General features: G+C 73.2%; 219 protein-coding genes, 1 tRNA gene and 2 pseudogenes (1 of these 222 cut by a window edge). 114 read left to right on the top strand and 108 right to left on the bottom strand.

The features are described 5' to 3' along the window. Nucleotides 1–61: 61 nt before the first annotated feature. Complete coding sequence (locus WCD58_RS13615; protein WP_337703573.1) at nt 62–1282, bottom strand: MFS transporter; 1221 nt, start codon at nt 1280–1282, stop codon at nt 62–64. Nucleotides 1283–1449: 167 nt separating this feature from the next. On the opposite strand from WCD58_RS13615, the gene WCD58_RS13610 reads away from it, so the two are divergent. Then, the gene (locus WCD58_RS13610) at nt 1450–1941 is read left to right on the top strand and encodes a DUF3145 domain-containing protein (protein ID WP_337703572.1); all 492 of its coding nucleotides are present in this window, start codon (nt 1450–1452) and stop codon (nt 1939–1941) included. 59 nt (nt 1942–2000) lie between these two features. Then, entirely contained in the window at nt 2001–2606 is a 606-nt protein-coding gene (locus tag WCD58_RS13605; RefSeq protein WP_337703571.1) for a hypothetical protein, read from the top strand. Between the two features lie 62 nt (nt 2607–2668). Here the strand turns inward: WCD58_RS13605 and WCD58_RS13600 are convergent, their stop codons facing one another. The 5 genes from WCD58_RS13600 to WCD58_RS13580 all read right to left on the bottom strand — a co-directional run bounded on the left by WCD58_RS13600 (nt 2669) and on the right by WCD58_RS13580 (nt 7493). Then, nucleotides 2669–3931: a beta-ketoacyl-[acyl-carrier-protein] synthase family protein gene (locus WCD58_RS13600; protein ID WP_337703570.1), complete on the bottom strand. Its 1263-nt coding sequence runs from the start codon at nt 3929–3931 to the stop codon at nt 2669–2671. Nucleotides 3932–3942: 11 nt separating this feature from the next. Beyond that, nucleotides 3943–4185, bottom strand: coding sequence for an acyl carrier protein (locus tag WCD58_RS13595; protein WP_116710334.1), 243 nt, complete (start codon nt 4183–4185; stop codon nt 3943–3945). A gap of 77 nt (nt 4186–4262) precedes the next feature. Continuing rightward, nucleotides 4263–5243 carry a beta-ketoacyl-ACP synthase III gene (locus WCD58_RS13590; protein WP_337703569.1) on the bottom strand — a complete coding sequence of 327 codons (981 nt, stop codon included), beginning with the start codon at nt 5241–5243 and terminating at the stop codon, nt 4263–4265. Then, nucleotides 5240–6172: an ACP S-malonyltransferase gene (locus WCD58_RS13585; protein ID WP_337703568.1), complete on the bottom strand. Its 933-nt coding sequence runs from the start codon at nt 6170–6172 to the stop codon at nt 5240–5242. Before WCD58_RS13585 ends, WCD58_RS13590 begins: the two co-directional genes overlap by 4 nt. 148 nt (nt 6173–6320) lie before the next feature. After that, nucleotides 6321–7493 carry a PucR family transcriptional regulator gene (locus WCD58_RS13580; RefSeq protein ID WP_373696225.1) on the bottom strand — a complete coding sequence of 391 codons (1173 nt, stop codon included), beginning with the start codon at nt 7491–7493 and terminating at the stop codon, nt 6321–6323. Nucleotides 7494–7522: 29 nt separating this feature from the next. On the opposite strand from WCD58_RS13580, the gene WCD58_RS13575 reads away from it, so the two are divergent. Beyond that, nucleotides 7523–8173 carry a pirin family protein gene (locus WCD58_RS13575; RefSeq protein WP_337703566.1) on the top strand — a complete coding sequence of 217 codons (651 nt, stop codon included), beginning with the start codon at nt 7523–7525 and terminating at the stop codon, nt 8171–8173. 76 nt (nt 8174–8249) lie between these two features. Here the strand turns inward: WCD58_RS13575 and WCD58_RS13570 are convergent, their stop codons facing one another. Together WCD58_RS13570 and aceE are read right to left on the bottom strand one after the other, a co-directional pair. Continuing rightward, nucleotides 8250–8453, bottom strand: a complete 204-nt coding sequence (locus WCD58_RS13570) for a cold-shock protein (protein WP_116710338.1) — start codon at nt 8451–8453, stop codon at nt 8250–8252. A 232-nt stretch (nt 8454–8685) separates the two neighbouring features. Beyond that, the gene (gene aceE, locus WCD58_RS13565) at nt 8686–11469 is read right to left on the bottom strand and encodes a pyruvate dehydrogenase (acetyl-transferring), homodimeric type (RefSeq protein ID WP_337703565.1); all 2784 of its coding nucleotides are present in this window, start codon (nt 11467–11469) and stop codon (nt 8686–8688) included. Nucleotides 11470–11849: 380 nt separating this feature from the next. On the opposite strand from aceE, the gene WCD58_RS13560 reads away from it, so the two are divergent. The 4 genes from WCD58_RS13560 (at nt 11850) to WCD58_RS13545 (ending at nt 14575) form a co-directional block, all read left to right on the top strand. Beyond that, complete coding sequence (locus tag WCD58_RS13560; protein ID WP_337703564.1) at nt 11850–12287, top strand: DUF3052 domain-containing protein; 438 nt, start codon at nt 11850–11852, stop codon at nt 12285–12287. A gap of 62 nt (nt 12288–12349) precedes the next feature. Beyond that, nucleotides 12350–12811 (top strand): peroxiredoxin, encoded by a 462-nt coding sequence (locus WCD58_RS13555; protein WP_337703563.1) that lies wholly within the window; start codon nt 12350–12352, stop codon nt 12809–12811. A gap of 74 nt (nt 12812–12885) precedes the next feature. Beyond that, nucleotides 12886–12957 (top strand) — tRNA-Val (locus tag WCD58_RS13550). A gap of 82 nt (nt 12958–13039) precedes the next feature. Next, nucleotides 13040–14575, top strand: a complete 1536-nt coding sequence (locus WCD58_RS13545) for a site-specific integrase (protein ID WP_337703562.1) — start codon at nt 13040–13042, stop codon at nt 14573–14575. 461 nt (nt 14576–15036) lie between these two features. On the opposite strand, the gene WCD58_RS13540 is transcribed toward WCD58_RS13545, so the two are convergent. Further along, nucleotides 15037–16068, bottom strand: coding sequence for an amidohydrolase family protein (locus WCD58_RS13540; RefSeq protein ID WP_337703561.1), 1032 nt, complete (start codon nt 16066–16068; stop codon nt 15037–15039). 100 nt (nt 16069–16168) lie between these two features. Further along, entirely contained in the window at nt 16169–16861 is a 693-nt protein-coding gene (locus WCD58_RS13535; protein WP_337703560.1) for a GntR family transcriptional regulator, read from the bottom strand. A gap of 114 nt (nt 16862–16975) precedes the next feature. Here WCD58_RS13535 and WCD58_RS13530 point away from each other — a divergent pair, with 114 nt between their 5' ends. From WCD58_RS13530 to WCD58_RS13495, 8 genes are all read left to right on the top strand, one after another. Then, nucleotides 16976–17503, top strand: a complete 528-nt coding sequence (locus WCD58_RS13530; protein WP_337703559.1) for a flavin reductase family protein — start codon at nt 16976–16978, stop codon at nt 17501–17503. Nucleotides 17504–17564: 61 nt separating this feature from the next. Then, entirely contained in the window at nt 17565–18782 is a 1218-nt protein-coding gene (locus WCD58_RS13525; RefSeq protein WP_337703558.1) for an acyl-CoA dehydrogenase family protein, read from the top strand. A gap of 155 nt (nt 18783–18937) precedes the next feature. Beyond that, the gene (locus WCD58_RS13520; RefSeq protein ID WP_337703557.1) at nt 18938–19774 is read left to right on the top strand and encodes a fumarylacetoacetate hydrolase family protein; all 837 of its coding nucleotides are present in this window, start codon (nt 18938–18940) and stop codon (nt 19772–19774) included. Between the two features lie 36 nt (nt 19775–19810). Continuing rightward, the gene (locus WCD58_RS13515) at nt 19811–20008 is read left to right on the top strand and encodes a hypothetical protein (RefSeq protein ID WP_337703556.1); all 198 of its coding nucleotides are present in this window, start codon (nt 19811–19813) and stop codon (nt 20006–20008) included. Between the two features lie 46 nt (nt 20009–20054). Then, nucleotides 20055–20984 (top strand): VOC family protein, encoded by a 930-nt coding sequence (locus tag WCD58_RS13510; protein ID WP_337703555.1) that lies wholly within the window; start codon nt 20055–20057, stop codon nt 20982–20984. A gap of 214 nt (nt 20985–21198) precedes the next feature. After that, the gene (locus WCD58_RS13505) at nt 21199–22701 is read left to right on the top strand and encodes an aldehyde dehydrogenase family protein (protein WP_337703554.1); all 1503 of its coding nucleotides are present in this window, start codon (nt 21199–21201) and stop codon (nt 22699–22701) included. A gap of 41 nt (nt 22702–22742) precedes the next feature. Then, nucleotides 22743–23486 (top strand): SDR family NAD(P)-dependent oxidoreductase, encoded by a 744-nt coding sequence (locus WCD58_RS13500; protein ID WP_337703553.1) that lies wholly within the window; start codon nt 22743–22745, stop codon nt 23484–23486. Between the two features lie 226 nt (nt 23487–23712). Then, nucleotides 23713–24726 carry an amidohydrolase family protein gene (locus tag WCD58_RS13495; protein ID WP_337703552.1) on the top strand — a complete coding sequence of 338 codons (1014 nt, stop codon included), beginning with the start codon at nt 23713–23715 and terminating at the stop codon, nt 24724–24726. 147 nt (nt 24727–24873) lie between these two features. Here WCD58_RS13495 and WCD58_RS13490 read toward each other — a convergent pair whose 3' ends face one another. From WCD58_RS13490 to WCD58_RS13475, 4 genes are all read right to left on the bottom strand, one after another. Beyond that, entirely contained in the window at nt 24874–25068 is a 195-nt protein-coding gene (locus WCD58_RS13490; RefSeq protein WP_337703551.1) for a ferredoxin, read from the bottom strand. Then, nucleotides 25065–26024 carry a cytochrome P450 gene (locus tag WCD58_RS13485; RefSeq protein ID WP_337703550.1) on the bottom strand — a complete coding sequence of 320 codons (960 nt, stop codon included), beginning with the start codon at nt 26022–26024 and terminating at the stop codon, nt 25065–25067. Before WCD58_RS13485 ends, WCD58_RS13490 begins: the two co-directional genes overlap by 4 nt. Before the next feature lie 233 nt (nt 26025–26257). Beyond that, nucleotides 26258–26791 carry a VOC family protein gene (locus tag WCD58_RS13480; protein ID WP_337703549.1) on the bottom strand — a complete coding sequence of 178 codons (534 nt, stop codon included), beginning with the start codon at nt 26789–26791 and terminating at the stop codon, nt 26258–26260. Between the two features lie 37 nt (nt 26792–26828). After that, entirely contained in the window at nt 26829–27713 is an 885-nt protein-coding gene (locus WCD58_RS13475; protein WP_337703548.1) for a fumarylacetoacetate hydrolase family protein, read from the bottom strand. Between the two features lie 82 nt (nt 27714–27795). Between WCD58_RS13475 and WCD58_RS13470 the strand changes: the two genes are divergently transcribed. Next, nucleotides 27796–29586: an alpha/beta hydrolase domain-containing protein gene (locus WCD58_RS13470; protein ID WP_337703547.1), complete on the top strand. Its 1791-nt coding sequence runs from the start codon at nt 27796–27798 to the stop codon at nt 29584–29586. Here WCD58_RS13470 and WCD58_RS13465 read toward each other — a convergent pair. Continuing rightward, nucleotides 29576–31315, bottom strand: a complete 1740-nt coding sequence (locus tag WCD58_RS13465) for a helix-turn-helix domain-containing protein (RefSeq protein WP_337703546.1) — start codon at nt 31313–31315, stop codon at nt 29576–29578. The genes WCD58_RS13470 and WCD58_RS13465 overlap by 11 nt on opposite strands. Nucleotides 31316–31449: 134 nt before the next feature. Between WCD58_RS13465 and WCD58_RS13460 the strand changes: the two genes are divergently transcribed. The 5 genes from WCD58_RS13460 (at nt 31450) to WCD58_RS13440 (ending at nt 37324) form a co-directional block, all read left to right on the top strand. Then, nucleotides 31450–33093 carry a bifunctional 3-(3-hydroxy-phenyl)propionate/3-hydroxycinnamic acid hydroxylase gene (locus WCD58_RS13460; protein WP_337703545.1) on the top strand — a complete coding sequence of 548 codons (1644 nt, stop codon included), beginning with the start codon at nt 31450–31452 and terminating at the stop codon, nt 33091–33093. After that, nucleotides 33090–34643, top strand: a complete 1554-nt coding sequence (locus WCD58_RS13455) for a carboxylesterase/lipase family protein (RefSeq protein ID WP_337703544.1) — start codon at nt 33090–33092, stop codon at nt 34641–34643. Before WCD58_RS13460 ends, WCD58_RS13455 begins: the two co-directional genes overlap by 4 nt. Nucleotides 34644–35001: 358 nt before the next feature. Continuing rightward, complete coding sequence (locus WCD58_RS13450) at nt 35002–35277, top strand: hypothetical protein (protein WP_337703543.1); 276 nt, start codon at nt 35002–35004, stop codon at nt 35275–35277. Between the two features lie 417 nt (nt 35278–35694). Continuing rightward, on the top strand, nt 35695–36294 hold the full coding sequence (locus WCD58_RS13445) for an RNA polymerase sigma factor (protein ID WP_337703542.1): 600 nt from the start codon (nt 35695–35697) through the stop codon (nt 36292–36294). 103 nt (nt 36295–36397) lie between these two features. After that, complete coding sequence (locus WCD58_RS13440) at nt 36398–37324, top strand: hypothetical protein (protein WP_337703541.1); 927 nt, start codon at nt 36398–36400, stop codon at nt 37322–37324. Here WCD58_RS13440 and WCD58_RS13435 read toward each other — a convergent pair. The 3 genes from WCD58_RS13435 to WCD58_RS13425 form a co-directional block, all read right to left on the bottom strand. Next, nucleotides 37321–37515 (bottom strand): hypothetical protein, encoded by a 195-nt coding sequence (locus tag WCD58_RS13435; protein WP_337703540.1) that lies wholly within the window; start codon nt 37513–37515, stop codon nt 37321–37323. The genes WCD58_RS13440 and WCD58_RS13435 overlap by 4 nt on opposite strands. An 87-nt stretch (nt 37516–37602) precedes the next feature. Continuing rightward, complete coding sequence (locus tag WCD58_RS13430) at nt 37603–38166, bottom strand: GNAT family N-acetyltransferase (protein WP_337703539.1); 564 nt, start codon at nt 38164–38166, stop codon at nt 37603–37605. Beyond that, nucleotides 38163–39470 (bottom strand): helix-turn-helix domain-containing protein, encoded by a 1308-nt coding sequence (locus tag WCD58_RS13425; protein ID WP_337703538.1) that lies wholly within the window; start codon nt 39468–39470, stop codon nt 38163–38165. The genes WCD58_RS13430 and WCD58_RS13425 overlap by 4 nt, the downstream gene beginning before the upstream one ends. A 171-nt stretch (nt 39471–39641) precedes the next feature. Between WCD58_RS13425 and WCD58_RS13420 the strand changes: the two genes are divergently transcribed. The 11 genes from WCD58_RS13420 to mobF all read left to right on the top strand — a co-directional run bounded on the left by WCD58_RS13420 (nt 39642) and on the right by mobF (nt 50748). Then, a complete protein-coding gene (locus WCD58_RS13420; RefSeq protein ID WP_337703537.1) occupies nt 39642–39890 on the top strand; it encodes a helix-turn-helix domain-containing protein in 249 nt (82 codons plus the stop codon). Further along, nucleotides 39890–40129 (top strand): hypothetical protein, encoded by a 240-nt coding sequence (locus WCD58_RS13415; protein ID WP_337703584.1) that lies wholly within the window; start codon nt 39890–39892, stop codon nt 40127–40129. The genes WCD58_RS13420 and WCD58_RS13415 overlap by 1 nt, the downstream gene beginning before the upstream one ends. Continuing rightward, a complete protein-coding gene (locus WCD58_RS33650) occupies nt 40126–40548 on the top strand; it encodes a WhiB family transcriptional regulator (RefSeq protein WP_373696219.1) in 423 nt (140 codons plus the stop codon). Before WCD58_RS13415 ends, WCD58_RS33650 begins: the two co-directional genes overlap by 4 nt. Further along, on the top strand, nt 40545–41084 hold the full coding sequence (locus WCD58_RS13400; protein WP_337703536.1) for a hypothetical protein: 540 nt from the start codon (nt 40545–40547) through the stop codon (nt 41082–41084). The genes WCD58_RS33650 and WCD58_RS13400 overlap by 4 nt, the downstream gene beginning before the upstream one ends. Then, nucleotides 41077–41448 (top strand): hypothetical protein, encoded by a 372-nt coding sequence (locus WCD58_RS13395; protein WP_337703535.1) that lies wholly within the window; start codon nt 41077–41079, stop codon nt 41446–41448. The genes WCD58_RS13400 and WCD58_RS13395 overlap by 8 nt, the downstream gene beginning before the upstream one ends. Next, a complete protein-coding gene (locus WCD58_RS13390) occupies nt 41445–43358 on the top strand; it encodes a type IV secretory system conjugative DNA transfer family protein (RefSeq protein WP_337703534.1) in 1914 nt (637 codons plus the stop codon). The genes WCD58_RS13395 and WCD58_RS13390 overlap by 4 nt, the downstream gene beginning before the upstream one ends. Further along, the gene (locus WCD58_RS13385; RefSeq protein WP_337703533.1) at nt 43355–44080 is read left to right on the top strand and encodes a hypothetical protein; all 726 of its coding nucleotides are present in this window, start codon (nt 43355–43357) and stop codon (nt 44078–44080) included. Before WCD58_RS13390 ends, WCD58_RS13385 begins: the two co-directional genes overlap by 4 nt. Next, entirely contained in the window at nt 44077–44796 is a 720-nt protein-coding gene (locus WCD58_RS13380) for a hypothetical protein (protein WP_337703532.1), read from the top strand. Before WCD58_RS13385 ends, WCD58_RS13380 begins: the two co-directional genes overlap by 4 nt. Beyond that, nucleotides 44784–45179, top strand: coding sequence for a hypothetical protein (locus WCD58_RS13375; protein ID WP_337703531.1), 396 nt, complete (start codon nt 44784–44786; stop codon nt 45177–45179). Before WCD58_RS13380 ends, WCD58_RS13375 begins: the two co-directional genes overlap by 13 nt. Nucleotides 45180–45185: 6 nt before the next feature. Then, nucleotides 45186–46001 (top strand): hypothetical protein, encoded by an 816-nt coding sequence (locus tag WCD58_RS13370; protein WP_337703530.1) that lies wholly within the window; start codon nt 45186–45188, stop codon nt 45999–46001. 289 nt (nt 46002–46290) lie between these two features. Further along, nucleotides 46291–50748: a MobF family relaxase gene (mobF, locus tag WCD58_RS13365; RefSeq protein ID WP_337703529.1), complete on the top strand. Its 4458-nt coding sequence runs from the start codon at nt 46291–46293 to the stop codon at nt 50746–50748. Here the strand turns inward: mobF and WCD58_RS13360 are convergent. Further along, complete coding sequence (locus tag WCD58_RS13360) at nt 50733–51173, bottom strand: hypothetical protein (protein ID WP_337703528.1); 441 nt, start codon at nt 51171–51173, stop codon at nt 50733–50735. The two genes, mobF and WCD58_RS13360, sit on opposite strands and share 16 nt — an antisense overlap. Before the next feature lie 241 nt (nt 51174–51414). On the opposite strand from WCD58_RS13360, the gene WCD58_RS13355 reads away from it, so the two are divergent. Continuing rightward, nucleotides 51415–53427 (top strand): ATP-binding protein, encoded by a 2013-nt coding sequence (locus tag WCD58_RS13355; protein ID WP_337703527.1) that lies wholly within the window; start codon nt 51415–51417, stop codon nt 53425–53427. Nucleotides 53428–53628: 201 nt separating this feature from the next. Here WCD58_RS13355 and WCD58_RS13350 read toward each other — a convergent pair whose 3' ends face one another. The 4 genes from WCD58_RS13350 to WCD58_RS13340 all read right to left on the bottom strand — a co-directional run bounded on the left by WCD58_RS13350 (nt 53629) and on the right by WCD58_RS13340 (nt 62228). Further along, entirely contained in the window at nt 53629–55260 is a 1632-nt protein-coding gene (locus WCD58_RS13350) for a UvrD-helicase domain-containing protein (RefSeq protein ID WP_337703526.1), read from the bottom strand. Beyond that, a complete protein-coding gene (locus tag WCD58_RS13345; RefSeq protein ID WP_337703525.1) occupies nt 55257–57056 on the bottom strand; it encodes a TOPRIM nucleotidyl transferase/hydrolase domain-containing protein in 1800 nt (599 codons plus the stop codon). Before WCD58_RS13345 ends, WCD58_RS13350 begins: the two co-directional genes overlap by 4 nt. A 651-nt stretch (nt 57057–57707) precedes the next feature. Next, entirely contained in the window at nt 57708–59873 is a 2166-nt protein-coding gene (locus WCD58_RS33645; protein WP_373696224.1) for an NACHT domain-containing protein, read from the bottom strand. Nucleotides 59874–61451: 1578 nt separating this feature from the next. Beyond that, nucleotides 61452–62228: an alpha/beta fold hydrolase gene (locus WCD58_RS13340; RefSeq protein ID WP_337703524.1), complete on the bottom strand. Its 777-nt coding sequence runs from the start codon at nt 62226–62228 to the stop codon at nt 61452–61454. A gap of 208 nt (nt 62229–62436) precedes the next feature. On the opposite strand from WCD58_RS13340, the gene WCD58_RS13335 reads away from it, so the two are divergent. Further along, nucleotides 62437–62904, top strand: a complete 468-nt coding sequence (locus tag WCD58_RS13335; protein WP_337703523.1) for a nuclear transport factor 2 family protein — start codon at nt 62437–62439, stop codon at nt 62902–62904. Between the two features lie 24 nt (nt 62905–62928). On the opposite strand, the gene WCD58_RS13330 is transcribed toward WCD58_RS13335, so the two are convergent. From WCD58_RS13330 to WCD58_RS13265, 14 genes are all read right to left on the bottom strand, one after another. Next, nucleotides 62929–64056 (bottom strand): tryptophan 2,3-dioxygenase, encoded by a 1128-nt coding sequence (locus WCD58_RS13330; RefSeq protein ID WP_337703522.1) that lies wholly within the window; start codon nt 64054–64056, stop codon nt 62929–62931. Nucleotides 64057–64227: 171 nt separating this feature from the next. Next, nucleotides 64228–64455, bottom strand: a complete 228-nt coding sequence (locus tag WCD58_RS13325; RefSeq protein ID WP_337703521.1) for a hypothetical protein — start codon at nt 64453–64455, stop codon at nt 64228–64230. 28 nt (nt 64456–64483) lie between these two features. Next, nucleotides 64484–65389 (bottom strand): alpha/beta fold hydrolase, encoded by a 906-nt coding sequence (locus WCD58_RS13320; RefSeq protein ID WP_337703520.1) that lies wholly within the window; start codon nt 65387–65389, stop codon nt 64484–64486. A 132-nt stretch (nt 65390–65521) separates the two neighbouring features. After that, on the bottom strand, nt 65522–66070 hold the full coding sequence (locus tag WCD58_RS13315) for a glutathione peroxidase (RefSeq protein ID WP_337703519.1): 549 nt from the start codon (nt 66068–66070) through the stop codon (nt 65522–65524). A 34-nt stretch (nt 66071–66104) separates the two neighbouring features. Further along, a complete protein-coding gene (locus tag WCD58_RS13310) occupies nt 66105–66251 on the bottom strand; it encodes a hypothetical protein (RefSeq protein ID WP_337703518.1) in 147 nt (48 codons plus the stop codon). Between the two features lie 160 nt (nt 66252–66411). Further along, nucleotides 66412–67602 carry a hypothetical protein gene (locus WCD58_RS13305; protein ID WP_337703517.1) on the bottom strand — a complete coding sequence of 397 codons (1191 nt, stop codon included), beginning with the start codon at nt 67600–67602 and terminating at the stop codon, nt 66412–66414. Beyond that, nucleotides 67599–69074 (bottom strand): glycan biosynthesis hexose transferase WsfD, encoded by a 1476-nt coding sequence (gene wsfD / locus WCD58_RS13300; protein WP_337703516.1) that lies wholly within the window; start codon nt 69072–69074, stop codon nt 67599–67601. The genes WCD58_RS13305 and wsfD overlap by 4 nt, the downstream gene beginning before the upstream one ends. Before the next feature lie 328 nt (nt 69075–69402). Continuing rightward, nucleotides 69403–69837: a DoxX family protein gene (locus WCD58_RS13295; RefSeq protein ID WP_337703515.1), complete on the bottom strand. Its 435-nt coding sequence runs from the start codon at nt 69835–69837 to the stop codon at nt 69403–69405. Nucleotides 69838–69852: 15 nt separating this feature from the next. After that, nucleotides 69853–71331 carry an AMP-binding protein gene (locus WCD58_RS13290; RefSeq protein WP_337703514.1) on the bottom strand — a complete coding sequence of 493 codons (1479 nt, stop codon included), beginning with the start codon at nt 71329–71331 and terminating at the stop codon, nt 69853–69855. A 16-nt stretch (nt 71332–71347) separates the two neighbouring features. Then, nucleotides 71348–72106, bottom strand: a complete 759-nt coding sequence (locus tag WCD58_RS13285) for an SDR family NAD(P)-dependent oxidoreductase (RefSeq protein ID WP_337703513.1) — start codon at nt 72104–72106, stop codon at nt 71348–71350. Beyond that, nucleotides 72103–72744, bottom strand: a complete 642-nt coding sequence (locus WCD58_RS13280) for a TetR/AcrR family transcriptional regulator (RefSeq protein ID WP_337703512.1) — start codon at nt 72742–72744, stop codon at nt 72103–72105. Before WCD58_RS13280 ends, WCD58_RS13285 begins: the two co-directional genes overlap by 4 nt. Nucleotides 72745–72760: 16 nt before the next feature. Beyond that, nucleotides 72761–74032, bottom strand: coding sequence for a cytochrome P450 (locus tag WCD58_RS13275; protein WP_337703511.1), 1272 nt, complete (start codon nt 74030–74032; stop codon nt 72761–72763). Then, nucleotides 74029–75168 (bottom strand): thiolase family protein, encoded by a 1140-nt coding sequence (locus tag WCD58_RS13270; protein WP_337703510.1) that lies wholly within the window; start codon nt 75166–75168, stop codon nt 74029–74031. The genes WCD58_RS13275 and WCD58_RS13270 overlap by 4 nt, the downstream gene beginning before the upstream one ends. After that, nucleotides 75165–75536, bottom strand: a complete 372-nt coding sequence (locus WCD58_RS13265) for a Zn-ribbon domain-containing OB-fold protein (protein ID WP_337703509.1) — start codon at nt 75534–75536, stop codon at nt 75165–75167. Before WCD58_RS13265 ends, WCD58_RS13270 begins: the two co-directional genes overlap by 4 nt. 237 nt (nt 75537–75773) lie before the next feature. On the opposite strand from WCD58_RS13265, the gene WCD58_RS13260 reads away from it, so the two are divergent. From WCD58_RS13260 to WCD58_RS13235, 6 genes are all read left to right on the top strand, one after another. Then, nucleotides 75774–76883 carry an LLM class flavin-dependent oxidoreductase gene (locus WCD58_RS13260; RefSeq protein ID WP_337703508.1) on the top strand — a complete coding sequence of 370 codons (1110 nt, stop codon included), beginning with the start codon at nt 75774–75776 and terminating at the stop codon, nt 76881–76883. Then, nucleotides 76883–77656, top strand: coding sequence for an SDR family NAD(P)-dependent oxidoreductase (locus WCD58_RS13255; protein ID WP_337703507.1), 774 nt, complete (start codon nt 76883–76885; stop codon nt 77654–77656). Before WCD58_RS13260 ends, WCD58_RS13255 begins: the two co-directional genes overlap by 1 nt. Nucleotides 77657–77757: 101 nt before the next feature. After that, the gene (locus WCD58_RS13250; protein ID WP_337703506.1) at nt 77758–78570 is read left to right on the top strand and encodes an SDR family NAD(P)-dependent oxidoreductase; all 813 of its coding nucleotides are present in this window, start codon (nt 77758–77760) and stop codon (nt 78568–78570) included. An 11-nt stretch (nt 78571–78581) separates the two neighbouring features. After that, nucleotides 78582–79964 carry a phenylacetate--CoA ligase family protein gene (locus WCD58_RS13245; RefSeq protein ID WP_337703505.1) on the top strand — a complete coding sequence of 461 codons (1383 nt, stop codon included), beginning with the start codon at nt 78582–78584 and terminating at the stop codon, nt 79962–79964. 27 nt (nt 79965–79991) lie between these two features. Then, entirely contained in the window at nt 79992–80303 is a 312-nt protein-coding gene (locus WCD58_RS13240) for a hypothetical protein (RefSeq protein ID WP_337703504.1), read from the top strand. Beyond that, entirely contained in the window at nt 80300–80803 is a 504-nt protein-coding gene (locus WCD58_RS13235) for a flavin reductase family protein (protein ID WP_337703503.1), read from the top strand. The genes WCD58_RS13240 and WCD58_RS13235 overlap by 4 nt, the downstream gene beginning before the upstream one ends. Here the strand turns inward: WCD58_RS13235 and WCD58_RS13230 are convergent. Continuing rightward, entirely contained in the window at nt 80800–81639 is an 840-nt protein-coding gene (locus tag WCD58_RS13230; protein WP_337703502.1) for a class I SAM-dependent methyltransferase, read from the bottom strand. The two genes, WCD58_RS13235 and WCD58_RS13230, sit on opposite strands and share 4 nt — an antisense overlap. A 162-nt stretch (nt 81640–81801) precedes the next feature. On the opposite strand from WCD58_RS13230, the gene WCD58_RS13225 reads away from it, so the two are divergent. Then, on the top strand, nt 81802–82464 hold the full coding sequence (locus WCD58_RS13225; protein ID WP_337703501.1) for an NADPH-dependent F420 reductase: 663 nt from the start codon (nt 81802–81804) through the stop codon (nt 82462–82464). A 120-nt stretch (nt 82465–82584) separates the two neighbouring features. Continuing rightward, nucleotides 82585–83610 (top strand): 6-phosphofructokinase, encoded by a 1026-nt coding sequence (locus tag WCD58_RS13220; protein WP_337703500.1) that lies wholly within the window; start codon nt 82585–82587, stop codon nt 83608–83610. A gap of 94 nt (nt 83611–83704) precedes the next feature. On the opposite strand, the gene WCD58_RS13215 is transcribed toward WCD58_RS13220, so the two are convergent. Continuing rightward, nucleotides 83705–85831, bottom strand: coding sequence for a DEAD/DEAH box helicase (locus tag WCD58_RS13215; RefSeq protein ID WP_337703499.1), 2127 nt, complete (start codon nt 85829–85831; stop codon nt 83705–83707). Between the two features lie 289 nt (nt 85832–86120). Between WCD58_RS13215 and WCD58_RS13210 the strand changes: the two genes are divergently transcribed. The 7 genes from WCD58_RS13210 (at nt 86121) to WCD58_RS13185 (ending at nt 93188) form a co-directional block, all read left to right on the top strand. Next, nucleotides 86121–86876 (top strand): ABC transporter transmembrane domain-containing protein, encoded by a 756-nt coding sequence (locus WCD58_RS13210; protein WP_337703498.1) that lies wholly within the window; start codon nt 86121–86123, stop codon nt 86874–86876. Further along, a complete protein-coding gene (locus tag WCD58_RS13205; RefSeq protein WP_337703497.1) occupies nt 86777–88021 on the top strand; it encodes an ABC transporter ATP-binding protein in 1245 nt (414 codons plus the stop codon). Before WCD58_RS13210 ends, WCD58_RS13205 begins: the two co-directional genes overlap by 100 nt. A 25-nt stretch (nt 88022–88046) precedes the next feature. Beyond that, nucleotides 88047–88112, top strand: coding sequence for a putative leader peptide (locus WCD58_RS33640; RefSeq protein ID WP_373696223.1), 66 nt, complete (start codon nt 88047–88049; stop codon nt 88110–88112). Nucleotides 88113–88186: 74 nt separating this feature from the next. Next, on the top strand, nt 88187–89377 hold the full coding sequence (locus WCD58_RS13200) for an acyl-CoA dehydrogenase family protein (RefSeq protein ID WP_337703496.1): 1191 nt from the start codon (nt 88187–88189) through the stop codon (nt 89375–89377). 77 nt (nt 89378–89454) lie between these two features. Then, the gene (locus tag WCD58_RS13195) at nt 89455–90243 is read left to right on the top strand and encodes a methyltransferase domain-containing protein (RefSeq protein WP_337703495.1); all 789 of its coding nucleotides are present in this window, start codon (nt 89455–89457) and stop codon (nt 90241–90243) included. A 98-nt stretch (nt 90244–90341) separates the two neighbouring features. Beyond that, nucleotides 90342–91700: an APC family permease gene (locus WCD58_RS13190; protein WP_337703494.1), complete on the top strand. Its 1359-nt coding sequence runs from the start codon at nt 90342–90344 to the stop codon at nt 91698–91700. Nucleotides 91701–92405: 705 nt separating this feature from the next. Next, entirely contained in the window at nt 92406–93188 is a 783-nt protein-coding gene (locus tag WCD58_RS13185; protein WP_337703493.1) for a hypothetical protein, read from the top strand. An 82-nt stretch (nt 93189–93270) separates the two neighbouring features. Here the strand turns inward: WCD58_RS13185 and WCD58_RS13180 are convergent, their stop codons facing one another. Beyond that, entirely contained in the window at nt 93271–97356 is a 4086-nt protein-coding gene (locus WCD58_RS13180; protein WP_337703492.1) for an nSTAND1 domain-containing NTPase, read from the bottom strand. 238 nt (nt 97357–97594) lie between these two features. Next, the gene (locus WCD58_RS13175; RefSeq protein ID WP_337703491.1) at nt 97595–98050 is read right to left on the bottom strand and encodes a pyridoxamine 5'-phosphate oxidase family protein; all 456 of its coding nucleotides are present in this window, start codon (nt 98048–98050) and stop codon (nt 97595–97597) included. Between the two features lie 332 nt (nt 98051–98382). On the opposite strand from WCD58_RS13175, the gene WCD58_RS13170 reads away from it, so the two are divergent. Genes WCD58_RS13170 through WCD58_RS13160 form a run of 3 tightly spaced genes read left to right on the top strand, consistent with a single transcriptional unit; the run spans nt 98383 to nt 102087 of the window. Then, nucleotides 98383–100584: a phosphatase domain-containing protein gene (locus tag WCD58_RS13170; RefSeq protein WP_337703490.1), complete on the top strand. Its 2202-nt coding sequence runs from the start codon at nt 98383–98385 to the stop codon at nt 100582–100584. A 35-nt stretch (nt 100585–100619) separates the two neighbouring features. Further along, complete coding sequence (locus WCD58_RS13165; protein ID WP_337703489.1) at nt 100620–101375, top strand: endonuclease/exonuclease/phosphatase family protein; 756 nt, start codon at nt 100620–100622, stop codon at nt 101373–101375. Between the two features lie 28 nt (nt 101376–101403). Further along, nucleotides 101404–102087: a CDP-alcohol phosphatidyltransferase family protein gene (locus WCD58_RS13160; protein ID WP_337703488.1), complete on the top strand. Its 684-nt coding sequence runs from the start codon at nt 101404–101406 to the stop codon at nt 102085–102087. Here WCD58_RS13160 and WCD58_RS13155 read toward each other — a convergent pair. The 5 genes from WCD58_RS13155 to WCD58_RS13135 are packed head-to-tail and all read right to left on the bottom strand — an operon-like array spanning nt 102038 to nt 106365. After that, nucleotides 102038–102409 (bottom strand): hypothetical protein, encoded by a 372-nt coding sequence (locus WCD58_RS13155; protein ID WP_337703487.1) that lies wholly within the window; start codon nt 102407–102409, stop codon nt 102038–102040. The genes WCD58_RS13160 and WCD58_RS13155 overlap by 50 nt on opposite strands. Further along, a complete protein-coding gene (locus tag WCD58_RS13150) occupies nt 102399–103613 on the bottom strand; it encodes a T6SS phospholipase effector Tle1-like catalytic domain-containing protein (RefSeq protein ID WP_337703486.1) in 1215 nt (404 codons plus the stop codon). The genes WCD58_RS13155 and WCD58_RS13150 overlap by 11 nt, the downstream gene beginning before the upstream one ends. A gap of 52 nt (nt 103614–103665) precedes the next feature. Continuing rightward, nucleotides 103666–104496: an alpha/beta fold hydrolase gene (locus WCD58_RS13145; protein WP_337703485.1), complete on the bottom strand. Its 831-nt coding sequence runs from the start codon at nt 104494–104496 to the stop codon at nt 103666–103668. After that, nucleotides 104489–105109, bottom strand: a complete 621-nt coding sequence (locus tag WCD58_RS13140) for an isochorismatase family protein (RefSeq protein WP_337703484.1) — start codon at nt 105107–105109, stop codon at nt 104489–104491. The genes WCD58_RS13145 and WCD58_RS13140 overlap by 8 nt, the downstream gene beginning before the upstream one ends. A gap of 14 nt (nt 105110–105123) precedes the next feature. Beyond that, complete coding sequence (locus WCD58_RS13135; RefSeq protein WP_337703483.1) at nt 105124–106365, bottom strand: CaiB/BaiF CoA transferase family protein; 1242 nt, start codon at nt 106363–106365, stop codon at nt 105124–105126. 44 nt (nt 106366–106409) lie between these two features. Here WCD58_RS13135 and WCD58_RS13130 point away from each other — a divergent pair, with 44 nt between their 5' ends. Continuing rightward, nucleotides 106410–107096 carry a GntR family transcriptional regulator gene (locus WCD58_RS13130; protein ID WP_337703482.1) on the top strand — a complete coding sequence of 229 codons (687 nt, stop codon included), beginning with the start codon at nt 106410–106412 and terminating at the stop codon, nt 107094–107096. On the opposite strand, the gene WCD58_RS13125 is transcribed toward WCD58_RS13130, so the two are convergent. Both WCD58_RS13125 and WCD58_RS13120 read right to left on the bottom strand, forming a co-directional pair. Further along, nucleotides 107036–108391 carry an MFS transporter gene (locus WCD58_RS13125; RefSeq protein ID WP_337703481.1) on the bottom strand — a complete coding sequence of 452 codons (1356 nt, stop codon included), beginning with the start codon at nt 108389–108391 and terminating at the stop codon, nt 107036–107038. The genes WCD58_RS13130 and WCD58_RS13125 overlap by 61 nt on opposite strands. Nucleotides 108392–108555: 164 nt before the next feature. Further along, nucleotides 108556–109920 carry a GntP family permease gene (locus WCD58_RS13120; RefSeq protein ID WP_337703479.1) on the bottom strand — a complete coding sequence of 455 codons (1365 nt, stop codon included), beginning with the start codon at nt 109918–109920 and terminating at the stop codon, nt 108556–108558. Nucleotides 109921–110062: 142 nt separating this feature from the next. Here WCD58_RS13120 and WCD58_RS13115 point away from each other — a divergent pair, with 142 nt between their 5' ends. From WCD58_RS13115 to WCD58_RS13105, 3 genes are all read left to right on the top strand, one after another. Further along, complete coding sequence (locus WCD58_RS13115) at nt 110063–111721, top strand: serine/threonine-protein kinase (RefSeq protein ID WP_337703476.1); 1659 nt, start codon at nt 110063–110065, stop codon at nt 111719–111721. 202 nt (nt 111722–111923) lie between these two features. Then, a complete protein-coding gene (locus WCD58_RS13110; protein WP_337703474.1) occupies nt 111924–112580 on the top strand; it encodes a helix-turn-helix domain-containing protein in 657 nt (218 codons plus the stop codon). A gap of 319 nt (nt 112581–112899) precedes the next feature. Further along, on the top strand, nt 112900–114138 hold the full coding sequence (locus tag WCD58_RS13105; RefSeq protein ID WP_337703472.1) for an aminotransferase class V-fold PLP-dependent enzyme: 1239 nt from the start codon (nt 112900–112902) through the stop codon (nt 114136–114138). Nucleotides 114139–114142: 4 nt separating this feature from the next. On the opposite strand, the gene WCD58_RS13100 is transcribed toward WCD58_RS13105, so the two are convergent. Then, nucleotides 114143–114892: an IclR family transcriptional regulator gene (locus WCD58_RS13100; RefSeq protein ID WP_337703470.1), complete on the bottom strand. Its 750-nt coding sequence runs from the start codon at nt 114890–114892 to the stop codon at nt 114143–114145. A gap of 70 nt (nt 114893–114962) precedes the next feature. Here WCD58_RS13100 and WCD58_RS13095 point away from each other — a divergent pair, with 70 nt between their 5' ends. The 6 genes from WCD58_RS13095 (at nt 114963) to WCD58_RS13070 (ending at nt 122779) form a co-directional block, all read left to right on the top strand. Then, complete coding sequence (locus WCD58_RS13095) at nt 114963–116297, top strand: NAD(P)/FAD-dependent oxidoreductase (protein ID WP_337703582.1); 1335 nt, start codon at nt 114963–114965, stop codon at nt 116295–116297. 2 nt (nt 116298–116299) lie between these two features. Then, nucleotides 116300–117175, top strand: coding sequence for a formyltetrahydrofolate deformylase (gene purU / locus WCD58_RS13090; protein ID WP_337703467.1), 876 nt, complete (start codon nt 116300–116302; stop codon nt 117173–117175). A gap of 76 nt (nt 117176–117251) precedes the next feature. Next, nucleotides 117252–119576, top strand: a complete 2325-nt coding sequence (locus WCD58_RS13085) for a penicillin acylase family protein (RefSeq protein ID WP_337703465.1) — start codon at nt 117252–117254, stop codon at nt 119574–119576. Between the two features lie 14 nt (nt 119577–119590). Next, the gene (locus tag WCD58_RS13080; RefSeq protein WP_337703463.1) at nt 119591–120517 is read left to right on the top strand and encodes a polysaccharide deacetylase family protein; all 927 of its coding nucleotides are present in this window, start codon (nt 119591–119593) and stop codon (nt 120515–120517) included. Nucleotides 120518–120572: 55 nt separating this feature from the next. Further along, nucleotides 120573–122144, top strand: a complete 1572-nt coding sequence (locus WCD58_RS13075; RefSeq protein ID WP_337703460.1) for a GAF domain-containing sensor histidine kinase — start codon at nt 120573–120575, stop codon at nt 122142–122144. After that, nucleotides 122141–122779, top strand: a complete 639-nt coding sequence (locus WCD58_RS13070) for a response regulator transcription factor (protein WP_337703458.1) — start codon at nt 122141–122143, stop codon at nt 122777–122779. Before WCD58_RS13075 ends, WCD58_RS13070 begins: the two co-directional genes overlap by 4 nt. 2 nt (nt 122780–122781) lie before the next feature. On the opposite strand, the gene WCD58_RS13065 is transcribed toward WCD58_RS13070, so the two are convergent. The 9 genes from WCD58_RS13065 to WCD58_RS13025 form a co-directional block, all read right to left on the bottom strand. After that, on the bottom strand, nt 122782–123453 hold the full coding sequence (locus WCD58_RS13065; protein ID WP_337703456.1) for a helix-turn-helix domain-containing protein: 672 nt from the start codon (nt 123451–123453) through the stop codon (nt 122782–122784). A 16-nt stretch (nt 123454–123469) separates the two neighbouring features. Further along, nucleotides 123470–124663 carry an NAD(P)/FAD-dependent oxidoreductase gene (locus WCD58_RS13060; RefSeq protein ID WP_337703454.1) on the bottom strand — a complete coding sequence of 398 codons (1194 nt, stop codon included), beginning with the start codon at nt 124661–124663 and terminating at the stop codon, nt 123470–123472. After that, nucleotides 124660–126000: an FMN-binding glutamate synthase family protein gene (locus WCD58_RS13055; RefSeq protein WP_337703453.1), complete on the bottom strand. Its 1341-nt coding sequence runs from the start codon at nt 125998–126000 to the stop codon at nt 124660–124662. The genes WCD58_RS13060 and WCD58_RS13055 overlap by 4 nt, the downstream gene beginning before the upstream one ends. Continuing rightward, a complete protein-coding gene (locus WCD58_RS13050) occupies nt 126000–126671 on the bottom strand; it encodes a GltB/FmdC/FwdC-like GXGXG domain-containing protein (RefSeq protein WP_337703451.1) in 672 nt (223 codons plus the stop codon). Before WCD58_RS13050 ends, WCD58_RS13055 begins: the two co-directional genes overlap by 1 nt. Nucleotides 126672–126718: 47 nt before the next feature. Next, entirely contained in the window at nt 126719–127609 is an 891-nt protein-coding gene (locus tag WCD58_RS13045) for a class II glutamine amidotransferase domain-containing protein (protein ID WP_337703449.1), read from the bottom strand. A 24-nt stretch (nt 127610–127633) separates the two neighbouring features. Next, nucleotides 127634–129016: a type III glutamate--ammonia ligase gene (gene glnT / locus WCD58_RS13040; protein ID WP_337703447.1), complete on the bottom strand. Its 1383-nt coding sequence runs from the start codon at nt 129014–129016 to the stop codon at nt 127634–127636. 225 nt (nt 129017–129241) lie between these two features. Next, nucleotides 129242–129649: a DUF6069 family protein gene (locus WCD58_RS13035; protein WP_337703444.1), complete on the bottom strand. Its 408-nt coding sequence runs from the start codon at nt 129647–129649 to the stop codon at nt 129242–129244. 71 nt (nt 129650–129720) lie between these two features. Beyond that, nucleotides 129721–130686 carry a D-erythronate dehydrogenase gene (gene denD, locus WCD58_RS13030; protein ID WP_337703442.1) on the bottom strand — a complete coding sequence of 322 codons (966 nt, stop codon included), beginning with the start codon at nt 130684–130686 and terminating at the stop codon, nt 129721–129723. Next, nucleotides 130677–132032 carry a four-carbon acid sugar kinase family protein gene (locus WCD58_RS13025; protein WP_337703440.1) on the bottom strand — a complete coding sequence of 452 codons (1356 nt, stop codon included), beginning with the start codon at nt 132030–132032 and terminating at the stop codon, nt 130677–130679. Before WCD58_RS13025 ends, denD begins: the two co-directional genes overlap by 10 nt. A 34-nt stretch (nt 132033–132066) precedes the next feature. Between WCD58_RS13025 and WCD58_RS13020 the strand changes: the two genes are divergently transcribed. From WCD58_RS13020 to WCD58_RS13010, 3 genes are read left to right on the top strand one after another with little or no spacing between them, the layout of a single operon-like run. Further along, nucleotides 132067–132807: a class I SAM-dependent methyltransferase gene (locus WCD58_RS13020; RefSeq protein WP_337703437.1), complete on the top strand. Its 741-nt coding sequence runs from the start codon at nt 132067–132069 to the stop codon at nt 132805–132807. 13 nt (nt 132808–132820) lie between these two features. After that, on the top strand, nt 132821–133327 hold the full coding sequence (locus WCD58_RS13015; RefSeq protein WP_337703435.1) for a PEP/pyruvate-binding domain-containing protein: 507 nt from the start codon (nt 132821–132823) through the stop codon (nt 133325–133327). A 13-nt stretch (nt 133328–133340) separates the two neighbouring features. Further along, complete coding sequence (locus tag WCD58_RS13010; protein ID WP_337703433.1) at nt 133341–133838, top strand: DUF488 family protein, N3 subclade; 498 nt, start codon at nt 133341–133343, stop codon at nt 133836–133838. Between the two features lie 166 nt (nt 133839–134004). Here WCD58_RS13010 and WCD58_RS13005 read toward each other — a convergent pair whose 3' ends face one another. Further along, nucleotides 134005–135282 carry a cation:proton antiporter domain-containing protein gene (locus WCD58_RS13005; RefSeq protein WP_337703431.1) on the bottom strand — a complete coding sequence of 426 codons (1278 nt, stop codon included), beginning with the start codon at nt 135280–135282 and terminating at the stop codon, nt 134005–134007. An 83-nt stretch (nt 135283–135365) separates the two neighbouring features. Between WCD58_RS13005 and WCD58_RS13000 the strand changes: the two genes are divergently transcribed. Beyond that, nucleotides 135366–136301 carry a PLP-dependent cysteine synthase family protein gene (locus tag WCD58_RS13000; protein WP_337703429.1) on the top strand — a complete coding sequence of 312 codons (936 nt, stop codon included), beginning with the start codon at nt 135366–135368 and terminating at the stop codon, nt 136299–136301. 9 nt (nt 136302–136310) lie between these two features. Here the strand turns inward: WCD58_RS13000 and WCD58_RS12995 are convergent, their stop codons facing one another. The 4 genes from WCD58_RS12995 to WCD58_RS12980 all read right to left on the bottom strand — a co-directional run bounded on the left by WCD58_RS12995 (nt 136311) and on the right by WCD58_RS12980 (nt 138328). Continuing rightward, nucleotides 136311–136967 carry a hypothetical protein gene (locus WCD58_RS12995; protein WP_337703427.1) on the bottom strand — a complete coding sequence of 219 codons (657 nt, stop codon included), beginning with the start codon at nt 136965–136967 and terminating at the stop codon, nt 136311–136313. Then, the gene (locus tag WCD58_RS12990; RefSeq protein ID WP_337703425.1) at nt 136964–137125 is read right to left on the bottom strand and encodes a hypothetical protein; all 162 of its coding nucleotides are present in this window, start codon (nt 137123–137125) and stop codon (nt 136964–136966) included. Before WCD58_RS12990 ends, WCD58_RS12995 begins: the two co-directional genes overlap by 4 nt. Nucleotides 137126–137259: 134 nt before the next feature. Then, entirely contained in the window at nt 137260–137616 is a 357-nt protein-coding gene (locus WCD58_RS12985; RefSeq protein WP_337703423.1) for a VOC family protein, read from the bottom strand. Between the two features lie 55 nt (nt 137617–137671). Next, nucleotides 137672–138328, bottom strand: a complete 657-nt coding sequence (locus WCD58_RS12980; RefSeq protein WP_337703421.1) for a hypothetical protein — start codon at nt 138326–138328, stop codon at nt 137672–137674. Nucleotides 138329–138555: 227 nt separating this feature from the next. Between WCD58_RS12980 and WCD58_RS12975 the strand changes: the two genes are divergently transcribed. Together WCD58_RS12975 and WCD58_RS12970 are read left to right on the top strand one after the other, a co-directional pair. Further along, complete coding sequence (locus WCD58_RS12975) at nt 138556–139323, top strand: class I SAM-dependent methyltransferase (protein WP_337703420.1); 768 nt, start codon at nt 138556–138558, stop codon at nt 139321–139323. Between the two features lie 32 nt (nt 139324–139355). Further along, nucleotides 139356–139805 carry a group I truncated hemoglobin gene (locus WCD58_RS12970; protein ID WP_337703417.1) on the top strand — a complete coding sequence of 150 codons (450 nt, stop codon included), beginning with the start codon at nt 139356–139358 and terminating at the stop codon, nt 139803–139805. Here the strand turns inward: WCD58_RS12970 and WCD58_RS12965 are convergent. Next, complete coding sequence (locus tag WCD58_RS12965) at nt 139765–140562, bottom strand: IclR family transcriptional regulator (protein ID WP_337703415.1); 798 nt, start codon at nt 140560–140562, stop codon at nt 139765–139767. The genes WCD58_RS12970 and WCD58_RS12965 overlap by 41 nt on opposite strands. A gap of 49 nt (nt 140563–140611) precedes the next feature. Between WCD58_RS12965 and hutU the strand changes: the two genes are divergently transcribed. The 12 genes from hutU to WCD58_RS12905 all read left to right on the top strand — a co-directional run bounded on the left by hutU (nt 140612) and on the right by WCD58_RS12905 (nt 153925). After that, nucleotides 140612–142279: a urocanate hydratase gene (hutU, locus tag WCD58_RS12960; protein ID WP_337703413.1), complete on the top strand. Its 1668-nt coding sequence runs from the start codon at nt 140612–140614 to the stop codon at nt 142277–142279. After that, on the top strand, nt 142276–143448 hold the full coding sequence (locus WCD58_RS12955) for an allantoate amidohydrolase (RefSeq protein WP_337703411.1): 1173 nt from the start codon (nt 142276–142278) through the stop codon (nt 143446–143448). The genes hutU and WCD58_RS12955 overlap by 4 nt, the downstream gene beginning before the upstream one ends. Then, the gene (locus WCD58_RS12950; RefSeq protein ID WP_337703409.1) at nt 143445–144728 is read left to right on the top strand and encodes a formimidoylglutamate deiminase; all 1284 of its coding nucleotides are present in this window, start codon (nt 143445–143447) and stop codon (nt 144726–144728) included. Before WCD58_RS12955 ends, WCD58_RS12950 begins: the two co-directional genes overlap by 4 nt. Then, a complete protein-coding gene (gene hutI / locus WCD58_RS12945; RefSeq protein WP_337703407.1) occupies nt 144725–145900 on the top strand; it encodes an imidazolonepropionase in 1176 nt (391 codons plus the stop codon). Before WCD58_RS12950 ends, hutI begins: the two co-directional genes overlap by 4 nt. Before the next feature lie 89 nt (nt 145901–145989). Next, the gene (locus tag WCD58_RS12940) at nt 145990–147435 is read left to right on the top strand and encodes an aromatic amino acid ammonia-lyase (RefSeq protein WP_373696222.1); all 1446 of its coding nucleotides are present in this window, start codon (nt 145990–145992) and stop codon (nt 147433–147435) included. 183 nt (nt 147436–147618) lie between these two features. Continuing rightward, the gene (locus WCD58_RS12935) at nt 147619–149100 is read left to right on the top strand and encodes an AAA-type ATPase lid domain-containing protein (RefSeq protein WP_337703403.1); all 1482 of its coding nucleotides are present in this window, start codon (nt 147619–147621) and stop codon (nt 149098–149100) included. 148 nt (nt 149101–149248) lie between these two features. Then, on the top strand, nt 149249–149647 hold the full coding sequence (locus tag WCD58_RS12930) for a hypothetical protein (RefSeq protein ID WP_337703401.1): 399 nt from the start codon (nt 149249–149251) through the stop codon (nt 149645–149647). Further along, nucleotides 149644–151212, top strand: coding sequence for a GMC family oxidoreductase (locus tag WCD58_RS12925; protein WP_337703399.1), 1569 nt, complete (start codon nt 149644–149646; stop codon nt 151210–151212). Before WCD58_RS12930 ends, WCD58_RS12925 begins: the two co-directional genes overlap by 4 nt. An 11-nt stretch (nt 151213–151223) precedes the next feature. Further along, complete coding sequence (locus WCD58_RS12920; RefSeq protein ID WP_337703397.1) at nt 151224–151769, top strand: YbhB/YbcL family Raf kinase inhibitor-like protein; 546 nt, start codon at nt 151224–151226, stop codon at nt 151767–151769. A 76-nt stretch (nt 151770–151845) separates the two neighbouring features. Then, nucleotides 151846–152076, top strand: a complete 231-nt coding sequence (locus tag WCD58_RS12915) for a hypothetical protein (RefSeq protein WP_337703395.1) — start codon at nt 151846–151848, stop codon at nt 152074–152076. 124 nt (nt 152077–152200) lie between these two features. Beyond that, nucleotides 152201–153178: an anti-sigma factor RsbA family regulatory protein gene (locus WCD58_RS12910; RefSeq protein ID WP_337703393.1), complete on the top strand. Its 978-nt coding sequence runs from the start codon at nt 152201–152203 to the stop codon at nt 153176–153178. 48 nt (nt 153179–153226) lie between these two features. After that, on the top strand, nt 153227–153925 hold the full coding sequence (locus tag WCD58_RS12905) for a GAF and ANTAR domain-containing protein (protein WP_337703391.1): 699 nt from the start codon (nt 153227–153229) through the stop codon (nt 153923–153925). A 7-nt stretch (nt 153926–153932) separates the two neighbouring features. On the opposite strand, the gene WCD58_RS12900 is transcribed toward WCD58_RS12905, so the two are convergent. Next, nucleotides 153933–155474 (bottom strand): long-chain-fatty-acid--CoA ligase, encoded by a 1542-nt coding sequence (locus WCD58_RS12900; protein WP_337703388.1) that lies wholly within the window; start codon nt 155472–155474, stop codon nt 153933–153935. Between the two features lie 473 nt (nt 155475–155947). Here WCD58_RS12900 and WCD58_RS12895 point away from each other — a divergent pair, with 473 nt between their 5' ends. The 3 genes from WCD58_RS12895 to WCD58_RS12885 are packed head-to-tail and all read left to right on the top strand — an operon-like array spanning nt 155948 to nt 157093. After that, entirely contained in the window at nt 155948–156232 is a 285-nt protein-coding gene (locus WCD58_RS12895) for a hypothetical protein (RefSeq protein ID WP_337703386.1), read from the top strand. Next, the gene (locus WCD58_RS12890) at nt 156225–156506 is read left to right on the top strand and encodes an SH3-like domain-containing protein (RefSeq protein ID WP_337703384.1); all 282 of its coding nucleotides are present in this window, start codon (nt 156225–156227) and stop codon (nt 156504–156506) included. Before WCD58_RS12895 ends, WCD58_RS12890 begins: the two co-directional genes overlap by 8 nt. Then, the gene (locus WCD58_RS12885; protein WP_337703382.1) at nt 156503–157093 is read left to right on the top strand and encodes a nitrile hydratase subunit alpha; all 591 of its coding nucleotides are present in this window, start codon (nt 156503–156505) and stop codon (nt 157091–157093) included. Before WCD58_RS12890 ends, WCD58_RS12885 begins: the two co-directional genes overlap by 4 nt. A gap of 7 nt (nt 157094–157100) precedes the next feature. Here the strand turns inward: WCD58_RS12885 and WCD58_RS12880 are convergent, their stop codons facing one another. Further along, on the bottom strand, nt 157101–157532 hold the full coding sequence (locus WCD58_RS12880) for a hypothetical protein (RefSeq protein WP_337703380.1): 432 nt from the start codon (nt 157530–157532) through the stop codon (nt 157101–157103). 211 nt (nt 157533–157743) lie between these two features. On the opposite strand from WCD58_RS12880, the gene WCD58_RS12875 reads away from it, so the two are divergent. Further along, a complete protein-coding gene (locus tag WCD58_RS12875) occupies nt 157744–157947 on the top strand; it encodes a cold-shock protein (protein ID WP_337703378.1) in 204 nt (67 codons plus the stop codon). 170 nt (nt 157948–158117) lie between these two features. Further along, nucleotides 158118–159311, top strand: coding sequence for an MFS transporter (locus WCD58_RS12870; protein ID WP_337703376.1), 1194 nt, complete (start codon nt 158118–158120; stop codon nt 159309–159311). A gap of 1 nt (nt 159312) precedes the next feature. Here the strand turns inward: WCD58_RS12870 and WCD58_RS12865 are convergent, their stop codons facing one another. The 5 genes from WCD58_RS12865 to WCD58_RS12845 all read right to left on the bottom strand — a co-directional run bounded on the left by WCD58_RS12865 (nt 159313) and on the right by WCD58_RS12845 (nt 164248). Then, the gene (locus tag WCD58_RS12865) at nt 159313–160221 is read right to left on the bottom strand and encodes a DUF262 domain-containing protein (protein ID WP_337703374.1); all 909 of its coding nucleotides are present in this window, start codon (nt 160219–160221) and stop codon (nt 159313–159315) included. Nucleotides 160222–160451: 230 nt separating this feature from the next. Next, complete coding sequence (locus WCD58_RS12860) at nt 160452–161039, bottom strand: GTP-binding protein (RefSeq protein WP_337703372.1); 588 nt, start codon at nt 161037–161039, stop codon at nt 160452–160454. Beyond that, on the bottom strand, nt 161020–161394 hold the full coding sequence (locus tag WCD58_RS12855) for a DUF742 domain-containing protein (RefSeq protein WP_337703370.1): 375 nt from the start codon (nt 161392–161394) through the stop codon (nt 161020–161022). The genes WCD58_RS12860 and WCD58_RS12855 overlap by 20 nt, the downstream gene beginning before the upstream one ends. After that, nucleotides 161391–161807 carry a roadblock/LC7 domain-containing protein gene (locus WCD58_RS12850; RefSeq protein WP_337703368.1) on the bottom strand — a complete coding sequence of 139 codons (417 nt, stop codon included), beginning with the start codon at nt 161805–161807 and terminating at the stop codon, nt 161391–161393. The genes WCD58_RS12855 and WCD58_RS12850 overlap by 4 nt, the downstream gene beginning before the upstream one ends. Further along, nucleotides 161804–164248, bottom strand: a complete 2445-nt coding sequence (locus WCD58_RS12845) for a sensor histidine kinase (protein WP_337703366.1) — start codon at nt 164246–164248, stop codon at nt 161804–161806. Before WCD58_RS12845 ends, WCD58_RS12850 begins: the two co-directional genes overlap by 4 nt. 208 nt (nt 164249–164456) lie before the next feature. Here WCD58_RS12845 and WCD58_RS12840 point away from each other — a divergent pair, with 208 nt between their 5' ends. From WCD58_RS12840 to WCD58_RS12820, 5 genes are all read left to right on the top strand, one after another. After that, nucleotides 164457–165488 (top strand): ABC transporter substrate-binding protein, encoded by a 1032-nt coding sequence (locus WCD58_RS12840; RefSeq protein ID WP_373696218.1) that lies wholly within the window; start codon nt 164457–164459, stop codon nt 165486–165488. Further along, nucleotides 165485–166255 (top strand): ABC transporter permease, encoded by a 771-nt coding sequence (locus WCD58_RS12835; protein ID WP_337703363.1) that lies wholly within the window; start codon nt 165485–165487, stop codon nt 166253–166255. The genes WCD58_RS12840 and WCD58_RS12835 overlap by 4 nt, the downstream gene beginning before the upstream one ends. Continuing rightward, the gene (locus tag WCD58_RS12830) at nt 166225–167025 is read left to right on the top strand and encodes an ABC transporter permease (protein ID WP_373696221.1); all 801 of its coding nucleotides are present in this window, start codon (nt 166225–166227) and stop codon (nt 167023–167025) included. Before WCD58_RS12835 ends, WCD58_RS12830 begins: the two co-directional genes overlap by 31 nt. Next, complete coding sequence (locus tag WCD58_RS12825) at nt 167022–167834, top strand: ABC transporter ATP-binding protein (RefSeq protein ID WP_337703359.1); 813 nt, start codon at nt 167022–167024, stop codon at nt 167832–167834. Before WCD58_RS12830 ends, WCD58_RS12825 begins: the two co-directional genes overlap by 4 nt. 77 nt (nt 167835–167911) lie before the next feature. After that, on the top strand, nt 167912–168115 hold the full coding sequence (locus WCD58_RS12820; RefSeq protein WP_133828043.1) for a DUF4236 domain-containing protein: 204 nt from the start codon (nt 167912–167914) through the stop codon (nt 168113–168115). Nucleotides 168116–168125: 10 nt separating this feature from the next. Here WCD58_RS12820 and WCD58_RS12815 read toward each other — a convergent pair whose 3' ends face one another. Beyond that, a complete protein-coding gene (locus WCD58_RS12815; RefSeq protein ID WP_337703355.1) occupies nt 168126–168443 on the bottom strand; it encodes a cupin domain-containing protein in 318 nt (105 codons plus the stop codon). Then, the gene (locus tag WCD58_RS12810; protein WP_337703353.1) at nt 168440–169168 is read right to left on the bottom strand and encodes an ABC transporter substrate-binding protein; all 729 of its coding nucleotides are present in this window, start codon (nt 169166–169168) and stop codon (nt 168440–168442) included. The genes WCD58_RS12815 and WCD58_RS12810 overlap by 4 nt, the downstream gene beginning before the upstream one ends. A gap of 141 nt (nt 169169–169309) precedes the next feature. Between WCD58_RS12810 and WCD58_RS12805 the strand changes: the two genes are divergently transcribed. From WCD58_RS12805 to WCD58_RS12795, 3 genes are read left to right on the top strand one after another with little or no spacing between them, the layout of a single operon-like run. Beyond that, nucleotides 169310–170317, top strand: a complete 1008-nt coding sequence (locus tag WCD58_RS12805; protein ID WP_337703351.1) for a methyltransferase — start codon at nt 169310–169312, stop codon at nt 170315–170317. 55 nt (nt 170318–170372) lie between these two features. Continuing rightward, nucleotides 170373–171038: a TIGR03086 family metal-binding protein gene (locus WCD58_RS12800; RefSeq protein ID WP_337703349.1), complete on the top strand. Its 666-nt coding sequence runs from the start codon at nt 170373–170375 to the stop codon at nt 171036–171038. Beyond that, nucleotides 171035–171832 (top strand): enoyl-CoA hydratase/isomerase family protein, encoded by a 798-nt coding sequence (locus WCD58_RS12795; RefSeq protein ID WP_337703347.1) that lies wholly within the window; start codon nt 171035–171037, stop codon nt 171830–171832. The genes WCD58_RS12800 and WCD58_RS12795 overlap by 4 nt, the downstream gene beginning before the upstream one ends. A gap of 18 nt (nt 171833–171850) precedes the next feature. Here WCD58_RS12795 and WCD58_RS12790 read toward each other — a convergent pair whose 3' ends face one another. Both WCD58_RS12790 and WCD58_RS12785 read right to left on the bottom strand, forming a co-directional pair. Continuing rightward, the gene (locus WCD58_RS12790; protein ID WP_337703344.1) at nt 171851–172192 is read right to left on the bottom strand and encodes an MmcQ/YjbR family DNA-binding protein; all 342 of its coding nucleotides are present in this window, start codon (nt 172190–172192) and stop codon (nt 171851–171853) included. Nucleotides 172193–172217: 25 nt separating this feature from the next. After that, nucleotides 172218–172658 carry an SRPBCC family protein gene (locus WCD58_RS12785; protein WP_337703342.1) on the bottom strand — a complete coding sequence of 147 codons (441 nt, stop codon included), beginning with the start codon at nt 172656–172658 and terminating at the stop codon, nt 172218–172220. Nucleotides 172659–172747: 89 nt separating this feature from the next. On the opposite strand from WCD58_RS12785, the gene WCD58_RS12780 reads away from it, so the two are divergent. After that, nucleotides 172748–173377 (top strand): polysaccharide deacetylase family protein, encoded by a 630-nt coding sequence (locus WCD58_RS12780; RefSeq protein WP_337703340.1) that lies wholly within the window; start codon nt 172748–172750, stop codon nt 173375–173377. Here the strand turns inward: WCD58_RS12780 and WCD58_RS12775 are convergent. Further along, nucleotides 173355–173537 (bottom strand): annotated as a pseudogene (locus WCD58_RS12775) (FCD domain-containing protein); the annotation flags it as partial. The gene WCD58_RS12780 and the pseudogene WCD58_RS12775 overlap by 23 nt on opposite strands. A 24-nt stretch (nt 173538–173561) precedes the next feature. Beyond that, nucleotides 173562–174731, bottom strand: coding sequence for an AI-2E family transporter (locus WCD58_RS12770; RefSeq protein WP_337703338.1), 1170 nt, complete (start codon nt 174729–174731; stop codon nt 173562–173564). A 151-nt stretch (nt 174732–174882) separates the two neighbouring features. On the opposite strand from WCD58_RS12770, the gene WCD58_RS12765 reads away from it, so the two are divergent. From WCD58_RS12765 to WCD58_RS12755, 3 genes are read left to right on the top strand one after another with little or no spacing between them, the layout of a single operon-like run. Then, the gene (locus tag WCD58_RS12765; RefSeq protein WP_337703336.1) at nt 174883–175404 is read left to right on the top strand and encodes a hypothetical protein; all 522 of its coding nucleotides are present in this window, start codon (nt 174883–174885) and stop codon (nt 175402–175404) included. A 12-nt stretch (nt 175405–175416) separates the two neighbouring features. Further along, the gene (locus WCD58_RS12760) at nt 175417–176451 is read left to right on the top strand and encodes a YhjD/YihY/BrkB family envelope integrity protein (RefSeq protein WP_337703334.1); all 1035 of its coding nucleotides are present in this window, start codon (nt 175417–175419) and stop codon (nt 176449–176451) included. Then, entirely contained in the window at nt 176405–176917 is a 513-nt protein-coding gene (locus tag WCD58_RS12755) for a DUF1269 domain-containing protein (RefSeq protein ID WP_337703332.1), read from the top strand. The genes WCD58_RS12760 and WCD58_RS12755 overlap by 47 nt, the downstream gene beginning before the upstream one ends. Nucleotides 176918–176956: 39 nt before the next feature. Here WCD58_RS12755 and WCD58_RS12750 read toward each other — a convergent pair whose 3' ends face one another. From WCD58_RS12750 to WCD58_RS12715, 8 genes are all read right to left on the bottom strand, one after another. Beyond that, on the bottom strand, nt 176957–177172 hold the full coding sequence (locus WCD58_RS12750; RefSeq protein WP_337703329.1) for a DUF8691 family protein: 216 nt from the start codon (nt 177170–177172) through the stop codon (nt 176957–176959). 114 nt (nt 177173–177286) lie between these two features. Next, complete coding sequence (locus tag WCD58_RS12745) at nt 177287–179845, bottom strand: winged helix-turn-helix domain-containing protein (protein WP_337703327.1); 2559 nt, start codon at nt 179843–179845, stop codon at nt 177287–177289. A gap of 111 nt (nt 179846–179956) precedes the next feature. Further along, a complete protein-coding gene (locus WCD58_RS12740) occupies nt 179957–182689 on the bottom strand; it encodes a winged helix-turn-helix domain-containing protein (RefSeq protein WP_337703325.1) in 2733 nt (910 codons plus the stop codon). Between the two features lie 23 nt (nt 182690–182712). Next, on the bottom strand, nt 182713–185250 hold the full coding sequence (locus WCD58_RS12735; RefSeq protein ID WP_337703323.1) for a helix-turn-helix transcriptional regulator: 2538 nt from the start codon (nt 185248–185250) through the stop codon (nt 182713–182715). Between the two features lie 204 nt (nt 185251–185454). Next, nucleotides 185455–187830 (bottom strand): arylsulfatase, encoded by a 2376-nt coding sequence (locus WCD58_RS12730; RefSeq protein WP_337703321.1) that lies wholly within the window; start codon nt 187828–187830, stop codon nt 185455–185457. 58 nt (nt 187831–187888) lie between these two features. After that, nucleotides 187889–188131, bottom strand: coding sequence for a hypothetical protein (locus WCD58_RS12725; protein ID WP_337703319.1), 243 nt, complete (start codon nt 188129–188131; stop codon nt 187889–187891). Then, a complete protein-coding gene (locus tag WCD58_RS12720; protein ID WP_337703318.1) occupies nt 188128–188649 on the bottom strand; it encodes a potassium channel family protein in 522 nt (173 codons plus the stop codon). Before WCD58_RS12720 ends, WCD58_RS12725 begins: the two co-directional genes overlap by 4 nt. Before the next feature lie 32 nt (nt 188650–188681). Beyond that, nucleotides 188682–189140, bottom strand: a complete 459-nt coding sequence (locus tag WCD58_RS12715) for a DUF7144 family membrane protein (protein ID WP_337703315.1) — start codon at nt 189138–189140, stop codon at nt 188682–188684. Between the two features lie 189 nt (nt 189141–189329). Between WCD58_RS12715 and WCD58_RS12710 the strand changes: the two genes are divergently transcribed. Next, entirely contained in the window at nt 189330–190823 is a 1494-nt protein-coding gene (locus tag WCD58_RS12710; protein ID WP_337703314.1) for an MFS transporter, read from the top strand. Between the two features lie 9 nt (nt 190824–190832). Here the strand turns inward: WCD58_RS12710 and WCD58_RS12705 are convergent, their stop codons facing one another. Beyond that, complete coding sequence (locus WCD58_RS12705) at nt 190833–191279, bottom strand: DUF5709 domain-containing protein (RefSeq protein WP_337703312.1); 447 nt, start codon at nt 191277–191279, stop codon at nt 190833–190835. Nucleotides 191280–191308: 29 nt separating this feature from the next. Then, entirely contained in the window at nt 191309–191704 is a 396-nt protein-coding gene (locus tag WCD58_RS12700; protein ID WP_337703310.1) for a DUF5313 family protein, read from the bottom strand. 77 nt (nt 191705–191781) lie between these two features. Here WCD58_RS12700 and WCD58_RS12695 point away from each other — a divergent pair, with 77 nt between their 5' ends. Next, the gene (locus tag WCD58_RS12695) at nt 191782–192276 is read left to right on the top strand and encodes a MarR family winged helix-turn-helix transcriptional regulator (RefSeq protein ID WP_337703308.1); all 495 of its coding nucleotides are present in this window, start codon (nt 191782–191784) and stop codon (nt 192274–192276) included. Nucleotides 192277–192340: 64 nt separating this feature from the next. After that, nucleotides 192341–193210, top strand: coding sequence for an alpha/beta fold hydrolase (locus WCD58_RS12690; RefSeq protein ID WP_337703306.1), 870 nt, complete (start codon nt 192341–192343; stop codon nt 193208–193210). A gap of 17 nt (nt 193211–193227) precedes the next feature. Here the strand turns inward: WCD58_RS12690 and WCD58_RS12685 are convergent, their stop codons facing one another. The 5 genes from WCD58_RS12685 to WCD58_RS12665 form a co-directional block, all read right to left on the bottom strand. Continuing rightward, on the bottom strand, nt 193228–193875 hold the full coding sequence (locus WCD58_RS12685) for an anti-sigma factor (protein ID WP_337703304.1): 648 nt from the start codon (nt 193873–193875) through the stop codon (nt 193228–193230). A 46-nt stretch (nt 193876–193921) separates the two neighbouring features. Continuing rightward, complete coding sequence (locus WCD58_RS12680; RefSeq protein ID WP_337703301.1) at nt 193922–194551, bottom strand: RNA polymerase sigma factor; 630 nt, start codon at nt 194549–194551, stop codon at nt 193922–193924. Nucleotides 194552–194621: 70 nt separating this feature from the next. Further along, nucleotides 194622–195260, bottom strand: a complete 639-nt coding sequence (locus tag WCD58_RS12675) for a class F sortase (RefSeq protein ID WP_337703299.1) — start codon at nt 195258–195260, stop codon at nt 194622–194624. Nucleotides 195261–195271: 11 nt separating this feature from the next. Next, nucleotides 195272–196090 (bottom strand): DUF4397 domain-containing protein, encoded by an 819-nt coding sequence (locus WCD58_RS12670; protein WP_337703297.1) that lies wholly within the window; start codon nt 196088–196090, stop codon nt 195272–195274. Nucleotides 196091–196190: 100 nt separating this feature from the next. Further along, nucleotides 196191–196604 (bottom strand): MarR family winged helix-turn-helix transcriptional regulator, encoded by a 414-nt coding sequence (locus tag WCD58_RS12665; protein ID WP_337703295.1) that lies wholly within the window; start codon nt 196602–196604, stop codon nt 196191–196193. An 84-nt stretch (nt 196605–196688) separates the two neighbouring features. Between WCD58_RS12665 and WCD58_RS12660 the strand changes: the two genes are divergently transcribed. Beyond that, nucleotides 196689–198464 (top strand): ABC transporter ATP-binding protein, encoded by a 1776-nt coding sequence (locus WCD58_RS12660; RefSeq protein WP_337703294.1) that lies wholly within the window; start codon nt 196689–196691, stop codon nt 198462–198464. A 153-nt stretch (nt 198465–198617) separates the two neighbouring features. On the opposite strand, the gene WCD58_RS12655 is transcribed toward WCD58_RS12660, so the two are convergent. The 4 genes from WCD58_RS12655 to WCD58_RS12640 all read right to left on the bottom strand — a co-directional run bounded on the left by WCD58_RS12655 (nt 198618) and on the right by WCD58_RS12640 (nt 201195). Further along, nucleotides 198618–198800, bottom strand: coding sequence for a hypothetical protein (locus WCD58_RS12655; RefSeq protein WP_337703292.1), 183 nt, complete (start codon nt 198798–198800; stop codon nt 198618–198620). A gap of 147 nt (nt 198801–198947) precedes the next feature. After that, nucleotides 198948–199547: a TetR-like C-terminal domain-containing protein gene (locus tag WCD58_RS12650; RefSeq protein ID WP_337703290.1), complete on the bottom strand. Its 600-nt coding sequence runs from the start codon at nt 199545–199547 to the stop codon at nt 198948–198950. 5 nt (nt 199548–199552) lie between these two features. After that, nucleotides 199553–200443, bottom strand: a complete 891-nt coding sequence (locus WCD58_RS12645) for an SDR family NAD(P)-dependent oxidoreductase (protein WP_337703288.1) — start codon at nt 200441–200443, stop codon at nt 199553–199555. 11 nt (nt 200444–200454) lie between these two features. Then, a complete protein-coding gene (locus tag WCD58_RS12640) occupies nt 200455–201195 on the bottom strand; it encodes an SDR family oxidoreductase (RefSeq protein ID WP_337703286.1) in 741 nt (246 codons plus the stop codon). A gap of 222 nt (nt 201196–201417) precedes the next feature. Here WCD58_RS12640 and WCD58_RS12635 point away from each other — a divergent pair. Next, nucleotides 201418–202671: pseudogene (locus WCD58_RS12635) on the top strand (DHA2 family efflux MFS transporter permease subunit); the annotation flags it as partial. Between the two features lie 362 nt (nt 202672–203033). Here WCD58_RS12635 and WCD58_RS12630 read toward each other — a convergent pair. After that, a complete protein-coding gene (locus WCD58_RS12630; RefSeq protein ID WP_337703281.1) occupies nt 203034–203510 on the bottom strand; it encodes a YbaK/EbsC family protein in 477 nt (158 codons plus the stop codon). Between the two features lie 49 nt (nt 203511–203559). Then, nucleotides 203560–203868: an NIPSNAP family protein gene (locus tag WCD58_RS12625; RefSeq protein ID WP_337703279.1), complete on the bottom strand. Its 309-nt coding sequence runs from the start codon at nt 203866–203868 to the stop codon at nt 203560–203562. A gap of 86 nt (nt 203869–203954) precedes the next feature. On the opposite strand from WCD58_RS12625, the gene WCD58_RS12620 reads away from it, so the two are divergent. From WCD58_RS12620 to WCD58_RS12610, 3 genes are all read left to right on the top strand, one after another. After that, nucleotides 203955–204311: a helix-turn-helix transcriptional regulator gene (locus WCD58_RS12620; protein ID WP_337703277.1), complete on the top strand. Its 357-nt coding sequence runs from the start codon at nt 203955–203957 to the stop codon at nt 204309–204311. Between the two features lie 297 nt (nt 204312–204608). Further along, a complete protein-coding gene (locus WCD58_RS12615) occupies nt 204609–206087 on the top strand; it encodes an HNH endonuclease signature motif containing protein (RefSeq protein WP_337703276.1) in 1479 nt (492 codons plus the stop codon). Between the two features lie 17 nt (nt 206088–206104). Next, nucleotides 206105–206467 carry a VOC family protein gene (locus WCD58_RS12610; protein WP_337703273.1) on the top strand — a complete coding sequence of 121 codons (363 nt, stop codon included), beginning with the start codon at nt 206105–206107 and terminating at the stop codon, nt 206465–206467. Here WCD58_RS12610 and WCD58_RS12605 read toward each other — a convergent pair. From WCD58_RS12605 to WCD58_RS12595, 3 genes are all read right to left on the bottom strand, one after another. Then, a complete protein-coding gene (locus WCD58_RS12605; RefSeq protein ID WP_337703271.1) occupies nt 206410–207318 on the bottom strand; it encodes a bile acid:sodium symporter family protein in 909 nt (302 codons plus the stop codon). The two genes, WCD58_RS12610 and WCD58_RS12605, sit on opposite strands and share 58 nt — an antisense overlap. Nucleotides 207319–207407: 89 nt before the next feature. Beyond that, entirely contained in the window at nt 207408–207692 is a 285-nt protein-coding gene (locus WCD58_RS12600) for a hypothetical protein (RefSeq protein ID WP_337703269.1), read from the bottom strand. 10 nt (nt 207693–207702) lie between these two features. Next, entirely contained in the window at nt 207703–209364 is a 1662-nt protein-coding gene (locus WCD58_RS12595) for a sodium:solute symporter family protein (RefSeq protein ID WP_337703267.1), read from the bottom strand. A 93-nt stretch (nt 209365–209457) separates the two neighbouring features. Here WCD58_RS12595 and WCD58_RS12590 point away from each other — a divergent pair, with 93 nt between their 5' ends. Genes WCD58_RS12590 through WCD58_RS12565 form a run of 6 tightly spaced genes read left to right on the top strand, consistent with a single transcriptional unit; the run spans nt 209458 to nt 213708 of the window. After that, nucleotides 209458–209583 (top strand): hypothetical protein, encoded by a 126-nt coding sequence (locus WCD58_RS12590; protein WP_337703264.1) that lies wholly within the window; start codon nt 209458–209460, stop codon nt 209581–209583. Beyond that, the gene (gene galT, locus WCD58_RS12585; RefSeq protein WP_337703262.1) at nt 209580–210566 is read left to right on the top strand and encodes a galactose-1-phosphate uridylyltransferase; all 987 of its coding nucleotides are present in this window, start codon (nt 209580–209582) and stop codon (nt 210564–210566) included. Before WCD58_RS12590 ends, galT begins: the two co-directional genes overlap by 4 nt. Further along, nucleotides 210563–211735, top strand: a complete 1173-nt coding sequence (gene galK, locus WCD58_RS12580) for a galactokinase (protein WP_337703259.1) — start codon at nt 210563–210565, stop codon at nt 211733–211735. Before galT ends, galK begins: the two co-directional genes overlap by 4 nt. A 10-nt stretch (nt 211736–211745) precedes the next feature. Continuing rightward, complete coding sequence (locus WCD58_RS12575) at nt 211746–212738, top strand: LacI family DNA-binding transcriptional regulator (protein WP_337703257.1); 993 nt, start codon at nt 211746–211748, stop codon at nt 212736–212738. Beyond that, a complete protein-coding gene (locus WCD58_RS12570; RefSeq protein WP_337703255.1) occupies nt 212735–213430 on the top strand; it encodes an alpha/beta fold hydrolase in 696 nt (231 codons plus the stop codon). Before WCD58_RS12575 ends, WCD58_RS12570 begins: the two co-directional genes overlap by 4 nt. 8 nt (nt 213431–213438) lie before the next feature. Then, nucleotides 213439–213708, top strand: coding sequence for a CDGSH iron-sulfur domain-containing protein (locus tag WCD58_RS12565; protein ID WP_337703253.1), 270 nt, complete (start codon nt 213439–213441; stop codon nt 213706–213708). Here the strand turns inward: WCD58_RS12565 and WCD58_RS12560 are convergent. Continuing rightward, complete coding sequence (locus tag WCD58_RS12560; RefSeq protein WP_337703251.1) at nt 213639–214661, bottom strand: iron-containing redox enzyme family protein; 1023 nt, start codon at nt 214659–214661, stop codon at nt 213639–213641. The genes WCD58_RS12565 and WCD58_RS12560 overlap by 70 nt on opposite strands. A gap of 220 nt (nt 214662–214881) precedes the next feature. On the opposite strand from WCD58_RS12560, the gene WCD58_RS12555 reads away from it, so the two are divergent. Together WCD58_RS12555 and WCD58_RS12550 are read left to right on the top strand one after the other, a co-directional pair. Further along, nucleotides 214882–215622 carry a HemK2/MTQ2 family protein methyltransferase gene (locus tag WCD58_RS12555; RefSeq protein WP_337703249.1) on the top strand — a complete coding sequence of 247 codons (741 nt, stop codon included), beginning with the start codon at nt 214882–214884 and terminating at the stop codon, nt 215620–215622. A 7-nt stretch (nt 215623–215629) separates the two neighbouring features. Then, nucleotides 215630–216559, top strand: a complete 930-nt coding sequence (locus WCD58_RS12550; protein ID WP_337703247.1) for a DUF389 domain-containing protein — start codon at nt 215630–215632, stop codon at nt 216557–216559. A 3-nt stretch (nt 216560–216562) separates the two neighbouring features. Here the strand turns inward: WCD58_RS12550 and WCD58_RS12545 are convergent, their stop codons facing one another. Beyond that, entirely contained in the window at nt 216563–217219 is a 657-nt protein-coding gene (locus WCD58_RS12545; RefSeq protein ID WP_337703245.1) for a DUF4383 domain-containing protein, read from the bottom strand. A 218-nt stretch (nt 217220–217437) separates the two neighbouring features. Here WCD58_RS12545 and WCD58_RS12540 point away from each other — a divergent pair, with 218 nt between their 5' ends. Then, nucleotides 217438–218406, top strand: a complete 969-nt coding sequence (locus WCD58_RS12540; RefSeq protein WP_337703243.1) for a ferritin-like domain-containing protein — start codon at nt 217438–217440, stop codon at nt 218404–218406. Nucleotides 218407–218464: 58 nt separating this feature from the next. On the opposite strand, the gene WCD58_RS12535 is transcribed toward WCD58_RS12540, so the two are convergent. From WCD58_RS12535 to WCD58_RS12515, 5 genes are all read right to left on the bottom strand, one after another. Beyond that, a complete protein-coding gene (locus WCD58_RS12535; RefSeq protein WP_337703241.1) occupies nt 218465–218917 on the bottom strand; it encodes a hypothetical protein in 453 nt (150 codons plus the stop codon). 55 nt (nt 218918–218972) lie between these two features. After that, nucleotides 218973–219191, bottom strand: coding sequence for a hypothetical protein (locus WCD58_RS12530; RefSeq protein ID WP_337703237.1), 219 nt, complete (start codon nt 219189–219191; stop codon nt 218973–218975). Nucleotides 219192–219363: 172 nt separating this feature from the next. Next, nucleotides 219364–220536, bottom strand: a complete 1173-nt coding sequence (locus WCD58_RS12525) for a 2Fe-2S iron-sulfur cluster-binding protein (protein WP_337703235.1) — start codon at nt 220534–220536, stop codon at nt 219364–219366. After that, a complete protein-coding gene (locus WCD58_RS12520) occupies nt 220533–222449 on the bottom strand; it encodes an NAD(P)H-dependent oxidoreductase subunit E (RefSeq protein ID WP_337703233.1) in 1917 nt (638 codons plus the stop codon). Before WCD58_RS12520 ends, WCD58_RS12525 begins: the two co-directional genes overlap by 4 nt. Nucleotides 222450–222452: 3 nt before the next feature. Beyond that, nucleotides 222453–223281, bottom strand: partial view of a molybdopterin oxidoreductase family protein gene (locus WCD58_RS12515; RefSeq protein WP_337703231.1) — the 3' end only. The gene runs 1109 nt beyond the window's last position; only the last 829 of its 1938 coding nucleotides appear in the window; the start codon falls outside the window, past its right edge — the gene reads right to left on this strand; the stop codon is at nt 222453–222455.

The raw sequence follows: 223281 nt of genomic DNA, 5'->3' as shown, positions 1-223281 counted from the left end.
CCCGCCGCGGTGGTGCGAGGGACGCCCTCGCTGCGCCCCACGCAGCGAGGGCGTCCCTCGCTCACCCACGCCGCTCACCCCCGCGCGCCCGCGACCACGCGAGCGCGCACCCCGCCGCGACGAGCACACCGACGACGCCCGCCGCGGCCACCGCGCGCGCCGGACCCGTCGCCTCCGCGAGCAGACCCGCGAGCAGGACGCCCAGGCCCTGGGTGACGCGCAGGGCGGTCACGGCGAGCCCGAAGGCCTGCCCGCGGTGGGCGTCGGGCACCGCGGCGACGAAGGCCGCGTTCGCTGGCACCTGGTAGGCGCACGCCAGCCCCGACACCACCCACAGGGCCACGACGACGCCCAGCGACGGATCGAGCGCCGAGGCGATCAGCGGCACGCACGAGGCGATCGCCAGCGGGCCGAGGAGCCGGTCGCGCCGCCCGGGCGGGACCAGCCGTGCGATCACCACGATGCCCAGGGCCGCGCCGAGCGGGTTCGCCGCCAGCAGCAGGCCCACCGCGACCGGGCCGCCGCCGAGTGCCGCCGCGTAGGGCGCCGCGAGCCCCTCGATCGTCACCACGAACGCGGACACGCACGCGAGCGCCACCAGCGCGCGCAGGCGACGGTCGCCCAGGACGATCCGCGCGCCGTCCCGGAGCCCGGCGATGCTCTCCGACCCCCCGGTCGCCCGCTGCTCGGCCACTCCGAGCTGCAGGATCGCCGCCGAGACCACGAAGGTGGCCGCGTCGGCGAGCAGCGCGGTCGGCACCCCGACCAGGGCGACGAGCGGGCCGCCGAGCGCGAACCCGAGGACCTGCCCGCTCTGGTACGTCGTCCCCGACACCGCCGAGGCGACGACGTAGCGCTCCCCGGTGAGCACGTGCGGCAGGATCGCGGCGCGGGCGGCGGCGAAGGGCGCGGCGATGAGCTGGCCGGCGACCACGAGCACGCACAGCGCCCAGAACGGCATCCCCGGCACTGCCATGAGCGCGAGGACGCCGGCGCGCAGGAGGTCGCTGACCACCATCGTCAGCCGCCGCGGCGCCCGGTCCGCGATGCCGGAGAGCAGGGGGCCGGCGACGAGGTCGGGCAGGAACGTCAGCGCGTAGGTCAGCGCGGTGAGCCCGGCCGACGCGGTCTCGGTGAAGACGAGCACCGCCAGCGCGACCCGGGCCACCTGGTCGCCGAGCACCGAGAGCAGCTGGGCCAGCCACAGTGCGAAGAACTGCGGGTCGGCGAGGACGTCGCGGAACCGGGCACCGTCCGTGTGCGGGCGGTCATCCTCGGTCACGGTCACCTGACTCTACGGATCGCGGCCGCCGACACGCCCGGGATCCGGTGACACTGGCGCCACAAGAGCATCACGGTGCACACTGCACGGCGGTTGTGATCGGTTCGATCTCTGTCATCGCACGAGGACGTTGGGGAAGACGCTTCTCGTCGAGTCGGAGGTCAGCAGTGAGCACCCGTGGCGTGATCTACGTCCACTCGTCGCCGTCTGCGGTCTGCCCGCACGTCGAGTGGGCGATCTCGAGCGTCCTCGACGCTCGAGTCGTGCTGGACTGGACCGCCCAGGAGGCGGCGCCGGGGTCGGCGCGTGCCGAGGTGTCGTGGGCCGGGCCCGCGGGCACCGCGGCGCGTGTGGCGACGGCGCTGCGCGCCTGGGGCATGGTCCGTTTCGAGGTGACCGAGGATCCCTCGCCGGGCACCGACGGCGAGCGCTTCAGTCACGTCCCCGGGCTGGGTCTCTGGCACGGGCGCACCAGCGCGAACGGCGACATCGTCCTCGGCGAGGACCAGGTGCGCGCCGCGCTCGCCGGGGCGACCACGCGGGAGTCGCTGACCCGCCGCATGGACGACCTGCTCGGCACGCGCTGGGACGACGCGCTCGAGGAGTTCCGCTTCGCCGGCGAGGGTGTGGCGCCCGCGCGGCTGCACCAGGTCGGCTGACTCCCGCCGACGGAGGACGCCCCCCGAGGGCGTCGGGGGAGGCTGGCAGGCTGGACGGCATGCTCGGGCGGTTCCGTGACGGCGCGCTGGCGGACCGCCTGCGCCCGGGCATCGTCCTGCCCGTGGTCCTCGTCCTGGCGCTGGTGATGGTCATGGTGGCCGGGGCGCTGCTCGGCGCCCGCGCGGCGGCCGTCGGGCGGGCCGCGGTGGGCGACACCGGGCCGGTGCTCGTCGGCGCCGAGCTGCCCGAGGACGGGTCGGCGGGTCCGCCGGCCGTCGTGCTCTCGCCCGCCGCCGCGGTCCACCCCGAGTCGGGCGCCGTGCGCGACGTCCTGCAGCGCTGGACCGACGCGCGCAACGCGGGCGACCTCGCCGCCTACCGGGGCACGCTCGTGCCCGAGGCGCGGATCGACCCGACGGCTTTCGCCGACGCCGCCCGCACCCAGAAGGTCGGCTCGGTGGTGGTGCGCCGGATCGACCCCGTGGCCGGCGGTGAGCTCGTCGTGCCGCTGGGCTACGTCACCACGCAGGACCCCGCGGTCGCGCCCCCGGACGTGCGCGTGCCGCGGCTGTGCTGGCAGATCAGCGCCGTCGTCGAGACCTCGGGCGGCCAGCCTCGCCTGCTCGACCCGCGACCGGGGAGCCAGCTGCGCTCGCCCTGCTAGAGACACGAGAATGCGGCGTCGCCGGCGTCAGACGCCAGCAACGCCGCATCGCTCGAACAGGGTCAGGCCGGCGTGATCGCCAGGCACACGTTGTGCCCGCCGAAGCCGAAGGAGTCGCTGATCGCGGCGTCCAGCGACTGCTTGCGGGCCTCGCCGGCGACGACGTCGAGGGTGACGTCGGGGTCGAGCTCCTCGAGGTTCGCGGTGGGCGGGATGAGCCCCTCGCGCACCGAGAGGATCGTCGAGATCGCCTCGACGGCACCGGCGGCGCCGAGGAGGTGACCCAGCGAGCCCTTGGGCGCGGTGAGCACCGGGTGGTCGCCGATCGACTTCTTCACGGCCACGGTCTCCGCCACGTCGCCGACGCTGGTGGCGGTGGCGTGGCAGTTGACGTGACCGATGTCCGAGGGCTCGAGACCCGCCGTGCGCAGGGCCGCGGCGATGGCGCGGGACTGGCCCGTGCCCTCGGGGTCCGGCGCGGTGATGTGGTAAGCGTCGGCGCTGGTGCCGATGCCGGCGAGGCGCCCGTGCACGGTGGCCCCGCGGGCGGCCGCGAACTCCTCGCGCTCGAGCACCACCATGCCCGCGCCCTCGCCGAGCACGAAGCCGTTGCGGCCGGTGTCGAACGGGCGGGAGGCGCGCTCGGGCTCGTCGTTGCGCAGCGCCATGGTGCGGGCCTGGCTGAAGCCGGCGAGCGTGATCGGGTGGATGCACGCCTCGGTGCCCCCGGCCACGACCACGTCGACCTCGTCGGCCATCAGCATCCGCCAGCCCCAGGCGATGGCCTCGGCGCCCGACGCGCAGGCCGACACGGGCGCGTGCACGCCCGCCGCCGCGCCGAACTCCAGGCCGACGTGCGCGGCCGGGCCGTTGGGCATGAGCATCGGGATGGTCAGGACCGCGACCTTGCGCAGGCCCTGCTGCTCGAGGATGTCGTCCTGGCCCAGCAGGGTCAGCGCCCCGCCGATGCCGGTGCCGACGATGACCGCGAGCCGCAGCGCGTCGACCTTGGGCGACCCGCCCTCGGCGTTCGGGTAGTCGCCGAGGTCGGCGTGCTGCCAGGCCTCCCGCGCCGCGATGATCGCGGTCTGCTCGCTGCGGTCGAGGCGGCGGGCCTCGACGCGCTTGAGGATCTCGGTGGGCTCGACGGCGAGCTGCGACGCGATCTTGACGGGCAGCTCGTAGGTGTCGACCCAGTCCTCGTCGATCTTCGAGGCGGCGCTGCGACCGGCCAGGAGGCCGTCCCAGGTGGTCGCGACGTCGCCGCCGAGCGGGGTCGTCGCGCCCATGCCGGTGACGACGACCCCCTGGCCGGTGCTGCTCACGAAGTCGCCCCTCAGGAGTGGTTGGAGATGTAGTCGACGGCGTCCTGGACGGTGGTGAGCTTCGCGAGCTCGTCGTCCGGGATCTTCACGCCGAACTTGTCCTCGGCCTGCACGGCGATCTCGACCATCGACAGCGAGTCGATGTCCAGGTCGTCGACGAACGACTTCTCGGAGGTCACCTCCGCGGCGTCGACGCCGGCCACCTCCTCGACGATGCTCGCGAGGTCGGGCAGGATCTCTTCGTTGGTCGCCACGGGCTCCCTTTCTTCGTGCGGTTCTTCTGGACGGCAGTGCCCGGGTCGGCACCGTAGGGCAGATCAGGTCGGGACACTCACGGCAGGACCACGACCTGCGCCGCGTAGGACAGGCCGGCACCGAAGCCGACCAGCAGCGCGACGTCGCCGGACTTCACGCGGCCGGCGCCGCGCATGTGGTCGATGGCCATCGGGATCGAGGCCGAGGACGTGTTGCCGGAGTACTGGATGTCGTCGGCGACCCGCAGGTCGTCGCGGCCCCCGACCTGGCGCAGGCGCTTCGCGATGGCCTCGACGATGCGCAGGTTGGCCTGGTGGGGGACGAGCACGTCGATGTCGGAGGGCGTGAGGCCGGCCGCCTCGACCGCGCGCAGGGCCACCGGTGCGATCTTGGTGGTGGCCCAGCGGAACACCGCCTGGCCCTCCTGGCGCAGCGCGTCGCCCTCGTCGATGTGGATCGTCGACACGAGGTCGCCCGCGGCGCCCCAGACGACCGGGCCGACGCCGACCTCGTCCTCGGTCGCGGCCGGTCCGATCACCGCCGCGCCCGCGCCGTCGGCGAAGATGATGCAGGTCGAGCGGTCCTGCATGTCGAGCCAGTCGGAGAGCTTCTCCGACCCGATCACCAGGACGTGCTTGGCGGTGCCCGAGCGGATCATGTCGCCCGCCAGCCCGGCGCCGTAGCAGAAGCCGGCGCAGGCGGTGTTGACGTCGAACGCGCCGATGCCGTTGACGCCGATGCGGTCGGCGGTCTGCGCGGCGGCGTTCGGGATCGGCTTGGACATCGTGCAGGTCGCGACGATGACCGCGTCGAGGTCGGTGGGGGCCAGGCCGGCGTCGGCCAGGGCCTTCGACCCCGCCTCGACGCCCATCGACACCACGGAGTCGTTCTCGTCGCCGAAGCGGCGCTCCACGATGCCGACGCGGCTCTGGATCCACGCGTCGTTCGTCTCGACGATCTTCTCGAGGTCGTGGTTGGTGACGACCCTGTCGGGCTGCATGCTGCCGAGCCCGAGGATGCGGGCGCCCGCGGCCTGGGGGGTCAGCTGGAGCTTCATGCGTGCTCCTCGATCAGTTGTACGGCCTTCTCCAGGTCGTCGGGCGTGTTGACGTTGTGGGTGGGCGTCCCCTTGATCTGGCGCTTCACCATCCCGGTGAGCGTGCCCGCGGGGGTCAGCTCGATGGCGGCGCCGACGCCGCGCTCGCGCATGGTGTCCATGCAGGAGTCCCAGCGCACCGAGCGCGTCACCTGCGCGACGAGGCGCTCGAGGAACTCCGACCCGCTGGTGACCACGGCGCCGTCGGCGTTCTGCAGCAGCGGGTGGGACGGGTCGGCGGGGGAGAGCTCGCCGCGGTGCTCGGCGACCCACTCGCCGAGGGCCTTCTCGGCGGGCTCCATGAAGCGGGTGTGGAAGGCGCCGGCGACCGACAGGGACCGCACGCGCGCCCCCTCCGGCGGCTCGGCGACCAGCTGCTCGATCGCCTCCTTGCGGCCGGCGGCGACGACCTGGCCGGTGCCGTTGCGGTTGGCGGGCTCGAGGTCCAGCTCGGCGAGGCGGGCGAGCACGGCGTCGGCGTCGCCGCCGAGCACCGCGGCCATCGTCGTCGGCTCCTGGGCGCACGCGGCGGCCATCTCCCTGCCGCGCACGGCGGCCAGGGCCACGGCCTGCTCGGCGTCGATGACCTCGGCGATCGCGGCGGCCGCCAGCTCGCCGACGGAGTGCCCGGCGACGAGCGCGGTGTCGGGCACGGAGACCTCGAGGCGCAGCTGGTCCCAGGCGAGCAGCGCCGAGGCGACGAGCAGCGGCTGGGTCACGGCGGTGTCCTCGATGGCCTGCGCGTCGGCCTCCACGCCGAGGTGGACGAGGTCGAGCCCGGCGGCGTCGGAGAACGCCTCGAGCCGCCCGCGGGCCTCGGGACGGTCGAGCCACGGGGCGAGCATGCCGGGCTTCTGGGCGCCCTGGCCGGGAGCGAGGATCGCGATCACGCCTGCCACCTCATCACGGGTCGGGGTCGGTCCGAAGGTGCCGCGGCGACGAAGTCGGCTCCATCGCCGTTGTCGAGTTCCCACAATGCCCTGGCTCACACACCTGGCGCGAGCCCTCCGGTCGTGGCGTGTCCGCCCTGGTCAGGGCTCATCCGACGGAACCGTCCGGGTGCAGCCGATCGAGGCCGATCGCCAGTCGCAGCACCAGCGCACCGCGCGCCTCGGCGGGATGCACGCCCGTGAGTTCGGCCACGCGGCGCAGGCGGTAGCGCACGGTGTTGGGATGCACGAAGAGCTGCCGGGCCGCCGCCTCGAGCACTCCGGCGGCGTCCAGGTAGCACTCGACGGTCGCGGCGAGCTCCCCGCCGGCGTCGCGCAGGGGCCGGGCGACCTCGCGGCGGAGCTGGTCGACGGCGTGGGTGTCGCCGTCGAGGACGCGCTCGGGCAGCAGGTCGTCGGCGGCGACCGGGCGGGGCGCGCCGGGCCAGGCCCGCACCGCGCGGTGCCCGGCGAGCGCGGCGGTGGCGCTGCGGTGCGCGGCGGTCAGCCCGGCCACGGTCGGGCCGGTGACGACCGCGCCCGGCCCGAACGACGCCGACAGCTCCGCCAGCGGCGCCCCGGGCCCGGCGATCATCACCAGGCGCGCGCCGTGGGTGCCGAGCAGGACGGTCGCGCCCGCCCGGTGCGCCGCGCGCCGCACGGCGTGCAGGGGCTCGGGCGGTTCCTCCGACGGCGGTTCCCCGACGACGACCGTCGCCTCGACCGCCGGGTCCCACCCGAGCGCCGACGCGCGCGAGAGCAGCGTCGCCTCCGCCTCGCCGAGCACCACCGCGTCGACGACGAGCGCCTCCAGCCGGGCGTCCCACGCGCCGCGGGCCTCGGCGGCGCTGGCGTAGACCGTCGCCGCCGAGAACGCCACCTCGCGCCCGAAGCGCAGCACGGCGTGCACGAGCGCGGCGCGCTCGTCGTCGTCGGCACCCAGGAGCGGGATGCGCTCCTCGAACACCTCGGTGGCGATGCGGACCAGCTCGACGGTCTGGCGCAGCGTCACCCGGCGCGCGAGGTCGAGGGGGGCGGAGCGGAAGGCCTCGGCGGTCAGGCGCGGGGTGGCGTCGGGGTCGCGCAGCCAGGCGACGAAGTTGCCGGTGCCGGTCTGGGTCACGAGCAGGACCCCGGAGCGCTGCTCGGCGGTGAGGCGCCCGAACCAGCCGAGGCGCTCGGCCATCGCGGCGACCCCGGCGGCGGCGATGTCGCCGGACGCCTTCTCGATGCGGCGCAGGGTGGTCTTGCGTACCGGGGCGGACCGCCCCGACACCGCCACACTGCTCACGACCGGGGAGCATGGCACGGATGCCTGCCGTCCGACGCCTGCTCGCGAGCGACCGCTCCGTCACCGAGGGCGGGGGCGTGTGCTCGCGGCACGGGCTGTCGTTCGGGCCCCACTACGACCCGGAGCGCACCTCGTTCGGCGCGCTGGTCGCGCACAACGACGACACCCTCGACGCCGGCGTCGCCTACGGCGCCCACGAGCACCGCGACGTCGAGATCCTGGCCTGGGTCGTCGAGGGCACGATGATCCACACGGGCCCGGACGGCGCGGAGACGCTCGTGCCCGCCGGCACCCTGCAGCACCTCGTCGCGGGCACGGGCTGGCACCACGACGAGCGGGCGTCGCCCGACGGCCCCGCGCACCTCGTCCAGCTCTGGGTGGCCCCGGGCCTGGACGACCCGCCGCCCGGGGAGCCGTCGCTGACCCACCACCGCGTCTCGGGCGGGCTCGTCCTACCGCTGCGTCGCCCGGGGGTGACCGTGACGGTCGCGCACGTCGCTGCCGGGGCGAGCTGGACGCCCGGCGACGGCGCCTTCCGCCACGTGCACGTCGCCCGGGGCTCGCTGGGCGAGGCGGTCGCCGGCGACAGCCTCGAGATCACGGGCACCGGGGCGATCGGGTTCGACGCGGTCCCCGCCGGCGCCGACCTGGTCGTCGTCACCACGGCCTGACCCGGACACACGACGGGGGCGGCGCGTCTCCCGACGCACCGCCCCCGTTTTCGAGAGGTAACTCCGCTGAGTTGCCTTACAGCGGCGTGACCTGAACGGCCTGCAGGCCCTTCTGGCCCTGCTCGACGTCGAACGAGACGCGCTGACCCTCGTCCAGGGTGCGGAAGCCGCGGGCCTGGATGGCCGAGTAGTGGACGAACACGTCAGCGCCACCACCGTCGGGAGCGAGGAAGCCGAAGCCCTTCTCGCTGTTGAACCACTTGACGGTGCCTTCTGCCATTCCTGCTCCTCATACCGATGTCACGAGGCGATGATCTTCCGCCCCGACCTTCAGATCCGCCGCCGGAGCCGGGGCTCCCTACGTCGGAGTCGCGTCACTCGAACAGTCCGGGGGCGTCCGAGCGGCGTGACGTCGACAGCCTATCCGGAAGGACGGGGCCGACCACCAGCCCCGATCGCCGATCTCGCGACGAACGGTCACTGCACGATCACCCCACGCCCCACCGGTCGCCTCAGGCCACCCCGGAATCGGAGGTCTGCGGGCCCGCGGCCTGCGGGTCGTCGATGCGGTACTGCTCGGCCGCCCGGACGACGGTGTCGCGCCCGACCTCGCCGCGCCGGGCCAGCGCCGCGAGCACGCCGACCGTGATGTTCTCCGCGTCGACACCGAAGTGTCGCCGGACCGCCGGCCGCGTGTCGGAGAGCCCGAACCCGTCGGTCCCCAGCACCGTGAAGTCGCCGGGGACCCACTTGCGGATCAGGTCCGGCACGGCCTTCATCCAGTCCGACACGGCGAGCACGGGGCCGGCGGCGTCGCCGAGGGCCTCGGTGACGTACGGCGTGCGCGGGTCGGCGTCCGGGTGGGCGTGGTTGTGCTCGTCGCACGCGACGCCGTCGCGGCGCAGCTCGCCCCACGACGTCGCCGACCACACGTCGGCCTGCACGCCCCACTCCTCGGCCAGCATCCGCTGCGCCTCGAGCGCCCACGGCATCGCGACGCCCGACGCGAGGATCTGCGCGCGGGGGCCGGGGCCGCCGGGGGCCTGGGCGTAGCGGTAGAGCCCGCGCAGCAGGCCGTCGACGTCGAGACCCTCGGGCTCGGCGGGCTGCTGGTAGGGCTCGTTGTAGACGGTGAGGTAGTAGATGACGTTCGGGTCGCGGTGCGGGTCGGCCTCGCCATACATGCGGGTCAGGCCGTCGCGCACGATGTGCCCGATCTCGAAGGCGTAGGCCGGGTCGTAGGCGACGACGCCGGTGTTGGTGGCCGCGAGCAGCAGCGAGTGTCCGTCGTTGTGCTGCAGGCCCTCGCCGACCAGCGTCGTGCGCCCGGCCGTCGCGCCGAGCAGGAAGCCGCGCGCCATCTGGTCGGCGGCCGCCCAGATGCCGTCGCCGGTGCGCTGGAACCCGAACATCGAGTAGAAGATGTAGATCGGGATCATCGGCTCGGCGTGGGTGGCGTACGACGTGCCCACCGCGGTGAACGAGGCGACCGAGCCGGCCTCGTTGATGCCCTCGTGCAGCAGCTGGCCGGCCTCGGACTCGCGGTAGGCGAGCAGCTGGTCGTGGTCGACCGAGGTGTAGAGCTGGCCCTGGGGGTTGTAGATCTTCAGGTTGGAGAAGAACGAGTCCATCCCGAAGGTCCGCGCCTCGTCCGGGATGATGGGCACCACGCGCTTGCCGACCTCCGCGTCGCGCGTGAGCTCCTTGACCAGGCGGACGAACGCCATCGTCGTGGCGATCTCCTGCTTGCCCGAGCCGCGCTTGACGACGTCGTAGACCTTGTCGCCGGGCAGCACCAGCGGCTTGTTGCGCAGGCGGCGTTCGGGCAGCGGGCCGCCGAGCTGGCGGCGGCGCTCGAGCATGTACTCGATCTCCGGGGCGTCGGCGCCCGGGTGGTAGTACGGCGGCAGGTAGGGGTCGCGCTCGAGCTCGGCGTCGCTGATCGGCACGCGGACCTCGTCGCGGAACGTCTTGAGGTCCTGCAGCGTCAGCTTCTTCATCTGGTGGGTCGCGTTGCGGCCCTCGAACGTCGGTCCGAGCGTGTAACCCTTGATCGACTTGGCGAGGATGACCGTCGGGCGGCCCTGGTGCTCCATCGCCGCCTGGTAGGCCGCGTAGACCTTGCGGTAGTCGTGCGCGCCGCGCTTGAGGTTCCATACGTCGGCGTCGGAGAGGTCCTTGACGAGGTCCTTGGTGCGCGGGTCGCGCCCGAAGAAGTGCTCGCGGACGTAGGCGCCGTTGTTGGCCTTATAGGTCTGGAAGTCGCCGTCCGGCGTGGTGTTCATCAGGTTGATCAGGGCGCCGTCGCGGTCGGCGTGCAGGAGCCGGTCCCACTCGCGGCCCCAGATGACCTTGACGACGTTCCAGCCGGCGCCGCGGAAGAACGACTCGAGCTCCTGGATGACCTTGCCGTTGCCGTGCACCGGGCCGTCGAGGCGCTGCAGGTTGCAGTTGATGACGAAGGTCAGGTTGTCGAGACCCTCGGCCGCGGCGACGTGGATGGCGCCGCGCGACTCGGGCTCGTCCATCTCGCCGTCGCCGAGGAACGCCCAGGTGTGCTGCTGGCTGGTGTCCTTGATGCCGCGGTTGCCCAGGTAGCGGTCGAAGCGCGCCTGGAAGATCGCGTTGATCGGGCCGAGGCCCATCGACACCGTGGGGTGCTCCCAGAACGCCGGCATGAGGCGCGGGTGCGGGTACGACGGCAGGCCGCCGCCGGGGCCGGCGTGGGAGAGCTCCTGGCGGAAGCCGTCGAGGTGCTGGGCGCCGAGGCGTCCCTCGAGGAACGCGCGGGCGTACATGCCGGGGGAGGCGTGGCCCTGGAAGAAGACGTGGTCGCCGCCGCCGGGGTGGTCCTTGCCGCGGAAGAACCAGTTGAAGCCGACCTCGTACAGGGAGGCCGCCGAGGCGTAGGTCGAGATGTGGCCGCCGACGCCGACGCCGGGGCGCTGCGCGCGGTGCACCATCGCCGCCGCGTTCCACCGGATCCACGCGCGGTAGCGGCGCTCGGTGTCCTCGTCGCCCGGGAACCAGGGCTCCTGGTCGGTCGGGATGGTGTTGACGTAGTCCGTCGAGTACAGCGACGGCACTGAGACCCGGCGCTCACGGGCGCGCTGGAGCAGCTGCAGCATGATGTAGCGGGCGCGCTGCTCGCCCTGCCCCTCGAGCATCGCGTCGAACGACTCGATCCACTCGGACGTCTCGTCCGGATCGATGTCCGGCAGGTGCGACGAGAGCCCGTCGCGGATGATGTGGACCCGGCCGGTGTCCGCGCCTGCGGTGCCCTTGTGGGTGGTCACGGATCGCTCTCCCTGTCGCTGGTTCGTCGACGGCGCGCGGCCGAGTCCGGATCGCGGGCTCGTGGCCGGTTCGGAACCGATTCTGCCCGGTGGTCCGTGGCGTCGCTGTCCCGCTTGTGCCTTCGCTGATGTTCTCTGGTCACCCCATCGTCACCCGCCCTGACCTCGCCGTCACGTCTACTCGTCGGTAGCCCGGGTGGGCCCCGGTTCGCCGTGTTCGTCGTGCGGACACACGCCCTGACTCCATCGATGGTCGAGCTCCGCGGGCTCCGTCTCCCGCGTGGCTGGTTGCGCCATCTCCGGTCGCCGTGTTCGCTTAGCGCTTCACACGGGGTGATGTGCGCCGCACGTGACCCACGGACGAGGAGGAGGCAGAGCGCGTGGTCGCGGCCACGGGGGATTCGGACAAGTCCGATCTCGCCGGCAAGCTCGGCATCGAACCGGGCATGATCGTTCAGGAACTGGGCTGGGATTCCGACGTCGACGACGAGATCCGCTCTGCGGTCGAGGACCGCTGCGGCGAGGATCTGCTCGACGAGGACGCCCAGGAGGTCGTCGACGTCGTCCTCCTCTGGTGGCGCGACGGGGACGGCGACCTCGTCGACACCCTGATGGACGCGCGCTCGCCGCTGACCGAGGAGGGGGTGATCTGGGTGCTCACCCCCAAGACCGGCAACGAGGGGCACGTCGAGCCCTCCGACATCGCCGAGGCCGCCCCGACGGCGGGGCTGTCGCAGACCTCGAACATCAGCCTGTCCGAGGGCTGGGTCGGCACGCGCCTCGTCGCCCCCAAGACGTCCGCCCAGCGACGTCGCTGACCTGCGCTCCTCGATACGCTGACCGGGTTTCGGTGACCCGGACGGACAGGAGACAGGTCCACATGACCGTCGAGGTGGGCTCGCAGGCCCCCGACTTCACGCTCAAGAACCAGGACGGCCAGGAGGTCTCCCTCAAGGACTTCCGCGGCGAGCGGGCCGTCCTGCTGGTGTTCTACCCCTTCGCGTTCTCGGGCATCTGCACCGGCGAGCTGTGCTCGGTGCGCGACGACCTCTCGTCCTTCCAGAACGACGACGTGCAGGTGCTCGGCGTCTCGTGCGACACGACCTGGTCGCTCAAGGTCTGGGCGCAGCAGGAGGGCTACGAGTTCCCGCTACTCTCCGACTTCTGGCCCCACGGCGCCGTCTCCGAGTCGTACGGCGTCTTCAGCTCGGACCTCGGCTTCGCCTTCCGTGGCACCTTCCTGATCGACAAGGACGGCGTCGTGCGCTTCGCGGAGCAGAACGGCCCCGGCGACGCCCGCGACCAGCAGGGCTGGCGCGACGCGCTGAAGCAGCTGGCGTAGAACTCCCTCGCCTCCGGAGCGAACGTGCTGTTCGCTGCCTCTCGGCGGGCGAAGTCCCCGTTCGCTCCGGACCGGGGCGCGTAGCTCAGCGGAAGAGCACCGGCCTTACAAGCCGTCGGTCGCAGGTTCGAATCCTGCCGCGCCCACGCAGGTCAGAAGCTTGTCGGCCGTCCTTCATGCGGCCACGTGGAGCTATACGTGGAGCCGGATGCGCTCTAACTTGGCTCCATGGCCACGAAGCAGGGGGCCCGCCGGCGCCAGCGGGGCGAGGTCGAGGAGCTGCCTAGCGGGGCGCTGAGGGTCCGCGTGTACGCCGGGGCGGACCCCGTCACCGGCAAGCGACACCACCTCACCGAGACGGTGCCCGCCGGCCCGCGGGCCGCCGCCCAGGCCGAGAAGGTGAGGACCCGCCTGCTCGCGGAGGTCGATGCAGGACGCCAGCCGAAGACGACTGCGACAGTCGGTCAGCTGATGAAGCGCTACCTGGAGATCGTGCGGGTCGAGCCCTCGACGCGTCAGGGCTACGAGGGTCTCGTGCGGAACCACATCGCTCCGCTACTCGGCGATCAGCAGGTCGGCCGTGTGCGCGGCGAGGCCCTGGACTCGTTCTACGCCGAGCTCCGGCGGTGCCGCGTGCACTGCCGAGGCGGTCGAGCAATCGTCGATCACCGCACGCATGTCGAGCACCAGTGCGATCAGCGTTGCTTACCGCACCGTTGTCGACCGTTGGGCGAGGGGACGATCCGCCATGCCCACAATCTCCTCAACGGAGCGTTCGCCCTGGCAGTGCGGTGGGAGTGGGTCGGCACGAACCCCGTAGCCCAGGCCGTCGCGCCGACGGTGCCGGCGCCGAACCCCGAGCCGCCGACGGCGCCGCAGGCGGCCCGCATCGCCTCGGAGGCGTGGAAGGACCCGACCTGGGGTCTGTTCGTGTGGCTGGCGATGACCACCGGAGCTCGGCGTGGCGAGCTCTGCGCGCTCCGCTGGAACCGAATCGACTTCGGCACGGGCGTGCTCATCATTCGGTCGAGCATCGCCGAGGTCGGAGGCCGGACGTGGGAGAAGGACACGAAGACCCACCAGCAGCGCCGCATCGTCCTCGACGCGCAGACGCTCGCGCTTCTTCGCGCCTTCCTCGTCCACAGCGCTGAGCAGGCAGCCGCTCTCGAGATCGCGCTGCCCGAGGACGGGCTCGTGTTCTCGACCGACCCCGACGGGTCGAGTTGGCCGAAGCCCGGTACCGCAACCCAGCGCTACTCCCGCATGTGCGCCCGACTCGGGTACGCCATGCACCTACACCAGCTCCGTCACTACTCGGCGACTGAGCTCATCAGCGGCGGTGTCGATATCCGGACGGTTGCCGGACGATTGGGTCACGGTGGCGGAGGAGCGACGACGCTGCGCGTGTATAGCGCATGGGTGGCCGAGGCTGATCAACGTGCGTCGAGCTCGCTGGCAGCGCGCATGCCCGACCTCCCGAACCTGGTGCGCGGGGGCGGCGTCACAGCGATCAGCGCTCCAGCGCTGCCGGCGCCGCCCGAGGAGGCGCCGATCGATCCCTTCAAGAAGATCGCGGCTGACCTGGACGCGGCGATCCGGTGCGGGGTCCTGAAGCCGGGCGATGCACTTCCGACGATCAAGGACCTTGCCGCTCAGTATCGGGTGGCCTTCAGTACGGCCCACCGAGCTGTTGCTCTCCTCGCCGAGCGAGGGCAGGTCGTGGTTTCCCGTGGCCGGCGCGCTGAGGTGGCTTCGCCCAACTGAGCACCGCCTCCTGAGGCCGGGCGACCACGTACGCAGCGTAGCCGACCTCGTCGATGATCAGCAGCGGGACCCGGCGACGCGCAGTCCAGCGCCGTCGATGTCGGCTGAACGAGCCTGTCTCGTTAACGGATGATCCCGCCTTCGCTGACTCCCGCATGTGCCCGCCGCTCAACCGGTCCAGGGCGTTGCGCAGGGGTCCCGGCACCCCGTGGTCATCCTGGTCCGGTCGACGCTGGTTGGAGGCAGGCGGCCGTTCGCCATGGGCAGGTAGCGCTCGTCGGCTCCGAGCACGAGCATCTTCCATGGGTTTGCCCGTGTAGCGTCCGGGCGAGCCGGAGAGTCGCGCACCATGTCTTGTCCGATCCCCGCCAGCGCTTCGGGTCCGCCGTCCGGATCCGTTGGACGGTTGAAGGTCACGTTGAGCTCTCCGGACAAACCGGGAGGTCAACTCTCATCAGGGATCACACGAGTCGCGAACCAGCCAACCAGACTCCGGCCGGGTCGGCGAGGGTGTCGAGGTCCGTGTTGATGGCCCCGCGGACCAGGAGGAGGTCGGCGCGTTGCCCGACCGCGACCTCGCCTCGATCAGTGAGCCGGAATGTTTGAGCAGCTCGTCCGGTCGCCGCATTCAGTGCCTCGCGTGCGGTCATTCCGGCTTGGCGTAGCCAGCCGAGCTCTTCGTGCAGGGAGCTGCCATGGGCGACCGGGGCGAACGGGGTGTTGTTGGCGTCGGTGCCGGCCACGATGGGCACACCGGCCCGATACATCTCGCGCACGGCTTGCAGGCACGTCGCGAAGGCCTCTTCGGCGCGCGCGCCGAGGCGCGCCCGAGTCACCGTGCGCATCATGACCAGGGTCGGCGAGACGACCACACCGGCGGCGAGCATGTCCTCGAGCACGCCCGGGGGGAGGACGCGATCCAGTGGAGCGTGGGTAAGGACGTCAACGCCGGCGTGCAGGGCGCGGGCGAAGGACTGCGCGGTGACGACGTGGGCGACGGTGAGTAGACCGCGGCGGTGAGCACCGTCCACGAGCGCGGCCAGGGTCTCGGGACTGAGGGCGGGTACGTCGGTCGCGTCGGGATCCTCGACGATGATCTTGATCAGGTCGGAGCCGTGGTCGACGCGCCAGCTCAGGTACCGTTCGGCGTCTCCCGGGTCGGTCACTGCGCTCTCGATGGGGAAGCCCATGGCGGTGGTCTGTGTGCTGCCCGGGGCGGAGGCCGCCGAGCCGGCCGAGACGACATCGCTGCCTCTGCCGCGCGGGGCTTCCCGTCGTAGTTCATCGATCAGCTCGTCGGGGTGGGTGCCCAGCTCGACGACGGTCGTGACTCCCGCCCGTGCGGTCGCCTCGAGTTCGCCTTGGTCAGTGAGGTGGACATGGGTGTCGATCAAGCCCGGGATGAGGCTGTGTTCGTGGCCTTCGACGACGTCGCCGACGGGCGTGACGGACTCGGCCGGCGCGATGTCGTCGATGACCCCGTCTCTCAGCACTACGTCTGAGGGGGAGGATGCGTCCCCGTCTGGCCCGAACACGTGTACGCCACGGATGGTGGTTGCAGTGGTGATGAGCTTCTCCTCGCGCTGTCGGGTGTCACCCTGCGACGCGCTTGTCGTCCTCGGTGGTGGTGTGGTCCAGGAGGACCGCGCTGGTGTGTTGGATGTGCGCGGTGAGCACGGCGAGAGCGGTGTCGGTATCGCGGGCCAGGACGGCGTCGAGCAGGGCGCGGTGCTCGCCGGCGATGTCGCGGTGGTGGTCCTGACCCAGGGGGCGTGACCACTGTCGATAGAGCTCGGCGGAGGCGCGCAGGCCATCGGCAAGACCCCGCAGGCGGGCATTTCCGCAACCGGATAGGACCGCCGCGTGGTAGTCGGCGTGGGCTCTGGTCCAGGCTTCGCTGAAGCGTGCCGGGTCGGCCTGGTCGACCTGAGGCGTCTTCGACAGCGTGTGGTGCAGCGCGGTCAGCCGTGACTCCCAGGCCAGGTCGCCCTCCGCGATGGCGGCAGAGAGCACCAGGGTCTCGATCTGCACCCGCGCTTCGGTGAGGTCGACCAGATCCTGCTCGGAAAGGGGAGTCACGCGGTAGCCCTGTTGCGGCTCCAGTCGGACCAGCCCCTGCTCCACGAGCCGGGACAGACCCTCGCGCAGCACCCCCGTGCTCGCACCGTAGCGGGCGCACAGATCTGCGAATGGGAGCCGCGCCCCCGGCGTGAGCCGTCCGGCCAGGATGTCGCTCCGCAGCGCGCCGAAGACAGCCTCGCCCCGAGTGCTCGATCCTGCAGCCATGTCAAACATGATAGCTACTCAAGGTCGACAGCGCCTAATTTCGAAATTTCTCTTGTGAGTCAGACCCGCTGCGTGTCACGGTGATGAGCAGCGTCACAGCGCCGGGAGGTACGGATGACCGCGAGTGGGGGCCCTGACCGAGGAAGGGTCGAACCGCAGGAGTTCCGCGAGCTGATGGGCGGTGTCTGCGCTCCGGTAACGGTGATCAGCACTCGGACCGCCGAAGGCGCCGCGCACGGCACCACGGTCAGCGCCTTCGCCTCGCTCTCGCTGGAGCCTCCGATGGTGTCGGTGGCGCTTGACCGTGACTCGGCGCTGCTGGCCCACGCCCGTAGGTCAGGCCGGCTCGGCATCAACGTCCTCGCGCACGATCAGGCGCAGACGGCGACGACGTTCGCGCGCAGCGGGCCGGACAAGTTCGCCGACGCGTCGTGGGAATGGGACACCGGGATGCCGCGCCTGGCAGGCGTCGCGGGCTGGCTGGTCGCCGACATCGAGCAAGAGGTTGCCGGTGGCGACCACGTGATCCTGCTCGGCGGGGTCGTGCGGGCCGAGAGCACGCCCGCGCTCCCGCTGGTCTACGCCCGGCGAACGTTCGGCTCCCACTCGGCGCTCGTTGGCGCGCCGGCGGTTGAGCCCTGATCGGCCGGCCCTGGTGAGGGCCGGCGGTTCCTTGCTCGTCAATCCAGTTAAGGAGTGTCCGATGTCCGAGATCATTCTGGACCGCCCCGGCACCACCGAGGAGGCCCGCAAGCTGCGCGCCGAGCTGGTGGGCCGCGCCCGAGAGATCGTGCCGGTCCTTGCACGCAACGCGCCCGAGACCGAGGCCGCCCGACGGGTGGTGCAGGAGAACATCGACCTGATCGACCAAGCCGGACTGTTCCGGATCATGAAGCCCAAGCGACTCGGGGGCTACGAGACCGACTTCCGCACGAAGTTGGAGGTCTCCCGCGAGCTCGCTCGTGGGTGCGGGTCGACCTCGTGGGTCACCTCGCTGATGAACGTGTGCTCCTGGTTCATGGGCCTGTTCCCCGACCAGGCCCAGCGCGACGTGTGGGGCGAGGACATCGACGTGCGGGTGGCTGGGGTGTTCGCCCCGACCGCCGACGCCACCAGGGTCGACGGCGGGTACCGGGTGACCGGCAAGTGGGGATGGGCCTCAGGGTGCCTGCACTCCCAGTGGGGCCAGGTCGGGATCCCGATGCCAAATGAGATGGGCGAGATCGTCGATCAGGGCTTCGCCGCCATCCCGATGTCCGACCTGATGATCGAGGACACCTGGTACGTCGCGGGAATGCGCGGCACCGGGTCGAACACCCTGGTTGCCAAGGACGTGTTCGTCCCCGATCACCGCATCATCTCCGTTCCCGCGGCCGTGCAGGGGCGCTACGGGACCGAGCACACCGACGAAGCGCTCTACCGTTCGGCCTACATCCCGGTCGCCTCGCTCATCCTGGCCGGCCCGCAGCTCGGGCTGGCGCAGGCAGCGCTGGAGCTGGTGCTGGAGAAGGCCCCGAAGCGCTCGATCTCCTACACCTTCTACGAAACGCAGGTCGAGGCGCCTACTGTGCAGCTGGCGGTGTCGAAGGCGGCCATGCTCATCGATTCCGCGCACCTGCACGCCTACAGGGCCGCCGCCGACATCGACGAGGCCGCCCGCACCGGCACCTACCCCGACTATCACGCCCGCGCGCGCGTCCGCGCCGACACCGGTTGGGCAGTCGAGCAGGCCCGCGAAGCCATCCGGGTCCTGGTCTCGGCCCACGGCGCCTCCAGCTTCGCCGAGTCCAGCCCGCTGCAGCGCATCTGGCGGGACTCCGAGACCGCCAGCCGCCATGCCGTGGTCAATCCCGCCATCTCCGGTGAGGTCTACGGGCGCAGCCTGCTCGGCATCCAGGAAGGCGTCACCGCGCTGGTCTGAAGTACTCGTTCACACCCACCACCCGCGTCCCCCCGACCATCCGAGTTCCGCTACCGCCTGGCCGATGTCGCCGCGCGAGCGCTGGACGTCTCGCTGTCGGTCACGCGTTTATCGAGGAGAGACCAATGCGTATCGCGAACAGCGGGGGCCGCCTGGTGCTGCTCGACCCCGCCGGCTCATCGGAGGCCCCGCGCGGGGTGGACGTGGAGGCCGCCAGCGAGGGCCGATTCTCGGCCGACCCCCAGGCGGTCTACCAGCGGTGGGCCGAATTCCGCGGCTGGGCCGCCGAGGCGCCCCTCGAGGCGGCCCAGCCGATCAGCCAGGACAGCTTGCGGGCCGTGGTCCCACGTCCGGCTCAGGTGTTCGCGATCGGGCTGAACTACCGCGACCACGCCGCCGAATCGGGCTTCGAGCTGCCCACCGAACCGGTGGTGTTCACCAAGTACGTCTCCAGCTTCACCGGCCCGACCGGCGACATCACCCTCTCCCCAGGCAACGTCGACTGGGAGGTCGAGCTCGTCGCCGTCATCGCAGACCGCGCCCACCACGCCGCGGAATCCCAGGGGTGGAGCCACATCGCCGGCGTCACCGTGGGCCAGGACATCTCCGATCGCAGCACCCAGTTCGCGGCGGCGCCCCCGCAGTTCGGGATGGGCAAGTCCTACCCCGGCTACAGCCCCCTCGGCCCCACCCTGGTCACCCCCGATGAGTTCGTCGACCGCGACAGCATCGCGCTGGGCTGCGAGGTCAACGACATCAGCGTGCAGAAGGGCAGCACCGCCGACCTCGTCTTCACCGTCCCTCAACTCGTCGCGAAGCTCTCGGCGATCACCCCGCTGCTGCCCGGAGACGTGATCTTCACCGGCACCCCTGCCGGAGTCGGGCAAGGCCGCGACCCGCAGCAGTTCCTCGCTGACGGCGACGTGCTGACCTCTTGGATCGAGCGCGTGGGAACGATGCGCCACCGCTTCGTCGCTCACGCCGGGACCTGACCTCGACCACCTCGAGCCCGCATCCAGGAGGCCGTCGTGCATCTGACTATCGAATTGTCCGAGGGCGAAGCCGGCACCCTCGCGCTGGCCGCCGAGCGTCTCGGCATCCCAGTTGCGGAGTTCCTCCGTTTTGCCGGCACCGCCCAGGCCCGCCAGGCCCTCCGCGCGACCGGGCACCACACCACCTCGGTCATCGGTCACCGCCGCCACGCCGGCGCGATCACTGCCGTGTGACCCGGCACCGACCGTCAGTACGACCCCACCAGGGAGGAAGAATCCCATGAGCCTGCACCGCGTCGCCAAGCTCACCGTCGGGGTCCCGAACGTCGCCGAGACCGCGGCCTACTACGACGAGTTCGGGCTCACCCGCAGCGACGAGTCCCGCACCGCGTTCGCGACCACCCACGGCGGCGAGCAGCTCGAACTCGTCGCGGCTCCGCGTCGGCAGCTCGTGGAGTTCCGGATCGCCGCCGACGACCAGGACGACCTCGGCCGTATCGCGGCCTCGCTGGCCCGCCACAACTACAAGGTCGGACGGGGTGAGAACACCGTCACCACCTACGAACCGGTCTCCGGTGCCCGCGGTGTGGTCGAGGTCCTTCCTCGTCTCGAACAACCCCGCCAGGAACCCACCCCCTACAACGGCGTCGGGCGCCTCGAACGGGAGAACACCCGCGCCCCCGGCATCCTGCGCGTCGGCGCCGTGACCCCCCGCAAGCTCGGCCACTTCGTGCTCGGCTCCACCGACTACGACACCACCCGTGCCTTCTTCCTCGACGGACTCGGGTTCAAGCTCTCCGACCAGGTCCCGGGCCTGTCGACGTTCATGCGCTGCTCCACCGACCACCACAACGTGCTCGTCCTGCCCGCGCCGGTGGACTTCATGCACCACACCTCCTGGCAGGTCGACGACGTCGACGACGTCGGCCGCGGCGCCACCGCCATGCTCGAAGGACACCCCGAACGCCACATCTGGGGCCTCGGGCGCCACCACGTCGGGTCCAACTTCTTCTGGTACCTCAAGGACCCCGCCGGCAACTTCTCCGAGTACTACTCGGACATGGACGCCATCGTCGACGACCAGACCTGGACCCCAGAGGACTTCGAAGGCGCCTCCGGGCTCTATCGCTGGGGACCGCCGCCACCCCCGTCGTTCCTCCACCCCGAGGACCTCGCATCGCTCATGACCGGCTCCCACAGCGAGCGCTGAGGCGGCCAGCCCTCAAGGGTTACCGCGCCGCTCTCGCCGCGGGACGTCCGACCGCCACCTCGTCCGGCAATCCGCAGTTGTCCTCGGAGGCGGACCCGAAGGCGCACTCGGCCGCGAGATCGAGTACGGCTGCGTCGGCCTGCCCGACCACCAGCCTCCCCGCCACATGCCTGAACGTCGACGACCAATGCCACGATCAATCCCAGGAGCGCCCATGAGCATCACGGCATCGACCTCCCGCCCACCGGCGCAGCCGCAATCGACCACGCGCACCCGCGCCCAGTTGATTGGCGGGGAATGGCTCGAGGCCGCCGACGGCGCCACCTTCGACGTGACCAACCCTCTCGACAATTCGATCGTCACCCGCGTGCCGGCCAGCTCGCGCGTGGACATGGCCCGCGCGGTGGCAGCGGCGCACCAGGCGCAACCAGGTTGGGCCGCCATGGCCCCGGCCCACAAGCAGGCCCTGTTCGCCAAAGCCGCGGACATCCTGGAGAGCCGCACCCCCGAGATCGTGGCGATGCTGGCCGACGAGACCGGCTCTGGCGCCGGTTTCGGCTACTTCCAGCTCAGCTGGTCGGTGAGCCTGCTGCGCGCCGCAGCGGGCTGGGTGTATCACCCGCACGGGCAACTGCTCCGCAGTGACTACCCCGGCACGATCGCGACCGCCGAACGTAAGCCATTAGGCGTGGTCGCGAGCTTCACACCCTGGAACGGCGCGCACTGCCTGGCCTGGCGCGCGGTCGTGGCGCCCCTCGTCGCCGGGAACACCGTCGTCGTCAAACCGTCGGAAGAGGCACCGGTGACCGCCGGCCTGTTGGTCGGCGAGATCCTTCATGACGCCGGGTTCCCGGCGGGCACCGTCAACGTCGTCACCCACGCTGGCGCCGCTGCGGCGGAAGTCGCCGAGGAGTTCTACGACAATCCCGCGGTCCGATGCTTGTACTTCACCGGGTCAGCAAAGACCGCGCGAGTGGTTGCTGCCCGAGCCGCACAGGCACTCAAGCGCAGCGTGCTGGAACTCGGCGGCTACAACCAGATCGTCGTCACCGAAGACGCCGACCTCGACCACGCCGCCAAGACCGTCGCCTTCAGCGCCTTCTTCCACCAGGGCCAGATCTGCATGAACGCCCGCCGCGTCCTGGTGGCGCAGTCCGTGTACCAATCGTTCCTGGACAAACTCACCGCCATCGCGCAGGCGATGCCCATCGGAGACCCCAGCGACCCGAGCACGGTGATCGGCCCACTGATCAACGACGCCGCCCTCTCCGGTACCCGCGCGGCCATCGAGGGCGCCGTCCGCGACGGCGCTCGAGTACATGTCGGCGGCTCCCATGACGGTCGTCTGTTCGCCCCCACTGTGCTGGTCGACGTCCCCGACCACGCCGAGCTGTCGTGTGAGGAGACCTTCGGTCCCGTCCTGGTGGTCCGGCCGATCAACAACGACGAGGAAGGCATCGCATTGGTCAACGCCAACCCCTACGGTCTGTCGTTCTCGGTCCTCACCGGAGATCCCGCCCGCGGCATGAGCATCTGCAGCCGTATCGACTCCGGCGCCGTGCACGTCAACTCCCCGACCATCAACGACGAACCGCACGCTCCCAACGGCGGAACCAAGAACAGCGGCTGGGGACGGTCAGGACTCGACGCCCTCGACGACTTCACCGAAATCCGCTGGATGACCGTCGAAGCCGCACAGCGGGCCCTTCCCTTCTAAGTCCCTCACCGACTCCGAGCGCCAAGAAAGAGGTTGATGAGATGGGTACACATTCCGGGCGGGTCGCGGTCGTCACCGGGGCCGCCTCCGGGTTCGGCCGCGCCATCGCAGTCGAGCTGGCGCGACGGGGCGCCGACATCGTCGCCGTGGACCTCCACGATGCGCAGGAGACCGCCTCCGACGTCGAGGCCCAGCAACGCAAGGTGATCTGCGTGACCGCGGACGTGTCCAATCCGGATGCGGTCGCGGCCACCGCCGACTCCATGACCGCCCTGTCCGCCAACGCCGACATCCTGGTGAACTGTGCCGGGGTCTTCCCCTTCCAGGACTTCTTCGAGCTGACCTTCGAGCAGTGGAAGCGCACCCAAGCCATCAACCTGGACTCGCAGTTCCTTATGGCCAAGCTGGTGGCTCAGGGCATGCGCGAGGCCGGCTGGGGAAGAATCGTCAACTTCGCGTCCAACTCCCTAGGGCTGGCGGTGCCGGGACTGACGCACTACATGGCCAGCAAGGGCGGCGTCATCGGCTTCACCCGCGCGCTGGCCACCGACCTGGCGCCCTTTGGAATTACCGTCAACGCGATCTGCCCGACCGCCTCCCGAACCCCGGGCGGCCAGTCGAACATCGGCGACGACATGCTGGAGATGGTGGCCAACATGCAAGCCATTAAACACGTCGGAACCGCGGCCGATATCTTGGGCACGGTCGCCTTCCTCACCAGCGACGACTGCGGCTTCCTGACCGGCCAAACCATCGTTGCCGACGGCGGGCTGATGAGAGTGTGAGAGCCGCGCGGGTTGCCAGGCCTTCCCTTGACCGGTGGAGAGGCCTGCTGCCGGGAACCTCCGGCTGAAGCAGCAGATCTCAGCATATACGCCGCCCTGCCTCACTGTCGCTCGAACGCGCCAACCCGACGACAAGCGATGGCCGGGCTGCCGGGACCGCCCACGGCGCCGGGCGACGCACCAGCTCGGGTGCGCAATGAGCCACCACGATACGAAAGGAACAGTCATGCGGCTGATCACGATTGAAGAGCATTTCGGCGACCCGGCCGTCGCCGCCGCCGGCGCGGCAGAGATGAATCGATTGAGCCCCGGGTTTCGGGCAGCGTACGGGCCGGGCAGCGGGCTGCCTCACAGTCCTAGCCTCGAGGACCTGGCCGACCTCGACTCTGGGCGCCTCGCGGCGATGGATGCCTGTGGCATCGATGTCCAGGTCCTGTCGTGCCTGTCGACCCAGCTTCTCCCCGCCGCCGACGCACGCGAGCTGGTGCCGGCGGTCAACGACCGTCTCGCGGCCGCGATCGCGCGCCATCCCGACCGGTTCGCGGGTTTCGCGGCGCTCCCCACAGCAGCCCCCGAGGCCGCGGGCGACGAGCTCCGCCGCGCCGTGGGCGAGCTGGGCCTTGTCGGCACCCTCATCCACGGCCGCACCGGCGAGCGGTTCCTCTCCGAGCCACAATTCGACCCGGTCCTGCGCGCCGCCGCCGAGCTGCAGGTTCCGATCTACCTCCATCCCGCGCCGCCGCCCCGAGGCACCACCGACACCAGTTACGTCGGGCTCGACCCGATCGTGGCGACCCGGCTCCAGACCGCAGCCTGGGGTTGGCACGTCGAGACCGGCCTGCACTTCCTGCACCTCGTGCTGCACGGAGTGTTTGACCGGTACCCCGACCTACAGGTCATCCTGGGTCACTGGGGAGAAATGATTCCCTGGTTCCTCGACCGCCTCGACGACACCCTGCCCCAACGCGCGACCAGCCTCGAACGTCCGATCAGCGACTACGTCCGCGCTAACGCCTACCTCACCCCGAGTGGCATGTTCAGCCAGGCTCAATTGCGTTATTGCGCCGACGTATTGGGCACCGACCGCATCATCTACTCCGTGGACTACCCGTTCCTGCCCCAGGACGACGCCGTCGCGTTTCTTGAGCATTCCGACCTGCCCGAGCCCGCACGCCACGACATCGCCCACGGTAACGCCGAACAACTCTTCAAACTCTCGCCCAGTATCACTAACTCATAGGGGGCGACCGGGTCGCCGCATTCTGCGGCCCACCAAGCCCTTGGGCGTGGTCTCTGTGATGAGCGTGGTGCGCCTGCCGCACACGATGCTCAAGCGTGCTCGCCAGCGGTCGAGCCTCAGGTGGACCGTCGGCAACCATTATCAGCTTCAGCTCCGCAGCAGGAAGAGCGCGGCGACCGGACAGGCGCGTGCGCCCGACTCAGCGGCGGCGCGCAGGTCTGGGGTGATCTCTCCTACCAGCACCCTGGAGTAGCCTTCTTCGTCGACTTCGAAGATCTCTGGTGAGGTCTGCTCACAGAGCCCGTGGCCTTCGCAGACAGCGCGGTCGACTTCGATGATCATGCTGGCTTCTCCGGGGTGACGCGCAGCGGGACGGATTCGTAGCCGCGGACGACGGGGTTGCGGCCGCGGACGGGGTCTCCGGTCAGTTCGATGGTGCTGGCCTGCGTGGCGAGTGCCTCGAGGAGGGCCGCTGCTTCCATGCGCGCCAATCCCTGTCCCGTGCAGGCGTGCGGTCCGTAGCCGAAAGCGACGTGGTCGAGGGGCTTGCGGTCGATGTGGAAGGTGTCGGGGTCCGGGTACTTCGCCGGATCGCGGTTGGCCGCCGCCCAGTGCAGAAGGACCTTCGCGCCCGCCGGGACGACGGACCCGCCGAAGGTGATCTCCCGCGTCGCGACGCGGAAGAAGCCGACGACCGGGGTCTCGAGCCGCAAGACCTCCTCGAAGAACTGAGGTGCGAGGCGCTGGTCGGCCTTGACCGCCGCCCAAACGTCCTGCCGCTCGGCGAAGAGCCGCATCAGGGCGCTGATCGCGTTGACGGTGGTGTCCATGCCGGCCACCAGGTACGCGCTCAAGGTCTTGATCGCACCGAGCTGAGTGAGCCGGCCTTCGTCGACGGCGTCCATGACCGCCTCGCCCCAGCCGCCGGGGGTGAGCTTGGACCGGTCGGCCATCGTGCCCATCCACTCGGTGTACGCCTGCAGGTGCGGCAGGTGCGCCATGACGTAGTCGTTGAAGGGCCCGAATCCCGCGAACGTCGCGTCGGCGCCGGGCTGCAGTTTCTCCCGGCCCTCCACGGGCAGGCCAACGAGATCCGCGACGACGTTCACGGGGAAGACTCGTGCGACGTCGGCCACCCCGTCGAACGTCCTGCGAGCCACCAAGTCCGCGACCAGCCGGTGGGCGTCGGCGCTGATCTGGTCACGGACCTTCGCCAGGCCCCGGGGAGCGAGCTTCTCGGAGAGGATCCCCCGCAGCGCGTTGTGCTCGGGCGGGTCGGACGCCAGGACCGACCCCACGAGCTGCTCGTTGAACTCGTCCGTGAGGGCCACACCCTTCGCCGAGGTCAGCGACCGCCAGTCGCCAGTGGCGGCCCGGACGTCGTCGTACCGGGTGAGGACGTAGATGTCGTGCCTCGTGGAGTAGACCACCGGGCCGAGTGCGCGCACCTCGGCGAGGACGGGGAACGGGTCCGCGACGACATCGGGGGCAAACAGGTCGACATCGGTCGCCGGCGGGCGGAGAGCGCTCGTCATGTCGTTTCCTCAGATCGGTGCTCGTGGATCGCGAGAGATGCGGGGATGCCGTCGGCGTGGTGCTGGCGGTCGAGGTCGTCGAGCAGGCTCTCCATCGGCTGGTCGAGGTCCACGGGCTTCTTGTACGGCTGGGGGACATCGTCGAGCCCGGTCGGTGCGAAGACCTCGCTCCGGTTGCCTTCGGGGTCGTAGAAGTAGATGCCGACGGCGATCCCGTGGGTGACGATCTCGTGGAAGCGGGCGTCCGACGCCTCCAGGCGTCTCTTGAACCCCTGGAGGTCCTCGAGCGACTCGCACATCCAGCTGATCTGGTTGATCAGCAGGCCGCCATCGTGGTCGGTACGCCCGGCCATCAGCGCCAGCTCGTGGTGCGCCTTGTCCGGCCGCGAGCTCAGGAACACGGCCCCGGTCGCACGCGCCTCGTCCGTAGCGTCGGTGACCTCGAGGCCCAAAACGTCGGTGTAGAACCTGGTCATCTTCTGGAGGTCGTCAACCCAAAGTCCGACGTGGGCCAGTCGCTGGATGGCCATGACGTGTCCTTTCGAGCGTGCCGAGGAGAGGGCCGCGTCAGCGGCACACATTCTGGAGCTCGCCGATCCCCGGGATGGCCGTGGTGAGGACGTCGCCGGGTTCGAGGAATCGCGGTGGCGTCATGCGGCCGCCGATGCCGCTGGGGGTGCCGGTGGCGATGACGTCGCCCGGCAGGAGCGTGAGGACCCGGCTCATGTACGAGATCAAGACGGGGACGCCGAACAGCAAATCCGACGTCCGTGATTTCTGCATGCGCTCGCCGTTGACCGAGCAGGTCAGCTCCAGGTCGATCTCGCCCGGGGGGAACTCGTCGGGGGTCACGAGGTACGGGCCGAGCGGGGTGGTGGCCTCGAAGGTCTTTCCGGCGAGCCACGTCGGCCCGTGGTGCTGCCAGTCGCGCACGGTGACATCGTTCATGATCGTGTAGCCGGCGATTGCGGCGCGCGCTCCGGACTCGTCGACGTCGCGCACCGGCTCGCCGATCACGACGGTGAGCTCGACCTCCCAGTCGGTCTGCTCGCTGACGGTCGGCAATCGGAGCTCGTCGTGCGCTCCGATGAGCGCGGCCGGGAACTTCGAGAAGAAGAACGGGTGCTCCGGTGTCGGGCGCCCCGTCTCGGCGATGTGGGCCTTGTAGTTCAGGCCAGCACAGATAATCTTGTCCGGCGTGGTGACCAGCGGGGCGAACGACGCGCCCGCTACCGGCACGCGCGCGCCGTTGGACGTCAGTGCGAGATCTTGCCAGCCGGGCCGGCGAAGAAGATCGGTGAGCTCGTCCTCGAGGACCACGAGGGTGTCGCCGTCTGCTCGGGCGGCGCGCGTCCGACCGTCCACGCGAATGTTCGCCAACCGCATCGTCGGCCCTTTCCCCGCTGCTCGGCAGTGGCGGTCAGGCTCGCACGGGGAGATGTCATCGACCATGTTCCGGCGGTACGGGGAATTCCCGGCGACATGTCCTCGGCGTACATGGGGTCGTGTCGTCGGCGCATCTAACGTCGCGGTCGTGGCGGTGCGTCGCTTCCAACGGTTCCCGATTCCTGCGGGCGTCGACCTCTCGGCGCCGGAAGGCTGCGTCCTCGAGCGGTACGAGGCCGAGGTCGTGCTCGACCCCGCCCACCCGAGCAACGGCGGCGTCGCGGGCCTCGGCGACGCCTCCACGGGCGCGGACGGGGGCGTCGCGGTCATCCTGCAGGCCCAGCTCCTGGCGCCGGCCGACCGCGACGTGTCAACGTTGCTCGTCGAGGTCGTCAACCGGGGCCAGGCGGCGCATGTCCCGTTCGACGGCGACGCGGTCACGGCCCATCGTTCCGCGGTGTTCGGCGCGGCTCCGCGTGCGCTCGAGCGGAACGCCCTCGTGCTCCGCGACCGCGGTGCCGTCCTCTGGTGCGGATGGCAGTGGGACCTCGCCGGTGGGGACCCGCGCCTGCTCGCGGCGGCGGTGCCCGCGGTCCGGCCCGACGTCCACCGCCGGCATCCGCCGGTCACCGCGAACCTAACGACCCCCGTGCCGGCCGCGGTGCTCCCGCTGTTCGGGCTCCCGGGTGCGGCGTCGCCGTACCCGGTCGAGGATCTCGGTGACGGGCGGGCGGAGCTTCGTGCGATCACCGCCGGCGATGGCGCCGGTGCCCTCGTGCCGCGGGATCGATGGGGCTTCACGAGGGAGCCCGGGGATCCGGACGGCGTCAACGTGTGGTGCGTCGACGCCTTCGTGCCGGGCACGACCTATCGCGTCACGTACCGCGGCGGGCGCTGCCCGGTCGCGGGCGCCGCGATGCTCGCGGTTCGGGATGTCGTCGCCTTCCTGCGATCGCGGCCGCATCCGGTCCCGTCGCCGCTTCCCGCTCCACCCGCCGTGGTGCTCGGCTACGGGATGTCGCAGGCCGGTCGGTTCCTACGGCAGTTCCTCCACGACGACCGGAATGCGGGCGAGAACGGTGAGCGCGTCTTCGACGGCCTCCTGGTCCACGCGGCCGGCGCGTGGCGAGACGCTCTCAACGGTCTGCACCCCCAGCCGTCGAGCGCACCGGCTCCCGGCAGCGTGCCGCACGGCTCGTCCGCGAGCGGCGACCTCCTTGCTCGCACGGCGCCTGCCGTTCGGCCGCGCGTTCTCTTCACCCACACCGCCACCGAGTACTGGCGGGGAGACGCCGCGCTCACGCACCTGGACGCGGTGACCGAGCGGGACCTGCCCGACCCGGCCCACGCGCGGCACTACCTGTTCGCCGGCCTCGATCACTACGGGAGCCGCCGACCGCCGGGCCGGAGCGCGAAGTTCCCCGTCAACGATGTCGACTCCGGCCTCCTGCTGCGTGCGGCGTACTGGGCGCTCCGCCGATGGGTGAGCGAGGGCGTCGAGCCGCCGCCCTCGGCAGTCCCCCGATTCGCCGACGGGACGGTCGAGCTCCGGAGCGTCGTCCTCGATGAATTCCGCTCCGTGACCGGCTTCGGCGAGGCCATCGCCCTGGACGACGGGTGGCCTCCGGCGTGGGTCTCGGCCGTCGACGCGTGGCACAACGAGCGGGCCGGCATCCGACTACCGGAGGTGGCCGTGCCGCTCGCGACGCTGACGGGGTGGAATCCGCGGACGACCGACGAGCCCGGCGCCACGACCCTCACGCCGCTGACCGGCGCGCGTCTTCCCCTGGACGCCGCGCATCCGGACTGCTCGGCGACCGCCGTCGACGCGCGGCGGACGGAACAGCGCTGTCGGGAGATCGCCGAGGACCTGGCCGCGCGGGGTGTGCTCCTCGCCGAGGACGTCGACGCGTGCGTACGGCGTGCCCTCAGGTACTGAGCAGGCGCCGCAGTCGAAGGGCCAGGTGGATTTCCAGCAACCGCTGCGGCGCCCGCCAGTCCGGTCCGAGGAGGTCACCGACACGCTCGAGGCGCTGTTTGACGGTGTTCACGTGGACGTGGAGCGGCTCGGCGGCGGCCACGCTGCTCGACCCGCAGTCCAGGAAGGTCAGCAGCGTGTGCTCGAGCGCGCTCGACCGGCGGGCGTCGTACGCGAGCAGGGCACCGATCGTCGCATCGATGAACCGCTGCGGGTCGTTGCCCGGACCCAGCACCAGGCCCATGAAACCGAGGCTGCCCATCGTGGCCGCGCCGTCCTGCCGGTCGAGGCTCGTCATCGCCTGGAGGCACCTCAGTGCCTCCCGCTGCGCGCTCCCCCACTCGCCGACGGTGCCGACCGGACCGGCCGCCGCGACCAACGCCGGGTGATCGACGCCTCCGGCGACGGCACCGTGGAGCTCCCTGGCGCCCTGCTCCGGGTCCTCTCCCGGGAAGATCGCCACCACCGTGCCCCGGTATGCCGCCGCCATGCCGCCGAGGGACCGCGCGGCGGTGTGGACGGTCTCGGCGAGCTGCTTGCGCGAGCGGGGGGACGACACGCACGCCACGCACATCGGCCCGCGCACGTCCAGGCCCAGCGACGCGGCCCGGCGCGGCAGGTGCTGATCGTCCACGCCGATGTCGAAGACGTCATTGAAGAACTCCATGCGGGCCAGTTCGCCGGCGCTGTTGACGTAGACGTCGTGCGTGATGAGCACGGTCGCCACGGCCGACACGCGAGAGAGGATCCGGATCTCGGTCGGGTCGAGAGACCGCGAGGCGATCACGATCAGCACCGCCTGGAGCTCGTCGGCCGCGCGTACCGGCACCAGCGCGACGGCCCCGTCCACGTGCGGCAGCGTGTGCTCGCGCGCGTAGGCCACGGCCTCGTCGAGCAGGGGCGCGTCGGGCATGGACGCGTGCCGACCGGCCGCCGCGAGCTGGCGCGTGTCGAGGTCGACGACGGCCACGCAGCCGCCGAAGAACGCCACCACGGCCTGGGCCAGTCCGTCCAGGGTGACGTCGTCCATCGCGACTTCCAGCAGTTGCTCGTCCGCCTCGTGGAACCGCTGCAACTCCGCGTACTGGCGGGAGACGCGGTCGAACGCGGCACGCAGCGTGGCGGCGTCCTCGGCCGCCGTCTCGGCGCGCTCGTGTGCCCTGATCAGCGGGACCGCGTGGGCCGCCAGCCGGTGGAGGACGTCGATCTCGTCAGGATCGATGCGATGCGGTCGCCGCCAGGCGATGCTCAGCGCCGCCAGGACCTCGGTGCCCGCCCGGAGCGGCACGCCGGTCGAGGCCACGATGCGCTCGGCAGAGATGATCGGATCGGCCGCCCACGTCTCCTCGAGGGTGCCGTGGGCGCGGTCGCTCGACGCGCTCGCGGGCATGCCGGTGAGGAAGATCGCGCCGGGCGGTGACTCGCCCACCGGGACGCCGACGCTCGTGCTCAGGGCGGTGATGGCCCCGGCGACCGCGGCGACACGGGTCTCCGCACGCTCGGGATCGAGCAGGTGCAGCGCGGCGGAGTCGGCTCCCGTGAGGCTGCGGGCCCGGTCGACCAGGGCCTGGTGGAGACCGGCTCGATCCTCCTGCGTGGCCATGTGGAGAACGGCGTCCAGCAGCTCGACCGCCCCGTGGCCGCGTGCCGGACCGACGGTGGCGTCGCCGTCGTCGACGGGCAGGGACATGGGTGGGGTCCTGACGTTCGGCGGGTCCCGGATATCCCGAGCGGCCACCGTCCTGCGGGAAAGGTGGCCCTCGCGCACATCGTGGCACAGGTCACCAGCTGGCAGATTCTCCTCCGACTCGAGGAGGTGGCGCCATGGCACAGGTCGGGGGCGAACGTCAGGGTGACCTGGACGTGGACGTCCTGGTCGTCGGCTACGGGCCCGCCGGTGAGGTCCTCGCCGGCGCGATCGCCCGGGCCGGGCACCGTGTCGCGGCGGTCGAGCGCTGGCCCGCACCGTACGGGCTCCCGCGCCTCGTCGGTTTCGACGGCGAGGCGGTGCGGATCGTCCAGTCGGTGGCGGACGTCGACGACGCCCTCCGGGACTCGGTCGTGTTCGAGCGCGCGCAGTGGTTCGGCGCCGACGGTGAGCTCAACATGACGACGGACATGAGCGGCACCAGTTCCGGCTTCGCGGCGCTTTACAGCGTCTACCAGCCCGACATCGAGGCGGCGATCGAGAGCCGCACCGCGACCTTCCCCAACGCCACGGTGCTGCGGGGCACCGGCTTGGTGGACCTCGATCAGGACGACGACGGCGTCACCGCGACGGTCGGCGCGTGGCGGAGCTCCACCGAGGGCGTCGATCCGGCGACCCACCGCAGGATCACGGCGAAGTACCTCGTGGCCTGCGACGGGGCCCGCAGCACGGTACGGACACGGCTCGAGGCCGAGCTGGAGGACTTCGGCATCGACGAGCGGTGGCTCAACTTCGACACGATCGTCAAGCGTCCGCTCCCGGAGAAGGTCGCCGGCATCGAGTTCCACATGTCGCCCGAGCGCCCCTACGTGTTCATGCCGATCGGGACCAAGCGGCACCGTTTCGAGATCCGCCTCCTGCCGCACGAGAGCGAGGAGGAGATGGTGCGGCCCGAGGTCGCCTGGAACTGGTTGGCGGACAAGTTCGACCTCGGTCCCGACGACGTCGAGATCATCCGGGACGTCGTCTACCCGTTCCCGACCCGGATCGCGAAGGATTGGCGCCTCGGTCGCATCTTCCTCGCCGGCGACGCCGCCCACACCATGCCGCCGTACACGGGTATGGGCGCCTGCGCAGCCATGCGCGATGCGACGAACCTGGCCTGGAAGCTCGACCTCGTGCTGCGCGGGCTCGCCGGCGACGCGCTGCTCGACACTTACCAGCAGGAGCGCGAACAGCAGTACCGATTGCTCGTGGACGTCTCGGTCATGCTGTGCGAGGCCGTGAACCTGAGCGACCCGGAGGCGGCCAAGGCACGCGACGCCGCGATGCGGTCCCGGCCCGCGCCACCGCAGTTCTTCCCCGGCCCCAAAGTCGGGTTCCTCCACCACGAGAGCGGCCGTGCGGTCATCGCCCCCGTCGGCGACGCGAGCCCCCAGGGCGTGATCCGGCGCAACGGCGTGGCCGGTCGCTTCGATGACCTGCTCGGACACGGCTGCTTCTCGCTGGTCGCGCAGTTCGACCCCGCGGTGGCGCTGAGGCGGGACCAGCTGGGCCGTCTACAGGCTCTCGGCATCGCGATCGGCAGCCTCGCACCGTCGTCGCCCTTCCACGTCGAGGACGTCGACGGCACCTACCGGACGTACTTCGACGCCCAAGACGTCGCGGCGTTCGTCGCCCGGCCCGACTTCCTCGTGTTCGGACAGGCCGCCGACGAGGGCGAACTGCGTGACCTCGTCGACGAAATGCTCACCGGCTTGCTCGATCCGGCCGGTGGACGTGACCTCGCACCGGCCCTGGAGAGGTCACGAAAGGCATGAACAACGTGATCGCCCCGATCGTCACCACGACCGCCGGGGACGTCCGGGGCGTCCGGAGGGACGGCGACGCCGCTTTCCTCGGCATCCCGTACGCGGCCGCCCCGGTCGGTGCCCTGCGGTTCGCCGCGCCGCGAGCGCCGAATCCGTGGGCCGGGGTCCGCGACGCCACACGACCGGGCGCCACGCCCCAGCGACGGCTCCTGGGGCTCGAACCGAGCTTCCCCGAGCCGACCGTGCCGGGCCACGAGACGCTGAACCTCAACGTCTTCACTCCGGCGGCGGGCGAGCCCGACCGCCGGCTCCCCGTCATGGTCTGGATCCACGGCGGTGGCTTCGCAGCCGGCTCGCAGGCCAGCCCCTGGTACGACGGCCGCTCGTTCAGCCGGGACGGCGTCGTCGTGGTCACGATCTCCTACCGGCTCGGTTTCCACGGGTACGGGTGGATCGCGGACGCGCCCATGAACCGCGGCGTGCTCGACCAGATCGCCGCGCTGGAGTGGGTACGCGACAACATCGCCGCATTCGGCGGCGATCCCGCGGCGGTCACCATCGCGGGGCAGTCGGCCGGGGCCATCTCCGTCATGACCCTGTTCACCATCCCGCTCGCGCAGTCCCTGTTCCGCTCCGCGATCTGCATGTCAGGCGCGGATCGCATCCAGAGCCTGGCGGAGGCGGAGCACGTCGGGCGCGCGCTGGCCGTGGCCGCCGGGGCCGAGCCCACGGTGGCGGGCTGGTCCGCCCTGACCGAGGACCAGGTGCTCGACGCCCAGGACGCCTTCGGCATTGCGACGCCTCCCGACGAGATAGACCCGGCCGCCTTCGTCCGGAGCGCCCTGATGCCGCCTGGGGACCAGGGCATGCCGTTCGGTCCGGTCATCGACGGTGACCTGCTGACCCGCTCGGTCGGTGACGCGCTCGCCGGCGGTGTCGCCGCGGACAAGGACCTCCTCATGGGGGTGACCGCACACGAGTTCACTTTGTGGATGCTGCACGCCGAGGAGCACTTGCGCGGCGTCGACGTCGTCGAGGCGATGGTCGAGGAAGGGCTTCCGCGGGAGCTCGCCCGGGACTACGTCGCGAGCCACCCCGAGCTTCCCAGCGCCGCGGCGCTCCTCGGTCAGTTGATCGGCATCCGGGGCTTCCGTCAATCGATGATGCGCTGGGCCGATCTGCGCGCGAAGACCAGCCCCGACCTCACGTGGCTGTACGACTTCCGGTGGCCGTCGCCGTTCTACAGCGACCTCGGCGTGCACTGTGTCGAGCTCCCGTTCGCCTGGGACCTGCTCGACGCCGATGGTGTCGCGCGCACGCACGGGCCGCATCCACCACGGGAGCTCGCGAAGGTCACGCACGCGGCGTGGGTCGCGTTCGTCACCGAGGGCGACCCCGGCTGGCGGCCGTGGACAGGTGGCGTGGGGATGGTCTTCAACGAGACGAGTCGCGAACAACCCATCCTGGGGATCGAGCGCCGCTTGGCCGACGCCGCCGCTGTCGTCTGGCCGGAGACCAAGATCGGGCGCGACGGAGCCAGGGAGAGCGGGTCCTCGTGACCACCAGTGCGCTTGATCACGCGCTTGCTGGCTCCCGCGTGTGTAGGCCGGTCAGCCGGCCCAGGGCCGCCCAGAGGCTGGTGTCCTCGGTGTCGCGGGCGCTCAGATAGCCGTCGGGTCGGACGAGGATCCAGTCCCTGTCGGACGCGGTTGGCGCGAGAAGCCGAGCGCGCCACAGATTTGGGAGGCCGCGACCCGCGTTCTCGACCCCGACCACGACCCGACGTTGCCAGGACCCGCACCCAAGGGCCACGAGAACCCCAACCTCAAGAAGGTGTTCTCGGTCGACTGACCCGGCGAGCTGCTGACGACGCGATCTCCGGGGAACCGGTCGCGCCTCTAGTGCGTCGAGCTGCGCATGACCGACATGCTGCAGTCCGCCCTTCCACATCGAGACCCCGTCGCCACGCTCTTCGCCGCTGCGCTCGATGGAGATGCCCGGGCCGAGCATGCGCTGAGAGAGCTGGCTCGGACAGACGACCTTGCCGCCGACGCTCTCTGCGCCTTGGCCTCCTGCGAAGTCGATGACGCCGACCCGACACACCCAGCCGATGTCGCGGCAATTGACCAGCTGATCGCGGCGGTGCTCGAGGCGGTCGGGCCGCCGCGCTCGGGCATGAGCCGGAGTTGTTGAGGGCCCTCGCTCGCCTTCGCTCGGCGCCTCACGGCCGGGCGGCCAGGGGGCCTTCGGCCCTGATCGGAGCCGCTGCGCGGCGCTGTCTCTCTTCCTTCCTTCTACCCGTGGGGCGTCCGAGTCTGAGGGGCACGGGCCAGGCAAGCCGTCGATGAACCGGCCCCGCACCGACCCGGTGACCCCGCCGCAGCCCTCCCGCGCTTGGCAGCGCCGCTCGGCCTGACGGCCGTCTTTCGGGGCGGGCCCACCGGGTCGGAGGAGGCCGAACCCCCGACGGTCCCCTCCGGGGACCTGCCCCGTGCCCCTCAACGCGACTCGCGCCCCACGGGGCGAAGGAAATGGCAGCGGCGGCCCGGCAAGGGCGGCGGCGGTCGGCTTCTCGCCCCGGCTCACGTCGCGTCCGGGAGGACAGCAGAGATGACCGATTCCGTCACCCACGAGGACCGCTACCAGGAGTCGAGCGACAACGAGCTGGTCGAGCTCTACCGCCAGCACGACGACCTCGACGCCATCACCACCCTGATCCGGCGCCACGAGCGGGCGCTGCGCGCGATGGTCCGCCGCATCCTGCACCACGAGGAGGACACCGCCGAGGTCGTCCAGACCACCTGGGTCCGCGCCCTCACCGCGCTCGCCCGCCCCGAGCACGAGGTCAGCGGGGTCGTCATGGGCTGGCTGTGGAGCATCGCGCGCAACGAGGCCATCGACCGCCTGCGGAGGGCCCGCATCCGGCGCGCGTCGACCGTCTCGGCCGGGCTCGACATCGCGGCTACGACCAACGACTACGCCGCTGCTGACGCCCGCATCGTACTCGCCCAGCTTCTCGACACCTTGCCGGAGCACCACCGGGACGCGATCACGCTGATATGGCTGCGCGGACTGTCTGTCCAGGAGGCGGCCGATGTGCTCGGCGTGGCCACCGGAACCGTCAAGAGTCGATGCAACCGCGCCCGCCAGCTCATGGCCTCTGCGGTGACGCGAGGCGGGGCGATCGCCACGGCTCTCGATCCCTACTGATCAAGCCCGCCGACCAGTCGCGCGCACGCGGCTGGTCCGCCGTCCGTCAGGTCTGAACCCCCCTCGAAGGGGAACCCCGTCCGTGAAGCCCGAGGAGAGCACGATGGCCGACGCCGAGGCCCACACCAGGACGAGTCTCGATGAGCAGATCCCGCGCCAGCGCCCAGCACTCGAACAGCCGCCCGCTTTGGCCGATCAGTGGCTCATGCAGGTGCTCACCGCCATGGGCTGCCGACGATCCGGCCGAAAGTGGCAGTGCCCCGCGCACGCGCACTCCGAAGCGCACTCCGCATCGTTGGTGATCGGGCGACGCGACGACGGTCATGGCGCATGGGTGCACTGTCACGCTGGCTGCTCGGTGACCGCGGTTCTCCGAGCGCTCGGACTGCGCCCCAGCCACCTGCAGCGCCCACCCCGAGTCTCTCCACCCCGGTACGTCCACCTGAAGGCTTTGCGGCGCGAATGGCCTGAGCTCAAACACCCCGGTGGTCGCGCTGGAGCCGGCGGCTATCGACACGAGGCGTGGCACGCCTACGGCCCCGATCATGCGAAGCAGCGGCTTCGCCGGCCGGACGGCTCGAAGGCCATCCGGTGGGAGTCCCGGAACGGGCGAGGGGAGTGGGTACCGGGACTGCTCGGTGCTCGCGAGGCTGACCTGCCGCTCTACCGGCAAGACGAGGTCCGGATGGCCGCGGCAGCGGGGGAGACCGTTGTCCTCTGCGAGAGCGAGTCGTCCTGCGATGCCCTGCACGGTGTCTACGCGACGACGTGGGCGGGCGGGGCCGGGAGTCCCCCGCTGGAGACGCTGGCGCGAGCGTTGGAAGGCGTCGAGATTGTCATCGTTCCTGACCACGACGACGCCGGGCTCGCCTGCCTCGACCGTCTCATCGGAGCCCTGCCGAACGCCAGGGTGCTGCTCGGACGTCCTGGCGAGGACGCCCGCGACCTCCACAACCGAGTAGGCCCCGACGAGTTCACCGACCTGCTGGCCTCGGCGGCCGACGCCGAGGGCTCGCAGGAGACGGACTAGGAGGGATAGAGGACGACGCGACTGGGCGGTGCCGCGGGCGCATCCGGGTCCGTCACCGGCTCGCCGTCGACGCGCGCCCCGCCGTTCGTGATCCAGGTCCGCGCCCGCTCCTCCGAGAGACCGGCTTGGACGAGACGCGCGAGCACGGTGATGGGTCGGTTGTCGTGATCCTCGGGCTCGTCGTCGGTCACGGGATCACGCTAGGCACGACCTCCGACATCGATCGGCTGACGAGCCACTTGGTCACGCAGCTGAGTGAGCGAGCGCGCTCTCTCGTGTCAGTGACGCGGGAGGTTCAGAGGACGGAGCATCGCGTCATAGATCGGGGCATCGGCGAACGGCTTGATCTGCCCGACCTGCTCGTAGCCCCACGAGGTGTAGGCCTTGTGAGCCGGCTCAGCGTCGGGTCGCACGAGGAGCGTCAGCCGCTCCTCGGTCAGGCCTGCGATGAGGTGAGCATGGAGCTGTGCGGCGTAGCCCTGCTTCCGCCATGGTCCTCGGACCGCGAGTTCGATCACTGCGAAGGTTCGGCCTGACCACTCGGTCGTGACGTCGCTCGGCGGCGGCTCGAGGGCGCCGTCCCACCACTTCGTGTTCGGCGTGAGTTGGTGTCCGAGTGCGAAGCCGACGACGTCACCGTCGGAGCTCGCCACGACGACGCGAAAGCTCGGAACCTCAGCGCGGCGAGGCAACGATTCGGCAAAGTCACTGAAATCGGCAGCACCCTCGTGGTAAGGCGCTTCCGCATAGACCTCGCTGTAGATCGATCCGACAGCCTCGAACGTTTGCGGGCTCTCTTTCGCGCCGTAGGTGGTGAAGACTCCGTCAGCGGACGCCGTCATGCGGCCGAGATCAATCGGCGGGCGGCACGCGCGAATTGGCGAGCCGGCGGGTACGACTGTGCGGCGAGGTGATCCACGGTCGCGGCGAGATCGACGAGAATGCGTTTCGATCCGTTGAGGTCGTTGATGCGCTTCACCGCTGCGCTGGTGACGGCAATCGCCTCGTCCAGCTGACGCGTGCGAGCGAGGACGGCGCCGAGGCGCGCCGAGTAGATGGCGTGGTTGCGCGGGAAGCGAGCCTCGTCCGCGGTGGCCAGGGCGGCCCGCGCGGAACGCTCCGCGAGCCTGCCGTCGCCGAAGGCGAGGGCAACACGTGTCTCGTGACAGGCGAAGTCCGCTGGGCTCCAGAACTGGAGCCAGAGCGGATCGTCCGCGCGCGGGCCACGCTCGAGCTGCTTCCGTGCCTGGATGAGCGCTTCCCGTGCTGCGGTCCGGTCTCCGGTCTGTGCGTGCCCGACCGCCTCACGCGCAGCCAGAACGGAGAGCAGGGTCGGGCTGGACGGGGTCTCCTGCGCGGCTCGACGGGCGGCCTCGGCGAGGGGCGCCGCCTCACGAACATGGCTGGGGCTGCCGCTCGCGTGTAGGGACATCGACGCCAGAGCTGCAACGTGCGCCGTCGGGACGTGACCCACGTCGCGGGCGAGGTGGATCGTTTCCAGCCACCAGGACCGAGCCACTGCCCCCTGACCAGCGTCGTAGGCGAGCCAGCCGGCGTGCTCCATCGTGGTCGCGGTGACGGCGCGCAGCCCGCTGCCGACGTCTTCGCCGTAGCGACCCGAGCGCAGCGCGTCGCCCATTCTCCGAGCCATCGCGTCGGCGACCTCGTACAGCTGGACTCCACCTTGGAGATCGTCGAGCTCGAAGAGACGCTCGAGGGCTCGCCACGCCTGGTCGACGTCCGGCTGGCCGACAGCGGAGAGCGAGGCGATACTCCCCGGGAGAAGCGCGGCGGCTGTCAGGGCCGCCGCGCCGCCGAGGAAGTCTCGCCGCCTCACGTCGTCGAGCGTACTGCTCGCGGTGGGGGATCGCGGTGGGCTGACACCGAGAGTTCCTGGCGGTACGTGGAGGACGCGCGCGAGGTCGCAGAGGACGCTGGCGTCCTTCGCTGCCCGCGTCGAGGCTCGTTCGATCCTCGAGATCGTCGCCTGCGAGACGTATCCGATGCGCGCCGCCAGACCGGCTTGGCTCAGGCCGAGTGCGAGGCGTGCAGCACGAATGATCGCGCCCACGTGTCCTGCTGCCGTCGCGGCGCGATTGCTCTGATCAAGTAACGCTTGCGCAACAACGGCCTTCTCGTCGTCCATGGCGCCCCCTGCCGCTCTCGCGCGAGCCGTGATGAGAGTAGCGCGGCTATGCAGACCGTCGTGGCGTTATTCAGCACTGCATAGGACTCGGTCCCTGAGGGCGCCCTCTAGCTCTACTCGATCCCACGACTTCCCGCGAGGCCGAACCGCGCGGGGCGAGGAGGGATCAGCATGGCGACAACCGATGAAGCCTCGGCCCCGCGGTTCTACAGCGTGGCCGAAGCAGCTCGAATCCTGGGCGCTGCGCCGGTAACGCTCTACCGCGCCATTCGCGCAGGCGAGTTTCCCGCTGTCCGGATTCGCGGGCGACTCATCGTCCCCGCCAGCGCACTCGAGGCGATGTCGGCGACGACCGTCTCCAACGGCTCGCTCGTCGACGCGGCCGAGTGGACCTCGCAGACGCGAGGGGTGGGTCGGTGATGGGCAGCGTCGGGCTCCTGATCCTGGGAGCCATCCTCGGTGCCTTCATCTGCGCCAAGACGAGGTCGGCGGCCGGCGCCGTCGCGTTCTCGTTGGTCGCGCTGGTGCTGTTCATCGGTACACCGGTGGGGCAGGGGCTACCGAGCGCGATCTCGGCGTTCGTGTCCGCGGTGGACCAGGCGACGACGCCGGCGTTGGCTGGGACGCAGGGCGCCGATGTCGAAGGTGGCCCCCGGTGAGCGCGCGCGACCTCGACGAGGGTGCGGTGCGGGACTGGCGTGCCGGGGCGGCGTGTCGCGGGGTGGACCCGGAGCTGTTCTTCCCCGAGCCGTCGGACGAGCCGCTGATCATGGCCCAGGTAGCGGCGGCGAAGGCGGTGTGCCGGCCGTGCCCGGTGCGCGAGCGATGCCTGGTCGACGCGATGGAGCGGTTGCCGCACGGGATCGCCGGCGGCCTGACCGAGCAGGAGCGGCGTCGGGCGCGAACAGCACGGGGGTTGGGCACGGGTCGGAGGCCACGTTGGCTCGTGCTGCTCGAGGCCGGCTGCTCGCATCGCGAGGTAGCTCGTGAGTGCGGCGTCAGCGTCCGGACCGTCGAGCGCTGGGTTGCTCAGCAGGAGGACCGCGGAACTGCAGGCGTAGGCGGTGGTTCCCGATGACGGCGCTCGAGGTGAGTCGCCGGACGCAGGCGGCGTCGTCGACGCGGGAGCACGTGCGTCGGGTGGCGGTCGCCGCATACGGGGCGACCGAGGCCCAGGAGCCGATCGAGGGGTTCCACGGCTTGTCGCGCCCGGTACTCGACGACCCGCTGGCTGGTGTCCGGGCCGGGCGACTGGTGGCGGACGTCGCCGCCGGCGCGGTCCGCGAGTGGGCGTTGCGGGCCCGAGGCTGCGGCTGGAGTTGGGACGCCGTTGGTGCGGCTCTCGAGCTGCCCGCGACGTCGGACGGCTCGACCCGCGCGGAGGCGGCGTGGGAGTGGCTGGTCGAGCACCGGCCGCCGGCTCCGGCCCGCGAGGTCGATCGACCAGGGTCGGCGGTCTGGATGTGCACGACCTGCCGAGCGCGGGTTCGCGACACCGGCCCGTTCGCGTCACATCCGGACGACCGCGAGACCGGCCACCTCGACGACTGCGCCCGCCACATCGGCGCTCTCGAGGCCTGGCTGCGCGAGATGGAGGGGGACATCGATGGTTAGGAACCAGATCACCACGATGGTGTCGGCGGTCCGGCTGGGGCAGACGGCGCCGCTGCTGCTCGGCACCGAGCTGGTGCGCTCGGATGTCGCCGCCTCCGTGCTGGGGCTGGCGTTGGGGGACGTGCCCTGTGGCGGGCCCGTCACATGGGCGCTGTTCGTCGACGCCGTGCTCGTCGGCCGTACCGACGAGCCGCTGACGGACGAGGCGGCGCAGGTGTGGGCCCGGCGGATGCTCGGCGACGGCGTGCGGTTCCAGCTCGCCCATCGGGGTGGTGGCTACTGGCTCGCCGAGGTCGGCGACTTCCCCGCCGACTCAACCGAGCTGACCGGACCGCGACCGCTCCGGGGCGGGTGGTCCGGGTGATCGCGACGGTGCTGATCCTGGTGCTGCTAGCCGGTGCGGTCGTGGTGTCGATGTGGCGCGGCGCGATCCGCCAGGCGTTCCTGTTCGGGGTCTTGGGGAGCCTGCCGGCGACCATCCTGGTTCAAGCCATGTCGTGGCCGGCGCTGCTCGTCGCTGGCGCGCTGCTCGCGGTCGTGGCGTGGCATCGCTGGTCGCGCAGCCGCGCGATCGTGTCTCGCTGGTCGGCGCGGTCTCGTCGCCGCGCCGGTGTCGCCTCCAGCCTGGATGTGGCCCGCCATGCGGGCACGGTGGCGACCCGTCGGCGGGCGGGCACGGTGCGGCCGTCGCTGGGGTCGCTGACCCACCGGGAGGGGTGGGCGACCCCGACCTCGGCGGTGGGGGTGGAGCTGTGCCGCGTGGGGTTGCAGCGGGTGTGGTCCTCGGTCGAGGACGTGACCCTCGTGTTCGGTGGCCCGCGCACCGGCAAGACCGGCTGGCTGGCCGGCCGCGTGCTCGACGCCCCCGGCGCGGCGGTGGTCACCTCGACCCGGACCGACCTACTGGAGCTGTGCGCGCCGGTCCGTCAGCGGGCGCGGGGTCCGGTGTTCGTGTTCAACCCGGTCGGGCTCGGTGGGCTGCGGTCGACGATCAGCTTCGACCCGCTCACCGGCTGCACGAACCCCGTCACGGCCGTTGAGCGGGCCACCGACATGGTGGCCGCGACCTCCCGGGCCAGCCATGGGGACGCGGAGCGGTGGGACGCGCAGGCCCGCCGCGTGCTGGCCGCGTTGCTGCACGCCGCCGCATTGGGGCGGGGGTCGATGCGCGACGTGCTCGGCTGGGTCGCGGACAACGACCGCGCCTCCCGTGAAGTGCCGGCGCTGCTGCGCCGGAGCCAGGTGGAGTCGTTCGAGAAGGCGGCCGAGCAGTTTGTCACCACCAACGACCGCACCCGCACCAGCATCACCAATTCGATCATGCCGGCGCTCGGGTGGCTGAACCATCCAGACGCCGCGGCCGCTGCCGCGGCCACCGACCAGCCCTTCGACGTGGAGGCGCTGCTCGACCGTCGGGCGACGGTGTTCCTGCTGGGGGCGGAGGAGGCCGACACCGGCCCCCTGGTCTGCGCGCTGACCGGGCACATCGCCCGGGAGGCCCGCCGGCTCGCCACCCGCAAGCCCGCGGGCAGGTTGGACCCACCGTTGCTGTTGGCGCTCGATGAGGCGGCGCTGATCAGCCCGGTGCCGTTGGAGGACTGGACCGCGGACATGGGCGGTCGCGGGGTGAACATCTGCGCCAACTTCCAGTCCCGCGCCCAGGTCCTGGCCCGCTACGGGGAGCACAAGACCGCCACCATCTTGAACAACACCGGGACGGTGATGCTGTTCGGCGGCACCCGCGACCGCGAGGACCTGCAGTTCTGGTCCACGCTGGCCGGCGAGCGCGACGAGCGGATCACCACCACCGACCTCCACGGTCGCGTCGCCAGCCGGACTGTGCGCAAGGTGGCGGTGCTCGCGCCAGCCCAGATCGCGAACCTGCCCGCCGGGAAGGTCGTGGTCTACCGGCGCGGGATCGCCCCGGTCATCGGGCGAGCCCGGATGGCCTGGACCCGCAGCGACGTCCGTGCCCTGCGCGCCCAGCCCGCCCTCGGCTGGCGCGGCCGTCAGCAGCGAGCCCGGGCGTGGCTCGAGATCGGGCTGGCCGCCCTGCTGCGACGAGTCGCCGCCCCGCGCCAGCGCAGCTGGCGCTCCCGTGTCGCCGGTCTGTGGCGGCGAATGACCACCGGCGATGGCGGCACAAGTGTGCCGGCGCCGCGCCCGCCCTCCGACGCTCGGCCGCCGCTGGTGATCGATGTCGACCCGGTCGCCCCGCCCGTCCTCGGCGAACCCGGCCACCCCTACAGCGGTGACGAGAGGTGGCGGCGATGAGCCAACCCGAGCAAGGACCCCACACCGCGCGGACGGCGCTGTCGTGGCCCGCCGGGCGGCAGGAGGCCTACCTCGACAGCCGCCCGGACGACACCTCGGTCTACAACCCGGTGGCGGAGTACGGCGACCCCGAGTGGCGCGAGCCGGCGTCCGAGGTTGAGGCGGCCGCCCGCATCGCCTACCTGCGCGAGCACTTCCCGGCGGCGCCGGGCTGGCCGATGCGTCCGCTGACCCCGGTCGAGGACGCGCTCCAGGACGCCCAGGAGCGCGCCGTGCTCTCCGACCGCGCCCACGACCCCGACCCCGACGCCTGGGCCGAGTACCATCAGCTCCAGGCGTTGGACCGGCTCGCGCCGCTCCCGGGCCACGACGCGCTCGACGACCTCCCGGTCGACGGGCACGGTCGGCCCGACCGTCTCGCTGCGGGGGAGTGGCGTGACGAGGACCAGGTTGCCCTCGATCACCGAGTCGATGAGGCCGCCTTCGATGGACGAGCCGCCAGCGACACCGCCGACGCCCCCGCCGACCCTGAGCGTCTGCGCCAACGGATCGAGAGCCTGCGTGCCGCACGTGCCGCGGAGGCGGTCGAGAGCGTGCCGGACGAGGACGAGCAACGGCGCGAGCAGCTGGTGCGCTGGCACGACGACGACCGCCGCACCACCGGTGCCGATCTCGACTCCTTCCTGGAGGCCGGCCACGGCGAGTTGGGGTGGGATCGGTGACCCGCCGCCCGCCCGGCCAGGCCGGGCCCGGCGACGGCGAGTTCGCGCGGGTGGAGGCCCTCGCTGGGTTGGCCCGCGAGGTCGACGGGCTGCGTCGCGGCCTGGACGCGCTGCTCGGCACCCCGACCCGGGTGGACGACCTCGCGCGCATTGTCGCCCAGCTCGCCGACGCGTTCGCGGCCACCCCGGCGCGTCCCGGCCCGACGGTCGCGCCGTCCTGGCTCGCCGCCCCCACTGACAGCGAAGCCCTGATGGGTCTGCTCGAGGAGCTGTGCCGGTGGCTGCACGCGGTGTTCCTGCGCTACCCCGACGGGGCCGCGGTGCTGCCGGAGTGCTGGCTCTGGCACCCCGACGTCATCGAGGAACTGCTCTGGCTGATGTCTGCGTGGCGCGCCGCGTACGAAGGTCGCGGCGCGTCGGTGCAGCTCGCGGGGGACTGGCACGACCGGCAACGCCCCGGCGTGGTTCGCCGCCTCAAGACCGCCGCCGGGTCCTGTTCGCGAGAGCGCCACCAGACGCGGCCCGGCTGGGCCGGCGCGCCCTCGGGGGCCACGCCCGTGCCCGGTGTCGAGGCCACAACGTCGATCGCCTGGTGGTGGGCAGGCGCCCGCGACGACGCACCACCCGAGCCCGCCGCGGACAAGAGCGCAGGGCGGGACGGCTCGCGGATCGGCGCCGCGGTCAACGGCGCCGAGCACGGGCGGTGGCCACAGTGACCGCCGCCGAGCAGACCGAGACCCGCGCGCAGCAACGAGCCCGCGAAGCCGCCGAGCGCGCCGAGTGGGACCGGCTGTCGAAGATCTACTTCGCGCACATGAACGCGATCGCGCCCGACCAGTTCCACTGCTTCTGCGGCTCCCTAGACGACCTCCGCCACGCCGTCGCCCGACTCGACCGCGAAGCCACCCGGAATCAGCACGGGAAGCCGGGCGCGGCGTCGTCCCGGGGAGTCCCCGCGGATAGGGCAGCCCGCGGCGCGCTTCGGGCCGTCGAGCAGGTCGACCAGGACCAGCAGCGTCGCGAGCAGCTGTCCCAATGGCACACCGCCGACCGGGTCGCTGGGCGCGGCAGCGGCGACGCGGACGCGGACGCGGACTGATCACCCATGACCGACCCCGAGGCCGGCAGCGACCCTGCGCGGAGCGATCATGCGTCGGGCACGCGGGGGACCGGCGCGCTGCTCTGGCTCCCCGGGCTGGCGGTCGCCCTCGGCGCCGCCATCGCCACCGCGCACGGGCTGTTCGAGGTCGCCGTCGCCGCTCGCGTCCCGACCGGCATTGCGTGGCTGTACCCGCTGATCACCGACGGGCTCGCGCTCGTCGCCTACGGCGCCACCGCCCGCCTCTGCGACGGAGCGGCCCGCTACGCCTGGGCCGTGGTCGTCACCGCTGCAGGTCTCTCAGGGCTCGCCCAAGCGACCTACCTCGCCAGCGGGCCGGCGGTCGAGGTCGCCCCCGCGCTGCGGTTCGGGATCGGCGCCTGGCCCGCCGTCGCGGCCGCCGTGGTCGCTCACCTGCTCTACCTGCTCGCCGCCGCGAGCCCCGGTGCCGTTCAGCCCGAACCCGTTCACCGACCCACGTTCAACGTCGGCGCTGTACAGGGACGGGTCTTGCCCGGCGTCGTTCAGTCAGAGCCCGAGCAAGACACGGTCCCGGGTGAGCCGGAGCGCGCTCAGCACAGCCGGTCGGCCGTCGGGCCCCCGCGGGCCGCGGCTTCGCCGGCCCGCGACCGGGCCGAGGCGGCCGCGTCGCGGCACGCCCAGCGGCACGGCGCCTGGCCCACCGTCTCCGAGCTCGAGGCGGCGGCCGAGGTCTCTCGCGGCACGGCCGCCGCGGCACTCAAGGCGCTTCGCGACTGCCCGCTGCCGCTCCATCTGATCAACACCAGCGACAACGACCCCACCGACGAGGCCAAACCATGATCACCCAGCAGTCGACCACGACGACCACGAGCAACAACCAGAACCGAGACAAGGACCAAGAACCAAGACCAGCAACCGACACCGATCACTACACCGAACAGACGACACGACACGAGCAACAAGACCCAAGAACAAAAAGATCACGGGAAAGATCAAGAGCCGCACACCTATGCATCACGATCCCCGGGCACGGGCCGGCCTCCGGCCGGCACGAAACACACCAGTGGCGACTGGCCCGCCTTCTTGATCTTCGGCCCAGGCCAGAGACACCGCGGAGAAGGTCGTCCGAATGCTGAGCGTCGCCTCCGGCTACTCACCGGACTACCTCCTTCATGAGGTCGCCGCCGGCCGTGAGAACTACTACACCGGTGCTGTCACCGACGGCGAACCACCGGGCCGCTGGTGGGGGAGAGGCGCCGAGAAGCTCGGCCTTACCGGCCTGGTCGACCCCCAGGACATGCGCGCGGTCTACGAGCACTTCCTCGATCCGCGGCACGAGGCGTTCCGGGACCCGGACCGGTGGGAGGAAGTACCGACCCTCGGTCACCGCGGCCGCCGGTATGCCACCGAGGACGAGCTGTACGCCGCGGCGCTTGAACACGAGCCGGACGCGTCGGCTGAACGCCGCGCTGAACTCCAGGTCGAGGCGGGCAAGCAGGCCCGCCACAACGTCGCCTTCCTGGACGCCACGTTCAGCGTTCAGAAGTCGGTGACGGTGCTGCACACCGCGTTCGAAGCTCAAGAGGTCGCGGCACGGGCCGCGGGTGACGACGAGGCCGCGTCAGCGTGGGGCGAGTACCGCCAGGCCGTCGAGGACGCCATCTGGGCCGGCAACAACGCCGCCCTGTCCTACCTCTCGCAGAAGGCCGGCTATGCCCGCGTCGGTCACCACGGTGGCGCGGCCGGGCGCTACGTCGATGGCCACGACTGGGTCGGCACGTCGTTCTTCCAGCACGACTCCCGCGACCACGACCCGCAGCTGCACATCCACAACCCGATCCTCAACCGTGTTGAGGGCCCGGACGGGCAGTGGCGCACCCTGGATGGGCGCAGCATCTACCGCTTCCGCCCGGCCGCCGCCGCGGTCGGGGAGCGCACGACCGAGGAGCGTCTCACCGAGACCCTCGGGGTTCGGCTCGCGATGCGCCCCGACGGCAAGGCCCGGGAGGTCATGGGCGTCGACGAGACCGCCAGCGATCTGCTCTCCTCGCGGCGCCGCGCGGTGACGGCGAAGGCCGCTGAGCTGATCGCCGAGTTCGAGGCCCGCCACGACCGCGAGGCCAACGGACTGGAACGTGACCGGCTCTCGCGCCAGGCCACCCTGGTCACGCGTCGCGCGAAGTCCCACGAGGGCGAGACCCGCGAGCAGCTGCTCGATCGCATCGACCGCCAGCTGCGCGACGAGGTCGCCGGCGGCCTGCGCGGCGTCGCGGACGACGTCCTCGCCGCACGACGCGACGCGCAGCCGACGGTCGAGTCGTGGTCGCCGACCGCGGTGCTCGAGACCGCGCTGGCCGAGGTCCAGGGCAAGAAGGCCGGATGGACCCGCGCCGACCTCACCCGCGCGATCAACGACGCCCTGCCCGACACGCTCGGCGTCGCCGACGGCGACGACGTCACCGCGCTGCTCGACCGACTCACCGACCAGGGCATCGCGTTGGCCACGCCGCTCGACGCCGCCCGCCCCGGCGACGATTCGCTACCCGACGAGCTGCGCCTCGCCGACGGATCGTCGGCCTACCAAGCGCCGGGAGCGCGGCTCTACGCCACGCCCGATCACGTGCACACCGAACGGGCCATGGTCGCCGCTGCCCGGCGGGGTGAGGCCGCCGCAGCACCGCACTTCGTCGCCGACCGATTCCTGACCCAGCTGCGGGAAGCCGGGCTCGAGCTCGGCGTCGACCAGGCCGCCGCCGTGCGCGGCGTCCTCACCTCCGGGGCGAAGGTCGAGACCTTGGTCGGGCCGGCCGGCACTGGCAAGAGCTTCGTCGTCGGCACCATCGCCCGCGCGTGGTCCGACCCCGAGCTGCGCGGTGCCGCAGCCGGCCGGGTGTTCGGGCTGGCGACCAGCCAGGTCGCCACCGACGTCCTCACCGACGAAGGGCTCACCGCCCGCAACGTCGAGCGCTGGCTCAAGACCCAGGAACGCCTCGCCCACGCCGACCGCCCGCACCCCGCCGATGCCCCGTGGACCCTGTCGCCCGGAGACCTGGTGGTCGTCGACGAATCGGCGATGTCCGACACCTCGGCGCTCACCGCCGTCCGAACCCACACCGAAGCCGCCGGCGCCAAGCTCTTGCTCGTGGGAGATCACCGTCAGCTCGCCGCGGTCGGCGCCGGTGGTGCGATGGACCTCGTCGCGCAGACCGGCACCCGCTACGAGCTCGCCGAGGCCCGCCGCTTCCACCACGACTGGGAAGGTCCCGCGTCCCTGCGCCTGCGCGACGGCGACGAGACCGTGCTGCGCGACTACCACCGCCACGGCCGCCTGGTCGACGGCGGCCGCCTCGAAGACGCCGAGGCTTCCGCCTCGCGCGCCTGGTTGGCTGACACCCTCGCAGGCCGTCGCTCACTGCTGATCGTCGACACCAACGACCAAGCCGCACGACTCAACGCCTCCCTCCGGGCCGACCTCGTCCGCCTCGGACGCGTCGCCGAACACGGCGCGTTCCTCGGCCGCGACGGCACCTACGCCGGCGTCGGCGACCTCGTCGCCGCCCGCCGCAACGGCTGGGAACTCACCGGGCACGCCGGCAACCACCGCGGACCCATCAACCGCGAGACCTACCGCGTCACCGCCGTCGGCGACGACGGCTCCCTCACCGTCATCCGCACCGACGACGAGAAACCAGGGCTCGAACCGTCGTCGGCGCGACCGATCGTGCTCCCCGCCGAGTACGTCGACGCGGACGTCTCCCTCGCCTACGCCGGCACCGTCCACTCCGCACAGGGCGCCAACGTCGACACCGGCCACCAGGTCATCACCCCCGCCACCGGTCGCGCCGCCGCCTACGTCGGGCTCAGCCGAGGCCAGCAAGCCAACACCGCCCACGTCACCACGACCACGGGCCCGACCGACCCCGCGCGCGGACTCGCCGCCGACCACTCCGTGCACCGCGACCCCATCGCGGTGCTCGCAGCGGTCATGGGCAAGGAGGACGGGCTCGAGTCGAAGTCCGCGTTGGCCATCGCCACCGAATCCGCCGCCGACGCGGCGACCACGCGCACCGCGGGAGAGCTGTTCGCGGACGCCGCCGCCTTGGCCGCGACCGAGCGCACCGGCCGGTGGCTCGACCGCTTCGCCGCCGACGGCGCGATCACCGGCGACGACCGCGCCCGGCTCGCCGCCGAGGACGGCGCCGCCAGCCTCACCCGAGTCCTGCGCCGGGCAGAGATCGCGGGGAAGGACGCCGAACAGGTTCTGCGCGACTCGCTCGCCGACCGGCCCCTCGACGGCGCCCGCAACCTCACCAACGTCATCCACGCCCGCATCCGCGACGCCCACACCTTCGACCCGCACGGCACCACCTGGCGCGAATGGAGCCCTGCCACCGGACGCGCCGACTGGGACCGCTACCTCGAGACCCTCGCCGACGCCGCCGACCAGCGGGCCAGTGAGCTCGCCGAGCAACTGGCGGAGGCACCCCCGCCCTGGCTGACACAGGCGCTCGGTCCCGTGCCCGACCAGGCCCAGGAACGAGAGGAATGGCTTGGCGCGGCCGGCACCGTCGCCAACTGGCGCGAGCTGCAGGGCTACGACGCCCCCGACGACGCCCTCGGTCCCGCGCCCGCACCCGGCAAGGTCGAGGCCTACGCCTCCTACCGCGCCGCCTGGCAAGCGCTCGGCCGCCCCGACACCGACCGCGAGGAGCTCGAGCTCTCCGATGGGCAGCTCCGGGTTCGGGTTCGGGCACACGAACGCGAGGCGGCCTGGGCGCCGCGCTACGTCGCCAACGAGCTCGCCGGCACGAACCAAGCAGCCGAACGAGCCCGACAAGACGCCGAACTCCGCCGCGCCGAGGCACAAGCCGCCGCCGATGAAGTCGATCGCAATCGCTTGCAGGAGGCCGCCGACGCGACGGAGGCGCTCGCGGGCACGCTTACGGCTCGCGCCAGCGAGCTCGACAAGCTCGACGACGCGCGATCACGGTGGCTCGCGCACACCGCCGGTACCCGAGCCGCTTCGGAGCGCGCGAAAGCCGAGCTGGCCGTCCGCCACGCCGACGACATTGCGCCCGAGCCTGAAGTCACCGCGCAGGAATGGCTCGCGGCGCACCGCCAGGACGTGGCGGACGACGAAGCTCTCCGCGAAGTGACCGACGCCGACGTCACGGACCGACCCGAAGACATCAACGCCGAGGAAAGGGACCAGGCGGAGCGGCATCAGCCCGAGGTGAGCGACGTCCTCGACGACGAGCCAGTTGCGGACGAGCAGGAGGTCGCGCACGCGCCGCCCGAGCCCGACATCCGCGAGATCGCTGACGCGGAGCCGGCTCAGGTGGCCGAGGACAACATCCGGGTTCCGACCGCCGACGAGACCTCAGCAGCCATCGAGCGCGCTAGTCGAGCCCTCGCCGAGATGCGGTCTCGTGAGGAGGTGGACATGCGCGAGGAAGAGCAGCACCGTGCCGACCAGCTCGCTGAGTGGCAGGTGCGGGACGAGACCGACGACCACTCCGACGAGACGGGCACTGACGAGGGCGCCGACCGAGATGACGTCGACGCGTTCGATCAGGCCGAGGTGTGATCGATCGTGTCGCCGTGGGCGGTCGCCGGCAGCCCCAATGGAGGCGGACCCTCCGCACGCCAAGCCCACCGCAACGTCGCTCGCACACCGTCACACCACCCTGGGCGAGCGGCAAGGTCCGGACGCCGCTGCTCGAGGTCCTGCGCCGCGAGGAACTCCTCCTCGATAAGCTCCTCGTAGGCCACCGTCCTCCTCCGCGTGGCAGGCGAGCGGGTCAGACCACCGCCACGCTGTGTTCGAGTCGGGGCGGCCGCCATCCAGCGGCAGGTCATTGCAACCGCGCCGGCGTACCAGTCGGTCACGCCCCGGTCTCCTTGCTCGAGGTCAAGGGCGCTCGCGGCCTGCCAGAGTGCAACGAAGGCGCGTCGATGTACACGGACATTGCCAGCAGGAATGCTCGCGACGTCGGCGTGCGTGACCTCCATCCGCACATAGTGACACCGCGGACTTGAGCAATCCATCGCTTGAGCACCCTGCTAGCAGCGCGCCCTGCCCCCGGACCACGCTCGCAGCGTGCGCGATCGTCACCTCGTCATCCCGACGAGCCGGCCCGTGCAGGTGGAGGCATGCCTCGTGCGGCTTTGGTCAGCGGGATCAAGCACCTTGCCGGTCTGGCTCCTACAATGCGGGCGCTGAGCAGAGTTGGCATGGGGGGATGGTTGCGTCGTGTCCACAGTTGAGTTTCGCCTTGGTGTGGGCGAGGCAAGAGTTCGTCAATTCGAGCAGCGGCGACCCGCGTCTGCTGTGATCGAGCTGGTTTGGAACGCACTCGACGCGAACGCAACAAACGTGATTGTTGAGGTGCATCGCACCGCCGCCGACGCTCCAGAACGAATCACGGTGACGGATGATGGACAAGGCATGTCTCCTCAGCAAGCTCGCCAATCGTTCGAAGACTTTGGCGAAACATGGAAAGCGACGCGCAGCTACACTGAGGGGAACTTGCGCGTCCTCCATGGCGAGAACGGAGAAGGCCGACTCTTCGCATTCGCGCTTGGGTACGAAGTTGTCTGGGAGACGGTGGTCGAGGAAGACGATGGTCGGCGACTTACTCAAGTTCGAGGCAACGTCACGCGCCCGACGCGCTGGACGATCGAAGACGTTGGAGAGACCGACCGCGCAGTCGGCACAACAGTAACCGCATACGTGCCGCAGGGGAGGGGCATCGGCACTTTGGAGAACGCGGAGGCGACCGTCGCGTACCTTCTCCCACGATTCGCTTCCTACTTGTATGCTTATCCGGAGGTCAATGTTAGTTTCGAAGGAACTCGGTTAGACGCATCCTCACTCCTCACGGACGTGGTCGAGCTTCCTCTCGAGGTCGAGGAATACAAAGGCGACACCCCTCCACCTATCGTGCATCTCGCAGAGTGGTCCACGCGTGTCTACGACAAGAACCAGGGCATGTACCTTAGCGACATGACCGGGCGTACGAAGGGGTTTTACGAGCAGAAGTGGGGTGAGTCGGTCGTACACTTCACCCCATTCCTGCGATCCTTGAGGTTCACCGACCTTGACTCCAGCAGTATTCACGAGTTGCCGATGCGCCACGCTCGGTTGCTCGATGGCGCTGAGCAGGCCATCCGACGACATCTGAGTGAACGTCGGGATCAGATTTCTAGTCGCGTCGTGGAGCAGTTGAAGGACGAGGGCCTCTACCCATACGCGGCGGAGGCGGACGGGTTGGCCGACCAGATCGAGCGGCAAACGTTCGACGTTGTCGTGACGGTTGCACGCAGTGCCCTGCCGAAGAAGCCAGAGGAGCGCCGGCTGTCGGTGCAGCTCATTCGGTCGGCGCTCGAGCAGAATCCCTCTCACTTGCAAGACCTGCTCCGACAGGTTCTTACTCTATCTCCGGCGGAGGAGCAACATCTCGTAAGGCTCCTCGAGGAGACCGAGCTATCCAATGTGATCGCGGCTGCGACTACAGTAACGGACCGCCTCAAGTTTGTGGGAGGATTGCGGAAGATACTCGCGGATCCTGAGCTTCGTCGCGATTTTCGCGAAGTCGACCAGCTACACCCGCTTATTGCTCGCAATCTATGGATCTTCGGTGAAGAGTGGACCTTGGCTAGAACCGAGGTCGGGCTCACAGGGGTATTGAAGTCTCATTTGGGATTACTGGGTGGCGAGACTGAATTGGAGGTTGATCTCGAGGCCGTACGTCGAGATGATGGACGAAGCGGACGGGTTGACGTCCTGCTCTTTCGCGGGCGCGGTGACGAGGAGTTCACGGAGCGGTTGGTCGTCGAGCTGAAGCGACCGACCGTGACGGTTGGCCGAGACGAACTGGAGCAGATTAAGTCGTACGCCAGGGCCATCGTGGACGATCCGCAGTACTCGGGCACAAAGTGCCGGTGGCAATTCATTCTCGTGACGTACAACTATGACCACAGAATTCACCGCGACATCAACGAACGCGAGAGGCCGCGGGGTTTGGCGGATGACCAAGAGGAGTACCAAGTCTGGGTCAAGACTTGGGGGGAACTGTTCGACACTGCCGAGCGGAAGCTCAAGTTCTTCAGGGACCAGCTCGAGTACGAGGCTACCGACGACCGTGTCACTCGTCATCTGCAGGAGTCTTATAATAGCTTCATTCCAGAACGTTTGCGCGTCGACGTCGAGAGTGGTGAGGAAATCGAAAGTGGCGTCGCCAGCGTCGATGGCGGCGGCTCGTAGAGACTGGGCGCATGGCGGAGGGTCCGTGTACGAGGCCCCATCAACCAGAAGAGGTACTCCCCACCAACCGAGCGCAGCGGTGGTCGGTGTCAGCGCTCGGGGCCTGGTCGGGACTTACGCTGGTGCCCCGGTCAACGACGCTTTCGACTACCGTCCTCCGGGCCACAGCGTCTCCGCGGGACTGGTGAGCGCCAAGCGGTGCTATTTAACAAGTAGCGCGAGCGGGGCGACAAGGGGGTGCGGTGCGGTCGGGAGCAGGAGAGTGACCTGCTGCCGGGCGCGGGTCAGTACGACATAGAGGAGCCTGCTCGCGCTAGCGAAGGGTTCTTGTTCCTTTCCGAAGTAATCGGAAGCGCGGAACACGGCGATGATGGCATCTGCTTCGCGGCCCTTGGTTTGATGCAGGTTCATTACCTGAACAGGAGATTTGTCGCCCGCGTCGGCCTCGGTGAAGGAACTCGCCCGGATGCCGTCGACCTCCCGCTGTACGGCGTCAAGACCGCTTGTCTCACCGCCGGCCGCGGTGATGAGCCGCCCCACTTCTGCACTAGCCCGCCGCCACGACCGGGTACCGCGACGCAGGTCGAGCTCCGTCCAACTCTTGGCGGCGATACCGACCGCAGCATCTAAGTCGGTTGCCGCAGACAGCTCGGTGCGAAGGTCCGCCAGGCGTCGCTCGAGAAGCCCTTGGGTGCGGTCAGTTCCGATTGCGAACGCCAGCTGAGGTGCCTGTTTGCTGCGGACAGTGGAGGTGTAGAACACAGCTAGGCGGACGAGGACCTCATCCCACTCCGAACGGCCCGAAGCGAACCGGAGCATAGCAATAATAGCCTTGAGGGCTTCGCCGTAGCTTTCCGATAGGCCCACAGCAACGTGATCGATACCCCTTTCGGTGAGGGCCGCAGACAGGGTCGCCGTGGGCTCATTCCCGTGAACGAAGATACCGAACGAATGGGCGCCATCTCGGCGGCTGGCCTCCATCGCCTGGCACACGTCGTCGGCGGCAGGCTCGCTATCGACCCCTGGGACGATCCGTAGCCGACCTTGCCGGATTGCGTGGGCGAATGCTGGATGGGCGAAATTCCGGACGCGGGCGGCCTCACCGATAGTCGGCATCAGTTGGGTGGGGTCGCGGTGCGACCCTAACGGCAGCGCGATCTGCTGGGCGCCGGGGCGTGCTTGTGCCGCGGTGAGACGTCGGGGGCCGACTCCTTTCCAACCGAGGAAGCTGTCGTAGATCATCTGATTGGGGTCGCCGAGCAGCAAGAGTCGATTCGCAGCTTCGGTCAGGTTTTCCAGCAGCATCCACTGCTGGTCGTCGGTGTCCTGGAACTCATCGCAAATCACCAAAGACCACCGCCGCCGGGTCAGCGTACCGATGAGCGGCACGGTAAGAATCTTCAACGCCTCCGGCAGCAGGTCGTCATAGGACAGAACAGCCGGGTCAGCTCTGAATAGTTTGCTCTCGGCCTCACCTCGCAAGGACGGGTATCGTCCGTGTCCGTTGTAGCGGCCGAAGTCGCGCACGAGTTGCCAGGCGAGGCCGTGGAATGTGCTGATGTCCACTCGATGAACGACATCACCCAGAATGCCCTTGCTGCGCTTCAAGATCTGACTCACTGCGGTGCGGCTAAAGGTTAGGAACAGGACACGCTCGAGAGCTGTGCCTGGCTCCGCGACGCCGTCACGGAGGAGCAGGTGGGCACGGGCTGCCGCAGCCGCAGTCACTGTCTTGCCTGTCCCCGCGCCCCCTAGCACAAGCAGTGTCGGTGCGTCGCTCTCGCAGATGTCACGCTGCTCGGGTGTTGGCTGAAAGGGAGGTTGCGAACTCACGTCGTCAAGGTCACCGGGCCCTGGCGCACCCCGCGCGCGAGGTCCACCGCCGCACGCAGCAGAGCTAACGCGATCGCGGGCGCATGACCTTTCGGCAGGAGTGTCACGTACTGGGCATGTAGGCCAGATTTCGACTTCAGAGCTGATTCGGCCTTCTTGCGAAGCTTGTCGTCACTTAGGCCGTCGAGACCGCTCAGATCCAGGTCCCACTGGGCGTCTAATTCCATCAAGGCTGTGATGAGCGTCGCCCGGTCCACGCCGTGGACGAGTGCCCGTTCGATAGCGAAACCTGCCGGTAGCCGGACTACCTCGTCAGCGACTTGCTGTACCTCGGCGAACGAGGTGTCCGCGCCTCCGCCGACAGCGTCGTAGTCTAGTCCAGCGATAACGCGGAAGCCCATCCGGCGGGCGAGCTGGCATACCTTTCGCACGCTGCCATGGCCGCCGCCATCCACCAACCTGGCTCCATAGGCTGCTGGAGGGTTGATGCGTCGTTGACTGAGCGCAGTCAAGGCAGCAACGTCATGGGGGCCTTCCAGCACGATCACGGTGTTGCTGCTCATCGCCGGAAGCAGCTGGAGGTGCAGCTGGCGCATCGCGACTAACTCATGCCGGTCAGCCGGTTCGGCAAGCTGGTGGGCCTGGCGCTGCATCTGCTGTTGAGATAATCGAATCATCTCCGACGGCAAGAAGCTGCGCGCGGCCTCTGGGCGCCGTGTGGACAGCCATAGTTGGTCGCAGGAACGCCGCAGCCGGCGGGCGAGGTATTCGGCGGCACCAGCGTCGAGTTGGTCGCCGAAATCGTCGCCGACTACTACAGCGTCTTGTTGTCCGGCGGCGACGAGCGTCTCTGCGACCGCCAGTACCGCAGAAGTCGTGGAACCGTGCCGACGCAACGGCAGCGCATCGACCGTCCCGAGTCGCAAGGCCGGCTGTAGGGCTCGCAGCAGTCCCGCGACGGTGCCTCCCTCCGCACGAAAACGCACCAGCTTGTCAACCGCGTCGTCCGGGTCGATGCCCAAGGAGCCGCGTACAGGCTCGAAGACCTGCTCCAGGACGGCACGCACGACTTCGGTGGAGCTCAGCCCATCGGTGGCACTGTCGACCGCGTTTGAGAGATCACTCAGAGCGGCGGCGAGGTCATCACCTTCCGCACTAAGCAGGCCACGGAAGGCGCTACCGTGCCGCAGCGCCAGCGGCTGGCCTGGCTCCAGCGACACGAACGGCAGCATCTGACGGTCGGGTCGACGGGCACGATCATATGACTCGTCGTCGGGGTCGGAGTTCTTCGGGTAGTCCACCCAGTGCTCGCCGATGCCCTCCTCAGAGTTCCACCGCAGTCGATAGCAGAGGCGTAGCACCAGTTCGTGCCGGTCGTCAGTGAGCTGTTCAGCGGTCGACTCGACGACGAGCACATCTTCGGTCCGGTCCCATAGCTCTAGCCGACGCCAGAAGTGTTGCTCCAGTGCCTCCCCGAGGCTAGCAAGCACTACTTCCACCTCGGCGCGGTGAACGACCGGCTCCTCGTCGCTGAGGGCGTCGCTCTCGTCGGGGTCTACGTCGCCTGCGTCGTAATCGGCGGGCGGATTCCCGACAGCATCGCCCGTAGGTCGGTGATAGTCAAACTCGTCAGGCGGCGTCCGCGTCGAGCTGGGATCGAGCACGCGACGGATGGCCTCGACGAGGTCACTGCGGCCCGCCCGCGGCACGCCCACGACGAGCGCGTGAGGCCCCGGCTGCAACTTCAGATCACGCCACCCGCGAAACGAGCAGATGCGAAGCTGCCGAATCAGCATCCCGCCAGACTAAGGGCCGGCCCCTCTCCGACCGCACTGCCTAGGTCCACGACCCTCGCTGCCACCGACTGGCCCCTTCCCTCCTAGTACCGATCCGAGGACGCCGCGGACGATGCCATCGAACGCGCGGTGCGCTCTGACCCCATCGCCGAGGGATCTCCAGTTGGGCGACACACCGACCGGTGTCCCGATGGAAGCTCAGGTCATGATCTCCGGCGTGGTGCGGATCGTGGTGCGAACAAGAGGCCACGATCGGCTCGTGGAGAGTCCAGAGACACGCGAGTGAGAACTAAGGCGTGGGTAGAAGCCCTGAGAAGCGCCCTCGCGCGTTCCTACAAGCCTGTCGATGTCAGGTTCGAATCCTGCCGCGCCCACGCGGGTCAGAGGGCTAGCAGCGACGAGCACCCCGGGCGGGACGGGATCGGTGTGCTGGCCTACGAGTCGACACCGTTCAGTCAGCCGCCACCGCCGGGGTGGCGGCTGCCTGCGGTGTCGCGAGCTCGCCGAAGGCCTCGGCGCACCCCTGACCCCTGGGGAAGTTGGAGGGCGAGCTGGTGCCGCCGTGTTTCTGCTTCTACGACGTCCTCTATAGCTCCGGCGGATAGTACTGTTGGGACCGACGCGTCATATTTTTATCTCGCAGTACCAGGCTCAACCGCTGGCGAAGATGACAGCCACTGCCGCGGCAGGAGCTAGCACAACGCAGAACCAGGATGCGAAGACTGTGCGACCACCATTCTCATGTGAGCGCAATAGACCAACTAGCGCAGCAACGATTCCCAGCAGAGAGATGCTCACGAAGGTTGCGAGCGAGAGAAGGAAACTGCTTGGAACTAATGAGAATCGATCAGTCCGGAAGAATAGTGTAAGGCCGCCTGTCAGTAGGCACAGATTCGACAGAAGGCTTGCGGCACTGAATGTAAGGGTAAGGGGGCGTCGGCCCACTCTCTTGTTGCGGTGACGTCGGCGAGAAACGAGGGGGTCGTAGGCTTCTGGTGGGCCTCCCGCGAGGTAATCCTGAACAGATGCGTGCCGAAACTGGTAGGCCGCGCCGGCTCGCCGGAGAACCCCGACTCGGGCCATATCGTCGAGGAAGGTCATCACACGCCAGGGTGCGGGAAGCTTCCGGCCAGCGCCGTATATGGTTGCGGCGACGAGATAAGGCCACCACGGATTTGATATCGAAGCCACGGACGGGCCAACTACGAGCATGATTACTAGGAAGGCAGTGAGCGCAGGCAACGGCCCAGCCAACCACCCCACAAAGATGCCTATGACCGTCGAACATATGGCCACCTGGAGAAGGCCTGCACCTCTACTTGCCCTGTAGGTTGATATTGGTGTTTGCGCACTGTCTAGAGCGCTAGGTTTGGCTAACGAACGAAGGCAGCCCACTCCAAAGCCGAGGACTAAACCAGCTCCTCCTGCAGCGATCAACATAAGCGGATAGATGTACATAAGTTCCGTCGGGAAGCGGCGATTGGAGCCCGGTAGAGAGATGAGGAGGCCGAGCGTGAGCAGCGCTAGGCCCGCTAGAGCGCCTGTCGCAAGCCCCGTAACAGAACTGTCCCAGACGGTCTTCAGTGCCCCGGTCAATCGAACATTCAATGAGACCGGTGACGCGATTCGCCGGGAAACAAGGTTGGACCATTGCCAGGCGGTGACCGCGAGCATTGTCCCCGTCGCTACAAGGGTTGGCACTCCTGATGGCACCACCAGAATGGAGACAAAGGCTGCCCCAAGGATCGCAAACTTCCCTATAGCTACTGGACCCAACTCAAGGTACCCCAGCTCCCACCATCGGAAATCTCGAGAGCCCGACGTGCGAAGGTACGAAGCAAGGAATGCGAGCCACTTCTCAGACCTATCTACCCTCCAACTCTTGGTGGGCGTCCAAGCTTGCCTGGCTCCGGGCATCTGACGTGACCGAGCGCGCTCACCTGACGCCACTAGGCTCGGAACAGCGGCCCTGTATAGGTGCCCTTCAAGGGCCTCTCTCGCGGATGAATGGTCGAATTCGACTTCCTCAGGGTGACTCGCACTTAGGAGCGGTGTCGGATCACATCTAGGATTGACGTAAACGACCCGCAGAAGCCATAGTCCGATGGCAGTGCTGCATATCGAAGTGAGTACGCTCTCCTGCCCCGCACGGATTTCCTTGAGGAGCCTCGCCCAGCTAGCGTGATGTGGCGGGTGTATAGCGCTGGCTAAGTAGTCAGCGATGTCGGAGCGGGGGATAAGTGACGGCTCCAGCACGACCGCAGCTCGCAGAACGTGACCTCCGGCCGAGACGGCTGATTCGTAATCTGCTGTACGGCAGGTGATGATTATTGGTGTGGAATCTGCCAAGGACTGGTTGATTGCCTGCAATTGCAGTGGTCGGTACGCTTCGGGCAGCTCGTCCAAGCCATCGACTATAGGCCAAACGAGTCCACTTCGAATCAGATTATCGATCACATCCGGCCCGAAGGCCCTCAATGCAGCGTAGTCTTGCTGCATCCGAACCTTCATCCATTCCGATAGGTCCGGCATCGAGTTGGTATTCCAGCCGGTACTCGTGAGGAGAACTGGCACTGGCTGTCCGCGCTCTCGGCAATGAGGGTCGAGAATTCTCAAGAGAATCTGAATGGCCAGGGTCGACTTACCTGTTCCTGCATCGCCGAGGAGGGCTACGCGAACCGCCGGTCGAGGGCCCTTAAGGGCTTCGACTAAGGACGCGAGGTCGACTTGCTTATCGCTAAACGGAAGTTCGCCACCACCGAGGAGATGCGGATGATCGACCACCGATCGATCGGTATGTGACCATCGGATCGGCATTGGGTATGGATCGAAGATCATCCGAACTTTTAGTTCTTCTTGCCATTGATCTCTCACCATTGCCGCGAGCGCCTCTAGTGCGCCTGAAACATCATCAGGTGCCTTTGGGGAGCGGCTCCACGCGAAGATCCAATACGCAATTGGTGCGGCTGCCAGGACTAATGAGGCAAGTTGCGCAACATCGGCGGCGTCGCCGAGCCCGCTTTGCTGAAGAAATCGCCCCACGGGCAGGATCAGGGCGGCAATGCCAAGTAGAGCCAGCCCTGCGGCCAGCGCCTTCCGTCTGGGGTTCATGCGCTGCAGTCAGGCTCGGCACAGTTGAATCCCAAGCTCGGTTGACGAATCGTGTGACAGCAAAGCGATCGGCTGTCGGGCTCGCGCGCATCGCGGTGGCTCTCGTCACCCGAACGCAGCGGCTTGGTCGTAGGCAAGGCTTCGGTGCACCCCTTGTGAAGGCTCCCGCTCAGTAGGCGAAATCCAGCTCCACTCCGACCCGACCCCTGTTGTGTACCTTCAGATGAAGCTCGACGGGTCGACATGCGGCCGAGGCCGGCCGACTGACGACGGTACGTGACGCTAAGCCCTAGGTGGGGCTTGCTGGGCGTGCTCAAAGGTCCTCCACGCCGCTCAACCGACGGCACGTCGCACAACTGGTGACTCGATCATCGCGCGTCCGTAGGAGCTCGTTAGCCCCGCGCCGGGCTGTTCCGACGTGTACTTGCGGCGGGATCGGCGCAGACGGTGTCGCCCCCAGCACCGGCCATCATCAGCGGGTGGCAGAGGACGGACTCGGCACCATCGAGGTGGCAGCGCGGTGCTCTTCACGGAAACCTCCTCGCCGATCGAGTGCAGGGTGAGCAACTCGGCGCCGGTGATCTCCGGATGGTCCTCTTCGGCGAGCGCGACGCGGTGTCCCGTCCTCTGAGCCTGCTCCTGCGCGGTCACGGTCGGCAGGTTGCCCGGACACGTCGGCGTCGTCCGAGCCTGGCGCGATGGGGGACCGGACCAAAGTCGGCTGCACACGGGTCACAATGTCGTCGAGCGGCACGGGGTCCACCTCGGCGGCGGCTGGGCGGAGGCGTTCGGGGCCCGCCTCGCCGACCACCTGCATGTGCCGGGGTCGCTCAAGCCGGACGCCGACGGCGACGTCACCTCGGTCGAAAGCGGCCAGCTGTTGGCCTCCTTGGGCTCCCTGCGGAGCTCCTCCGTCACAAAGCTCACGATGACGGCAGCGGCACGACGATGCCAACGCCTTCTGGCGGACGGTGGCGGTCAACTGGGAGGCGCGCATGGTCGGCGCTCGACCCATCCGGCCCGCCCGTACCGAATGCCGCGACTGACCTCCGCGGCCGGCGGTGCGCGAGATCGCTGTGTCAGACGGCTCAAGATCGCAACCCGTGGTGCGGATCGTGGTGCGAACTTGAGGCTACGAGGGCCTCGTAGAGCCCTCAGAGACACGTGGGTGAGAACAAAGGCCCTGGTAGAAGCCTCGAGAGGCAGCTTCACGCGTTCTTACAAGCCGTCGGTCGCAGGTTCGATCCCTGCCGCGCCCACGCAGGTCAGAGGCTTGCCGACCTCTCACCGAGCGTCCGCCCGCGCCGGCAGCGCCGCCCAGAAGTCCGCCAGGACCTCGGCCACCGGCGCGGGCGTCTCCTCCGGCCACCAGTGGCCCACGTCCAGGTGCGCCATCCGCGCGCCCGACTGCTGCGCCGCCCACTCGTGCTGCTCCACGGTCCCGCTGGCCCGCCCGAGGTCGTCGACGGCGATGAGGGCGAGCCCCGGACGTTCCGCGGCGCGGGGGAGGAGTCGTCCGGCCTCGGCCATCGCGGGCTGTCGTGCCGACCGCAACAGCTTGAGGACGGCGTTGCCCATCTCGGGGTCCATGCCGGCCGCGACCCGCTCGGCCATGCGCCCGGTCATGCCGAGGGTCGACGTCACCGCGAGTCGCTGCTCCAGGTCGCCTCCCCAGATCTCCTGCACCGAGGCTTCGCCGGGGCCCTCCTGCTGCCACACCTGTGCCCGCGGATGCCAGTGGTAGTCGGGCGCGAACACGCCGAGGGCGTCCGAGGCCCAGCTGCGGATCAGGTCCGGGCGGCTCATGGCCAGCGCCGCGACGTGGATGCCGCCCCAGTCGTGACCCACCAGGTCGACCGGGGCACGGAAGAGCTCGAGCTGGGACGCCAGCCAGCCCCGGTAGGCCGTCATCGACGAGTCGAAGCCGCGGGGAGCGGGGACGCCGAAACCGGGCGGGGACAGGACGACCGCGTCGGCGCGGCCGAGCTCCCCGATGAGCGGTCCCCACACGGCTGCGGACTCGGGATTGCCGTGGACGAGGACGAGTGGAGCGTGCGGCACGGGATCGTCTCCTCGATACATGCTTGTTGAATCACAAGTAGTGTAGCGCGTCGTGCCCATCGGTCGCAGGTTCCGTCCCACGCAGGGCGGACCCTCGGCCGAACCCGCCGGCAGACCCGGAGAAACCCCCCCGAGAACGGCGTCGCGCCCTTGCCGCCCACTCCAGCGGCGCGACGATCGCCTCGTCGCCGTCCGACGAGGGGGAACCATGGCTGCATCGACCGGCTCCGCAGCACCGACCACGACCGTCGACGCGCGAGCGGTGGTCGGGGCCATCTACGAGGCCTTCGGTCGCGGTGACGTCGCGGCGATCCTGGAGCGCCTCGCTCCCGACGTCGCCTGGGACGTCTGGCCGGACAACTTCGCGCAGCGCGCCGACGTGCCGCACCTGCGCCCCCGTCGCGGGCGGGAGGAGGTCGCGGCGTTCTTCGGCGTGGTCGCGGAGCAGACCCTCCACGACTTCTCCGTGCAGGGCCTCGTGGCCGACGGCATCACGGTGGTCGCGATCGCCCGCGTCGACTTCGGAACACCGAACGGCGGGCGGTACGCGGACGAGGAGCTGCACCTGTGGACCCTCGGCGACGACGGTCTCGTGCATGCGTTCCGGCACTACGCCGACACGGCGAAGCACATCGCGGCCGTGGGCGGCGAGGACACCACCGCCACACGCCCCTGACACATCGAGGACCTCGCGCGGTCGTCAGGCCGCGGCGTTCCGGGTGGCCACCAGCCGATGGTCACGGCAGGCCGCGAGGTAGGGGACGCCGGCGGTGTAGCCCGAGCCCGGGGCGTCGCCGAGCATCCGGACGGCGAGGCTGTGGTGGGTCGTCTTCCAGCGTCGGTGGGCGGCCTCGAGGTCGGCGACGGCGGCGGCGAGCCCGGTCGGTGGGTCGCCGGGCAGATCGGCCACGGCCCGGGCCAGGCTGTCGTGGCCGTCGGCCTCGGCGCGGACCGCGGGGACGCCGGCGAACGCCTCGGAGTCGAGGCGCGCACGGCCCGGCTCGCCACAGGCCAGCTCGAAGCGCTTGTAGGCCTCGGACTGGATGGCACTGGCCCCGTCGGTGTGCTCGCGGAAGGTGTGGAAGGCCGCGGCACGCAGGGTGGCCACGAGCCGGAACAGCAGGCTCGCCCGTGCGAACACGGTGCCGGCCCGCCTCACGAGGACCGTCGCGTCGTCGGATCGCCCGGCGCGCACGGCCTCGGTGGCCAACCGGAGCAGCGTGGTCAGCGTCGTGAACACCATCTCGTGGGCCTGCAGGGCGCGGATGAAGAAGTACTCGTCGTGCTCGGTCGACACGGGGAGCACGGAGAGCGCGAGCCACTCGCCGGCCCGGGTCGCGGGCGGCGCGACGTCGTCGGCGAGCGCGCGGTCGACCGCGGACACGAAGCGCGCCGCGTGGCGGACACGCTTGCGGCCCACGACGGGGTCGGTGCGGTCGGGGTGGTGACGCTCGTGGCGGACGACGTCGGCGAGCAGCAGGGCCGAGAGGCGTTCCGGGTCGAGCCCCGAGCCGGGGTCGTCGAGGACGCGCGCGATCAGGGGGAGCGCGAGGTAGCTCGCGTTGTGGAACCGGTCGTGGTGGCGGGCGAGGACGGCGTCGAGGAAGTCGTCGAGGAACGGGTCCCGGCCGCGGTGGCGCTGCGCGACCCCGGCGAGCCCGTCGAGCAGCGGGGCCGGCAGCGCGTGCCGACCGACGTGCCGAACGAGGCGGACGAGGAGGCGGGCGAGCGCGCGGCCGTCGGCGTCGGGACCGGGGTCGGCCGAGCGCCACACCTCGATCTCGTGGGCGAGCGCCGCGTCGAGCCGGCGGCGAGGGTTCTCGGGCATCGCGTCGACCTCCGCGGTCGGGGTTGGTGCCCCGAGGCTCCGCGGTCGCGACGCGCGCGACGATCGGGCCTGCCCCCGCGACCCGGGGGAGAACCCGCCGGTCAGGGAGGGATCACGTCAGGCGGAGGTGGACCTGCACCTCACTCCTGCGTGAGAGCGCCCTCCGATGACTCACCGGACGAACGTGTGGGTCGGGTACGACTCGACGTCGTTCTTGATCCCGACCTCGTCGAGGATCGGCGAGATCGCCTCGAAGAAGCGGCCGGCCGCCTCCTCGGACTCCCACACGTCGACGATCCGGAAGCCGTGCTCGCCTTCACCGGTGACGTGGACGAGCAGCCCCTCCACCGGCCAGTCGTCGGCGCTCTCCATCCGGCTCTTGCCGGTCAGCCGCCGCACGGTCGGAACCGGGGGTCCTTCGGCCCCCTCACCGTCCGTCGGAGTGCGCTCCGACCCGAGGCGCCGCGCGCGCGGCGAGGTCGAGCAGCTCGCGGTGCAGCCGTTCCGGGTACTGCAGGGGCAGGAAGTGGCCTCCGGGCAGGGCGACGAACCGCGCGTCGGGGAGGTCCCGCGCGGTGCGGTGCAGGTCGTCGGCGGCCGCGAGGTTGTCGAGGACGCCGGCGACGACGGTGACCGGGAAGGTGGCGAAACCGGTGTCCATCGGCTCCTGATCGCCCGCGGCGAGCACCATCCGCGAGTACCAGACCCACGGGTGGGCCGCGAACTCCCGGGCCACGGCGCTCGTGGCCTGCAGGGTCGGCGGCGGACGGAGCCCGGACAGGTCGACGAGCGCCTGCGCCGTGTCCAGGAACGGCGGGAGCATCCCGGCGGCCGCGGCGACGGGCGGGCCGAACCACCGCAGCGCCCAGGCGCCGGCGCGTCCGAGGGGTTCGCGCAGGGCGCGCAGCACGCCGGTCGGGCCGAACAGGATGTGGAACGGGTCCCCGGCGCGGCCGCCGACGGCCAGGATGCCGGCGACGCGCTCGGGGTGGCGCCGGGCGAACTCGAAGGCGATGTTGACCCCGAGCGACCACCCGACCAGCAGCGCCCGCTCCATGCCGGCGCCGTCCATGACCGCTGCGAGGTCGTCGGCGTGGTCCTCGATGGTGATCCGGTCGAGGTCCGCGGGGAGCTGCGAGGCGTCCAGGCCCCGGTGGTACCAGGAGACGGCGCGCAGGCCGCACGCCGGATCGGCGAGCAGCGGCCAGGCGGACGGCGGCGCCCCGAGCCCGTTGCTGAGGACGACCGGCACGCCGGTCCCCTCGTTGTCCCACGTCCGGATCCACGTGCCGTCGCTGCTGAGGACCCCGGAGGCCCCGGTCGGTGCGGACATGCGGGATCCGTGCCCTCGACCGGACCCCCGGGAACGCGATGTCGGTCAGGTGCCGACGAGCGGACCAACACGTCACGCCGCCCACCGGCGGGCGGCCGACCGGACGGTGGAGACCGTGATGCCGGCAGCTGATCAGCCGGCGACGGTCTCCACGAGCTCGTCGAGGTCCGGCGCGATCTGCTCGGGCAGGACCGGTGGCTCGTATCGCCGCAGGACGTTGCCCTCGCGGTCGACGAGGAACTTGGTGAAGTTCCACTTCACGTCGTCGGCGCCGGCGTCGGGGCGGATGCCGGAGATGGCGTCGTAGAACGACCCGTAGGCGGGGCCGAAGTCGCCGGGTGCCTGGGCGCGCAGGTACCGGAACAGCGGGACCGCGTCGGGGCCGTTGACGTCGATCTTGGCGAGCACCGGGAAGGTGACGTCGTAGGTGGTCCGGCAGAACTCCTGGATCTCCGCGTCGGTGCCGGGTTCCTGCTCCATGAACTGGTTGCTGGGGACGCCGAGGACCGTGACGCCGCGGTCGTGGTAGCGGCGGTGGAGCGCCTCGAGGCCCTCGTACTGCGGCGTCAGCCCGCACTTGCTGGCGACGTTGACGATCAGGAGGACCTGCCCGGCGTAGTCGGCGAGCGGGACGGCGGTGCCGGTGGGGTCCGACACGGTGAAGTCGTGGACGGTGGTCACCGCTCCACGTCTACACCCCACCGGGAGCGGCGGCTCAGGCCGTCGACGCGATCAGGATGCCGAGGAAGATCGCCACGAGGAACCACGTCACGCCGACAACGGCCTTCTCGGCGCCGCCGCCGGCACCGCCGATGCGGCGGCGGAACGGATACGCGATCGCCACCACCGCGATGAACAGCACCGCGAGCGTCCCCAAGAACACCTGCATCCCCCCGGGTCCCGTCGACGGGTGATCCACAGTCGGTGATCACTCCGACGGGGGACGGTACGTGCGCCGAGAAGGAGATCCAGGGGTTCCGTCGCTCACCACCCGATCACCCGATCGCCCGCACTCGACCGGCTCAGTGCGGCGCGGGGAGCACCTTCTCGTCGACCTCCTGCGCTGTCGGAACCGTCGGACGCGGCGAGGGTGGGAGCAGCCGCGACGCCACGGCCCACACCGCGAACGGCACCGCCGCGGCGCCCAGGGTCAGGTCGACGTCCGCGGCCGGTCCGCCGAGCAACCGCCGGGCCAGCGACAGCACCGACGGCGCGAACAGGACGGCCGCGCAGGCCCACCCCACCGCCTCGGGGGAGGACGGCCGGAGCGCACGGAGGGCGAGGAGGAGCAGCGCCAGGGTGCCGAGGGCGACCACGACGATGCCGGCCGTGATGGCGCGGTCGCCGGTCACCTTCGCGACGGTGTGCAGCGGCGAGAAGCGGGTGATGCCGCCGAGCAGGAACGGCACGACCAGGGCGGCCCAGACCAGGAGCGCGCCGGCGCCCACGACGGCCGCCCGCCGCGCGCCGACCGACAGCCCGACCGCGGCCGCCACGACGACCACCACCAGGACCATGTGGGGACGCGTGCAGGTCGCCACCCCCAGGAGGATCGCGGCGCCCGCGAGACCCCACGCCGACCGGCCGCGCGCGGCGCGGAGGGTCAGCACGGTTGCGGCAAGAGCCGGGACCGCGCCGGTGACCAGGTCGTCGCCGACCACGAACTCCCGGATCACCTCGAGTCCGCCGACCGCGACGAGCGCCCAGAGCACGGTCGGGCCGGGGCGCAGGCGGCGTCCGCCGTGGAGGACGGGGAGCAGGAGCAGCAGCCACGCGAGGTTCTGCCACCCGGCGTTCCCGGTGACCCACCAGAACGGGGCGGCGAGCAGCAGCGCGCCCGGTAGCGGGGTGATCGGGTTGTCCAGGTACGTCGTCGCCGTGTAGGGGTAGCGGCTCTGCGCGAGCTGGGAGAGCGCCACGTTCAGCGCGTCGGCGCGGTCGCTGCCGGCGCCGAGGGCGTCGCCGTACGCGGCCGGGACACCGGCCACGAACGCCGCGGCGAGCGCCACCGCGCACCCGCCGACCAGCACCGGCAGCACCGCGGCCGGCAGCGTGTCCGCCATCCGCGGCACGACGAGGACCAGCACGGCGGTCGCCGCCAGGGCGTAGCCCACGGCCGTCGCGGGCCCGCCGAGGTTCCAGGCGGTGTGCCACGAGATCACGGCGAGCAGCACGCCCAGGGTCGCCGCCGGGAGGCGCGGGTCCTGCCTCACCGCCGCCGTCCCGACAGGGCCAGGTGAGCGAGAGCCCCGAGCAGGCACAGGCCGGTCAGGACCAGCAGGTAGGCCGCGAGCCAGACGTGCTTGAAGACCTCGAAGTAGCCGTCCCCGAGGACCGCCGCGACGACGAGCCCCACGGCGGTGGCCGCGCCGAGCCCGGCGGCGAGGCACCAGCGGGCGCACGCGGGTGCCCGGCGGCGCCACGCCACCGTGCTCGCCGCCGCGCCGAGAGCGAGCAGCACGAGCGCGCTCGGGAGCCATGGCGCGCGGAACGAGCCGAGAACGGAGTGCAGGTCGGGCTGGTGGGCCCCGGACCAGCCGGGATCCCCGCCGGGCGGGGACGGCCGGGCGACGTCGCCCGGTCCCGCGGCGAGGTAGGGCAGGTCGGCGCCGAGCGTCGCCTGCAGGCCGACGCCGACGGCCCGGAGGAGCGCCGCCGGGTCGCGGGCCAGCGCGGCGTAGGCGGCGGCGCGGGTGGCGTCGGGCTCGTCGCGGACGGCGCGGACCCACCAGTCCTCGGTGGCGCGCGGCGGTGCGTTGAAGTAGCCGTCGCCGGTGAGCGCGGCCGCCTCCGGTGGCAGGCCGAGCTCGGCGGTGGCCGTGGGGCCGAGCTCGGTGAGCGCCAGGGTGAAGACGATGTCGTGGACGTTCGCGCCCTCGTAGATCTCGTTCTGGAAGTTGACCGCGGCCCCGATGGGCCCGGCCGCCGCCAGCACCGTGACGACCGCGATCGCGGGCCCGACCACACGCCACGGCCGGCGCCGTCCCACCCTGACCACCGCGCACACCACGACGGCCGCGACGAGCACCGGCACGTAGGCGGGCTTGGCGGTGGCGGCCACGGCACCCCCGACGGCCACCAGCGCGAGCGCCACCGTGCGGGCGCGACGGTCGGCCCGCCCGGTGACCATCACCGCGGCGATCCCGCAGGCCAGCGCGAGCGCGCCGAGCAACCCCGCCGGCTCGGCGTAGGTGGAGACGAAGAGCCGCGTGAACGGGACCAGCGCGAGCGGCGCGACCGGCACCACGAGCACCGCCGCGCGCCGGAGCCCGCCGGCCGAGGCGGCCCAGGCGGCGACGCCCACGACCACGCCGGCGAGCACCGCGTACCACCAGCCCAGGGTGGCCAGGGCGAAGGAGCCGTCGTGGCCCAGGACGGCGGCGTGCAGCACGAGCGTCGCCGACGACGGCGTCGACGACCCGCAGATCGGGGCGCCCACCGCGAAATCGGTGACGACCCCGCCCTTCCAGGCCGCGAGCCGGTCGACGGTGCGCGGGACCAGCCCGAGGCCGCAGTACAGGCGGAAACCGTCGCCGTTGTCCTCGACCCCGACCGGGCGCCCGGTCGGCAGGCCGAGCGTGAAGACGACGACCGAGGCCGCGAGAACGGTGGCGCCGGCGGCGAGCGTGACCCGGTGCCACCCCGTCGGGGCGCGGTGCGCTTCCGCTCCCACCCCGGTCGTCACCGGGCTCATCGTGCCCGGGGGGTGCCGGCGTCACCCCACCCACCTCCACGTCCGAGGACGTGATCGAGGTTTCCGGAGCGCACGTCCCGCCCAGCGAGACGTCCGCTCCACCGAGGTCGGTCTCGGTCCCCGCTCAGCCCCCGGCCTTGAGCTGTTCGTTGCGCATGACCGTCCAGGTGACCATGGCCGAGTCGAGGTACGCGCGGACCTCGACGATCCGCGCGCCCGGCTCCGCGGCGTCGAAGCGGCAGATCCAGCAGAGCGCCTGGTCGTAGGGCGCGCCGTCGAGGGTCGTCGACAGCGCGTGCAGCTCGACGATCCGGAGACGTTAGCGACGTCCCCGATCTCGTGCCGAGATCGCGCGGTCGATCGCCGCCGCTCCGGAACCGGCCCAGAGCAGGTACAGCGTCGCCAGCAGGAGCGTCGGCGCGACCCCGAGGTGGAACGGGCCGCCCACCTGCACGCCGGCGGTCGCGATGGCGCCGGCCATGTTCAGCGCCAGCCCGAGGGCGGCCAGCCGGGTGGCCAGCCCGAGGACGAGCATCAGGCCGGCCCCGAGTTCGAGGGTGCCCACCAGGTAGACGATCGGGCTGGAGTCCGGGAGCCCGAAGCGGACGAACTCGTTGAGCTCGTCCTCGTGCCTCAGGAACTTGGGCAGCGAGAAGAGGACGAACACCAGCCCGGTGACGATGCGCAGCGCCGTGGTCGCGGCCGCCGCGCGCCCTTGGACGCGGGTGCCGAAGAACCGCCCGGCCAGGGTCATGATCGTTCCCCTCGCTCAACCGATCGCGCGCTCCCGGCCCGCCCAGTGGGGCGCGCGGAGCACCTTCTTGTCGATTTTCCCGAAGGGTGTCACCGGGAGGTCGTCGACGAGTTCCGCCGACTTCGGGCGGGCGTAGGCCGCGAGCCGGCCGCGGCTCCACGCGAGGACCTCGTCCACGTCGACGGAGCCGACGATCACCGCGTGGACCGCCTCGCCCCAGTCGTCGTGCGGCACGCCGATCACCGCGACCTGCGAGATCGCGGGGTGGCTCGCGAGCACGTCCTCGACCTCGCGGCAGTAGACGTTCATGCCGCCGCTGATGACCATGTCGGCCTGGCGGTCCCGCAGGTGCAGGTAGCCCTCGGTGTCGAGGAAGCCGATGTCGCCGGTGCGGATCCAGCCGCCGGGCAGGAACTTCTCCTCGGTGGCCGACGGGTTGTCGAGGTAGCTCTCGAGCACGTAGGGGGAGCGCAGGCAGACCTCGCCGGTCTCGCCGGCGGGCAGGGCGTCGAACCGGTCGGACACGATCGCCACGTCGGCCATGATCGACGCGCGGCCGCAGGAGTCGAGGAGCTCGGGGCGGGCGGGGTCGTGGTCGTCCTTCGCCAGCCGGGTGCCCCAGTTCGGGCACTCGGTCTGGCCGTAGAGCTGCACGAACACCGGTCCGAACACGTCGAGCGCACGGGCGAGCCGGTCGGGCGTGATCGGTGCCGCGCCGTAGACGACCGTCCGCAGCCCGAACGCCTCCGGGCCGTCGAGGAGGTCGAGCAGGCGGTAGAGCATGGTCGGGACGAGGAAGGTCCACGTGATCCCGCGACCGCGCAGGGCGGAGAGCACGGCGTCCGCGTCGAAGCCGGGCTCGATGACGCTCGTGGCGCCCCGGAGCAGCGCGGACTGCGCGAACAGACCGGCCGCGTGGGCGAGCGGGGTGGTCAGCAGCAGCCGGTCGTGCTGCACGATCTCGGCTTCCAGCAGCTGCGCGTGGTGCAGGGCGACGACCGAGGCCTGGGTGTGCACGACACCCTTGGGCTTCCCGGTCGTGCCGCCGGTGAAGTAGATCGCCGCCCGGGCGTCGGGGCCGACCGACGGGAGCGGCGGCGCGGGAACCGCCCGGGGCTCCGCCAGGTCGTCGACCGGGACCACCCGCCCCGGGACGTCCACGCCGAGCGACGGGTCGACGACCGAGACGCGCGCCCCGACCGCCGCCACGATGTACCGGACCGTGTCGGCCGGCAGCAGCGTGTTGATCGGCACCTTCACCGCACCCAGCCGCGCCACCGCCACGTCGGCGACGACGAACTCGACGCCGTTGCCGAGGTACAGCGCCACGGGATCGCCCGCCCCGACGCCGAGACCCTGCAGCTGGGCGGCGACCGCCGCGGACCACCGGTCGAGGTCGGCGAAGGTCCAGCTCCGCCCGCCCGCCTCGACGGCCGTCCGGTCGCGATACCGCTCGAAGGCCGCCGTGAACTCGGCACCCAGCGTCGTCCGCACGAAGGCCTCCCGGAGATCAGTGCATCGTCATGCCACCGTCCACGCTGAGCGTGGTCCCGGTGATGTAGGAGCCGGCGTCGGACGCGAGCAGCAGCAGGGGACCGTCGAGCTCGTCGAGCCGGCCGACGCGGCCGAGGGGCGTGGCGGCGTGGACGCTCGCGGCGCCGCGCTCGTGGGCGAGCAGCGGGGCGGTCATCTCCGAGGAGAAGAACCCGGGGGCCAGGGCGTTGACCCGGATGCCGTGGCGGGCCCACTGGCGTGCCAGGTCGCGGGTCATCCCCAGCAGCCCGGCCTTGGAGGCCGAGTAGGCGGCCTGGGGGACGTCGGTCGTCGCGAGGGCGAGCGCCGAGGAGACGTTGACGATCGACCCGCCGACGCCGGCGATCATCGCCCGGCCCGCGGCGGCGGCCACCTGGTAGGCGCCGAGGAGGTTGACGTCGAAGAGGCGTGCCGTCTGCGCGAGGTCGTCGCGGTCGGTGCGGCCTCCGTAGCCCATCCCGGCGTTGTTGACGAGGACGTGCACGGCGCCGAACTCGGAAACAGCCGCCTCGATCAACGCAGAGCACGCCGCGGCGTCGGTGACGTCCGTCGGCACCGCGAGGCACCGCCGTCCCTCGGCCTCCACGGCCGTCGAGACGGCCGCCAGCATCTCGGCGCGGCGCGCCGCCACCACGACGTCCGCGCCCGCGCGGGCGAGGACCACCGCGAAGTGCGCGCCGAGCCCGGACGACGCCCCGGTGACGACGGCGACGCGCCCGTCGAGGCGGAACGTCACGGCGACTCCACGATGATCGGGTCCGGCAGCGCGCCGAGCATCGCCCGCATGCTGCCCCCGGCCGCGAGACCGCCCAGCGCGAGCGCGAACAGCTGGTCGGCGAGGCGGATGTCGGCCTCCTCGCCGTGCGGCGTGAACCAGTGCTGCATCCAGTCGATCATGCCGACGATGGCGCGCGCGACGATCCGCGGCTCGGCGGCCAGCGAGAACTCGCCGCACGCGGCGCCCTCGGCCACCAGCGCCTCGACGGCCTCCATGTACCGGGCGTCCATCCGCCGGAACTCCGCGAACCGGGCCGACTGCTCCAGGCGCCCGAGGTGCTCGAGGTACACGAACGCCGCCGGGTAGTACTCGCTGAAGATCCGGACCTGCATCCGCACCAGCTCGCGCAGGCGGATCGCGACGCCGCTGTCGGTGTCGGCGAGCAGGCGCTCGAGCTCGTCGAGCAGGGCCCGGGCGGGCTGCTCGACGACGGCGAGGAGGAGGTCCTCCTTGCTGTCGACGTAGTTGTAGACGCTGCCCTTGAGGATGCCGACGCGGGTCGCGATGCCCTCGAGGGTCGCGTTCTCGTACCCGTGCTCACGGAACTCCTGGCCGGCGGCCTGCAGGATCTCCGGCCAACGGCTGGGACGGGGCATGGAGCACCTCGGGAAGTCAGGGCGTGAACTGCGCGGGAAAGCGTTGCATGCCGCGCGACAGCAGGACGGGATGCCACTCCAGCGGCTCGTCGGTGAGCCGCAGCCCGGGCAGCCGAGCGAACGCCTGGGGGATCGCGATCGACGCCTCGAGCCGGGCCAGCGGCGCGCCCAGGCAGTAGTGCATGCCGATCCCGAAGCCGAGCTGGCCGGACTTCTCGCGGGCGATGTCGAAGGCGTCGGGGTCTGCGAAGACCTCGGGGTCACGGTTGGCCGACGACGGGCTGAGGAACACGCGCTCGCCGCGGCGCAGCACCCGGCCGCGCAGCTCGACGTCGTCACCCATCACGCGCGCGACCGTCTTCGCCGGCCCGTCGAACCGCAGGGCCTCCTCGACGGCGCCGCCCACGAGCTCGGGGCGGTCGTGCAGCAGGGCGAGCTGCCCCGGGTTCTGCAGCAGCGCCAGGATCCCGTTGCCGATGAGGTTCGTCGTCGTCTCGTGACCGGCGAACAGCAGCAGGACCCCGGTGGAGATGACCTCGTCGTGGGTGAGGGCGTCGCGGTCGTCGCGCGCGCTGATCATGGCGGAGATCAGGTCGTCGGCCGGCGCGCGCTCGTGGGAGCGGACGAGGTCCGACAGGTACGCGGTCAGCTCCGCCATGCCCTGCGCCCCGACCGTGTGCCGGGTCGCGTCTCCCATGCCGCCGAAGACGAGCCCGGTGATCTGGTCGGACCAGTCCTTGAACTGCTCGCGGTCCTCGCGGGGCACGCCGAGCATGTCGGCGATCACCGAGGCCGTGAGGGGGTAGGCGAAGTCGCCGACGAGGTCGACCGCACCGTCGCCCCGCGACGCGATCCCCGACAGCAGCTCCGCCGCGATCACCTCCACCGACGCCGCCATCTGCGTGACCGCGCGCGGGGTGAAGGCGCGGCTGAGCAGGCGGCGCAGGCGCTTGTGATCGGGCTGGTCCTTGAACACCATCCAGCCCTCGAGGACCTCGAACGCCGCGCGCACGCCCGGGTCCGCGTCCGGGCCCTCGAGCTTGGCGCGGCGGTAGGGCGTGATCCGGTCGGACGAGAAGCGCTCGTCGCGCAGGGCGGCGAGGACGTCGTCGTACCGCGTGACGAACCACGACCGGTACCGGGTGCTCCAGTGCACGGGGTCGTGCTCGCGCAGGGCCGCGAGCAGCGGGTACGGGTCGGCGACGGCCTCGGCGCCGAGCAGGTCGGCGTGTACGAGGTCGATGTGCTGGAGCATGACCCCGTCGCTGCGCTCTCCCCGGCCGGTCACCGGGCCTCCAGCACCGTCACGACGCACGCGTTGCCGTCGAGCACCGAGACGCCGCCGCCCATGGTCTCGACGAGCCCGAGGCGGGCGCCCTCGACCTGCCGCGCCCCGCACTGCCCGCGCAGCTGCCAGGTGATCTCCGCGAGCTGCGCGAGACCGGTGGCGCCGAGCGGGTGGCCGCGGGAGAGCAGGCCGCCGGAGGGGTTGACGGGGTGAGCGCCGCCGAGGGCGGTGACGCCGCCGGCCGCCGCCTTCCCGCCGTCGCCGGGCGGCACGAGACCGAGGGCCTCGGTGGTGACGATCTCGCCGATCGTGAAGGCGTCGTGCACCTCGACGACGTCGACGTCGGTCGTGGCGTCGAGGCCGGCGGCGGCGAGGGCGTCGCGGGTGGTGGCGGCGACGACGTCGTGGCCCCAGACGTGGGGGGAGCGGTGGTTCCAGGGCGCGCCGCTGCGCAGGGCCGCGCCCCGCACGACGACCTCGCCGGGGACACCGGACGCCGGGACCAGCACCGCCGCCGCGGCCCCGTCCGACGTCGGGCAGCACTGGAGCAGCGTCAACGGGTCGGCGATCATGCGCGACGCCAGCACCTCGTCGACCGTGTAGTTCCCCGAGTACTGCGCGCGCGGGTTGTGCACCGCGTGCGCGTGGTTCTTCACCGACACCGCCGCGAGCTGCTCGGGCGTCGCGGCGCCGGTGTGCAGGTAGCGGGCGGCGCTCATGGCGTACATCGCCGGCATGGCGAGCCCGGCGCGCCCCTCGGGGTCGGTGGTCTCGGGGGTGATGGCGCCGGAGAACGCCGTGCTCATCTGCTCCAGGCCGAGGGCGAGGACCCGCCCGTAGCGCCCGGTGCGGACGGCCTCGTGCGCCTCGACGAACGCCGTGGTGCCGCTGGCGCAGGCGTTCTCGACCGTGAGGATCGGGACGCCGGTGATCCCCATGGCACGCAGCACGCGCTGGGCGACCCCGGCCGGCGCGAACACGGTGCCGACCCACACGGCGTCGACGCCGTCCACGCCGGCGTCCCGGAACGCCTCGCTCACCGCGTCGTACGCGAGCGCGACCAGGTCGCGGTCGGGCTGGCGCCCGAAGTGCGAGGTGCCGACACCGGCGACGGCGACCGTTCCCGCGGCGCTCACCGGGCCACCTCCACCTGCAGGTCGCCGTCGTCCGAGGCGCCGACCAGCCACGCGGGCCCGCCGATCGGGGCCGGCTCGTCGCCGGCGACGTGCGCGAGCACCCGCGGCCCGTCGTCCAGGTCGACGTAGGCCAGCGAGTACGGCGGGGTGTGCCCGGGCACGGCGATCCGGACCACGGTGCTGCTCCACACGGTGCCGCGCGGACCGAAGCGCGCCTCCTCCACCTCGGCGCCGCACGCGGGGCACCGCGGCCAGGCGTAGGCCACCGGCTCGGCGCAGGCACGACAGCGTCGTCCCACGACGACCCAGTCGCCCTGTGCCGTGCAGTGGATCTCCGGGCGCGGATCGACGCCCGTCGGAGAGGACATGCGCACTCCTCCGTCTCGGATGGCGGCCATGTAAGCAAACGGTTGGTCGGTTAACAACCATCGGCCCACGAGGTTTGGGCTGAGACGAGCCGGTCTGGCTCGGTAGTCGTTACCAGTCTTGACACGACTGGTGAGGCAGACCACAGTGAGCCCACCGCCGATGGCAAACACGAGTTTGCCAACGCCGAGCCCCTCGCCCCGCAGTGCGCGCTCGACTCGAGCAGGAGGAACCGATCGATGAAGTTCGGCTTTTTCACGATGCCGGAGCACCCGCCGATCGAGAACTGGACGCTGTCCTACGACCGCGACATCGCCGCGATCGTCGAGGCCGAGCGGCTCGGGTTCTCGGAGTACTGGATCGGTGAGCACCACACCGGCGGGTACGAGAACGTCCCCGTGCCGGAGTTCATGATCGCCAAGGCGTCGGCGCTGACCCACCGGATCCGCCTCGGCACGGGCGTCGTGAACCTGCCGTACCAGGACCCGTTCATGGTCGCCGAGCGCCTCGCCTTCCTCGACCACCTCACCCACGGCCGGCTCGAGTACGGCTTCGGCGGGGGCGGGCTGCCCACGGACAAGGCGCTGTTCGGGCTCGAGCCCTCGGAGGCCGCGCCGCGGACCAACGAGGCGCTGGAGATCATCTGGCAGCTGCTGACGTCCGAGGACCCGGTGAACTACGAGGGCGTGTACTGGAAGTACGAGAACCGCCAGCTCCAGGTCGGTCCGTACCAGGACGTCCCGCCGTTCGCGATCGCCGGCCTGACCGGCACGCACAACTACGCGAAGTGCGGCGAGAAGGGCTGGAAGCCGCTGTCGGTGCACTTCGCGCCGACCGACAACGGCACCTACACCGACGCCCCGGACCTCAAGGCGATGGGCGCCGCGATGCTCGAGGCGGGCAACCGCGCCGGGATCGCCGAGTCCGTGACCCGCGAGAACTGGCGCGTCGTGCGCGAGGTCTACGTGACCGACAACAAGGACCAGGCGCTCCGCGACATCCGCGAGGGCGTCAAGCTGTCCTACGACTACCTGTTCGGCCTCGGTCTCGGTGCCCTCATGAAGATCGGCGACGGGATGACCGACGCCGACCTCACGCTCGACTGGATGGTCGAGAACATCCCCTGGATCGTCGGCAGCCCCGAGGAGTGCACCAGGCAGATCAAGGAGCTCGAGGAGGAGACCGGCGGCTTCGGCACGCTGCTGATCAACTGCCGCGACTGGGTCACCACCGACAAGTGGAACCGCTCCATGGAGATGTTCGCCCGCTACGTCATGCCCAACTTCCAGGCCAACCAGCGCATGGCCCGCCGCCAGCGGATGGCCAACGTCGCGCTCGGGATCGCCTGATGGCGCCGGGGATCACCCGCCTCGAGGGGCGGGTCGCCGTCATCACCGGCGGCGTGCAGGGGATCGGGCGTGCGGTGGCGCTGCGCGTCGCCGCCGAGGGCGCCACCGTGATCATCGGTGACCTCCAGGACGACGACTCCACCGCCAAGCAGATCGTCGCCGACGGCGGGCAGGCGTCCCACATCGTCATGGACACCCGCCAGCGCGACGACTGGAAGCGCCTCATGGACGAGGCGATCGGCGGGTACGGCCGGCTCGACATGCTCGGCAACATCGCCGGCGTCACCAACACGTTCGGCCCCGACAACGTCGTCGACCTCGACGATCTCGGCTGGGACCACGTCGTGGGCACCGACCTGAAGGGCGTCTGGCTGGGCATGCAGGCCGCCATCCCGCGGATGCTGGAGAACGGCGGCGGCAGCATCGTCAACATCGGCTCGATGGCGGCGCTGAAGGGCCTCGAGAACCTCGCGGCCTACTCCGCGGCCAAGGGCGGCGTGGTGAGCCTGACCCAGCAGGCGGCGATGGAGTACGGGCCGCGGGGCGTCCGCATCAACTGCATCTGCCCCGGCACCATCGACACGCCGATCCTCGCGGGGATCACCGACAGCATGAAGAAGAACTTCGAGGCCGCGCACATCATCCCGCGCCTCGGCAAGCCGGAGGACATCGCCGCGGCGGCGGCGTTCCTGTTCTCCGACGACGCCGCGTTCTGCACCGGCGAGATCCTCCCGGTCGACGGCGGCTGGAACACCAAGGGCAGCGCCGGCTGACGCAGCCGGCGCAGCGCGGGACCGGCGCCTCCCCCCGGCGTCGGTCCCGCGCGTCATTCCACGGCGATCAGCACCGGCGATCACAGACCCGAAGGAGACCCATGGACCTCACCGGACAGACCGCCGTGGTCACCGGGGCCGGCAGCGGCATCGGCAAGGGCATCGCGAAGGCGCTGCTCGAGGGCGGCGCGAACGTGGTCGGGCTCGAGATCGAGCCGGCCAACATCAAGTCGGCGACCGACGAGCTCGACGGCGGCGCCCGTCTGGTCTGGTCGGAGGGGTCGGTGACGGTCGCCGCGGACGTCGAGGCCGCGTTCGACCTCGCCGAGAGCCGCTTCGGCACCGTCGACCACCTCGTCAACAACGCCGGCACAGCGTCGCTCTCGCTGGTGATCGACTGCAGCGAGGACGAGTGGGACCTCATCGTCGACACCTGCCTCAAGGGCACCTTCCTGTGCACCCGGGCCTACGCCCGCCGGGCCATCGCCGCCGGGAAGGGCGGGTCGGTCGTCAACATCTCCTCGCTCAACGCGATCGCGGCCACCGACGGCCTCGGGCACTACTGCGCCGCCAAGGCCGGCGTCATGAACTTCACCAAGGTCTGCGCGGGCGAGATGGGGCGCCACGGCATCCGCGTCAACGCGATCGGGCCGGGCACCGTCAACACCCCGCTCGGCGCCGGCTTCACGGTCGGGCAGATCGGCCAGGAGTTCCTCGACCGCACGCTGGTCGGGCCGCCGCGCCACCAGGAGCCCTCGGACATCGCCGACGTCGCGCTGTTCCTCATGTCGCCGACGGCGGGCCGGATCACCGGCCACTTCATCCCCGTCGACGGCGGCCAGCACGTGCGCGGCCTGCACTCCTACTGGGACGTCGCCGAGGCCCAGGGCATCGTCGCGCGGCCGGCCCGGTGACGGTGGAGGCCGTGACCACCGAGACGCAGGCGTCGACGACCCCGGACGCGCGCGGGTTCCCGCGCTTCTGGGACTCCGACCGGGAGACCCGCGACCCCGCGGAGCGCGACCGGATCATCCTCGAGCGGATGCAGCACCAGCTGCGCTACGCCTACGAGCAGCTCCCGTTCTACCGGCGCCACTACGACGCCCACGGCTTCCACCCCGACCAGGTGCGGTCGATCGAGGACTTCACCACGAAGGTCCCGGTGATCACCAAGAAGATGCTGATCGCCGACCAGCGCGAGCACCCGCCGTTCGGCAGCTACACGCCGCCGTTCGCGCCGGGGCAGATCGCCCGCGTCCACGGGTCGTCGGGGACCTCGGGGACGCCGACGATGTACGCGGTCTCGCACGGCGACTGGCGGCGCGCCGCGGACGTGCACGCGATGGCCCAGTGGTGCGCGGGGATCCGGCCCGACGACCTCGTGCAGGTCGGCTTCCCGTTCGGCCTGTTCTTCGGCGGCTGGGGTGTCGTGCAGGGCGCCGAGCGCATCGGCGCCACGGTCTTCCCGCTCGGGGTGACCGACTCCGAGCGGCACCTGCAGCTGATCACCTCGCTGGGCTCGACGGTCTTCAGCGCGACGCCGTCCTACTGCATCCACCTGCTCTCGGTGGCCGAGCGCCTCGGCATCGACCTGGCCGCGAGCACCGTGCGCCGCATCCTCGTGGGCGGGGAGCCCGGCGGCAGCCTCCCGGGCACACGCAAGATCATCGAGGAGGGCTGGGGCGCGATCGCCAGCGACGCCGGCTCCACCTCGGAGATGTACCCGTTCCAGACGAGCGTCGGGTGCGAGGCCGGCACCGGTACCCACCTGATCACCGACGAGGTGTTCACCGAGGTCGCCGCCGCCGACGACCTCAACGTCCCCGTCCCCGCGGGCGAGCGCGGCGCGGTCGTCTACACCCACCTCTGGCGCGAGTCCCAGCCGATGATCCGGTTCGCGCCCGGGGACGAGACGTACATGGCCACCGACCCGTGCCCGTGCGGGCGCACCTACCCGCGGCTGCCGGAGGGCATCCTCGGGCGGCTCGACGACATGCTCGTCATCCGCGGCGCGAACGTCTTCCCCAGCGCCGTGGAGACCGGCCTGCGCACCGTGCCCGAGCTCGGGCCCGAGTTCCGGATCCTGGTGAGCAAGGTCGGCGCGCTCGACGAGATGACGGTCGAGGCCGAGCTGACGCCGCGGGCGGCGAGCGAGGTGGCCGACCGCGACGAGCTGGTCGGGCGCATCGAGGACGCGCTGCGCCGCAGCGTCCACATCCGCGTCCCGGTGGCGCTGCTCGAGCCCGGGACCCTGCCCGAGACCACGTTCAAGGCCCGCCGCGTCGTCGACCAGCGACCGAAGAACTGATCAGCACTGACACCGAGGAGCCGATCCGTGATCGTCCAGCTGTCCGCAGGCTCGGCCACCGTGGCCGAGCCCGACGACTGCACCCGCCTGCACGTGGCGACGTCGCTGCCCGCCGACGCCGTCGGCGAGGCGCTGCTCGGATCGGGCATCGGCCGGCTCGAGGCCGGGGACGCGCTCCTCGACCTCGAGACCCTCCGCGACCGCGCCCGGGCGGGCGCGCAGGAGCCGGACTGGGACGAGAAGTGGGCGAAGATGATCGACTACGCCAGGACGAAGGGGTGGGTGACGGCCGACGACGCGGCCGTCCGGGCCCACGTGGAGTACGGGGCGTCATCGTGACCACGACGGAGAAGGTGCGCGTGCCGCTGGCGAGCGACGACCTGCGCCAGGTCTACGGGCGTTTCCCGACGGGCGTGGTCGCGGTGTGCGCGGAGGTGGACGGCGCGCCGGTCGGCCTCGCGGTGAGCACGTTCGTCCCCGTGTCGCTCGACCCGCCGCTGGTCAGCGTCTGTGTCCGCACCGCGTCGACCACCTGGCCGCTCCTGCGGCGCGCCCCGCGGCTCGGGATCAGCGTCCTCGGGTCGCACCACGAGGGCGTGGCCCGCGCGCTGGCCGGGCCCGCCGAGCACCGCTTCCGCGACGTCGCCACCGAGGTGCGCGACGACGCCGCGCTGTTCGTCACCGAGGCGCCCCTGGCGCTGACCGTCAGCGTCGTCGACGACGTCGTCGCCGGCGACCACCTCATCGTCGTGTGCCGCGTCAACGAGGTGCTCGTCGACGACGGCCACGGCCCGCTGGTGTTCCACCGCAGCGCGCTGCGCCCTCTCGTCGCTGCCTAGGAACGCTCGAACTCCCACAGGAGCAGGCCGGGCAGGCCGACGTAGGCGGCCCGGTTCGCGTCCGGGACGACCTCGGCGGTGGGGGTGGCGACGGCCTCGACGGTCAGGCGCGGTTCCTCGTAGTGGCGCACGGCGAGCCCGGCGTCGAGGGCGGCGGTGACGTAGTCCGAGGGCACGTGGTGGTGCAGTCGCATGAAGCCGCGGCCGTGGTCGGTCGGGAACTGCGCCTGCCAGCCCAGCATCACCAGAAACGGGTGGACGTCGCTGATGACGACCCGCCCGCCGGGGCGGACGACGCGGGCGAGCTCGCCGATCGCGACGGCCGGGTCGGCGACGTGCACGAGGGCGAGGGCGCAGACGGCGGCGTCGACGGACGCGTCGGGCAGCGGCAGGGCGGAGAGGTCGCCGAGCTCGAAGCGGGCGTCGGGGAGCTTGGCGCGCGCGAGGTCGAGCATGGCGGGGGACTGGTCGACGCCGGTGACGGAGTGGCCCCGCCCGGCGAGGTAGGCCGCCCAGCGGCCGGTGCCGCAGGCGGCGTCGAGGACCTCGCCGGCGGGCAGCGGATCGAGCAGGCGGCGCAGGGGCGGCTCCTCGAGGCCGAACAGCCGCAGCGGACGGTCGTAGGTGGCGGCCCACTGCGCGTAGCCGTCGGTCAGGTCGAGCTCGGCGCCGAGGGTTCCGGCGGGCGGGTCGCCGGTGAGCAGCGCCCGCGTCTCGGTGAGGCGCGCGGCGCGGGCGCCGGCCGCGTCGGCGCCCTCGGCGTACAGCGTCCGGAGCAGCGCGAGACCCTCGACGCCGACCGTGAGCTCCTCGAGCGTCGGGCCCGGTTCGGTCATCGTGCGGACGCTAGTGCGGAAGCAGCCGATGCAGCCAGGACGCCGGGTCCGCGACTCGCGAGGTCGGGGAGCCCGTGCCCCGGACCCGTGTCCTCGGGACACGGGTCGCGCGTCGTCGGCCGGCCCGCGGAATGCCGCCCGGCGCGCCGCGGTTCCCCGCTCATGAGGATCGGCATCATCGGTGCAGGCAAGATCGGTGGAACGTTGACGCGGCGGCTGGCCGCGCTGGGGCACGAGGTCCGTGTCGCGAACTCCCGTGACCCCGAGACCCTGGCCGAGCTCGCCGCGGAGACCGGAGCGACGGCCGTGTGGGCGTCCGAGGCCGCGGCGGACGCGGACGTGGTGATCGTCAGCATCCCGCAGAAGAACACCCCCGACCTCGCGGCCGGGATCGTGGCGTCGGCGAAGCCGGACGCCCCGGTCATCGAGACGAACAACTACTACCCGCAGCAGCGGGACGGCCGCATCGGCGCGCTCGAGGACGGCACGGCGGAGAGCGTGTGGGTGTCCGAGCACCTCGGCGCGCCGGTCTATAAGGCGTTCAACGGGATCAACTGGAAGCACCTCCTGGAGCGCGGCAAGCCCCGGGGTGAGGCCGGCCGCATCGCCCTCCCGGTCGCGGGCCCCGACGGTCCCGCGAAGGAGACCGTGTTCGCGCTCATCGACGAGCTGGGCTTCGACCCCGTCGACGCCGGCCCGCTCGAGGAGTCGTGGCGCCAGCAGCCGGGCTCGCCGGTGTACGGCGCGGACCTCGACGCCGACGGCGTCCGTCAGGCGCTCGCCGCGGCCTCGCCGGACCGCCCGGACGGCTTCCGCGCGGCCTGACCGGGCAGAGGGCGCACCCCGGTCGGACGATCCGGGGTGCGCCCCGGCAGTCACTCCCGCCAGTGACCTGCGTCATGATTCTCCCGGACCTTCTGGATCGATGACGGGAGCGCGGGCGACATGCGCGTGGGTGTGCTGACCGGCGGCGGCGACTGCCCCGGTCTCAATGCGGTCATCCGGGCGATCGTCCGGCGCGGTGTGCCCGAGTACGGCTTCGAGTTCCTGGGGTTCCGCGACGGCTGGCGCGGGCCGCTGGAGGCCGAGACCCGGACGCTGGACATCCCGGCGGTGCGCGGGCTCCTGCCGCGCGGGGGCACGATCCTCGGCTCGTCGCGGACCAACCCGTTCGCGATCGAGGACGGCGTCGGGCGCATCCGCAAGAACCTCCAGTCCCTCGGCGTCGACGCGCTCGTGGCGATCGGCGGGGAGGACACCCTCGGCGTCGCGAGCGAGCTGCACGAGAAGGGCGTCAAGGTCATCGGGGTGCCGAAGACGATCGACAACGACCTCTCGGGCACCGACTACACGTTCGGCTTCGACACCGCGGTGGGGATCGCGACCGAGGCGATCGACCGGCTGCACACCACCGCCGAGTCGCACCACCGCGCGCTGATCGTCGAGGTCATGGGCCGGCACGCGGGGTGGATCGCGCTGCACTCCGGCATGGCCGGCGGCGCGAACGCGATCCTCATCCCCGAGGTCCAGTTCGACATCCAGCAGGTCTGCTCCTGGGTGGAGAGCCGCTTCCGGCTCGACTACGCGCCGATCATCGTCGTGTCCGAGGGCGCGATGCCCCAGGGCGGCGAGAACGTGCTGCTCGCCGGCGGCACCGACGAGTTCGGCCACGCGCGCCTCGGCGGCATCGGCGACTGGCTGGCCCGCGAGATCGAGACGCGCACCGGTAAGGAGGCGCGCACGACGGTGCTCGGGCACGTCCAGCGCGGCGGCACGCCCAGCGCGCGCGACCGTTGGCTCGCGACCCGCTTCGGGCTGCACGCCGTCGACGCCGTCGCGGCGGGGCAGTGGGGGCACATGACCGCGCTGCGTGGCACCGACATCACGATGGTGCCGCTGCGCGAGGCGACCGAGCAGCTCAAGCTCGTCGACCCGTCCCTCTACGCCGAGGCCGCCGTCTTCTTCGGCTGACCAGTCGGTCCATGGCCCGCTCCACGGGGTGACATGGACCCGTCTGCTCGGACCGCGCCCCCGCCTCCAGTCTTCGGGGACGTCAACGCCCTGCTCAGGACGTCTGCAGCGCCTCCGTGAGCAGCGCGACGAGCGCCGCGTGCTGCGCGTCGGCCGACGACCCGAGCTCCTCGTCGGCCCCGTCCAGGGCGACGGCGGCGAGGTTGGCCTTCTCGCCGAGCAGGTCCGCGATCCGGGCGTCGATCGTCTGCGCGGCGAGGATGCGCCACGCGGTGACCGGCTCGGTCTGGCCGATGCGGTGGCAGCGGTCGATCGCCTGGGTCTGCTCCGCGGCGGTCCACGGCAGCTCGGCGAGCACGATGTTCGACGCGACCTGGAGGTTGATGCCGACCCCGGCCGCGGTCAGCGAGCAGACCGCGACGGAGACGTCCGGGTCCTCGACGAAGGCGTCGATGTTGCGCTGGCGGACGTTCGGGGTCTGGTCGCCGCGGATCGACGAGTACCGGACACCCTGCTTGGCGAACGTCTCCTCGGCGGCGTCCATGACGTCGACGTGCTTGGCGAAGAAGACGACCTTGCCGGCGCTGCGGGCGAGCTGGGCGGCGTAGTCGGCGGCGAGCGCCGCCTTCGCCTGCCCGATGCGGCGCATCATGCTGAACACGTTGTCGCCGCTCGAGGCGTTGGTCGCGTCCTTCTGCTCCCAGGTGGCGACGCGGGCGACGAGGTCGTTGTCGATCCCCTCGACGTCGCCGGCGCCCCGGGCGGCGAGGGCGTCGCGGTAGCGCGACACCATCCGCTGCGCCAGGTCCCGCTCGGCCGCGCGGATGGAGCGCCCGGTCGGGCCGTCGAGCTCGACGGGCAGGTCGGCGATGCGGCGCGCCGGGATGTCGGCGGCCACGTCGACCTTGCGGCGGCGCACGATGCCCCGGTCGACGACGCACTGGCGCGCGGCGGGGTAGAAGCCGCGGTCGGCGGGCGTCAGGCCCGTCTCGGTCAGCGAGTCCATCAGGGCACCGACCGGCTTCTTCACGTCGATCCAGCCGAGGAACTCCCAGATGGCCAGGAAGTCCTCGATGTCGTTGATCAGCGGCGTGCCGGTCAGCGCCATGAGCAGCGGGTCGCCCGTGAACGACCGGATCTTCTCGGCGAGCGAGAGCACGTGCTGCGAGCGCTGCGAGGTCTTGTTCTTGATGAAGTGCGCCTCGTCGACGACCATCCCGCGGAAGCCGAAGTCGCGCAGCCACCCGATGTGCCGGTCGAGCACCTCGTAGTTGACGACGACGACGTCGGCGAACCCGTCGACGTTGTCGCCGTCGCCCTGGATCGCGGTGGCCTTGCGGCGCGTCGACCACAGCCCGGCCTCGCGCACCCAGTTCGTCTTGACGACGTTGGGGGCGACGACGAGCAGGGGATAGGCCTTGGCCGCCTCGGCCGCGAGCAGCGCCTGGGCGGTCTTGCCCAGGCCGGGCTCGTCGGCGAGCAGGAAGGTGCGGTGACCCTCCGCGGCCGCGGCGACGACGCCCGCCTGGTGGGGCATGAGCTCCTTGCCGCCGGCGACCTTCCGGGACCCGGGCGGCGGCAGCGCCATGGTGGCCGCGCCGTCGCCGGCGCGCTCGAACGCGCGCAGCAGCGGATCGAGGAGCTCCCAGCCGTCGAGGCGCGTCGGGCGGTGCGCGGCGGGCCGGGCGGCCGAGAAGTCGGGGGCGAGGAACGGGTTGGCCATCTGGCGGGAGACGACCGACTGGGGCACGACGCCCTGCTTCGCGGGTGCCGGCGGAGCCTCCTCCTCGGCGGGCGGCTCCTCCTCGCGCGGCGGAGTGATGCCCGCGCGGCGCATCATGTCGCGCTCGAGCGAGCGGGCCTCGTCGGAGACGACGGCGTCCTCGCCGAGCAGCGCCAGGAGCGACTGGTCGCGCACGGCGGTCTTCGCGAGCGACGTCGCGATCTCGTCGAGCTTCTTGAGGCGCTCGCCGCGGCGGGCCTCGGCGAGGTCCTCGTTCGCCCGCACGCGGGCGCGCTCGTCGCGCAGCAGCAGCGCGACGGCCTGGAACTTGGTGCGGGTCGCGGCGGTCGGGCGACCCTTCTTCAGGGCGGCGCCGATCTCGTCGACGGCGCGCGTGAGCACCGAGATGACGTCCTCGCGGCGGCGTCCGCGACGCTGCTGACCGCGCCCCGGGGCGCCACGTCGGCCCCCGGGCTGGGGCTGGCCTCGACGAGCCATGTACCTCCTCCGGCACGCCCGGCGCTCTGCCGGGCACGGTCGTCCGGGTGACGGAGTCACAGGGGAGGGGCTCCTCCACCCTGCGAGGTGGAACACGGGATCAGCGCAGATCGATACCGCGTGTTCCGGAGTGCGCCGCGCGTGCGGTGTATGACGTACCCGAACTCGACGCCCATGGTACTCCGTGCCGCCGGGAGCGCGACGCGACGCGCCGTGTCCGCCTCGCCGTGCGCCGTCCGCTGGAGGAGCCTGGGCGGGCCGGGGCCGTGTGGACGAGGGGACAGCGCCGATGGTCGTCACGGAGGAGGAGGCCGCGACGCCGCGCCTGGGCCGCCGGGTGGTCGCGCTCTTCGCGCCGTACCGGGGACGCCTCGCCCTGATCGCCCTGGCGATCCTGGTGACCGCCGGGCTCGGGATCGCCAACCCGTTCCTCACCCAGGCCGTGTTCGACGACGCCCTGTTCGCCCCCGGCGGGCCGCAGCTGGGCCTGCTCGCCGTCCTCGTCGCGGCGATGGTGGTGATCGCGCTGGTCTCGGGCCTGATCGGGGTCGGCCAGACCTACCTGACGACCGTGCTCGGCAACCGCGTCATGCAGGGGCTGCGCGACCGGCTCTTCGCCCACCTGCAGCGCATGCACCTGGGCTTCTTCACCTCGACGAAGACCGGCGTGATCCAGTCGCGGCTCGACAACGACGTCGCCGGGGTGCAGTCGGTGGTCACCGAGACGGCGTCGTCGATCCTCGGCAACGTCGTGACGGTGGTGGCCTCGGTCGCGGCGATGCTCGCGCTGTCCTGGCAGCTGTCGCTGGTGGCCTTCGTGCTCATGCCGGTCTTCATCGTGCTGCAGATCCGGGTGGGGCGGGTCCGCCGGCGGGTGGCCGCGAACACCCAGGCGTCGTTGTCGGACATGTCGGCGATCACCCAGGAGTCGCTGTCGGTGTCGGGGTGCTGCTGGCCAAGGTGTTCGGCCGCCAGGAGCACGAGGTCGAGCGCTACCGGTCCGAGAACGCGCGCCAGACCGACCTGCAGGTCCGCCAGACGATGACCGGCCAGTCGTTCTTCGCCGTGGTGCAGGCCTTCTTCGCCATCACCCCGGCCGCGGTGTACCTGGTGGCCGGGTACGTCGGCACCGGGACGGGCGGCGCGCTGCTCTCGGCGGGCACCCTGGTCGCGTTCACGACCCTGCAGAGCCGGCTGCTCTTCCCCGCCGTGCAGCTGCTGCGGGTCTCGCTCGACGTGCAGACGTCCCTGGCCCTGTTCCAGCGCATCTTCGCCTACCTCGACCTCGTCCCGGCGATCACCGATCCGCCCGGGGCGCGCCGGCTCGACAAGGACCGGGCGCAGGGGTCGGTCGAGTTCCGGGAGGTCTGGTTCCACTACCCGGCGTCGGAGGAGGACGAGGTCGAGAAGGTCGAGCGGGACACCACCTGGGCCCTGCAGGACCTCTCGCTGCGCATCGAGCCCGGCCGGCTGGCCGCGGTGGTCGGGCCGAGCGGCGCGGGGAAGACGAGCCTGTCGTACCTGGTCCCGCGCCTCTACGACGTCGACCGCGGCGCCGTGTGCCTCGACGGGGTCGACGTCCGGGAGCTGGCGCTGTCGTCGCTGGCCGACGTGGTCGGCATGGTCACCCAGGACACCTACCTCTTCCACGCCACGATCGCCGAGAACCTGCGCTACGCCGCGCCCGAGGCGACCGACGCCGAGCTGGAGGCGGCCGCCCGCGCGGCCAACATCCACGACCGGATCGTCGGCTTCGACGGGGGCTACGACACGGTGGTCGGGGAGCGGGGCTACCGGCTCTCGGGCGGCGAGAAGCAGCGCCTGGCGATCGCCCGGGTGATCCTCGCCGATCCCCGCGTGCTGATCCTCGACGAGGCGACCTCGGCGCTCGACACCGTGAGCGAACGCCTCGTGCAGCACGCCCTCGAGTCGGTCATGTCGGGGCGGACCACGATCGCGATCGCCCACCGGCTCTCGACGGTCCTCGCCGCCGACGTCATCTTCGCCCTGGACGGCGGCCGCCTGGTCGAGTACGGCACCCACGAGGAGCTGCTGGCCCGCGGCGGGCTCTACGCGAAGCTCTACGCCGAGCAGTTCGGCGCCGGCCAGGTCGAGGCCCGCTGCGCCGACGGCATCCGCTTCCGCGACGGTGACGTGCTGCGCCAGGAGCCGCAGACGGATGTCGCGTAGCGACGGGCCGGGTTAGGGTCGGCGCATGCTGCTGACCACCCGGGATCACATCGATCTCGCGCGCGTGTCGTCGGCCCTCTGTCGTCGCTGAGCTGCTTCCTCGCGCCCCTCCCGCCGGTCCGCTGAACGCGGTCGCGGCGTGCCCTTCTGCGAATGGACATCTCCGTGACCGCGACCGCGTCCGCCACCTTCACCGACGACCAGCTCGACGAGATCTTCACGCCCGTGTACGCCCGCATCGCCGAGGGCGCGGTCCGGCGCGAGCAGGACCGCTCGCTGGCCCACGACGAGGTCGCCGCGCTCAAGGAGGCCCGGTTCGGGGCGCTCCGGGTGCCGGTCGAGCTCGGCGGCTACGGCGCCTCGGTGCGCCAGCTGTTCCGCCAGCTCGTCCTGCTGGCGGCCGCGGAGTCGAACCTGCCGCAGGCGCTGCGCGTGCACTGGTGGTTCGTCGAGGAGCAGCTGCTCGCGCAGGACGGGCCCGAGCGCCAGCGCTGGCTGCGCGCGGCCGCCGACGGCGTACTCGTCGGCAACGCCATCTCCGAGCCGGGGGTCGGCGCGATCGACCGGTACAGCACCGCGCTGACACCCGACCTGCGCCTGACGGGCACCAAGTACTACAGCACCGGCAGCCTCTACGCCGACCACATCGTCGTCGCCGCCGACCGTGACGGCGAGCGGGTCGCGGTCCTCGTGGACGCCGACGCCGACGGCGTCACCCAGCACGACGACTGGGACGGGTTCGGCCAGCGCCTGACCGCCAGCGGGACCACCGAGTTCAGCGACGTGTCGGTGCCCGCCGACCGGGTCCTCGGCCCCGGCTACGGCACGCCGGGCCGGACGTACGGGACGTCGTACCTGCAGCTGGTGCAGCTCTCGGTGCTCGCCGGGATCGCCCAGCGGGCCACCGACGACGTCGCCGGCTGGGTGCGCGACCGCACCCGCACCTTCACCCACGCCCCCGCGGACCTCCCGCGCCACGACCCGCTCGTCCAGCAGGTCATCGGGCGGCTGTCGTCCACCGCCTACGCGGCGCGCACGCTCGTCCTGGACATCGCCGACCAGCTCGACCACCTGCTCGCGACCGACAGCGCCGACGCCGACCTGCTCGACCGCGTCGAGCTCGACGTCGCCCGCGCCCAGGCCGTCGTGATCCCGACCGTCCTCGACGCCACCACCCAGCTGTTCGAGGTGGGCGGCGCGTCGATCACCTCGGAGAAGCTGCGCCTGGACCGTCACTGGCGCAACGCCCGCACGATCTCGGTGCACAACCCGCTGATCTACAAGCTGCGCACCGTCGGCGACTTCGTCCTCAACGGTGCCGACCTGCCCTACGCGTGGAGCGCCGGACGCCGCTGAGCCTTCGGCCGAACGGGCGGCGCCGGGGTCGGGACGCGTCCCTATCGTGTCCCCTCCCGGGAGAGGGAGGACGCCGGATGGCGCTGCTGCAGTTCGGCGACGAGGGCGCGCGGCGCATCGAGCGCGTCTACGCGACGCCCGACGTCGTCCGCCAGCGGGAGCAGGTCCTCGAGCTCCTGCAGCCCGCGGTGGGCGAGGAGATCCTCGACGTCGGCTCCGGGCCGGGGTTCCTGTTGCGGTCGATCGCCGAGGCCGTCGGGCCGGCGGGCTCGGCGCGCGGGCTGGAGCCGAGCGCGGCGATGAACGCCATGGCGCAGGCCCGCTGCGCCGACGTGGCGTGGGTCGGGCTCGACGAGGGGAACGCCGAGGCGCTGCCGTACTCCGCGGCGTCGTTCGACGCGGTGGTGTCGACGCAGGTCTACGAGTACGTCGCCGACGTCCTCGGCGCCCTGGTCGAGGTCCGGCGCGTGCTGCGGCCCGGCGGGCGCGTCGTCGTCCTCGACACCGACTGGGACTCGGTGGTCTGGCACGCCACCGACCGCGAGCGGCACCGGCGGGTCATGGCGGCGTGGGAGGAGCACCTGGTCGACGCGCGCCTGCCCCGCACGCTGCCGGGGCTCCTGGAGCGCGCGGGGTTCCGCGTCGTCGAGCGCCGCCTGATCCCGGTGTTCAACCCGGTCTACGACGAGGACACCTACAGCGCCGGGACGATCGACACCATCGGCGCCTTCGTCACGGGCCGGCACGGCCTCACCGACGACGACGTCGCGCGGTGGGCCGCGGACCTGCGCTCGCGGGGCACCGACTACCTGTTCAGCCTCAACCGCTACTGCTTCGTCGCGACGGCGACGGGGGAGCCGCCGTGATCCCGTGAGCGGTTGCGCCCGCGTTGCCTGCGTTGAGTGCGTGTTTCGGATACCGGGCTCGCCCGGCGAATCGGGCACGTGTGACAGACCATTTCTGCATGGCGGGAACCGGGCAGGCGACCGAGCCGGCAGGACAGGACACCAAGCTGGCGCGCAACGTCGGCACCGTGTTGCTGTTCTTCTTCATCGTCGGCGACACGCTCGGCGCGGGGATCTACACCCTCGTCGGCACCATGGCCGAGGACGTCGGCGGCATGCTGTGGCTGCCGCTGGTGATCGCGCTGGTCGTGGCGCTGCTGACCGCGGGCACCTACGCCGAGATGATCTCGAAGTACCCGCACGCCGGGGGCGCGGCGCGGTACGCGGAACGGGCGTACAAGACACCGTTCCTGACCTTCATCGTCGGGTTCTTCATGCTCTCGTCCGGCATCGTGACCGCCGCGCTGCTGGCGAACGCGTTCGCCGGCGACTACTTCACGACGCTCGTCGACGTGCCCGCCGCGCCGGTCACCGTGATCTTCCTGCTGATCCTCATCGGCATCAACCTGCGCGGTGTCCGGGAGTCCCTGGCCGCGAACACCGTCGCGACGATCATCGAGACCAGCGGCCTGGTGATGGTGATCGTGGTGGCCGCCATCGTCTTCGGCAGCGGCGGAGGCGACGCCGCGCGCATCCTCACGCCCTCGCCGGATCAGCCGATCCTCGTCGGCGCCTTCGCGGCCTCGGTGGTCGCGTTCTTCTCGTTCCTCGGGTTCGAGGCGGCGGCCAACATGGCCGAGGAGGTCAAGGAGCCGAGCCGCGCCTACCCGCGGGCGCTGTTCGGGGCCATCACCACCGCCGGCGTCATCTACCTGCTCATCGCGCTCAGCTCCGCGATCGTCGTCGACCCGAACGTCATGGCGGAGTCCACCGGCCCGCTGCTCGAGGTGATCACCGCCTCCGGGCTGCCGATCCCCGCGTGGCTGTTCTCCCTCATCGCGCTCGTGGCCATCGCCAACGGCGCGCTGCTGTTCATGGTGATGGCGAGCCGCGCGACCTACGGACTGGCCGAGGTCGGCCTGCTGCCCTCGATCTTCGGCAGCGTCGCCCCGACCCGCCGGACGCCGTGGGTCGCGATCCTCGCCGTGGGCGCGGCGACGATCGGGATGAGCTTCGTCGGCAACATCGGCACCCTCGCCGACACCACGGTGCTCCTGCTGCTGTTCGTGTTCATCTCGACGAACGTCTCGTGCCTGGTGCTCAAGAAGGACCGGGTGGACCACGAGCACTTCCGCGTGCCGACCGTCGTACCGGTGCTCGCGATCGTCGCCAGCATCGTGCTGCTCACCCAGCAGTCGCTCGAGATCTGGCTGCTCGGCGCCGCCTTCGTCGTGGTGGGGACGATCCTGTTCGTCCTCGCCCGGATCGGGAGGCGCCGGTACGAGCAGGGGCCGCACGAGACGACGCTGACGTTCTGACGGATTCTCAGGCGACTCACTTCGAGTCGTCGGCGTTGTTCGAGTCCGGACGAATTCTGTCGACGGCGCGTAACTGATCGTATTCTCTTCGATCGTCACTCAATCGGCGCTCTCGGGTCCGAGTGGCACACGGCCCCGGACGCCACAAGCATTAACCACTCTGATCGGAAATGGTCCGATGCGGTGGGAATCCACCACGGAAGCGGGCGTCCACTCTACGATCCGTCGAGGTCGCTGGTTGGGGGTCTCATGCGCACCAGCATCGAGTACGAGGTCGGAGGGGCGACGCCGAGGAATGATCGGCGAGTTCCCGATTTGTCGCGGCTGAGGGCTGGCCGCCCGGCGCCTTCGATTCTCGTCCCGCTCGTGCTGTTGCTGTTCCTCGCCGCCTGTGCGGGTTCGGAAGCCGCTGACCAAGGACGATTGCCATCGGGAGAGCACAGCTCCGTCATCCATGGCGGGCCGCTCCATCCGGGGAGTGCCCAGAGCGGCGGTACTCCGGCCAGCGATACTCCCGGCAGCGGTGATCCCGGAGTCGCGTCGTCGGGGGCCCCGTCGAGTTCGTCCTCCGGTGGTGCAGGCGGCCCTGCGGGTCCACCGGAGCCGAGCCCTCCAGGTACCACGGGTTCAGCGGGTGGGCCGGGTGCCTCCGGTCCGCCCGGAAGCGCTGACGTTCCGGGATCGGGAAACGGCGCCCGCGACCCGTTGACTCTGCCCCGCAGAGCGCCTGCGTACAACCAGGCCTACGACAAACTGAATGGTGCGGGCACGTTCGACGAGGCAGTCGACGCCGTCCTGAGCGCCTGTAGCTTGGGGGAGGGTCAAGAAGAGCCCGATCCCTGCACGCCGTGCAGCAACGACGACACCTGCGCGCAGGGTGCCATCGATCTGCTGCTCTTCTGCACCATCACCGAACATCCGGTGCCTCCCAGTGACGGCACCAGTACGGTATGGGATTCCTCGACCGGTAATTGGCTCGACCGTTGGCCACCGACCTTGCTTGTCCTCGGGTCCGAATTCCGCAATGTCAGCTCGCCGGGAGGGGACTCGCGCATCAGGGCGATGGTCCGGGCGTCGAAGAAGTTGAACAATCAGGGCGAGACACGGGTGCTTGCCACGATGATCCGTGCCGGGGCCACTCGCGACCAGTTGTCGGCTGCCGGGGTGTCACTGTCGGAGTTCGAGCTGGCCAAGGCGAAGGCGGAAGAGTTCGCCGCGGCGGCGGCCTCCGCAGACGCAGACGGTGCGTCGCGCGTGGACCCCGCGGCCGGCGCGGTCGCTGATCCTGCAGCAGGCGCCGGCTCCGGAACGACGACGGGCACCGGAGCAGACACATCGACCGGGACCGGGACGCCGAGAGAGACCGTCCCGGAACCCGTGCCCGAACCCGAGCCGGAACCCGAGCCGCAGCCGGAACCCGAGCCGGAACCCGAGCCGGAACCCGAGCCGGAACCCGAGCCGGAACCCGAACCCGGAGCCGACGGCTGATGCCGTCAGCGGACGAGGGAGCTGAATCGTTCGTCGCCCCGGCCCCGCCGTCCCGGAGCGCCACGTCTCCCTTGTCCGTGGCTCAGCGAGATTCAGCGTTCGAGGGGCAGGACTCCTCGTAGGCCAGGCCCGGGAGGACCGTGGTCCACTCCTCCGCGTCGAGACCTCGTTCGACGACCGCGCAGGCCCGGTCCGCGGCGTGGGCGCGGAGGTCGTCGAGCACCGAGATGTCCCAGAGCCGCACGGTCCAGTCGGTGCTCGCGGTGGCGAGCAGGGAGCGGTCCCGCGCGAACCCGAGCGTCGTGATCGCGGACCCTGCCGTCGGGACGGGCGGACCCAGGGCGCGGGGGCCGGCGGGGACCGACAGGTCCCACAACGTCACCGAACCCATCGCCCCGGCTCCGGCGAGCGTCGCGCCGTCGCCGGAGAAGCCGACGGTGTAGACGGCGCCGCCGTCGGTCGACGGCACCGGCGTCCGACGGGGAGCCCCGGGGTTCGATCGATCCCACACATCGACCTCGCCGTTCCATCCGCCGCTGGCCAGCGTTCCGTCGGGCGCGAACGCCACGGCGAACGCGGGGGCTCCTCCGGCGGTCAGCCCCGGTGGGATGGGCCGCGGTGGGCCGGGGGCCGAGACGTCCCAGTCCAGGATCGCGCCTTCGGCCCCGGCCGTGGCCAGCGTGCGCCCGTCGGCGGAGAACGCGACGGAGAACACCGGGCCGGTGTGCACGACGACGGGACCTCCCTCCGGCTCGGGGCGTGCCGGGTCCGAGACTCGCCACAACGAGAGGCCGCTGCCCTCGTGGGCGACGGCGAGCCGCCCGCCGTCGGGAGCGAAGGCGACGCCGTTGGCTGCGCCGTCGGCTGCGGGCACGACACCGATCGCCCGCGGTGGACCAGGTTCGCCGACCGCGACGAGCGCGACCGCGCCGTCGGCCAGCCCGGCCGCGAGGAGCCGCCCGTCGAGGGACGTCGCGAGGCTCCGGATCTCCGTGGGCATCGGGATCGGAGGACCGGAGGAGCGAGGGGCGGCCGGGTCGGCGACATCCCAGATTCGCACGGCGGAGTCCCGCCCACCGACGGCGATGGCATGGCCCGACGACTCGACGGCCATCGCACGGGCGGTCCCCGGACCCATGGAGGGCAGGGCGCCCAGGGCTCCCGGCCGGGGCGGCCCGTCGAGGTCCCAGAGCACCACGGTGCGGTCGGCCGAGCCCGAGCCCGAGGCCAGCGAGCGACCGGTCGGGGAGAAGGCCACCGAGTACACCTGGTCGGCGTGGGCTCGTAGCGGTTCGCCGATCCACGTCGGCCGTCCGAGATCGGCGGTGGACAGCAGGGACACCGCGTGATCGGCCCCGGCGGTCGCGAGCATCGTGCCGTCGGGAGAGAACGCCAGGTGGTAGGCCGGACCGGCGTGGACGCGCAGCACGGCCCCGAGCATCCGGCCGGAGCCGTCGGCCGCCCACGAGACGAGCTCCCCCGCCTGGTCGACGGCCGACACGCCGGCCCCGGAGGGCACGAACGCGACGGCCCACACGGCGTTGCTCGCACCGACCAGGGGCGCGCCGAGCGGAACCGGCCGGGCCGGGTCGGACACGTCCCACAGCCGCACCGTGCGGTCCTCGCCCGCGGTCGCGACGGTGCGGCCGTCCCGGGAGAAGGCGACGTCGAACACCTTCCCGGCGTGCCCGGTCGGCACCTCGGCCACCGTCGACGGACGGTTGACGTCGTGGACGTCGCGCAGGATCAGTCGTCCGTCGAACCCGACCGACGCGAGTGCACCTCCGTCCGGGGAGAACGCGACGGCGTGGGCCTCGGCGCTGTGCCCCGTCAGCGGGACGCCGAGCGGCCGCGGCGCCGTCCGGTCGGCCATGTCCCAGAGACCGACGGTGCCGTCCACCCCTGTGGTGGCCAGGGTGCGTCCGTCGGGAGAGAACGCCACGTCGTAGACGTAGCTCTGCTGGACGGCGATGGTGGTGAGGCGGGCCGGTCGCTGGGGGTCGGCGAGGTCCCACACCGTCGCGCCGCCGCTCATGTCGCCGGTCGCGAGCGTCGTCCCGTCCGGTGAGTAGGCCGTGGTCACGACGCCGTCGGCGTGGGGGAGGGTGCGGCTGTAGTGCGTGTGGCTCAGCGTGTCGACCAGGTTCGACGTGGCTGCCGGGCTCGGCGCGACCTGATTGGCGGCGAGGCCGAGGCGCAGGGCTGTCCGGGTGTCGGTCGGGCGGGCGGCGTCGGCCTGGGTGAGGAGCTGGCGTGCCACGGCTTGCCGTTGCGCGGCGGTCGCGGCGCGCGCGGCGAACAGGGCCACGACGCCCCCGACGAGCGCGAGGACCAGTAGCGCCGACAGCACGGCGACACCGCGCCGACGTCGTCGCCGGTCACGGACCACGCTCTCGAGCAGGAACTCGCGTGCATCAGGGTCCAGCTCGATGCGGTCGGTCTCGAGGTCGAGGCGGCGGCCGGAGCGGCTCCGGCGCGTCCGGGCGCCGAGGTCGGCGACGACGCCCGCCAGCTGCGTGCCCTCCCACAATCCACCCGTACCGCGACCGTGTGCCACCCAGTCGGCCGTCGCCTGGCGGACCGATCGGTGGGCCCGCAGCGCCGTGGACTCGGCGCGGATCGCCTCGTCGAGGGGACGCCAGGCCGTCAGGAACGCCTCGTGGGCGACCTCGACGGTCGCGTCGCCGGTGACGGGATCCCTATCGGTCGTCAGGAGGCGTTGCTCGAGGAACGCCTCCAACTCCCCGGCGGCGGGGGCGGACAGGTTGCGCCACGGCACACGCCAGCGCACCGGGCGTCCCTGCTCGTCGACGACCACGAGACGGAGGAGCTCCCGGATCACCGCGCGACGGTCGCGCCCGCCCGCCTGCTCGGCGTCCTCCAGCGCACGATCGGCGTGGCGCGTCAGCGCTCCGCGCACCCCGCCCATCTGCTCGTACCGGGTCAGGGTGAGCCGGGAGCCCCGGTAGGTTCCGTCGCTCGCGGCGCCGTCGGCGAGCTGTTCGAGGGTGTAGGCGAGCAGCGGGAGAGCGTCGCCGGTTCCCGTGTCGGTCACCAGCCGGTCGGCCAGACCGTCCTCGAGCGTCATGCCGACGAGCTGGGCCGGCCTCTCGACGGCGTCGACCAGGCTCTCTCGCCGCAACCGCGTGATGGTGTGGATCCGAGTGGGGAGGTCGGCGAGCTCGTCGCTCGAGAGCAGCGCGTCGAGGAACTCCGGCCGTAGCGTGGCGACGACCTGGAGTGGTCGACCCAGTGCCGGGATCACCATCCGGGCGAAGTCCGCGCGGGCTGCCGGGTCGGCCTGGGTGAGCACCTCTTCGAGCTGGTCGACGATCAGGAGCAGGCGGGTGCGACGCCGACCGGGCGCGGCGAGCAGGAGGTCGTTCGCGAGGTCGGACAAGCCCCCGTCGCGCACGAGGCGCCGGATGTCGGCGATCGATCGTCCCGGCTGTCCGAGCTTGCGGGTGGCTGCTTCGACCTCCAGCAGGACGGCGCCCACCGGATCGGGGCCGGGGCGACACGGTCTCACCGTCAGCGCGTCGGGCTCCCGCGCCACGGCGGGCTGCAGGCCGGCGCGGACCAGCGACGACTTGCCGCAGCCGGACGGACCGACGATCACGAGGACCTCGGTCGGGGATCGCGACACCGGGACGCGCAGGAGGGAGGTGAGCTCCCGGATCTCCGCGTCGCGTCCGAAGAACGCCCGGTGCCGGTCGGCGTCGAGTGGGTGGAGGCCGGGATAGGGCGACTTGTCGTCGGGCCATCCCGCCCCGCCTGCGATGTCGATCTCGCGCAGTTCGGCGTCAAGGCGCTCACGGGCGTCGGTCTCGCCCTTGCCGAGGTCGACCGCCTGCAGCGGAAGCAGGAGTTCGTGCCGGACGCCGGGCTCGGCGAGCACGGGAAGCAGCAGCGCGCCCTGGGACCGGGCGATGACCACCTCGGCCGTGCACCACGCGGACCGGCAGTAGGCCCTGGTCAGCACACAGACGACGGCGTCGGCCCAGCGCAGGCGGTTGTAGAGCCGCTCCTCCCACTCCTGCCCAGGGGTGATGCCGTCCTGCGGATTCTGATCGAGGAAGACGTCGTGGCCTGCGTCGACGAGCCATCGACGCACCCGCTCACTGAGGGCGGCGTCCGCGCTCGAGTGGCTGACGAAGACCTTGGCCACGTGCCGTCGCCCCCTCGAGTGCCCCGAGGAGGGCGTTCCCGACGACGCGTGCGCCCCCCGTCGGCACTGGTCGAAAGGCAGAATGCGAGCAGGCGCCACGGCCCGCGACCGCCGTCTGAATGACTTTGCGTGGTACTCGCATCTCGGCAGAGGCGCAAGTCAACTCTCGTGGCTCACTCGGATACCAAGAGTCAGTGGGAAGTGGCGTCCTTTCTCGCTGGCGAGTTCTGGACACCGGTCACTCCCGTTCGATTCGGCGAAGTCCGACCGCCGGCGTCCACCACTCCACGACGAGGAGCGTCGCCTCGGGGTTGAGGTGTGTGTGGACGACCTCGGTGATATCCGCGCGGAAGAGGTCGCCGCCGGGGCCCTCGGTGACCTCGCCGGACGGGACGGCCCGCCCCGCGATCTTCGCCTCGCCGGGCCACTGCGCCTCCTGACCCTCGACGGGGTCGACGGTGGCGCTGTGCAGGGCGAACCGGGGGTCGCGGCGCAGGTCGGCGCCCTTGCGTGCGGCGGGCATCGACCCGAAGGTCAGCTCGCCGTCGTCGAACACCGTCTCGATGCCGGAGATGCGCGGCGCCCCGTCGGCCCGCAGCGTCGCGAGCGTCTTGTGCCGGTGGGCGTCGAACAGCTCCCGCACCCGGCGCGCGAACTCCGGCGCCGCGGCCTCGACATCCCGCCAGCTCGTCATGCGCCGATGATGGCACCGGGGTCCGACAGCGCCGCCGCGCCGGCGATGCCGCATCGCTCGGACTCTGGTCGGCGGGTCCTGGTGATCAGGGGTGCCTGGTGCACCCGACGACGCCGCGGCGGGTGCATGACGCGCTCCTGATCTCCGAGGCGTCGTGCACAGTCCCTCGCCCGTGGAGATCACGAGCGCCTCATACACCCCATGACGGGTTCCCGCGTGGATGACGCGCTCGTGATCTCTACGGCGCGGGTGGCCGTGGCCACGGACGGCGACATCGCGCCCCGTGATGCGGGTTCTTGCCCCCGATCGGCCCTGCCGCCACGATGCGAGGGGTGACGACCGGGGGATCGCGACGGATCGGGGTCGTCTACGACGTCGACGGGGTGCTGCGCATCGCGCCGCTGCGCCGGCAGTGGGGGCGCCTGCAGGCCCTCGTCGCCCACGGCTCGCGGGACCGGCGCTCGCTGCTCGGGATGCAGCGGGTGCTCGGCGTGCTCGCCGACGGCGAGCACGCCGACGTCTACTTCCTCACCGCGCTGCCCGACAAGATGGCGCGCCCGCTGCGGGTGGCCCTGCGCCACGACCAGTACCCCGGCGGCACGCTGCTGATGGCCGGGCGCTCGCTAATCTCGGGCTGGCTGTTCGGAGCGGGCCTCGAGCGCAAGCGCACCACCCTCGACCGGCTGATCGCCGCGGACCCCGAGACGTCGTGGGTGCTGGTCGGCGACGACGCCGGCCACGACCCGCAGCTGTTCGCCGACGTCGCCCGCGACCACCCGGGGCGCGTCGCGGCGATCGCGATGCGCCGCCTGCTCGAGGTCGAGGACGCCTCCACGCACACCGACGGCGACGGTCCGCCGATCGTCCGGGCCCCCAACGGCGAGGAGCTGCTGCCCGGGCTGCGTGAGGTCCTCGGCCTCGACGAGGCCGGGCGCGGGTCGCGCGTCGACGACTGGTTCCTCACCGAGTCCCAGCGGGGCAACCCGGCGACCCGGCTGCGCCCCTGGACCGAGGGCAACGAGGTGCAGCTGCGCGTCCACGGCAGTGCCTACTACCGGATCCTCGCCGCCCGCCTGGCCACCACCGGCCCCGGCGACCAGGTGCTCTTCCTGGGGTGGCGCGGCGACGGCGACCAGCAGCTCGGCGACGACGGGCCGACCGTGTCCCAGGCGCTCGCGGACGCGGCGCGGTGCGGGGCGCGGGTGTGCGGGCTGCTGTGGCGCTCGCACCTGTCGATGTTCGGCTACCACGTCACCCAGAACCGGCGTCTCGCCGCGGACCTGCGGGCGGTCGGCGCCGAGGTGCTGCTCGACCAGCGCATCCGCCCACTGGGCAGCCACCACCAGAAGCTCGTCGTGATCCGCCACGACACCGACCACCCCAGAGATCAAGGCTCCGCTGACGACGTCGCCTACGTCGGCGGCATCGACCTCGTCCTCGGGGCCCGCGACGACATCGTCCACCGGGGCGACCCGCAGTCCACCGCGGCCGCCGACGCCTACGACCGCGACCCCCGCCACGACGCCCAGCTCGAGCTGCGCGGCCCCGTCGTCCGCGACCTCCACGAGGTGTTCGTCGAGCGCTGGGTCGACCCGACGCCGCTGGTCCGCCTGCCCTGGCACGTCGTGCCCGACCTCGTGCACCGACTCCCGCAGCGGGCCTCCCGGCTCCCGGCGCCGACCCCGGACCCTCCGGCGACGGGGACCTGTGCGGTGCAGGTCCTGCGCACCTACCCCCGCCGCACGCCGCCGCTGCCCTACGCGCCCTTCGGCGAGCGCAGCGTGGCCCGCGCGTTCATCAAGGCGCTGGGACGGGCGCGGCGGCTGGTCTACGTCGAGGACCAGTACCTGTGGTCGGCGGACGTCGCGCGGGTGTTCGCCGCGGCCCTGCGCCGCGCGCCGGAGCTGCACCTCGTCGCCGTCGTGCCGCGCCCGCACCACGACGCCGGGCCGAACCCCGCCATGATCGGACAGGCCGAGGCCATGGCGATGGTGCACGAGGCCGGCGGCGACCGCGTGCAGATCCTCGACGTGGAGAACGACGAGGCGAGCCCGGTTTACGTGCACGCCAAGGTCTGCGTGATCGACGACGTCTGGGCCACGGTCGGCAGCAACAACTTCAACACCCGGTCCTGGACCCACGACTCGGAGCTGGTCTGCGCGGTCCTCGACGCCGAGCGCGACGGGCGCGCGCCCGCCGACCCCGGCGGGCTGGGCGACGGCGCCCGCGGCTTCGCCCGCCGCCTGCGCCTCGAGCTGATGCGCGAGCACCTGGGCCTCGGCTCGGACGACGACCCGATCCTCGACCCCGACGCCGCGGCCGAGCTCGTGCGCACGCGGGCGAGGGCGCTCGACGACTGGCACGCGGCGGGCGCGGTGGGGGAGCGGCCGCCGGGCCGCCTGCGCCGCCACACCCCGGTGCACGAGCAGGTGGAGATCACCCTCCGCCGGCGCTGGATCACGGGTCCCGCCTACCGGATGGTGCTCGACCCCGACGGGCGCCCGCTGCGCGCCCGCCTCCAGCGGACCTATTGAATGGGGTCATCGGAGAGTCGGCGCGCCTGCGGGTCATGAGCTTCAACGTCCGCGGCTTCACGACGCCCGTGGACGGGCGGCACCGGTGGTCGCGGCGCGCCGCGGTGAACGTCGCGACGGTGCGCGCACAGGCCCCGGACCTGCTCGGCGTACAGGAGCTCCAGCGCGCCGCACTCGCGACCTACCGCCGCGAGCTGGCCGACCACGGCCTCGTGCTCGGCCCCGCGGCGGGCACCCGCGGGCGCCCCGAGCACAACGCCATCCTCTACGCGCCCGACCGTCTCGAGCTGCTCGAGCACGGCGGGTTCTGGCTCAGCGCGACCCCGGACGTGCCTTCGGCCTCCTGGGGCACGCGCAACAGGCGGGCCGTGACCTGGGCGCGGTTCGCGGTCCGCGGCACCGACGCGACCGTCCGGCACGTCAACGTCCACCTCGACCACTGGAGCGCCCTCGCGCGCGAGGAGGGCACGCGCCTGCTCCTGCGGCGCCTGGCCGACCCGACGCCGACCGTCGTGACCGGCGACTTCAACTGCCCGCCCGGCTCGCCGCCGTACCGCGCGCTGCTCGCCCACGGCTACACCGACACCGCGCGCCGGGACGAGGAGACCTTCCACGGGTTCGGCAAGGTCCGCGCGGCCGCGGTGCGCCGGTTCCACGGCGGGCCGCTGCGCCTCGACTGGATCCTCGCCGGTCCGGGCGGCTGGGACGTCGAGGACTCGTGGATCGTGCGCGACACCCTGGCGAGCGACCACGACCCCGTGATCGCGGAGCTCCGGTTGTCCGGGGCGTGACGACTACAGTGCTCGCGGGGTGATGCGGATGGACGTCGACGACCTCGAGGGCTACTTCGACCGCTGGTCACGGGCCCACGGCGGCTACGACGTCCGCTCCTCCCGTCCCACCATGGCCTGGTTGCGCCTCGCGCACCGCTTCGGCGCCCCGCTGGCCCGCCGCGGCGTCTCGCCGACCGCGGTGACGGTGGTGGGCGGCGTCGTCGCGGTCGCCGTCGGGGCCGTCGCGGCGCTCGGCGGGCGCTGGCCGCTGCTCGCCGCGGCGCTCGTCGTGGTGGTCGCGGTGCTCGACGGCGTCGACGGGGCGGTCGCCCAGCTCACGGACTCGTCGACGGCCTGGGGCCGGGTGGTCGACCAGCTCGTCGACCGCATCGGCGACCTCAGCATGATCGTCGGACTGTGGGCCCTCGGCGCTCCCGGGCCGTTGTGCGCCGCGGCCGCGGTGCTGACCCTGCTCGGCGAGGGTGTCCGGGCCGGTGCCGCCGCGGAGGGCGTCGGCGGGGTCGGTCTCGTGAGCTTCCCCGAGCGCCCGGCCCGCCTGGTGATCGGCGGTGTCGGGCTCTTCGCGGCCGGGGTCGTGCCGGCCGTCGCCGCCACGACGGTCACCGTGGCCGCGGGGATCTGGACCGTGCTGACCGTCGTCGCCACCGTCCAGCTGGTGGTCAACGTGCGCCGGCACCTGCGGGGTCGCCCGCGGAACCTGGGGGACTGACCTCCCCGAGCCGGCGCACCGTCAGCGTGACGTGCCCGTGGTTGTTGCCGTAGGCGCCCCAGGCGTCGTTGCCGTAGGCCCAGAGGTAGCCGGCACGGCGCGTGGTCCGTTCGAGCGCGTCGCCGACGACGAACTTCTCGTCCTCGGCGACGACGGCGCCCGCCCCGTCGGTGTCCTCGTCGGCGACGAACCCGACCAGTGCCATGAGCGGGGCGCCGGCCTCGCGCCGGGCGCCGACGAGCTCGGCGTCGGGGTTGTCGCTCACGAGGCGCAGCCCGCTCTCGACCAGGTCCACGACCCGCCCGAAGCCGTCACCGACCACCGGCCAGCGGGCGGCACCGGCGGGCCCGCCGCCCCCGAGCGGCGCCCCAGTCGCCGGCCGCCGTGAACAGGTAGGTGCCCGGCTCCAGGTACAGGCCGGTGGCGTTCCAGCTGCGGTCGGCCGCGACCCGCACCTGCGTGTTCGCGCCCGTCCGCAGGCGCCGGGTCGGGCGGTACTGCAGGTCGGGTGGCTCGGGAGCGGTCGCCTGCTGGCGGGTGTATGCGGAGTCGTGGACGTCGGGGCGCGGCCGGTCGGTCTCGACCGGCGGCGTCGCGCGGGGGCGGGGCGCCATCACGGTCTCGGCGGCCGCGCCGAGCAGCCCGTGCGGCATCCCGTGCAGGGTCCCGTTGACCGGGTCGCCGGCGAGGGGCGGGCCGACGAAGGGCAGCCCGGCCTTCTGCGCCTCCTCGATCATCCAGGCGAGCGCGCCGTCGCTGAGCCGGTCGTCGTCGCCGTGGCCGCCGCCGACGTCGCAGTGGTCGCCGGGGAACCAGACCTGGTCGATGTCCTGGTCGGGATCGGCGGCGGCCTCGTCCCAGAGCGTCGGGCGGAACGGCCCGCGCATCTCGTCGAGCGACACGGCGTGGCGGGCGTGCGGGACGCGGCGGTCGAGCACGACGTCGAGGAACTCGTAGCGGTGACGGGACCGCAGCACGTCCGGGATCCCCAGGTAGGTCGGGATGCCCAGGGCGCCGACGGTGTCCCAGACGCCGACGAAGGACACCGGGACCGTCGCCGAGCGGGGGTCGTAGGCCAGCGGCGGCCAGCGGTGCTCGGCGGGCACCCGGGGCGTCCGGCCGGCCCGCTTCTCGACCTTGTGCGTCTCGTAGCGCCGGTAGGCCTGCGCCACCGCCGTGTCGAGGGTGGCGTCGTCGACACCCTCGCGGTCGACGATCCCGACCGCGCCGACCATCCCGGCGAGGCTCCGCGCCAGGTACGCGCCCCGGCTGAACCCGAACAGGGCGATGCGGTCGCCCGGCCGGAACGCCTCGACGAGGAAGCGGTAGCCCTCCCGCAGGTCGCCGTCGATCCCCCACCCGGCGAGCCCGCCCCGCACGTGGTCGACGACGCCCCCGGTGCCGACCCCCGCCAGGTACTGCTTGCGCCCCGCCGGGAGGTCCAGGCGCTCGAACAGACGGATGACGTTGCTGCCGGCGATGGCGTCCTGCCAGGTGCCGTCGCAGCAGACCCCGAGGTCGCTCATCCACCCAGGCTCCCGAGGCCCCGGGGGAGCGGGTATGGGCAGAAGTGCGTACTCAGACGGCCACGGACGACGTGATCTCGGCGTAGAACGAGCGCAGCAGCGCGTCCAGGCGCATCTTCTGCTCCTTGCCGGCGATGACGTGCGAGGCGTCCCACCATGTCTCGTCGCGGCCGTCGGGCAGCAGCTCGGCGAGCAGGCCGGTGTGGTCGACGGTCGTGATGGGGTCGCGGCCCGCGTGCAGCACGAAGCTCGGGACGCGGACCTCGCCCAGGCGGTCGCGGGTGTCGTGCCCCAGGCAGGCCTCCACCAGCCGGCCGTGGGCCTCGGCGCGCCCGGCGAGGTCGCCCCACGCACCGTCCGGACCGAGGAGCCGGTCGCGGTGGCGGCCGTAGAACGCCGGGGCGAAGCTCAGCGACGCGCACAGCATCTGGAACGCCGCGAACCCGAGCTCCTGGTGCACGCGGCGCAGCATCGTGAGCTGGTCGGTCAGCGCCGGGTCGGCCCAGGCCCACGAGCCCGTCATGAACAGCGATGTCACGAGGTCCGGGCGCCGGATCGCGAGCTCCTGGCCGATGCAGGCGCCCATCCCGACCATGCCGAGGACGTGCACGGGGTCGCCGCCGAGGTGGTCGAGCAGCGCCGCGACGTCGTCGGCGTACGAGCGCGTCGACGCCTCGGCGTCCGGGTGGTCGTCGCTCGCGCCGAGGCCGCGGTAGTCGAACACCACGACCTCGAAGTCGGCGACGGCAGCCCGCGGCAGGTCGCCGAGACGCCCGTGGCAGTACGTGCCCCAGCCGCCCATGGCGACCATGCGCGGGCGGTCCTCGCCGGCGCCGTGGACCTCGAAGTGCAGGCGGCGCCCGTCGACGGTGAGCTCAGGCACCGGCGATCGCCTCCAGGCCGGCGACGGCCTCGTCGACCCCGACGACGTCGGCGTAGCGGCGGCCGACGTCGGCGAGGTTGGCCCGGTGCGCCTCCTGCTGCTGGTCGCCGCAGCACTCGCCGACGACGATCGTGCGCAGCCCGTGCGAGAAGGCGTCGACGATCGAGGCGCGGACGCAGCCCGAGGTCATGCAGCCGAGCACGACGACGGTGTCGACGTCCCAGTAGCGCAGGATCGACGTGACCGGGGTGCCGAAGAACGCCGACGGCGCCTTCTTGATCACCAGCTCGTCGGTCGGGTGCCAGACCTTGGGGTCGATCTCCGCGCCCGCCGACCCCGGGGTGATCTTCCCGAGCTCGGGCATCTTCCATCGCCCCAGGTCGGCGGGCCCGTCGAACGCGACGGCCGTGTGCAGCACCGGGACGCCGAGCGCCCGGGCGCGGTCGAGCAGCGGCCCGCTGCGCTCGACCGCCTCCCGCACGTACGGGCTGCGGCCCAGCGCGAACTCGCCCTCGGTCAGCGCCCGCTGGAAGTCGACGACCAGCATCGCGGCGCGCCGGCCGAACCCGATGTCGTGGCTGGAGTAGCCGGCGGCGTCGAACTCGTCGGTCATGGCCGTCCCTTCTTCTAGATGACGTCCGCCGCGCGCAGCGCGCGCACGGCCTCGGGGGTGTAGCCGAGGCGCTCGGTGAGCACCTCGTCGGTGTGCTCGCCGAGCTCCGGGCCCAGCCAGTGCACCTCGCCGGGCGAGCCCGACAGCCGCGGGAACACACCCTGCATCGGGAACTCGCCGAAGCGCGGGTCGGCCATCGACAGGATCGACCGCCGGGCCGCGAAGTGCGGGTCGGCGAGCATCTCCCGGGCGCGGTAGATCGGGCCCGCGGGGACGCCGTGCTCCTCGAGGTGCGCGAGGACGGCGTCGGCGCTCTGCGTCGAGGTCCAGGCGGCGACGAGCGCGTCGAGCTCGGCGGCGTGCGCGCCGCGCGCGGCGTGGGTCGCGAACCGCTCGTCGTCGGCGAGCTCGGGACGGCCCATGGCGACGGTGAGCCGGCGGAAGACCGTGTCCATGTTCGCGGCGACGAGCACGCTGCCGCCGTCGCCGGTGGGGTAGACGTTGCTCGGCGCGACGCCGGGCAGGGTCGCACCGGTGCGGGTGCGCTCGTGACCGGCGAGCACCCACTCCGGGATCAGCGACTCGGTGACCGCCAGGACCGACTCGTAGATCGACGCGTCGACCACCTGGCCCTCGCCGGTGCGGCGGCGGTGCTCGAGCGCCGCCAGGGCCCCGAGCGCCCCGAACATCGCGGTCAGCGTGTCGCCCAGGGAGATCCCGCAGCGCCCCGGCGGGCGGTCCGGCTCGCCGACGAGGTGGCGCAGCCCGCCCATCGCCTCGCCGATCGAGGCGTAGCCGGCGCGGTGCGCGTACGGACCGGTCTGCCCGTACCCGCTGATCCGCACCATGATCAGGCCGGGGTGGTCGGCGGCGAGCGTGGCGTGGTCGAGGCCCCAGCGCTCCAGCGTCCCGGGCCGGAAGTTCTCGACGACGATGTCGGCCTCGCCGGCCAGCGCGCGGGCGATCTCCCGGCCCTCCGGGGTGCGCAGGTCGCAGGTCACCGAGCGCTTGTTGCGGGCGACGATCGGCCACCACAGGGAGCGGTCGTCGGCCTTCTGCCCCCACTGGCGCATGACGTCGCCGCGCTGCGGGTCCTCGATCTTGACCACGTCGGCGCCGTGGTCGGCCATCAGCTGCGCGCAGTACGGCCCGGCGAGCAGCTGGCCCATCTCGAGCACGCGGACGCCGGCGAGGGCGCCGGCGCGGGTGGGCGTGTGGTTCTCCGCGGGCGCGGGGTCGGCGGCGTAGGCCGTCATGCACGGACTCCTGTCTCGCTAGGCTCCGGTGCTGTGGAGCTGCGGTGAACCGCGCAGACACGGCCTACCGCCAGCTGCGCCGGGAGATCCTGGAGGGGGTGCTCCCCCCGGGGACGCCGCTGCCCGAGGTCGAGTCGGCCGAGCGGCTGGGCGTGAGCCGCACGCCGGTGCGCGAGGCGTTGGGACGGCTGGCGGGAGAGTCGCTGGTCGAGGTGTCGCCGCGCCGGGCCGCGCGCGTGGCCCGCTGGCGGCCCGAGATGCAGCAGGAGATCCTCGACCTGCGGGTGGTGCTGGAGTCGCACGCCGCCGAGCTGGCCGCCGGCACGATCGAGGCGGACGACCTGGCGACGCTCGAGCGGCTGTGCGCCGAGGGCGACGACATCGTCGCCGCCGCGTCGGTCGACCTCGTCGCCTTCGCCGAGAACGCGCGGGTGTTCCACTCCGCGCTGGCCTCGGCCACCGGCCGGCCCCGCCTCGAGGCGATGGTCCACGGCCTGCTCGACGTGCCCGCGGTCGCGGCCCGCTACAGCGCCTTCCGCCCCGAGGACTTCGTGCGCAGCGCGGCCCACCACCACGAGCTGGTCGAGGCGCTGCGCGCGGGCAACGCGCCGTGGGCGGGGCACCTCATGCGCGCGCACATCCTGGCGGCGCGCGAGGCGATGCGGATCCCTCACCGGGACGCCGCCGTGTCCGCCGACTCCAGCTCCGGGCCGGCCGAGCCTGCGGGGTAGCGCGGCAGCCGGCGCAGCATCGCGACACCGACCACCGAGGCGAGCCCGCCGAGCACGAGCGCGACGGCCAGCGGCACCGACGAGCCGCCGAACGTCTGCACCAGCGCGAGTGCGGGCAGGGGCAGCAGCGCGCCGCCGATGACGTTGGCGAGCGCGAACGAGACCGCGACGCCGGTGTAGCGCAGGCGCACCGGGAAGACGTCGCTCATCAGCGAGGGCAGCGCGCCGTTGCCGAGCCCGTAGGGGATGACGCCGATCGCCATCGCGAGCCACAGCAGCGCCGGCTCACCGGTCGCGACCAGCCCGAACGCCGGGAACGCCCACACCACCGTGAAGATCCCGGCGGCGAGGACGACCCGCTCGCGCGACACCTTCCTGCACAGCAGCGCCGCGCCGATCGTGTAGGGCACCAGCAGCAGGCCGCACAGCACGAGACCGACCTGGACGTCGTGGGCGTCGATGCCCTCGACGTAGCTCTTGGCGTAGGCGAGCAGGCCGGTCATCAGCGCGTAGACCACGACGATGATCGCGAGCCAGGCCAGCGTGACCGCCAGGATCGGGCGCCCGGCCTCGCGCATGGTGGCGGCGAAGGTGGCCGGGACCTCGTCGCGGGTCTCCTTGAAGTCCGGCGTCTCCTCCAGGCGCAGCCGCACGAACATGCCGAGTGCGACGAGCACGAACCCGGCGAGGAACGGCACCCGCCAGCCCCAGGCCACGAACGTCTCCTCGTCGACCGCCGACGCGACGACCAGCAGCGACGCGGCGGCCAGCGCGAGACCGAGCACCGAGCCGACCTGGGGGAGCGAGCCGTAGAGCACCCGGCGCGACGGGGGCGCGTGCTCGACGGCGACCGCGACGGCGCCGCCCCACTCACCGCCGACCGCGAGGCCCTGGACCAGGCGCAGCACCACCAGCAGCACCGGGGCGGCGACACCGATCGCGGCAAAGGTCGGCAGCAGACCGACGCCGGCCGAGGCGACGCCCATCAGCGAGAGCGACAGGACCAGCGCGCCGCGGCGGCCCCACCGGTCGCCGAGGCGCCCGAACACCCAGGCGCCCAGGGGCCGGACGAAGAACGCGACGGCGTGGCTGGAGAGGGCGGCGAGCGTACCGAGCCAGGGCTGCGCGCCGGGGAAGAACAGCGGCCCGAACACCAGCGCGGCGACGAAGGTGTACAGGATGAAGTCGTAGATCTCGACCAGCGTGCCGATCATGCACGCGAACGCCGTGCGGCCGGGGGACAGGCCGGTCCTCGCCCGGTCGGCCGTGGGAGCGAGCTCGTCGGTCGGACGCATGCGGCCCTGCCTCTCCCGTCCCGCCGCGTGCGGGCTCCTGGGCACTCAGAGTGCAGTGACCCGGGTCATGAGCGCAAGGTTCTTGTATACCTGAGTCGGGGCTATCGACGGCTTGAGGCGCACGCTGGCGACCGTTTCGGAGTTTCTGCATACAAGAAGCGGCGTCAGAGCACCGCGCTCAGCGCCAGCGTGCAGCCCAGCCCGACCGCCGACGCGATCGAGACCCCGAACGAGCAGGTCTTCAGCGCGCCCCGCACGCTCTGCCCGAGCAGCGACTGCAGCAGCCAGAACGTGTTGCTGGTGACGTGCACGACGAACAGCGCGCCGGTCCCGGCGGCCAGGGCGATGAGCACCGGGTCCAGCCCGATCGCGGGCGCGACGGGGGCGAGCACGCCGGCGGCGGTGATCGCGGAGATCGTCACCGAGCCCACCGCCACGTGCAGCACCGCCGCCGTGAGCCAGACCGTGGCGAGGGGCAGTGCCGTGTTCGCCGAGAAGAGCCCGCCGAGCACCTCGCCCAGGCCCGACTGCGAGATCGCCTCGGCGAGCGACCCGCCGACGCCGGTGAGCACGAGGATCAGCCCGCTCTCCCGGAAGCCCTCGGCGAGCGGCTCGTCGATCCCGTCGCGCCCGAGCTCGCGGCGCGCCACGACCATCGTGCCCAGCACGCCGAGCAGCAGGGCGATCGGCGGCGCGGCCACGAAGGCGAGCACGGGGAGGTACGCGCCCGCCGCCTCGACGATCGCGCCGGCGGCGATGAGGGTCAGCGCGCCGAGCAGCGGGGCGAGCAGGACGGCCAGCGGGGTGCGGGACGCCGGGGCCTGCTCGGCCTCCGCGGGACCGGTGTCCTCGGAATCGGAGTCCTCGGGATCGGCGTCCTCGGACGGCGGCGGCTCGTCGCGCACCGGGTCCCACCAGCGCGACAGGATCGCGCCCGTGATCGCGGAGGCGATCACCACCGTCGGCACGAGCACCACGAGCCCGAACACCAGCATCCGCCCGAGCGGGACGCCGAGGACGCCGGCGATCGCCACCGTCCCGATCCCGGGCACCATCATGACGATCCCGCACTCGCAGCCGATCGCGATCGCGGCCGCCATCCGCGGGATGCCGGTCGGCCCGATTCGGGCGGCGATGCGGCGGGCCAGCGGTGCCGCGATCACGATGAGGACGTCGACGAAGATCGGCTGCAGCACGGTCGCGCACGCCACCGTCATGGTCATCGGCATGCGCTGCGGGCCGAACCAGCGCAGCAGGGTCGCGACGAGGCGCTCGATCGCGCCGACCGCGCGCAGCAGCGAGCCGATGAGCACGCCGAAGGCGATCAGCAGCCCCGCGTCGGCCATGATGTCGCCGAACCCGGTGGTGACGGCGTCGACCGTGCCCTCCACCCCGAGGCCGGTGACCAGGCCGACGGTGGCCGCGGCGAGCGCGAGCACCACGGCGGGGTGGATGCGCACCCGCACGATGAGCAGGACGGCGAGGACGACGACCGCCGCGGTCGCCGTGACGAGGTACCAGCCGGGCATGGCGCGCCATCATGATGAAGCGGGCGATCGGCGTAAACCACCGGCGGCCGACCGGAGTGCTCTGCTCACTCGGGGTCAGATGATTGGGCTGTTCGTGCGACCGTCGCCCGCCTCGCCCTCCGATTCGCCTACGTTGCGTGACATGAGCACCCGCCACGTCCCCTCGGCCCTCCCCACCGGCGCGGAGACGTTCGGGCCGTACCGGCTCGAGGAGCGCATCGGGCGCGGCGGGATGGGTGAGGTCTTCCGGGCCTTCGACACCTCGCGCGAGCGCACCGTCGCGGTGAAGCGGCTGCACGCGGGCCTCGGCGACGACGCCGAGTACACCGAGCGCTTCCGCCGCGAGTCGCGCACCGTCGCGCGCCTGTCGTCGCCGCACGTCATCCCGATCCACGACTTCGGCACGATCGACGGCCGCCTCTACATCGACATGCGGCTCGTGTCCGGTGACGACCTGGCCGCGGTGATCGAGCGGCACGGACGGCTCGGGCCCGCGCGGGCGGTGGAGATCGTCCGGCAGGTCGCCGACGCCCTCGACACCGCGCACGAGGACGGGCTGGTCCACCGCGACGTGAAGCCCTCCAACGTGCTCATCGCCGAGCAGCGGGACCGGGACTTCGTCTACCTCGTCGACTTCGGGATCGTGCGCGCGGTCGGCGGCGCCGCGGACAGCGGTGCGCTCACCGGCACGGGCATGGCGATCGGGACGCTCGCCTACATGGCGCCCGAGGTGTTCGTGAGCCGCGACCCGGACCGCCGCGTCGACATCTACGCGCTCGGCTGCCTGCTGTTCGAGGCCGTCGCCGGGCGCCCGCCGTTCCTGGCCGAGGGGCCGGCGCTGATGTACGAGCACCTCAACGAGACCCCGCCGCGCCTGTCCGCGGTCGTGCCCGACGTCCCGCCCGGGCTCGACGCCGTGGTGGCGACGGCCATGGCCAAGGACCCGGCCGGGCGCTACGCGACCGCCGGGGAGCTCGCCGACGCGGCGGTCCTGGCGGTCGGCGGTCACGTGTCCGGTCCGGTTCCCACGACGACGACCGGGACCGGGACGACCGACGCGGCGACGACCGTGCACCGGACCTCCGGCCCGGTCGGCGGGAGCGCGCCGCCGACCTTGGTTCCCGGACCGCGCTCGGGCTCGACGCCGGGGATGTCGCCGATGCCCCCGTGGCAACCCACGGGTCCGGCCGGCCCGCCGCCCCTGGCCCCACCGCCGTACCACCAGCCCGCGTACCCGCCGCCGCCGTCCCGCGGCCGGGGCCGGGTCGTCGCGCTCGTCGCCGGCCTGGCGGTGCTCCTCCTGCTGCTCGCCGGCGGGGCCCTCGTCCTCACCGCGCAGGCCCCGACCCCGCCCGCGCCGACCCCGGCACCGGCCGCCGCGATGACCCTCACCCAGGTCTTCCCGGGCGCCACCGGGTCGTCCTGCCGGGCGTCGACCCCCGACGACCAGCTCACGACCAGCACCGGGGCGAATCCCGCCGAGGCGATCATCTGCGCCTACCCGGACGTCGCCCCGGACGCGCGCGTGATCTACGCGCGGTGGCCCGACGCCGGCGGCGCGCGCGCCTGGTACGGCGACACCGAGCGGCTCGGCCCCCGCCTCGACCAGTACGCGACGTGGGACGCGGGCGGCGTCGTCCAGGGCCCGCTCTACACCGCGCAGCGCGACGGGACGATCTGCTCGACCGGCATCTACGAGGGCATGGCCTACAGCTGGGAGATCCGCACCGCGACCATGGACCAGTCCTGGGCGGTCTGGCAGCAGCTCCGGTTCCGGCCCCGCACCGAGATCGGTGGCTGAGGCCACGGTGCCGGCCCCGCCCGCGTCGACCCAGCGATCGCCCACCTCGCCCCACAGCGCTCGCGACGGCGGGCACGGACCGGGACGCGCTGCTCGCGGGGACCGAACGGCGCCGGCCGGAGGCCCGCGACCGGGCGACCGTGCTGCTCGACCGGGTGGTGAACGTCGTTTCCTCCCAGCGTCCGCAAACTATTCTCGGATCGTGACCCAGGCGACCGAGGACTCCGGCGAACCGGACACCGGGCCGGACGAGCCCCTCGGCCAGCTCGCCCCCGGCCTCGGGGAGCTGGAGCACGTCATCGCCTCCCGCACCCGCGAGTACCGCATCGCGAAGGGCTACACGATGACGTCGCTCGCGCAGCGCGTCGGCATGTCCAAGGCGATGCTCTCGAAGATCGAGAACGCGCAGACGTCGTGCAGCCTCTCGGTCCTGTCCCGGCTGGCCGCGGCGCTGGAGATCCCGGTGACCGCGCTGTTCCGTGGCATCGACTCCGACCGGGAGGCCGTGTTCACCCGCTCCGGTCACGGGGCGGAGATCTCGCGCCGCGTCAGCAACGTCGGGCACATCTACCGGATGCTCGGCGCGCTGCGCGGGCAGCACAAGCGCCTCGAGCCCCTGCTCTGCACGCTCACCGAGGCCAGCGAGGTCTTCCCGCTCTTCCAGCACCCGGGCACCGAGTTCCTGTTCATGCTCGACGGGGTCATGCGCTACGTGCACGGCGACGCGCAGTACGAGATGCACGCCGGCGACTCGCTGATTTTCGACGGCGAGGGCCCGCACGGGCCGTCGGAGCTCGTCCGGCTCCCGATCACGTTCCTCACCGTCACCGGCTACGGGCACATGCCCGAGACCCCTTAGCGGCCGCCCCGCGGCGAGCACGATCTTCTGCGCGAGCCACGCGTCGGTGACCGGCCCGACCCCCCGGGGACCGGTGTCGCGGCGCGGGCCGCCGGGAGCGCCGCCGGGTCGACGTCGCCGACGAGGTGGGTCCGTCCCGTCGCGGGGTCGCTGACGGGGTTGATGCCGACGTCGAGGAGACCCACCTCGACGAGATGGGCATCCGGGAGTGAGCCCGCGGGTGAGCTCCCCCCGGCGTCTCCCCACGACGGGGGAGTCGGGGGAGCGCGCCGCGACCTAGCGTCGAGGGGCACCATGCCGCTCGTCGGGAGGAACGGCCGTGAAGATCGGAACGACGCACCTGTTCGTGCCCGGTCCCACCACCGTGCCGGAGGTGGTCCGGCGCGCGATGAACATCCCGATGGAGGACCACCGGGCGCCGGATCTCCCGGACCTCGTCCTCGATCTCCTGGCCGACCTCCGGCGCGTGTTCCGGCTCCGGGAGGGCCGGGTGCTGCTCTACCCCGGGTCCGGCACCGGGGCGTGGGAGGCGGCGATCACCAACTGCCTCGACCGCGGCGACCGCGTCCTCATGGCGCGCCACGGCCACTTCTCGCACCTGTGGGTCGAGATGGCGCGCCGGCTCGGGCTCGACGTCGTCTGCCACGACGTCGCGTGGGGTGAGGGTGTCCCGGTCGAGACGTTCGAGCAGGCGCTGCGGGCCGACCCGTCGATCAAGGCCGTCTTCGTCACCCACAACGAGACCGCCACCGGCGTCACCTCCGACGTCCGGGCGGTGCGCCGCGCGATGGACGCCGCGGGCTCCGACGCGCTGCTGTGCGTCGACGGCGTCTCGTCCATCGGGTCGCTCGACTTCCGCCAGGACGACTGGGGCGTCGACGTCGCCGTCGCCGGGAGCCAGAAGGGGTTCATGCTCCCGGCCGGGCTCGCCATGCTCGGCGTGAGCGAGAAGGCGCTGGCCGCGGCGGAGCGCACGACGACCGAGCGGTCCTACTTCGCCTTCCGCGAGATGATCGCCGCGAACGAGGTGGGCTACTTCCCCTACACCCCGCCGATGCCGCTGCTGCACGGCCTGCGGGCGTCGCTCGACCGGCTCTTCGAGGAGGGCATGGACGACGTCGTCGCGCGCCACCACCGTCTGGGCGAGGGCGTCCGCCAGGGCGTGAAGGCGTGGGGGCTGGAGCTGTGCGCCACGTCGCCCCGGTGGTACTCGGACACGGTGACCGCCGTGCGCCTACCCGGGGGCGTCGACGGGGCCCTGGTCTGCAAGATCGCCTACCACCGCTACCGGACGTCCTTCGGCGGCGGGCTGGGGCAGGTCGCCGGCAAGGTCTTCCGCATCGGGCACCTCGGCGACGTCAACGAGGTGTCCTGCCTCGGCGCGCTCGCCGCGGCGGAGATGGCGCTGCTCGACGCCGGCGTCCCCGTCGAGGCGGGCTCGGGCGTCGCCGCCGCCCAGGCGTACTACCGGCAGGCGCTCCTCGCCGAGGAGGAGGCCGCCGGGTCCGGGCCGTGGGCGTCGGCGGGATCGCGGACGCGTCTGGCCGCGGTGCGCTGATCGGTCAGAACGCGCTCGCCACCGTGCGGGCGTGCTCGCGCAGCGTCCCGGCCAGGACCTCGGCGCGCGCCTCGTCGAGGCGCCCGCGCGGTCCCTGCACCCCGAGGATCGCGACGAGGTCGCCGTCGCCGTCCAGCACCGGCACCGCGACGCCGACGAGGTCGGGCTCGCGCTCGGCCTGCGAGAGCCCCCACCCGCGCTCCCGGATCGTCGCGATCTCGCGCTCGAGCGCGGCGTGGTCGGTGATGGTGCGGTCGGTGAAGCGGGTCAGCTCGTCCGGGGCCCGCCCGCCGTGGGCGAGGAACACCTTCCCGACCGCGGTCGCGTGCCGCACGCTGTTGCGCCCGATCTCGGCGACGCTGCGCACCGACTGCGGGCTCTGCACGAAGTCGAGGGTCATGACGTCGTGCTCGCCGGGCACCGAGAGCGTCGCCGTCTCGCCGCTGACGGCGACCAGGTCCTCCAGGGACGGGCGGGCGATCCGGCGGATGTCGAGCGTCTCGCGCGCCGCGCCGGCGAGCTGCAGGATGCGGATCCCCAGGCCGTAGCGCCCGCTGGTCCGGTGGTACTGCACGAGCCCGGGGGCCGCGAGCGTCGCCAGGAGCCGCGACACCGTGCTCGCGTTGATCTCCGTGCGCCGGGCGATCTCGTTGGTGCCGAGCTCCTCGCCGGCAGCCGCCAGCACGTCCAGCACCGCGATCGCCTTCTGGACGGACTCGACCTGCCGATCCGCTGGTCGACCGGTTCTCGCCATGTTAACTTCGTCTCCCAGAGAGAAATACTATTGCCTTCAAGGCAATAGTAGCGCGAAACGGGTGAGCAGCATGGTCCTCACGCAGACCCAGTACCTGATCATCGGCGCGGGCATCCACGGGCTGTCCACCGCCTGGCACCTCGCCACCGAGCTGCGCGAGCGCGGCCTCGGGGACGGCAGCGAGGTCCTCGTCATCGACAAGACCGCCGTCGGTGCCGGCGCGTCGGGCGTCGCGTGCGGGGTCATCCGCAACAACTACTTCCAGCCGGCGATGCGCAAGCTCATGGCGCACTCCGTCGACGTCTGGGAGTCCGACCCGGAGGCCTTCTCGTACCACGGGGTCGGCTACATCCAGGCCGCGCCGGAGGCCATGCACGCCGGCGTCGTGCAGATCCACGCCGAGCAGCAGGCCATCGGCTACGACTCGCAGCTGGTCGAGGGCGTCGACGCCTGCCACGACTACATGCGCGAGATGTTCTCGGACTGGCAGGCGCCCGGCATCTCGGTGATCCTCCACGAGAAGCGCGGGGGCTACGCCAACAACGTCGCCTCGCTGCGCGGGCTCGAGGAGAAGGTGCGCGCCGCCGGCGCCTCGATCGTCACGGGCGTCACCGTCACGGGCCTGCAGTTCGAGGACGATCGCGTCAGCGCCGTCGAGACCGACGCCGGGACCATCGCCTGCGAGCACCTCGTCGCGGCGGTGGGGCCGTGGGTCCGCGACCTCTGGCGGATGCTCGAGCTGCCGTCGACGATCACGGTGCGGATGCCCGACGGCCGGATGGTGCCCGACGCCCCGATGTGGACCTACTGGGCGCTGCAGGAGGGCATCCTCGGCATCGACCCGCACGAGTTCATGGACAACCGCGGCGAGTTCCCGCCCGTGGTGCACGTCGACTCCGACGTCCCCCTGTACGACGACATCGACGGCGAGCTGATCACCGACCGGATCTGGGGCATCTACTACAAGCCCGACTTCCACTTCGGCGGCGTGCAGGGCGGGGCGTCCCCGGAGCAGGTCGGGCGCCCGGCCGACACGGTCGCCGTCGACCCCTACGGCACCGCGAGCCCGGAGTTCGTCGTCGGCGAGGACTTCGTGCGCATGTGGACCTCCGCGCTCGCCGTGTGCCACAAGCGCTTCGAGGGCCGCCGGGACGTCTACCGCAAGGAGCCCTCGGGCGGGATCGGCGCCTTCACCCCGGACAGTTTCCCGGTCTTCGATTCCTTCCGCGGGAACGCGTACGTCATCGCGGACTCCAACCACGGGTACAAGATGATCGGTGTGGGCGCGCTGGTGGCGAAGGAGCTGCTCGGCGAGCCCCAGGACCTGCTGGAGCCCTTCCGCTTCGCCCGGTACGAGGCGGGCGAGCTCCACCCGACCAGCCATTCGCCGTTCCCCTGGAGCTGACCTTGACCTCGCCGACCCTCCCGGACCCCGACGTCGGCCGACTGCTCGTCTCCTGCGAGGACGGGCCCGGCATCGTGGCGGCGATCAGCGGGTTCCTGCACGCGCGCGGCGCCAACATCGTCCAGTCCGACCAGCAGACCACCGACCCCGTGGGCGGGCGGTTCTTCCTGCGGATCGTCTTCCGGGTGCCGGACCTGCCCCAGTGGCTGCCGGCGCTGGAGGAGGAGTTCGCGGCCGAGGTCGCCGAGCGCTTCGGGATGTCGTTCCGCATGCGGGCCGCGTCGGTGCCGACCCGGGTCGCGCTGTTCGTGTCGCGCTACGACCACTGCCTGCTCGACCTGCTGTGGCGGTGGCGCCGCGGCGAGCTGCCGATCGACGTCGTGCAGGTGGTGTCCAACCACCCCGACCTCCAGAAGGAGGTCGCGTCGTTCGACGTGCCGTACGCGCACATCCCGGTCACGAGGGACACCAAACCGGAGGCCGAGCGCCAGCAGGCCGAGCTGCTCGACGGCCGGGTCGACCTGGTGGTGCTGGCCCGCTACATGCAGGTGCTCACCGGCGGGTTCCTCGAGCGCATCGGCGTGCCGGCGATCAACATCCACCACTCGTTCCTGCCCGCCTTCGCCGGCGCCGGCCCGTACGAGCAGGCGAAGACCCGCGGGGTGAAGCTGGTGGGCGCGACGGCCCACTACGTCACCGAGGACCTCGACGAGGGCCCGATCATCGAGCAGGACGTCGCCCGCATCTCCCACCGCGACCGGGTCGCCGACATCACCCGGCGCGGCGCCGACGTGGAACGCACCGTGCTGGCCCGCGCGGTGCGGTGGCACTGCGAGGACCGGGTGCTGCTCGACGGGCACTCGACGATCGTCTTCTAGGACGTCCGGCCGGTTAGCCGAACGGCCAGTCCGTTCATGGCCACCTGGCCATGGGCATCCCTGCTTGACTCCGGCCGTGCTGAACGAACGGGCCGGAGCAAAGCGCACCTCGCACGTGCTGCCGGGCCTGACCGGGCCCGCGGAGATCCTCGTCGACCGGTGGGGCGTGCCGCACATCTACGCCGCGAGCACCTACGACGCGTTCCGCGTGCAGGGGTTCAACGCCGCCCGCGACCGGCTCTGGCAGATCGACTTCTGGCGCCGCCGCGGGCTCGGGCGGCTCGCCGAGGTGTTCGGCGCCGAGCACGCCGAGCGCGACCGCGCGGCGCGGCTGTTCCTGTACCGCGGGGACATGCGCGCCGAATGGCTCGCGTACGGCTCGGACACCAAGCGCGCGTCGACGGCGTTCGTCGAGGGCGTCAACGCCTTCGTCGCGCTGACCCGCGAGGACCCCGACCTGCTGCCCGAGGAGTTCCGCGCGCTCGGCTACGAGCCGGCGTTCTGGGACCCCGAGGAAGTGGCGCGCATCCGCAGCCACGGCCTGTTCTACAACGTGCGCGACGAGGTGGCCCGGGCCCGGACGCTGCGCGACCTGCCCGCCGGGGTCGAGGAGCTGCGCCGCCGCCGCGAGCCCGAGCGCCCGCTCGAGGTCCCCGAGGGCCTCGACCTCGCCGCCCTCCCCGACGACGTGCTGCGCGTCTACGACCTGGCGACGTCCGCCCCGGTCTTCGGACCCCCCACCGAGACCGACCCCCAGGGCGACGTCCTGCCCGAGGGCAGCAACAACTGGGTGCTGGCCGGCTCGCGCACCCGCTCGGGGCGGCCGCTGCTGGCCAACGACCCCCACCGCGCGGCCGCGGCCCTGCCCGGCCTGCGCTACATCGCGCACCTGTCCGCGCCCGGCTTCGACGTCATCGGCGGCGGCGAGCCCGCGCTGCCCGGGATCTCCATCGGCCACAACGGCCACATCGCGTTCGGTCTGACGATCTTCGCGATCGACCAGGAGGACCTCTACGTCTACGAGACCGACCCGGACGACCCCACCCGCTATCGCTACGACGGCGGCTGGGAGTCGATGCGGCGTCTCGAGGAGACGATCGCGGTCCGCGACGGCGACCCGGTGACCGCCGAGCTGCTGTTCACCCGGCACGGCCCGGTGATCCACCAGGGCGACGGGCGGGCCTACGCGGTCCGGGCCGCCTGGCTCGAGCCGGGCATGGCGCCCTACCTCGGCAGCATGGACTACATGCGCGCCCGGAACTGGGACCAGTTCGCCGCGGCGATGAACCGCTGGGGCGCGCCGCCGGAGAACCAGGTCTACGCCGACCCGTCGGGGACGATCGCCTGGCAGACCGGCGGGCTCACCCCGATCCGCCCGAACTGGGACGGGACGCTGCCGGTGCCCGGCGACGGGCGCTACGAGTGGGCGGGCTTCTACGACGCCGACCAGCTGCCCGGGAAGGTCGACCCTGCCCAGGGCTTCCTCGCCACCGCGAACGAGTGCAACCTGCCCGACGACTACCCGCGCGACCGCCACATCACCTACGACTGGTACGCGCCCTCGCGGCGGAACCGGCTCGACGAGGTGCTCGCGGAGACCACCGACGCGACGCCGGAGAGCATGGTGGCGCTGCAGAGCGACTTCCTGTCGGTGCCGGCGCGGCGGATCCTCGAGCGGGTCCGCGCGGTGACCGGGAACGGCGGCACCGTCGACGGGCTCGACCTGCTCCTCGGGTGGGACGCGGTGCTCGCGCCCGACTCGGCGGCCGGGGCCCTGTTCGAGGTGTGGTTCCGGCGCCACCTGCGCCCGGCGCTGCTGCGCAGTGCCCTGACGCCGCTGGTCGGGGCGGGGGAGGCGGACGCCGTCGCCACCCGCATCTCCCCGGCCGAGGACCTGCTCGCCGACGCGCGGGTCGACCTCGACCTGGTCGCGGACCGTCCGGACGCCGAGCTCGCCGACATCGTGGCGAGGACGCTGCCGGCCGCCGTCGCCGAGGTCGAGAAGCTGCTCGGCGCCGACCGCGCCGCGTGGGCGTGGGGCTCGCTGCACGTCGCCCACGCCTTCCACCCGCTGCGCCACCTGCTCACCGGCGTCGCCCCCGAGCGCCTGTCCGCCGGCCCCGCGCCGCGGGGCGGCAGCGGCGACACCGTCGGCAACACCGCCTACGGCCCGAACTTCGTGCAGAGCGCCGGCGCCACCTTCCGGCTCGTCGTCGACGTCGGCGAGTGGGACTCCTCGCTGGCGATGAACGCCCCCGGCCAGTCGGGCCGCCTCGGCGACCCGCACCTCACCGACCTCTTCGGCCCCTGGAGCCGGGGTGAGGCCTTCCCGCTGCTCTACAGCCGGTCGCGGATCGAGGCCGAGGCCGACCACGTCATCGAGCTCCGTCCTTCCCCCTGATCGAGGAGACACCCGTGGGACACCTGCAACTGCCACCCGGCAAGAAGATCGCCGTCAACCTGGGGACGGACTTCGACGCCCAGGCCCTCTGGCTGGGCGCGTTCAACCGGCCGTCGCCGTCGGCCATGTCGCGGGGCCAGTTCGGCGCCGAGGTCGGCGTGCCCCGGCTGCTCGAGCTGTACAAGCGCTACGACGTGACGACGACCTGGTTCACGCCCGGCCACTCCGTCGACACGTTCCCCGACCAGTGCCGCGCGGTGCTCGAGGACGGCCACGAGTTCGGCCACCACGGCTACTACCACGAGGTCCCGCCCGGCCTGGAGCGCGACACCGAGCGCCGCCTGGTCGACCTCGCGTTCGAGAGCTTCAAGAACGTGCTGGGCCTGCGCCCGACCGGCTACCGCTCGCCGTACTGGGACTACAGCGAGAACACCCTCGACATCATCGAGGAGTCCGGCTTCACCTACGACACCTCGCTGATGGCGCGCGACCTCGTGCCGTACCGGCCGCAGCGCTGGCAGGTGAACTGGGAGAAGGCCAACGTCGCGGGCAAGGCGAGCCACGTGCTCGAGATCCCCGTGAACTGGTACCTCGACGACTTCCCGCCGCTGGCCTACACCGGCCCGCAGGCCGGGATGCAGGACACCGAGACGATCCTGCGCCGCTGGCAGGACATCTTCGACTACGCGTACCAGAACGTGGAGAACCCGGTGTACGCGACGTGCGTGCACCCGCAGATCATCGGCCAGGCGCACCACATGATGTGGTACGAGAAGCTGATCCAGCACATCGTCTCCCACGACGGCGTGTGGTTCGCGACCTGCGACGAGATCGCCCGCGCGTGGGTCGACGACGAGGAGGACGAGCGCAAGATGGCGCTGCCCGACGTCCGCGGCGTCGAGCCGGCCCCGGCCGATTCCAGCTGGGCGCGCCAGGCCTGATGACGCGGCGCGTCTCCTGTGTAACGCTCGGGGTTGCACGGGAGGAGACGTGTCCGTGGAGTATCTCGTCGACGGGGGCGGCTCACAGGCGATCCACGACGCCGTGCGCCCGGTCCTCGACGAGATCCAGGCGCTCCTGGGCGCCGAGCTCGGCGTCGTCGTCTACGAGCCCCACGGCCCGGGCCCGGCGGTGGCGCTGGCGTCGACGGGCCCGCACGGCTTCCTGCCCAACGAGGCCGTGGTCGCCGACCCGGTGCTCCCGCGCCGGGCGCCGGCCTCGCTCGACCGCCTCGACCTCCGGTCGCGGCTGCGGGGCCACGGCGTGCGGCTGCGCTCGAGCGTGGTCGTGCCGTGGCGCGACCGCCACGGGCACGGCGCCGTGATCGTCGGTAACGAGGCGACCGCGCTCGGCGACCCGGACGCCGTCCTCGACGACGACCTGCGCCGCCACTACCGGCGGGCGGTCGGGCGCGCGGTGCGGCGGGGTCGCCGGGACGGGGCGCTGGCGGTGGGCCGCGAGCTGCGCGCCGCCACCCGCACGATGGCCGACGCCGCCGCGGCGAGCGGGGACGGGCCGGCGGCCCTGACCGCGATCCTGGGGTCGGCGCGCGAGCTGTTCCGGGCCGAGGTCGCGTACCTCGGCGTCCCGGTCGACGGGTCGGGCACCTACGTCTTCGACGAGGCGCTCGGCATCCGGACCGCACCGTTCCGCCGGCTGCGGGTCGGGCACGGCCAGGGGCTGGGCGGGCTGGCGCGGCGGCTGGGACGTCCGGTGTGCTCGGCGAACTACGCCGCCGACGGGCGTCTCGAGGAGGCCCCGGTGGACGAGACGCGCCACGAGGGGATCGTGTCGGCCATGGCGGCGCCGGTGTCGGTGGGCAGCGAGATCGCCGCCGTCCTTTACATCGGCGACCGGCTGATGCGGCCCTTCACCAGCGTCGACGAGGAGCTGCTCGAGGAGCTCGCGGGCCACGCGGCACCCGGGGTGCGGCGGCGCTCCGCCGACGCCGACCGGGCCCGGGCGCTGGAGCGCGCGGTGCGCGAGCGGGTCGCCTACGACCTGCACGACTCGGTGGTCCGGGGCCTGGTGGCGATCGGCTTCGAGGCCGAGCAGGCCCGCCACGTCGACGGGGACGACGCCGCCACCCGCCTCGACACCATCGCCCGCGCCGCCGAGGCGTGCATGTCGCGGCTGCGCGGCGAGCTGGAGCTGCTGGTCGCCGCGCCCCGCGTCGGCTCGGTGGCCGCGTCGGAGATCCTCGACCGGATCGCGCTGGTGCCCGAGCGCGACGTCCTGCGGGTCCTCGAGCTCGACGGCGCCGACCTCGAGCTCGACCCGGACGCCGCCGACGCGCTCGTGCGCGTGGGCCAGGAGGCGGTCACCAACGCCGAGCAGCACTCCGGCTGCGACCACCTCACGGTCCGCGTCGAGACCTCCCCGCACGCGGTCGCGCTGCACGTCACCGACGACGGGACGTTCGGCCCGGTCGACGCCGGCGGGGCGCACTTCGGGCTGCGGGGCATGCACGCGGCCGTCGACCGGGTCGGCGGGCGCCTGGAGATCGAGGCCGCGCACCCGGCCGGCACGCACGTCCACGCCGTCGTCGCGCCCGGGCCGCTCCGGTGATCACCTTCTGCGTCGTCGACGACCACGAGGTCGTCCACGACGGGCTGCGCGCGCTGGCCGGGCGCGAGGAGGACCTCGAGTTCCTCGGTGCCGCGGTCACCGCCGGCGAGGGGGAGGGGCTCGTGGCCCGCACCCGGCCGGACGTGGCCCTGGTCGACCTGCGGATCGGCGAGCGGAACGGGGGCAGCGGGATCGAGCTCTGCCGTGCGCTCACGCGGGCGGCCGACGCCCCGGCGGTGGTCATCTTCAGCGCCTACGGCAACCGCGACCTGCTCGCCCAGGCGATCGACGCCGGCGCCTCGGGCTACATGCTCAAGGAGACCTCGGTGAGCCGCGTGCCCGAGATCCTCCGCGAGGTCGTCGCGGCGGGGAGCTGGTTCGAGCCGCGGATCGCGGGGGAGCTGCTGTCGCGGCGCCGGAGTGCGCCCGGATCCGCGACCTTCAGCGAGCGCGACCTCGCGATCGTGCGCGGGATCGGGCGCGGCGAGAGCAACCACGAGATCGGCGAGCACCTGCACCTCAGCTCGCACGCGGTGAAGTACCACGTCGCGTCGATGCTGCGCCGCCACGGCTGCGGCCGCCGGGCCGAGCTCGTGCGGGTCGCGCACGACCTGCACCTGCTCGACGAGGGGTGACCTCAGTCCTCGCCGTGCCCCGCGTCGGGGTGGGCGACGACGGAGAGGAACCGGATCGGCAGCTCCAGCAGGTCGCGCGGGCCGTGCAGGCCGTTGCCGTCGAGCTGGAGCGCGTCGCCGGGCAGCAGCTCGTAGTTCGACTCGCCGTGGCTGTAGACCATCCGGCCCTCGAGCATGTACAGCAGCTCGGTGCCCGGGTGCTGGAAGAGCGGGAACTCCTCGCTGCGCTCGGTGAGCGTGACGAGGTGCGCCTCCATCCGCTTGTGCTGCCCGCGCAGGCCGCCGAGCAGCGTGTAGTCGTGCCCGACGCGGGTGCCCCGGGCGACGATGCGGGCGCCCGCGCCGGAGCGCGTGTGCACGGCCTCGCGCTCGACGTCGGCGCCCCGGAAGAACGCGGTGACCGGGATGTCGAGGGCGTCGGCGAGGCGCGCCAGCGTCGTGAGGCTGCACGACGTCTGGGCGTGCTCGATCTTCGAGAGCATCGGCTTGGAGATCCCGGTGCGCACCGACATCTCGGCGAGCGTCGCCCCGGAGGCCCGGCGCAGCCGCCGGACCTCCGCCCCGATGGCCCGCTCGAGGCGCCCCTCCTGCGAGGGGGGCGCCTCGACCTCCCGCACCGCGGGCCCCCCGTGATCGACGCTGCCCACGGACTCGGCGGTGTCCTCCGGGTTCATGACCAGGAGTATGCCGTCACCGCATCTCGCCGGCGCCCACGTAGGGGTGCGGGCTGCGCAGCAGGTCGCCCTCGGCGAAGCGGGAGAGCCGGAAGTCCGACGCCGGGATGTCCGGGTCGCTGCTCGTGCCGTCGAGCACGAGGTCCGCGACGAGCCGGCCCACCGACGGCGCGATCTTGAACCCGTGCCCCGAGAACCCGGCGGCGACGATGAGCCCTTCGATGTCGGTCTCGGAGATCGCCGGGTTGAAGTCGGGGGTGACGTCGTAGCAGCCGGCGTAGGTCGACGCGATCGCCGCGTCCTCCAGCCCCGGGAACCGCGTGCCGACCTTCTCCACCGCCAGGTCGAGGAACGAGGGGGTGGCCTGGTTCGAGTAGCGGTCCGGGTCGGCGGGCTCGAGCTCGGCGAGGTCGGAGTTGCCGAAGAGGATCTCCCCGCCGCTCTCGGGCCGGACGTACTGCAGCGAGACGAGGTCGGAGAACACCGGCACCGGGCCGAGGGCCTCTCCCGGGTCGATGAGCACGATCTGCTCGCGGTGCACGGTGATCGGCAGCGTGATGCCGTGCTTCGCGAGCAGCGGCACCGACCACGGGCCGGCGGTGAGCACCACGGTGCCGGTGTGGATCTCCGAGCCGTCGGCGAGGCGGACGCCGGTGACCGCGCCGCTCCGCGTGATCAGGTCGGTGACCGTCGTGCCCTGGCGCAGGCGCACGCCGGCGCGGCGCGCGGCACCCGCGAAGGCCTGGGCGGTCTGGTAGGCGTCGCCGTAGCCGCCGCGCTCCTCCCACGCGAAGGCGGCGAACGGCTCGAGGTCGGCGGACGGCCAGAGCTTGGCGACCTCGGAGGCGTCGATGTCCTCGGTGCGCACGCCGACCGCGCGCTGGTCGGCCATGGAGGCCGCGAGCGCGCCGGCGTTCTGCTCGCCGACCCCGACGACGTAGCCGGTCTGGTGGAAGCCGACGTCCTCGCCGAGCACGTCCCGGGCGTTCTCGAAGACCTCGAGGGCGCGGGTGGCCATGGCGGCGAGCGAGGCGACGCCGTAGTGGCAGCGCACGACCCCCGACGACTTGCCGGTGCCCCCGGAGCCGACGGTGGAGCGCTCGACGATGACGACGTCGGTGGTGCCGCGCTCGGCGAGCGCCCAGGCGGCGGCGCAGCCCTCCAGGCCGCCGCCGACGATGACGACCTCGGCGGTGTCGTGGCCGGTCATCGGCTCACCCCGCCGATGGTCCAGCTCTCGCTCCGCTTCGTGTCCCCCGGGATCCAGCTCGTGCCGGCGAGCGGGACGCGGGCCATGGCGGCGGCCTCGATGGTCAGGGCGACGAGGTCCTCGGGTTCGAGGTGCAGCACGTGGGCCTTGCCGCAGGCGCGGGCGATGGTCTGGGCCTCCATGGTGAGGACGCGCAGGTAGTTCGCGAGGCGGCGTCCGGCGTTGACGGGGTCGAGGCGGGCGGCGAGCTCGGGGTCCTGGGTGGTGATCCCGGCCGGGTCGCGGCCGTCCTGGTAGTCGTCGTAGAACCCGGCGGCGGACCCGATCGCCTCGTACTCCGCGGCATATTGGGGGTCGTTGTCGCCGAGGGCGATCAGGGCGGCGGTGCCGATGGCGACGGCGTCGGCGCCCAGGGCCATGGCCTTGGCGACGTCGGCGCCGGTGCGGATGCCGCCGGAGACGATGAGCTGGACCTTGCGGTGCAGCCCGAGCTCCTGCAGGGCCTGTACGGCCTGGGGGATGGCGGCGAGGGTGGGGATGCCGACGTGTTCGATGAAGACTTCCTGGGTGGCGGCGGTGCCGCCCTGCATGCCGTCGACCACGACGACGTCGGCGCCGGCGGCGACGGCGAGTTTGACGTCGTAGTAGGTGCGGGTGGCGCCGACCTTGACGTAGACCGGTTTCTCCCAGTCGGTGATCTCGCGCAGTTCGCCGATCTTGATGGCGAGGTCGTCGGGGCCGGTCCAGTCGGGGTGGCGGCAGGCGGAGCGCTGGTCGATGCCGGCGGGCAGGGTGCGCATCTCGGCGACCCGGTCGGAGATCTTCTGGCCGAGCAGCATCCCGCCGCCGCCGGGCTTGGCGCCCTGCCCGAGCACGACCTCGATCGCGTCCGCCGCCCGCAGGTGCGCCGGGTTCATCCCGTAGCGGGAGGGGAGGTACTGGTAGACGAGGTGCTTGGACTGGCCGCGCTCCTCGTCGGTCATGCCGCCGTCGCCGGTGGTGGTGGAGGTGCCGACCTCGCTGGCGCCGCGCCCGAGGGCCTCCTTCGCCTGGGCGGAGAGGGCCCCGAAGCTCATCCCGGCGATCGTCACCGGGGTCTGCAGGTGCAGGGGGAACCTCGCGTGGCGATCGCCGAGCACGATGTCGGTGTCGCAGCGCTCGCGGTAGCCCTCGAGCGGGTAGCGCGACATGCTCGCGCCCAGGAAGAGCAGGTCGTCGAAGTGCGGCACCGCGCGCTTGGCGCCCCAGCCGCGGATGTCGTAGACGCCGGTCTCGGCGGCGCGCTGGATGTCGGCGATGACGCCGCGGCCGTAGGTGGCCGACTCCCTCAGAGCCATCAGTAGTTCCCCGAGTGCTCGCTGGTGAAGTGGTACAGGGAGCGCGCCGAGCCGTAGCGGCGGAACTCCGCCGGGTCGTGGGGCAGGCCCGCCTCGGCGAGCAGCTCGGCCAGCTCGGCGCGGTGCTCGTCGCGCAGCGGCTTCTCGACGCAGTCGGCCCCGAGGGCGCCGACGGTGCCGCGGACGTAGAGGCGTGCCTCGTAGATCGAGTCGCCGAGGCCGTCGCCGGCGTCGCCGCAGATCACCAGGCGGCCCGCCTGCGCCATGAAGGCGCTCATCGACCCGACGGAACCGCCGACGACGATGTCGACGCCCTTCATCGAGATGCCGCAGCGCATGGACGCGGACCCCTCGATGACGAGCAGGCCGCCGTGGGCGGTGGCGCCGGCCGACTGGGAGGCGTCGCCGGTGACGCGCACGGTCCCGGACATCATGTTCTCGGCGACGCCGGTGCCGGCGTTGCCGTGGACGGTGACGGTGCCGCCGTCGTTCATGCCGGCGCAGTAGTAGCCGGCGTGGCCGCGGACCTCGACGGCGATGTCGGCGTCGATGCCGGCCGCGATCGCGTGGGCGCCGGCGGGGTTCTCGACCGCGTAGGACTTCGCCGTCGGCCGGTGCAGCTCGGCGTTGAGGGGACGGACGCCGCCGGTCTCGGCGAGGTCGAACGTCACCGTCTCTGTCTCGATGGGTCCAGCTCCGACAGGCTTCGTGTCCCTTGTCAGCGGGTCCATGCGTAGACCTTTCCGGGCTCGGGCTCGTAGAGGCGGGCGTGCTCGATGCCGGGCAGGGTGGCCAGCGCGCGGAACTCCGAGGCCATCGCGACCCAGGCGTCCGTCTCGGCGATCACCGCGGGCTTGCAGGCGATCGGGTCGCGGACCACGGCGAAGCCCTCCGCGCTGGTGACGAGCAGCGTGTAGAAGCCGTCGAACGTCTCGCGCAGGGCGAGCAGCGCCTTCTCGAGGTCCTCGCCCTGCGCCAGGCGGGAGGCGACGAAGCGGGCGCCGACCTCGGAGTCGTTCTCCGAGTCGAAGGTGACGCCCTCGCGCGCGAGGTCGCGGCGGATCGTCGCGTGGTTGGAGAACGACCCGTTGTGCACCAGGCACTGGTCCGGGCCGACCGAGAACGGGTGGCAGCCCTCCGGGGTCACCGCGGACTCCGTGGCCATGCGCGTGTGCGCGAGGCCCTGCCAGCCCTGCGCGCCGGCGAGGTCGTAGGTCGCGGCGAGCTCGCGGGGGTGGCCGGTGCCCTTGTAGACGGCGAGGTCGCGGCCCGAGCCGATCACCGTCGCCGTCGGGAACGTCGCGCGCACGGCCGCGACCAGCGCGTCGACGCCGGTCGGGGCGGCGACCACGGTGGTGTCGCCGGCCTCGGTGACCAGCGGGTCGAGCGCGGCGAGGGCGTCCTTCAGCCCCTCGGGCGTCGCGCCGGCCGGGAGCAGCATCGACACCGCGGCGTGGCCCTCGGGGCAGCGGCGGGTGTCGCCGTAGACGGCGACCCCGGCCGAGTCGGGGCCGCGCTCGACGACGCCGCACAGCATCGACTCCAGGAGCTGCCCGAGCTGCGGGAACAGCTCGGGGTCACGCAGGTGGAGTCCGACGATCCCGCACACGGGCGGTCTCCTCTCTCGGGTTGTCTAGAAGGCCGTCAGGTACTGGTCGTGCTCCCAGGGGCCGACCGTGCCGTGCCAGTCGAAGAACTCCTCGCGCTTGCGCGCCGCGAAGTACTCCGCGACGCCGGGGCCCGCCGCGTCGAGGCCGCCGGTGACCACCGGGTCGAGCCCGAGGGCGTCGACGGCGTGCAGCAGGGTCGGCGGGAGCTCGGCGCGCACGACGGCGTCCGGTCCGGAGCCGGGGGCGCCCGGGTCGATCCCGCGCTCGAGGCCGTCGAGCCCGGCGGCGAGCGCCACCGCGAGCGCGAGGTAGGGGTTGGTGGCGCCGTCGCCGCCGCGCAGCTCGATGCGGTGCCCGTCGGGGATGCGCACGAAGTGGGTGCGGTCGTTGCCGCCGTAGGTCGGCCGGCGCGGCGACCACGTGGCGCCGGAGCGGGTCGAGGTGGCGCCGGTGCGCTTGTAGGAGTTCACCGTCGGCGCGAGGACGGCCTGCATGCCCGGGGCGTGCTCGAGGATGCCGCCGAGGAAGTCGTAGGCCAGCGGGGAGAGCCCGAGGCCGCGGGGGTCGGCGTCGTCGGGGAAGCGCGAGGAGCCGTCCTGCCAGAGCGAGAGGTGCAGGTGCATGCCCGAGCCGGTGCGGTCCGCGAACGGCTTGGGCATGAAGGTGGCGGTCATGCCGCGCTGCTCGGCGAGCATGGAGATCAGGTAGCGGGCGGTGATGACGCGGTCCGCCGTGGTGAGGGCGTCGGCGTAGTGGAAGTTCTGCTCGAACTGCCCGTTCGCGTCCTCGTGGTCGTTGGCGTAGTTGCCCCAGCCGAGCGCGTTCATCGCCTCGGAGATGCCGGTGAGGTGCTCGTACATCCGGGTCAGCCCGCGGGCGTCGTAACAGGGCTTGGTCTCGCGGTCCTTGCCGTCGGCGAGGACGACGGCGCCGGCCTCGTCGCGGCGGACCAGGAAGTACTCGATCTCGGCGCCGGCGAAGAGCTCCAGCCGGCGCTCCCGGGCCTTCGCCAGCACCCGCTGGAGGATCACGCGCGGGGCGTAGTGCCAGGCCTCGCCCTCGACGTGCGGGTCGCAGTGCACGAGCGCGAGGCCGTCGCTCACCCACGGCAGCGGGGTGTAGCTCGCGACGTCCGGGATCGCGATCAGGTCCGGGTCGCACGGCTCCTGGCCGATCGCGCCGACCGCGTAGCCGGCGAACCCGACGCCCTCGTGCTGCAGCTCGTCGGCGGACTCGACCGGCACCAGCTTGGCGCAGGGCTTGCCGGTGAGGTCGACGAACATGGCGAGGAGGAACCGGACCCCGTCGGCCCGGGCGCGCTCGGCGAGGGAGGGCTCGGCCAGGGGGGATTCGGGCTGCGGGATCGTGCGGAGCGGGTCGGGCGGTGCCTGCGTGTCCGTCGTCATCGCGGTCCCTTCGTCTCTTGTCGAGAAAACTAGTCTCGTCACAGGAGACTTCGCTAGAGGAAGTCATCTCCTGTGATGAACTCGTGTTCCCTGAGAGGAGACAAGCGGGACGTGACGCCGGACGTACCCGGCGTGTGACCACGATGTTGCGGGCGGTCGTTCTGGCGAAGGGCGCCCCTCGCCGGTCTAGCCGACCGAAGGAGCCCTTCGCTCAGAACAGGGTGGTCAGACGGGGAGCACGCGCCGGAAGGCCGGCACCGCGACCAGGGCGCACACCACGTGCATGACCATGAACGCGACGACCAGGAGCACCGACATCCCGAAGGTCAGCAGGTAGAGGTCGGGGATGAAGCTCAGCACGACCACGATCGGCACCACCCAGCGCAGGACGGCCGCGGGGCGGGGCACGAACCGGCGGATCACCACCCAGCCGACGAAGCCGATGAGGATGCCGACCACGCTGTAGACGATCGCGAACGTCGGGTTGTAGCCGGTGCCCTCGATGACGCCGACCAGCAGACCGATCAGCGTGTTGACGACCGCGGCGACCACGACCGCGATCAGCACCGCCAGCGCGATGCTGGCCGGCGGCGCGGCGGGCGGGACGGTCCGCGTGCTGACACTGCTGCTCATGACACCCCTCGTGAACGATCCGTGACGTTCTGTCCGGATCGACCTTAGGGCAGGCTTGCCTGAAACCGCCGTCAGGTGTGACGGTCGCGGTAGGCCCGGACCACGTCGTCGTACGAGGCGTCGGCGGTCAGCCCGAGCGCGTGCGCGCGGGGCGTGTCGAAGCTCGGGGGCCAGCTGCCGACGATCGCGACGACCGCCGGGTCCTCCACCCAGTCGACGAGGTCGCTCGTGCCGGCGCCCGCGACGCGGTCGAGCGCGGCGACCATCTCCCGGGGCGTGGTGGTGAGCGCCGGGAGGTTCATCGCGGTGCGGCTGCCCCAGGTGGCGTCGTCGACCTCGGCGGCGCGCAGGATGCCCTCGAGGGTGCGGTCCGGCGAGGACAAGGCCACGGGCATGTCCGGGGGAGCGGGGCACACGGCGCGCTCGCCGGCCAGCGGCTCGCGGACGATGCTCGACAAGAAGCTCGACGCCGCCGCGTTCGGGCGCCCTGGACGCACCGACACCGTCATCAGCCGCACCGAGCGCCCGCGCACGAAGCCCTTGCGGGTGTAGTCGGCGACGAGCTGCTCGCCGACGAACTTCTGGATGCCGTAGCTCGACTGCGGGCGGGGGAGCGTGTCGTCGTCGACCGGGCCGACGGGGCCGATCGCCGGGTCGCTGCCGAACACCGCGAGCGAGCTGGTGAAGACGAGCACCGGGGGCGTCGCGTGGCCGCGGGCGTACTCGAGGACGGCGCGGGTGCCGTCGAGGTTGGTGTGCATGCCGGCGTCGAAGTCGGCCTCGGCGGCCCCGCTGACGACGCCCGCGAGGTGGAAGACCGCGTCGGCCTCGTCGCCGAGGGTGCGGCTGAGCTCGCCCTCGACGTGCTCGACGCGGGGGTCGACGCCGACGTCGTCGGCGGGGGCGACCAGGTCGACGACGGTCAGTCGGCGGACCTCGGCGGGCGCGGCGCCGCCGATCGGCACCGGCCCGGCGAGCAGGCGGCGGCACAGCAGCGTCCCGAGGAACCCGGCGCCGCCGGTGACGATCACGCGCATGCGGCGGCCTCCAGACGGTCGACGACGTCGGCCAGGGCGTCGTCGTCGCCGACGTTCCCGGCGAACACCACGAGCGGCGGCCCGCTCGTCGGTGCCCAGAGCGACACGATCCCCGGCAGCAGCGAGCCGCGCACCCACGCCCGGTCCGCGCGCAGCGACGCGGTGGCGACGTCGGAGGACGTGATGCCGCCCTTGGCGAGGACGTAGGCCGGCGGGCTCGCGGCGACGACCCGGGCGGTCACGCCGGTGAGCGCGGCGCTGACCCGGCGCGCGATGTCCAGGCTCTCGGCCTCGTCGCGGCCGGTGACCAGCGTGCGGGAGGTGGCGAGGAGGGTGGTGGAGGTCGTCAGGTTCTCGACGAGCGTCATCGCGGCGTCCTCGAGGTGCTCGTCGTCCCCGTCGAGCACTCGGTGCACGTCGAGCTCGACGCGGGCGAGGTCGCGGCGGGCGGCGAGGCGCTCGAGCTGGCGGCTGGTCCGGCCCACGTGGGAGCCGACGACCACGAGGCCGTGCCCGCCCCCGACCGTGTCCCGCAGCTCGACGTCGCCGATCGGCGGCTGCTCGGGCTGGCCCACGCGGGCGCGCACGAAGGAGGGGCCGACGCGGTAGACGAACCGCGTGCCGTCCCGCTCGGCGGCGAGGATCGCGAGAACGGCGGCGCGCAGGTCGTCGTCGACGACGGCGTCGAGGGCGATCACGCGTGCTGTCGGGAGCACGGGCGGTCCGGCGCGGAGGGTCTCGATGCGCAGCTCGGCGACGTCGGTGATCGCGCCGCCGCTCTTCTCCGCGACCCAGTCGGCGAGGCGGGAGGAGCGGTAGCCGAAGGTCGCGTCGGCGGCGAACTCGCTCTCTGCGATCGGGGTGAGCTCGTCGCCGTCGCGCAGCCAGTGGACGCCGTCGAGCGTGATCCGCCCGGCGTCGGTGTAGGCGGGGGCGAGGATCACGGCGTCGGGCTCGCCGGTCTCCTCCGCGATGACGTCGGTCTCGAGGGGGAAGTGGCCGCGCAGGGTGGAGTCGCCGCGGCTGGCGAAGACGACGTCCTTCCGGGCCCGTCGGGCGGCCTCGAGGCAGGTGCGCACCACCTCGCGGTCGCGCGCGGCGGCGTCGTCGGGGCCGAGGCTGCGGGTGTTGGTCAGGACGAAGAACGCCGGTGTGCCCTGGGCGAGCGCCCAGTCGACGTCGTCGGCACCCCAGCGCGTCAGGACCGGCAGGTCGCGGATCGTCTGCGTGCCGGTGGGGTCGTCGTCGAGGACCACGACCGTCGGTGTCCCGGCCAGCGCGTCGCGCACCTGCCCGGCCGGCACGGCCCGGACCGGCGGCAGCGCCCTGAGCCGTCCGTCTCCCATCGCGCCATGCTCTCAGCTCCTACGCTCCTGCCTCGTGTCGTCACCCGAGCCCGGCCTGCGCGACGCCTGGGAGAGCGAGGCGCAGCGCTGGATCGCCTGGACGCGGCGGCCCGGCCACGACAGCTATGAGCAGTGGCACCGGGACGCGTTCCTGCCGCTGCTCCCGGCGCCGGGCCGCCGGACGGTGGACGTCGGGTGCGGCGAGGGGCGGGTTTCACGGGGTCTGCGCGCCGCGGGGCACCGGGTCGTCGGCGTCGACGGCTCGCCGACCCTGGTGGCCGCCGCGCGCGAGGCCGACCCGTCCGTCCCGGTGGTGCTCGCGGACGCCGCGGCGCTGCCGCTGGCCGACGACGCCGCCGACCTCGTCGTGGCGTTCATGTCGCTGCACGACGTCGACGACCTGTCCGGCGCCGTCGACGAGATCGCCCGTGTCCTGGTCCCCGGCGGCCTGCTGTGTCTGGCCGTCGTGCACCCGGTCAACTCGGCGGGCGGCTTCGTGTCCCGCCGCGCCGACAGCCCGTACGTCATCGAGGGCTCGTACTTCGCGCCGCGCCGGTACGCCGACCGGCTGGAGCGCGACGGGCTGGGGATCACCTTCCACTCCGTCCACCGCCCGCTCGAGGCTTACACCGGCGCGCTCGAGCGCAGCGGGTTCGTGATCGAGGCGCTGCGCGAGCCCGTCGCGCCCGTCGAGGCGGTCCGCGACGAGAGCAACAGCCGGTGGCAACGGTTGCCCGTGTTCCTGCACCTCCGGGCCCGCCTCGACTGGCGGTAGCGGGAGCGCACTGGTGACCGTGGAGTCGGTGCTCGCCGCCGTCGTGCGGTCCCGGGAGTCGCTGTGGACCGATCGCGCGATCGACGAGCGCGCCCGTCAGGGGATCGCGCCCGAGGACGTGCGGCTCGCGGTGGTGATCCAGCGGATGGCCGACGCGGAGGCGTCCGGGGTGCTGTTCACCGCCGAGCGACGACCGGGCGGCGCGACCGGATCGTCGTCAGCGCGGCGTGGGGCCTGGGCGAGTCGGTCGTCGGCGGGTCTGGGCGCCCGTATCGTCGAGGGCGAGGTGACGGCCATGACGCAGACCCGAGGCACGACACGGAGCGGCGAGCCGGACGACGACGTGCCCCCGGTGCCGCAGCGCCCGGCGCCGCGCGTGCCCGAGCACGAGGTGCCCGAGCTCGGCGAGGACGAGGTCCCCGAGGTCGCGCGCGACGAGGTCCCGGAGACCCCGGAGACGCCGACGGTGGCCGGGGAGCAGCCGGTCGACATCGTCCGCGGCGCGGTGGACGCCCCGTAGGGATCGCGGTCGCATGGACTCCGCTCCGCGCGTGGCGACGGTCGGCGTGTACGGGTTCTCGGCGGAGTCGTTCCTGCGTTGCCTGCGGGACGCCGACGTCCGCCTGCTGCTCGACGTCCGCCAGCGTCGCGGCGTGCGGGGCCCCGAGTACGCGTGGGCGAACGCGCGCCGGCTCCAGGAGCTCCTGGCGTCGGCCGGCGTCGCCTACGCGCACCACCCCGAGCTGGCGCCCACCACGGAGCTGCGCCGGGTGCAGTACGCCGAGGACGATCGCCGCGGGGTGGGCAAGGGCTCGCGGCAGGTGCTCGCGGAGGAGTACGTCGCCCGCTACACCGCCGAGATCCTCGACCACGCCGACCTGGTCCCGCTCGTGGATGCGCTGCCGGCCGAGGGGGTCGGGGCGCTGCTGTGCGTGGAACGCGACCCGGAGGCGTGCCACCGCTCGCTGATCGCCCAGCGGCTGGCCGATCGGCACCACGTGGCGGTGGAGCACCTGCGCCCGCGGGCCTGAGCGGTCGACCGGGCATGATCGCTCCGGCTGCTCCTCGGGGGCGATCTCATCGCTCCGGCGGAGCACCTGAAGCGATCAGTCCCCGGAGCCGGCCCGCCGGCGGCGAGCGCGTGGCGATACGGACGTCCAGTGTCTGCGACGCCACGCCGCTGACAGGGAGCCCGGGTCACGCCGAGGAGCCCGCGCCGCTCCGGCGTGCCGCCGACCGCAGCCCCACGAGCTTCCGGCTCATCTCCGCCGTCCACGGGCCGTAGAGCAGCACGCTGCCCAGCACGCAGATGACGGTGATCAGCAGGACCGTGTCGCTCTGCTGCTCCGGCAGGCTGTTCGCCGCGAGCAGGCCGAAGACGATCGTCGCCGTCCCGCGCGGGCCGAGGAGTCCCAGCAGCACCCGCTCCCGGCGCAGGTACGACGTGCCGAGCATGGCGATCAGCACCGGCACGATCCGGACGACGGTCAGGGCCGCGAGGCATAAGATCACCACCCGCCAGGGGACGCCGTCGGAGAACGCGATCACCGCCGCGGTCCCGACCACGAACCACATCGCGAGCGTCAGGACCGCGGTGGTGTCGCGCAGGAAGCGGTAGTCGTCGTCGAGCGAGGTCACCGCGGCGGGCGCGGGCGCCTCCCGCCGCCGGTGCAGGTGCGCGTAGCGGTGCGCCGCGCGGAAGGCGATGCCGCAGACGAACGAGGCCACGAAGCCGCTGCCGCCGGTCGCGACCGTGACGGTGTAGGCGAGCAGCGGGACGACGAGCACCGCGACCCGCCGGGTCGACTCCGTCGTCCAGCCGGCGGTGGTCGCCCGCTCCATGAGCCAGCCGATCACCGCGCCGAGCACCGCGCCGACGACGATCGCCGTGAGCGCGAACGGGATCACGGCCGTCAGCGCCTCGGTGGCCGTGCGGGCCTGCGTCCGGTCGCTGGCCAGGATCAGCGCGAACAGGAAGATCGGGGAGACGATCCCGTCGTTGAAGCCGCCCTCGACGTTGAGCGCCGAGCGCACCCGCCGGGGCAGCGTCCGGTCGCGGACCAGGCCGGCGGCCGGGGCGAAGTCGATCGGCACCACCACGCAGGCGACGACCAGCAGCACCGCCCACCCGAAGTCGGTGACGAGCAGGGCGCCGAGTCCCACCGCCGCGCCCAGACTGAGCGGCAGAGCGATCAGCAGGAGCCGGGTCACCGCGCCCGGCTCGGGCCCGAACAACCGGCCGTCCCGCAGCTCCGTGGCGTCGACGAACAGCAGGACCGCGAGGATGACCTCGGCGACGTGCTGCGCCGCGACCGTGTCGAGCCCCGCCGCGAACGACCCGTCGTCGACCAGCCCCACGCCGACCCCGGCCACCACCATGAGCAGCGGCAGGCCGACCTGCCACCGCTCGATGCGCGTCGCGACGAGCGAGAGGACGAGGATCGCCGTCAGCGCGGCGACGAGGGTTGCGTACACCGCTGCCGATCATCGCAGGTCATCGCCCTCTGGACCGCACTCTGCCCGCGGGGCCATCCTCGACGCGACGAGGGGAGTGGCCGGTGACGACGCGCGGTTCCGTCGCTGAGACGGTGCTCGACGCGGTGGGGCACACCCCGCTGGTGCGTCTGCGCCACGTCCTGCCCGAGAACGCGGCCCGGGTGCTGGTGAAGCTCGAGGGCACCAACCCCACCGGCAGCTACAAGGACCGCATGGCGCGCGCGATCATCGACGGCGCCCGGCGGCGTGGCGACCTCGCCGCTGGCCGTCGCGTCGTCGAGTTCACGGGCGGGAGCACGGGGTCGTCGCTGGCGTTCGTCTGCGCGGTGACCGGCCACCCGCTCTCGCTCGTCACCTCCGACGCGTTCTCGCCCGAGAAGCTGCGGACGATGAGGGCCTTCGGGGCCGACCTGACGGTGCTCCCCAGCGAGGGCGGGCAGATCACCCCGGACCTCTTCGTCCGTATGCGGGCCGAGGTCGACCGGATCGTCGCGGACGAGGGCGCGTACTGGACCGACCAGTTCCGCAACACCGACGCGCTTACCGGGTACGCCGAGCTCGGGCGCGAGATCCTCGCCCAGGCAAGGACCGTGGACGTCTTCGCCGCGGCGGTCGGGACGGCGGGGATGCTCGCCGGCGTCGCCGCGGTCCTGCGCGCCGCCGGCGGCGCGCGGGTCGTGGCGCTGGAGCCCGCAACCTCCGCGGTGCTCACCGGAGGTGCCGTCGACGCGCACCGGGTCGAGGGCACCGCGACGGGGATCGTGCCGCCGCTGCTCACCCGCGACACCTACGACGACGCCCGCGCGATCGACGAGGGCGCGGCCCGGGCGCTCGCGCGCCGTCTCGCCCGCGAGGAGGGCGTCTTCGTCGGCACCTCCTCGGCGCTCAACGTCGCGGGCGCCCTGGAGCTGGCGCGCGAGGTGGGCCCGGGCCGGACGGTCGTCACCGTGGCCGCCGACACCGGGCTGAAGTACCTGGCCGGCGACCTGTTCGGCTGACCGTCCGGATCAGCCGCGCCGCCGCCACCACGGACGGAACCGCGCGCCCCTCGGCGGGCCGGCCTCGCGGCGCGCGCACCCGGCGTGCCACCGGCGCGCCCACTCGGGCATGCGCGCCGTCAGCAGCGCCCCGGCGTCGGTGCTGCGGAGGAGCTCGAGCGAGACGGGGTCGCCGCTCAGCTGCGCGGCGAGCGCCCGGGCCGGCAGGTCGGCGCCGTGCACCGGCACCCCGTAGCGGCGGGCCAGCGCCGCCCGCTGCTCGGCGGGGATGGCCGGACCCGTGACGAGGAACCGGGGGTAGCCGTGCGACGCGCGCCAGCCCCGCGTCCCCTCGACGACCTGGCCCCAGAGCGCGACGACGCCCAGCACCTCGAAGTCGGACGGACCCCACTCGAGCGTGCCCGGGTCGTGGACGGCGTAGAGCCCGCAGCGGCAGCGGTCACCGGGCGGCGCGTGGCTCGCCGAACCGCACGTCGCGACCATCGGCCGGCGGGCGGGCCAGACGACCTGGGCGAGCGGGGCGACCAGCTCGGCGCGGCGCTGCGCGCGACGGCCCACGCGCCAGGTGCGCCAGCCCGGGATCGCCTCGGGGACGTCCGGAACCCCGACGGCGTCGAGGGCGGCGCCGTCGTGCCGGGCGGGCCCGGCCGGCGGCGGGTGGATCACCGCGCGGGCTCGGGCCGGGGCGTCGGGACGGCGGCGTCGGCCGACGCCGGATGCTCGGCGTCGAGCATCGCGGGCTCGACGACCGGCGACTCCTCGCCGGGCACGGGTGAGCTGACGGGTTCCGCGGTGAGCCGCCGACGAACGGGGCCGATGTCCATGGAGGGAACGCTAGACACGGGCCCCGCCGTCGCACCAGAGCGGAGCCGACGGGCGGTGGTGAGACGCGGACGACACCACCCGCTCGGCCGCATGCTCACCGACGCCGACGCGGGCCGCGGGCTGTGCTCGCCGATCATGGACGGGGCGGCGCGGTCGCGACCGGGTGGCGCGGTTCGTAGAGCCCGAGGCGGCCACCGCCGGGCAGGTGGATCGCGGTGAGCCGGCCCCAGCCCTGGTCGGTGACGGGGTCGACGCCGACGCCGCGGGCGCGCAGGTCGGCGACGGTCGCGTCGACGTCGTCGCACATCAGGTAGAGCTCGTGCTCGGGCTGCCCGTCGGTGGGGTGGACGGCGACCTCGGCGGGCGGGAGGCCGATGATCAGCCAGCCGCCGCCGGCGTCGACGGACCGCGTGTCGAGCAGGTCGCGCAGGAACGCGCGGTCGGCCTCGGCGTCCGCGCTGTAGAGGATGGCGTGCGCTCCGGTGATCACTTCGAAGCCTCCTCGTCGTCGCCGGTGAGCCGACCAGTGTGCACCACCCGTCCGGCTACTCCGGGCGGGTCGCTTCGGCGAGGGCTTCCTCGGCGATCGCCTCGAGCGCTCGCTGCGAGACGTTGACGGTGATCGGCTCGACCTCGACCGTCGTGACGAGGCGGCCGTCCTGGCGTGAGGCGTACGCGGGTTCGGCGACGTCGACCACCCGGTGACCGCGGGGCGGCGGGAGCGGATTGATGTTCCCGGTGCCCGGTCGATCCACGAGGGCCTTGAGTTCCGTCGCGTCGTGGAGCTCGACCATCTCGATCCAGGCGACGGCGACGACAGCCGCCACATCGCCCCGCCGCACCTCGAACAGACTGCGATAGACCGACTCGCACGGATGGGTCGCCAGGAACTCGCGGACCTGTCCGCGCGCATCGTCCGCGCAGGTGTCGGAGTCCGCCTCGGCCCGAAGGGACGACCGCAAGCCGCTCGTCACGAGGTTGCGCTGGGTCCGGGTCGACTTCTGCTTCCCGCGCGCCAGCCGGGTCGAAGCGCTGATGCTCGGGGAGTTCGCTCCCACCGTCGGGCCGGCTCCCGCGCCCAGGCTCGCACCCTCGGCGCCGACGCCTACGGCGGCGGAGATGCCGACGACGCCCGCCACGAGGATCGACGGGATCCCTACCTTCGAGGCGAAACGACCTTTGTCGTCGCGTGGCTGATCCACGGACCGTCCCCCCAGCGCGGCTCGAGACCGCGATCTTCGGGGCCGATCGGCCTCTCCCCAGCGATCACGCTAGATCTTCGCGAGCCACGATCGGGTGACGACACTCCCGTGATCATCGGGTCTCCGAGTACGGGCCGGCGCGACGGGCACGGCGGGTGTCCTCGCCCGTCCGGACCAGTGACGTGCCACCCTGTCGCGACGAGATCGCCGTCGAACGGGAGCCCGTCATGAGCGACCAGACCGTCGAGCACTACGAGCGCGTCGCCGCGGACTACGACGAGCACTGGTCCTACGACCCGGACTACGTGCGCCGGTTCTCGGACGCCATCGTCGACTCGCTGCGCCTGACCCGCTCCGACGTGATCGCCGACATCGGCTGCGGCACCGGCCTCTACACGCGCCGGCTGTGCCGCGACGTCGAGCCCGAGAAGCCGGTCCTGTGCGTCGACCCCGTGTCCGCGATGCTCGACCGCCTGCCCCCGTCGGCGCGGATGCGCCCCGTGGTGGCCAGCGCCGAGGACCTCGCCACCGGCCGCGTCGAGCTGCCGGACGCCGACCGGGTCGACGCGATCATCCTCAAGGAGTCGCTGCACCACGTCGCCTCGCGCGAGGAGACCCTCGCGGGTCTCGCGGGCCTGCTGTCGCGGCACGGCCGGCTGCTCGTCGTGATGCTGCCGCGGACCATCCACCACCCGCTGTTCCGTGAGGCGCACGAGCGGTTCGCGCAGCTCCAGCCCGAGCCCGCGGAGATCGTCGACATGGTGTCGGCGGCCGGCCTGCGCGCGTCGGTCAGCTACCGGACCTTCCACACCGCCATCGACCGCGAGCGCTACGTCCGGATGCTCGAGGCGCGCTACATGTCGGTGCTCGGCGAGTTCTCCGACGACGAGCTGCGCGCCGGGATCGACCAGTTCCGGCACGCCTACCGCAACGACCCGGTGCTGCGCTTCGACGACCACTTCGCCTTCATCAAGGGCTGGGTCAAGCCGGGCTGAACGGTTGTGCACCACCGACCTGAGGTGCCAGAGTGAACCCGATCACGCCGCCGATCCACCACATCACCGGCGGTGACGACCCCAGGGGGAACTCCATGCCCGAGCAGTCCCTGTACGAGCGGCTCGGCGGCGTCTACGGCATCGCGGGCGCCGTCGACGTCCTGGTCGACCGGCTCTTCGCGAACGCCGCGGTCAATGCCAACGAGGCCGTCCACGCCCACCACGGCGTCCCGGCGAACGCGCCCGGCTACAAGTTCCTCGTCACGGCGTGGTCGATCGAGGCCGCCGGCGGGCCGAAGTGCTACTTCGGGCAGGACATGATCAAGGCGCACGACGAGCTCGCGATCGACGAGCACGGCTTCGACGCGGTGAAGACCGAGATCGCCGCGACCCTGAGCTTCCTCGACGTGCCCGCCGCGGAGCACGACGAGTTCATGGCGATCATCGAGAGCTACCGCCCGCAGGTGGTCCAGGCGGCCTGACCCCACCCAGGTGGCGGGTGACCTCGACGGCGGTGCGCCCGACGACCGCCGCGAGGTCACCGAAGTCCGACGAGCACGGCGGGTCGCAGAGGTGCGGGAACGTCACGCTGATCGCCGCGACCGCCTCGCCGTCCGCCCCGTGGATCGCGCGCGCCACCGAGGCGTAGCCGCGGCTGACCTCACCGTCCTCGACCGACCAGCCGCGGCGCGCCTCGGCGGCGAGCACCGCACCCAGCGCGCGCAGTGACGTCGGGCCGCGGTCGGTGCGCCGGGTCAGCGGGCCTGCGCCGGCGAGCAGGGCCCGGCGCTGGGCGGGCGCGAGCCCGGCGAGGACGGCCCGCCCGGACGCGGTGAGGTGCGCGGGGAGGCGGACGCCCACCGCCGTCACCAGCGTCTGCGGGCGCGGCGGGCGCTCGCGGAGCAGGTAGAGCAGCTCGCGCCCGTCGAGCACCCCGAGGTGGACGTCGTGCCCGACGCGGTGCGCGAGGCGCCGCAGCGACGGGCTCGCCACCTCGTCGAGCGGGTGGTGGCGCAGGTAGCCGGTGCCGACCTCGAACGCGCCGATCCCGACGGCCCACCGCCGGCGCTCCGGCAGGTGCGCGACGACGCCGGCGGCCTCGAGCTCGGTGAGCAGGTGATAGGTCGTCGAGCGGGGCAGGCCGAGGCGTGCCGCGATCGTCGCGGCCGGCAGGGGTTCGCCCGCGGCGAGCAGGCGCAGGATCGCGAGACCCCGCCGCAACCCCGGGACACCGGCCACGCCCTGGAGTCTCGTATCCGAGACACCGGGACGCCAGAGGGTCTGTCCGATGCGGCGGCCTGGCGCTGCACTGTCACCCATGCCAGCAGCGCGCGGACGGACCATGACAGCACGCACCTGGGGCGCCGAGGGCGCGCTGCGGATGCTCGACAACAACCTCGACCCCGAGGTCGCCGAGCGCCCCGAGGACCTCGTCGTCTACGGCGGCACCGGGAAGGCCGCGCGCGACCACGCGAGCCTCGCGGCGATCCGCCGGTGCCTGGTCGACCTCGCGCCCGACGAGACGCTGCTCGTGCAGTCCGGGCGCCCCGTCGGCGTGTTCACCACCCACGACTGGGCGCCGCGGGTGCTGCTGGCGAACTCGAACCTCGTCGGCGACTGGGCGACCTGGCCGGAGTTCCGCCGCCTCGAGCACCTCGGCCTGACGATGTACGGCCAGATGACGGCCGGCTCGTGGATCTACATCGGCAGCCAGGGGATCCTGCAGGGCACCTACGAGACCTTCGCCGCCGTCGCCCGCCCACGCGGCGGCTCGCTCGCCGGCACCCTGACGCTCACCGCCGGCCTCGGGGGGATGGGCGGCGCGCAGCCGCTCGCGGTGACGATGAACGGCGGCACCGCGCTCGTCGTCGAGGCCGACCCCGCCCGCGCGCACCGGCGGGTCGCCACGGGCTACCTCGACGAGGTCGCCGACGACCTCGACAGCGCCCTGCGCCGGGTCGACGCGGCCCGGAGCGCCGGCGAGGCCGTCTCGGTCGGCGTCGTCGGCAACGCCGCCGAGCTGCTGCCCGCGATCCGCCGGGCCGGCGCGCCCGTCGACGTCGTCACCGACCAGACCTCGGCGCACGATCCGCTGTCCTACCTGCCCGTCGGCGTCGACCTCGCCGACTGGGCCGAGTACGCCCGCGCCAAGCCCGACGAGTTCACCGACCGCGCCCGCGCGTCGATGGGCGCGCACGCCGAGGCGATGCTCGGGTTCCTCGACGACGGCGCCGAGGTCTTCGACTACGGCAACTCGATCCGCGCCGAGGCCCGCCTCGCCGGCGTCGAGCGCGCCTTCGACATCCCCGGCTTCGTGCCGCAGTACATCCGCCCGCTGTTCTGCGAGGGGCGCGGGCCGTTCCGGTGGGCGGCCCTGTCCGGCGACCCCGCCGACATCGCCGCCACCGACCGTGCCGTGCTCGACCTCTTCGGCGACGACGAACCGCTCGCACGCTGGATGCGCCTCGCGGGGGAGAAGGTGCGCCACCAGGGACTTCCGGCGCGCATCTGCTGGCTCGGCTACGGCGAGCGGCACCGGGCGGGGGAGCGGTTCAACGACATGGTCGCGTCCGGGGAGCTGTCCGCGCCGGTCGTCATCGGCCGCGACCACCTCGACGCCGGCAGCGTCGCCTCGCCGCACCGCGAGACCGAGGCGATGGCCGACGGGTCCGACGCGATCGCCGACTGGCCGCTGCTCAACGCCCTGCTCAACACCGCGTCGGGCGCGAGCTGGGTGTCGCTGCACCACGGCGGCGGGGTCGGTATCGGGCGCTCGATCCACGCCGGGCAGGTGTGCGTCGCCGACGGCTCCGACCTCGCCCGGCAGAAGATCACCCGCGTGCTCACCAACGACCCCGGCACCGGCGTGATCCGCCACGCCGACGCCGGCTACCCGCGCGCCCTCGAGGTCGCCGCCGAGCGCGGCGTGCGCATCCCGCTGCGGGAGCAGGCGTGACGCTGCTGGACGAGATCGCGGATGTCGGCCGCGACGCGCGCCGCGGCGGCTGGTCGCGCCACCTCGGGGACGACGCGGAGGCGACGCTGCGGGAGTGGTTCGTCGAGCAGGCGCAGCGCCGTGGCCTGCAGGTCGAGACCGACGCGAACCTCAACCTGTGGGCGTGGTGGGGCGAGCCGGGTCCCGACGCGGTCGTCACCGGCAGCCACCTCGACTCCGTCCCCGGCGGCGGCGCGTACGACGGGCCGCTCGGGGTGGTGTCGGCGCTGGCGGCGGTCGACGAGCTGCGCTCCCGTGGCACGAGACCGCGCCGTCCGGTGGCGGTCGCCGTCTTCGCCGAGGAGGAGGGTGGACGCTTCGGCGTGCCCTGCCTCGGCTCGCGGCTGCTCACCGGCTCGCTCGACCCCGACCGGGCCCGCGGCCTGCGCGATCCCGACGGCGTCACGCTGGCCGAGGCGCTGGGCGGCCGCGCGGCAGGGCTCGGCCCGGACCCCGAGCGCCTGGCGCGTATCGGCCGCTTCGTCGAGCTCCACGTCGAGCAGGGTCGCGCGCTCGCCCCGCGCGGGGACGCGCTGGCCGTCGGGTCGACGATCGTCGCCCACGGGCGCTGGCGGCTGTCGTTCACCGGCCGCGCCGACCACGCCGGCACCACCCGCCTCGCCGACCGGTGCGACCCGATGGTGCCGGCGGCCGCCACGGTCCTCGCCGCCCGCGCGGCGATGGCGCGCCACGGCGACGAGGCCCGCGCGACGGTCGGGCGCCTGCACGCCGTCCCCGGCGGCACCAACGTCGTCGCCTCCCGCGTGGACCTCTGGCTCGACGCCCGGGGTCCGATGCCGCAGGCGCTGCTGGACGACGTCACGGCCGCGGCCCACGCCGCCGCGGCGGACGAGGGGTGCACGGTCGAGGTCCGCGCCGAGTCGGTGTCGGGCGCGGTCACCCTGGACATCGATCTCGCCGAGACGCTGGCGACGATCACCGGCGCGGGCCGTCTCGCCACCGCCGCCGGGCACGACGCCGGCGTCCTCGCCGCGCACGTCCCCGCGGGGATGCTGCACGTCCGCAACCCCACCGGCGTGAGCCACGCGCCCGACGAGCACGCCGAGGACGTCGACGCCGAGGCCGGCGCGCGCGCCCTCGCCGACGTCCTGGAGGAGCTGTGTCGTTGATCCTCTGGTGCGAGCACGCCTGGCTGCCCGGCGGCCCCGTGGACGCCGTCGCCCTCGAGGTCACCGACGGCACGATCACCGGCGTCACGACCGGCGCGGCCCGCGCGGGCACCGTCCTCCCCGGCCTGACCGTCCCGGGCCTGGTCAACCGGCACTCGCACGCCTTCCACCGCGCGCTGCGCGGACGGCCCGGGCGGTCGGCGGAGTCGTTCTGGAGCTGGCGCGAGGGGATGTACCGCGTCGCCGGCGCGCTCGACCCCGACGCCTACCGCCGGCTCGCCACCGCCGTCTACGCCGAGATGGCACTCGCGGGCCACACCGAGGTCACCGAGTTCCACTACCTGCACCACGCGCCCGGCGGGCGCGTCTACGCCGACCCGCTCGCCATGGACCACGCGCTGGTCGAGGCCGCCCGCGCCGCCGGCCTGCGGATCACCCTGCTCGACACCTGCTACCTCGCCGCGGGATTCGACCGGCCGCCGGAGGGCGTGCAGCGCCGCTTCGCGGACGCCGACGTCGACGCCTGGGCGGAACGCGCCACGCTCGTCGCGAAGCTCGACGACGGCGACCGCGTGCGTGTCGGCGCGGCCATCCACTCGGTCCGGGCGGTGCCCCGCGAGGCTCCGGGGACGGTCGCGCAGTGGGCGGGCACAAGGCCCCTCCACGTCCACCTCTCCGAGCAGCCCGCGGAGAACGCCGCATGCCTCGCCGCCCACGGCGTCACGCCGACCGCGCTGCTCGACGAGGCCGGGGCGCTCGGGCCGGGCACCACGGCCGTCCACGCCACGCACCTGACCGGCGCGGACGTGAGCACCCTGGCCCGCACCGGCACCGGGGCCTGCTTCTGCCCGACCACCGAGCGCGACCTTGGCGACGGCATCGGCCCGGCCGGCGCCCTCGCCGCCGCCGGCGTGCCGCTGTGCCTGGGCAGCGACAGCCACGCGGTGATCGACCCCTGCGAGGAGATGCGCGCCCTGGAGATGCACGAACGCCTGGCGCACGGCGTGCGGGAGCGCTTCACGCCGGACACGCTGCTGCGCGCCGGCACGGACCGCCGCACCATCGCGGTGGGGGGACCCGCCGACCTCGTCACCGTCGACACCGCCTCGATCCGCACCGCCGGCGCCCAGCCGGACGGGGTGCTCCTCGCCGCGGGCGCCGCCGACGTGGGCGACGTCCGCGTCGGCGGGCGGGTGATCGTCCGCGACGGCGTCCACCAGCTCGTCGACCGCCCCGCCGCCGACCTGTCCGCCGCGATCACGGCGGTGCACGCGGCATGACGACGACGCTGGTCACCGGCATCGGTGAGCTCACGACCCACGACCCCTCCGCGCCCGGCGGCGCCGGCCCCTTCGCGGTCGTGATCGACGGCGAGCACGTCGCCTGGACCGGGCGGGCGAGGGACGCCCCGACCTGCGATGAAGCCGTCGACGTCGACGGGCGCGCCGTGCTGCCCGGCTGGGTCGACAGCCACACGCACCTGGTGTTCGCCGGCGACCGCGGCGAGGAGTTCGCGCGGCGGGTCGCCGGGCAGCCGTACGAGGCGTCGGGCATCCAGGTCACGGTCGACGCCACCCGCGCCGCCGCCGACGACGACCTCGCCGCCCGCCTGCGCCGCCACGTCGCCGAGGCCGCCCGCCAGGGCACCACGTGCCTGGAGACCAAGACCGGCTACGGCCTCACGGTCGCCGACGAGGCCCGCGCGGCCCGGATCGCGGCCGCCGGCGTCGACGAGGTGACCTTCCTCGGCGCCCACCTCACCCCGGCCGGCACCACCACCGACGCCTACCTCGACCTCGTCTGCGGTCCGATGCTCGACGCCGTCGCCGACCACGTGCGCTGGATCGACGTCTTCTGCGAGGACGGGGCGTTCGACGGCGACGCCGCCGCGCGGGTGCTCGCGGCGGGCGCCGCGCGCGGGCTGGGCGGGCGCGTCCACGGCAACCAGCTCGGCCCCGGTCCCGGGGTGGCGGTCGCGGTGGCGGCCGGCGCCGCGTCGGTCGACCACGCTACGCACCTCACCGACGCCGACGTCGACGCCCTCGCCGGCGCGGACACGGTCGCGACGCTGCTGCCCGCCTGCGACCTGTCCACCGGCCAGCCCCCGCCGCCGGCCCGCCGCCTCGTCGACGCCGGCGTGACCGTCGCGCTGGCCAGCAACGCGAACCCCGGGAGCTGCTACACCACCTCCATGGCGCTCTGTGTCGCTCTCGCCGTGCTGCAGTGCGGGCTGTCGGTGCCCGAGGCCGTCCGCGCCGCGACGCTCGGCGGCGCCCGCGCCCTGCGCCGCGACGACGTCGGCCACCTGCGCGTCGGGGCCCGCGCCGACCTGCACGTGCTCGACGCGCCGACCGTCGTGCACCTCGCCCAGCGCCCCGGCGTCCCGCTCACCGCGGCGGTGTGGCGCGCCGGCCGACGTCTGTCCGTCACCCCCGAGGAGGTCCGCCCGTGAGCACCGACAGCCCCGCCCGGCCCGTCACGGACATCCCGCTCGAGGGGCGCCCGCCGCTGTGGCTCGGCGGGTCCTCGCTGACCGCGCGGATGGTCGCGGCGGTCGCCCGCACGCCGGGGCCCACCGACCTCCACCTCGACCGCGCGGCGCTCGCCGGGGTCGAGCGCGCCGCCAAGCTGGGCGCCGACCTGAGCACCCGGCGCGCCGTCTACGGGCGCACCACCGGCGTCGGCGCCAACCGCGACGAGACGGCCGTCGCCGACGACGCTGGTCAGTCAGCCGGGCACGGTCTGCGTCTGCTGCGCTCCCACTCCGGCGGCGCGGGGGACCGGCTCGACGCCGAGCTCGTGCGGGCGGCCCTGCTCATCCGGCTCAACCAGCTCCTCGCCGGCCGCTCCGGGGTGTCGCCGGCGCTGGTGCGCGCGCTGGCCGACGCGGTCGCTGCCGACGCGCTGCCCGTCGTGCACCGTCTCGGCGCGATCGGCACCGGCGATCTCGCGCCGCTGGCCCAGATCGCCCTGGCGCTCGCGGGGGAGGGCGCGTGGGACACGGTGCCGCCGGGCCACCACCCGGTGACGGTCGACGCCGGTGACGCGCTCGCGTTCGTGTCGAGCAACGCGGTCACCCTCGCCGAGGCGGCGATCGCGGCGGGCACGCTCGACGTCGTCCTCGCGTCGAGCCACGCGGTCGCGGCCCTGTCGTACCTCGCGCTCGACGGCAGCCCCGAGGCCTACGCCGACCCGGTGCACCGCGCCCGCCCGCACCCCGGCCAGGTGCGGTGCGCGCAGCGGATGCGCCACCTGCTCGGCATGGAGCGCACCCCGCCGAAGGGCCGGCGCATCCAGGACCCGTTCGGTCTGCGCGCGTTCCCGCAGGTCAACGGGCCGGCCATCGACGCCCTCGACATGCTGCACGGCGTGCTCGACGTCGAGATCAACGCCGGGGCGGAGAACCCCATGATCGCGGTCGCCGAGGACGACGCCTACCACCACGCGCACTTCCACACCGCCTACGTGGCCGGCGCCCTCGACCACGTCCGGGCGTGCGTGCACGGCGTCGCCGAGCTCTCCGCGGCCCGACTCGGCGACCTCGTCGAGCCCGAGCAGACCGGCCTGCGGGCCTTCCTCGCCGACGGCCCGCCCGGCAGCTCCGGGGTGATGATCCTCGAGTACATGAGCCACGACGCGCTCGCGGCCCTGCGCCAGGCGGCGCTGCCGGTGACCCTGGGCAGCGCGGTCGTGTCGCGCGGGCTCGAGGACCACGCGAGCTTCTCGACCCAGGCGGCCCGGGCCACCGCGGAGGTCGCGACCGCCTACACCCGCGTGCTGGCCTGCGAGCTCGTCGCGGCCGTCCGCGCCCTGCGCCTGCGACGGCGGGACGGCTCGCCGATCTCCTCGGACGGGCCGGTGCCGGTCGAGGAGGCCCTGGCCCGCGCGGAGGAGGTCCTCGACCTCCGCACCGAGGACCGCCCGCTGGCCGACGACGTCGACGTCGCGGTCGACCTGGTGCGCGACCCCACCTGGGCGCAGGTCTGAGTCGGGGGTATCTCGGCGCCGTATGTGAGGTTAGCCTCACCTCATGACACCGAGGTTCGTCGACGACTCCCGCCCCGCGGCGGGGCGTCTCAGGTTGACACTCGGAAGCGCTTCCCCCGGATGTCGTCTCTGCCACAGTCAATGGCGTTCCGCACCGCGATGACGCGCGAGGGAAAGGCCGAGATGACCGAGACGGATCTGTGCGACCGCGAGCAGCTGGCGCGCTCGCGTGATCGCGATCCCTCGGTCCTGCCGCACCGTCTCGTCGCGTCCTGGAAACGCAGCGCCGGATACGGCGTCTCGCTCGACGCGGTCGCCCCGGAGTTCGCGGGCGACGTCGACGACCATTCCCTGTTCTTCGAATCCGGCCACCAGGTCCTCACCGAACTGCACGAGACGCTCGCGGACGAACCCGTGAGCCTCATGCTCACCGATCCCGACGGCCTGGTCCTCAACCGCGTGTGCAGCAACCGGGTCCTGCTGGGCGCCCTCGACGGCGTCTCGCTGGCCCCGGGCTTCGACTACTCCGAGCGCACCACCGGCACCACCGGCCTCGGGCTGGCGCTCGCGGACCGGGTGCCGACGCTCGTGCGCGCCGACCAGCACTACTGCACGCGGCTCTGGGGCTACACGTGCGCCGCGGCGCCCGTCGCGGACCCCGTGTCCGGCGACCTCGTCGGCAGCGTCAACCTCACGACCTGGTCGCAGCAGTCCTACAACCTCCTGCTGGCGCTGGCGAGGACGGCCGCGCGCACCACCGAGGCGCTGATGCTGGCCCGCGGGCAGGGGCGCGAGGCCCGGCCGGCGAGCCGCGGCCGGGTGGTCCGCGTCCGCACCGTGACCGGCGTCGACGAGGACGCCGCGCCGTGCCTCGACGACCTCGGCCCCGAGTGGCGCGCCGCCGCCGACACCGCGCGGACGGCCCTGCGCGCAGGCCGGGGCGTCGCCGTCGTCGGCGAGGCCGGTGCCGGCAAGGGAGCCCTGCTCGGCGGGGTGCAGGCGCGCGGGCGGCGCGTGCTGCACGTCCGGCCGCCGGAGCCCGAGGCCGTGGCGTCGTGGTGGTCGCTGTGGTCCCCGGAGCTCGGCAAGCCCGGGACCAGCGTCATCGTCGCGCGGGTCGACAGGCTCCCGGCCTGGGCGGCCAGCGACCTCGCCGAGCTCGTGCGGGCCCGCGCCGGTGCGGACCTCTCGTTCACCGCGGAGGACGCCGCCGGGGTCCCCGAGGAGCTGCGGCCCTTCGTCGGCACGATCGTGGAGGTCCCGGCGCTGCGCCACCGGCGCGACGACGTCCTGCCGCTCGCGCGCTGGTTCGCCCGCGAGGCGCGGCACCGTGCGGTCCGGTTCACCGCCGGCGCCGAGCAGGTCCTCACCGCCTACCACTGGCCCGGCAACGTCACGCAGCTGCGCGACGTGGTCCGCCGGGCCGTGGCGCGCACCGACCTCGTGTCCGAGCGCGACCTCCCGCCCGAGGTCTTCACGGGCACCCACCACCAGCTCACCCGCCTGGAGACCCTCGAGCGCGACGAGATCGTCCGCGCGCTCGGCGAACCCGGCGCGACCCCCGCGCGAGCCGCGAGCCGGCTCGGCATGAGCCGTTCCACGATCTACCGGAGGATCGCGCGCTACGGCATCCGTCTGCCCGCCGAGAATTCACCGCCGACCTAGTCGGCGGTCTTCGAGAACACCACCACACCCCTTCCCGACGTCCCCCGGGGACGCCGGTGGGACCCGTTCGTCCACAGCACGCCATCACGAGAGAGGACGAGGTGCGGTGGGAAGCAATCTGTTGTCCGCACAGGACCGCCAGACATTGGTGAACGTGGTGTACGCGGCGTTCCCGCACAGCACGTTCCCGCGAGGACCCTACGAGCGCGCCGCCGACGCGGTGATCGCCGCGGCCGGGACCGACCCGCGGTTCCTCGCCCAGCTGCTGCAGGGGCTCACGGACCTGAACGCGCAGCGCGAGGTGCCGTTCGCCGAGCTCGACGTCGAGACCGCCGGCGCCGTGCTGCGCGGGGCGGACGGGTCGCCGTTCCTCACCGGGATCGTCGACAGCGCCGTCGTGACCCTCTACAGCGACCCCGAGGTGTGGGACCTGCTCGGCTACGAGGGGCCCTCCTACGACCAGGGCGGCTACGTGAACCGGGGCTTCGACGACCTCGACTGGCTGCCCGACCCCAAGATCGAGTTCGAGGAAGAGGTGCCGGCATGACCCGCTTCTCCTACGACGACTCCGACGTCGTCGTCGTGGTCGGTTCCGGAGCCGGCGGCGGCACCGTGGCCAACGAGCTCTGTCAGCGCGGCCTCAAGACCGTGGTGCTCGAGGCCGGGCCGCACCTGACGGGCGACGACTACCACCAGGACGAGTGGCCCGCCTTCGCTCAGATGGCGTGGGGCGACACGCGCACGACCTCGGGCAGCTGGCAGGTCGCCAAGGACTTCCCGAACCTCCCGGCGTGGCTGGTCAAGGCCGTCGGCGGCACGACGACCCACTGGGCAGGCGCCTGCCCGCGGTTCAAGGCCCACGAGTTCACCGCGCGCTCGACCTACGGCGACCTCGACGGCACCAGCCTGCTCGACTGGCCGATCGCGCTGAACGAGCTCGAGCCGTACTACGACAAGGCCGAGATCAAGATGGGCGTCACCCACCGGCACGGGCGCCCGCCGCTGCCGGCGAACAACAACTACAAGGTCTTCGCCAACGGCGCCGAGAAGCTGGGCTACCGCTACTACTCGACCGGCCCCTACGCGACGAACGCCGAGCCCTACGACGGCCGCCCGGCGACCCTGCAGGACGGCTTCAACTTCCAGGGCGACAAGCACGGGTCGAAGTGGTCGACGCTGGTCGCCGAGCTGCCCAAGGCGGAGAAGACCGGCAACCTCGACCTGCGGCCCGACAGCCACGTCGCGCAGATCGAGCACGACGCCGCCGGCCGTGCGACCGGCGTCCTCTACATCGACCGCAACGGGACGCTGCGCCGCCAGCGCGCCGCGGTGGTCGTCGTCGCCGGCAACTCCATCGAGACGGCGCGCCTGCTGCTGCTCTCCGGGTCGGCGCAGCACCCCGACGGCCTGGCGAACTCGTCGGGGCAGGTCGGGCGCAACTACATGCGCCACACCACGGGCACCGTGTGGGGCCAGTTCGACAAGCCGGTGCGCATGTGGCGCGGCGAGACGATGGCCGGCGTCATCGCCGACGAGTCGCGCCTCGACACCGACCGCGGCTTCGTCGGCGGCTACTACATGGAGACGATCAGCCTCGGGCCCGCGTTCCTGGCCAAGTTCATCGCGCCCGGCCGCTGGGGCAGCCACATCAGCGACCTGCTCGACAACTACCGCAACACCGCGGGCATGTGGATCGTCGGCGAGGACATGCCGCGGGAGGACAACCGCGTCACGCTCTCCGGCGACACCGTCGACCAGCACGGGCTGCCGGTGGCCAACGTCCACTTCGACGACCACCCGAACGACGCCGCGATGCGCGCCCACGGCCAGCGCCAGGGCGCGTCGGTCTACAAGGCGGTCGGGGCGCTCAAGACGATCGAGACGCCGCCGTACCCGTCGACCCACAACCTCGGCACCGCCCGCATGAGCCAACGGCCCCGCGACGGCGTCGTCGACCGCTACGGGCGTGCCCACGACGTGCCGAACCTGTTCATCGCGGACGGCAGCGTCTTCACCACCGGTGCCGCGGCGAACCCGACGCTGACGATCGTCGCGCTCGCGACGCGCCAGGCGGAGTTCATCGCGACCGAGCTCAACAAGACCCTCAGCTGACGGAGGCCCGGATGACCACCGCTCTCGCTCCGCCCGATCCGTACACCTTCCTCCCGGAGGTGCCGACCTTCACCCTGACCAGCACCGACATCGCCGACGGCACCCCGCTGGCGGCGCCGCACACCAGCGCGATCATGGGTGTGCCCGGCGGGGAGGACCGGACCCCGCAGCTGCGCTGGCAGGGGTTCCCGACGGCCACCCGCAGCTTCGCGGTGACCTGCTACGACCCCGACGCGCCCACCGGCAGCGGGTTCTGGCACTGGGCCGTCGCCGACATCCCGGCCGACGTCACCGAGCTCGTGGCCGGGGCGGGCGACCCGGACGGCTCGCGGCTGCCGCAGGGGGCGATCACGCTCCCGAACGACGCCGGCATCCACCAGTACCTCGGGGCGGCGCCCCCCGAGGGCCACGGGGTGCACCACTACTACTTCGTGGTGCACGCCGTCGACGTGCCGACGCTGGGGATCCCGCGCGGCGCCTCCCCGGCGTTCCTCGGGTTCAACCTGTTCAGCCACACCCTGGCCCGGGCGACCATCACCGCGGTCTTCGAACGCTGAGCATGGGCGATCGTCGTGCCGCCGCCGCGGAATCCGCGGCGGCGGCCTTCGCCGTGTTCCGATCGTCGGCCGGACCATGCTGACGACCCGGGTGTCCCTCCACCCGGACACTCCGCTCGCCGCGGTGGTGCTCCACGATCCGGACCGGGCGCTGCCGTCCGCGGTGCGCGTCGTCGACGCCGACGTGGGCGTCGCCGTGTCCCGCATGCTCGAGACCCGCCGCGAGCTCGGTTGCTGCGGTCAGAACGCGTACCGGCGGCTGGACGACCTCATCGCCCGAGCGGAGGCATGGATCGCGCCCGCCTAGGACATCGGGAGTACGAGCAGACCCGGACGGCGGTACCGCTCACCGGTCCGTGCCGTGCCGATGCGGCGTGTCGTCGCCTCGGTCGGCATCATGGCCTCGCTGAACGGACACCGATCGCGCGGGGGTGACAGCGCTGACGGCCACGCAGGACCTCGGGGGCCTGGTGCACCCTGCCCTCTTCTACGCCGACGACGCGTCCTACGTCGCCGGCACCGTGCCGTTCCTGCGCGAGGGTCTCGACGCGGGCGAGCCCGTGATGATGGCGGCGCCCCCGTCGCGGCTCGCCCTGGTGGCCGACGCGCTCGGGCCCGCCGCGACGGACGTGGTCTTCCACGACATGACGGTCGCGGGTCGCAACCCGGGGCGGATCATCGCCGGGGTGCTGCGCGCCTTCGTCGACGAGCACGCCGGGGCCGGTCGCGCCCGCATCATCGGCGAGCCGATCTGGGCGGGCCGCAGTCCCGCCGAGTACGCCGCCGCGGTCCAGCACGAGGCGCTGATCAACGCCGCGCTCGGCGACCGCCCGGTCACCGTCCTGTGCCCCTACGACACGAGCGCCCTCGCCCCGGCCGTCCTCGAGGACGCCGAGCGGACGCACCCCGTGCTCGTCGAGGTCGGCGTCACCTCGAGCAGCACGCGCTACGCGGACCCCGCCGAGTTCGCGCAGTGGATGAGCGGGCCGCCGGCCGAGGAGGACGCCGAACTCGCCGAGACGCTGGTGTTCGCCGCGCCGACGGGCCCGCGCGCCGTGCGTCTCGCGGTGGCCGAGCACGCGCTGCGCGCAGGGCTCGACCCCGATCGCGTCGCCGACCTGTGCCTCGCCGCCTACGAGGTCGCGGTCAACACCGTCGTGCACACGGGCCGGCCCGGGTTGCTGACGCTGTGGACGCGGACGGACCCGTCGCAGGAACCGGCCGCGGTGGTGTGCGAGGTGCAGGACAGCGGGTGGATCGCCGACCCCCTCGTCGGGCGCCACCCGTGCGGCCCGGCCGACGGGCGCGGCTTCGGCCTGCGCCTGGTGCACCAGCTCTGCGACCTCGTGCAGGTGTACAGCGACCCCACCGCCGGCACGACGGTCCGCATGACCGTGAACCTGCGGTAGTCACCGGGACGGGGTACACGGCGGCCGACGACGGGTAGGCCCCGCACCGTGTTCAACGAGCAGGACCAGCGACTGCGGGACTTCCTCGCGACCGGGCGGCGGTTCGCGGCGACCTCGAGCGTCGAGGAGACGCTGCAGCTCATCCTCACCTCGGCCGTCGACACGTCACCGGCGACGGATCTCGCCGGGGTGCTGCTGCTCGAGGGGCGCGGGAAGATCACCTCGCTGGCGACGACCGACGGCGTCGTGAACCAGCTCGACCAGGTGCAGGCCCGGCACAACGAGGGTCCGTGCGTGGAGTCGATCTACGACCAGGAGCTCGTCGTCGTCGACGACTTCGCGGAGCACCTCGAGCGCTGGCCGCGCTTCGCCCGCGCCGCGCTCGACCACGACGTGCACAGCTCCCTGTCGTTCCAGCTCTTCAGCGAGGGCAAGCGGGCGGGCTCGCTGAACCTGTTCAGCCACCGCGTGCGCGCCTTCGGGGAGGAGGACCGCGTCCTGGGCGCGCTGTTCGCCAACCAGGCCGGCCTCGCGCTCCGCGGCGCGCAGCGCGTCGCCCAGCTCGACCAGGCGGTGGCGTCGCGCGGGGTGATCGGCACGGCGAAGGGCATCCTCATGGAGCGCTTCGGCATCGGCGACGACGAGGCGTTCCAGCGTCTCGTGCGCAGCTCGCAGGACACCAACATCAAGCTCGTCGACGTGGCGCAGTGGCTGATCGACGAGACGACGGGCAGGCAGACGGGCTGACCGCGCCTCAGCGTGCCTGCTCGCGCAGCACGGTCTTCTGCACCTTGCCGGTGGCGTTGCGGGGGAGGGCGTCGACGATCGTGATGCGCCGCGGGCGCTTGTAGCGGGCGAGGTGCTCGCGGCAGTGGTCGTCGATCGCCTCGGCGGTGGGCGGGTCGTCCGGGTCCGTCGGCACGATCACCGCGAGCGGGGTCTCGCCCCAGGTCGGGTCGGCGACGCCGATGAGGGCGACGTCGGCGACCTGCGGGTGACCGGCCAGGACGTTCTCGACCTCGGCGCAGTAGATGTTCTCGCCGCCGGAGATGATCATGTCCTTCTTGCGGTCGACGACGTAGTAGTAGCCGTCCGGGTCCTGGCGGACCAGGTCGCCCGAGTGGAACCAGCCGCCGCGGAAGGCCTCGGCGGTCTCGGCGGGCTTGTTCCAGTAGCCCGACATCACCAGCGGTCCGCGGTAGACGATCTCGCCGACCTCGCCCGGCGCGACGTCCTTCATGTCGTCGTCGACCACGCGGACCTCGACGTTGATCATCGGCGTGCCGACGGAACCGATCTTCCGCACGGCGTCCTCGCCGCGCAGGGTGGTGGTCACCGGGCTGCACTCGGTCTGGCCGAACGAGGTGATGATCTCGGCGTCGGGGAAGGTCGCGATCATCGTCCGGAGCAGGGTGTCCGACGCGGGCGCGGCGCCCCAGGAGCACTTGCGCAGGGCACTCAGATCGCGCTCCTGCGCGGTGGCGCGGGCACAGATCGCCGTCCACTGTGCGGGGACGAAGAAGCACCCGGTCACCCGCTCGCGCTCGAGGATCGCGAGCGTGGCGTCGGGGTCGAAGCCGGTCGAGGGCGGGATGACGGTGGTGCCGCCCGCGAACAGCGACGGGAGGAAGCCGGCGACGCCGGCGATGTGGAACAGCGGCGTGCCGGAGAGCCAGACGCCCGGCCCGCCGGGGCCGCCGAGGTGCATCGTCGACGAGAACGCGTGCAGGAACAGGTTGCGATGGGTGAGCATCGCGCCCTTCGGCGCCCCGGTGGTGCCGGAGGTGTACATGATGAACGCGGTGGCGTCGTCCGGGACGGCGAGCTCGCGGTGGTCGGGCTCGGCGGCGGCGAGGACGTCCTCGAGGTCGCCGCCGATGGTGATCGTGCGCCGCACGCCGGGGGCGTCGGGGAGGGCGTCGGCCAGCAGGGGAGCGGTGGCCGTGTCGGCGATCGCGACGACCGCGCCGGAGTCGGCGAGCGCGTACGCGACCTCCCTCGCGACCAGCCGGAAGTTGACCGGCACGCAGATCCCGCCCGCCCGCAGGACGGCGAGGTAGGCCTCGAGCAGGTCGGCGGAGTTGAGGCCGAGCACGGCGACCCGGTCACCGGGCTCGACACCCTCGGCGACCAGGGCGTTCGCGAGCCGCGTGATGCGGTCGTCGGCGCGGGCGTAGGTCCGCCGCTCGCCGGTGCCGGCGTCGACGAGGAACTCCGCCTCCGGCGTCGTCCGCGCCCAGCGGGCCTGGATGTCGCTGAGGGTCATGCCCCGGCCGGTGATCGACGTCCCCGTCATGCGCGCTCCTCGCCGTGGTGTCCGCTCACTCGTAGGACCCGGCGGGCGACGGCGTCAAGGGGTGCGGGTCGGTGGCCGCTCGGTCCGGGCTCGCCGTCACGATCTCTCGGCGATGTCGTCGGGGCTCCGGCCGCCGGTCCGGGTGATCAGGGGCGTCCTGGTGCACCTGATCCGCCCGCGCGGGTGGATGCTGTCGCCCGTGATCACCGCGGCCGGGGACCCGCGTCCTCGCGAGAGGCACCTCGCGCAGGATCGAGCGCTCGCGGACCTGCCGAGCGTGCCTCTGGCCCGCGCACCGGCGCCCCGTGCGTTCCGGCGAAGGGTGCCCCTCGCCCGTCTATCCGACCGAAGGGGCCCTTCGGTCGGAACAACCGGCGGGCGACCGCGAGCCCCGGCGGCATCCTCGAGAGAACAGAGTGGCGAGCATCCGCCGACCCTGGTCCCGGCCGCCGCGCAGCGGTAGGAACGACCCCGTGAGCCGGATCAACGACGTGGGCGGCATGGTCGGCTTCCCACCGATCGTCGAGGAGCCCGACGAGCCGCGGTTCCACGCCGACTGGGAGGCCCACGTCGTCGCGCTCAACGGCGCGCTGCTGCGCCGCGGCGTCTACAACCTCGACGAGTTCCGCGACGCGATCGAGCGCATCCCGCCGCAGGAGTACCTCGCCTCCTCGTACTACGAGAAGTGGTTCCGCGCGATCACGACGCTGCTCGCGGAGAAGGGTGTCGCGACACCCGGGGAGCTCACCGGTGACTGACCGCTACGCCCCCGGCGACCGGGTCCGCACCCGCATCGCCGACCCGCCCGGCCACACCCGCCTGCCCCGCTACGCCCGGGGCGCGCGCGGCGAGGTCGTGTCGACGGCCGGGCACCACCCGCTCGCCGACGAGCGCGCCCGCGGCCTCGCGTCCGACCCGCGCGCCGTCTACCACGTGCGCTTCGCCGCGAGCGACCTCTTCGGCGCCGGTGACCACGCGGTGGTCGTCGAGCTCTGGGAGGACTACCTCGAACCCGACGGGAGCACGCCATGAGCGGCGACCACGCCAGCAGCCCGGTCGCCGCGCAGGTGCGGCACGTCGAGGCCCTGCTCGAGCAGCGCGGACTGCTCGAGCCGGACGAGATCGACGAGCGCATCGACGCCCTCGCCGCGGGCGGGACGCCGGCGAACGGCGCGGCTCTGGTCGCGCGGGCGTGGGTCGACCCGGCGTTCCGGGAGCGCCTGCTCGCCGACGGCAACGCCGCGATCGCCGAGCTCGGGTTCTCGATGGGCGGGGCGCTGCAGGAGCAGAAGCTGCACGTGGTCGCCAACGACGCCGACGAGCACCACGTCATCGTCTGCACGCTCTGCTCCTGCTACCCGATCGCGCTGCTCGGGCCGTCGCCCGGCTGGTACAAGAGCGAGGCCTACCGGTCGCGGGTGGTCCGCGAGCCGCGGGCGGTGCTGCAGGAGTTCGGTCTCGAGCTGCCCGCGTCGACGCGCATCACGGTGTGGGACGCGAGCGCCGAGACGCGCTACATGGTGCTGCCGCGGCGCCCGGACGGCACCGGCGGGGAGACCGAGCAGGAGCTGGCCGAGAGGGTGACCCGCAAGGGCCTCGTCGGCACCGCCGCGGTCTGACGCGCGCTCAGACCGCCCGCAGTGCAGGGCGCGGGTCGTGGAGCGACAGCTCGTCGGGGAACGTGTCGCCCAGCGTCGACACCAGGGTCGCCGGGGGCCGGTGGAGCTCGAGACGGCCGGCGAAGGCGAGCTGCTGGAGCCGCAGCTGCCCGAGGATCCGGACGAGCGCCGGCGTCGACCACACCAGCCCGGACAGCTCGATCGCGAGCTCGTGGCGGCCGAGGCCGCGCACGTCGCGCAGCGCGCCGGCGAGCCGCTCCGCGGACGAGGGCTCGACGACGCCCACGATCGCCATCGCGAGGAAGCCGTCGCCGTAGGGGGAGAAGGCGAACGCCGCCTCGCCCGCCCGGACGGGGTGCTCGGCGGCCTCGGTGGCGACGCGTGCCAGGGCGTCACGTTGCTCGCGGAGGCCCGGGTGCTGCCGCCGAGGGTCGATCATCGATCGCTCCCGTCTCCCGCGTCGCGCGCCGGCCGACCCGCGCGTGGACGGCACGGTAGCCCGGACGGGCGGGTGACGCCGCGCGAAAAAGGGCGCCGGGGGGCCTGTGTTAGCGTCCGCCCCGTTGCTGTCTTCTTTTCCTCGCTGTGCTCGAGCCTCGTGGATCAGTCGATTTCGACATCACCCGGCCCGACACACGAGATGAGGATTCATGTCCGACGGCACGGTCAAGTGGTTCAACTCCGAGAAGGGGTTCGGCTTCATCGCCCCTGACGACGGAGGCAAGGACATCTTCGTCCACTACTCCGCCATCGAGGGCGGCGGCTTCCGCTCCCTCGAGGAGAACCAGCGCGTCAGCTTCGAGTGGAGCCAGGGCCAGAAGGGCCCGCAGGCCGACTCGGTCCGCGCGCTCTGAGTCTTCCCCGCCAGGGGTGACCCGGCCGAGCAGCGCCGTCAGGGTGCCTGCTCGGCCTGCCGGCTGTGGTCCCGCGCCTCATACCCGCGGGACCACAGCCTCCGGGTCGACGAGGTGCGCGCGTCACGAACATCCCCTCCGCCCGGAGAATTCGGTTAGCGTTGCTCACGATGAGCGAGCAATCGGCGCTGAGGACCGGGGCGGGAGCCGTCGCGATCACCACCGCCACCGTCCTCCCGGTGTTCCTGCTGGGCGCGCTGTCGGTCCAGATCGGCGCCGACCTCGGGTTCGACCCGGCCGCGCTGGGCCTGGTCGTGTCGGCGTACTTCGGGGTGTCGGCGCTGGTGTCGCTGCCGGTCGGGAAGCTGGTCGAGCGGCTCGGCTCGCGCCTGACCAGCCGCATCGGCCTGGTCGGCGCCTCGGTCGCGATGCTGCTGACCGCCGTCCTCGGCCAGAGCTTCACCTGGGTCGTGGTGCTCGTGCTGGTCGGGGCGTGGACGAACGTCATGGGCCAGCTCGCCACCAACCTCACGCTCGCCCGCGCGATGCCACCGGGCCGCCTCGGGCTGTCGTTCGGGGTCAAGCAGGCGTGCGTCCCGCTGGCCACCCTGCTCGCGGGGCTCGCCGTCCCGACGGTCGGGCTGACCATCGGCTGGCGCTGGGCCTACGTCATCGGCGCCGGGCTCGCGCTCGCGGCGCTGGTCGTGGCGCCCCGCGGGTCGGGACGGGGCGAGCGCTCCGCCGACAGCTCCGCCGAGCGCGCGACCGGCGCGCTCGCGGTGATCGGCGTCGCGGCCGGCCTGGGCGCGGCGAGCTCGACGGGCCTGAGCATCTTCCTCGTCGCCTCGGCGGTCGACTCCGGCGTCGCGCCGGGGCTCGCGGGCCTGGTCCTGACGCTGGGCAGCGTCGTCGCCGTGATCGTGCGCATGCTCCACGGCTGGCTCGCCGACCGTCGCGCCGGCGGGCACGTCGCCGTGGTGGCGGGCAGCCTCATCCTCGGCGCCGCGGGCGTGGTGCTGCTCGCGGTGCCCGGCTCGGTGGCCCTGGTGGTCGGCACGATCCTGGGCTTCGGGCTCGGCTGGTCCTGGCCGGGCCTGCTGCAGTTCGCCGTCGTGCGCCTCAACCCCACCGCCCCGGCCGCGGCGACGGCGATCGTGCAGGTCGGCGTCTACGCCGGCGGGTGCCTCGGGCCGGTCGGCTTCGGGCTCATCGCGACCGGGCTGTCGTTCGCGACGGCGTGGATCGTCGCCGCCGGGGCCATGCTCGTCGCCGGGGGCGGGGTACTCGTGGGGCGGCGGATGCTCGTGCGCCACCGGGCGACGGCGCAGGGGCGGGCCCGCGAGGGGGTCCCGGCTTCGGCCTGACTCACCACCCCCTGGTCACGCCGGCGCCGTCGTCGAACATCGGGTGCGGGAACGCCTCGGTCGGCGGGTCGTCCCCGTTGAGCGAGGAACCCTGGACGACGCCGTCGCGGTAGCTCGCCAGGCTCTCGGCGACGTCCTCCGGCGAGGCCCCCGCCGTCCCGAAGCTCAGCCCGCTCTCGGGGGGCGGCGGGACCGCGCCCGGGACGAGCAGCGCTCGGGGCTCGCGCTGCGGCAGGCCCGCCGCGGTGACACCCGCGAGGTCGGCGTCGTCGGGGGCGACGGCGGCCTCGGCGGCAGCGTGACCCTCGTCGGCCGGTGAGGAGAAGGCGCCGGGCGCGTCCGAGAGCGCCCGGAACTCCGAGAGGTCGGCGAACCACGCCGACACCTGGTCGTAGATCGGTTCGGGCGAGACCGGGGACCGGTGGGAAGGGGCGCGCGGTTGCGGCACCGGAATGTCCGGCTCGTCCGGCGGACGCAGCCGGTCGAGCAGCTCCCGCAGCTCGGCGGGGCGGTAGTCGGAGAGCACGACCACGGTCATCCGGAAGCGGCGCACGCGACGCCGGACCTCGCCGGACAGGTCGCTGTAGCGCAGTCCGTCGAGCCTGCGCACCTCATCGTGGTCGGGCGCCTGCTCGCCGGAGCACGACAGCTCGTCGTGGAAGAAGCGCTGCAGCGTGAGCAACCGCTGGCCCCCGTCGAGGACGACCTCGCCGACGTTCGGGTCGGCCGGGTCGGCGGCGATGTGGATCTCCGGGACGCACCACTCGCGCAGGATCGTGTCGATGAAGCGTTGCTGGCGCTCCTCGTCCCAACCGCCGGGGCCGGACGTGTCCCCGCGGGGATGGAGCTCACGGCGTTCCATGCGGGCGATCAGTGATTCGAGCTCGAGCTCGATGCGTTCAACGTGCACGGCGGCCTCCTCCGTCCGTGGGCTGGGTGGGCGCACGGTCCAGGGATGCGGGGGCGGACTGGTCGATCGTCGGGGTCGGCGGCCGCTCGAGCGGCGGGGGTCGCGGCGGCGACACCGACCACGCGATCCAGCCGACGACGACCACGACCGCGTCGAGGGCGATCAGCACCCGCGTCACCCAGGGCGAGCGGCGGCGGGGTCGGGAAACGCGCACGGGTCTCAGCCTCCCGTCATCGCCGCTCGAGCACGAGCGCGTGCTGCACCAGGGCGATGAGCACGTCCCGCGCCGACTCGCGTCGTCGGGCGTCACAGGTCAGCAGCGGGGTCCCGGGCGGCAGATCCATCGCCTCGCGGACCTCGTCGGGGTCGTGGCGGCGCGCGCCCTCGAAGAGGTTCACCGCGACGACGTGGGGCACGCCGCGGGCCTCGAGGAAGTCGGTGGCCGCGAAGCACGCCTCGAGCCGCGTCGTGTCGGCGATGACGACCGCGCCGACCGCCCCGCGGAACAGGTCGTCCCACATGAACCAGAAGCGCTGCTGGCCGGGCGTCCCGAACAGGTACAGGACCAGCTCCGACGGCAGGGAGATGCGGCCGAAGTCCATCGCGACGGTGGTGGTCGTCTTGCCGGCGAGCGGGGCCGCGTCCTGCTCGCGGGCCGCCTCGGTCATGACGGCCTCGGTGACGAGCGGCTCGATCTCGGACACGGCGCCGACGAAGGTCGTCTTGCCGGCGCCGAACCCGCCCGCGACGACGATCTTCGCGGACTGGGTGGCCGCGCCCGCCGCGGTCCGCGGGGCCTCAGAGACGCTGGAGTCCATCGAGGACCCTCTCCAGCAGCTCGCGGCTCGGGCGGTCGTCCGACGGCAGGTGCAGCACGACCAGGCCGCCGCGGGCCATGTCGTCGAGCACCACCCGCGTGACGCCCAGCGGCAGGTCGACCCGGGCCGACACCTCGGCCACCGAGATCGGCATGACGCACAACCGGCAGATCGCGCGCTGCTCCTCCGGCATGGCCGTGGTCGGGACGTCGAGCGCGCTCGCCGTCTGCACCAGGGTCTCGATCGCGAGGGTCACCTGGGTGCGGGTGCGGCCGCCGGTGATCGTGTACGGCCGCACCCGGGGCGCGCGCCGCCCGGTACCCGCTTCCTCTGGCGCCATCTCGTCGGCCGTCATGAGGTGCGGGTGGTGCGCAGCTCCCGGCGCACCTCGGGCGTGAGGGCCTTCCCCACGCGCGCGGTCATGAGCGTCATCTCGTAGCCGACGAGCCCGCGGTCGCAGTCGGCCGTCGCCAGGACAACGAGGCAGGAGCCGTCGCGGATGGCCATCGTCAGCACCAGGCCCTGCGCCATCTCCACGACGGTCTGGACGACCTCGCCGGCGTCGAAGCACCGGGCGGCGCCGCCGGCCAGGCTGACGAGCCCGGCGGCCACGGCGGCCAGCTGGTCGGCGCGTTCGTCGGGCAGGCGGCTCGAGTGCGTGAGCAGCAGCCCGTCGGCGGAGATGACGACGGCGTGGGCGACGCCGGGCACGCGCGTCACGAAGTCGTCGACCAGCCAGGCCATCCGGGCGGGCGTCTCGGTGCTCATCGCGGGCCTCCGGAGGTCGTGGCCGGCTCGTCGTCCGACGGCGCGGCGCGCATGTCGGGCACCTCGAAGCCGTCGGTGTCGAGCTCCTCGCGGCCCCGGGTCGCGCCCTGCTGGAACTGGCTCATGCGAGCGCGCAGGGCCTCGGCGTCGACGGTCTGCCGCGGCGTGGGGATGTCGTCGGGGCCCGCCTCCGGCGCGCCCCCGGGCACGAGCCCGGCACCGCGGCGGCGCCGGGGCAGGCCGCCGGCGGTGTGCTCGGCGGGCGGGGGCTCGGCGGCGCGGGCGGCGACGGCCTGCCAGCCCTCGTCGGCACCGGAGTCCCAGAGGGACCCGTGGGAGGCGGCCGGAGCGGGGGTCTCCGGTGCGCTGCCGTCGGAGAACCACGCCGACACCATCGCCTGGAAGATCGGCTCGTCGGGACCGGGCGCGACCGGGACCTCGTCGGTCAGCGGGTCGTCGGCGTCGGGCTCGTCGGAGGCCGACGCCGGCGCCGGGACCCGGGGTCGTTCGTGGGTGACGAGCACGTCGGCGGGGACGTGGACGCTCGCGGTGGTGCCCTCGTCGCTGCCGGGGAGCAGCCGGGCGGTGATCCCGTGCCGGCGGGCCAGCGCGCCGACCACGAACAGGCCCATCTGCCGGGGCACCGAGGAGTCGAGGAGCACGGGCTGCTCGAGGCGGGCGTTCGCGTCGTGGAGGTCCTCGGCGTCCATGCCGAGCCCGGCGTCGGCGACCTCGACGATCGCGCCGCCGTCGGGGGCCCGCGAGGCGCTGACCGTGACCGGGCTGTCCGGCGGCGAGTAGCTGGTGGCGTTGTCGAGCAGCTCGGCGAGCAGGTGGGTGAGGTCGTCGGCGGGGGCGCCCTGCACGCGCAGGCCGGGCACCTGGCCGACCTCGACGCGCTGGTAGTGCTCGACCTCGCCGACGGCGGCCCGCACGACGTCGGCGAGCAGCAGCGGCTCGGCGGGCCCGCGGGTCGGCGCCGCGCCGCCCAGGACCAGCAGGTTCTCGCCGTTGCGGCGCATGCGGGTGGCGAGGTGGTCGAGCCGGAACAGGTCGGCCAGGACGTCCGGGTCCTCCTCGCGGCTCTCCAGGGTGTCGATGAGCAGGATCTGCCGCTCGACCAGGCCCTGGGAGCGCCGCGAGAGGTTGACGAACAGCGCGTTGAGGTTGGTGCGCAGGCGGGCCTGCTCGCCGGCGAGGCGCACGGCCTCCCGGTGCACGCTGTCGAACGCGCGGGCGACCTCGCCGACCTCCTCCTCGGTGTGGATGGGCACCGGCTCGACGGCGGCCTCCGGCGGCTCGGCGTCCGGGCCGTCGCGCACGCCCTCGTCCTCGAGCTCCCGGACCGCCTCGGGGAGGCGCCGCTCCGCCACGTCGAGCGCGGACCAGCGCAGGCGCTGCAGCGGCGTGACCAGCGACCGCGCGATGACGACGGCGAGCGCCGCCGCGACGAGCACGCCGAGCAGGACCAGGGCGATCACGACGACCGCCGTGGTCGTCGCCGACGACACGAGCCCGTCGGCGGTGCCGCGCAGCTCGCCCTGCAGGTCGTTCTCCAGCGTGCGCATCCGCTCGCGGGTGGCGCTCGCGGCGCGGTCCCAGGCGATCGGGTCGACGGCGAGGGCCGTCCCGTCCTGCAGGAGCGCCGTCTGCAGGATGCGCGTGCGCTGGTCGACCTCCGGGCCCGCGACGGTGTCGTCGAACCGCTGGACCTGGGCCGGGCTCGAGCCCGCCTCGAACTCCGCGGTGGCGGCCTCCTGCTCGGCGACCGACCCCCGCAGCGCGTCGCTCGCGCCCGGCGGCAGCGTGCGCGTGATCGCCCCGACCAGCAGCAGCGCGTGCTGGACCTCGGCCTGCTCCTTGGCCCGGCCCAGCGCCGCGAGGCTCGTGGCCGGACGGACGACCGCAGGCTCGCCGACCGCGCCGGCGATGTCGCGGGAGAGGGCGAGCAGGGGGTCGACCAGGCCGGTGTAGCCGGTGACGACGCTGGTGGCGGGGTAGCGGGTCGCCACCGAGGTCGCGCGCAGCGCGGGCAGCGCGTCGAGGCGCGCGAGGGCGGTGGCGTAACGGTCGCGGACGCCGGGGTCGAGCCCGGCGGCGTCGTCGCCCGCGGCGCGCAGGGCCTCGACGCCCGCGTCGGTCCGGTCCGCGGCGACGTCGAGCCCCGAGCGGTCCGGCGGGCGGCCCGCGGCGACCCAGGCGGCGGTCGCGGCGCGCTCCACCTGCACCCGGTCGACGAGGTCGGCGACGGTCCCGGTGAGCCGCGTGCCGGTGGCGACCTGGGCGAGCGCGTCGCGGTCGGCGAGCTGGGTGCGGATCGTGAGCCCGGCCAGCACCAGCACCAGCAGGATCGGGACCGCGACGACGGCGACGACCTTGGTGCGGACGCGCCAGTGGCCCGGGTTCCAGACGGGCATGGTGCTCCCGGTGCTCTCGGCCACGGACGATCCCCCACAGTCGCCAGGCACGGCACGGATCGTGTTCTCGAGCTCTCGCGGAACTGTTCGTTCAACGTACAAGGAACTCGTACAACAACTATCTGTGACGATGACGAAAGCCACGGTAGCTTCCCCGTGGCGGACACGACACCCGATCGAGACAGTTCTTCACGCGGACGCCGCACCCCGCGTCGATTTGATCGAACAATTCGTGCTCCAAGAGGGGGATGTAGTGCGCAAGTGGAGTAACAATCGTGGTCCGAGTCGTCGGCGACAGATCACCGTCCGGTTACTGACGATTCTGTCCGTCCTCGTCCTGTCCGGGTGCAGCGCGCTCGGCGGGTCGAGCTCGGGGGGTCAGGGTGGCGCCGAGGGCGGCCCGGAGAAGCCCACGCTCCGGGTCGGCATGCTCAACATCGTCGACACGGCGTCGTTCTACCTCGCCCAGGAACGCGGGTTCTTCCGCGACGAAGGGCTCACCGTCGAGCCGGTCGTCGCCCAGGGCGGCGCGGCGTCGATACCCGCCGTGGTCGGCGGCAGCCTCGATGTCACGTTCGGCAACTACGTGTCGTTCTTCCTCGCGCAGAATCAGGGAGTCGGACGATTCCGTTTGATCTCGGACGGATATCAGGCGGGCCCGAACACCTTCGTTCTCGTCGCCCGTCCCGACGGCGTGGTCCGCTCCCCGCGCGATCTCGCGGGACGTCGCGTCGCGGTCAACACGTTCCGCAACATCGTCGAGCTGAATGCGCGCTCGGCACTCCAGACCAACGGGGTCGATCCGGGCACGGTGCAGTTCGTCGAGGTGCCGTTCCCCGACATGGCCGCGGCGCTCGCGGCCGGCCGGGTCGACGCCGCCGCGATGGTCGAACCGTTCATCACCGCGACGGAACGCAGCGCGGGCGCCGTGCCGATCCTCGACACCGCGTCCGGCCCGACCGCCGACATCCCGCTGGGCGGCTACGGCACCACCGAGGCCTTCGCGCAGCAGAACCCGCGCACCGTCGCGGCCTTCCAGCGCGCGATGCTGCGGGGCCAGCAGGCCGCGGCCGACCGCGCCAACGTCGAGCAGGTGCTCCCGACCTACATCCGCATCGACCGGGCCACCGCCACCCTGATCAACCTCGGGACCTATCCGCAGTCGCTCGACGGCACCCGCCTGCAGCGCGTCGCCGACCTCATGCAGCAGTTCGCGCTGGTCCCCGGCCGGTTCGACGTGCAGCCGCTGCTGGTCACCCAGTGAGCGGTGGGGTCCTGCGCGGCCTCGTCGGCCTCGCCGTGTTCCTGGCCGTCGGGGAGGTCGTGGGGCGCCTGGGCCTGGTCCCGGCGGACCTGCTGCCGCCGACCTCGGCGGTGCTCGCCGGCCTCGTCGAGATCGTCGGCGACCCCGCGTTCCGGGCCGACGTCGTCGCGACCGTGCTCGCGTGGCTGATCGGGCTGGGGATCGCCGTCGGGATCGCGGTGCCGGCCGGGGTGCTGCTGGGCAGCGTGCCGGGCATCCGCGCGGGGACGCGGGCGCTCGTGGAGTTCCTGCGCCCGATCCCGTCGGTCGCCCTGATCCCGCTCGCGGTCGTCCTCATCGGGCAGGGCCCCACGAGCAAGATCGCGCTGGCCGTGTACGCGGCGGTCTGGCCGATCCTGTTCGCCACCGTGCACGCCGTCACCGAGGTCGACCCCCTGCTGCGCGAGACCGCGGCGGCCTTCCGGATCGGGCGGCGCCGGACGCTGCTGCGCGTCGTGCTGCCGTCGATGGCGCCCTTCGTGCTGACGGGCGTGCGCCTCGCCGCGGCGGTGGCTCTCATCCTCGTCGTGTCCACCGAGCTGCTGGTGGGCGGCGGGCGGGGGATCGGGGAGTACATCGCGCAGTCCGGCACCGGCGGCGGCCGGATGGACCTGGTGCTGGCGGCGGCGATCGTCGCCGGGCTCGTCGGGCTGGCGGCCAACGCCGCGCTCACCGCCGCGGGACGCCGGTGGCTGCCGTGGAGCGCCGCGGCGGCGGGGTCGGCGTGACCGGCGCGAGGTCCCCGCTGGTGCGCTGGGGCGTGTTCGCACTCGCCCTGGTGGTGTGGGAGCTCGCCGCGCGCGCCGCGGGGAGCGCGTTCTTCCCGCCGCCGTCGGCGATCGCGGCGGCCGGGTGGGCGCTGTGGTTCTCGGGTCCGGCGGTGCTCACCGAGGGTGCCTGGGCGGACGTCCTGCCCAGCGTGGGCCGGGTGCTCGCCGGGTGGGCGGTCTCCGGGGTGATCGGCATCGCGGTGGGCCTGCTGCTGGGCCGGTCGCGGCGGGCCACCGAGTACCTGGCGCCGCTGCTCGCGTTCGCCCGCGCGCTCCCGCCGCCGGTGCTGATCCCGGTCTTCCTCGTGCTGTTCGCCGCGGGCACGCCGATGCAGCTCGCGACGATCGTGTTCGGCACGGTGTGGCCGGTCCTGCTCGCCACCGCCGCCGGGGCGCGCGACGTCGACCCGGTCACGATCGACACCGCGGAGGTCTACGGGGTCGCCGGCCTCCGCCGCCTGCGCCGGGTGATCCTGCCCGCCTCGGCGCCGCGGATCGTCGCGGGCCTGCGGGTGAGCCTGTCGCTCGCGCTGATCCTCATGGTGGTCTCGGAGCTGGTCGCGTCCACGAACGGCCTCGGTCACCAGCTCGTCGTCGCGCAGCGGAGCTTCGACTTCACGGCGATGTGGGCGGCGATCGTCCTGCTCGGGGCCGTCGGCTACGCGCTGAACGCGGCCCTGCTCGGCGTCGAGCGCCGGGCGCTGGGCTGGACCACGGCCGGGGGATGAAGGGAGCCGATGTGACGCCGATGGTCGAGGTCACCGATCTCGCCGTGGCCTTCCGCGAGGCGGGGCACACGACGACCGTGCTCGACGGGCTCTCCCTGCGCGTCGCCCGGGACGAGGTCGTGTGCCTGCTCGGGCCGTCGGGGTGCGGCAAGTCGACGCTGCTGCGCTGCCTCGCCGGGCTCCGCGCCCCGGACCGCGGTGAGGTGCGTCTGCGCGGCGAGCCCGTGGCGGGGGTGCCGGACGGCCTGGGCGTGGTGTTCCAGGACTACGGCCGGTCGCTGCTGCCGTGGTCGACGGTGGCGCGCAACGTGGACTTCGGGCTCCCCGCGGACCTCGACCGCGCCACGCGGCGCGCCCGCACCGCGCAGGCGCTGGAGGCGGTCGGTCTGGCCGACGCCGCCGCGCGCCGGCCCGGACAGCTCTCCGGCGGCATGCAGCAGCGGGTCGCGATCGCGCGGGCGCTGGCGCGCCGCCCCGACCTCCTGCTCATGGACGAGCCGTTCGCGTCGGTCGACGCCCTGACCCGCGCCGACCTCGAGGACCTGCTCCTGCGCGTGCGCCGGGAGTACGCGATGACCGTGGTGCTCGTGACCCACGACATCGACGAGAGCATCTACCTGTCCGACCGCGTCGTCGTGCTCTCGCCCCGCCCGGCGGCCGTCGTCGCCGACCTCGCGGTGGATCTCGGGGGAGACCGCGACCAGATCACCACACGGGAGTCGCACGCGTTCGTGCACCTGCGGGCGCGGGCGGCGTCGCTGCTGCGGGACGGGTCGGACGCACCGGAGCCTGCGCAGGACACCGTCTGATTCGTCCGATCGGCGCCGTTCGGGAACTCCGCGGTCCGGGGCACCCGTTGTCGGGACACGACTCGAGGAGGCTCCCCATGGGATTCCGTCTGCTGCCCCACGTCCATCCGCGACACCACCTGCGTCGCACGTTCCGGCTCGGTCCGCTGCGGCTGCACGCCGGACCGGACGGCGTGAGCTGGGGGCTCGGCGCGGGACGCTGGTCGTGGAACGCGAAGAGCCGCAAGCACACGGTCGACACCCCGGGACCGGGCTACTGGCAGAGCAAGGGGCGCCGCTGAGCCGGCGGGCTCACAGCTCGACGTAGACCCGCCGCCAGGGCTGGTCGTCGACCAGCTCCCAGCGGTGGCCCCCGCCGGCGGTGTCCTCGGCGAGGAGGACGTCGCCGGGCGCGAGGAGGAACGTCGCGCCGTCGCGGGTGGTGAAGCGCAGCGTGCCGGTCAGCGTGATCACGTACTGGCGACACGGCGCGTCGTGCCAGGCCAGCGCGCTGCCCGGCGGCGACTCCTCGGCGTGGACGCGCCGGGCGTCGGCGGCGGGCGGCAGACCGGTCTCCTCGCGGAACCGGGACTCGCCGTCCTCGGTCCAGAGGCGGACCAGGCGGCTCACCGGACCACCGCGGTCGTGCTGCCCGGGACGTCGGTGCCGAGCCATTCGCGCCCGAGGCGCTCGAGCGTCCCGTCGGCGCGCAGCGCGTCGAGGGCGCGGTCGACGTCGTCCGCGAGTGCGGTGTCGTCCGACCGGACGGCGACGCCGAGGTCCTCGTGGGTGATGCCGGCCTGCACCACCGCGAGCGTCGGACGGTCACGGGTCAGCGCGCGCATCACGGGTTCGAGCTTCATGAACGCGTCGATGGTGCCGGCGGCGAGGTCGTCGAGCGCGGTGAGGATGTCGCGGTAGGCGTAGCGCCGGACGCCGGCGATGCGCCCGTCGCGGGCCAGGCCGTCGGCCACCGGCTCGGAGGTGTTGCCCCGCTGCACGCCGAGCGTGAGCCCGGCGAGGTCGTCGACCCCGCGGACGTCCGGGTGGAGCTGCCGGTCGACCACGAGGCTCTGCCCCGAGCGCACGTACGGGCGGCAGAAGCGGGCGAGCGTGCGGCGGTGCTCGGTGATCGTCGCCCCGGAGGCGACGACGTCGTAGTCGCCGCGGTCGAGGCCCGCGAAGATGCCGTCGAAGTCGTCGGCCTCGTAGCGGACCTGGACGAAGGTGCGCCGGAGGCGGGCGGCGACCTCGGCCATCACCGCGGGGTCGAACCCGACGGTCTCCGAGCCCTGATCCAGCTCGAACGGCGGGTCCGGCAGCGCCGACCCGACCCGCAGCACGCCGACCCCCATGGGCAGCAGTGTGCTCGGATGGGGCGGGTGGCGGAAGGTCGCCGGGCACCCGGACCAGGCACGACGTCCGCCGCGGCACCGTCCGCCGAATCGTGACGGTCCCGGGGCCGCGGCGCGGCCCGGCCGCGACACCCTCGGACGATGGCGGGGGACACGAGGGTCGGGTCGCCCTCGATGCAGATGATGGCGTTGCTCTACGGATCGATCCTCGGCCGGCTGGTGTCCGTCGTCGCCGAGTTCGGCATCGCGGACCTGTGCGCCGACGGCCCCCGCGGGGTCGACGAGCTCGCCGCCGCCACCGACACCGACCCGGACACGCTGTACCGGATGCTGCGCGCGCTGGCGTCGTCCGGCGTGTTCACCGAGGTGGCGCCGCGGGCGTTCGCGCTCACCGACCTCGCGGAGACGCTGCGCAGCGAGGTGCCGGGCTCGATGCGCGACCACGCCCGCAACTGGGGGTCGTCGGAGTACCTGCACACCGTCACCGGGCTCGGCGGCAGCCTGCGGACCGGGCGCCCCTCGTTCGACACCCACTTCGGCGTCGACTGGTGGTCCTACCTCGGGTCCCACCCGCGCCGGGCGCAGGTGTTCGACCGCGCGATGGGCAACCGCGCCCGCCAGATCGGGGCCGCGGCCGTGGCGGCGTACGACCTGTCCGGGGTGCGCCGGCTCGTCGACGTCGGGGGCGGGCAGGGCCACCTGGTCGCCGCGGTGACGGACCGCTACCCGGGCGTCCACGCCGTCGTGTTCGACCGGCCGGAGGTGGTGGCCGGCGCGCCCGAGGTCGTGGGCGAGCGGGCCGAGGCCGTCGGCGGCGACTTCTTCACCGCCGTGCCGGCCGGCGCCGACTGCTACGTGCTCTCCAGCGTCATCCACGACTGGAACGACGAGGACGCCGTGACGATCCTGCGGCGGATCCGCGAGGCGATGGACCCGGCGGGCCGGCTGCTCGTGCTCGAGACCGTGCTGCCCGAGGGCGACGAGCCGCACATGGGCAAGCTCCTCGACATCCTCATGCTCGCGCTCGTCGGCGGGCGCGAGCGCACCGAGCGGGAGTACGCCGCGCTGCTCGACCGCGCCGACCTGCACATCGAGCGTTTCGTCCCCACCGCGACACCGGTCGGCGTGCTGGTCGCCGCGCCCACGTGATCGGCACCGGTGGGTACTCGACGGCGGGCCCGTCGGGGGAGCAGGGTCTGCGCCCGTGAGCGACACCGACGACGCCCGCGCGCTGGTCCCCGGCGCCATGGACCGCGTCACCGCCCGGGTCCACACCGTGGGCGCCGGCATCTGGCGCGCCCCGACCCCGTGCACCGAGTGGTCCGTGCGCGACCTCGTCTCCCACCTCTGCTTCGAGCACCTGTGGGCGCCGCACGTGCTGGCGGGGACGACGATGGGCGCGGTGGGCGATCGCTACGACGGCGACCTGCTCCACGCCGACCCGCCCGGGGCGTGGGACCGCGCCGTCGCCCGCTCGCGGCCGGCCTGGGCCGGGACCGAGGGCCACGCGGCGCGCGTGCACACGTCGTTCGGGTGGATCCCGGTCGAGGAGTACGCCGAGCAGATGCTGCTCGACCTCACCGTCCACGAGTGGGACCTCGCCCGCGGCGCCGGGCTGGACGAGGAGCTCGACCCGGTCGGCGTCGACCGCGCGCTGGCCTACATCCGCCGCGACCCGATCATGCTCACCGGCCAGGGGTTGTGGCGCCCGCCCGTCGCGCCGAGCAGCGACGAGCCCCGCGACGTGCTGCTCGCCCTGCTCGGGCGGCCGGTGCAGATGGTGCCGCTCGAACCCCCGCCCGCCCCGCCCGGTCCGCTGACCCGCCCGACGGGCGCTCCGGCGCCGCGTCGGGCAGGTTCGGAGTCATGACGACGCCTCCCGTCTCCGTCGACGTCGATCACGACGGCCTCGCCGTGGTGACCATCGACCACCCGCCCCTGAATCTCTACGACCAGGCCCTGCACGACGCGCTGCGCGACGCCGTCGGCGAGCTGGAAAAGGCCCGGCCGCGGGCGGTGCTGGTGCGCGCGGCGGGCAAGGTCGTCAGCGGCGGCGTCGACGTCAAGCAGGTCTTCGACCCGATGGCGCAGGCCGGCGACGTCGAGCGCGGGACCGCGTACTTCGACGAGCTCGTCGACACCGGCCGGCGGATCCACCACCTCCCGTGCCCGACGGTGTTCGCCGCGCACGGGCTGACGCTGACCTGGGCGTTCGAGGTCGCGCTGGCCTGCGACCTGATCGTGGCCACGCCCCGGGCGTCGTTCGGGCTGATCGAGGCCACGGTCGGGCTGACCCCGGCGATGGGCGGCACGCAGCGCCTCGCCGAGCGCGCCGGCGTCGGGCGCGCGCGCCTGCTGGTGATGACCGCGGGCCGCTTCGGCGCCGAGGAGCTGGAGCGCTGGGGCGTCGTCGACCGGCTGATGCCCGAGGACGGCTTCGACGACGCCGCGCGGGCGTTCGCCGCCTCCCTCGCCGCCGGTCCGACCCGGGCGCACGCGGCGACCAAGGAGATCCTGCGCCACCTCACCGAGAGCGGGCTGGAGGCCGCGAACGCCGTGACCCCGGAGGCCGCCGGGGCGCTGTTCGGCACCGCGGACCTGGCGGGCGCCATGAGGTCGTTCGTCGAGGACGGCCACGGGAAGGCGACCTTCCGGGGGGAGTGAGGGGTGGTGTCCTGCCGATCAGCCCTGCTCCAGGCGCATCTGCCAGGCGTCGGTGACGAGCTCCGTGAGGCGCGGGACGTCGACCGCCTCGAGGCGCAGGAGCACGAACGGGAGGCCCTCGTAGCTCGGCGTGGAGAAGAAGAGGTCGGGCTCGCCGAGCAGCAGCGCCTGCCGCTCCGCCTCGTCGCCGACGAAGAGCACGGCGACGTCGGTGCGCAGGACGCGGCGCCCGCTGCTGCGGTCCGGGTACGACCAGACGAACCCGCGCCCGCGCACGCGGAAGTCGAAGCCGGCGCAGTCGATCTCCTCGACGTCGTCGAGACCGAGCGCGAGCCGGCGGATGTCGTGCACGTCGGCCACGGCGCGAAGCTAGCAGCCGGCCCCGTCACACCCGGTGGAGCGCGATGTCGGTCAGGCGGCGCAGGGCCTCCTGGTTGCGCGCCTCGACGAGCGGCGCCTGCACCACGGTCGGGACCAGCCAGCCCAGCCCCCGGTCGGCCTCCTCGGCCATGCGGACACGGCACCCCGACGGAGTCGGCTCCAGCCTCAGGACCACGCGGGCGGTCCCGATCGGCCACGCCCGCGCCTGCAGGGTGAGCATCCGGCCCGGGTCGACGTCCAGCACCTCGGTGGAGTCGCTGAGCTGGAGCGGCCACGGCCCGACGCTGTGGTGCAGACAGGACCCGACCGCGGGCCAGGTGTCGTCGACGTCGCGCATGTGCGAGGCGCCGACGACCCAGAGCGGGTAGAGCCAGCCGTCCTCCAGGACCGCCCACACGGCCCCGGCGTCGACGGGGACGTCGATCGTCGTCTCGGGGGAACCCATGCCCAACGGGGTGCCCGATTCCGTCCGGGGACGCACGGGCGCGCGGCGGCCCGGCTCCGCGCGGAGGGCGCGGCCGCATGATGGTGATCGTGACCCTGCCGCTCGTGGCCGCGCTCGGACCCGTCCTGCGGGGCCGCGTGCTCTTCGCCGTGCCCACCCGCGCCCCGCGGTTCGCGCTGACCGTCGACGACGGTCCCGACCCCGCGACGACGCCGGCGCTGCTCGAGGTCCTGGCCCGCCACGGCGCCCGCGCCACCTTCTTCCTCCTCGGCGAGCGGGCCACCGAGCACCCCGGCCTCGTCGCCCGCATCGCGGCCGCGGGTCACGAGCTCGGCAACCACACCTGGCGCGACGAGCCGACCTGGCGCCTGCCCCTCGACGAGTTCGCCGCGAAGCTCGCCGACACCCAGCGCGCCCTCGAGGAGCACGGCCCCGTGCGGTGGTTCCGGCCCGGGTCCGGGTGGCCCACCGCGCGGCACCTCGCGATCACCGAGGGCGCCGGGCTGCGCTGCGTCCTCGGCACCGCGGTGGCGATCAGCGGGGCGGGCGCCGGGACCGCCGGCTCGGCCGCCCGGCTGGACGCGGTGGTGCGCCGGGGGAGCGTGCTGGTGCTGCACGAGGGCCCGGGCCGGGCCGCCGTCCCCGGCACCGTCGACGCCCTGCTCGCCCGCACCGCCGCGCGCGGCCTCGCCGCGGTCACGCTCTCGGAGCTCGCCTGACCGCGGCCGGGTCCGCCTGCTCGAGCACCGGGTCGGTGGTGCCGACGAGGTGGCGCAGCATCGCGTCGCCCGCGTCGGAGGGTTCGTGGGCGCGGATCGCCGCGAGGATCCCGTGGTGGTCGGCGAGCGAGCGCTCGGGCATCCGCCGCGATCGAGGGACGGATGCTCGCCGTCGCCAGCGGGGCTACGTCGCGGGTGCCGGGACGTCCGGGTCCTCGGCGGGCGCGTCCGGGCCCGTGCCGTTGCGCTTCGACGCGGCGGTCTTGTCCTTGGGCGGCGGGCTGTTGGCGCCGATGAGCGCCTCCACCCACCGCGCGCCCGGGTCGCAGTCGACCAGCACGGCCTTGACCAGCAGGGTCGCCGGGATCGCGAGCAGCGCGCCGAGCCCGCCGAGCACCCACGCCCAGAACAGCAGCGCGACGAACGTGATCGTGGTCGAGAGCCCGACGGCGTCGCCGGTGAAGTGCGGCTGGATCAGCGACTGCACGATGGCGTTGAGGACGCAGTAGACGAGGAGCACGGCGAGACCGAGCTGCCAGCCGCCGACGAGCAGGCCGAGCAGGGCGGGCGGGATCACCCCGATGATGAAGCCGATGTTCGGGATGAAGTTGGTGATGAACGAGAGCAGGCCCCACAGGATCACGAGAGGGATGCCCATGACCGCCAGCGCGATCGAGTCGAGCACGGCCACGATGAGGCCGAACACGGCGGTCACCACGAGGTAGCGCCGCGTGCCGCCGGCGAAGCTCTGCATGGCGGTCACCATGTGCGGGCGGTCCGCGCCGATGGCGTCGAGCCGGCGGGACGCGCCGCCCGCCTCGGCGATGAGGAAGAGCAGCAGCGCGAGGACGAACACCAGGCTCGTCAGCGCGCCGCTGAGCCCCGAGAGCACCCCGCCGATGATGTCGAGGAGCCTCCCGACGTCCGCGGACGACGCGGTCTGGCGGGCGTGGCTCGGGTCGAAGCCCAGGCGGGTGAGCAGCTGGGTGACCTGGGCGGTCATCTGGTCGATCCGGCCCGCGTACTGCGGCAGGGTGGCCGCGAGCTGGCCGACCGAGGCGATGAGCACCCAGACCAGCCCGACGATCACGGCGAAGATCACCAGGACCAGCGCGAGGACGGTGGACCACCCGGGCGCCCCGAGGCGCCGCAACCACGTCTGGATCGGGCTGACCGCGATGACGATCGTCAGCGCGAGCAGGATCGGCGCGATCAGCCAGGCCGCCGCCATCATGCCCGCGATGACGATGACGACGGCGGCGGCGCCGAGCAGCAGCATGAGCGCCCGCGGCATGCGCGGGTCGTCATCCGGACGCGCAGGGATGCTGCCGGGCACCTCGATGGGGGTCGCCATGCCGCCCGACGGTAGGAACGTGCGCGCCGTGACGGCTCACCCGTGGCGGGTGAGCAGCACCGGTCCCGGATCACCCGGCGCGGGGGAGCCCGGCGGATCGCCCGCTCCCTAGCGTCGCCGGGGACCGCGCCCGGAGCCACCCGGAGGCACCGTGACCACCTCATCGGACGCCCCGTCCGCGTCGCCGGCGCAGGCGTCGACGGATCATCGTCGCGATCATCTGCGGGCGTCGGTGTACGGCACGGTGATGGCGATGTCGGTGCTCGCCTACCTCGGCGACCACGAGCCGGCGCCGGGCGTCGCGGCCCTCACCGTCGCCGCCACCGGCGTGGCGATCTTCCTGGCCGAGACCTACGCGGGACAGCTCGCCCACACGCTCACCGGGCCGCCGCGGTCGGGCCGGCGCCACCTGACGATCGTGCTCCGGGAGAGCGCGGGGACCGCGGTGCCCGGCGTCGTCGCCGGCGTGCTCCTGGGCGGGTTCACGGTGTTCGGCCTCGACCTCGCCCTGCGCATCGACATCGTGCTCTGGGTCGGGGTGGCCGCGCTCGGCGTGCTGAGCGTGCTCTGCGGTCGCGCGGCGCGACGCCGTCCGGCGCTGCAGGTCGCCTGGGCCCTCGCCTCCCTGGCCGTCGGGACGTCGATCGTGCTGCTCAAGGCCGCGCTGCACTGACCGGGTGCGATCATGACTCCCTCCGGTCGTCCCGAGCCCGCACCCGACGGCCCGCCCGCGTGGCGGGACCGGCTGCGGGACACGCGCACGCGCTACGAGACCTCGCACCTCGGCGTGCTGAGCCGGTCGATCATCGAGGTGCAGCTCACCAAGCAGGCGCTGCTCCTCGCCGCCTACGCCTTGATGCTCCTCGTCCCGGCGCTGGTCACGCTCGCCGCGGTCGTCCCGCTCGGCGCCGAGGGGGGTGCGGTGTCGGTGTTCATCCAGCGCGCCGGGCTGACCCCGCAGGCCGCCCACGACCTGCAGCAGCTCTTCCCCACCACCGCGACCGTCTCGGGCGCCACGACGACGATCGGGGTGCTCCTGACCGTGATCTTCACCGTGCGCTGGCCGATGGCCCTCCAGCGCGGCTTCGAGCTGGCGTGGGACCTGCCGCACGTCGGTGTCCGCGGGATGTGGCGGCCGCTCGTGTGGCTGCTGGGCTTCCTGGTGTTCGCCGCTGCGGCCACCCTGATCACGCCGGTGCTCGAGGGCGCGGCCTGGCTCGTCACGATGCTCCTCGTCGGCCTGCCGCTCGCGATCGTCTGGGCGTGGTGGACCCAGCACCTCCTGCTGGCCGGCCGCGTCAGCTGGACCCACCTGCTGCCCGGGGCCCTGCTCATCGGCCTCGGCCTCGTCGGTCTGCGCCTGGCCGCGACCGTCGTGCTGTCGCCGGCGATCACGACGCACTACCGCCAGTACGGGCCGCTCGGCATCGTCTTCGTGATCCTCTCGTGGTTCGTCGCCCTCGGTGTGGTGATGCTCGGCGGCGCGCTCGTGGGCCGGTTCGTGGCGGTGGGCGCGCTGGGGCGGCCGCCGCCCTGGGTCCCGACCGCGTCACCCCGCGGGGATGAGGCCGGCGACGCCGTCCCCGGCGAGAGTCCGGACGAGCCCGCCGCACCGGTCACGGTCGACCGCGCCGGTGGTGGGGGGCGGCCCGTGGCACCGAGGAGGATGACCGATGGCGACCTTGACGGCATGGAAGTTCCCGACCCCGGACGGCGCTGAGCAGGCCCTCGCGACGCTCGAACAGCTCCAGAAGCAGGAGCTGATCCAGGTCCTCGACGCGGCCGTCGTGACCTGGCCCGCGGACCGGAAGAGGCCGAAGACCCGGCAGCTGCACAACCTCGCGGGCGGCGGCGCCCTCGGCGGGAGCTTCTGGGGCCTGCTCTTCGGGCTGATCTTCTTCGTCCCGCTGCTCGGTGTCGCGATCGGTGCGGCGACGGGTGCGCTGGCCGGCTCGCTGTCCGACGCCGGGATCGACGACGAGTTCATCGACGAGGTGCGCAACCGGGTCACCCCGGGCACCTCGGCCCTGTTCGGGCTGACCGCGAACGCCGTGACCGACCGGGTCGCCGAGGCGTTCCGCGGCAGCCAGGCCGAGCTGCTGCACACCAACCTCTCCGGTGAGCAGGAGGCGCGGCTGCGCGAGGTGTTCTCCGACGTCGACGACGAGCCGGCCGTCCAGGTCTGACCCGTGGCCGTGGGGACCCGCCGGCGTGCCGGCGGGTCCTCACGCCTCTTCGGGCTCCCGGACCTGCCGCAGCGACACCAGTTCCAGCCCGAGCGCCTGGATGCGGTCGAGGATCCCGTGCACCTCGTCGTCGTCGTCGGACCAGCCCGACAGGACGGTCTCCGCGGGCACCTCCGCGACCGCCATCTCCGGGAAGGCGGCCCGCGCCCGGTCGGAGAGGCGCCCGCTGACCCGGATCTCGAAGCGTCCCGACACGGCCGTCTCCTCGCTCACCGGTGGGGCCCCGAGCGCCACCGTCCGTCGCGAGCGTGGCCCCGGCACCCGCGGGTCGCCTCATCCCGGACAGGTGAACGACCCGGTGGACGAGGCTCAGACCAGCAGCCCCCGCTCCTGTGCCCGTGTCACGGCGCCCCGCCGGGTCGACACCCCGAGCTTCGCGTAGATCGAGCGGATCTGGGTCTTGACGGTGTTGACCGAGACCACGAGCTCCTCGGCCATCGTCGGGGCGTCGAGCAGCGAGGGGAGCAGGCCGAGGACGACGAGCTCGCGTTCCGACAGCGGCGGCGAGGGCTCGTCGGTGACCGCGGCGCAGGCGGCCGCGACCCGCTCGCCGTGCCCGGGGGCGGGCGCCCGGTCGAGGAGCAGCGCGCGGGTCCGGGGGCCGGCGAGCGCGAACGGGCGCACCACGTCGCGGGCGCGGGCGGCGGCGAGGACGGCGTCCAGCGTGGTCCGGCCCCGGTCGGACTCGCCGGCCCGCAGCGCGGCCTCGGCCTCGAGCAGGCCCGCCTCGACGAGCACGGTGGCCGGGGAGCGCCCGGCCCGGAGCAGCGGGGCGACCTCGGTGCGGGCGGCCTCCCACCGGCCGGTCGCGGCCGCGGTCCCGGCGCGCATCAGCACGCCCTCGTCGGTGTCGCCGGCGCGGCCGGCGAGCCACGTGGCGACCTCGCCCGCGGCGCGCAGGTTGCCGAGCATCAGGGCCGCGCGGTGCTCGAGCAGCGCGAGCGCACCCGCGACCGGGGCCGGGAGGGCGGCCTCCGCGAGCTCGGCGCGGGCCGCCCGCGCCGCGGCGAGCCCCGCGCCGCGCCGGCCGAGGTCGCCGAGCGCCGCGCCGTGGACGGCGCGCAGGGCGTACCGGTCGGCGGGCGGGAGGCCGTCGGGGGCGTCGGGGGCGTCGGGGGCGTCGAGGACGCCCGCGCACCGGTCGGCGGCCCCGCGGGGATCGCCGCGCAGCAGGTCGGACCAGGCGAGCAGCGCGGTGGTCCGCGCCGTGTGCGCCGGACGCGCCGCGGGTCCCCGCGCGGCCTCGCCGGGCCCGCTCACCCCGCCCGGGTCGCCCTCGACGAGCGCGGCCAGCGCGAGCTCGGCGAGCACGGCGGCCTCGAGGCGGACGAGGCCTCCGGCGCGGGCCGGGGCGAGGGCGCGGTGGAGCTCGGCGCGGGCGGTCGCGACCGTGCGGGGGGAGCCGGCGAGCAGGGCGGTTCCCCGGGCGAGGTGCAGCAGGCCCGCGAGCCCGGGGTCCGCGGGCTCCTCGACGTCGGGCGCGCCGCCGTCGGTGACCCCGGCGAGCAGCTCGCAGGCCGCGCGCAGCGCCACGAGGTCGGGGGAGGGCGCGGCGGGCCAGGCCCGGACCGCGAGACGCCGGCGCGCCGCCGCGGTGGCGGGCTCGCGCGTCTCGAGGTGCAGGAGCGAGGCCGCGAGCGCCAGCCCCGGGTCCGCGGCGACCGCGGCGGGTCCGACCGTGCCCAGCGCGCGGCGCAGCGCGGCGAGCTCACCGCGCAGCAGGAGCGGGACGGCGAGCCGGCCGAGGAGCTCGGCGGTCAGGGCCGGGTCCTCCGCCCGCTCGGCGTGGTGCAGGGCGTGCGCGGGCTCGTCGTGGTCGGCCCACCAGCGGGCCGCGGCCGCGTGCCGGCCGCGGTGCCGCTCCGGGCGGCGCCGCGCGAGGTCGGCGGCCAGGTGCGAGCGCAGGAGCGCGTGGAGCCGGTGTTCGCCGGGGTCGACGCGCTCGACCATCCCGAGCCCGTGCGCGAGCTCCTCGAGCCGCCGGGCGATGTCGGCGTGCCCGGTCAGCGTCACCGCCAGAGCGTCCGGGAGGCGCCGGCAGACGCTGAGGTCGTCGAGCAGCGCGCGGTCCTCCGCGTCCAGGCCGGCGAGGAGCTCGCCGCCGAGGTAGTCGGCGACCGACCGGTCGTCCCCGGAGAACCGCCCGAGGAGGGCGCCGGGCTCCGATGCCTCGGTGCGCAGAGCGAGCAGCGCGAGCCGCAGCCCCGCCGCCCAGCCCTCGGTGCGGCGGTGCAGGGTGGCGACGTCGTCGGGCTCCAGCGTGACCCCGCTGGCGGCGGCGAGCGCGGCGGTGTCCGGCAGCGAGAACCGGAGGCCGTCGGCGCGCAGCTCGTGGAGCCCGTCCTCGAGGCGGAGCCGGGGCAGGCCGACCGGGGGTTCCGCGCGGGCCGCGAGCACGAGGCGCACGCCGGCGGGACGGTGGCGCACCAGCCGGGCCAGCGCGCGGACCCCCGCCTGCCGGCCGGTGAGGACGTGGACGTCGTCGAGCACGAGGCGGATCGGGTCGGGCAGCGCCGCGAGGCCGTCGAGGAGGGCGTCGGCGAGGTCCGCACCGCCGCCGCCGCCGTCGCCGAGGTCGTGCAGCGTGCTGCCGGCGGGGACCGCGCCGGTGGCCAGCACGGCCGCGAGCACCACCGACCAGAACCGGTCGGGGTCGGCGTCGTCGCGGTCGAGACCGGCCCAGGCCGTCGGCGGACCGTGGCGCGCCCAGTCGGCGAGCAGCACCGTCTTGCCGGAGCCCGCGGGCGCGACGACCGCGGTCAGCCGGCCGGGACCGGCGGCGTCGAGGCGCCGGCGCAGGGCGTCACGCGGCACGAACCACGGCGGCAGCGCCGGTACCGCCGTCCTGCTCGCGGGGATGCGGACCATCTCGGGCGACCTCCGTGTCGTCGCCACGGAGAGTGTCGCCGAGCCGGGTGAGACGGCGTCGTCCGGCGAGGATGAGGCGGACGGGGGTGACGCGACCGGGGACATGGCGACTCACAGCAACCCGAGGGCGCGCGCTCGCCGGACCGCCTCCCGCCGGCCGGCCGCGCCGAGCTTGCGGTACACGGCCCGCTGGTGGGTCTTCACGGTGTTCACCGAGACGTACAGCTCGGCGGCGATCTCGGGGTTCGACAGGGTGCTGGCGAGGTAGCGAAGCATCGTCGCCTCCCGCTCGGTGAGGGGCTCGGCCAGCGGGACGCGCGACGCGGCGTGCTCCGCGGGCCGGCCGGTGAGGCGCTCGAGCAGGTCCATCGCGAAGCCCGCGGCACCGCTGCCGTGGTCCACCCGGCGGCGCAGGGGGTCGGCGAGGCCCGGCTCGGCGAGGAACGGGCGGCGCCGGCCGTCGGGCGCGGCGGTCAGGAGGGCGTCCTCGAGCAACGCCGCCGCCCGGTCGGGCGCGCCGTCCCGCTCGGCGGCGAGCGCGGCGACCACGCCCGCGTCCGCCCGCACCCGGGGCAGCGGACTCGCGACCGCGTCCCCCAGGACGCCGGCGACGCCCTCGTCCCCGAGGTGCAGCGCCAGCCGGGCCGCGGCGACCCGGCCGCCGTCGGTGCGGGGCGGGCCGAGGCGGTCGGCGACCGCCCGCGCCGCGGCGGGATTGCCCGCACGGGCCAGGAGGTCGGCCTCGCCGAGCAGCCACTGCTCGGCCAGCGGCCGCGGCGGCGTCCACGACCGGTCCGGGGACCCCGCCCGCAGCCGGACCAGGGCGGCCTCGCGGCCGCCGGCGGCGTCGAGGCGCGCGGCGAGCGCCAGCGCGTAGGCGAGCCGTACGTGGGGCTCGGGGGCGACCTCCTCGACCTCGGCGAGCCGGGCGAGCCAGACCTCGGCGGCGCCGAGCTCGTCGCGGTCGACGGTGACCCGGGCCAGCGTGAGGTAGGCGGGCGCGACCTGCGGCATGCGCGCCCAGCCGGCGTCCTCCGCGACCTCGGCGACCGCACGGGCCCGGAGCTCCGCCGCGTCCAGCTCGCCGTACTCGCAGAACAGGAGGGCGAGGTGCGACGCGGCGTTGACGCGGGGGAGGGTCGTCGGCCCGGGGCCGTCGGCGGTCTCGCGCAGGTGGCCCTCGGCCGCGGCGAGGTCGCCGGTCCAGAGCTCGGCGGTGCCGAGGTTCGCGAGCACGACGGCCGGCACGATCGCGGCCTCCCGCACGCCCCAGCGGTCGAGGGTGGCGACGTCGAGGGTCACCGAGCGGAAGGCGCGGGTCACCGCCTCGAGGTCGCCGCGCACGCGGGCGTGGGCGGCCTCGATGAGCGCGTGGTGGACGTCGAGGCGCCGGCGGCGGTTCTCGCCGATCCCGTCGGCCGATCGCCGGGCGGCCGCGAGCAGGGAGCGGACCTGCGTGGACTCGCCGATCGCCACCCGGGCACCGGCGAGCGCGGTCGCCAGCTCCGGTCGCGCGAGGACGACCGGCTCGGGGATGTCGCCGAGGACGCGGATGACCGCGTCGGCGGACCCGCGCAGAACGAGCGCGGCCAGGTGCGCGCCGACGATCTCGCCGGCGAGGGCCCACAGCTCCCCGTGGACCGCCGACCGCAGCCCCTCGAGCGGCATCCCGTGCCCGCGGAACCACTCGGCGGCGCGGCGGTGGCGCTCCCGCCGTTCGCGGCGGGGCACCGCGCGGGCGCGCAGGACGTCGAGCACCAGGCGGTGGAGCCGGTACCAGCGCCCCGGGTGGTCGAGCGCCTGGACGAACAGGTGCGCGGCGGACAGCTCGGCGAGCCGAGCGGCGCCGTCGCCGTCGCCGGTGATCGCGTCCGCGAGGTCGGCGCAGACGAGGTCGACGACGCTGATCCGCTCCAGGAACGCCGCGAGCTCCGGCGGCTGCCGGTCGAGGACCTCGTCGAGCAGGAACGTCGACACGCTGTGGGCGTCACCGGAGAAGGCGGCGACGGCGGCGTCGATGCCGGCCGCGTCGGGGCGGGTCGCGAGGTCGAGCGCGGCCAGGCGCATCCCGGCCGCCCAGCCGCCGGTGCGGGCGACCATCTCCGTCACGTGCCCGTCGGCCGCGGGCACGCCGAGCTGCGCGAAGAGCGCGCCGGCCTCGTCGTCGCGGAACGCCAGGTCCTCCGGGCGGATCTCGGCCAGCACGCCGGCCAGGCGCAGGCGGGTCAGCGGCCACGGCGGGTCGTGCCGGGTGGTGGCGACCAGCGCCAGCGACGGCACCGGGCGCTCGACGAGGCTGCGCAGGCCCTCGTGGACGGCGGGCGCGGTCACCTCGTGGAGGTCGTCGAGGACGAGGACCACCGGGCGCTCGGCCTGCCACAGGGCGTGGGCGAAGGCCGCGGGCAGCTCGTCGGGGTCGGCGGGCTGCCGGCCCGCCAGACGGTGCAGCGCCGCGGCGGTCGTGGGCCCGGCGTGCGCGCCGACCGCGCGGGCGAGGGCGCCCCAGAAGGCCCGGGGGTCGTCGTGACCGGGGCCCAGCGTCACCCACGCCGCCTCGCGCCCGCCGGCCCCCGCGGCGAGCCACGAGCTCGCGAGCAGCGTCTTCCCCCAGCCCGCCGGCCCGACGACCAGCGTCACCGCGGCGTCGGCGACGGCCCGGTCGAGCAGGGCGTGCAGGCGGGGGCGACCGACGACGTGCGTCGCGACCGGGACGGCGTGCTCGGCGTCGCCGCGGCGGGCGAGCGGCACGGGCGGCGCCGGCGTGGTGGGGTCCTCCGCGGGCTCGGACGCCCCCGACCAGGGCCCCGCGATCACCGGTCCGGACCCCGCGCGACGGGTGGTCATGCCCCCCATGCCCGCCTCCCGGCTCACCCGAGGAGGCCCTGCTCGTGCGCGACGAGCACGGCGTCCCGGCGGGTGGTCACCCCGAGCTTGCCGTAGAGGGCGCGCACGTGGGTCTTGATGGTGTTGATGGAGACGTCGAGGTCGCCGGCGATCTCGTCGAGGCTCTCCAGCGAGGGGAGCCGCGCCAGGACGTCGTGCTCGCGGCTGCTCAGCGCGATCCCCGCGGGCGAGCCGGCCCCGGCGGCGAGCGCGCGCGTCACGAACCCGGCCCGGGGCGCGCCGGTCGCGAGCTCGTCCACGAGCAGGGCCCGCACCCCGGCCTCGGCGTGGGCGAAGGGCCGGCGCGCGTCGATCGGCTCGGCGAGGTCGACCGCGTGCCGGGCCGCGGTCCGGGCGCCGGGGCGGTCGTCGCGCGCGAGGCGGACACCGCTCTCCAGCAGCCACGCCTCGACGTCGAGCGCCTCGGGCGTGGGCCGGGGACGCCGCGCGAGCAGGGGGGCGACCGCCTCGCGGGCGGCGGCCCGGTCGCCCGCGGCCGCGGCGCTCCATCCGCGCATCAGCGCGAGGGCCGGGCTCGCGGGGCGGCGCGCGGCGAGCCAGGCGGCCACCGCGCCCGCCGCCGACGGGTGGCCGAGGACGACGGCGGCCCGGTGCTCGAGGAGGGCCGTGGTGGCGGCGAGGGCGCCGGGGACGAGTGCGTCGCCGACCTCGGCCCGCGCTGCCTGGAGCTCCAGCAGGCCCGCCGTGCGCTCGCCGAGGTCGAAGGAGGCGCCGGCCCGGGCGCTGCGCTCCGCGAACCGCACCACGGGGAGGGGCTCCACCGTGGAGGCCGGCAGCGCCAGCGCCAGGGCCGGGTCGGCGCGCAGCAGCACCCCGTGGACGGCCACGGCCCGCGCGATCGCCGTCCACGGCGCGCCGCCCGCCGCGTCCGCCCCGGGCTCGGCGAGGGCGGTGTCGGCCGCCTCCCGGGACCGCGCCACGTCGCCGGCGAGCCACAGCGCGGCAGCGAGCAGGCAGCGACCCCGGTGCGCCAGCACGTCGAGACCGAGCCGGTGCGCCAGCGCGAGGCCCGCCCCGAGCTCGGTGCGGGCGCGCGGCGCGTCGTCGGCGAGCAGGGCGGCGGCGCCGCGCCCGATCCGCGCGTGCGCCGCCGTCGCGGGGTCGGCGGGCAGGGCGGCACTCGTGACACGGAGCCGGCGCCCGACGATCCGCTCGGTCGCGGCGCGGAAGGCGACGGTGTCGGCGCCGAGCCCGGCCCGCGCGCGCCGGGCCCGGCGCAGGGCGGCGCGCACGTCCTCCCCGCGGGCGAGGTGGACGTGGGTGGCGGCGACCGCGAGGCGCGCGTCGTCGAGACCCTTCGCCGCGGCCAGGGCGCGCGCCAGGGCGTCGTGCTCGCCGCGCCCGGCGAGCCACGGCCCCCAGCGTCCGACGAGATCGGCGAGGAGCCCGAGGTCGCCGGCCCTCTCCGCGTGGCGCAGCGCCTCCACCGGCGCGCCCTGCTCGGACCACCAGGCGGCCGCGACCGCGTCGAGCTCGGCCACCCGCGCCGGCCCCCGCCGTCCGAGGTCGGCGACGAGGTGCGAGCGCAGCAGCTCGGGCAGGCGGTAGGCGTCCCCGGGGGCGCCGCTGCCCGCGACGAGCCCGGTGTCGCGCACGAGGGCGTCGAGCAGCTCGGGCGCGTCGTCGCGCCCGGCGAGCCGCGGGGCGAGGCCGGCCGGGACCCGCGCCGCGACGCTGATCCGGCGCAGCACCTCGCGCTGCGGCTCGGCGAGCCCCGCGAGCACCTCGTCCACCAGGTAGTCGGCGACCGGGCGCTCGTCGCCCGAGAACTCCGCGAGGAAGCGGTCGGGATCGGGGTGGTCGCGCAGGGACAGCGCCGCCAGCCGCAGGCCGGCCACCCAGCCCCCGGTGCGCTCGTGCAGCACGGCGACCTGCGCCGCCGTGAGGTCGAGCCCGCACGCGGCGAGCAGCGCCGCCGACTCCTCGGGCGAGAACTGCAGCTGCTCGGCGCGCAGCTCGGTGACCCGCTCGTCCATCCGCAGGCGCGGCAGCGGCAGCGGCGGGTCCCGCCGGCCCGCGAGCACGAGCCGCAGCTGCGGGCCGGCGTCGCGCAGGAGCATCGCGAGCCCCTGGCGGGACAGCGGGTCGGTGAGGTGCGCGACGTCGTCGAGCACGAGCCGCACCGGCTCCGGCAGGGCCGCGAGCGCCTCCGCGAGCTCGGCGAGGAACTCCGGGGCGACCGTCGACCGGGACACGACCAGCCGGTGGAGCCTGCTGGTGGAGGGCACGGCCGTGAGGCCCGTCACCGCCTCGAGGACCGCGCTCCACAGCCGGCGCGGGTCGCGGTCCTCGGGCTCGAGACAGACCCAGGCCGTCGCGCGCCCGCGGTCGTCGCCGATCCACGAGGCCAGCAGCGAGGTCTTGCCGAAGCCCGGCGGGGCGGAGAGCAGCACGAGGTCGCGGTGCGCGCCGCGGTCGAGGACGGCCTCCAGCGCCCCGCGCCGGACGTGTCCGGACGGGAGGGCGGGGGGACCGCTCCTCGAGCGTGGGGCATGGGCCATGTGTTTGACCTCGGGTGGCTGCGGAGAACGCCGGCCATCGCCACCATAGGATCTGCGGTCACTCCCCGGAATCGCGCAACCTCCTCGCCCGCAGGCGCCTCCGGACGCAGTCGCACCGACGTTCGGCCCAGTCCGCGACGGGACGAGAACGCCTGGTCACAGGCGGTCCGGTTGGGCGCGACAGATCCCCGCCGGATCCACGCTCTACTGCCGCGCGATCGCGACGCGGAGCCGTTCCGCCGGGTCGAGGTAGTGATCGTGGTCGTCGTCGCCGACGTCGAGCTGGACCCAGTGGATGCGCCCGGTGAACCGGCTCGTCGGCCCCGTGTAGTCCGGGCTGACCGGGGTGCCCTCCTCGCGGCCGATGTCGGTGGTCTCGTCCGCGGAGAAGATCACCGGCTGGGTCATCGCCACGCGCCCGGTGCCGGCCGCGGCGCCGTCGACGTGGAGCGACACGTCCCCGCCCTTGGCCAGGCCGCCGCCGTCGTAGGCGAACTCGACGCGGACCTGGTGGACGCCGGCCGCGACGGGAGCGTCCGCCCGCACCGTGAAGATCTGGATGCCGAGCACGTTGTAGCAGTACGTCAGCCGGCCCTCGTACAGGTACACCGCCCACCCGCCGAACCGGCCGCCCTGGGCGATGACGACGCCCCGGGCCCCACCGTCGGGCACGTCGAGCTCCGCGGTCACGGCGTACGAGCGGTTTTTGATGCTCAGCACGCTGTTCTCCGACAGCCGTCCCATCCCCGGGAAGAAGAGCTGGGAGGTGCCCCGGATGAGCGTGGGGCGTCCGGCCAGCGTCGGCTCGAGGCGCTCGGCCGTCCGGTCGTCGAGCGGCAGCACCCCGTACTTCACGGCCTCGACGAGCCAGAGGCGCTGCAGCCGCGCGAGGACGTCGGGCTTGTCGGCGGCGAGGTCGCGGGCCTGGGTGGGGTCGCTGTGGCCGTCGTAGAGCTCCCAGACGTCCTCGTCGAACGGCGGCGGCGTGTGTCCCATCAGCAGCCAGGGCGTGCGGTGCTTGGTCACCGCGCTCCAGCCCCGGTGGTAGATGCCCCGGTTGCCGACCATCTCGAAGTACTGCAGGTCGTGGCGTTCCGGGGCGTCGCGGTCGGTGAACGTGTACAGCATGCTCGTGCCCTCGAGGGGCGCCTGCTGGACGCCGTTGACCGTCGTCGGTGCGGGGATGCCGGCGGCCTCGAGGATCGTGGGCGCGAGATCGATGACGTGCGTGAACTGCGAGCGCAGGCCGCCCGGCTCGGTGGTGCCGCGCGGCCAGTGCACGACGGTGCCGTTGCGCGTGCCGCCCCAGTGCGAGGCGACCTGCTTGGTCCACTGGTAGGGCGTGCACATCGCCCAGGCCCAGCCCACCGCGTAGTGGTTGTAGGACTCCGGCGAGCCGAACGCGTCCATCTTGCCGCGCAGGAACTCGGTGGTCTCGAGCGCGGCCATCCCGTTGAAGTTGGCCATCTCGTTGAACGCCCCGTTGATCGTCCCCTCGGCCGACGCCCCGTTGTCACCGACGATGTAGAAGATCAGCGTGTCGTCGAGGATCCCCATGCCCTCGAGCGTGTCGACCACGCGGCCGACCTGGTGGTCGGTGTGCTCGAGGAAGCCGGCGTAGACCTCCATCTGGCGGGCCAGCACCGGCTTGAGGTCGTCGGGCATGTCGTCCCAGGCCGGGATCTCGTCGTGCCGCGCGGTGAGCTCGGCCTCCGGCGGGATCACGCCGGCCTCCTTCTGACGGGCGAACGTGCGCTCGCGGGCGGCGTCCCAGCCGTCGTCGAACTCGCCGCGGTAGCGGTCGGCCCACTCCGCCGGCACGTGGTGCGGGGCGTGCGTGGCGCCCGGCGCGAAGTAGACGAAGAACGGGCGCTCCGGGGCGAGGGCCTTCTGCTGGCGCATCCAGGCGACGGCGTGGTCGGCGAGGTCCTCGGTGAGGTGGTAGCCCTCCTCCGGGGTCCGCGGGGGCTCCACCGGGGTCGTGCCGTCGTACAGCGACGGCTCCCACTGGTTGTTCTCGCCGCCGATGAACCCGTAGAAGGTCTCGAACCCGCCGCCGCCCGAGGGCCACGCGTCGAACGGGCCGACCGGCGAGGACTGCCAGACGGGCACCTCGTGGCACTTGCCGAACTGCGCGGTCGAGTAGCCGTTGAGCTTGAGCGTCATGGCCAGCGGCGCCGTGGTGTTGGGCCGCAGCGAGCTGTAGCCCGGCGCCGAGGTGGCCGTCTCGGTGATGCTGCCCATCCCCACGGAGTGGTGGTTGCGGCCGGTGAGCAGCGCCTGCCGGGTGGGGGCGCAGAGCGCGGTGGTGTGGAAGCGGCTGTAGCGCAGGCCGCGGGCCGCCAGCCGGTCCGCGGTGGGGGTGCGGCAGGGACCGCCGAACGTCGACGCGGCCCCGAAGCCGACGTCGTCGAGGAGCACGACGACGACGTTCGGCGCCCCGCGCGGGGGCAGCAGCGGCTCGATCGGCGCGAAGGACGTGTCGGGGTCCTTGGCGTCGTAGGTCGTGAGCGCGGGGACCGGGCGGTCCGGGATGGGGAGCATGCTGCGCGCGTGCCGGTCGGGCGAGCTCGTCGTCATGGTCCCGACCGTCGCCGCCGGGCCCGGCGGACCGGATCACCCCGCCGGGATGAACGCGTCAGTCCACGATCTCCAGCCCCGCGCCGACCTCGCTGACCAGCCGGTGGTCGTGGTCGCGGGCGAGCACGTGCCCGACGCCGACGACCACCGCGACCGGCCACGAGACGACCTCCAGCGCGGCGAGCCCGCCGACGATCACCACGAAGGCGAGGCTCCCGGTCGGCGGCCAGCCCACCGGGCCGAGCAGGGGGATGTCGACGTGCCACCCGGACCGGCTCGGCGGGGGTGCCTCATCCGTCATGGCTCTGCCTCCTTGCGGGACTGGCCGCGGCGCACCGCCTCGAGGATCGAGCGGACCAGCAGGCCGAGGACGAGCAGGTTGCCGAGCATCTGCACGGTGACGAGCACGCGCATGGCCTGGCTCTGCGGCGTGATGTCGCCGAACCCGACGGTGGCGAACACCGTCATCGTGAAGTAGAGCGAGTCGATCTTCGTCAGCGGCTGCGAGAACGAGCCGGGCGCCGCCCCCTCCACGACCACGTAGGTCGACGCGAAGAGCAGCAGGTACAGCGGGACCGCGCTGGTGAAGGCCTCCACGGCGCGCAGCGCCGGGAACCGCGCGCGGACGATCGCCCGGAGCTGCCAGGCGATCATGCCGACGAGCACCGCCAGGCCGAGGAAGAAGAGGGCGGCGGTCCCGGATTCGTCGCGGGAGTCCAGCGGGACCAGGAAGTACGTGACGACGAGGAGGGCGACGGTGGCCGTCGACCGGACGATCACGACCGCGATCAGCCGATTCGACGGCTTGTCCGACGCCACCGCACCCCCTCGCCGTCATGCCGCGGGCAGCGTCAGTCCGCGGCCTCGTCCCAGGTCACCATCAGCGCGTAGATGACCACCAGCCCGAGCACGATCATGCAGATCGACCAGATCGGGTAGGCGGGCAGGAACGCCAGCTGGACGATCATATTGAGGGCGACCAGCACGATGCCGGTGCCACGCGCCCAGCTCGGGGCGCTGCCGGCGAGGCTCAGGCCGGTGGCGAGCACGAGCACGCCGAGCAGCAGGTGCAGCCACCCCCACGCGGTGAGGTCGAGCAGGAGGACGCCGGCGCCGGTCAGCGTCACGAACGTGGGCGAGAACAGGGCGTAGAGGCCCTCGATCACCGCGAACGCCCCGATGACGGTCATGACGACGCCGCCGAACCGGACCCATCCGAGCCAGGCGCGCGACGGTCGGTCGACCGACGTCCCGCTCTCGCGTGCCCGCGTGGGTCCCGTCGGGGGCGTCGGGATCTGCTGTTCGGTCATGGTCTCCTCCGGTGACGAGCGCGGTCACGAGCGGACCGGTGAGGCCGGAACGATCCCCCGCGCGACGCCGTCCGACCTCACCCGAGGGGGATGAGACGCGCGGTTCCTCACCCGCGGCAGGTGAGGCGCACCGTCCGGGCGCCACCGAGACTCACGACCGTCGAGCCACGGGGAGAGGGAGGGCCGGGGATGGCGGTCGCGAAGGACACGGCCGGGCACGCCGCGATGGTCGGCGCGCTCGGCACGAGCTGCCTCTCGACGTTCGTCGTCAACGCCAACACCTCGGCGGTGAGCATCCTGCTGCCGTCGATCAGCGCCGACCTCGGTGCCCCGATCGACCTCCTGCAGTGGGCGGTCACGGGCTACCTGCTGGTCGGGGCGGCCACGATCGTCACGTCGGGGGTGCTCGGCGACGTCTTCGGCCGGCGACGCCTGTTCGTGTCCGGACTCCTGCTGTTCGTGGCGTCGTGCGTGCTCATCGCGCTGGCCCGCACCGGCGAGCTCGTGGTGCTCGGGCGCGTGATCCAGGGCGCGTCCGGCGCGGCGATCCTCGCGACGGGCCTGTCCCTGCTCTCGGTCGCCACCTCCGGGCCGGCGCGGATGCGCGCGGTGACGTTGTGGGGCGCGGCCTCGGCGGCCGGGGCGGCGGCGGGCCCGGTCCTCGGCGGCGTGCTCAACGAGGCGACCGGCTGGCAGGGCCTGTTCTGGCTCGACGCCGCGATCGCCGCGGTGTGCATCCCGTGGGTGATCGCGACCGTGCCGGAGTCCCGCGACCCCGACCGCCCGCGCTCGGTGGACCTCGCCGGCACCGTCCTGGTCGCCGCGATCCTCGCGCCGCTCGTCTTCGGCGTCACCGAGGGCGGCACGTGGGGCTGGGCGTCACCGGCGACGCTGGGGTGCTTCGCGGTCACGGCGCTCGCGACGGTCGGCTTCGTCCTCGTCGAGCGCCGGGTCACGGCGCCGCTGGTCGACCTCGCGCTCCTGCGCAACCTGCTGCTCGTCGTCTCGACGATCGCCATCCTCATCGGGGCCGGGGCGATCGCCGGGATCTCGTTCCTGATCAGCCTCTACTTCCAGGACCCCGCCGCGTTCGGCATGAGCAGCCTGGAGGCGGGTCTCGCGTGCCTGCCGGTGGCGCTCGTGGTGGTCGTCGCGGCGCCCGCGGTGACGCCCCTGGCGCACCGCTTCGGCGGGCGCCCGATCGTCGTGTTCGGGTTCCTGCTGCTCACCGCGGGCTTCGTCCTGCTGACCTTCGTCGGCGCGGCGTGGACCTACTGGATGTTCCTGCCCGGCCTGCTCGCGATCGCCCTCGGGCTGAGCCTCTCCAACGGTCCCGCGTCCTCCGCGGCGACGGAGTCGGTGCCGCCCGCCCAGGTCGGCGCCGCGTCCGGCATCTCGAACATGGCCCGCTACGTGGGCGGCGCGGTGGTGACCGCGATCGTCGCCGGCATCTACACCTCGACCGACACGGCCCAGGCCGCCGCCGGCGCGTCGCCGTCCGACTCGCTGGCCACGGCGTTCTCGCGGGCGTGCATCGCGCTCGTCGTCATCAGCGCCCTCGGCATCCCGCTCGCGCGCCGTGCCGGGCGCAAGAAGAAGCCGACCCCGGTCCAGCTCGCCGCCGCCGCGGCGGCGACCACGGTGTCGCTCCCGGTGCACGACGCGGAGCCGGTGCCCGCCTGAGCCGGCCGGTCAGCGGTCCTCGTCCACCAGGTGGATCGCGGCCTCCTCGGCGCTCGCCCCGGCGCCGTCGACACCCACGTCGTCGGCGAAGAAGTCCTCGCCGTCCTCGCGCAGCACCAGACGCCCCGAGCGCGCCTCGCCGACCTCGTCGTCCCACAGCTCGCCGTCGGTGTCGCTCGCGTCGCCGAGCCCGTCGCCGTCCTCGTCGTCGTCGGGGTCGGACCGCTCGCGGCGCAGGCGGTCCGCGAGCGGCTCGCCCTCTTCCTCCTCCTCCTGGGTGGTGCCCCAGGCGGTGGTGCCCCACGGCTGCTCGTTGGGGGAGACGCCCTCGTCGAGGGGGTCGTCGAGGTCCGGGTTGTCGAGCGACTCGGCCTCGTCGAGCTGTTCGAGCGAGGTGTCGTCGACGGTGTCGGGGTCGTCGCCGCCGAGGGAGTCCGGCGTCTCGGGCGTGGTCACGGGGTCAGTGTGCCCTCTGTGTCGGCGGCTCAGGAGTCCGGCGGCGTCCGGTAACGGGCGGCGTAGCGCTCCGCGGCCGCGGCGTCACGGTCCGCGGTGCGCTCGGCGCGTTTCGCGGGACCCGTGCCCAGTGGGTAGCCCGCCTTGACCAGGCGGTGCTCGGCGGTCTCGTGCAGGTAGCTGACCGAGAAGATCAGACCCATGATCGCGCCGCCGAGCGCGCACATCGTCCGCAGCCACAGCGGCCCCGGCACGAACACGATGATCGCGATGACGAACGGGGCGATCTGCACGACGGCGCGCACCACGTGACGCAGCCACCAGGTCCGGCAGGTGGTGTCGTGCAGGACCCACGTCGCGCAACGCTCGGGGAGGCCGCCGCCGTAGGCGTACCAGAGCCACTGCAGGGGGTTCGGCCGGTGCACGCGAGCCTCCTTGCTTGGTGCCCCAATGGTTTGCACACCACTAGTATGGGGGCGATCGCGTGCGGAGGAGGAGTGGGATGGACGACACCCCGATCGACGACACCCTCATCGACGACACCCTCATCGACGACCTCGACCCGCTGGCCCTCGAGAACCAGGTGTGCTTCGCCCTCGCGGTGGCCGCCCGCACGGTGATCTCGGTGTACCGGCCGCTGCTCGAGCCGATGAACCTCACCCACCCCCAGTACCTGGTGATGCTCGCGCTCTGGGGCGAGGCGCCGCTGTCGGTCACCGAGCTCAGCCGCCGCCTCGAGCTCGACCCGGGCACCCTGTCGCCGCTGCTCAAGCGCCTCGAGGCCGCCGGCTACCTGACCCGCGAGCGCGACCGGGCCGACGAGCGTTCCCTGGCCGTGCGCCTCACCCCGGCGGGCGTCGCGCTGCGCGCGCAGGCCGAGCAGATACCGCCGGCGATCGTCGAGCGGCTCGACATGGACCTCGCCGAGCTGAAGGACCTGCACGGCGCGCTGACCGAGGTGATCACCGCGGCCCGCCGCGCCCAGGGTCGTGCTTGACAACCTGATGGTTGATGACGAGGGTACAACTCGTTGGTTGTCTTCTCGTACCAAGGAGTGGGTCGTGGCCGAGACGAAGGTTCTCCCCGTGGACGGCGCCGAGATCGCCTACGACGTCTACGGCCCGCTGCCGCCCGCCGACGGGGGCCGGGTGCTGCTGATGTTCGGACAGCCGATGGACGCGTCGGGCTTCCGGGCGCTGGCGGCCCGGTTCCCGGACCGCACGGTCGTCGCCTACGACCCGCGCGGGCTCGGGCGCAGCACGCGCAGCGACGGCCGCACCGACAACACGCCGCAGACCCAGGCCGAGGACCTGCACGCGCTGATCACCGCGCTCGGCACCGGCCCGGTCGACGCCTTCGGCAGCAGCGGGGGAGCGGTCACCGGCCTGCAGCTCGTCACCGCCCACCCCGAGGACGTCGTCACCTTCGTGGCCCACGAGCCGCCGATCAACAACGTGCTCCCCGACGCCGCGGCCGCCGACCGCGCCTCGCGCGGGTTCCGCGAGGCCTACCAGGCCAAGGGCTGGGGCCACGGCATGGCGGGGTTCATGGCGCTCGGGTCGTGGCAGGGCGAGTTCACCGACGAGTACTTCGCGCAGCCCGCCCCGGACCCCGCGATGTTCGGGATGCCCACCGAGGACGACGGCTCCCGCGACGACCCGCTGCTCTCGGACAGTTCGCTCGCCGTGATCGACTACCAGCTCGACGTCGACGCCCTGGCCGCCGCGCCGACCCGGGTCGTCGTCGCGGTGGGCGAGGAGACCGGCGACACCTACACCGCGCGCACCGCCCGCGGCACGGCGAAGGCCCTCGGGCAGGAGGCGACGGTCTTCCCGAGCCACCACGGCGGGTTCCTCGACGGCGAGTTCGGCTGGCCGGGCAAGCCCGACGAGTTCGCGGCGAAGCTGCGCGAGGTCCTGGACGGCGCCTGAGTCGTGCGCCGGATGCCTCAGGGTGTGCGGGCGAGACTCGTCCCCGAGTGACCGGGGTCCGCGTCCGGGGGTTCGACGGACACGTCGAGCGGGGGCACGGCCCGGTCGACAGGCGGGAGTGCGAGCTCGCCGGTCCAGCGCGTCCGGGTCCCCGTCCCGCGGGGCCCCTCCTCCGGGTGCAGCACGCCCACCGAGCGCGGGCCGCCCGAGCTCAGGTCCCAGACCTCGAGCGCCTCGCCGTCCGGGAGGGCCGCGGGGAGGGTCACCTCGACGTGCATCGCGGAGCCCGGCACGGTGACCACCTCGCCCGCGACCCCGGCCCGGAGGGCCACCAGGGCGACCCGGTCCGGAGGCGTCGTGCTCGTCGCGAGGACCGCGGCGAGCACCGCCGCGACCAGCACGACCACGGCCGCGAGCGCGGTGAGGGCCGCGACGCGACGACGTGGGGCCCGGTCGGGCGTCGTCGGGTGGGGCGTCGGGTGGGGCGTCGGGTGGGGATCGGGCGACGGCGCGTCGTCCCCGAGCCGGTCGAGGATGCCGTCCCACACCGACGGCGGTGGTGCGGGCGCGTCGAGGCTCATGCCGTCGCGGGCGTGCCCCACGGTCCGGCGCAGCGCGTCGACCTCGGCCGCGCACGCGGGACACGCGGCGAGGTGTGCGCTCACCGCGGGGTCGTTCGGCTCGCCGGGAAGGGCGGCGGCGGTGAGCTGGTCAGACGTCGGGTGTGTCACCGTCGGCCTCCCACCGTCGTCGCAGTCGGGCGAGTCCTCGCCGGACATGACTCTTGACCGTGCCGAGCGGGAGCCCCGTGGCCGCGGCGACCTGCTGGTGGGTCAGCTCGTCGAGCACCACGAGCCGCAGGACCCGCGCCTGGTCCGCCGGGAGCCGGGCGAGCTCGTCGGCCACGAGCAGGGCCGCCACGACCCGGTCGGCCAGCGGGGTGTCGGGCTCCGCGCCGTGGTCCGAGAGGTCGGAGGTGTCGGCGAGGTCGGCGCGCCCACCCACACGGCCCTCCCTGGCCCGCGCCGCCAGGTGATCGGCGACGCGCCGGCGGAGGATACCGGCGAGCCAGGCGCCGAGGACCCCACGGCCGGGGTCGAACCCGGCGCGCCCGCGCCAGGCGTCGGCGAACACCTGCTGCGTGACGTCCTCGGCGTCCTGCGGCGAGCCGAGGCTGCGGCGGGCGACGGCGAGCACCCACCCGCCGTGGCGGTCGTAGGCCTCCCGCAGGGCGTCCGGATCGCCGCGGCGCAGGGCGTGACCGGTCCGGTCGTCGTCGGACACGGGTGCCGGGCGCGCGGGGAGGGGCGAGCGCGGGGACCGGGCGATCCCCTCGGTCACCGCGCGCTCCTCACCCGATCGAGGTGCCCGGCGGCGCCGCGTCGAAACGCCACCGGACGGCCGCCGGCGCTCATCCGGGCCCGGCCAGCACCACGAGGTTGTCGCGGTAGCTGCGCGCCTCGGTGTCGAACGGTCCGTCGCACGTCACGAGGGCCAGCTGCGCAGGCCCGGTCTCCCGGAAGAGGTCCGCGAGGGGCAGCGCCTCCTTCGAGGAGGTCCGGACCTCCCGCACCCGGTGGACGACGATGTCGTCGGGGCCGCCCGGGCCCTGCACGGTCACCTCGTCGCCGGGGCGCAGATCGCCGAGGTCGGCGAAGGCGCCCTCGCCCTGCACCCGGTCGTCGACGTGCCCGGCGAGGACGGCCGATCCGGCGGGGGCGCCGGGCGCGGGCCCGAACCGGTACCAGCCGACCTCGGCCACCCGCTCCGGCACCGCCATCTGCCCGTCGTCCCGGACGCCGACCGGGATCACCGCGGCGTCCAGGCCCACCGTGCCGGCCCGCACCCGGACCGGTGTGGCGGGCCCGGCGGGAGCCGCGGTCGCCGCGCTCGTCGCGCTCGTCGCGGTCGTCGAGGCCGCCGGTGGCGCTGTCGGAGGTGGTGCCGTCGAGGTGTCGGGGACGAGCCCGGACAGCCCGGCCCCGGCCGGGCCGATCGCCAGCACGAGGCCGACGACCAGCCCGGCCAGGGCGGGACCGCGCCCGGCCACGCCGCGACCGGTCAGCGCCGGCCGGCCGGGCGCAGCCGAGCCAGGGACGCCGCGGCGAGCGCGACACCGAGCAGCGACAGGGCGACCCAGCCGCCGCTCGGGATGCTCGCCGCCGGCGCTCCGGACGGTGCGCCCGAGGGCACGCCGTGGGGTGCGGAGTCCCCGCCGCCGACGGTGAAGGTCACCAGTTCCAGGCTGCCCCGCTCCAGCGACCCGACCGCGTGCACGAATGTCGTCGTGCCCTCGGTCAGCGACAGGTCCGCGGGACCGATCACCGGCTCGGTGGTCCCGGCGGCGGCGACGGCGGCCGTGACCGTGCCGGCGGGCACCTCGAGGGCCTCCTGGTTCGGGTTGGTCAGGTTGCGCACCACGGGCTCGCCGCGGGCGAGGACGTCGACGGCCGGTGCCGCCGCCAGGTGCCGCACGACGACGCGCGCCTGACCGGCGGGGACCTCGCCCACCTCGTTGACCAGCGGCGTCAGCGCCGGCTGACCCTCGGCGGTGAGGTGGGCGGCGAGGGTGACGTTGCCGCCGGCGGGCACGTCGGCCTGGGCGGAGAGCAGGGCCTGGCCGGAGCCGTCGGCGGCGTCGGCGGGGAAGACCGCGACCTGGTGCGGGCCGGACGGGAGGTCCAGGGGGCCCTCGCTCGTGCCGGGAGCGAAGTCGTCGAGTGCCCGCTGCCCGTCGACGTAGACGTCCACGGGTGTGTCGGGGATGCCGTGGACGACGTAGACGGTTCCGGTGTCCTGGGCGGTGGCGGTCCCGGCGGTACCCAGGGCGATCGCGGTCGCGACCAGGGCACCTCCGGCGGCGCGGGTGAGGCGGCGCATCGGTTCTCCTCGGCGAGGCGGAGGCATCGGACACCCCCACTACGGCCGGCGGGCCGCGCACGGATGCACCCGCGGGTCGGCCGGTGTACCGGCCGGTGCGTCAGCCGTCGGCGAGCCGGCGCAGCAGGCGGCCGAGCTCGGCGCGCTCGGTGTCGTCGAGGGCGTCGAAGACGCGGTCGGCCTCCGCCGCCCGGGCCGCCCGGACGGCGGCGCCGAGCTCGGTGCCCGCGGCGGTGGCGACCACCTGGGTGGCCCGGCGGTCGTCCGGGTCGGGCCGCCGCTCCACGAGGCCGCGCTCGGCGAGGGCGTCGACGACCTCGGTGGCCGAGCGCGGCGCGATGCGCAGGTGCTCGGCGAGCTCGCCGGAGCGGGTCGGCCCGTGGCGCAGCAGCACCTCGAGCGCGCGCAGCTGGGACAGCGACACACCCCAGGGGGCGAGCGCCTCGCGCGACTGGTGACGCAGCCGGCGCGCGACCTGCCAGAACGCGTCGGCCAGCGAGCCGTCCTCCTCCACGGGGAATACCGTAGGGCGCTTGCTGTTGTAGCCTCATGTTGAGGATACCTCAGCAAAATTGGACATTCCTGCAGGAGGCGCCCCTTGCCCCGCCCCACCGACGTATCTCCCGAGACGCGGGCGCTCGAGGCCGAACAGGCCCGCCACGTCTCGCTGCGCCGCATCGCGCAGTTGTTCCGCCCGCACCGCGGCCCGCTCGCCGTGGTCGTCGCCGTCATCGTCGCGTCGTCGATCGTCGGGCTGGCGTCGCCGTTCCTGCTGCGTGCCGTCATCGACGACGCGCTCCCGCACCGCGACCTGCCCCTGCTCGCGTGGCTGGCCGGCGGCATGATCGGCGTCGCCGCCGTCACCTCGGTGCTCGGCGTCGTCCAGACCTGGATCTCCACCGGCGTCGGGCAGCGCGTCATGCACCGGCTGCGCACCGACGTCTTCGCCCACCTGCAGCGCCAGTCGCTGGGCTTCTTCACGCGCACCCGCACCGGCGAGGTGCAGTCGCGCATCACCAACGACATCGGCGGGATGCAGACCGTGGTCACCTCCACGGCCACCTCGATCGCCGCCAACCTCACCACCGTCGTCGCGACCGCCGTCGCGATGGTCGCCCTGTCCTGGCAGCTCTCGCTCGTCACGCTCGTCGTGCTGCCGCCCGCCGTGCTCATCAGCCGCCGCGTCGCGCGGATGCGCCGCGAGCTGACCGTCCGCCGGCAGAGCGAGCTCGCCGACCTCAACGTCACCATCGAGGAGGGCCTGTCGGTCGACGCCGCCGCGCTGCACCGCACGCTCGGCACCGGCCCCGCCCTCGTCGACCGGTTCACCGCCTCCTCGGCGCGCCTCACCGACCTCGAGATCCGCTCCCAGCTCGCCGGGCGCTGGCGGATGGCCACGATGAGCGTGGTCTTCGCGGCGATCCCGGCGCTGATCTACCTGGGCGCGGGCCTGCCCTGGACCCTCGGCGAGCTCTCGATCGGCACGCTCGTCGCCTTCACCTCGCTGCAGGCCGGCGTGTTCCGGCCGCTGTCGGGGCTGCTCGACGTCGGCGTCCAGGTGGCCAGCTCGCTGGCGCTGTTCTCGCGGATCTTCGAGTACCAGGACCTCACCGTCGACATCGCCGACCCCGCCGAACCCGTGGAGCTCGGTGAGGTGCGGGGTGACGTGCGGATCGAGGGCGTCACCTACACCCACCCCGGCGGCGACCGCCCCGCCGTCGACGGCGTCGACCTCGACATCCCCGCCGGGACGACCCTCGCGCTGGTGGGGGAGACGGGATCGGGCAAGACGACCCTCGGCGCGCTGGTGGCCCGGCTCCACGACCCCGACGCCGGGCGGATCACCATCGACGGCGTCGACCTGCGCGACCTGCGCCTCGCCGACCTCGCGCGCGTCGTCGGCGTCGTCAGCCAGGAGACCTACCTGCTGCACACCACCGTGCGCGAGAACCTGCGCGTCGCCAAGCCCGACGCGACCGACGCGGAGATCGAGGCGGCGGCCCGCGCCGCGCGGATCCACGACATGGTCGCGTCGCTGCCCGACGGCTACGACACCGTCGTCGGCGCCCGCGGCCACCGGTTCTCCGGTGGCGAGAAGCAGCGCATCGCCATCGCGCGCACGCTCCTGCGCGACCCGCGCGTGCTCGTCCTCGACGAGGCCACCAGCGCGTTGGACACCGAGACCGAGCGCGCCGTGCAGCTGGCGCTGGACGACCTCGCCCGGCACCGCACGACGCTGACCATCGCGCACCGGCTCTCGACGGTCCGGCACGCCGACCGCATCGCGGTGCTCGACCACGGCCGCGTCGTCGAGAGCGGCAGCCACGCCGAGCTCGTCGACCAGGAGGGCCGCTACGCGGCCCTCGCTGCCTGACCCTGCCCGATCGAGCGCGTGGCGCTACGGACGTCCGGTGTCAGCGACGTGGCGTCGCTGACGTTGAACGTCCGCAACGCCACGCGCTCGATCCCGCACACACGACGGCCCGCCCCGGAGTCTCGGGGCGGGCCGTTGATTGTCGGCGCCGGGTCAGCGCAGGGAGCGGTCGATCCACCGGGCGTCGACACCGTTGCGGTGCTGCTCGATGCGACGCAGCCGGGTGCGGGCCTGGTGGGTCAGCCCGTCGAGGCGGTCGAGGATCTGGCGCAGTTCGGCGATCTCGTTGTCGAGGGCGCTGTCGGCCTCGGACTCCGGGGTCGTACTGGCGGTCACGGCGAACCTTCTTCGGGTCGCGGGTGGTTCGGGGAAGCGCCGCCGGATCGGCCCGTCCGAGGGGTTCGGGATCGATCCAGTGACGCCTCACCGATGCTACGCCCCGCTCCGTCCGGAGTCGCACCAGGCTCGCGCACGAGCAGGTGATCAGCGGCCGGCGATCCCGTGAACGAGCTGGTCGACCAGCGTGCTCGCGAACGTCTCGGTGAGCGGCTGATCCGGGATCAGCAGCCGGTGGTAGCAGGCCCCCCAGAGCTGGTCGACCACGGCCTCGGCGTCCACGTCCTCCCGGAGCTCGCCGCGCTCGCGGGCCCGCCCGACCGCGTCCACGGCCAGCGCGCGCCGGGGCGCCGAGTAGTTCTCCCGGTAGGCCGCGGCCAGCTCCGGGTCGGTCTGGGCGGAGCCGATGAGCTCGGCGATCACCCGTCCCGCGGGCGTCTGCGTCATCAGCCGGACGAACGCCCGGACCTGCTCGGTGAGGTCGGCGGCGATGTCGCCGGTGTCGGGGAACGCGAGTGTGCTCTCGACGGTGCGGAAGTAGGCCTCGAGCGCGAGCGCCCCGCGCGACGGCCACCACTTGTGCAGCGTCGTGCGGCTCGCGCCCGAGATCGCGGAGACCCGCTCGAACGTGAAGCCGCCCATGCCCTCGGCGAGCAGCAGGTCCCCGGCGGCGGCGAGCACCTCGCCGCGGACCTCGTCCGCGGGTCGGCGTCCCCGCCCGCGCCGCCGGGTCTGCTGCTCGGTCACCGAGGTCACGCTAGTGCCCGCGGGTGCAGGAGGTCGTCGAGCCCGATGCGCCGGTAGAACTCGGTGCGCACGCGGTCGCCGACGGCGTTGACGACCTCCGCGCCGTCGTCGGCGGGGTCGACGTGCACCCGGAACGGGCGCGTCCCCGCCGGGGTGTCGACCACCCGCACGATCGCCCGCGCGACCTCCGCCGGGTCGGCGTCGGGCGGCGACAGCTCCGCCAGCCGCGCCCCGACCTGGTCCATCAGCCCGCCGTAGCGCTCCTCGTACGCCGCGGCGACGGGCTCGTCGGCGGCGTGGCCCGCGTGCGCGAAGTGGTTGGTGCCGCTGGTGAACGAGCCGGGCACGACGATCGAGGTGTCGATCCCGAACCGCGCGAGCTCGGCCGCGTAGCTGACCGCGAGCGCGTCCATCCCGGCCTTGGCCGCGAAGTACGGCGCGAGGTAGGGCGGCGTGCCGCCCCGGGTGCTCGTCGACCCGACCCACAGGACGAGCCCGTGTCCCTGCGCGCGCAGGTGGGGCAGGGCGGCGCGGTTGAGCCGCTGGGTGGAGACGACGTTGGTGTCGTAGACGGCCGCGAGCTGCTCGGGCGTGAACGCCTCGGCCGGGCCGAGCACCATGTGCCCGGCGTTGTGCACGACGACGTCGAGCCCGCCGGCCTCGGCGACGACGTGGGCGACCGCCGCGTCGACCGAGGCCTGGTCGGCGACGTCGAGCTCGACGGTGCGCAGGTCCGCGCCGTGCTCGGCGGCGAAGGCCGCGGCGTCGGCGACGGCCGGCGCGTTGCGGCCGATGGTGTCCCGGACCCCGGCGTAGACGGTGTGCCCGGCCCGCGCCAGCGCGCGGGCGCTCAGGGCGCCGAACCCGGACGAGGCGCCGCTGATGACGATGATCATGATCTCTCCCCTCAGGCCAGTCCGCCGTTGGCGAACAGCGTCTGGCCGTTGACCCAGCGCGCCGGTCCGGCGAGGAACGCGACGGCCTCGGCGATGTCGCGGGGCCGGCCGAGGCGCTCGAGCGGAGGCGCTGCCGCGAGGCCCGCGACCTGCTCGTCGGTCTTGCCGTCGAGGAACAGCGGCGTGGCCGTCGGCCCGGGCGCGACGGCGTTGACGGTGACGTCGCGGCCGCGCATCTCGCGGGCGAGCACGGGCACGAGCGCCTCCACGGCCCCCTTGCTGGCGACGTAGCCGCCGTAGGTCGGGAAGGACAGCCGCGTCACCGTCGTCGAGAACGCGATGATCGCGCCGCCGGCCCGCACCCGGCGGGCGGCCTGCTGGGCGACGACGACGGTGCCGCGGATGTTGGTGCGGTGCATGCGGTCGAGGTCGTCGAGGTCGAGCTCGGCGATCGGGGCCAGGGTCATGATCCCGGCCGTGTTGACGACGACGTCGATCCCGCCGAAGGCCTGCTCGACGGCGTCGAAGGCGGCGGCCATCTCCTCGGGCTCGGCGACGTCGCCGCCGACCGCGATCGCCCTCCCACTCGCGGACCCGATCGCGGCGACGACCTCCTCGGCGCGGGCCTTGTTGCCCGCGTAGTGCACGCCGACGGCCATCCCGTCGGCGGCGAGACGCTCCGCCACCGCCCGGCCGATCCCGCCGGAACCTCCGGTGACGAGCGCCGTGCGCGTGGTCTCGGTGCTGCTCATCGTTCCCTCCGGTGTTTGATGTGGACGCTGTGCCCATATCGAGAGAACCACGAAAAGGACGCCGCGTCCATATACGGGAGTGTGACGGCGGCGACAGGTGGTCGGGGACGACCGCGCGCTCCCCGTCCCGCGGAGATCGACGTCTCACGCTGGATGTCCGGATCGCTGGGTATCTTGGCACGGAGTGACAGCAAAGTTCTCCACCGCGCTCCGGGAGAAACCGTGACCGACACCGCCGTGCCCGATCAGCAGCAACGGACCTCGCGGTCCGGGCTGCTGCTGGCGGTCCTCGTGGGCTCGGCGTTCGTCATGATCCTCAACGAGACGATCCTGTCGGTCGCCCTACGGGACCTGACCGTCGACCTCGGCGTCTCGACCACGACGGTGCAGTGGCTGACCAGCGGGTTCCTGCTGACGATGGCCGTGGTCATCCCGACCACCGGCTACCTGCTCGAGCGCTTCACGCCCCGCACGATCTTCCTGATCTCGCTGAGCCTGTTCAGCGTCGGCACGCTCGTCAGCGCGCTCGCGCCCGGCTTCGCCGTGCTGCTGGTCGGCCGGGTCATCCAGGCCGCCGGCACCGCGGTGATGATCCCGATGCTCATGACGACCGTGATGCGCCTCGTGCCGCCGGAGCGCCGCGGCCAGACGATGGGCACGATCACGATCGTCATCGCCGTCGCGCCCGCGGTCGGGCCGACGATCGGCGGCGCGGTCCTGGAGTACCTCGGCTGGCGCTGGATGTTCTGGCTGGTCCTGCCGCTGTCGGTGGCCGCGCTGCTCGTCGGCGCCCGCTGGATGCACCTGCCCACGACGACCCGGCGCGTGCCGCTCGACCTGCTCTCGGTGCTGCTGTCCGCGATCGGCTTCGCCGGCCTGCTGTACGGGCTGTCGTCGATCGGGGAGTCCGGCGGCGGCGAGCACCCCGTCCCGCCGTGGGTGCCGATCGTGGTCGGCGTCGTCGCCCTGGTCGTGTTCGTCGCGCGCCAGCTGCGCCTGCAGCGCCGGGACCGCGCGCTGCTCGACCTGCGGCCGTTCACCCGGCGCGCGTTCTCGGTCGCGATCCTGCTGTCCATCCCGCTGTTCATGAGCCTCATCGGTGCCGCCGCCGTGCTGCTGCCGCTCTACCTGCAGACGGTGCTGGGCACGAGCACGTTCGTCAGCGGGCTCGCGGTGCTGCCCGGCGGGCTGGTGCTCGGTGCGCTCGGGCGCCCGGTCGGCGCGCTGTTCGACCGCTACGGCGCGCGCCCGCTGGTGATCCCGGGTGCGGTGGCGATGGCGACGTCGCTGTGGCTGTTCGCGTCGCTCGGCGCGGGCTCGCCGCTGTACGCGGTGATCGGCATCCACGTCCTGCTCACCGGTGCCCCGGACGCGCCCGGCATCCGCTCGGCGTTCGTCGTCGCGGGCTGCCTCGGCGTCGTGGCGCTCGTGGTGGCGCTGTTCGTCAAGGGGCGGTCGCGCACGCCGGAGCCGGCGGTCGCCCCGGAGCCCGAGGTCGAGGCGTCGGACGAGCGCCTCGTACTCTCCGGGACGGTCGAGGGGCCCGCCGAGGCGGTGGTGACGCTCGTCGACACCGACGGCCGCCAGCACGGGCACGCGAGCACGACCGGCGGCCGCTACCGCCTCCCGGTCCCCGAGGCGGGCACGTGGCTCGTGATCGTCAGCGCGCCCGGCCACTCACCCCAGGCCCGTCGTCTCGAAGTGCGCGGCGACGACCTCGCCCACGACCTCACCCTCACCGCCCGCTGAGCACCCGGAGAATGCGAGCGATGCGGCATCGCTGGCGTCTCACGCCAGGATCGCCACACGCTCGCCGACGCGACACGCCGGGTCGGCGGTCAGCCGGCGGCCACCTCGAGCAGCGTCCCGCCCGTGAGCGCGACGAGCTCGTCGGCGGTCGTCGGGAACATCGAGTGCTCGTCGCCGGCGCCCGCCCAGACCGTCGGGTAGGCGGCGAGGGCGACGTCGACGAGGCAGGGCAGCGGCGCCGGGTGCCCGACCGGCGACACGCCGCCGACGCGCTGGCCGGTCGCGCGCTCGACGGTGTCGGGGTCGGCGCGCTTCACGCGGCGCTTGGCGACGTCGAGGTGGGCGGCGACCCGGCCGAGGTCGACACGGTGGGCCCCCGACGCCAGCACGAGCACGACCCCGTCGCCGGCGGTGAAGACGAGGCTGTTGGCGATGGCGCCGACCGCGCAGCCCAGCTGCTCCGCGGCCGCGGCGGCCGACGGGACCGGCGTCGCGAAGGTGCGGATCTCCCGGGGCGAGCCGGCGTCCTCGAGCGCGCGCCGCACCGCCTCCCTGCCCGTGGTCACGAGCGGGCAGGCTAGGCCCGCGGCGAGCCGGCGGGCGACCGGGTTCCGATCACGACGGCAGCAGCGGGCGCATGAACGTCCGGTCGTACCGGAGCACGCACCCGCTCTCGTCGCGGATGCGGTCGTCCTCGACGAACTCGGGGTCGTCGCCGAAGCGGGCGCGGTAGGTCGCGTCGTCGGCGAGGCTCGGGAAGCTGAACAGCGCGAGCGCCGCGTCGCTGGCGCCCTCGGCGGGCAGGAAGTACCCGTGGTGGACGCCGCCGTGGCGTGCGACGAGGTCCATCCAGCGGGCGGCGAAGCGCTCGAAGTCGGCGATCTTCGCCGGGTCGATGACGTCGTGCACGACGCAGGTGATCACGTCGGGGGAGTACCCGCGAAGGACGCAACGGGCTCGGCCCGACGGCGGAGTGTCACGGGGGCGGTGTCCCGGCAATCCTGCTGGTCATGACCACGACGGCTCCCCGCCGCGCCCCCGCCCCGCGCGCCCGTATCCGTGACCGCGGGCAGGTCGACGCGCTCGTCCTCGCCGCGCTGGCCGAGGCGCCGCGACGGCAGGAGGAGATCGCGGAGGTCCTGCGCTCCCAGGTCGGCGACGTCCTCGACATCCCGTACTCGCGGATCGTGCCCACCCTGCACCGGCTCGTGCGCAACCGGCTCATCGTGCGCTCGAGCAAGGACCCCCGCCGCTACCGGCTCACCGAGACCGGCGCGCGCTCCCTCACCGCCCGCCGCCGGGCCGCCGACGCCTTCGCCACCTCGATACACCGCCTCGCCGACGGTGGTGCGGAGGGTTCTGACTGACCGAAGGGCACGTTGGGTCGGGTAGATGGGCGAGGGGCACCGTTCGCCGGAATGCCGAGCGGGCAGCGCTCGCGCGAGAGGCGCGGCGCGCGTGATCATCAGGCAGCTGAGCTGCGGGAGGTGCCGCTCGCGCACCGGCCGCGCGGACGGCGCACGCAACCGGCACCTCCCGCATGATCATCGGGTCGCTGAGCTGCGAAAAGTGCCGGTCGCGGGGTCGCTGAGGCGGTACCGACCCTACGAGATGAGCTGACGCGGGTGTCGCCGATGGCGCGATGCTTTGGTAGACTCGAACACATGAGCGAACGGGTGCTCGGGCCGGTGGAACGGGAGGTGCTCGAGCGCGCCCGCCTCGGTGAGGTCACCCGCCGCCGGGAGGGCTACGCCCGTCTCGGGCAGGTCGCCGAGCTCGACCGCGCCCAGGTCGCCGAGCTCTCCGGGGACCGCTGCACCCGCCGGCTGCTCGAGGTGCTGTGGCGCATCCCCGCCGCCGAGGCGAAACGCCTCGTCGGTGAGGCGCGGGATCTGTGCTCCCGCAGCTCGCTGTCCGGCGAGCCGCTACCGCCACGCCTGCCCTGTACCGCGACCGTCGCGGCAGCCGGCGAGGTCGGGCCGGCGCACATCGCGATCATCCGCACCACCATGCGACGGCTCGACCGCGTCGACGCCCTGCCCGTCGACGACTGGGCCGACGCGGAGCAGACGTTGGCCGACGAGGCGACCCGGCTGGGTCCGAAAGGGCTGCAGGCGGTCGCCGACCGGGTGCTGGCGCACCTCGACCCCGACGGCGAAGAACCCCCCGAGGAGGACGCCGGCCGCGACGACGAGCTGTGGTTCGTGCGCCGCCGCAACGGGATGCTGCTGTTCCGGGGGCGAATGTCCGACCCGGTAGACGCCGAAGCGTTCGTCGAGACCATCGACACCATGGCCACCCCCTACGGGCCCGACGACCAGCGCGAACTCAAACTGCGACGCATCGAAGGCCTCAAAGACCTCGTCAACGACGCCACCGGCCCCCACGGCATCGCCTCTGATGCCCGCGACGGAACGACCGACGACGCGGCTGACGCCACTACCGACGCCGCCTCAGGCGACGAACCGAACGACGACGGGGCTGACGCCACCACCGACGCCGCCTCAGGCGGCGAACCGACCGACGACGGCGCGGCCGATGACACCGCTCGTGACGCGACCGAGGACGGGTTGATCCCTGCGCCCCGCCGCCCGGAGCCGTCCGGGCACCCGGCGGGACGTACCGCGCGGGCCGCGCGGCCGGGGCGGGCGCTGCTCACGATCACCCTCGACCAGCGGTGGCTCACCGACACCCTCACCACCCACGCCCGCCACCGTGGCTACGGGCTGCTCGACTCCGGCGCCCCCGTCCACCCCGCCACGCTGCGCCGCTGGGCCTGCGACGCCGACATCGTCCCCATCGTCCTCGGCGCGAAATCCGAGCCCCTCGACGTCGGCCGGCTCCAACGCACCGTCACCGACGCCATCCGCCGCGCGCTGAACCTGCGAGACGGCGGCTGCGCGTTCCCCGACTGCACCCGCCGCCCCCGGCGCTGCCACGCCCACCACATCCGCCACTGGCGCGACCACGGCCCCACCCGGATCGACAACCTGGTGCTGCTGTGCAGCTACCACCACCAACTGCTCCACCACGGCCACTGGACCGTCACCATCCAAGACGGCCGACCCTGGTTCACCCCACCCCACTGGATCGACCCCCACCGACAACCCGGCCTCGGCGGACGACCCCGCGTCCCGACCTGAGGGCCACACTGGCGGCCGTGTACTCCGGCCTCCACCACGTGCAGCTCGCCCTGCCCGCCGGGGAGGAGGACCGGGCGCGCGCGTTCTTCGTCGGCGTCCTCGGCATGACCGAGATCGACAAGCCGCCCGTGCTGGCCGTGCGCGGCGGCGCCTGGTTCCGCGCCGCCCTCGAGATCCACCTCGGCGTCGAGGACGACTTCCGCCCGGCGCACAAGGCGCACCCCGGGATCCTCGTCGACGACCTCGACGCCGTCGCGGAGCGCCTGCACGAGGCCGGCCACCACGTCACCCCGGACCGCGACTTCCCGGGATTCCGCCGCTTCTACGCCCACGACCCCTTCGGCAACCGCCTCGAGTTCCTCGAGCCGGAGGACGGCTGATCAGGCGTCCGGCGCGCCAGGAACCACGTCAACACCGCGGCCGGCCCGAACATCAGCGCGCCGTACATCGCCGGCACCACCGCCGCGCGCGAGTCGCCGAGGACCGTCGCGCAGACGGTGATCGCCAGCGCCACGTTGTGGATGCCGATCTCGAGCGACGAGGCGACGGCCTGGGGCCGTCCGAGCCGGACGAGCCGGGGCACGACGTAGCCGACGGTCAAGGACAGGACCGACAGCCCCAGCACCAGCCCGCCGACGGCCACCAGCCCCCGGAGGAACGCCGCGGCCTGCGGCGCGACGGCGACGACGATCGCGAGGAACACCACGGCGATCGACAGCAGCCGCACCGGCCGCTGGAGCCGCACCGCGAGGTGCGGCCGCAGCCGCCGCACCAGCATCCCGAGGGCCGCCGGGAGCAGGACGACGAGCGCGACCTGGACGACCTTGTCCGGGGGCACCGTCACCGCGCCGCCCACGCCGAGCCTGCCGACGGCGAACCCGATCACCAGCGGCATCGTGACGAACGCGAGCGCGGCGTTGAGGGCGGTCGCGGTGATGTTGAGCGCGACGTCGCCGCCCGCGAGGTGGCTGAAGACCGCCGCCATCGGGCCGCCGGGGGACGCGAGCAGGACGACGACGCCGAGCGCGAGCGACGGCGCGAGCCCCAGCACCAGCAGGAGCGCCGCCCCGAGCGCCGGCACGACGACGATCTGGCAGGCGAGGACGACGAGGACGGCCTTCGGCGCGGTGGCCACGCGACCGAAGTCGGCGAGCGTGAGCTCCAGGCCCAGCCCGAACATCACGACGGCGAGGCCGAACGGCAGGACCGCGAAGAAGGCCTCGAACGTCACGAGTACCGACGGTAGCCATCAGCGGGCGGTCGACCACGACTCTGTCACCCGGAAAGACCAGTCGATGCTCACACTGAGCGAGTCGGACCTCAGGCCGGCGGCGCGCCCATCTCCTCGGCCTCCTCGTCGACCTCGATCCCCAGCGGGCGCAGCGACGCCCAGGCCAGGAAGGTGATCGCCACGACGACCAGGACGATCCCGGTCCACAGGTTCACCGCGAAGCCCGCGGCCTGCACGAGCTGCTCGGCGCCGTCGAGGAGCCCGCGGATCACGAGCACCACGCCGTAGAACCCGAGCAGGCCGCCGATCACGTAACGGACGTCGAACAGCCGGGCCATCCGGCTCGTGACGGCGGGGCCACCTTCGGTGCTCATCTGCACTCCCTCACGCGAACACGATGTTGAGGACGATGGTCAGGGCCAGCGCGATGCCGCCCAGCAGGATCGGGCGCCGCCACCACACGGCCTCCCGGGGCTGGCGCACGGTCGGCACGACGCCGTCGGCCCCCGCGACGCCGTAGACGATCCCGGCGAGCCGTTCCCGGGCCGGGGCGCGGCCGAACAGGGAGACAAGGACGGTGACGACCGCGTCGACGACGAACGCCGCGCCGGCCTGGTAGAAGGTCACCTCGATGTCCGAGCCGAAGGTCAGCACGCCGGCCTTCGACAGGACGAAGACGGCGGTCCCGGCGACGACACCGGAGAGCAGGCCCCAGAAGCCGCCCCAGCCGGTGGTGCGCTTCCAGAACATGCCGAGGATGAACGTCGCGAAGATCGGGGCGTTGAAGATCCCGAACAGCGACTGCAGGTAGGTCATGATGTTGTTGAAGCCGGCGGCGAGGAACGCGGTGCCCACCGCGATGACCACGCCGCCCGCGGTGACCGCCCGGCCCATCGTCAGGTAGTAGGCGTCGGACCGTCCGCGGGCCAGGTAGGGCTGGACGAGGTCGTAGGTGACGACGGTGTTCAGCGAGCTGACGTTGGCGGCGACGCCGGCCATGAACGAGGCGAACAGCCCGGTGACGGCGACGCCGAGCACACCCTGGGGCAGCAGCTGGCCCATCAGCGCCGGGATGGCGTCGTTGTACTCGAGCCCGCCGGTCTCGTCGTTGCCGAAGTTCGGGATGGCGACGAGCGCGACGAGTCCGGGGATGATGGTGACCGCCGGGATGAAGATCTTCGGGAAGGCGGCGATGAGCGGGGTGCGCTGCGACGCGGACCGGTCCTTGGCCGAGAGCGCGCGCTGGATCTCGGCGAAGTTCGTCGTCCAGTAGCCGAAGGACAGCACGAACCCGAGGCCCAGCACGATCCCGATCCAGTTGGCGCCGATGGGGTTGCTGACGTCGCCGACGCCGGTGCCCTGCCAGGCGTGCAGGCCGTTCGGGCCGAGCGCGGAGGCCTCGACGCGGGCGGCCAGCTCGCCGAACCCGCCGACCGAGCGCACCGCGACGATCGCCAGCGGGATCAGGCCCGCGAGGATGATGAAGAACTGCAGGACCTCGCCGTAGATCGCGCTGCCCAGACCGCCGGCGCCGATGTAGATCAGGACGACCGCGGCGGAGGCGAGGATGCCGGCCCACAGCGGCCAGCCGAGCAAGGCCTGCAGAACGATCGCCAGCGCGTACAGGTTGACCCCGGCGATGAGCACGCTGGCCACGGCGAACACCACGGCGTTGAGCACGTGGGTCTGGTTGTTGTAGCGCAGCTTGAGGAACTCGGGGACCGAGCGGACCTTCGAGCGGTAGTAGAAGGGCATCATCACGATGCCGAGGAAGACCATCGCCGGGATGGCGCCGATCCAGTAGTAGTGCACGGTCGCGACGCCGTACTGGGCGCCGTTGGCCGCCATGCCGATGATCTCGGTGGCCCCGAGGTTCGCCGCGACGAACGCCAGACCCGTCACCCACGCCGGCAGCGACCGTCCGGCGAGCAGGAAGTCGGCGCTGGTGCCGACGGCCCGTCGCGCGACGACGCCGATACCGAGGACGACCACGAAGTAGACCGCCAGCAGCGTGTAGTCCAGCCATCCCAAGTCGAGCCGCAGCATCGCGTCTCCCTGTCGTATCCCGGCCGTGAACGTTAACGTGATGGTTCACGAGACTGATACCGGCGTGAGGTCGGCGTCAAGGGGGAGGCGTAGTTGGACGAGCACGGAGCGTCGATCCCGCCCGGGGAGGACGGCGACGACCAGGCGGTGCACGAGGAGGTCGGCGAGCTCGCCGACGGCCGGACGATCCGGTACTTCACGTGGGAGGGCGAGGAGTGAGCGAGCGCCGCTACGACCCCACCCACGGCGAGTGGGTCACGTTCGCGACGCACCGCCAGGACCGGACCTACAAGCCCGCGGCCGCGGCGTGCCCGTTGTGCCCGACCCGGCCCGGCGGGCCGGAGACGGAGGTCCCGCGCGAGCACTTCGACGTCGCGGTGTTCGACAACCGCTTCCCGTCGCTGTCGACCGAACCCCCGGAGCCCGGGATCGCCGGCACCGACCTCGTCCCGGTCGAACCGGCCTACGGCCACTGCGAGGTCGTCGTGTTCACCGACGACCACGACGCCACCCTCGCCGACGTCGGCGTCGCCCGGGTGCACCTGCTCGTCGAGGCCTGGGCGCGCCGGGTCGCCGACCTCGGCGCCGACCCCCGCGTGCGCTACGTGCTGCCCTTCGAGAACAAGGGCGAGGCGGTCGGCGTGACGCTGCACCACCCGCACGGCCAGATCTACGCCTACCCCGACGTGCCCCCGCGCCCGGCGCGCGAGCTCGCCGCCGGACGCCGCCACCACGACCGGACCGGGCGCTGCGTGTTCTGCGACGTCGTCGCGGCGGAGAGCGCGGGCCCCCGCGCGGTCGTCGCCGGCGAGCACTTCGTCGCCGGGGTGCCGCCCTGGGCCCGCTTTCCCTACGAGATCGACATCTGGTCCCGTGAGCACGTGCCCTCACTGCCGGAGCTCACCGAACCCGCCCGCGCCGACCTCGCCCGCGTCCTCGCGCGCGTGCTCGCCGGGTACGACCGGTTCTTCGGCTTCAGCACCTCGTATCTCCTGGGCGTCCACGCCGCGCCCACCGACGGCAGCGACCGCGACGTCGCCCACCTGCACCTGGAGATCTGCCCGCCGCACCGGGGCGGCGGCAAGCTCAAGTACCTCGCGGGGTCGGAGACGTTCGGCGGGGCGTTCCTCACCGACGTCGCCCCCGAGGTCGCCGCCGAGCGACTGCGGACGGCCTGCGCGGACGTGGCGGTGCCGGCGTGAGCGCGGCCGCCGCCGAGCTGGCGCAGGCCTTCCGCGACGCCGTCGGCCACGACCCCGAGGGCGTGTTCGCGGCGCCGGGCCGCGTGAACCTCATCGGCGAGCACACCGACCACAACGAGGGCCACGTGCTGCCCTTCGCGATCGACCGCCACTGCCGCGTCGCCGCCGGTCGCCGCGCGGACGACGTCGTCACGATCCGGTCGGCGCAGGAGCCCGGCGGCCCGGTCGAGACGACCCTCGACGCGCTGCACCGCGCCACGGGCTGGTCCGCCTACGCCCTCGGCACCCTGTGGGCGCTGCGCGAGGCGGGCCTGCCCGGCGACCGCGGCGGGGACACGGGCTGGGATCTCGTCGTCGCCGGCGACGTCCCCCTGGGCTCGGGGCTGTCGTCGTCGGCGGCGCTGGAGTGCGCGGTCGCCCTGGCCGTGACCGACCTGAGCGGCAGCGACCTCGACCGCCACACCCTCGCCCGCGCCGGACGCCGCGCCGAGAACGACGTCGTCGGCGCGCCCGTCGGGATCATGGACCAGGCGGCGTCGCTGCTGTGCCGCGACGGGGCCGCGCTGCTGCTCGACTGCCGCACGCTGGAGGGGCAGGACGTGGCGCTCGGGCTCGACGAGGTCGGGCTGGTCACGCTCGTCGTCGACACCCGCGTGCGCCACGACCTCACCGACGGCGGGTACGCCGACCGCCGGGCCTCCTGCGTCGCGGCGGCCGAGGCACTCGGGGTGCCCGCGCTGCGGGACGCGACGCCGGAGATGCTCGACCGGCTCGAGGGAACAGAGCGGAAGCGCGCCCGCCACGTCGTCACCGAGCAGGCGCGCGTACACCGGGTGGTCGAGCTGCTGCGCGCCGGGCGTCCCGCCGACGTCGGCCCCGAGCTCACCGCGTCCCACGCCTCGCTGCGCGACGACTTCGAGGTCTCGGTGCCGGCGCTCGACGCGGTCGTCGAGACCGCGCTGGCGCACGGGGCCCTCGGCGCGCGGCTGGTCGGGGGCGGCTTCGGGGGCAGCGCGCTGGTGCTGGCGCCGGCACGGACGGCGGAGGAGATCGGCGAGGCGGTCGTGCGGCGCGCGGCCGACGACGGCCACCCCGAGCCCGTGGTCCGCGAGGTGCACCCCGCGGGCGGCGCGCGTCGCGAGCCGTGGACCCCGGGCGAGCGGCACTAGGGTCGGGGCGATGGAGGCCGATCACTCGGTCCGCGTGACCATCGACGACGTCGCCCGGGCGGCCGGCGTCTCGCGTCAGACCGTCTCGCGGGCGATGAACGGCAAGGGCGAGATCAGCGCGGCGACCCGGCGCCGGGTGCTGGCGACGATCGAGGAGCTCGACTACCGCCCCAGCGTGTTCGCCCGCGGCATGCGCACCCAGCGCGCGGGCACGCTCGGGCTGATCCTCTCCGACATCGCCAACCCCTTCTTCCCGGCCGTCGCCCGCGGGGTGTTCGACGCCGCCGCGGCCCACGGGCTCTCGGTGGTCGTGCACAACACCGACGCCCACGCCGGCCGGGAGGCCGCCGCGGCGCGGGAGATCCTCGAGCGGGGCGCCGAGGGCGTCATCGGGTTCTTCGAGGCGCTCGCCGACGAGGAGCTCGTCGAGATCCACCGGCGCCTGCCCCTGGTCGTCGCCGACCGGCGCGCGCCGGCCCCGACGGTCGCGAGCGTGTCGTCGGACTTCGCCACCGGCACCCGCCTCGCCGTCGAGCACCTGCAGGCCCGGGGCCACCGGTACCTCGGGATGCTCGACGGCGCCGTCGGCGTCGACCACGTCCGCCGGCACGCGTTCGCCGGGTCCGCCCCCGGCGCGCCGATCGTCACCGGACCGCCGACGATCACCGGCGGCGGCGCCGCAGCCGCTCAGCTGCTCGGCGAGCACCCCGAGGTCACCGCGCTGTTCGCGTTCAACGACCTCATGGCCGTCGGCGCGATCCGCGCGCTGCGCGAGCGGGGGCGGCGCGTGCCCGACGACTGCGCCGTCGTCGGCTACGACGACCTCACCCTCGCCGCCGACCTCGACCCACCGCTGACCACCGTGCACACCGACAAGTACGAGCTGGGCCGCACGCTCGTCGAGGCGCTCGACGGCGCGATCCGCGCGCGCCGCGAGGAGACGTCCGCCGACCCCGGGCACCGGCTCCTCCCCGCGACGCTCGTCGTCCGCCGGTCCGCATGACGGGCGAGGTCCTGCCCGCGCCGGGTCGCCCGGTCGCCGTGGCGGTGCCGGGGCTCGGTCTCACCGTCCGCGGGTGGCGCGGCGTCGTCGAGGACCTCGCCGACACCGTCCCGACGGCCGTGGTCGCGCTGCCGGCGTACGGGCTGCGGGCGGGGCGGGGTCCGATCACGCCGGCGTCGTCGGCCGACGACCTCGCGCGGCGCCTGGTGGACGTCGCGGACGGCCCGGTCGTGCTGTTCGGACACTCGGCGAGCTGCCAGGTCGTCGCCGAGGTCGCGCGCCGGCACCCCGCGACGGTGCGCGGGCTGGTCCTCGTCGGCCCGACGGCGGCCCCGCACCTCTCGACGCGCCGTCGCCTCGTCGCCCGCTGGCTGCGCACCGCGGCCCACGAGGACCCGCGGCGCGTGCCGGCCATCCTGCGCGACTACCTCACGACCCGGCTCTCCGGCTTCGCCCGTGCCCTGCGCGCGGCCCGGCGCCACGACCTGCGCGAGGCCCTCGCCGGGTCACAGGTCCCCGTCTTCGTGGTGCGCGGTCCGCACGACCACCTCGCGCCTGCCGGGTGGCTGGCCGACCTGGCCGCGGTCCGACGCGGGATCACGACGGTGACGACGCGGGACGGGGCGCACATGGTGCCGCTCACGCGTCCCGCCGAGCTCGCGCGGGTGTGTCGGGACGGGCTGCCGGGGTAGTCGCCGCCATGGCAGCAGAGCGACCCACGCGCGTCACGATGACCGAGGGCGGACCGTTCCTGGTCGAGGGCCCGGTGGAGCTGGAGCTGCCCGACGGCACGACGGTGACCAGCGAGCGGCCGGTCGTGGCGCTGTGCGCGTGCCGGCGCACCAAGCGCTACCCGTTCTGCGACACGAGCCACCGGCGCAAGGTCCGGCCGTCGAGGGCTCAGGCGGCCGACGGCACCGACGGCCCCGACGACACCGACGGCCCCGACGACCGGAGCAGCGACGACTGACCGGCCGACCAGGCCGCCACGATCTCGTCGGCCATCCGGTCCTCGACCAGCGTCGAGGCCTGGATGCCGAGGACGACGTCGGCGGCGAGCTCCGGCTCGCGCTCGAGCAGCCCGGCGATGAGCTCGCGGCGCACCAGCTGCTCGTGCACCGCGTCGGCCTCGACGTGCTCGGCGTAGAACGCGGTCACCTCGGCCGGCAGCCCGAGCCGCTCGATCGCGGACACCAGGCGCGCGGACCCGGGCGGTGACGTGATCTCGATGAGCGCGAACTGGCCCACCGACGCGCCGCGCCACCGGCGGTGCAGCCCGAACAGCGACATGATGTTGATCGTCGCGAGCGTCGCCGCGGGGGCCACGTCGAGGTAGGCGCCGTACCCGGTGTCGAGCCCGAGCCCGGCCATCATGTCGGCGTAGATCCGCGCGTGGACGCGGTCGGCGCGGCCGGCGCCGAACTCGTCGTGCTCGACGGTCATCAGCGACGCCTTCGCGCGACCGTGCACCCCGTCGAGCCGGGGGATCACCCACGCCTGGGGATCGGCCTCCTTGAGGTGGTAGATCGAGCGGTGCGTGACGTACTCGTCGAGCTGCCAGCGCTCGCCGTCGCGGGCGAGGTGCCACGACGGCCCGGTGCCCTCGGTCGGTTCGACGAGCAGCGCGTCGACGGCCGCCTCGACGTCGTCGCCTCCGGCCACCTCCGCACGCACGGCGTCGAGGAACCGGTCCTCGAGGTGGCCCCGCAGGCGCAGCAGGTCGGGGTCCCACTCGAGGTCGTCGGCGACCCCGTCGAACGAGCGGTAGTGCAGCTCGTAGCAGCAGTAGAGGGCGAGCTGGAGGTCGTCGCCCCAGGGGTCGGCGTCGGGGCGCGTCGGCAGGTCGGCGGACGCCGCGCGGCCGGCGAGCACGTCGAGCACGGCGGTCGAGACCGGACCGCGGGCGTGGGGCAGGGCGGGCACGGAGGCGCTCCTTCGCTGACTCGGGCCGGGAGATCGGCCGTCGTGGTACCCGATCGGGTCGCCGCTCCCGCCCGGTCCCGCACGTGAGATCCGTGACCCGGTCCCGCGGGCTCGGGAGGGCCGAGGGACGGGTAACGCCTGCTCCGGGTCGACGCCGAGGTCGAGACCAGCGCTGCCGGTGGGCGCGACCCGACTCGCCACCACCGAGCCGAGGAGCCGCATGACGACCGTCGCGCCGCAGCCGCGCCGCAGCACCCCCGCCCCGACCCCGGAGCCGCACCACCGCGTGTTCCGCGTCCCGGGCGTCTACCCCGTGCAACGGGACACGTGGCTGCTGGCCGACGTCCTGCGCGCCGAGCTCGCCGACCACGGGTGCGGCGCGGAGAAGCCGTGCCGCGTCCTCGAGCTCGGCGCCGGCGCCGGGGCGCTGTCGGTCGTCGCCGCCGGCGTGCCGTGCACCGACGTGACCGCGGTCGACCTCTCCCGCCGCGCTCTGCTCTCGACGCGCATCAACGCGCTGCGCCACGGACGCCGCGTGCGCGTGCGCCGGGGCGACCTCACCGCGCCGGTGGCGGGGGAGCGGTTCGACGTCGTGGTGTCCAACCCGCCCTACGTCCCGGCGGCGACCGACGACCTGCCCGCGCACGGCATCGCGCGCGCCTTCGACGGCGGCCGTGACGGGCGCGCCGTCCTCGACCGGGTCTGCGACGAGGCGCCGCAGGTGCTCACCGAGGGCGGGCGGCTGCTCGTCGTGCACTCGGCGTTCAACGACCCGGCCCGCACCGTCGCCCGCCTGCGGTCGCACGGGCTGGCGGCCGAGGTCGTCGCCCGCCACGAGCACCCCTACGGGCCCGTGCTCACCGCCCGCAGCGAGCTGCTGTGCGAGCGCGGTCTCGCGGCGCCGGGCCAGCGCACCGAGGAGCTCGTCGTCGTGCGCGCCGTACGCCCGGCCGGCTGCTGAGGCCGCCGTGCACCACCAGATCGACGTCACCGTCCCCTCGGCGGCGGCCGACGACCTGGTCGCCGCGCTCGGCGCCCACGACGGCGTGCTGGCCCTGACCCACCAGCCCGGGGGCTCGGTCAAGCCGCCCGGCGACGTCCTGAGCCTGCACGTGCTCAACCGGTCCGTCGACGACGTGCTCGCCACCGTCGACCGGGCCCGCGCCCACGGGCCGATCGCGGTCGCCACCGTCCGCACCGAGAGCGTCGTGGCCTCCGGCCGGCAGGACGCGATCGAGGACGACGCGGACGAGTCGCCGTGGGAGGAGTTCGAGCGCACCCTGCGCCACCACGGGCGCATCAGTACGAACTACCTCGCCCTCATGGCCCTCGGGGGTGCGATCGCGGTCGCCGGCCTGCTCTCGCCGCCCGTGCCCCAGGCGCTCGCGCTCGGCGCGTCCGCGATCGTCGCCCCGGCGTTCGAGCCGGTCGCGAAGCTCGCCCTCGCCCTGCTGCGCGGCAGCGCGTACCGCATCCGGCGCTCGCTGGTCTCGGTGGTCGTCGGCTACCTCGTGCTCGCGGCCGCGGGCGGGGTGGCGTTCCTCGTCCTGCGCGCACTGGGCCTCGCGAAGCCCGGCGTGCTGGCGTCGAGCGAGGGCGTGCACATGGTCGCGGACCCCACCGCGGCCGACTGGCTCGTCGGCGCCGGCGGTGCGCTCGCCGGGCTCGTCATCGTCACGTCGTTCCGCGAGGCGGTGCTGGCCGGCGCGCTGATCGCCCTCGCGCTCGTGCCCGCCGCGGGCCTCGTCGGCGTGGGCGTCGTGGCCGGCGACTGGGCGCTGGCCCTCGACGGGCTGCAGCGCGCAGGCGCCGACATGGGCCTGGTCGTCCTGCTCGGCGGCGCCGTCGTGCTGGTCAAGGACCGGCTGCACCACGGCCGCCGCCGACCGCTGGCGTGACGCTCAGCCCGATCCGGACCCGTGGGAGCGCGGGGTGGCGCCCTCCTCCGGGTAGGTCCCGTCCTCGCGCCGGACCGCGCCGGGGTAGGGGAGCGGCCCGGGCGGCGGCTCGACGATCCGCGCGCTCGAGATCATGACCACGACGAAGCCGAGCACCGCCAGCACCCCGTGCAGCACGTGGTCGGGGGTGTTCAGCGCGAGGAACGTGGCGTTCCCGGTGTTCACGGCGTAGGCGGATCCGAAGACGAACAGCAGGAGGTAGACGACGGCCTGCCCGCCGGCGAAGAACCGCAGGCGGGTGCGGCTCGTCAGGCACAGCGCTCCGAGCACGGCCGTGACCAGCAGCAGGACACTGTGCGCGGGGTTGAGGCGCAGGGCGAGGACGGTGTCCGGGACCTGCTCGGTGAAGCCCGCACCCCAGCTCGTGACCAGCCCCGCGATCCCCACACCGGCCAGGACCACCGCCTCGCCGGCGACGATCGCCGTGCCGATGCGTCCGAGCAGGCCCTCGTGGGGCACGGACGGAACCGGCTCGCCCTGCTCGTCGCGGCCCGGCGGCGCGTACGGACCCGTGCCGCGGCCCTGCTGGTCGTGGTGCCGGGCGGTGCCGGCCTGGTCGGGGTTCGGTGGCTCCCCGTGGCGGTGCGTCGGCTGCGTCATGGCGGTGGGGGTGCCCGATCGGCCCCGGGTCGGGAACCGCCGTCGTCGCAGCGCACGAAGCGATCCGGCGCCGGGACGAATAATCGGCGCCTACCCATGGGTAGCCGAAGATCGACCGGCTGAGAGGCCGGATCGCCCAGGCTGAACGACCCCCCGCCGCAGGCCGTCCCCGCGCGGGGCGTCGCACACCGCATCCGACCCGATCGACGAGGAGAAGAGTGAGCACGAACGCCGACATGATCGCCCAGCTCCGTGCGTTGCTGCAGCTGACCCAGACCGAGGTCCAGGTCGCCCGCATCCGCGTGGCGCAGGCGCGCACCGAGGCCGTGCGCAAGGAGCTCACCGAGAACGCGCGCAACGCCGAGCGCCGCACCGGGGAGATCACCCGTGAGCTGCAGCGTCTCGGCGGGGTCGCCGACGTCGTCTCGCCGCTGGTGGGCCGCGTGGGCGCCGTCGTCAAGAGCACCGTCGAGCAGGCGGGCCCGGTCGACGAGGCGCTGCTCGGCGACCTGACGCTCGAGCACCAGCTGCGCGACCGCGCCGTCTACCTGCGGGCGCTCGCCGAGTCCGCGAAGGACAACGGCGTGCGCAAGCTCGCCGACCGCCTCGAGCAGGCCCACAGCGCCACCATCGAGTGGCTGACCACCGTGCTCGCCGAGCACGCCCTCGGCGGCCCGCCCGCCCTGCAGCCGACCCCGGTGCAGATGGTCGTCGGCGGCGCCACCCGCGCCGTGCGGCTGCCGGTGAACTTCGCCCGTGAGCAGGTCAGTCGCTGGGCGGCGCGCCTGCAGCAGCGTGGCGACCAGGTCCGCGAGGTCGTCACCGACACCGCCGGGCGCGTCGTCCGGATCGGCGAGGACGCCCGGGACGTCGTGGTCACCGGCCGCGACGCCGCGCTGGACCGCGCCGAGCAGGTGACCCGCCGCGAGGGCGCGACCGACGCGGCGCAGGTCCTGCACGAGGCCCGCACGCGCCTCGGCGCCCTGCACGCTTCCGAGCTGCCGATCCGCGACTACGACTCGCTCGGCGTGAACGACGCCGTCGCGAAGGTCAAGCAGCTCGACGAGGTCGAGGACCTGAACAAGGTCATCGTCTACGAAGAGGCGAACAAGAACCGCACGGGTGTCGTCTCCGCGGCCCAGACGCGCCACGCCGCGCTGGCCCAGGAGGTCGTCGGCATCCGCTGAGCGGACCGCCACCACTCCCGCGGGTCGTCCGGTACACCGGGCGGCCCGCGGACGTGTGTCAGCTCCGGACCGCGCCGACGATCCCCGCGACGATCAGGACGAGCGCGAGCACGAGGATCGCCACGGGGGACAGGACCGCCACGAGGATCAGCGCCAGCCCGAGGAGGATCTTCGTCGTGGTGCTCATGGCCCCGACCGCGCCCTTGATGCCCGCCCACACCGGATTCTTGCCCTGCAGGGCCGCCAGCCCGGCCCGCAGGGCGGCGTTGCCGCCGACCCCGCCGGGCAGGTTGCCCTGCACGGCGTCGGCCGCCATGTCGCCGAGCCGGTCGGCCATCTCGTCGACCTTGGTCGCGGCGGCCGCGGCGAGCCGGTCGATGGCGGTCACGGCGATCGCCCGGAGACGGTCCGACGCGGAGGGCGGCCCCGCCGGCTCGTCCGGGACCGCGGAGGGCCGCGGGGGTGCCGGGCGGCCGTCGGCCACGGGATCGAACGCGGCCGCAGCCGTCATGGGTGCTCCTCGGTGAGGTGGTCGGCGGCCCGGGGGTGGAGCCGCCCGGAGGTGGTCAGCCCTGGGCGCGCCGGGCGAGCGCCAGCCCGTCGCGCATGCCCTCGGCGTACGAGCGGGTCTCGCGCTCCTCGACGGTCGGCTCCTCGGCGGGCTCGCTCTCGATGAGGGTGGTCAGCACCGCCTCGACGTCCTCGATCTTCCCGGCCTCGACCAGCTGGTGCAGGCCCGCCACCACCTCGTCGGTCCGGTCCCGCTTGTCCTGCCTGTTCGCCACGGCGGACTCCCTTCGTCGCACATGTCGAGGCCCGGAGCGCCCGGTTGCGCACACCTCATCAGGCGGGTGCCCGATCCAGAAGGTCCGCCGCGGCGTTGGCGTCCGATGGCGGGGCGTGTTCGGCCGTTCGCGGTCGGTGATGCTGCTGGGCGGTCCAGTGCGGGTCCGGTGATCAGTAGTTCTGGACGTGCTGGAACCCGAAGCGGCCCTTGATGCACAGGTGCCCGTGGGTCACCGAGTGGTCGGCGGGACTCGTCACGTTGACGATCTCGTTCTGCTGGACGTGCAGCTCGAGGTTGCAGCCGACCCCGCAGAACGAGCAGATCGTCGTCGTGACGGTCTCCTCCTCGGGGTGCCAGTCGCCGGCCTCGCGCAGCTCGTGCTCGCGCACCGACACCAGCGCGCCCGTGGGGCACACGCCGATGCAGTTGCCGCAGTAGACGCACGCCGAGTCGGGCAGCGGGGCGTCGAACTCGGTGGCGATGCGGGCGTCGAACCCGCGCCCGGCCGCGGCGATCGCGAACGTGAACTGGGCGTCGCTGCCGCAGGCGTTGACGCACTTGTAGCACATGATGCAGCGCGAGTAGTCCCGCACGTAGAGGTCGTTGTCGATCTTCACCGGCTGCGCGACCGTGGCCGCCTCCGACCCGTCCGGGGCGTGGTGGTGCCCCGCGTGGCGACGGTCGCGCTCGCCCGCGGCGGCGGGAGGCGCGGGCGGGCCGTAGCGCGCGGTGTCGACGCCGTAGTCGCCGATCCAGCGCTGGACGTCGGCGCTCGCCCGGTCCATGTCCACCGACGAGGTCAGCAGCTCGAGCACCATGCGCCGGCTGTGGCGGACCTTCTCGGTGTCGGTCCTGACCTCCATCCCGTCCTCGCACTTGCGCGCGCACGACGGCACGAGGGTCCGCGAGCCCTCGACCTCCACCACGCAGACCCGGCACGCGTTGATCGGGTCCATGTTCGGCGCCCAGCACAGGGTCGGGGTGTCGGCCTGCTCCGGGGTGCCCTCGTCGTGCAGGGCGTCGAGGATCGTCGCGCCCTCGGGCACCCGGACCTCGCGGCCGTCCAGGCTGAGCGTGACGCGGCGGCGGATCTGTCCGAGCATCACCGGGCCGCTGCTCAGTCGCTCCTCGGTGCCGCGCGCGGCGGCCGCGGGGTCGATCACGGTCGGGCCCACCGGGGACGGGACGTGCGTGTCGCCGTCGGTGCGCTCGCCCGGGGGCGGCCCGTCGTGGGTGTCGATGGCGGCGCCGCCGGCGGCCTCGGTGGGTCCGTCGATCGGCTCGTCGGCGGGGGCGGCGGAGCCCGCGCCCGGTCCGGCCGGTCCCTTGCCCGTGGTGGTCATGGCGAGGGCACCTTCCCGTTGCGGCTGGCCCTGTCGGCGTGCCCTGTTTCCGGCCGGTCGAGCAGCCCCAGCTGGAGCGCGGAGGTCACTGCGGCGGGTGCGGTCTGGCCGAGCCCGCAGATGGAGGCGTCGCGCATGACGCGCGCGAGGTCGTCGAGCAGGGCGATCTCGGTCTCGCGCGACCCGATCGGCGCGTCGCGCTCGAGGCGGGCCAGCGCCTCCTCCTGGCGCACCGTCCCGACCCGGCACGGCACGCACTGCCCGCACGACTCGTCGCGGAAGAACGCCGCGATCCGGCGCAGCGTGCCGGTGAGGTCGGCGTGCTGGTCGAACACGAGGACGACCCCCGAGCCGACCGTCGCGCCGATGTCGCGGGTGCCCTCGAGGGTCAGCGGGACGTCGAGGTTCTCCTCCATGACGAATCCGCCCGCGGCCCCGCCGAGCAGCACCGTGCGCAGCTCGCCCCGAATCCCGCCGGCGACGTCGAGCAGCTGGCGCAGCGTGGTGCCGAAGCCGACCTCATAGACCCCCGGCGCGCCCACGGCACCGGACAGGCAGAACAGCTTGGTGCCGGTCGAGCGCCCGCCGCCGATCTCGGCGAACGCCTGGCCACCGATGTCGAGCACGCCGAGGACGTTGTAGAGCGTCTCGACGTTGTTGATCGCGGTCGGCTTGCCGAACAGGCCGACGACGCTGGGGAACGGCGGCTTGTTGCGCGGCTCGCCGCGGAAGCCCTCGATCGACTCGAGCAGCGCGGTCTCCTCGCCGCAGATGTAGGCGCCGGCACCGCGGCGCAGCTCGATGTCGAAGGCGAAGCCCTCGCCCATGACGTCCTCGCCGAGGTAGCCCCGGGCCCGCGCGGCCTCGATCGCGGCCTGCAGCCGGCGCGTGGCCAGCGGGTACTCGCCGCGGATGTAGAGGTAGCCGATGTGGGCGCCGGTGACGTACCCGGCGATCGTCATGGCCTCGACCAGCCCGAACGGGTCGCTCTCCATGAGCACGCGGTCCTTGAACGTGCCCGGTTCGGACTCGTCGGCGTTGCACACCAGGTAGTGCGGGCGCTCGGGGGCGCCGGCGACGCCCTTCCACTTCACGCCGGTGGGGAAGGCGGCGCCGCCGCGGCCGGTGAGCGAGGAGTCCTCGAGCTCGGTGATGACCCGCGTCGGCCCGAGCGAGACCGCCCGGCGCAGCGCCGAGTAGCCGCCGTGGGCGCGGTAGTCGTCGAGGCTCTCCGGGTCGACGACGCCGACACGGCGCAGCAGGCGCAGCGGGGAGCCGTCGGGCAGGTGGCCGCCCCTCCCCGTCTGGGGCGCGCTGACCCGGGTGTCGGCGAAGACGGCGTCGGCCTCGTCGGCGGCCGTGGCGTCGTCGGTGCGCGCGGCGGCCAGGACCGCGTCCGGGGTGGTCGGGGCCTGGCTGAGGTCGGGCTCGCCGGCGCGCTGGTGCATCACGGCGGGCGCGCGCTCGCACAGGCCGAGGCAGGGGCTGCGCACCCAGCACGCCTGCTCCCCGGTCCCTTCCGGGCCGAGCGCGTCGGTGAGCGCCGCCGCGATCTCCTCGCCGCCGTGCGGGCCGCAGGCCACGTCGTCGCACACGTGCACCACCCGCGGCGCCTGCGGCTCGACCGAGAACATCGCGTAGAACGTCGCGACCCCGTAGATCTCGGCCGGGGGCACCGACAGCGTCCGCGCGACGTGGTTGAGCGCGCCCTCGGAGATCCAGCCGACGGCGTCGTGCACGGCGTGCAGCACCGGCAGGAGCAGGTGGCGGCGCGCCCGGGCGTCGTGGCCCGCGTGGTGGGAGCGCGTCGGGCGGTCGTCCCAGGTCGAGGGGGCGACCAGGCGGCCGAACGCCGCGTCGATCGTGTCCCGCTCGAGCGCGCTGGGCTCGGCCTGCGAGAGGTGCAGATCCATCCGTCAGCTTCCTGCCACCGGCAGCGGGCGGCTCGCCTCGATCTTCTCCACGCGCACGGCGGTGGCCTTGAACTCCGAGGTCCCCGACTTCGGGTCCCAGGCGTCGTTGGTCAGGACGTTGACGTCGACCTCCTCGGTGAAGTGCGGCGTGAACGACGCGAGGCCCGGGCGCAGCGACGGGTCCACGGCGATCGGCGCCTCGACCGACCCGCGCCGCGACACCACCCGCACCCGCTCGCCGTCGGCGATGCCGAGACGCTCGGCGTCCCGCACGTCGATGCGCAGCGACTCGCGGCGACGCAGCGGCGAGGAGTAGCCCGCGGTCTGCACCCCGGAGTTGTAGGCGTCGAGCACCCGCACGGTGGTCAGGCGGATCGGGAAGTCGTCGTCGAGGGCGTCGACGGGCGCGACGTGCTCCACCGGCGTGAACGGCGCGGGGCGGCCGCGGTCGGCGGGGTCGTCGGCCCAGAGCCGGGCGTGCATGAGCGGCGTGCCCGGGTGGTCCAGCGACGGGCAGGGCCACTGGATGCCGCCGAGCTCGTCGAGCCGGGCGTAGCTCATGCCGGCGTGCCAGTTCAGCGACACCGAGCGCAGCTCGTCCCAGACCTCCTCGGCCGTGGGCTCGCCCCAGTCGTGCCCGAGCGCGGTGGCCAGCGCGTAGATGATGTGGGTGTCCGGCCGTGCCTGCCCCGGCGGGTCGATCGCCTTGCGCACGCGCTGGACGCGCCGCTCGGAGTTGGTGACCGTGCCCTCGTACTCGCACCAGTCGGCCGTCGCCGGGAACACGACGTCGGCGAGCTCGGCGGTGGCCGTGCGGAAGATGTCCTGCACG

It is taken from the genome of Actinomycetospora flava (genome assembly GCF_037400335.1).
In the GTDB taxonomy this organism is placed as follows: Bacteria; Actinomycetota; Actinomycetes; order Mycobacteriales; family Pseudonocardiaceae; genus Actinomycetospora; species Actinomycetospora flava.
This window is presented reverse-complemented; position numbering and strand designations above follow the sequence as displayed.

What these genes read in the sequence shown, in the direction of transcription:
- WCD58_RS13605 (WP_337703571.1), top strand. Translation starts at nt 2,001, where the DNA reads ATGCTCGGGCGGTTCCGTGACGGCGCGCTGGCGGACCGCCTGCGCCCG.
- WCD58_RS13590 (WP_337703569.1), bottom strand. Translation starts at nt 5,243, where the DNA reads ATGAAGCTCCAGCTGACCCCCCAGGCCGCGGGCGCCCGCATCCTCGGG.
- WCD58_RS13575 (WP_337703566.1), top strand. Translation starts at nt 7,523, where the DNA reads ATGCCTGCCGTCCGACGCCTGCTCGCGAGCGACCGCTCCGTCACCGAG.
- WCD58_RS13570 (WP_116710338.1), bottom strand. Translation starts at nt 8,453, where the DNA reads ATGGCAGAAGGCACCGTCAAGTGGTTCAACAGCGAGAAGGGCTTCGGC.
- WCD58_RS13555 (WP_337703563.1), top strand. Translation starts at nt 12,350, where the DNA reads ATGACCGTCGAGGTGGGCTCGCAGGCCCCCGACTTCACGCTCAAGAAC.
- WCD58_RS13545 (WP_337703562.1), top strand. Translation starts at nt 13,040, where the DNA reads ATGGCCACGAAGCAGGGGGCCCGCCGGCGCCAGCGGGGCGAGGTCGAG.
- WCD58_RS13535 (WP_337703560.1), bottom strand. Translation starts at nt 16,861, where the DNA reads ATGGCTGCAGGATCGAGCACTCGGGGCGAGGCTGTCTTCGGCGCGCTG.
- WCD58_RS13530 (WP_337703559.1), top strand. Translation starts at nt 16,976, where the DNA reads ATGACCGCGAGTGGGGGCCCTGACCGAGGAAGGGTCGAACCGCAGGAG.
- WCD58_RS13525 (WP_337703558.1), top strand. Translation starts at nt 17,565, where the DNA reads ATGTCCGAGATCATTCTGGACCGCCCCGGCACCACCGAGGAGGCCCGC.
- WCD58_RS13510 (WP_337703555.1), top strand. Translation starts at nt 20,055, where the DNA reads ATGAGCCTGCACCGCGTCGCCAAGCTCACCGTCGGGGTCCCGAACGTC.
- WCD58_RS13505 (WP_337703554.1), top strand. Translation starts at nt 21,199, where the DNA reads ATGAGCATCACGGCATCGACCTCCCGCCCACCGGCGCAGCCGCAATCG.
- WCD58_RS13500 (WP_337703553.1), top strand. Translation starts at nt 22,743, where the DNA reads ATGGGTACACATTCCGGGCGGGTCGCGGTCGTCACCGGGGCCGCCTCC.
- WCD58_RS13495 (WP_337703552.1), top strand. Translation starts at nt 23,713, where the DNA reads ATGCGGCTGATCACGATTGAAGAGCATTTCGGCGACCCGGCCGTCGCC.
- WCD58_RS13490 (WP_337703551.1), bottom strand. Translation starts at nt 25,068, where the DNA reads ATGATCATCGAAGTCGACCGCGCTGTCTGCGAAGGCCACGGGCTCTGT.
- WCD58_RS13480 (WP_337703549.1), bottom strand. Translation starts at nt 26,791, where the DNA reads ATGGCCATCCAGCGACTGGCCCACGTCGGACTTTGGGTTGACGACCTC.
- WCD58_RS13475 (WP_337703548.1), bottom strand. Translation starts at nt 27,713, where the DNA reads ATGGTCGATGACATCTCCCCGTGCGAGCCTGACCGCCACTGCCGAGCA.
- WCD58_RS13465 (WP_337703546.1), bottom strand. Translation starts at nt 31,315, where the DNA reads ATGTCCCTGCCCGTCGACGACGGCGACGCCACCGTCGGTCCGGCACGC.
- WCD58_RS13460 (WP_337703545.1), top strand. Translation starts at nt 31,450, where the DNA reads ATGGCACAGGTCGGGGGCGAACGTCAGGGTGACCTGGACGTGGACGTC.
- WCD58_RS13455 (WP_337703544.1), top strand. Translation starts at nt 33,090, where the DNA reads ATGAACAACGTGATCGCCCCGATCGTCACCACGACCGCCGGGGACGTC.
- WCD58_RS13450 (WP_337703543.1), top strand. Translation starts at nt 35,002, where the DNA reads ATGACCGACATGCTGCAGTCCGCCCTTCCACATCGAGACCCCGTCGCC.
- WCD58_RS13445 (WP_337703542.1), top strand. Translation starts at nt 35,695, where the DNA reads ATGACCGATTCCGTCACCCACGAGGACCGCTACCAGGAGTCGAGCGAC.
- WCD58_RS13440 (WP_337703541.1), top strand. Translation starts at nt 36,398, where the DNA reads ATGGCCGACGCCGAGGCCCACACCAGGACGAGTCTCGATGAGCAGATC.
- WCD58_RS13430 (WP_337703539.1), bottom strand. Translation starts at nt 38,166, where the DNA reads ATGACGGCGTCCGCTGACGGAGTCTTCACCACCTACGGCGCGAAAGAG.
- WCD58_RS13425 (WP_337703538.1), bottom strand. Translation starts at nt 39,470, where the DNA reads ATGGACGACGAGAAGGCCGTTGTTGCGCAAGCGTTACTTGATCAGAGC.
- WCD58_RS13420 (WP_337703537.1), top strand. Translation starts at nt 39,642, where the DNA reads ATGGCGACAACCGATGAAGCCTCGGCCCCGCGGTTCTACAGCGTGGCC.
- WCD58_RS13415 (WP_337703584.1), top strand. Translation starts at nt 39,890, where the DNA reads ATGGGCAGCGTCGGGCTCCTGATCCTGGGAGCCATCCTCGGTGCCTTC.
- WCD58_RS13400 (WP_337703536.1), top strand. Translation starts at nt 40,545, where the DNA reads ATGACGGCGCTCGAGGTGAGTCGCCGGACGCAGGCGGCGTCGTCGACG.
- WCD58_RS13395 (WP_337703535.1), top strand. Translation starts at nt 41,077, where the DNA reads ATGGTTAGGAACCAGATCACCACGATGGTGTCGGCGGTCCGGCTGGGG.
- WCD58_RS13385 (WP_337703533.1), top strand. Translation starts at nt 43,355, where the DNA reads ATGAGCCAACCCGAGCAAGGACCCCACACCGCGCGGACGGCGCTGTCG.
- WCD58_RS13370 (WP_337703530.1), top strand. Translation starts at nt 45,186, where the DNA reads ATGACCGACCCCGAGGCCGGCAGCGACCCTGCGCGGAGCGATCATGCG.
- mobF (WP_337703529.1), top strand. Translation starts at nt 46,291, where the DNA reads ATGCTGAGCGTCGCCTCCGGCTACTCACCGGACTACCTCCTTCATGAG.
- WCD58_RS13360 (WP_337703528.1), bottom strand. Translation starts at nt 51,173, where the DNA reads ATGGAGGTCACGCACGCCGACGTCGCGAGCATTCCTGCTGGCAATGTC.
- WCD58_RS13345 (WP_337703525.1), bottom strand. Translation starts at nt 57,056, where the DNA reads ATGCTGATTCGGCAGCTTCGCATCTGCTCGTTTCGCGGGTGGCGTGAT.
- WCD58_RS33645 (WP_373696224.1), bottom strand. Translation starts at nt 59,873, where the DNA reads ATGCCGATCCGATGGTCACATACCGATCGATCGGTGGTCGATCATCCG.
- WCD58_RS13335 (WP_337703523.1), top strand. Translation starts at nt 62,437, where the DNA reads ATGGCTGCATCGACCGGCTCCGCAGCACCGACCACGACCGTCGACGCG.
- WCD58_RS13330 (WP_337703522.1), bottom strand. Translation starts at nt 64,056, where the DNA reads ATGCCCGAGAACCCTCGCCGCCGGCTCGACGCGGCGCTCGCCCACGAG.
- WCD58_RS13320 (WP_337703520.1), bottom strand. Translation starts at nt 65,389, where the DNA reads ATGTCCGCACCGACCGGGGCCTCCGGGGTCCTCAGCAGCGACGGCACG.
- WCD58_RS13295 (WP_337703515.1), bottom strand. Translation starts at nt 69,837, where the DNA reads ATGACCCTGGCCGGGCGGTTCTTCGGCACCCGCGTCCAAGGGCGCGCG.
- WCD58_RS13280 (WP_337703512.1), bottom strand. Translation starts at nt 72,744, where the DNA reads ATGCCCCGTCCCAGCCGTTGGCCGGAGATCCTGCAGGCCGCCGGCCAG.
- WCD58_RS13265 (WP_337703509.1), bottom strand. Translation starts at nt 75,536, where the DNA reads ATGTCCTCTCCGACGGGCGTCGATCCGCGCCCGGAGATCCACTGCACG.
- WCD58_RS13260 (WP_337703508.1), top strand. Translation starts at nt 75,774, where the DNA reads ATGAAGTTCGGCTTTTTCACGATGCCGGAGCACCCGCCGATCGAGAAC.
- WCD58_RS13255 (WP_337703507.1), top strand. Translation starts at nt 76,883, where the DNA reads ATGGCGCCGGGGATCACCCGCCTCGAGGGGCGGGTCGCCGTCATCACC.
- WCD58_RS13250 (WP_337703506.1), top strand. Translation starts at nt 77,758, where the DNA reads ATGGACCTCACCGGACAGACCGCCGTGGTCACCGGGGCCGGCAGCGGC.
- WCD58_RS13230 (WP_337703502.1), bottom strand. Translation starts at nt 81,639, where the DNA reads ATGACCGAACCGGGCCCGACGCTCGAGGAGCTCACGGTCGGCGTCGAG.
- WCD58_RS13225 (WP_337703501.1), top strand. Translation starts at nt 81,802, where the DNA reads ATGAGGATCGGCATCATCGGTGCAGGCAAGATCGGTGGAACGTTGACG.
- WCD58_RS13220 (WP_337703500.1), top strand. Translation starts at nt 82,585, where the DNA reads ATGCGCGTGGGTGTGCTGACCGGCGGCGGCGACTGCCCCGGTCTCAAT.
- WCD58_RS13215 (WP_337703499.1), bottom strand. Translation starts at nt 85,831, where the DNA reads ATGGCTCGTCGAGGCCAGCCCCAGCCCGGGGGCCGACGTGGCGCCCCG.
- WCD58_RS13210 (WP_337703498.1), top strand. Translation starts at nt 86,121, where the DNA reads ATGGTCGTCACGGAGGAGGAGGCCGCGACGCCGCGCCTGGGCCGCCGG.
- WCD58_RS13195 (WP_337703495.1), top strand. Translation starts at nt 89,455, where the DNA reads ATGGCGCTGCTGCAGTTCGGCGACGAGGGCGCGCGGCGCATCGAGCGC.
- WCD58_RS13190 (WP_337703494.1), top strand. Translation starts at nt 90,342, where the DNA reads ATGGCGGGAACCGGGCAGGCGACCGAGCCGGCAGGACAGGACACCAAG.
- WCD58_RS13175 (WP_337703491.1), bottom strand. Translation starts at nt 98,050, where the DNA reads ATGACGAGCTGGCGGGATGTCGAGGCCGCGGCGCCGGAGTTCGCGCGC.
- WCD58_RS13165 (WP_337703489.1), top strand. Translation starts at nt 100,620, where the DNA reads ATGAGCTTCAACGTCCGCGGCTTCACGACGCCCGTGGACGGGCGGCAC.
- WCD58_RS13160 (WP_337703488.1), top strand. Translation starts at nt 101,404, where the DNA reads ATGGACGTCGACGACCTCGAGGGCTACTTCGACCGCTGGTCACGGGCC.
- WCD58_RS13150 (WP_337703486.1), bottom strand. Translation starts at nt 103,613, where the DNA reads ATGAGCGACCTCGGGGTCTGCTGCGACGGCACCTGGCAGGACGCCATC.
- WCD58_RS13140 (WP_337703484.1), bottom strand. Translation starts at nt 105,109, where the DNA reads ATGACCGACGAGTTCGACGCCGCCGGCTACTCCAGCCACGACATCGGG.
- WCD58_RS13135 (WP_337703483.1), bottom strand. Translation starts at nt 106,365, where the DNA reads ATGACGGCCTACGCCGCCGACCCCGCGCCCGCGGAGAACCACACGCCC.
- WCD58_RS13125 (WP_337703481.1), bottom strand. Translation starts at nt 108,391, where the DNA reads ATGCGTCCGACCGACGAGCTCGCTCCCACGGCCGACCGGGCGAGGACC.
- WCD58_RS13120 (WP_337703479.1), bottom strand. Translation starts at nt 109,920, where the DNA reads ATGCCCGGCTGGTACCTCGTCACGGCGACCGCGGCGGTCGTCGTCCTC.
- WCD58_RS13115 (WP_337703476.1), top strand. Translation starts at nt 110,063, where the DNA reads ATGAGCACCCGCCACGTCCCCTCGGCCCTCCCCACCGGCGCGGAGACG.
- WCD58_RS13100 (WP_337703470.1), bottom strand. Translation starts at nt 114,892, where the DNA reads ATGGCGAGAACCGGTCGACCAGCGGATCGGCAGGTCGAGTCCGTCCAG.
- WCD58_RS13095 (WP_337703582.1), top strand. Translation starts at nt 114,963, where the DNA reads ATGGTCCTCACGCAGACCCAGTACCTGATCATCGGCGCGGGCATCCAC.
- WCD58_RS13065 (WP_337703456.1), bottom strand. Translation starts at nt 123,453, where the DNA reads ATGAACCCGGAGGACACCGCCGAGTCCGTGGGCAGCGTCGATCACGGG.
- WCD58_RS13060 (WP_337703454.1), bottom strand. Translation starts at nt 124,663, where the DNA reads ATGACCGGCCACGACACCGCCGAGGTCGTCATCGTCGGCGGCGGCCTG.
- WCD58_RS13055 (WP_337703453.1), bottom strand. Translation starts at nt 126,000, where the DNA reads ATGGCTCTGAGGGAGTCGGCCACCTACGGCCGCGGCGTCATCGCCGAC.
- glnT (WP_337703447.1), bottom strand. Translation starts at nt 129,016, where the DNA reads ATGACGACGGACACGCAGGCACCGCCCGACCCGCTCCGCACGATCCCG.
- WCD58_RS13035 (WP_337703444.1), bottom strand. Translation starts at nt 129,649, where the DNA reads ATGAGCAGCAGTGTCAGCACGCGGACCGTCCCGCCCGCCGCGCCGCCG.
- denD (WP_337703442.1), bottom strand. Translation starts at nt 130,686, where the DNA reads ATGCGCGTGATCGTCACCGGCGGCGCCGGGTTCCTCGGGACGCTGCTG.
- WCD58_RS13025 (WP_337703440.1), bottom strand. Translation starts at nt 132,032, where the DNA reads ATGGGAGACGGACGGCTCAGGGCGCTGCCGCCGGTCCGGGCCGTGCCG.
- WCD58_RS13010 (WP_337703433.1), top strand. Translation starts at nt 133,341, where the DNA reads ATGGACTCCGCTCCGCGCGTGGCGACGGTCGGCGTGTACGGGTTCTCG.
- WCD58_RS12990 (WP_337703425.1), bottom strand. Translation starts at nt 137,125, where the DNA reads ATGGACATCGGCCCCGTTCGTCGGCGGCTCACCGCGGAACCCGTCAGC.
- WCD58_RS12975 (WP_337703420.1), top strand. Translation starts at nt 138,556, where the DNA reads ATGAGCGACCAGACCGTCGAGCACTACGAGCGCGTCGCCGCGGACTAC.
- hutU (WP_337703413.1), top strand. Translation starts at nt 140,612, where the DNA reads ATGCGGCGGCCTGGCGCTGCACTGTCACCCATGCCAGCAGCGCGCGGA.
- hutI (WP_337703407.1), top strand. Translation starts at nt 144,725, where the DNA reads ATGACGACGACGCTGGTCACCGGCATCGGTGAGCTCACGACCCACGAC.
- WCD58_RS12940 (WP_373696222.1), top strand. Translation starts at nt 145,990, where the DNA reads ATGGTCGCGGCGGTCGCCCGCACGCCGGGGCCCACCGACCTCCACCTC.
- WCD58_RS12935 (WP_337703403.1), top strand. Translation starts at nt 147,619, where the DNA reads ATGACCGAGACGGATCTGTGCGACCGCGAGCAGCTGGCGCGCTCGCGT.
- WCD58_RS12925 (WP_337703399.1), top strand. Translation starts at nt 149,644, where the DNA reads ATGACCCGCTTCTCCTACGACGACTCCGACGTCGTCGTCGTGGTCGGT.
- WCD58_RS12920 (WP_337703397.1), top strand. Translation starts at nt 151,224, where the DNA reads ATGACCACCGCTCTCGCTCCGCCCGATCCGTACACCTTCCTCCCGGAG.
- WCD58_RS12915 (WP_337703395.1), top strand. Translation starts at nt 151,846, where the DNA reads ATGCTGACGACCCGGGTGTCCCTCCACCCGGACACTCCGCTCGCCGCG.
- WCD58_RS12900 (WP_337703388.1), bottom strand. Translation starts at nt 155,474, where the DNA reads ATGACGGGGACGTCGATCACCGGCCGGGGCATGACCCTCAGCGACATC.
- WCD58_RS12885 (WP_337703382.1), top strand. Translation starts at nt 156,503, where the DNA reads ATGAGCGGCGACCACGCCAGCAGCCCGGTCGCCGCGCAGGTGCGGCAC.
- WCD58_RS12880 (WP_337703380.1), bottom strand. Translation starts at nt 157,532, where the DNA reads ATGATCGACCCTCGGCGGCAGCACCCGGGCCTCCGCGAGCAACGTGAC.
- WCD58_RS12875 (WP_337703378.1), top strand. Translation starts at nt 157,744, where the DNA reads ATGTCCGACGGCACGGTCAAGTGGTTCAACTCCGAGAAGGGGTTCGGC.
- WCD58_RS12870 (WP_337703376.1), top strand. Translation starts at nt 158,118, where the DNA reads ATGAGCGAGCAATCGGCGCTGAGGACCGGGGCGGGAGCCGTCGCGATC.
- WCD58_RS12860 (WP_337703372.1), bottom strand. Translation starts at nt 161,039, where the DNA reads ATGGACTCCAGCGTCTCTGAGGCCCCGCGGACCGCGGCGGGCGCGGCC.
- WCD58_RS12855 (WP_337703370.1), bottom strand. Translation starts at nt 161,394, where the DNA reads ATGACGGCCGACGAGATGGCGCCAGAGGAAGCGGGTACCGGGCGGCGC.
- WCD58_RS12850 (WP_337703368.1), bottom strand. Translation starts at nt 161,807, where the DNA reads ATGAGCACCGAGACGCCCGCCCGGATGGCCTGGCTGGTCGACGACTTC.
- WCD58_RS12825 (WP_337703359.1), top strand. Translation starts at nt 167,022, where the DNA reads ATGAAGGGAGCCGATGTGACGCCGATGGTCGAGGTCACCGATCTCGCC.
- WCD58_RS12820 (WP_133828043.1), top strand. Translation starts at nt 167,912, where the DNA reads ATGGGATTCCGTCTGCTGCCCCACGTCCATCCGCGACACCACCTGCGT.
- WCD58_RS12810 (WP_337703353.1), bottom strand. Translation starts at nt 169,168, where the DNA reads ATGGGGGTCGGCGTGCTGCGGGTCGGGTCGGCGCTGCCGGACCCGCCG.
- WCD58_RS12805 (WP_337703351.1), top strand. Translation starts at nt 169,310, where the DNA reads ATGGCGGGGGACACGAGGGTCGGGTCGCCCTCGATGCAGATGATGGCG.
- WCD58_RS12795 (WP_337703347.1), top strand. Translation starts at nt 171,035, where the DNA reads ATGACGACGCCTCCCGTCTCCGTCGACGTCGATCACGACGGCCTCGCC.
- WCD58_RS12785 (WP_337703342.1), bottom strand. Translation starts at nt 172,658, where the DNA reads ATGGGTTCCCCCGAGACGACGATCGACGTCCCCGTCGACGCCGGGGCC.
- WCD58_RS12770 (WP_337703338.1), bottom strand. Translation starts at nt 174,731, where the DNA reads ATGGCGACCCCCATCGAGGTGCCCGGCAGCATCCCTGCGCGTCCGGAT.
- WCD58_RS12760 (WP_337703334.1), top strand. Translation starts at nt 175,417, where the DNA reads ATGACTCCCTCCGGTCGTCCCGAGCCCGCACCCGACGGCCCGCCCGCG.
- WCD58_RS12755 (WP_337703332.1), top strand. Translation starts at nt 176,405, where the DNA reads ATGGCGACCTTGACGGCATGGAAGTTCCCGACCCCGGACGGCGCTGAG.
- WCD58_RS12745 (WP_337703327.1), bottom strand. Translation starts at nt 179,845, where the DNA reads ATGGTCCGCATCCCCGCGAGCAGGACGGCGGTACCGGCGCTGCCGCCG.
- WCD58_RS12740 (WP_337703325.1), bottom strand. Translation starts at nt 182,689, where the DNA reads ATGACCACCCGTCGCGCGGGGTCCGGACCGGTGATCGCGGGGCCCTGG.
- WCD58_RS12735 (WP_337703323.1), bottom strand. Translation starts at nt 185,250, where the DNA reads ATGGCCCATGCCCCACGCTCGAGGAGCGGTCCCCCCGCCCTCCCGTCC.
- WCD58_RS12730 (WP_337703321.1), bottom strand. Translation starts at nt 187,830, where the DNA reads ATGACGACGAGCTCGCCCGACCGGCACGCGCGCAGCATGCTCCCCATC.
- WCD58_RS12725 (WP_337703319.1), bottom strand. Translation starts at nt 188,131, where the DNA reads ATGACGGATGAGGCACCCCCGCCGAGCCGGTCCGGGTGGCACGTCGAC.
- WCD58_RS12715 (WP_337703315.1), bottom strand. Translation starts at nt 189,140, where the DNA reads ATGACCGAACAGCAGATCCCGACGCCCCCGACGGGACCCACGCGGGCA.
- WCD58_RS12710 (WP_337703314.1), top strand. Translation starts at nt 189,330, where the DNA reads ATGGCGGTCGCGAAGGACACGGCCGGGCACGCCGCGATGGTCGGCGCG.
- WCD58_RS12695 (WP_337703308.1), top strand. Translation starts at nt 191,782, where the DNA reads ATGGACGACACCCCGATCGACGACACCCTCATCGACGACACCCTCATC.
- WCD58_RS12670 (WP_337703297.1), bottom strand. Translation starts at nt 196,090, where the DNA reads ATGCGCCGCCTCACCCGCGCCGCCGGAGGTGCCCTGGTCGCGACCGCG.
- WCD58_RS12645 (WP_337703288.1), bottom strand. Translation starts at nt 200,443, where the DNA reads ATGATCATCGTCATCAGCGGCGCCTCGTCCGGGTTCGGCGCCCTGAGC.
- WCD58_RS12640 (WP_337703286.1), bottom strand. Translation starts at nt 201,195, where the DNA reads ATGAGCAGCACCGAGACCACGCGCACGGCGCTCGTCACCGGAGGTTCC.
- WCD58_RS12620 (WP_337703277.1), top strand. Translation starts at nt 203,955, where the DNA reads ATGACCACGACGGCTCCCCGCCGCGCCCCCGCCCCGCGCGCCCGTATC.
- WCD58_RS12615 (WP_337703276.1), top strand. Translation starts at nt 204,609, where the DNA reads ATGAGCGAACGGGTGCTCGGGCCGGTGGAACGGGAGGTGCTCGAGCGC.
- WCD58_RS12600 (WP_337703269.1), bottom strand. Translation starts at nt 207,692, where the DNA reads ATGAGCACCGAAGGTGGCCCCGCCGTCACGAGCCGGATGGCCCGGCTG.
- WCD58_RS12595 (WP_337703267.1), bottom strand. Translation starts at nt 209,364, where the DNA reads ATGCTGCGGCTCGACTTGGGATGGCTGGACTACACGCTGCTGGCGGTC.
- WCD58_RS12575 (WP_337703257.1), top strand. Translation starts at nt 211,746, where the DNA reads ATGGAGGCCGATCACTCGGTCCGCGTGACCATCGACGACGTCGCCCGG.
- WCD58_RS12570 (WP_337703255.1), top strand. Translation starts at nt 212,735, where the DNA reads ATGACGGGCGAGGTCCTGCCCGCGCCGGGTCGCCCGGTCGCCGTGGCG.
- WCD58_RS12565 (WP_337703253.1), top strand. Translation starts at nt 213,439, where the DNA reads ATGGCAGCAGAGCGACCCACGCGCGTCACGATGACCGAGGGCGGACCG.
- WCD58_RS12555 (WP_337703249.1), top strand. Translation starts at nt 214,882, where the DNA reads ATGACGACCGTCGCGCCGCAGCCGCGCCGCAGCACCCCCGCCCCGACC.
- WCD58_RS12545 (WP_337703245.1), bottom strand. Translation starts at nt 217,219, where the DNA reads ATGACGCAGCCGACGCACCGCCACGGGGAGCCACCGAACCCCGACCAG.
- WCD58_RS12535 (WP_337703241.1), bottom strand. Translation starts at nt 218,917, where the DNA reads ATGACGGCTGCGGCCGCGTTCGATCCCGTGGCCGACGGCCGCCCGGCA.
- WCD58_RS12525 (WP_337703235.1), bottom strand. Translation starts at nt 220,536, where the DNA reads ATGACCACCACGGGCAAGGGACCGGCCGGACCGGGCGCGGGCTCCGCC.
- WCD58_RS12520 (WP_337703233.1), bottom strand. Translation starts at nt 222,449, where the DNA reads ATGGATCTGCACCTCTCGCAGGCCGAGCCCAGCGCGCTCGAGCGGGAC.